This is a genomic window from Streptomyces sp. NPDC007896 (assembly GCF_042959425.1).
Lineage (GTDB): Bacteria > Actinomycetota > Actinomycetes > Streptomycetales > Streptomycetaceae > Streptomyces.
In genome coordinates, this window is the sequence record NZ_JBIBKX010000006.1 from 57,672 (window position 1) to 282,538 (window position 224,867).

At 70.8% G+C, this 224,867-nt stretch carries 207 protein-coding genes, 7 tRNA genes, 2 pseudogenes and 1 riboswitch (2 of these 217 cut by a window edge); of the genes and pseudogenes, 56 read left to right on the forward strand and 160 right to left on the reverse strand.

What is annotated here, in order from left to right:
* On the reverse strand, positions 1–1,414 hold the 5' portion of the coding sequence (locus tag ACFZDJ_RS20400; RefSeq protein ID WP_391060645.1) for an amidohydrolase family protein. The gene continues 203 nt to the left of window position 1, outside the view; the window shows 1,414 of its 1,617 coding nt (coding positions 1–1,414); its start codon is at positions 1,412–1,414; its stop codon lies beyond the left edge, outside the window.
* Positions 1,415–1,461: 47 nt separating this feature from the next.
* Complete coding sequence (locus ACFZDJ_RS20405; RefSeq protein ID WP_390936583.1) at positions 1,462–1,902, reverse strand: Lrp/AsnC ligand binding domain-containing protein; 441 nt, start codon at positions 1,900–1,902, stop codon at positions 1,462–1,464.
* Between the two features lie 267 nt (positions 1,903–2,169).
* Between ACFZDJ_RS20405 and ACFZDJ_RS20410 the strand changes: the two genes are divergently transcribed.
* The gene (locus ACFZDJ_RS20410; RefSeq protein WP_385369962.1) at positions 2,170–2,607 is read left to right on the forward strand and encodes a hypothetical protein; all 438 of its coding nucleotides are present in this window, start codon (positions 2,170–2,172) and stop codon (positions 2,605–2,607) included.
* 13 nt (positions 2,608–2,620) lie between these two features.
* On the opposite strand, the gene ACFZDJ_RS20415 is transcribed toward ACFZDJ_RS20410, so the two are convergent.
* From ACFZDJ_RS20415 to ACFZDJ_RS20425, 3 genes are all read right to left on the reverse strand, one after another.
* The gene (locus ACFZDJ_RS20415; protein ID WP_390936585.1) at positions 2,621–3,733 is read right to left on the reverse strand and encodes a phosphotransferase; all 1,113 of its coding nucleotides are present in this window, start codon (positions 3,731–3,733) and stop codon (positions 2,621–2,623) included.
* 12 nt (positions 3,734–3,745) lie between these two features.
* Positions 3,746–4,873 (reverse strand): hypothetical protein, encoded by a 1,128-nt coding sequence (locus ACFZDJ_RS20420; RefSeq protein ID WP_391060648.1) that lies wholly within the window; start codon positions 4,871–4,873, stop codon positions 3,746–3,748.
* A 422-nt stretch (positions 4,874–5,295) separates the two neighbouring features.
* Positions 5,296–6,489 (reverse strand): acyl-CoA dehydrogenase family protein, encoded by a 1,194-nt coding sequence (locus tag ACFZDJ_RS20425; protein WP_391060650.1) that lies wholly within the window; start codon positions 6,487–6,489, stop codon positions 5,296–5,298.
* 351 nt (positions 6,490–6,840) lie between these two features.
* On the opposite strand from ACFZDJ_RS20425, the gene ACFZDJ_RS20430 reads away from it, so the two are divergent.
* Positions 6,841–8,082, forward strand: a complete 1,242-nt coding sequence (locus ACFZDJ_RS20430; protein WP_391060652.1) for a glycosyl hydrolase family 18 protein — start codon at positions 6,841–6,843, stop codon at positions 8,080–8,082.
* Between the two features lie 50 nt (positions 8,083–8,132).
* Here the strand turns inward: ACFZDJ_RS20430 and ACFZDJ_RS20435 are convergent, their stop codons facing one another.
* Together ACFZDJ_RS20435 and ACFZDJ_RS20440 are read right to left on the reverse strand one after the other, a co-directional pair.
* Positions 8,133–8,792, reverse strand: a complete 660-nt coding sequence (locus ACFZDJ_RS20435; RefSeq protein ID WP_391060654.1) for a TetR family transcriptional regulator — start codon at positions 8,790–8,792, stop codon at positions 8,133–8,135.
* 165 nt (positions 8,793–8,957) lie between these two features.
* Positions 8,958–9,104, reverse strand: a complete 147-nt coding sequence (locus tag ACFZDJ_RS20440; protein ID WP_107096575.1) for an SCO1431 family membrane protein — start codon at positions 9,102–9,104, stop codon at positions 8,958–8,960.
* A 237-nt stretch (positions 9,105–9,341) separates the two neighbouring features.
* On the opposite strand from ACFZDJ_RS20440, the gene ACFZDJ_RS20445 reads away from it, so the two are divergent.
* Positions 9,342–10,841 carry a M1 family aminopeptidase gene (locus tag ACFZDJ_RS20445; protein WP_390936596.1) on the forward strand — a complete coding sequence of 500 codons (1,500 nt, stop codon included), beginning with the start codon at positions 9,342–9,344 and terminating at the stop codon, positions 10,839–10,841.
* 77 nt (positions 10,842–10,918) lie between these two features.
* Here ACFZDJ_RS20445 and ACFZDJ_RS20450 read toward each other — a convergent pair whose 3' ends face one another.
* The gene (locus ACFZDJ_RS20450) at positions 10,919–12,277 is read right to left on the reverse strand and encodes a C39 family peptidase (protein ID WP_391060656.1); all 1,359 of its coding nucleotides are present in this window, start codon (positions 12,275–12,277) and stop codon (positions 10,919–10,921) included.
* Positions 12,278–12,396: 119 nt separating this feature from the next.
* Here ACFZDJ_RS20450 and ACFZDJ_RS20455 point away from each other — a divergent pair, with 119 nt between their 5' ends.
* Both ACFZDJ_RS20455 and ACFZDJ_RS20460 read left to right on the forward strand, forming a co-directional pair.
* Positions 12,397–13,140, forward strand: a complete 744-nt coding sequence (locus tag ACFZDJ_RS20455) for a uridine kinase (RefSeq protein ID WP_391060658.1) — start codon at positions 12,397–12,399, stop codon at positions 13,138–13,140.
* Positions 13,141–13,575: 435 nt separating this feature from the next.
* Positions 13,576–15,441 (forward strand): AAA family ATPase, encoded by a 1,866-nt coding sequence (locus ACFZDJ_RS20460; RefSeq protein ID WP_391060660.1) that lies wholly within the window; start codon positions 13,576–13,578, stop codon positions 15,439–15,441.
* A 303-nt stretch (positions 15,442–15,744) separates the two neighbouring features.
* On the opposite strand, the gene ACFZDJ_RS20465 is transcribed toward ACFZDJ_RS20460, so the two are convergent.
* From ACFZDJ_RS20465 to ACFZDJ_RS20510, 10 genes are all read right to left on the reverse strand, one after another.
* On the reverse strand, positions 15,745–16,842 hold the full coding sequence (locus tag ACFZDJ_RS20465; RefSeq protein WP_391060662.1) for a CNNM domain-containing protein: 1,098 nt from the start codon (positions 16,840–16,842) through the stop codon (positions 15,745–15,747).
* A complete protein-coding gene (locus ACFZDJ_RS20470) occupies positions 16,839–18,173 on the reverse strand; it encodes a CNNM domain-containing protein (RefSeq protein ID WP_391060664.1) in 1,335 nt (444 codons plus the stop codon). Before ACFZDJ_RS20470 ends, ACFZDJ_RS20465 begins: the two co-directional genes overlap by 4 nt.
* 203 nt (positions 18,174–18,376) lie before the next feature.
* Complete coding sequence (locus ACFZDJ_RS20475) at positions 18,377–18,832, reverse strand: PH domain-containing protein (protein WP_384917990.1); 456 nt, start codon at positions 18,830–18,832, stop codon at positions 18,377–18,379.
* Between the two features lie 17 nt (positions 18,833–18,849).
* Complete coding sequence (gene hisG / locus ACFZDJ_RS20480) at positions 18,850–19,707, reverse strand: ATP phosphoribosyltransferase (RefSeq protein WP_390936605.1); 858 nt, start codon at positions 19,705–19,707, stop codon at positions 18,850–18,852.
* Between the two features lie 57 nt (positions 19,708–19,764).
* Positions 19,765–20,037: a phosphoribosyl-ATP diphosphatase gene (locus ACFZDJ_RS20485; RefSeq protein ID WP_015661856.1), complete on the reverse strand. Its 273-nt coding sequence runs from the start codon at positions 20,035–20,037 to the stop codon at positions 19,765–19,767.
* 34 nt (positions 20,038–20,071) lie between these two features.
* Positions 20,072–20,557 (reverse strand): 6,7-dimethyl-8-ribityllumazine synthase, encoded by a 486-nt coding sequence (gene ribH / locus ACFZDJ_RS20490; RefSeq protein WP_067366149.1) that lies wholly within the window; start codon positions 20,555–20,557, stop codon positions 20,072–20,074.
* Positions 20,558–20,579: 22 nt separating this feature from the next.
* Positions 20,580–21,878 (reverse strand): bifunctional 3,4-dihydroxy-2-butanone-4-phosphate synthase/GTP cyclohydrolase II, encoded by a 1,299-nt coding sequence (locus ACFZDJ_RS20495; RefSeq protein ID WP_168507214.1) that lies wholly within the window; start codon positions 21,876–21,878, stop codon positions 20,580–20,582.
* A complete protein-coding gene (gene pnuC, locus ACFZDJ_RS20500) occupies positions 21,875–22,519 on the reverse strand; it encodes a nicotinamide riboside transporter PnuC (RefSeq protein ID WP_390936609.1) in 645 nt (214 codons plus the stop codon). The genes ACFZDJ_RS20495 and pnuC overlap by 4 nt, the downstream gene beginning before the upstream one ends.
* Entirely contained in the window at positions 22,516–23,151 is a 636-nt protein-coding gene (locus ACFZDJ_RS20505; protein WP_168507215.1) for a riboflavin synthase, read from the reverse strand. Before ACFZDJ_RS20505 ends, pnuC begins: the two co-directional genes overlap by 4 nt.
* Positions 23,152–23,304: 153 nt before the next feature.
* Positions 23,305–23,435: riboswitch (FMN riboswitch) on the reverse strand.
* A gap of 316 nt (positions 23,436–23,751) precedes the next feature.
* A complete protein-coding gene (locus ACFZDJ_RS20510) occupies positions 23,752–25,005 on the reverse strand; it encodes an ROK family protein (protein WP_391060666.1) in 1,254 nt (417 codons plus the stop codon).
* 120 nt (positions 25,006–25,125) lie between these two features.
* Between ACFZDJ_RS20510 and ACFZDJ_RS20515 the strand changes: the two genes are divergently transcribed.
* A complete protein-coding gene (locus ACFZDJ_RS20515) occupies positions 25,126–26,337 on the forward strand; it encodes an MFS transporter (RefSeq protein ID WP_391060668.1) in 1,212 nt (403 codons plus the stop codon).
* On the opposite strand, the gene ACFZDJ_RS20520 is transcribed toward ACFZDJ_RS20515, so the two are convergent.
* Together ACFZDJ_RS20520 and ACFZDJ_RS20525 are read right to left on the reverse strand one after the other, a co-directional pair.
* Complete coding sequence (locus ACFZDJ_RS20520) at positions 26,297–26,758, reverse strand: thioesterase family protein (protein WP_168489998.1); 462 nt, start codon at positions 26,756–26,758, stop codon at positions 26,297–26,299. The genes ACFZDJ_RS20515 and ACFZDJ_RS20520 overlap by 41 nt on opposite strands.
* A gap of 99 nt (positions 26,759–26,857) precedes the next feature.
* Complete coding sequence (locus ACFZDJ_RS20525) at positions 26,858–28,123, reverse strand: alginate lyase family protein (protein ID WP_391060670.1); 1,266 nt, start codon at positions 28,121–28,123, stop codon at positions 26,858–26,860.
* A gap of 121 nt (positions 28,124–28,244) precedes the next feature.
* Here ACFZDJ_RS20525 and ACFZDJ_RS20530 point away from each other — a divergent pair, with 121 nt between their 5' ends.
* On the forward strand, positions 28,245–29,639 hold the full coding sequence (locus ACFZDJ_RS20530; protein ID WP_390936617.1) for a solute carrier family 23 protein: 1,395 nt from the start codon (positions 28,245–28,247) through the stop codon (positions 29,637–29,639).
* On the opposite strand, the gene ACFZDJ_RS20535 is transcribed toward ACFZDJ_RS20530, so the two are convergent.
* A complete protein-coding gene (locus ACFZDJ_RS20535; protein WP_390936756.1) occupies positions 29,621–30,739 on the reverse strand; it encodes a glycoside hydrolase family 6 protein in 1,119 nt (372 codons plus the stop codon). The genes ACFZDJ_RS20530 and ACFZDJ_RS20535 overlap by 19 nt on opposite strands.
* A gap of 214 nt (positions 30,740–30,953) precedes the next feature.
* Here ACFZDJ_RS20535 and ACFZDJ_RS20540 point away from each other — a divergent pair, with 214 nt between their 5' ends.
* On the forward strand, positions 30,954–31,658 hold the full coding sequence (locus tag ACFZDJ_RS20540) for a DUF5995 family protein (RefSeq protein ID WP_390936619.1): 705 nt from the start codon (positions 30,954–30,956) through the stop codon (positions 31,656–31,658).
* Between the two features lie 58 nt (positions 31,659–31,716).
* Entirely contained in the window at positions 31,717–32,649 is a 933-nt protein-coding gene (locus ACFZDJ_RS20545; RefSeq protein WP_390936621.1) for a TIGR03619 family F420-dependent LLM class oxidoreductase, read from the forward strand.
* A 28-nt stretch (positions 32,650–32,677) separates the two neighbouring features.
* Here the strand turns inward: ACFZDJ_RS20545 and ACFZDJ_RS20550 are convergent, their stop codons facing one another.
* The 10 genes from ACFZDJ_RS20550 to ACFZDJ_RS20595 form a co-directional block, all read right to left on the reverse strand.
* On the reverse strand, positions 32,678–34,372 hold the full coding sequence (locus tag ACFZDJ_RS20550) for an FAD-dependent oxidoreductase (RefSeq protein WP_390936623.1): 1,695 nt from the start codon (positions 34,370–34,372) through the stop codon (positions 32,678–32,680).
* A gap of 61 nt (positions 34,373–34,433) precedes the next feature.
* Positions 34,434–35,222, reverse strand: coding sequence for a nitrilase-related carbon-nitrogen hydrolase (locus ACFZDJ_RS20555; RefSeq protein ID WP_390936625.1), 789 nt, complete (start codon positions 35,220–35,222; stop codon positions 34,434–34,436).
* Positions 35,223–35,475: 253 nt separating this feature from the next.
* Positions 35,476–35,856, reverse strand: a complete 381-nt coding sequence (locus ACFZDJ_RS20560) for a DUF742 domain-containing protein (protein ID WP_248002856.1) — start codon at positions 35,854–35,856, stop codon at positions 35,476–35,478.
* Positions 35,857–35,863: 7 nt separating this feature from the next.
* On the reverse strand, positions 35,864–36,334 hold the full coding sequence (locus ACFZDJ_RS20565; RefSeq protein ID WP_248296535.1) for a roadblock/LC7 domain-containing protein: 471 nt from the start codon (positions 36,332–36,334) through the stop codon (positions 35,864–35,866).
* Positions 36,324–38,705, reverse strand: coding sequence for a nitrate- and nitrite sensing domain-containing protein (locus ACFZDJ_RS20570; protein WP_391060673.1), 2,382 nt, complete (start codon positions 38,703–38,705; stop codon positions 36,324–36,326). Before ACFZDJ_RS20570 ends, ACFZDJ_RS20565 begins: the two co-directional genes overlap by 11 nt.
* Positions 38,706–38,855: 150 nt before the next feature.
* Positions 38,856–40,391, reverse strand: coding sequence for an HAD-IA family hydrolase (locus ACFZDJ_RS20575; RefSeq protein WP_391060675.1), 1,536 nt, complete (start codon positions 40,389–40,391; stop codon positions 38,856–38,858).
* A 45-nt stretch (positions 40,392–40,436) separates the two neighbouring features.
* A complete protein-coding gene (locus ACFZDJ_RS20580) occupies positions 40,437–41,513 on the reverse strand; it encodes an ABC transporter ATP-binding protein (protein WP_384917951.1) in 1,077 nt (358 codons plus the stop codon).
* A gap of 3 nt (positions 41,514–41,516) precedes the next feature.
* Entirely contained in the window at positions 41,517–42,395 is an 879-nt protein-coding gene (locus tag ACFZDJ_RS20585) for an ABC transporter permease subunit (RefSeq protein WP_391060678.1), read from the reverse strand.
* A complete protein-coding gene (locus ACFZDJ_RS20590) occupies positions 42,380–43,291 on the reverse strand; it encodes an ABC transporter permease subunit (protein ID WP_391060680.1) in 912 nt (303 codons plus the stop codon). The genes ACFZDJ_RS20585 and ACFZDJ_RS20590 overlap by 16 nt, the downstream gene beginning before the upstream one ends.
* Positions 43,288–44,445 carry an extracellular solute-binding protein gene (locus ACFZDJ_RS20595; protein WP_390936637.1) on the reverse strand — a complete coding sequence of 386 codons (1,158 nt, stop codon included), beginning with the start codon at positions 44,443–44,445 and terminating at the stop codon, positions 43,288–43,290. The genes ACFZDJ_RS20590 and ACFZDJ_RS20595 overlap by 4 nt, the downstream gene beginning before the upstream one ends.
* Positions 44,446–44,657: 212 nt before the next feature.
* Here ACFZDJ_RS20595 and ACFZDJ_RS20600 point away from each other — a divergent pair, with 212 nt between their 5' ends.
* Complete coding sequence (locus tag ACFZDJ_RS20600; RefSeq protein WP_385369906.1) at positions 44,658–45,398, forward strand: GntR family transcriptional regulator; 741 nt, start codon at positions 44,658–44,660, stop codon at positions 45,396–45,398.
* A gap of 134 nt (positions 45,399–45,532) precedes the next feature.
* Here ACFZDJ_RS20600 and ACFZDJ_RS20605 read toward each other — a convergent pair whose 3' ends face one another.
* The 11 genes and pseudogenes from ACFZDJ_RS20605 to fmt form a co-directional block, all read right to left on the reverse strand.
* Positions 45,533–45,985 (reverse strand): Lrp/AsnC family transcriptional regulator, encoded by a 453-nt coding sequence (locus tag ACFZDJ_RS20605; protein WP_015661832.1) that lies wholly within the window; start codon positions 45,983–45,985, stop codon positions 45,533–45,535.
* Positions 45,986–45,995: 10 nt separating this feature from the next.
* Positions 45,996–47,462 carry an amino acid permease gene (locus ACFZDJ_RS20610; protein WP_168507236.1) on the reverse strand — a complete coding sequence of 489 codons (1,467 nt, stop codon included), beginning with the start codon at positions 47,460–47,462 and terminating at the stop codon, positions 45,996–45,998.
* A 306-nt stretch (positions 47,463–47,768) separates the two neighbouring features.
* A complete protein-coding gene (locus tag ACFZDJ_RS20615) occupies positions 47,769–49,211 on the reverse strand; it encodes a GuaB1 family IMP dehydrogenase-related protein (RefSeq protein ID WP_384918128.1) in 1,443 nt (480 codons plus the stop codon).
* A gap of 107 nt (positions 49,212–49,318) precedes the next feature.
* Positions 49,319–49,705: a barstar family protein gene (locus tag ACFZDJ_RS20620; protein WP_168507238.1), complete on the reverse strand. Its 387-nt coding sequence runs from the start codon at positions 49,703–49,705 to the stop codon at positions 49,319–49,321.
* Positions 49,702–50,139 (reverse strand): ribonuclease domain-containing protein, encoded by a 438-nt coding sequence (locus ACFZDJ_RS20625; protein WP_390936759.1) that lies wholly within the window; start codon positions 50,137–50,139, stop codon positions 49,702–49,704. Before ACFZDJ_RS20625 ends, ACFZDJ_RS20620 begins: the two co-directional genes overlap by 4 nt.
* A gap of 67 nt (positions 50,140–50,206) precedes the next feature.
* A complete protein-coding gene (locus ACFZDJ_RS20630; RefSeq protein WP_384917934.1) occupies positions 50,207–51,250 on the reverse strand; it encodes a sugar-binding transcriptional regulator in 1,044 nt (347 codons plus the stop codon).
* A 78-nt stretch (positions 51,251–51,328) separates the two neighbouring features.
* Entirely contained in the window at positions 51,329–52,015 is a 687-nt protein-coding gene (gene rpe / locus ACFZDJ_RS20635; protein WP_390936645.1) for a ribulose-phosphate 3-epimerase, read from the reverse strand.
* A 73-nt stretch (positions 52,016–52,088) separates the two neighbouring features.
* Positions 52,089–52,355 (reverse strand): annotated as a pseudogene (locus ACFZDJ_RS20640) (alpha/beta fold hydrolase); the annotation flags it as partial.
* Positions 52,356–52,425: 70 nt separating this feature from the next.
* Positions 52,426–53,916 carry an FAD-dependent oxidoreductase gene (locus tag ACFZDJ_RS20645; protein WP_391060683.1) on the reverse strand — a complete coding sequence of 497 codons (1,491 nt, stop codon included), beginning with the start codon at positions 53,914–53,916 and terminating at the stop codon, positions 52,426–52,428.
* A 185-nt stretch (positions 53,917–54,101) separates the two neighbouring features.
* Complete coding sequence (locus ACFZDJ_RS20650; RefSeq protein WP_384917925.1) at positions 54,102–55,544, reverse strand: RsmB/NOP family class I SAM-dependent RNA methyltransferase; 1,443 nt, start codon at positions 55,542–55,544, stop codon at positions 54,102–54,104.
* 343 nt (positions 55,545–55,887) lie between these two features.
* Positions 55,888–56,820: a methionyl-tRNA formyltransferase gene (gene fmt, locus ACFZDJ_RS20655; RefSeq protein WP_168507245.1), complete on the reverse strand. Its 933-nt coding sequence runs from the start codon at positions 56,818–56,820 to the stop codon at positions 55,888–55,890.
* 337 nt (positions 56,821–57,157) lie between these two features.
* Here fmt and ACFZDJ_RS20660 point away from each other — a divergent pair, with 337 nt between their 5' ends.
* On the forward strand, positions 57,158–57,700 hold the full coding sequence (locus ACFZDJ_RS20660; protein ID WP_390936650.1) for a hypothetical protein: 543 nt from the start codon (positions 57,158–57,160) through the stop codon (positions 57,698–57,700).
* Between the two features lie 88 nt (positions 57,701–57,788).
* Here the strand turns inward: ACFZDJ_RS20660 and ACFZDJ_RS20665 are convergent, their stop codons facing one another.
* The 14 genes from ACFZDJ_RS20665 to pyrR all read right to left on the reverse strand — a co-directional run bounded on the left by ACFZDJ_RS20665 (position 57,789) and on the right by pyrR (position 74,656).
* Complete coding sequence (locus tag ACFZDJ_RS20665) at positions 57,789–59,936, reverse strand: primosomal protein N' (protein ID WP_391060685.1); 2,148 nt, start codon at positions 59,934–59,936, stop codon at positions 57,789–57,791.
* 437 nt (positions 59,937–60,373) lie between these two features.
* Positions 60,374–61,582, reverse strand: a complete 1,209-nt coding sequence (gene metK, locus ACFZDJ_RS20670; RefSeq protein WP_190173394.1) for a methionine adenosyltransferase — start codon at positions 61,580–61,582, stop codon at positions 60,374–60,376.
* 240 nt (positions 61,583–61,822) lie between these two features.
* Complete coding sequence (gene coaBC / locus ACFZDJ_RS20675) at positions 61,823–63,025, reverse strand: bifunctional phosphopantothenoylcysteine decarboxylase/phosphopantothenate--cysteine ligase CoaBC (RefSeq protein WP_390936655.1); 1,203 nt, start codon at positions 63,023–63,025, stop codon at positions 61,823–61,825.
* 91 nt (positions 63,026–63,116) lie between these two features.
* Positions 63,117–63,389 (reverse strand): DNA-directed RNA polymerase subunit omega, encoded by a 273-nt coding sequence (gene rpoZ, locus ACFZDJ_RS20680; RefSeq protein ID WP_003982715.1) that lies wholly within the window; start codon positions 63,387–63,389, stop codon positions 63,117–63,119.
* 37 nt (positions 63,390–63,426) lie between these two features.
* A complete protein-coding gene (gene gmk / locus ACFZDJ_RS20685) occupies positions 63,427–63,984 on the reverse strand; it encodes a guanylate kinase (protein ID WP_390936657.1) in 558 nt (185 codons plus the stop codon).
* Between the two features lie 37 nt (positions 63,985–64,021).
* Complete coding sequence (locus tag ACFZDJ_RS20690) at positions 64,022–64,345, reverse strand: integration host factor (protein WP_016638838.1); 324 nt, start codon at positions 64,343–64,345, stop codon at positions 64,022–64,024.
* A gap of 311 nt (positions 64,346–64,656) precedes the next feature.
* Complete coding sequence (pyrF, locus tag ACFZDJ_RS20695) at positions 64,657–65,499, reverse strand: orotidine-5'-phosphate decarboxylase (RefSeq protein WP_390936660.1); 843 nt, start codon at positions 65,497–65,499, stop codon at positions 64,657–64,659.
* Positions 65,496–66,602 (reverse strand): quinone-dependent dihydroorotate dehydrogenase, encoded by a 1,107-nt coding sequence (locus ACFZDJ_RS20700; RefSeq protein WP_168507253.1) that lies wholly within the window; start codon positions 66,600–66,602, stop codon positions 65,496–65,498. The genes pyrF and ACFZDJ_RS20700 overlap by 4 nt, the downstream gene beginning before the upstream one ends.
* 65 nt (positions 66,603–66,667) lie before the next feature.
* Positions 66,668–69,976 (reverse strand): carbamoyl-phosphate synthase large subunit, encoded by a 3,309-nt coding sequence (gene carB / locus ACFZDJ_RS20705; RefSeq protein ID WP_391060688.1) that lies wholly within the window; start codon positions 69,974–69,976, stop codon positions 66,668–66,670.
* Positions 69,969–71,126, reverse strand: a complete 1,158-nt coding sequence (gene carA, locus ACFZDJ_RS20710; RefSeq protein ID WP_390936667.1) for a glutamine-hydrolyzing carbamoyl-phosphate synthase small subunit — start codon at positions 71,124–71,126, stop codon at positions 69,969–69,971. The genes carB and carA overlap by 8 nt, the downstream gene beginning before the upstream one ends.
* Positions 71,123–71,686: a hypothetical protein gene (locus ACFZDJ_RS20715; protein ID WP_384918122.1), complete on the reverse strand. Its 564-nt coding sequence runs from the start codon at positions 71,684–71,686 to the stop codon at positions 71,123–71,125. Before ACFZDJ_RS20715 ends, carA begins: the two co-directional genes overlap by 4 nt.
* Before the next feature lie 14 nt (positions 71,687–71,700).
* Positions 71,701–72,987 carry a dihydroorotase gene (locus ACFZDJ_RS20720; RefSeq protein WP_101406264.1) on the reverse strand — a complete coding sequence of 429 codons (1,287 nt, stop codon included), beginning with the start codon at positions 72,985–72,987 and terminating at the stop codon, positions 71,701–71,703.
* A 4-nt stretch (positions 72,988–72,991) separates the two neighbouring features.
* Positions 72,992–73,969 carry an aspartate carbamoyltransferase catalytic subunit gene (locus tag ACFZDJ_RS20725; protein ID WP_391060690.1) on the reverse strand — a complete coding sequence of 326 codons (978 nt, stop codon included), beginning with the start codon at positions 73,967–73,969 and terminating at the stop codon, positions 72,992–72,994.
* A 96-nt stretch (positions 73,970–74,065) separates the two neighbouring features.
* Positions 74,066–74,656 carry a bifunctional pyr operon transcriptional regulator/uracil phosphoribosyltransferase PyrR gene (gene pyrR / locus ACFZDJ_RS20730; protein WP_168507278.1) on the reverse strand — a complete coding sequence of 197 codons (591 nt, stop codon included), beginning with the start codon at positions 74,654–74,656 and terminating at the stop codon, positions 74,066–74,068.
* 253 nt (positions 74,657–74,909) lie between these two features.
* On the opposite strand from pyrR, the gene bldD reads away from it, so the two are divergent.
* Positions 74,910–75,410, forward strand: a complete 501-nt coding sequence (bldD, locus tag ACFZDJ_RS20735; protein ID WP_037621142.1) for a transcriptional regulator BldD — start codon at positions 74,910–74,912, stop codon at positions 75,408–75,410.
* A 199-nt stretch (positions 75,411–75,609) separates the two neighbouring features.
* Here the strand turns inward: bldD and nusB are convergent, their stop codons facing one another.
* From nusB to ACFZDJ_RS20800, 13 genes are all read right to left on the reverse strand, one after another.
* Positions 75,610–76,044, reverse strand: coding sequence for a transcription antitermination factor NusB (nusB, locus tag ACFZDJ_RS20740; protein WP_067366002.1), 435 nt, complete (start codon positions 76,042–76,044; stop codon positions 75,610–75,612).
* Positions 76,045–76,046: 2 nt separating this feature from the next.
* Positions 76,047–76,613, reverse strand: coding sequence for an elongation factor P (gene efp, locus ACFZDJ_RS20745; protein WP_010988257.1), 567 nt, complete (start codon positions 76,611–76,613; stop codon positions 76,047–76,049).
* Between the two features lie 58 nt (positions 76,614–76,671).
* Entirely contained in the window at positions 76,672–77,778 is a 1,107-nt protein-coding gene (locus ACFZDJ_RS20750; protein ID WP_384906172.1) for a M24 family metallopeptidase, read from the reverse strand.
* A 166-nt stretch (positions 77,779–77,944) separates the two neighbouring features.
* The gene (locus ACFZDJ_RS20755; protein ID WP_384906173.1) at positions 77,945–78,814 is read right to left on the reverse strand and encodes a Pro-rich N-terminal domain-containing protein; all 870 of its coding nucleotides are present in this window, start codon (positions 78,812–78,814) and stop codon (positions 77,945–77,947) included.
* A gap of 220 nt (positions 78,815–79,034) precedes the next feature.
* Positions 79,035–80,126, reverse strand: a complete 1,092-nt coding sequence (gene aroB, locus ACFZDJ_RS20760) for a 3-dehydroquinate synthase (protein ID WP_390936676.1) — start codon at positions 80,124–80,126, stop codon at positions 79,035–79,037.
* Complete coding sequence (locus tag ACFZDJ_RS20765) at positions 80,123–80,641, reverse strand: shikimate kinase (RefSeq protein WP_384906175.1); 519 nt, start codon at positions 80,639–80,641, stop codon at positions 80,123–80,125. Before ACFZDJ_RS20765 ends, aroB begins: the two co-directional genes overlap by 4 nt.
* The gene (gene aroC / locus ACFZDJ_RS20770) at positions 80,638–81,822 is read right to left on the reverse strand and encodes a chorismate synthase (RefSeq protein ID WP_168490030.1); all 1,185 of its coding nucleotides are present in this window, start codon (positions 81,820–81,822) and stop codon (positions 80,638–80,640) included. Before aroC ends, ACFZDJ_RS20765 begins: the two co-directional genes overlap by 4 nt.
* A 173-nt stretch (positions 81,823–81,995) precedes the next feature.
* Complete coding sequence (locus tag ACFZDJ_RS20775; RefSeq protein ID WP_391060693.1) at positions 81,996–82,835, reverse strand: shikimate dehydrogenase; 840 nt, start codon at positions 82,833–82,835, stop codon at positions 81,996–81,998.
* The gene (mltG, locus tag ACFZDJ_RS20780) at positions 82,816–84,612 is read right to left on the reverse strand and encodes an endolytic transglycosylase MltG (RefSeq protein WP_391060695.1); all 1,797 of its coding nucleotides are present in this window, start codon (positions 84,610–84,612) and stop codon (positions 82,816–82,818) included. The genes ACFZDJ_RS20775 and mltG overlap by 20 nt, the downstream gene beginning before the upstream one ends.
* 122 nt (positions 84,613–84,734) lie before the next feature.
* Positions 84,735–85,199, reverse strand: coding sequence for a Holliday junction resolvase RuvX (ruvX, locus tag ACFZDJ_RS20785; RefSeq protein WP_101408270.1), 465 nt, complete (start codon positions 85,197–85,199; stop codon positions 84,735–84,737).
* A gap of 35 nt (positions 85,200–85,234) precedes the next feature.
* A complete protein-coding gene (alaS, locus tag ACFZDJ_RS20790; protein WP_168507286.1) occupies positions 85,235–87,907 on the reverse strand; it encodes an alanine--tRNA ligase in 2,673 nt (890 codons plus the stop codon).
* A complete protein-coding gene (locus ACFZDJ_RS20795) occupies positions 87,907–88,251 on the reverse strand; it encodes a DUF6167 family protein (protein ID WP_101406252.1) in 345 nt (114 codons plus the stop codon). The genes alaS and ACFZDJ_RS20795 overlap by 1 nt, the downstream gene beginning before the upstream one ends.
* Before the next feature lie 7 nt (positions 88,252–88,258).
* Positions 88,259–88,693 (reverse strand): DUF948 domain-containing protein, encoded by a 435-nt coding sequence (locus tag ACFZDJ_RS20800; RefSeq protein WP_101406251.1) that lies wholly within the window; start codon positions 88,691–88,693, stop codon positions 88,259–88,261.
* Positions 88,694–88,893: 200 nt separating this feature from the next.
* On the opposite strand from ACFZDJ_RS20800, the gene ACFZDJ_RS20805 reads away from it, so the two are divergent.
* Positions 88,894–91,053, forward strand: coding sequence for an AAA family ATPase (locus ACFZDJ_RS20805; protein ID WP_391060697.1), 2,160 nt, complete (start codon positions 88,894–88,896; stop codon positions 91,051–91,053).
* Positions 91,054–91,086: 33 nt separating this feature from the next.
* Here ACFZDJ_RS20805 and rpsD read toward each other — a convergent pair whose 3' ends face one another.
* From rpsD to ACFZDJ_RS20820, 3 genes are all read right to left on the reverse strand, one after another.
* Entirely contained in the window at positions 91,087–91,701 is a 615-nt protein-coding gene (rpsD, locus tag ACFZDJ_RS20810; protein WP_101406249.1) for a 30S ribosomal protein S4, read from the reverse strand.
* Between the two features lie 315 nt (positions 91,702–92,016).
* Positions 92,017–93,372 (reverse strand): AAA family ATPase, encoded by a 1,356-nt coding sequence (locus tag ACFZDJ_RS20815; RefSeq protein WP_391060699.1) that lies wholly within the window; start codon positions 93,370–93,372, stop codon positions 92,017–92,019.
* 44 nt (positions 93,373–93,416) lie between these two features.
* On the reverse strand, positions 93,417–94,049 hold the full coding sequence (locus ACFZDJ_RS20820; protein ID WP_384906183.1) for a vitamin K epoxide reductase family protein: 633 nt from the start codon (positions 94,047–94,049) through the stop codon (positions 93,417–93,419).
* Positions 94,050–94,188: 139 nt separating this feature from the next.
* Here ACFZDJ_RS20820 and ACFZDJ_RS20825 point away from each other — a divergent pair, with 139 nt between their 5' ends.
* From ACFZDJ_RS20825 to ACFZDJ_RS20840, 4 genes are read left to right on the forward strand one after another with little or no spacing between them, the layout of a single operon-like run.
* Positions 94,189–95,055 carry an ATP-binding cassette domain-containing protein gene (locus ACFZDJ_RS20825; protein ID WP_390936692.1) on the forward strand — a complete coding sequence of 289 codons (867 nt, stop codon included), beginning with the start codon at positions 94,189–94,191 and terminating at the stop codon, positions 95,053–95,055.
* On the forward strand, positions 95,052–95,897 hold the full coding sequence (locus ACFZDJ_RS20830) for an ABC transporter permease (RefSeq protein WP_391060702.1): 846 nt from the start codon (positions 95,052–95,054) through the stop codon (positions 95,895–95,897). The genes ACFZDJ_RS20825 and ACFZDJ_RS20830 overlap by 4 nt, the downstream gene beginning before the upstream one ends.
* Complete coding sequence (locus ACFZDJ_RS20835; RefSeq protein ID WP_390936696.1) at positions 95,894–97,099, forward strand: histidine kinase; 1,206 nt, start codon at positions 95,894–95,896, stop codon at positions 97,097–97,099. Before ACFZDJ_RS20830 ends, ACFZDJ_RS20835 begins: the two co-directional genes overlap by 4 nt.
* On the forward strand, positions 97,096–97,719 hold the full coding sequence (locus ACFZDJ_RS20840; RefSeq protein ID WP_391060704.1) for a response regulator: 624 nt from the start codon (positions 97,096–97,098) through the stop codon (positions 97,717–97,719). Before ACFZDJ_RS20835 ends, ACFZDJ_RS20840 begins: the two co-directional genes overlap by 4 nt.
* A 203-nt stretch (positions 97,720–97,922) precedes the next feature.
* Here ACFZDJ_RS20840 and hisS read toward each other — a convergent pair whose 3' ends face one another.
* Positions 97,923–99,185: a histidine--tRNA ligase gene (gene hisS, locus ACFZDJ_RS20845; RefSeq protein ID WP_168507298.1), complete on the reverse strand. Its 1,263-nt coding sequence runs from the start codon at positions 99,183–99,185 to the stop codon at positions 97,923–97,925.
* Between the two features lie 12 nt (positions 99,186–99,197).
* On the reverse strand, positions 99,198–99,923 hold the full coding sequence (locus tag ACFZDJ_RS20850) for an MBL fold metallo-hydrolase (protein ID WP_168507300.1): 726 nt from the start codon (positions 99,921–99,923) through the stop codon (positions 99,198–99,200).
* A gap of 180 nt (positions 99,924–100,103) precedes the next feature.
* Between ACFZDJ_RS20850 and ACFZDJ_RS20855 the strand changes: the two genes are divergently transcribed.
* On the forward strand, positions 100,104–100,925 hold the full coding sequence (locus tag ACFZDJ_RS20855; RefSeq protein WP_391060706.1) for a peptidylprolyl isomerase: 822 nt from the start codon (positions 100,104–100,106) through the stop codon (positions 100,923–100,925).
* 135 nt (positions 100,926–101,060) lie between these two features.
* Positions 101,061–102,290, forward strand: a complete 1,230-nt coding sequence (locus ACFZDJ_RS20860) for a DUF349 domain-containing protein (protein ID WP_390936701.1) — start codon at positions 101,061–101,063, stop codon at positions 102,288–102,290.
* Positions 102,291–102,417: 127 nt separating this feature from the next.
* Here the strand turns inward: ACFZDJ_RS20860 and ACFZDJ_RS20865 are convergent, their stop codons facing one another.
* The 16 genes and pseudogenes from ACFZDJ_RS20865 to pgsA form a co-directional block, all read right to left on the reverse strand.
* Positions 102,418–104,955 (reverse strand): RelA/SpoT family protein, encoded by a 2,538-nt coding sequence (locus ACFZDJ_RS20865; protein WP_384906190.1) that lies wholly within the window; start codon positions 104,953–104,955, stop codon positions 102,418–102,420.
* A gap of 229 nt (positions 104,956–105,184) precedes the next feature.
* The gene (locus ACFZDJ_RS20870; RefSeq protein WP_168507306.1) at positions 105,185–105,733 is read right to left on the reverse strand and encodes an adenine phosphoribosyltransferase; all 549 of its coding nucleotides are present in this window, start codon (positions 105,731–105,733) and stop codon (positions 105,185–105,187) included.
* Positions 105,730–106,845 (reverse strand): protein translocase subunit SecF, encoded by a 1,116-nt coding sequence (gene secF, locus ACFZDJ_RS20875; RefSeq protein ID WP_391060708.1) that lies wholly within the window; start codon positions 106,843–106,845, stop codon positions 105,730–105,732. The genes ACFZDJ_RS20870 and secF overlap by 4 nt, the downstream gene beginning before the upstream one ends.
* 1 nt (position 106,846) lies before the next feature.
* The gene (secD, locus tag ACFZDJ_RS20880; protein WP_391060710.1) at positions 106,847–108,622 is read right to left on the reverse strand and encodes a protein translocase subunit SecD; all 1,776 of its coding nucleotides are present in this window, start codon (positions 108,620–108,622) and stop codon (positions 106,847–106,849) included.
* A 139-nt stretch (positions 108,623–108,761) separates the two neighbouring features.
* Positions 108,762–109,274, reverse strand: a complete 513-nt coding sequence (gene yajC / locus ACFZDJ_RS20885) for a preprotein translocase subunit YajC (RefSeq protein WP_384906193.1) — start codon at positions 109,272–109,274, stop codon at positions 108,762–108,764.
* Between the two features lie 163 nt (positions 109,275–109,437).
* On the reverse strand, positions 109,438–110,508 hold the full coding sequence (gene ruvB / locus ACFZDJ_RS20890; RefSeq protein WP_390936707.1) for a Holliday junction branch migration DNA helicase RuvB: 1,071 nt from the start codon (positions 110,506–110,508) through the stop codon (positions 109,438–109,440).
* Positions 110,509–110,627: 119 nt separating this feature from the next.
* Positions 110,628–111,236, reverse strand: coding sequence for a Holliday junction branch migration protein RuvA (gene ruvA / locus ACFZDJ_RS20895; RefSeq protein ID WP_097226432.1), 609 nt, complete (start codon positions 111,234–111,236; stop codon positions 110,628–110,630).
* The gene (gene ruvC / locus ACFZDJ_RS20900; RefSeq protein ID WP_391060713.1) at positions 111,233–111,814 is read right to left on the reverse strand and encodes a crossover junction endodeoxyribonuclease RuvC; all 582 of its coding nucleotides are present in this window, start codon (positions 111,812–111,814) and stop codon (positions 111,233–111,235) included. The genes ruvA and ruvC overlap by 4 nt, the downstream gene beginning before the upstream one ends.
* A 198-nt stretch (positions 111,815–112,012) precedes the next feature.
* Positions 112,013–112,765: a YebC/PmpR family DNA-binding transcriptional regulator gene (locus ACFZDJ_RS20905; protein WP_054233944.1), complete on the reverse strand. Its 753-nt coding sequence runs from the start codon at positions 112,763–112,765 to the stop codon at positions 112,013–112,015.
* A 74-nt stretch (positions 112,766–112,839) separates the two neighbouring features.
* Positions 112,840–113,448 carry a pyridoxal 5'-phosphate synthase glutaminase subunit PdxT gene (gene pdxT, locus ACFZDJ_RS20910; RefSeq protein ID WP_101406234.1) on the reverse strand — a complete coding sequence of 203 codons (609 nt, stop codon included), beginning with the start codon at positions 113,446–113,448 and terminating at the stop codon, positions 112,840–112,842.
* Positions 113,449–113,487: 39 nt separating this feature from the next.
* On the reverse strand, positions 113,488–114,411 hold the full coding sequence (gene pdxS, locus ACFZDJ_RS20915; RefSeq protein WP_168507316.1) for a pyridoxal 5'-phosphate synthase lyase subunit PdxS: 924 nt from the start codon (positions 114,409–114,411) through the stop codon (positions 113,488–113,490).
* A 258-nt stretch (positions 114,412–114,669) separates the two neighbouring features.
* Positions 114,670–115,215: a hypothetical protein gene (locus ACFZDJ_RS20920; protein WP_054233941.1), complete on the reverse strand. Its 546-nt coding sequence runs from the start codon at positions 115,213–115,215 to the stop codon at positions 114,670–114,672.
* A gap of 25 nt (positions 115,216–115,240) precedes the next feature.
* Positions 115,241–115,399: pseudogene (locus ACFZDJ_RS20925) on the reverse strand (SUMF1/EgtB/PvdO family nonheme iron enzyme); the annotation flags it as partial.
* Between the two features lie 356 nt (positions 115,400–115,755).
* Positions 115,756–116,916 (reverse strand): glycosyltransferase family 4 protein, encoded by a 1,161-nt coding sequence (locus ACFZDJ_RS20930; RefSeq protein ID WP_355309689.1) that lies wholly within the window; start codon positions 116,914–116,916, stop codon positions 115,756–115,758.
* Positions 116,913–117,902 (reverse strand): phosphatidylinositol mannoside acyltransferase, encoded by a 990-nt coding sequence (locus ACFZDJ_RS20935; RefSeq protein WP_391060715.1) that lies wholly within the window; start codon positions 117,900–117,902, stop codon positions 116,913–116,915. The genes ACFZDJ_RS20930 and ACFZDJ_RS20935 overlap by 4 nt, the downstream gene beginning before the upstream one ends.
* Complete coding sequence (gene pgsA, locus ACFZDJ_RS20940) at positions 117,899–118,621, reverse strand: phosphatidylinositol phosphate synthase (protein ID WP_384906196.1); 723 nt, start codon at positions 118,619–118,621, stop codon at positions 117,899–117,901. Before pgsA ends, ACFZDJ_RS20935 begins: the two co-directional genes overlap by 4 nt.
* 216 nt (positions 118,622–118,837) lie before the next feature.
* Between pgsA and ACFZDJ_RS20945 the strand changes: the two genes are divergently transcribed.
* On the forward strand, positions 118,838–121,033 hold the full coding sequence (locus tag ACFZDJ_RS20945) for an elongation factor G-like protein EF-G2 (protein ID WP_384906466.1): 2,196 nt from the start codon (positions 118,838–118,840) through the stop codon (positions 121,031–121,033).
* Positions 121,034–121,190: 157 nt separating this feature from the next.
* Positions 121,191–122,864 (forward strand): hypothetical protein, encoded by a 1,674-nt coding sequence (locus tag ACFZDJ_RS20950; protein WP_385377096.1) that lies wholly within the window; start codon positions 121,191–121,193, stop codon positions 122,862–122,864.
* Positions 122,865–122,993: 129 nt separating this feature from the next.
* On the opposite strand, the gene ACFZDJ_RS20955 is transcribed toward ACFZDJ_RS20950, so the two are convergent.
* Positions 122,994–123,554, reverse strand: coding sequence for an HIT domain-containing protein (locus tag ACFZDJ_RS20955; RefSeq protein WP_266685288.1), 561 nt, complete (start codon positions 123,552–123,554; stop codon positions 122,994–122,996).
* Between the two features lie 67 nt (positions 123,555–123,621).
* Between ACFZDJ_RS20955 and ACFZDJ_RS20960 the strand changes: the two genes are divergently transcribed.
* Entirely contained in the window at positions 123,622–124,299 is a 678-nt protein-coding gene (locus ACFZDJ_RS20960; RefSeq protein WP_390936720.1) for an ion channel, read from the forward strand.
* 63 nt (positions 124,300–124,362) lie between these two features.
* Here ACFZDJ_RS20960 and thrS read toward each other — a convergent pair whose 3' ends face one another.
* The 3 genes from thrS to ACFZDJ_RS20975 form a co-directional block, all read right to left on the reverse strand.
* A complete protein-coding gene (gene thrS, locus ACFZDJ_RS20965) occupies positions 124,363–126,339 on the reverse strand; it encodes a threonine--tRNA ligase (RefSeq protein ID WP_168507329.1) in 1,977 nt (658 codons plus the stop codon).
* Between the two features lie 126 nt (positions 126,340–126,465).
* On the reverse strand, positions 126,466–127,701 hold the full coding sequence (locus ACFZDJ_RS20970) for a hypothetical protein (protein ID WP_390936723.1): 1,236 nt from the start codon (positions 127,699–127,701) through the stop codon (positions 126,466–126,468).
* A complete protein-coding gene (locus ACFZDJ_RS20975) occupies positions 127,698–128,264 on the reverse strand; it encodes a DUF4365 domain-containing protein (RefSeq protein WP_168490055.1) in 567 nt (188 codons plus the stop codon). The genes ACFZDJ_RS20970 and ACFZDJ_RS20975 overlap by 4 nt, the downstream gene beginning before the upstream one ends.
* Before the next feature lie 170 nt (positions 128,265–128,434).
* Between ACFZDJ_RS20975 and ACFZDJ_RS20980 the strand changes: the two genes are divergently transcribed.
* A complete protein-coding gene (locus tag ACFZDJ_RS20980; protein ID WP_168490056.1) occupies positions 128,435–129,160 on the forward strand; it encodes a 3'-5' exonuclease in 726 nt (241 codons plus the stop codon).
* Between the two features lie 56 nt (positions 129,161–129,216).
* Here ACFZDJ_RS20980 and ACFZDJ_RS20985 read toward each other — a convergent pair.
* Together ACFZDJ_RS20985 and ACFZDJ_RS20990 are read right to left on the reverse strand one after the other, a co-directional pair.
* Positions 129,217–129,288, reverse strand: a tRNA-Val gene (locus tag ACFZDJ_RS20985).
* A gap of 62 nt (positions 129,289–129,350) precedes the next feature.
* On the reverse strand, positions 129,351–129,797 hold the full coding sequence (locus tag ACFZDJ_RS20990) for an SRPBCC family protein (protein ID WP_384906201.1): 447 nt from the start codon (positions 129,795–129,797) through the stop codon (positions 129,351–129,353).
* An 89-nt stretch (positions 129,798–129,886) separates the two neighbouring features.
* Between ACFZDJ_RS20990 and ACFZDJ_RS20995 the strand changes: the two genes are divergently transcribed.
* Positions 129,887–132,277 carry an SCO7613 C-terminal domain-containing membrane protein gene (locus ACFZDJ_RS20995; RefSeq protein ID WP_391060716.1) on the forward strand — a complete coding sequence of 797 codons (2,391 nt, stop codon included), beginning with the start codon at positions 129,887–129,889 and terminating at the stop codon, positions 132,275–132,277.
* Between the two features lie 21 nt (positions 132,278–132,298).
* On the opposite strand, the gene ACFZDJ_RS21000 is transcribed toward ACFZDJ_RS20995, so the two are convergent.
* The 7 genes from ACFZDJ_RS21000 to ACFZDJ_RS21030 all read right to left on the reverse strand — a co-directional run bounded on the left by ACFZDJ_RS21000 (position 132,299) and on the right by ACFZDJ_RS21030 (position 140,573).
* Positions 132,299–135,031 (reverse strand): Tat pathway signal sequence domain protein, encoded by a 2,733-nt coding sequence (locus tag ACFZDJ_RS21000; RefSeq protein ID WP_391060717.1) that lies wholly within the window; start codon positions 135,029–135,031, stop codon positions 132,299–132,301.
* A gap of 79 nt (positions 135,032–135,110) precedes the next feature.
* Entirely contained in the window at positions 135,111–135,740 is a 630-nt protein-coding gene (locus ACFZDJ_RS21005; RefSeq protein ID WP_391060718.1) for a hypothetical protein, read from the reverse strand.
* A gap of 1 nt (position 135,741) precedes the next feature.
* Complete coding sequence (locus ACFZDJ_RS21010; protein ID WP_390936732.1) at positions 135,742–136,614, reverse strand: ABC transporter permease subunit; 873 nt, start codon at positions 136,612–136,614, stop codon at positions 135,742–135,744.
* Positions 136,611–137,567, reverse strand: coding sequence for a carbohydrate ABC transporter permease (locus tag ACFZDJ_RS21015; RefSeq protein WP_384906206.1), 957 nt, complete (start codon positions 137,565–137,567; stop codon positions 136,611–136,613). The genes ACFZDJ_RS21010 and ACFZDJ_RS21015 overlap by 4 nt, the downstream gene beginning before the upstream one ends.
* 11 nt (positions 137,568–137,578) lie before the next feature.
* Complete coding sequence (locus ACFZDJ_RS21020; protein WP_391060721.1) at positions 137,579–138,868, reverse strand: extracellular solute-binding protein; 1,290 nt, start codon at positions 138,866–138,868, stop codon at positions 137,579–137,581.
* Positions 138,869–139,883: 1,015 nt separating this feature from the next.
* A tRNA-Val gene (locus ACFZDJ_RS21025) sits at positions 139,884–139,958 on the reverse strand.
* A 180-nt stretch (positions 139,959–140,138) separates the two neighbouring features.
* On the reverse strand, positions 140,139–140,573 hold the full coding sequence (locus tag ACFZDJ_RS21030; RefSeq protein WP_390936738.1) for a TIGR02611 family protein: 435 nt from the start codon (positions 140,571–140,573) through the stop codon (positions 140,139–140,141).
* A gap of 191 nt (positions 140,574–140,764) precedes the next feature.
* On the opposite strand from ACFZDJ_RS21030, the gene ACFZDJ_RS21035 reads away from it, so the two are divergent.
* Together ACFZDJ_RS21035 and ACFZDJ_RS21040 are read left to right on the forward strand one after the other, a co-directional pair.
* The gene (locus ACFZDJ_RS21035) at positions 140,765–141,178 is read left to right on the forward strand and encodes an SsgA family sporulation/cell division regulator (RefSeq protein ID WP_003959770.1); all 414 of its coding nucleotides are present in this window, start codon (positions 140,765–140,767) and stop codon (positions 141,176–141,178) included.
* A 553-nt stretch (positions 141,179–141,731) separates the two neighbouring features.
* The gene (locus tag ACFZDJ_RS21040) at positions 141,732–142,289 is read left to right on the forward strand and encodes a CGNR zinc finger domain-containing protein (protein ID WP_101406215.1); all 558 of its coding nucleotides are present in this window, start codon (positions 141,732–141,734) and stop codon (positions 142,287–142,289) included.
* Positions 142,290–142,356: 67 nt separating this feature from the next.
* On the opposite strand, the gene ACFZDJ_RS21045 is transcribed toward ACFZDJ_RS21040, so the two are convergent.
* Positions 142,357–142,509, reverse strand: a complete 153-nt coding sequence (locus tag ACFZDJ_RS21045; RefSeq protein WP_168490065.1) for a hypothetical protein — start codon at positions 142,507–142,509, stop codon at positions 142,357–142,359.
* A 144-nt stretch (positions 142,510–142,653) separates the two neighbouring features.
* Positions 142,654–143,100: a hypothetical protein gene (locus tag ACFZDJ_RS21050; protein ID WP_391060723.1), complete on the reverse strand. Its 447-nt coding sequence runs from the start codon at positions 143,098–143,100 to the stop codon at positions 142,654–142,656.
* Between the two features lie 171 nt (positions 143,101–143,271).
* On the opposite strand from ACFZDJ_RS21050, the gene ACFZDJ_RS21055 reads away from it, so the two are divergent.
* The gene (locus tag ACFZDJ_RS21055; RefSeq protein ID WP_391060725.1) at positions 143,272–143,790 is read left to right on the forward strand and encodes a DsbA family protein; all 519 of its coding nucleotides are present in this window, start codon (positions 143,272–143,274) and stop codon (positions 143,788–143,790) included.
* 63 nt (positions 143,791–143,853) lie between these two features.
* Here ACFZDJ_RS21055 and ACFZDJ_RS21060 read toward each other — a convergent pair whose 3' ends face one another.
* From ACFZDJ_RS21060 to ACFZDJ_RS21070, 3 genes are all read right to left on the reverse strand, one after another.
* Positions 143,854–144,678 carry a GNAT family N-acetyltransferase gene (locus ACFZDJ_RS21060; protein ID WP_391060726.1) on the reverse strand — a complete coding sequence of 275 codons (825 nt, stop codon included), beginning with the start codon at positions 144,676–144,678 and terminating at the stop codon, positions 143,854–143,856.
* 70 nt (positions 144,679–144,748) lie between these two features.
* Positions 144,749–145,570 (reverse strand): aminotransferase class IV, encoded by an 822-nt coding sequence (locus ACFZDJ_RS21065; RefSeq protein WP_384906212.1) that lies wholly within the window; start codon positions 145,568–145,570, stop codon positions 144,749–144,751.
* A 1-nt stretch (position 145,571) separates the two neighbouring features.
* Positions 145,572–146,621 (reverse strand): chorismate-binding protein, encoded by a 1,050-nt coding sequence (locus ACFZDJ_RS21070; protein ID WP_168507353.1) that lies wholly within the window; start codon positions 146,619–146,621, stop codon positions 145,572–145,574.
* 156 nt (positions 146,622–146,777) lie between these two features.
* Here ACFZDJ_RS21070 and ACFZDJ_RS21075 point away from each other — a divergent pair.
* From ACFZDJ_RS21075 to ACFZDJ_RS21095, 5 genes are all read left to right on the forward strand, one after another.
* Positions 146,778–146,850: transfer RNA gene (locus ACFZDJ_RS21075), tRNA-Gly, on the forward strand.
* A gap of 39 nt (positions 146,851–146,889) precedes the next feature.
* Positions 146,890–146,963 (forward strand) — tRNA-Cys (locus ACFZDJ_RS21080).
* Between the two features lies 1 nt (position 146,964).
* A tRNA-Val gene (locus ACFZDJ_RS21085) sits at positions 146,965–147,036 on the forward strand.
* Between the two features lie 34 nt (positions 147,037–147,070).
* A tRNA-Val gene (locus ACFZDJ_RS21090) sits at positions 147,071–147,142 on the forward strand.
* A gap of 38 nt (positions 147,143–147,180) precedes the next feature.
* Positions 147,181–147,255 (forward strand) — tRNA-Val (locus tag ACFZDJ_RS21095).
* 67 nt (positions 147,256–147,322) lie between these two features.
* Here the strand turns inward: ACFZDJ_RS21095 and ACFZDJ_RS21100 are convergent.
* From ACFZDJ_RS21100 to ACFZDJ_RS21115, 4 genes are all read right to left on the reverse strand, one after another.
* A complete protein-coding gene (locus tag ACFZDJ_RS21100) occupies positions 147,323–147,622 on the reverse strand; it encodes a zf-TFIIB domain-containing protein (RefSeq protein ID WP_054230604.1) in 300 nt (99 codons plus the stop codon).
* A 74-nt stretch (positions 147,623–147,696) separates the two neighbouring features.
* A complete protein-coding gene (locus ACFZDJ_RS21105) occupies positions 147,697–148,635 on the reverse strand; it encodes a phosphotransferase (RefSeq protein ID WP_391060728.1) in 939 nt (312 codons plus the stop codon).
* Between the two features lie 439 nt (positions 148,636–149,074).
* Positions 149,075–149,281, reverse strand: a complete 207-nt coding sequence (locus tag ACFZDJ_RS21110) for a hypothetical protein (protein WP_054230606.1) — start codon at positions 149,279–149,281, stop codon at positions 149,075–149,077.
* 198 nt (positions 149,282–149,479) lie between these two features.
* The gene (locus ACFZDJ_RS21115; protein WP_060902353.1) at positions 149,480–149,755 is read right to left on the reverse strand and encodes a hypothetical protein; all 276 of its coding nucleotides are present in this window, start codon (positions 149,753–149,755) and stop codon (positions 149,480–149,482) included.
* Between the two features lie 196 nt (positions 149,756–149,951).
* Between ACFZDJ_RS21115 and ACFZDJ_RS21120 the strand changes: the two genes are divergently transcribed.
* A complete protein-coding gene (locus ACFZDJ_RS21120) occupies positions 149,952–151,274 on the forward strand; it encodes a protein kinase (protein WP_391060730.1) in 1,323 nt (440 codons plus the stop codon).
* A 12-nt stretch (positions 151,275–151,286) separates the two neighbouring features.
* Here ACFZDJ_RS21120 and ACFZDJ_RS21125 read toward each other — a convergent pair whose 3' ends face one another.
* From ACFZDJ_RS21125 to ACFZDJ_RS21165, 9 genes are all read right to left on the reverse strand, one after another.
* On the reverse strand, positions 151,287–152,105 hold the full coding sequence (locus ACFZDJ_RS21125) for an RNA methyltransferase (protein ID WP_101406206.1): 819 nt from the start codon (positions 152,103–152,105) through the stop codon (positions 151,287–151,289).
* Between the two features lie 64 nt (positions 152,106–152,169).
* Positions 152,170–153,414 (reverse strand): uroporphyrinogen-III C-methyltransferase, encoded by a 1,245-nt coding sequence (gene cobA, locus ACFZDJ_RS21130; RefSeq protein WP_384906215.1) that lies wholly within the window; start codon positions 153,412–153,414, stop codon positions 152,170–152,172.
* A 202-nt stretch (positions 153,415–153,616) separates the two neighbouring features.
* Positions 153,617–157,408, reverse strand: a complete 3,792-nt coding sequence (gene cobT, locus ACFZDJ_RS21135) for a nicotinate-nucleotide--dimethylbenzimidazole phosphoribosyltransferase (RefSeq protein WP_391060732.1) — start codon at positions 157,406–157,408, stop codon at positions 153,617–153,619.
* A 345-nt stretch (positions 157,409–157,753) separates the two neighbouring features.
* Entirely contained in the window at positions 157,754–158,965 is a 1,212-nt protein-coding gene (gene cbiE, locus ACFZDJ_RS21140; RefSeq protein ID WP_101406203.1) for a precorrin-6y C5,15-methyltransferase (decarboxylating) subunit CbiE, read from the reverse strand.
* Positions 158,966–159,140: 175 nt separating this feature from the next.
* Positions 159,141–159,779: a GNAT family N-acetyltransferase gene (locus tag ACFZDJ_RS21145; protein WP_168507361.1), complete on the reverse strand. Its 639-nt coding sequence runs from the start codon at positions 159,777–159,779 to the stop codon at positions 159,141–159,143.
* A gap of 164 nt (positions 159,780–159,943) precedes the next feature.
* Positions 159,944–160,774, reverse strand: coding sequence for a MetQ/NlpA family ABC transporter substrate-binding protein (locus ACFZDJ_RS21150; RefSeq protein ID WP_075027598.1), 831 nt, complete (start codon positions 160,772–160,774; stop codon positions 159,944–159,946).
* Positions 160,775–160,874: 100 nt separating this feature from the next.
* Positions 160,875–161,612: a methionine ABC transporter permease gene (locus tag ACFZDJ_RS21155; RefSeq protein WP_384906218.1), complete on the reverse strand. Its 738-nt coding sequence runs from the start codon at positions 161,610–161,612 to the stop codon at positions 160,875–160,877.
* Entirely contained in the window at positions 161,609–162,643 is a 1,035-nt protein-coding gene (locus tag ACFZDJ_RS21160) for a methionine ABC transporter ATP-binding protein (RefSeq protein ID WP_389593530.1), read from the reverse strand. Before ACFZDJ_RS21160 ends, ACFZDJ_RS21155 begins: the two co-directional genes overlap by 4 nt.
* Before the next feature lie 375 nt (positions 162,644–163,018).
* Positions 163,019–163,666, reverse strand: coding sequence for an HAD-IA family hydrolase (locus tag ACFZDJ_RS21165; protein ID WP_390941999.1), 648 nt, complete (start codon positions 163,664–163,666; stop codon positions 163,019–163,021).
* 69 nt (positions 163,667–163,735) lie between these two features.
* Here ACFZDJ_RS21165 and ACFZDJ_RS21170 point away from each other — a divergent pair, with 69 nt between their 5' ends.
* Entirely contained in the window at positions 163,736–164,095 is a 360-nt protein-coding gene (locus ACFZDJ_RS21170; protein ID WP_391060734.1) for a hypothetical protein, read from the forward strand.
* A 100-nt stretch (positions 164,096–164,195) separates the two neighbouring features.
* Positions 164,196–164,570 carry a hypothetical protein gene (locus ACFZDJ_RS21175; RefSeq protein ID WP_097288849.1) on the forward strand — a complete coding sequence of 125 codons (375 nt, stop codon included), beginning with the start codon at positions 164,196–164,198 and terminating at the stop codon, positions 164,568–164,570.
* Positions 164,571–164,622: 52 nt separating this feature from the next.
* Here ACFZDJ_RS21175 and ACFZDJ_RS21180 read toward each other — a convergent pair whose 3' ends face one another.
* The 4 genes from ACFZDJ_RS21180 to ACFZDJ_RS21195 form a co-directional block, all read right to left on the reverse strand.
* A complete protein-coding gene (locus tag ACFZDJ_RS21180; RefSeq protein WP_384906221.1) occupies positions 164,623–165,126 on the reverse strand; it encodes a GNAT family N-acetyltransferase in 504 nt (167 codons plus the stop codon).
* Positions 165,127–165,172: 46 nt separating this feature from the next.
* The gene (locus ACFZDJ_RS21185; protein ID WP_390941997.1) at positions 165,173–165,679 is read right to left on the reverse strand and encodes a sigma-70 family RNA polymerase sigma factor; all 507 of its coding nucleotides are present in this window, start codon (positions 165,677–165,679) and stop codon (positions 165,173–165,175) included.
* 73 nt (positions 165,680–165,752) lie between these two features.
* Positions 165,753–166,964, reverse strand: a complete 1,212-nt coding sequence (locus tag ACFZDJ_RS21190; RefSeq protein WP_391060736.1) for a glycerophosphodiester phosphodiesterase family protein — start codon at positions 166,962–166,964, stop codon at positions 165,753–165,755.
* A 152-nt stretch (positions 166,965–167,116) separates the two neighbouring features.
* Entirely contained in the window at positions 167,117–167,419 is a 303-nt protein-coding gene (locus ACFZDJ_RS21195) for a hypothetical protein (RefSeq protein WP_391060738.1), read from the reverse strand.
* A 276-nt stretch (positions 167,420–167,695) separates the two neighbouring features.
* Here ACFZDJ_RS21195 and ACFZDJ_RS21200 point away from each other — a divergent pair, with 276 nt between their 5' ends.
* The gene (locus ACFZDJ_RS21200; RefSeq protein ID WP_054230621.1) at positions 167,696–168,367 is read left to right on the forward strand and encodes a 1-acyl-sn-glycerol-3-phosphate acyltransferase; all 672 of its coding nucleotides are present in this window, start codon (positions 167,696–167,698) and stop codon (positions 168,365–168,367) included.
* Between the two features lie 85 nt (positions 168,368–168,452).
* Here ACFZDJ_RS21200 and ACFZDJ_RS21205 read toward each other — a convergent pair whose 3' ends face one another.
* The 5 genes from ACFZDJ_RS21205 to ACFZDJ_RS21225 all read right to left on the reverse strand — a co-directional run bounded on the left by ACFZDJ_RS21205 (position 168,453) and on the right by ACFZDJ_RS21225 (position 174,506).
* A complete protein-coding gene (locus tag ACFZDJ_RS21205; RefSeq protein ID WP_391060740.1) occupies positions 168,453–170,015 on the reverse strand; it encodes an MFS transporter in 1,563 nt (520 codons plus the stop codon).
* Between the two features lie 2 nt (positions 170,016–170,017).
* Positions 170,018–170,563 carry a TetR/AcrR family transcriptional regulator gene (locus tag ACFZDJ_RS21210; protein ID WP_180362588.1) on the reverse strand — a complete coding sequence of 182 codons (546 nt, stop codon included), beginning with the start codon at positions 170,561–170,563 and terminating at the stop codon, positions 170,018–170,020.
* A gap of 107 nt (positions 170,564–170,670) precedes the next feature.
* A complete protein-coding gene (locus ACFZDJ_RS21215; RefSeq protein ID WP_391060743.1) occupies positions 170,671–171,642 on the reverse strand; it encodes an aldo/keto reductase in 972 nt (323 codons plus the stop codon).
* 154 nt (positions 171,643–171,796) lie between these two features.
* Complete coding sequence (gene argH / locus ACFZDJ_RS21220) at positions 171,797–173,230, reverse strand: argininosuccinate lyase (protein ID WP_391060745.1); 1,434 nt, start codon at positions 173,228–173,230, stop codon at positions 171,797–171,799.
* A gap of 82 nt (positions 173,231–173,312) precedes the next feature.
* Positions 173,313–174,506 (reverse strand): argininosuccinate synthase, encoded by a 1,194-nt coding sequence (locus tag ACFZDJ_RS21225; protein WP_390934164.1) that lies wholly within the window; start codon positions 174,504–174,506, stop codon positions 173,313–173,315.
* A gap of 328 nt (positions 174,507–174,834) precedes the next feature.
* On the opposite strand from ACFZDJ_RS21225, the gene ACFZDJ_RS21230 reads away from it, so the two are divergent.
* The 3 genes from ACFZDJ_RS21230 (at position 174,835) to ACFZDJ_RS21240 (ending at position 177,108) form a co-directional block, all read left to right on the forward strand.
* On the forward strand, positions 174,835–175,692 hold the full coding sequence (locus ACFZDJ_RS21230; protein WP_384906228.1) for a hypothetical protein: 858 nt from the start codon (positions 174,835–174,837) through the stop codon (positions 175,690–175,692).
* Positions 175,693–175,827: 135 nt separating this feature from the next.
* Positions 175,828–176,415, forward strand: coding sequence for a pyridoxamine 5'-phosphate oxidase family protein (locus tag ACFZDJ_RS21235; RefSeq protein ID WP_384906229.1), 588 nt, complete (start codon positions 175,828–175,830; stop codon positions 176,413–176,415).
* Between the two features lie 3 nt (positions 176,416–176,418).
* Positions 176,419–177,108: a L,D-transpeptidase family protein gene (locus ACFZDJ_RS21240; RefSeq protein WP_391060747.1), complete on the forward strand. Its 690-nt coding sequence runs from the start codon at positions 176,419–176,421 to the stop codon at positions 177,106–177,108.
* A 67-nt stretch (positions 177,109–177,175) separates the two neighbouring features.
* On the opposite strand, the gene ACFZDJ_RS21245 is transcribed toward ACFZDJ_RS21240, so the two are convergent.
* Together ACFZDJ_RS21245 and ACFZDJ_RS21250 are read right to left on the reverse strand one after the other, a co-directional pair.
* Positions 177,176–178,669: an ATP-binding protein gene (locus ACFZDJ_RS21245; RefSeq protein WP_391060749.1), complete on the reverse strand. Its 1,494-nt coding sequence runs from the start codon at positions 178,667–178,669 to the stop codon at positions 177,176–177,178.
* Positions 178,666–179,418, reverse strand: a complete 753-nt coding sequence (locus ACFZDJ_RS21250) for a response regulator (protein WP_390934159.1) — start codon at positions 179,416–179,418, stop codon at positions 178,666–178,668. Before ACFZDJ_RS21250 ends, ACFZDJ_RS21245 begins: the two co-directional genes overlap by 4 nt.
* Positions 179,419–179,602: 184 nt before the next feature.
* Here ACFZDJ_RS21250 and ACFZDJ_RS21255 point away from each other — a divergent pair, with 184 nt between their 5' ends.
* From ACFZDJ_RS21255 to ACFZDJ_RS21275, 5 genes are all read left to right on the forward strand, one after another.
* Positions 179,603–180,973 carry a ferric reductase-like transmembrane domain-containing protein gene (locus tag ACFZDJ_RS21255; protein ID WP_391060751.1) on the forward strand — a complete coding sequence of 457 codons (1,371 nt, stop codon included), beginning with the start codon at positions 179,603–179,605 and terminating at the stop codon, positions 180,971–180,973.
* 7 nt (positions 180,974–180,980) lie between these two features.
* The gene (locus ACFZDJ_RS21260) at positions 180,981–181,460 is read left to right on the forward strand and encodes an FMN-binding protein (RefSeq protein ID WP_168507393.1); all 480 of its coding nucleotides are present in this window, start codon (positions 180,981–180,983) and stop codon (positions 181,458–181,460) included.
* A gap of 81 nt (positions 181,461–181,541) precedes the next feature.
* Positions 181,542–182,921: a ferric reductase-like transmembrane domain-containing protein gene (locus ACFZDJ_RS21265; RefSeq protein WP_075027619.1), complete on the forward strand. Its 1,380-nt coding sequence runs from the start codon at positions 181,542–181,544 to the stop codon at positions 182,919–182,921.
* A gap of 19 nt (positions 182,922–182,940) precedes the next feature.
* The gene (locus tag ACFZDJ_RS21270; protein WP_389593496.1) at positions 182,941–183,777 is read left to right on the forward strand and encodes an FMN-binding protein; all 837 of its coding nucleotides are present in this window, start codon (positions 182,941–182,943) and stop codon (positions 183,775–183,777) included.
* A 43-nt stretch (positions 183,778–183,820) separates the two neighbouring features.
* Entirely contained in the window at positions 183,821–184,558 is a 738-nt protein-coding gene (locus tag ACFZDJ_RS21275) for an FAD:protein FMN transferase (protein WP_391060970.1), read from the forward strand.
* 48 nt (positions 184,559–184,606) lie between these two features.
* Here ACFZDJ_RS21275 and ACFZDJ_RS21280 read toward each other — a convergent pair whose 3' ends face one another.
* Genes ACFZDJ_RS21280 through argC form a run of 5 tightly spaced genes read right to left on the reverse strand, consistent with a single transcriptional unit; the run spans position 184,607 to position 189,449 of the window.
* On the reverse strand, positions 184,607–185,143 hold the full coding sequence (locus ACFZDJ_RS21280; protein ID WP_101406180.1) for an arginine repressor: 537 nt from the start codon (positions 185,141–185,143) through the stop codon (positions 184,607–184,609).
* 10 nt (positions 185,144–185,153) lie between these two features.
* On the reverse strand, positions 185,154–186,359 hold the full coding sequence (locus ACFZDJ_RS21285; RefSeq protein ID WP_168507400.1) for an acetylornithine transaminase: 1,206 nt from the start codon (positions 186,357–186,359) through the stop codon (positions 185,154–185,156).
* Positions 186,356–187,276 carry an acetylglutamate kinase gene (argB, locus tag ACFZDJ_RS21290; protein ID WP_067365714.1) on the reverse strand — a complete coding sequence of 307 codons (921 nt, stop codon included), beginning with the start codon at positions 187,274–187,276 and terminating at the stop codon, positions 186,356–186,358. Before argB ends, ACFZDJ_RS21285 begins: the two co-directional genes overlap by 4 nt.
* Complete coding sequence (gene argJ, locus ACFZDJ_RS21295; RefSeq protein WP_384906235.1) at positions 187,273–188,424, reverse strand: bifunctional glutamate N-acetyltransferase/amino-acid acetyltransferase ArgJ; 1,152 nt, start codon at positions 188,422–188,424, stop codon at positions 187,273–187,275. Before argJ ends, argB begins: the two co-directional genes overlap by 4 nt.
* Positions 188,421–189,449, reverse strand: coding sequence for an N-acetyl-gamma-glutamyl-phosphate reductase (gene argC / locus ACFZDJ_RS21300; RefSeq protein ID WP_391060754.1), 1,029 nt, complete (start codon positions 189,447–189,449; stop codon positions 188,421–188,423). Before argC ends, argJ begins: the two co-directional genes overlap by 4 nt.
* Before the next feature lie 166 nt (positions 189,450–189,615).
* Here argC and ACFZDJ_RS21305 point away from each other — a divergent pair, with 166 nt between their 5' ends.
* Positions 189,616–190,359, forward strand: a complete 744-nt coding sequence (locus ACFZDJ_RS21305) for a VOC family protein (RefSeq protein WP_391060756.1) — start codon at positions 189,616–189,618, stop codon at positions 190,357–190,359.
* A 51-nt stretch (positions 190,360–190,410) separates the two neighbouring features.
* Here ACFZDJ_RS21305 and ACFZDJ_RS21310 read toward each other — a convergent pair whose 3' ends face one another.
* Positions 190,411–190,791 (reverse strand): hypothetical protein, encoded by a 381-nt coding sequence (locus tag ACFZDJ_RS21310; RefSeq protein WP_168507422.1) that lies wholly within the window; start codon positions 190,789–190,791, stop codon positions 190,411–190,413.
* Positions 190,792–190,881: 90 nt separating this feature from the next.
* The gene (locus ACFZDJ_RS21315; RefSeq protein ID WP_390934153.1) at positions 190,882–191,310 is read right to left on the reverse strand and encodes a DUF5997 family protein; all 429 of its coding nucleotides are present in this window, start codon (positions 191,308–191,310) and stop codon (positions 190,882–190,884) included.
* A 57-nt stretch (positions 191,311–191,367) separates the two neighbouring features.
* Here ACFZDJ_RS21315 and ACFZDJ_RS21320 point away from each other — a divergent pair, with 57 nt between their 5' ends.
* From ACFZDJ_RS21320 to ACFZDJ_RS21330, 3 genes are all read left to right on the forward strand, one after another.
* Positions 191,368–192,165, forward strand: a complete 798-nt coding sequence (locus ACFZDJ_RS21320; protein ID WP_391060758.1) for a LysR substrate-binding domain-containing protein — start codon at positions 191,368–191,370, stop codon at positions 192,163–192,165.
* A 156-nt stretch (positions 192,166–192,321) separates the two neighbouring features.
* Positions 192,322–192,735 (forward strand): MerR family transcriptional regulator, encoded by a 414-nt coding sequence (locus ACFZDJ_RS21325; protein WP_391060760.1) that lies wholly within the window; start codon positions 192,322–192,324, stop codon positions 192,733–192,735.
* On the forward strand, positions 192,732–193,175 hold the full coding sequence (locus ACFZDJ_RS21330) for a carboxymuconolactone decarboxylase family protein (RefSeq protein WP_391060762.1): 444 nt from the start codon (positions 192,732–192,734) through the stop codon (positions 193,173–193,175). The genes ACFZDJ_RS21325 and ACFZDJ_RS21330 overlap by 4 nt, the downstream gene beginning before the upstream one ends.
* Here ACFZDJ_RS21330 and ACFZDJ_RS21335 read toward each other — a convergent pair.
* Entirely contained in the window at positions 193,162–195,639 is a 2,478-nt protein-coding gene (locus ACFZDJ_RS21335) for an alpha-L-arabinofuranosidase C-terminal domain-containing protein (protein ID WP_391060764.1), read from the reverse strand. The two genes, ACFZDJ_RS21330 and ACFZDJ_RS21335, sit on opposite strands and share 14 nt — an antisense overlap.
* 154 nt (positions 195,640–195,793) lie before the next feature.
* Between ACFZDJ_RS21335 and ACFZDJ_RS21340 the strand changes: the two genes are divergently transcribed.
* Complete coding sequence (locus tag ACFZDJ_RS21340; protein ID WP_390934150.1) at positions 195,794–196,249, forward strand: DUF6314 family protein; 456 nt, start codon at positions 195,794–195,796, stop codon at positions 196,247–196,249.
* Here ACFZDJ_RS21340 and ACFZDJ_RS21345 read toward each other — a convergent pair.
* From ACFZDJ_RS21345 to ACFZDJ_RS21360, 4 genes are all read right to left on the reverse strand, one after another.
* A complete protein-coding gene (locus ACFZDJ_RS21345) occupies positions 196,246–196,830 on the reverse strand; it encodes a histidine phosphatase family protein (RefSeq protein ID WP_384906470.1) in 585 nt (194 codons plus the stop codon). The genes ACFZDJ_RS21340 and ACFZDJ_RS21345 overlap by 4 nt on opposite strands.
* 135 nt (positions 196,831–196,965) lie before the next feature.
* The gene (locus ACFZDJ_RS21350; protein ID WP_391060766.1) at positions 196,966–197,787 is read right to left on the reverse strand and encodes an MFS transporter; all 822 of its coding nucleotides are present in this window, start codon (positions 197,785–197,787) and stop codon (positions 196,966–196,968) included.
* A 147-nt stretch (positions 197,788–197,934) separates the two neighbouring features.
* On the reverse strand, positions 197,935–198,501 hold the full coding sequence (locus tag ACFZDJ_RS21355; protein WP_390934146.1) for a TetR family transcriptional regulator: 567 nt from the start codon (positions 198,499–198,501) through the stop codon (positions 197,935–197,937).
* Between the two features lie 64 nt (positions 198,502–198,565).
* Positions 198,566–200,002: an aminotransferase class I/II-fold pyridoxal phosphate-dependent enzyme gene (locus ACFZDJ_RS21360; RefSeq protein WP_391060768.1), complete on the reverse strand. Its 1,437-nt coding sequence runs from the start codon at positions 200,000–200,002 to the stop codon at positions 198,566–198,568.
* Between ACFZDJ_RS21360 and ACFZDJ_RS21365 the strand changes: the two genes are divergently transcribed.
* Entirely contained in the window at positions 200,001–200,939 is a 939-nt protein-coding gene (locus ACFZDJ_RS21365; RefSeq protein WP_384906250.1) for a DMT family transporter, read from the forward strand. The two genes, ACFZDJ_RS21360 and ACFZDJ_RS21365, sit on opposite strands and share 2 nt — an antisense overlap.
* Before the next feature lie 44 nt (positions 200,940–200,983).
* Entirely contained in the window at positions 200,984–201,175 is a 192-nt protein-coding gene (locus ACFZDJ_RS21370; RefSeq protein ID WP_101406165.1) for a DUF1918 domain-containing protein, read from the forward strand.
* A gap of 40 nt (positions 201,176–201,215) precedes the next feature.
* Here ACFZDJ_RS21370 and ACFZDJ_RS21375 read toward each other — a convergent pair whose 3' ends face one another.
* Positions 201,216–202,457: a family 10 glycosylhydrolase gene (locus tag ACFZDJ_RS21375; RefSeq protein WP_391060972.1), complete on the reverse strand. Its 1,242-nt coding sequence runs from the start codon at positions 202,455–202,457 to the stop codon at positions 201,216–201,218.
* A 238-nt stretch (positions 202,458–202,695) separates the two neighbouring features.
* On the opposite strand from ACFZDJ_RS21375, the gene ACFZDJ_RS21380 reads away from it, so the two are divergent.
* On the forward strand, positions 202,696–203,565 hold the full coding sequence (locus ACFZDJ_RS21380; protein WP_390934141.1) for a 3-hydroxybutyryl-CoA dehydrogenase: 870 nt from the start codon (positions 202,696–202,698) through the stop codon (positions 203,563–203,565).
* 241 nt (positions 203,566–203,806) lie between these two features.
* Here the strand turns inward: ACFZDJ_RS21380 and ACFZDJ_RS21385 are convergent, their stop codons facing one another.
* Positions 203,807–204,076: a hypothetical protein gene (locus tag ACFZDJ_RS21385; RefSeq protein WP_391060770.1), complete on the reverse strand. Its 270-nt coding sequence runs from the start codon at positions 204,074–204,076 to the stop codon at positions 203,807–203,809.
* Positions 204,077–204,362: 286 nt separating this feature from the next.
* Positions 204,363–204,842 carry a hypothetical protein gene (locus ACFZDJ_RS21390; RefSeq protein ID WP_391060772.1) on the reverse strand — a complete coding sequence of 160 codons (480 nt, stop codon included), beginning with the start codon at positions 204,840–204,842 and terminating at the stop codon, positions 204,363–204,365.
* 642 nt (positions 204,843–205,484) lie between these two features.
* Between ACFZDJ_RS21390 and ACFZDJ_RS21395 the strand changes: the two genes are divergently transcribed.
* Together ACFZDJ_RS21395 and ACFZDJ_RS21400 are read left to right on the forward strand one after the other, a co-directional pair.
* Positions 205,485–207,287, forward strand: a complete 1,803-nt coding sequence (locus ACFZDJ_RS21395; protein ID WP_391060774.1) for a protein kinase — start codon at positions 205,485–205,487, stop codon at positions 207,285–207,287.
* Positions 207,288–207,599: 312 nt separating this feature from the next.
* Complete coding sequence (locus ACFZDJ_RS21400; protein ID WP_054236124.1) at positions 207,600–207,857, forward strand: hypothetical protein; 258 nt, start codon at positions 207,600–207,602, stop codon at positions 207,855–207,857.
* Between the two features lie 4 nt (positions 207,858–207,861).
* Here the strand turns inward: ACFZDJ_RS21400 and ACFZDJ_RS21405 are convergent, their stop codons facing one another.
* The 10 genes from ACFZDJ_RS21405 to infC all read right to left on the reverse strand — a co-directional run bounded on the left by ACFZDJ_RS21405 (position 207,862) and on the right by infC (position 219,992).
* Positions 207,862–208,437, reverse strand: coding sequence for an NUDIX domain-containing protein (locus tag ACFZDJ_RS21405; protein WP_390934138.1), 576 nt, complete (start codon positions 208,435–208,437; stop codon positions 207,862–207,864).
* 107 nt (positions 208,438–208,544) lie between these two features.
* Positions 208,545–209,885: a transcriptional regulator gene (locus ACFZDJ_RS21410; RefSeq protein WP_099923597.1), complete on the reverse strand. Its 1,341-nt coding sequence runs from the start codon at positions 209,883–209,885 to the stop codon at positions 208,545–208,547.
* Positions 209,886–210,132: 247 nt separating this feature from the next.
* The gene (locus ACFZDJ_RS21415) at positions 210,133–211,089 is read right to left on the reverse strand and encodes a SpoIIE family protein phosphatase (RefSeq protein ID WP_391060974.1); all 957 of its coding nucleotides are present in this window, start codon (positions 211,087–211,089) and stop codon (positions 210,133–210,135) included.
* 548 nt (positions 211,090–211,637) lie between these two features.
* Positions 211,638–214,142 (reverse strand): phenylalanine--tRNA ligase subunit beta, encoded by a 2,505-nt coding sequence (pheT, locus tag ACFZDJ_RS21420; protein WP_390934136.1) that lies wholly within the window; start codon positions 214,140–214,142, stop codon positions 211,638–211,640.
* The gene (pheS, locus tag ACFZDJ_RS21425; protein ID WP_095855645.1) at positions 214,142–215,266 is read right to left on the reverse strand and encodes a phenylalanine--tRNA ligase subunit alpha; all 1,125 of its coding nucleotides are present in this window, start codon (positions 215,264–215,266) and stop codon (positions 214,142–214,144) included. The genes pheT and pheS overlap by 1 nt, the downstream gene beginning before the upstream one ends.
* A 180-nt stretch (positions 215,267–215,446) precedes the next feature.
* Complete coding sequence (locus ACFZDJ_RS21430) at positions 215,447–216,616, reverse strand: ATP-binding protein (RefSeq protein WP_391060778.1); 1,170 nt, start codon at positions 216,614–216,616, stop codon at positions 215,447–215,449.
* 53 nt (positions 216,617–216,669) lie between these two features.
* On the reverse strand, positions 216,670–217,527 hold the full coding sequence (locus ACFZDJ_RS21435; protein WP_390934134.1) for a TrmH family RNA methyltransferase: 858 nt from the start codon (positions 217,525–217,527) through the stop codon (positions 216,670–216,672).
* 918 nt (positions 217,528–218,445) lie between these two features.
* Positions 218,446–218,829 (reverse strand): 50S ribosomal protein L20, encoded by a 384-nt coding sequence (gene rplT, locus ACFZDJ_RS21440; protein WP_054236131.1) that lies wholly within the window; start codon positions 218,827–218,829, stop codon positions 218,446–218,448.
* A 96-nt stretch (positions 218,830–218,925) separates the two neighbouring features.
* Positions 218,926–219,120 carry a 50S ribosomal protein L35 gene (gene rpmI / locus ACFZDJ_RS21445; protein ID WP_007829094.1) on the reverse strand — a complete coding sequence of 65 codons (195 nt, stop codon included), beginning with the start codon at positions 219,118–219,120 and terminating at the stop codon, positions 218,926–218,928.
* A 155-nt stretch (positions 219,121–219,275) separates the two neighbouring features.
* Entirely contained in the window at positions 219,276–219,992 is a 717-nt protein-coding gene (gene infC, locus ACFZDJ_RS21450; protein WP_248297675.1) for a translation initiation factor IF-3, read from the reverse strand.
* Between the two features lie 382 nt (positions 219,993–220,374).
* On the opposite strand from infC, the gene ACFZDJ_RS21455 reads away from it, so the two are divergent.
* Positions 220,375–220,731 carry a DUF1844 domain-containing protein gene (locus tag ACFZDJ_RS21455; RefSeq protein ID WP_054236133.1) on the forward strand — a complete coding sequence of 119 codons (357 nt, stop codon included), beginning with the start codon at positions 220,375–220,377 and terminating at the stop codon, positions 220,729–220,731.
* Between the two features lie 40 nt (positions 220,732–220,771).
* Here the strand turns inward: ACFZDJ_RS21455 and ACFZDJ_RS21460 are convergent, their stop codons facing one another.
* A complete protein-coding gene (locus tag ACFZDJ_RS21460; protein WP_351527482.1) occupies positions 220,772–221,503 on the reverse strand; it encodes an SseB family protein in 732 nt (243 codons plus the stop codon).
* Between the two features lie 149 nt (positions 221,504–221,652).
* On the opposite strand from ACFZDJ_RS21460, the gene ACFZDJ_RS21465 reads away from it, so the two are divergent.
* Complete coding sequence (locus ACFZDJ_RS21465; protein WP_391060780.1) at positions 221,653–222,621, forward strand: serine hydrolase; 969 nt, start codon at positions 221,653–221,655, stop codon at positions 222,619–222,621.
* A 121-nt stretch (positions 222,622–222,742) separates the two neighbouring features.
* Here ACFZDJ_RS21465 and mycP read toward each other — a convergent pair whose 3' ends face one another.
* Together mycP and ACFZDJ_RS21475 are read right to left on the reverse strand one after the other, a co-directional pair.
* A complete protein-coding gene (gene mycP / locus ACFZDJ_RS21470; RefSeq protein ID WP_391060783.1) occupies positions 222,743–224,008 on the reverse strand; it encodes a type VII secretion-associated serine protease mycosin in 1,266 nt (421 codons plus the stop codon).
* Positions 224,005–224,867, reverse strand: the 3' portion of a protein-coding gene (locus tag ACFZDJ_RS21475; protein ID WP_391060785.1) for a hypothetical protein. Its footprint extends 895 nt past the window's final position; 863 of the gene's 1,758 nt are visible here — the last part of the coding sequence; its start codon lies off the right edge, out of view — the gene reads right to left on this strand; its stop codon occupies positions 224,005–224,007. Before ACFZDJ_RS21475 ends, mycP begins: the two co-directional genes overlap by 4 nt.

Consider the following 224,867-nt stretch of genomic DNA (forward strand, 5'->3'; position numbering starts at 1 on the left):
CCAGGACTCCCGCGTCGTCCCGTCCGATCGCCCGCCACCCGCCGCGCGTATGCGCCGTGAACCCGGCGCGCACGGAGACCCGGTGCTCCGGGGTGCGGTGGAACGCGGCGGCGCGCACGGTGCCCCACGGGTCGAGGGGGGTGACGGGGCTGTCGGAACCGAAGGCCAGCGGCACGCCGGTGCGCAGCAGGGCCGCGAACGGGTTGAGGGCGCGGGCCCGCTCGGCGCCCAGGCGCTGGGCGTACATGCCGTCCTCGCCGCCCCACAGCGCGTCGAAGGCGGGCTGCACGGAGGCGGTGAGGCCGAGCTCGGCGAAGCCGGCGATGGTCTGCGGGGTGAGCATCTCGGCATGCTCGACGCGGTGCCGGGCGGCGCGCACACGGGCCAGGCCGACCTTCTCGGCGGCTGCGCGGACTCCCTCGACCACGGCGGTCACGGCGGCGTCCCCGATGGCGTGGAAGCCCGCCTGGAGGCCCACCTCGGTGCAGGCGACCACATGCGCGCAGACGGCGGCGGCGTCCAGGTAGGCGGTGCCGGTGTGGTCGGCGTCGGCGTACGGCTGGTGCAGACAGGCGGTGTACGAACCCAGGGACCCGTCGACGAAGAGGTCGCCCGCGGCGCCGATCGCGCCCAGCGCCCGGGCCTTTTCGACATCCTGTTCGGCCCAGTAGCCGACGACCCGGGGGCCGGCTTCCTCGGCGGCGAGGCGCAGCAGTCCGGTGAAGTCGTCCTCGGAGGAGATCTCCGGGCCCGCGCACTCGTGCACGGATCCGATACCGAGCGAGGCGGCGTGGGCGAGCGCGGCGCGCTGGGCCTCGGTGCGCTGGGCCGGCGTGACGGCGCCGAGCGCGGCGGCGCGCACGGCGTGGTGGGCGTCCCGGGTCAGGGGGCCGTCGGCGGCGTACCCCGCTCGTGCGGTGACCCCCGGGACCAGGTCCAGGAGCGCGGTGGTGACCACGGCGGAGTGCACGTCGATGCGGGAGAGGTAGAGCGGGCGGCCGCCTGCCGCCTCGTCGAGTTCGGCGCGCGTCGGGGGGCGGCCGCCGGGCCAGCGGGCCGCGTCCCAGCCGTGGCCGAGCAGCACCCGGTCCGCGGGGCGGGCGGCGGCGAACTCGCGTACGAGGGCGAGGGCGGCGTCCAGGGAGGGGGCGTCGGACAGGTCGAGGCCGGTGAGCGCGAGCCCGGTGGAGGTGGTGTGGACGTGGGCGTCGGTGAACGCCGGGGTGACCAGTGCGCCTTCCAGATCCACTACCTCGGCGACCCCGTCGGCGAAGGCGTCGGCCGCGCCTTCCGAGCCGACCCAGGCGATCTGTCCGCGTTCGACGACCATCGCGGTGGCGAAGGGATCGGCGGGACTGTGGACTTCTCCACCGCGCAACAGCACGGTGTCCGACGTGGCGGTGCTCTCACTCATGGGGAACAGTCTCGCGCCTGTCGGTGTCCGGTCGGTCCCCGGGTGGGTCAGATGCGGGGCGGGCGCGCCTCGTACGGCGTCGACAGCACCACGGTCGTGCGGGTCGACACGCCTGCCAGGCTGCGCAGGCGGGCGAGGAGCTCCTCCAGTTCGTGCGGGGTCGAGACCCGTACCTTCAGGATGTAGTTCTCGTCGCCCGCGACGCTGTGGCAGGCCTCGATCTCGGGCACGTCCGCGAGGCGTTCCGCGATGTCGTCGGGGGCGCTGGGGTCGAATGGTTTCACCGAGATGAACGCGGTCATGGGCAGCCCGACGGCCTCGGGGTCCACGACCGCGGCATAGCCGCGGATGACACCGCGCTGTTCGAGCCGGCGCACCCGCTGGTGCACGGCGGACGTGGACAGGCCCGTGGCCTTGCCCAGGTCGGTGTAACTCATCCGCCCGTCTGCGACGAGCAGCTGCACGATCTGTCGGTCCAGCTCCTCCATGACGCAAGAACCTACAGGGCCCTTGATCTCGTCGGATACCTCAGCGGCGCAGGTCATACCCGCTTTGTGATGTGGCAGAGTGCTGACTGTGAACCGCCTGGTGGACAAATCCACCGCGCCGGGCACCTGCGGGCGGCATGTGACGAACGACACAGTGCCGCAACCGGGTCCGTGATGTTCTCGTGATTACCGCAGAGACGGGACGGGAAATGCTTGCTGTGGTCGAGGCCGCAGCGCCTTGTCGGCCCACCCGAGGGGGAGAATCCCATGCAGAGTCTTAAGCGCCCTGGTCGTCCCGCATCCAGGCGGCCCAAGCTGGTCGTCGAACCCGAGCCGGAGGGCGTCGAACCCGACGCCGTCGACGGTGAGGAGTTCGACGCCTACGACACCTTCGAGATGTACCGGGTGATCTGCCCGGACTGCGCCCAGCCCATCGCGCTCCTCGCGGACGAGGAGCGCCTGCCCGAGCACGCGCTGTGCGCCTCGCCGTGGAACCCGTTCGGGCTGACGGTCTGCGCCGGCACGGGCCGTGCGGCGGGCGACGCCCGTCCCGCCGACGAGTCGGTGGAGCCTCAGGAGCAGGACACCGCCCTGCTGTTGACGCTCCCTCAGGGACTCGACTGGCGGACGCAGCCGTTCTCGCACGTCGGCGGCCCGGCCTCGCGCCCGATGCGGGTCCCCGAGATGCGCCGTCAGGCCGCCTGACCGGCCCTCGCGTTCAGCGACCGGCCGCCGGTCCCTCCCAGTAACTGCCCTGCACCATGGCTCGCAGGCTGCCGTGGTGCAGGATCAGTGTGTCCGGGTCCGGCGGTACGGCGACCTCGCCGAAGTACGCCTGGCGGTAGGCGACGCGCAGCATGACGATCGCGTGCCGCAGTGCCGCGTACAGCGTGTAAAAGTCCATGTCCCGGGGTGTGTGGCCGGTGAGTTCGGCGTAGCGCCGCTCGACGCGGTCACGGCGCAGGAAGTCGGGCAGTCCGCGCTGGCCGAAGCTCTCCGTCAGGTCCTGGAAGAAGCGGTGCAGGTAGACCGTCCAGCCGAGGTCGACCTCGCGCGGGGCCAGGGCCGCCATCTCCCAGTCGAGGACGGCCGCGGGTGCGAACCCGTCGTAGACGACGTTCCCGATGCGCGCGTCGCCCCAGTTGAGCACCGCCTCGCCCTCGTCGCGCGGCCACAGCTCGTCGAGCCGGTCGAAGGCGCCCTCTATCAGGGGTGAGCGTGACAGTCCGTCAATCACCCATGCGTAGTAGGCGCGTTGGGCCTCGACATGGCGACGGAGGGGACTGCCCGCGCCCGGGAGGGTCAGGAAGCCGGCTTCCGGCGGGGGGACCTGGTCGTGCAGCCGGGCGAGGAGACCCACCGAGGCCGCCTCCAACCGTTCGCGTTCCTGGTCGCTCGCCGCGTGCAGCCAGTTCCCCTCGTACGTGTAGGGCATGACGTCCGGCGGCACGCGCCCCTCGACCCGTTCCATGACGAAGAACGGCGCGCCGAGCGGGCCGGGGTCCTCCTCCAGCCACAGCACCCGCGGTACGGGGAGATCGGTGCGCTCGGCGACCAGTCTCATCGTGCGGTACTGGCGGGGCATGTCGTAGACGGGGAAGACGGTGTACGCGGCCGGGTCCGCCGCCAGCCTCAACGCGCAGGCGGACAGCGGAGGTTCGGGGTGCTCGATGTCGAAGAGCAGGGTCTCGCTGGACATGCCGTTGGACTCGGGGACGGTGATGCCGGCCGCCTTGGCGCCCGGGAGGCGGGCGGTGAGCCAGGCGGTCAGCCGACGGCCCAGTTCCTCCGGGTCACGGGTGGTCGTGCGCGGGCGCGGTGCCATGGCCATCTCATTCCCCCCTCAGGGCGCGACCGAGTCGAAGCCGGTGAAGCCGCTCGGGTCGTGGCGGCCGAACGAGCCGTGCTCGAAGATCCCGTGGCCGACCTGCCCGTCCAGCGTGCAGCGGGCCGCGTGGTCGATCACCCCGTATGCGGCACGGGGGTGCGCGGCCGGGTCGGAGAGGTCGTAGGCACGGCGGTCGGTCCAGTCGCGCCCGACCCAGGTGCCGTGCTGCCAGTCGTCGGCGGGCGGATAGCCGGCTCCGACGGCGAGTGGGGAGGAGGTGAGCACCTCCACGTCCAGCTCCATGGGCTTGCGGTCCCCCGGGCGGGTGAGATGAATGATGGCGGACGTGGGGTGGCGGCTGCCGGCGCGATAGGTGATGTCGGCCTGGGGCCAGCCGAGTTGCAGGTCGCGCTCCCCGTTGCGTACGAGCGTCGCGTCGTTCAGTGTCCGGTAGCCGTCGGCGTCCTCCTGGACGACGACCATCAGGAACCGGTCCTCGAACCGGACCGGGCACCACAGCCAGTGGAAGCCCTCCGTCGGGTTCTCCTCCGCGAGCCGGCCGCCCTCCTCCCCCGGGATCGGGCGCACGCCCCAACTGCGGTCGCGGGTGCCGCTCCAGCGGCCGCGCTCCAGGCGTATCTCCTCGCCGCCGATCCGGATCCAGCCCTCGCAGTGCCCCGCCTGCACGAAGCGTTTGCCCTCCAGCGTGAGCCGGCCGCCGCGCCGCTGGAGGTGGTGCGGCTCCCACAGGGCCGGGAAGTCCGCCGTCCAGGTGATCTCGTACGACAGTCCCTCCGGGTCGGCGGGATCGGCCGCGCAGCTCAGCACGAAGGTCTGCAGGGGGCGCTCGACGAGGATGCGCAGCGGGCCGACGGCGAGGCTCATCCGGTCGTCCCCGAGCGCGTCCGAGGCGCGCACGGCATGCAGGCGGTCGCCGAGTCGCAGGGTGGCGTAGGCGTCGACGACCCCGGCGTTCGGATAGACGCCGAGCCCCAGGATCAGCAGCGCCCGGCCCTGGTGGTCGAAGACATGGAAGATGCAGCGGTCGTAGGCGTTCCGGTCCCCGGTCGCGAGGTGCCTCATGGACAGGGGCACCTGGTGGACGGGGTACTCGTCGAGGGCAACGGGGCGGTCGTCGGGCACGGCAAGCCTCCCTGGGGGCATGACGGTTGACGTCCCCCGGAAGGGTGCGGCCCCCGGCGGCGCCAGTTGACGGTACGTCAGATGGCGGCCCGGGGCCAGACACCCGCACGTCGGGGCGCCCCCCGTACGGACCCACCGCGAACCCACGCTCGATTACGCGGACGGGTGACCTGGCCGCTCACCCGCGCGTTGCCCCGGTATGACCCCCACTTATGCGGCGACCGAGCGGCCTCGCCGGATCTTCGTCCCGGCTCCGGCAGAATCGGTTCGGCCGGCAGCCGCCGCGCCGCCGGCCCAGGATCCCCCCATCTACCGCGCGCTGATCCGCGCCTGGGCCGAGCGCGGCCGCACGCTGCCGGGGCGCCACGACCCGGAGTGGGTCCGGCTGACGGCGCCGCCGGTCCTGTACGGCTACGGGCAGTTCAGTGTGACTCCGGCCCCGCGAGGTGACGGGCGATGACCAACCGCTGGATCTGATTGGTGCCCTCGACGATCTGGAGGACCTTGGCCTCGCGCAGATAGCGCTCGACCGGGAAGTCCGCGGTGTAGCCGTACCCGCCGAGCACCTGGACGGCGTCCGTGGTGACCTTCATCGCCGTGTCCGTGCACAGCAGCTTCGCCATGGCGGCCTGCTTGGCGAAGGGCCGCCCCGCGTCGCGCAGCCGTGCCGCGGCCAGGTAGAGCGCGCGGCCCGCCTCGATCTGCGTCGCCATGTCCGCGAGCATGAAACGCAGGCCCTGGAAGTCGGAGATCCGCCGGCCGAACTGCTCGCGCCCGGTCGCGTACGCGACGGCCTCGTCGAGGGCAGCCTGGGCGACGCCGATGGCGCAGGCCGCGATGCCGAGCCGGCCGGAGTCGAGCGCGGCGAGGGCGATCGCGAAGCCCTGCCCCTCGTCGCCGATGCGCCGGCCGTCGGACACCCGTACGCCGTCGAAGTGGACCTGGGCGGTGGGCGAGCCCTTCATGCCCATCTTCCTCTCGGGCGGGGCGACGCTCAGCCCCTCGGCGTGGCCGGGCACCAGGAACGCGGTGATGCCGCGGGGGCCCGCGCCGCCGCTGCGGGCGAGCACGGTGTAGAAGTCGGCGACGCCGCCGTGTGTGATCCAGGCCTTGGTGCCCGTGATCGCCCACTCTCCCCCGCTCCCGGCTTCTCCCCCGCCCTCCCGGACGGCCTTCGTCCGCAGGGAGGCGGCGTCCGAGCCGGAGGACGGCTCAGACAGGCAGTAGGCCCCCAGCAGGCCGCCATCGAGCATCGCGGGCAGGTGCTCGGCCCGCTGTTCCTTGGTGCCGTAGTTCGCCAGGGCATGGCAGGAGAGGGTGTGCACGCTGACGCCGAGGCCGACGGTGAGGCGGGCCATGGCGAGCTCTTCGAGGACCTGAAGGTAGACCTCGTACGGCTGGTCACCGCCGCCGTACTCGGAGTCGTACGGCAGTCCGAGCAGTCCGGATTCCGAGAGCAGGCCGAAGATCTCGCGCGGGAAGCGTCCGGCGTCCTCCTCCTCGGCCGCCTTCGGGGCTATCTCGCGCTGCGCGATGTCACGGACGAGGGAGATCAGATCCCGGGCATCATCCGTGGGCAGTTGACGGTCCACCGGCTGCGGGGCGCGGTCGGGCATGGCGACGCTCTCCTCCCTGTCGGGCGCGTCGGCGCACGCGCGCCAGGGGTGGGGCGGCGGCGCCGGGTCTCGCGGCCCAGCCGATGCTGCCGTTCCTGGGTGGAGAACGGCCTGATCAGCGGCTGTGGCGCTGTGAGTATGCCCGCTCGGGGGCACCGAGTCACCAGTTAACGACCGCTTACCGGAAGAAAGGGGAACCGGGCCGACCGCTCCGCCCAATTGGTCCGAACCATTGACGCACTGGTCTAGTCCTCCTACTGTTCCGTCAACGCCTCACCGCGTTCATGCCAAACGGCACGCGCAGGTCCCAGCACGCCTCCCCCACACTCCCCTCCCCCACGAGGAGAACCGATGCTCCGACCGCACCGCCCCCGCTCCCGCTTCCGAGCGCTTCTGTCCGCCGCCTGTTGCGCCGCCCTCGGCGTCACGCTGCTCGCCGGCGCGGGCACGGCCACCGCGACCACCGCGGCCCCCTCGGCCCAGGAGGCCGCCGGCTCCAAGGTCGTCGGCTACTTCACGGAATGGGGCGTCTACGACCGGAACTACCACGTCAAGAATGTCGAGACGTCCGGCTCGGCCGCCAAGCTCACTCACATCAACTACGCCTTCGGCAATGTCACCGGCGGCAAGTGCGCCATGGGCGACGCCTACGCGGCGACCGACAAGGCGTACACCGCCGACCAGTCGGTGGACGGAGTCGCCGACACCTGGGACCAGCCCCTGCGCGGCAACTTCAACCAGTTGCGCAAGCTGAAGAAGAAGCACCCGAACCTCAAGGTCCTCTGGTCCTTCGGCGGTTGGACCTGGTCGAGCGGCTTCGGCGAGGCCGCCAAGAACCCGGCCGCGTTCGCGCAGTCCTGCTACGACCTGGTCGAGAACTCCAAGTGGGCGGACGTCTTCGACGGCATCGACATCGACTGGGAGTACCCGAACGCCTGTGGCAACACCTGCGACACCAGCGGCAGGGCGGCCTTCAAGAACGTGATGGCGGCACTGCGGGCGAAGTTCGGCTCCGGCAACCTGGTCACCGCGGCGATCACGGCGGACGCCACCGCGGGCGGCAAGATCGACGCGGCGGACTACGCGGGCGCGGCGCAGTACGTCGACTGGTACAACCCCATGACGTACGACTTCTTCGGCGCCTGGGACGCGGCCGGCCCCACGGCTCCGCACTCTCCGCTGAACTCGTACACCGGTATCCCCAAGCCGGGCTACTACACCTCCGCCACGATCGCGAAGCTCAAGGGCCTGGGCATCCCGGCCTCGAAGCTGCTGCTGGGCATCGGGTTCTACGGGCGCGGCTGGACCGGCGTCACCCAGGCGGCCCCCGGCGGCACGGCCACCGGACCGGCGGCGGGAACCTACGAGCAGGGCATCGACGACTACAAGGTGCTGAAGACGAAGTGCCCGGCGACGGGCACGGTCGGCGGCACGGCGTACGCCAAGTGCGGTACCGACTGGTGGAGTTACGACACCCCGTCGACCATCGCGGGGAAGATGACGTACAAGAACCAGCAGGGCCTGGGCGGCACCTTCTTCTGGGAGCTCAGCGGTGACACCTCGAACGGGGAGCTGATCAAGGCGATCAACTAGCCGGTGTCGTACATGAGTCGGGGCGGGGGTTCGATTGCCTCGCCCCTCGCTCAGGTCTCCCGGCGGGCCGCCTGCGGGGCCCGGTAGGAGGGGTCGAGTTCCTCGACCGCGCGCATCGCGCCGCCCAGCATCTTCACCAGCAGCTCACGGACCGTGTCGCGCGGCAGGGCCGGGTGGCCGATCCATTCGAGGGTCGCGCCCTCGACGCTGTAGAGCCAGCCGAGCAGCGCCATACGGGGCAGCGGCGCTACCTTGCGCCTGCCGTACGCCCCTTCGGCGATGGTCTCGACGATGACCTCGCGCACGCCCTCGCGGATGGCCTGCACGTCGGTGTCGAAGCCGACTCCGCCGGTGATGATCGTGCGGTACGCGGCCTGGTTGTGCTCGGCGTAGCGCAGATAGCCGTCGATGGTGCGGTGCACCCGCTCGGCCGGGGGCAGCTCGAGGCCGCTCGCCGCCCGGGAGATCAGGTCCGCGACCGAGTCCTCGACGATCGCGAGGTAGTAGCCGCGCTTGGACTTGAAGTAGTAGTAGATCAGCCCTTTGGCGACATGCGCCTGGCGTGCGATGTCATCCATCGACAGCGCGTCGTAGGACGTGTCGGCGAACAACTTCCGCCCGATGGCGATGAGTTCGGCGCGGCGCGCCAGTGAGCGATCGGTGCCGCGCGCCCGGGGGCGGTCGACGGCGCGCTGTTGACTATGATTCAATTCCAGCCCTAGTCTCCGACTGCCAGCGGGACGTTGGCAGTATTGCAGACCGGTACCACCCACTCGTTCGACTCTGATCGACTGGGCGCGGTCTTGGGGAGGACTGTCGTGTGGGCTCGGCCCGGCGTCCGCCGGTTCAGTTCACAGCGGGTCCGCCGGTTCGGTTCACAGCAGGCCGAGCTGGGTGACGAGCATCGCGAGGACCACGACGAAGGTCCAGCCCGCGACGTGTTCGAGGATCTTGGGGCCGTCGTCCTTGGGGCCGCCCGTGCGGGCGCGGAGTCGGGTGGCGGTGGCGGAGCTCGCGGTCATGGTTTCTCGCTGACGTAGTGGAGCGGTGACATCCCCCGCCTCACGCCGGCTCCCCACCGACCCGACCACCTTGCCACCGGAACGGGTTTCAGCGGTAGAGACCTCGGTCACCCCGAACCTCTCGACGGGACACGCCGGACACTTCGACCACCTTCGAATACCTCGCTTTTCGGCAACGATGCACCGGGGGTGTGGGTCTCCTCACAGGACAGTGGTCAGCCAACCGAAAGGTCCTCGATGAGCACGTTCCGGACGCCTCGCCGCAGAGCCCGCCTCGCTCTGGCGGCGGCGATCACGGTGGCAGCCGCCTTGACGGGGCCGGTCTCGCAAGCCGCCGGCTCCCCGTCCGCCCCCACGTCCCCGCCCGCCGCGCCCTCCCCGGGGGCGCCGGGCCTCGGCGACCCGATCTTCCCGCTCGACGGCAATGGCGGCTACAAGGTGAACCGCTACCTGCTCGACTTCGACTGGCAGGCGCCCAGGACGCCCTTCGAGGCCGCCACGACGGTCAAGGCGACCGCCACCCAGGCGCTGTCCCGCTTCGACCTGGACTTCGCGGGCAACACCCTGCACACGGTGACCGTGGACGGGACGACCGCCAAGGCCGTGCGCGACGGCGACGAACTGGTGATCACCCCGGCCAAGCCGCTCGCCAAGGACAAGCCCTTCACGGTCAAGGTCACCTACACCGCCGACCCGACGCAGATACGGCACCGCGACGACGCCATCGAGGACTACGGCTGGATCCCCACGCCGGACGGCACGGTGCTGTACCCGCAGCCCAACGGCGCCAAGATGATCTTCCCGTCGAACGACCACCCGAGCCAGCGCGCCCCGATCACCTTCCGCATCACCACCCCGCCGGGCCTCACGGCCGTTGCCAACGGCGAGCTCACCGGCCGCGCCGAGCAGGCGGACGGGCGCGTGAAGTGGACGTACGACTCGGAACAGCCCCTCGCCTCCCAGCTCGCCCAGCTGGCGATCGGCAGGTTCACCTTCGTCGACAGCACCGGGCCGCACGGGCTGCCGATCCGCGATGTGGTCCCGGACGACCTGGTCGCCTCCACCGCGCAGTACCGCAAGCTCACGGCCGACCACATCGCGTGGCTGGAGGAGCGGCTCGGTCCCTACCCCTTCAACCGCTACGGCCTCCTCGTCGGCGACACCGACCTGGGCGTGGCCCTGGAGACACAGACGCTCTCCCTGATCCCGAAGGCCGACCTGCTCGGCGACCGGGTCGGCGCCGAGCGGAACCTGGTGCACGAGCTCACCCACCAGTGGACCGGCGACAGCGTCGGCATCAAGACCTGGTCCGACCTGTGGCTGAGCGAGGGCCACGCACGCTTCTACGAGCGGCTGTACTCGCAGGCGCACGGCGGCGACAGCTTCGAGGCCACGATGAAGACGGCGTACGCGAGCCACGACCAGTGGCGCCACGACTACGGCGCCCCCGCCGAACCGACCGAACCGAACCTCTTCAAGCGGATGCGGTACGACGGCTCGACGCTCGTCCTGTACGCGCTGCGCGAGAAGGTCGGCCAGGAGACGTTCGGGAAGATCGAGCGGGCCTGGGTCACCGAGTACCGCGGAAAGATCGCCAGTACCCAGGACTACGTCGACCTGGCGTCCAAGGTCGCGGGCCAGGACCTCGACGGTTTCCTGCACCCGTGGCTCTACGGCGCCAAGACCCCGCCGATGCCCAATCACCCCGACTGGGTGGTCAACCCGGTCCAGGGCTGAGGAACCAGAGGTGAGGGACTGAGGCTGAGGGACCGAGGCCGAGTGAGGGGGCGGCACCACGGGGGTCGCCCCCTCACTCAACGGACTCCGACCGCCTTGAGCGCCTCGCTCTGCCCCGCCGACGGATTCGCCGGGAAGTACAGGTAACAGACCCCGCCCGTACCGGAGACGACGTTCCCGGAGGCGTTGTACCTCTTGGTACGGAGCCAGATGTTCTCCCACTCGCGCCGCTTGTAGACCCGGCGCACGGCGTCGTCGCCCGGCGAGGCGGGGTCATTGGCGATCACATCGCCGCCCGCGGTGAATCCGATGACGGTCATGAGGTGGCCCGAGGTCCCGTACCCCGCCCCCGTCAGCTCGGACTTCAGGAACGACTGGGACGTCATGGCCGGGATGCCGGCGGCGATCAGCGTCTCCAGGTCGGTGAGCGAGCGGAGACGGGTGACCACCCCCTGGAGGTCCTTGTACGTCGCCGCGTACGCCGCGTTGAAGGGCCAGTTGCCGCAGCCCCCGTACTGGTAGTCGTAGGTGAAGCGGGCCGCGTGGCAGACCTGCGGGTCGGCGAAGGCCGGGTCGACCCAGGCGAGTTGCTCCGCCGTGGGCCTGCGCCCCCAGTACTCGATGATCATCTGCGAGGAGGTGGGACTGCACCAGGCCTCGCCGCCGTTGTCGTACTCGGGGTACTGGCCCGCGTGGATCTCCTGGGAGTAGCGCGGGACCCTCAGCTCCCGGGCGGGTCCGGGGGTGGAGGCCGGGACGGTGAAGCGGTCGGGGATGTCGGAGCCCATCGCGCCGAGCCGCCACACGGTGGGCGTGAGCCCGGAGCCCGGGCTGCGGTACAGGGTCAGACGGAGCCGGTACGAGACGAGGCGCAGGCCCGAGGCCGCGTCGTCGATCGAGAAGGTGTCCGTCGAGATACTGCTCTTGCCGTCCTTCTGGCCGTCCACGGAGGTCCGCTTGATGTCCTGGTCGCCGGCCGCCCAGCGGCCCATCACGTACCAGGGGGTGGCGGTGCCGTCGGAGTACGTGCCCGTGAGCTCGACCTGGAGCCAGGTGCCCGCAGGGGTGCGCGCGTTCCAGGAGGCGATGGCCTCGGTGGCGGGGACGGCGAGCCGGTGGACCGGGGAGGTCCAGGTCGCGTACTCCCAGGTCGCGGTCTTTCCGCTGTGCGGGTCGGTGTAGTCCGCGGTGCCGGTCGGGGTCGCGATCACCAGGCCGGGACGGGCGGCCTCGAGGGCCCGCGTGCCCTTCGCGGTGCCGGTCCGCCAGTCGGCGTACGAGGTCCAGGCCCGGTTGTCCACGAGGCCCGGACCCGCGTGCGTGTGCGCCGCCCCGGCCGGTGTGGCCGCGGCCGCGGAGCCCGCGGTACCGGTCGCCGCCGCGGCGAACGCCACGGCCAGGAGGGCTCTGCGGGACGGCTCTGAAGCTCTGGTCATGGGTGGGGGACCCCCCGTTCGTCCGGAAGCGGCGGCTCCCCACTATGGACGGTGGAAGGCGGCTCCTGCCAGCACTTCGGCCTGTGCCGCGCCCACCAATATTGGTCGGAACCACTGGCATGACCTGCGACGCCTCGGTTCCGGCGGGGGCGCGCCGGCCGCCACTAGAGTGTTCCCCGTACAGGGGTGCGTGTGCCCGCCGGGCGGATGCGCCCGTATCTCACCGCACCTCGGGAACCGTCATTCGCGACCTCGCCGCGCGCCTGCGCGCCCTGCCGCCCTCCTGCGGATCCGTCCGTCTGATCGGCGTCGACGGGCACGCCGGCTCCGGGAAGACCACCTTCGCCGGACGGCTGGCCGCGGCACTGGGCGACGCGCCCGTGCTGCACCTCGACGACATCGCGACGCACGAGGAACTGTTCGGCTGGACCGAGCGACTGCTGCGCCAGGTGGTGGAACCGCTGAGCCGGGGCGAAACGGCGTGCTACGCGCCGTACGACTGGACCGCCCGCGCCTTCGGTCCGGTCCGCGAACTGCCGCCCGCGCCGGTGATCCTGCTGGAGGGGGTCGGCGCCGGGCGCCGGGCGCTGCGCCCGTATCTCGCGCGGCTGCTGTGGATGGAACTGGCGCGCGACGAGGCCTGGACACGAGGGCGGCGACGGGACGGCGAGGCGCAGAGCGCGTTCTGGGCCGGGTGGGTCGCCGCCGAGCGTCAGCACTTCGTCGAGGATCCCTCAAAACCCTTTGCCGATCTTCTGGTGCGGCAGTGTTCTGAGGGATACGAGGTGTTTTCGGGACCCACTGAGACCGCTGGACCGGACCAGCCCCTCACTCACGGTGACGGATCATCCGCAATGTGCTGAACTTGTGAAGAGCCTTGCGGGGGAAGTTCTCCAAGTGCCTCAACTCGGCTTGACCCGGGGGCCGTACAGGACTTACGTTCTGAATGTGCGGTCTTTCGAAGCCGCCCGCAGTCGCGAAGCCCCCGGTTGTTCCCCCGTGATCGGGGGCTTCGTTCTGCCCACACCCTCTCTTTTCGGGCGCTCCGAGCCGCGATCTGCTCACCCTCGGTCACCGAGTCAAGTGCGCCCCATCTGCTCCCACCTCGTGGAACGGGGCGTGCGGCACCCTTCGGCACGCCCATGAACCGCAGGTACGATGCCTCTCGGTGCGACCTTCGGACGGCTGCTCTGCGCACCGGTGCAACTCCCGTCCGCGGCACAGGGGTTCGACCAAAGCTGCCGACGGGCACCGGCCCGTTCGCAGAACCATCGGGGGCACGGTTTGTGGGGGACGTGATGGACTTCGGCATGCAGGGCCCGGAGGCCCCGGCCGACCTCGCCTGGATGCGAGGTGTGGACGCCTACACCATGGGCGCCTATCCGCAGGCGGAGGAGGAGTTCCGCACCGCGGTCCGGATGGACCCGGGGATGGCGGACGGCTGGCTCGGACTGCACGCGCTGCGGGTGGACACGACGACCGCGCTGCTGCGGATGTTCCGGCACCGGGACCGCTTCGGTGAGCAGCGCACGCGGCACCGGCGCACGCTCAACTCCTGGTACTGGCTGGGCTGGTGGGTGCAGCCGGTGCTGGAGAGCCCGCGCGATCTGCTGCTCGCGCACGCCTCGCACTGGCTGGACGGCCGCCATGTGCCCGAGCTGGACCGGGCGCTCGCGGGGCTGCCGCCGGTCGACGCCGATCACCAGGTGCGGTTTCTGCACGCCTGTCGGGCCTATCTGGTCAAGGACTGGGAGCAGCTGGTCCGGCACACGGATCCGCTGATCGACGACCCCATGCTGGGCATAGAGGCCGGCCTCTTCGGCGGCATGGCCCGGGTCCGCCTGGAGATGTTCGGCCAGGCGGAGCCGCTCCTGTCCTCCGCGCTGATGCGCTGTCGCAGCGAGCAGCCCCAGCGCAAGGAGCTGCGGTACTGGCTCGCGCGGGCCCACGAGGGCACCGGGCGGTCGGCCGCCGCGCTGCCCTTGTACCGGGCGGTGCACCGTGTCGACCCGGCCTTCATGGACACCTCGGCCCGGTTGGCCGCGATCTCCGAGGGCGACGGGTACGACGACGCCGCCGCCGACCTCGCGGCGATCACCCTCGCCGGGGTCGGGCAGGACGTCATGGACGGCCCCGACGGGATCGATCCCCTCTTCGGCGCCGAGGGCCGCGACCTGAAACTCTCGGAGCCCGATCCTCTCCCGCCGGGCGCGTTGCCGCCGGAGACCGACGTGGTGCGCGAGAAGGCCGTGGTGCCGGTGCAGCCGTTGCCGGCCGGGCCGACCGACCCCGCCTTACTTGACGAAGCGCTCGCCGAACTGGAGCGCATGGTCGGGCTGGAGCCGGTGAAGCGGCAGGTCAAGGCCTTGTCGGCGCAGCTGAACATGGCGCGGCTGCGGACCGGACAGGGCCTGCCGGTCCAGCCGCCGAAGCGCCATTTCGTCTTCTCCGGCCCCTCGGGCACCGGCAAGACCACGGTGGCTCGCATTCTCGGACGGGTGTTCTACGCGCTCGGTCTGCTCGGCGGTGACCACCTCGTGGAGGCACAGCGGGCGGATCTTGTGGGCGAGTACCTGGGCCAGACCGCCGTCAAGGCCAACGAGCTGATCGACTCGGCGATCGGCGGGGTCCTCTTCGTGGACGAGGCGTACGCGCTGTCGAACTCGGGCTACGGCAAGGGGGACGCGTACGGGGACGAGGCGCTGCAGGTGCTGCTGAAGCGGGCCGAGGACAACCGCGACCACCTCGTCGTCATCCTCGCCGGCTACCCGGAGGGCATGGACCGCCTCCTGGCCGCCAACCCCGGCCTCTCCTCCCGCTTCACCACCCGAGTCGACTTCCCCTCCTACCGCCCCCTGGAACTCACCTCCATCGGTGAGGTGCTCGCCGCCGAGAACGGTGACATCTGGGACGAGGAGGCGCTCGACGAGCTGCGCTCCATCGGCGGGCATGTGGTGGATCAGGGCTGGATCGACGAACTCGGCAACGGCCGGTTCCTGCGGACCCTGTACGAGAAGAGCTGCGCGTACCGGGACCTCCGTCTCTCCGGCTATCCGAACACGCCCTCCCGCGACGACTTGTCGACACTCCGGCTGCCGGACCTTATGCAGGCGTACGGGGAGGTGCTGTCGGGCCGGGGTCCCCAGGACCCGTCAGCAATGTAACCAACGTCCCTCGTCCTCAATCGCCGGACGGGCTGAACGCCGGGGCCGACCCGGGTGGGTGGGGCATCGGCCTTCGGCCTCGTCCTCAAACGCCGCACGGGCTGAAGGTGCGGGGCGACGGCCGGGGGTGGGGCGGGCCCTCGGCCTCGAACGCCGGATGCGCCGAGGCTCTCAGGGGCGCGGGGAACCGCGCGAGCAACCCCCACCGCCCCGCAGCCGAACAACCAGGCGTAGGGGGAATCGGGGCGTAGCCCCGGTCTGGGGGTGTGGGGAGCTGCGCGAGCAGCTCCCCACACGGTGGCGTCAGGTTGCCAGGGCCTGCTCCGGGGCCTCGCTGAGGCGGGCTTCCGTGAGCGGCGTGGCCACAGCGGCAGCGCCCACGTCCCGATGGGCCGGGTCGCGCACCTCACCGACCAGGAGCTCCAGGACGTCCTCCAGTGTGACAAGACCCAGAACCTTCCCCGACGCGTCCGCGACCTGCGCGAGGTGCGTCGCGGCGCGGCGCATCACGGTCAGGGCGTCGTCCAGCGGGAGTTCGGAGCTCAGGGTGGTCATGTGCCGCCACAGGTGCTGGGGAACCGCCCGTTCGGACTCCTCCAGGTCGAGTACGTCCTTCACATGGAGATAGCCCATGAAGGCGCCGTTCTCCGCGACCACCGGGAACCGGGAGTACCCGGTGCGGGCGGTGAGCGCGACGACCTGGCCGGGAGTGACGGAGGGGCCGACGGTGACCAGGGAGTCGTGGTCCAGGAGGACGTCGGTGACCGGGCGGGAGCCCAGTTCCAGGGCGTCTTCGAGGCGTTCCTGCTCCTCGGGGTCCAGCAGGCCCGCCTGACCGGAGTCCTCGACGAGCCGGTTGAGCTGCTCGCTCGTGAAGACCGCCTCGACCTCGTCCTTGGGTTCGACCCGGAAGAGTTTCAGGATGAGGCGGGCGCATGCGCCCAGGGCCACGGTGACGGGACGGCACAGGCGCGCGAAGGCCACCAGGCCGGGGCTCAGCCACAGTGCCGTCTTCTCGGGCGCGGCCATCGCCAGGTTCTTCGGGACCATCTCGCCGATGACGAGGTGGAAGAAGACGACGAGGGCGAGCGCGATGACGTATCCGAGGGGGTGGATGACCCCTTCGGGGAGGTGCACGGCCTCGAAGACGGGCTCCAGCAGGTGGGCGACCGTCGGTTCGGCCACCGCGCCGAGCGTCAAGGAGCAGATGGTGATGCCGAACTGGGCCGCCGCCATCATCTGCGGCAGCCGCTCCAGGCCGTACAGGACCTGACGGGCCCGCGCGGACTCGAGGGGTTCGATCTGACTGCGCCGCACGGAGACGAGCGCGAACTCGGCGCCGACGAAGAACCCGTTGGCGAGCACCAGCAACACGGCGAACAGGAGTTGGAGCACGCTCATCGGACGGCCTCCGGCGCGGCAACCGCGTCGGCGGTCCTGACCAGCCGGACCCGTTCGGCCCGGTAGTGCCCGACCTGGCGTACCGACAGACGCCAGCCGGGCAGTTCGGCCTTGTCGCCGGGGGCCGGGATCCGGCCGAGCAGATCGGCGACGAGGCCCGCGACGGTCTCGTACGGGCCCTCGGGCACGTCGAGGCCTATGCGCTGCAGGACGTCGACCCGGCAGCTGCCGTCCGCGTCCCAGGCGGGCCGCCCGTCCTCGGGCGCCACGGCGGCGAGCTCCGGCAGGTCCTTGGCGTCATGCTCGTCGCGGACCTCGCCGACGAGTTCCTCGACGATGTCCTCCAGGGTGACCACGCCCGCCGTACCGCCGTACTCGTCGACGACGACGGCGATCGGCTGCTGGTTGCGCAGCTGTTCGAGCAGGGGCTGCACGGGCAGTGTCTCCGGGACGAGCAGCGGGGCCTGGGCGATCCGGCCGACGGGGGTGCGCAGCCGGTCCTGGGAGGGGATCGCCAGAGCGTCCTTGAGGTGCGCCATGCCGACGATCTCGTCGATCCGCTCCCGGTAGACGGGGAAGCGGGAGAGGCCGGTGGCGCGGGTGAGGTTGACGACGTCCTCGGCCGTGGCGGAGGACTGGAGGGCGCTGACCCGTACCCGCGGGGTCATGACGTGCTGGGCGGTCAGGTCGGCGAGCGAGATGGTCCGTACGAAGAGATCCGCGGTGTCCTGCTCCAGCGCGCCGGCCTGGGCCGAGTGCCGGGCCAGGGAGATGAGCTCGCCGGGGGTGCGGGCGGAGGCCAGCTCCTCGGCGGGTTCGACGCCCAGGGCCCGTACGAGCCGGTTGGCGACGGTGTTGAGCGCGGCGATCACCGGCCGGAAGAGCCGGGAGAAGACGTGCTGCGGGCCCGCGACGAAGCGGGCGACCTGAAGCGGCTTGGAGACCGCCCAGTTCTTGGGCACGAGTTCGCCGATCACCATCTGCACGGCCGCGGCGAGCAGCATGCCGACCACCACGGCGACACCGGACACGGCGCCCTCGGGCACTCCGAGCGCCGTGAAGGGGCCATGCAGCAGTTCGGCGAGCGCGGGTTCGGCGAGCATGCCGACGACGAGCGAGGTGATGGTGATGCCGAGCTGGGTGCCGGAGAGCTGGAAGGACAGCTCCTTGAGCGATTCGACGACCGTGGCGGCCCGTCGGTCGCCTTCGGCCGCCGCCTTCTCGGCGTCGGGCCGCTCGACCGTGACGAGGCCGAACTCGGCCGCCACGAAGAAGCCGTTGGCGAGAATCAGCAGGAACGCCGCCCCAAGGAGCAGCAGGGGGATGGTCATGATGCCGCCGCCTCGATATGTCGGGAGGGGGCGGCGCAGGTACTACAGGACGATCCGTCCATCGCTGGAGGGAGTCACTCCTCGGGTAGCAGGGGGCCTCTGAGTCACCAGGTGGAAAATCAGCGGCGGAGGCGCAACGAAAACGCCTCCGCCAACAGATTAATCAAGACATGGGCCCGTACGGCAGGGTGGAAGGCCGAGAGTCAGCCGTGATGTTGCTCCGGGTCGCCGATGGAGCGGGCCTCGGCGAGCGCGCGCAGGGCGCGCGCGTCCTCGATCGCGCGCTGTTTGGCGATGCCCGGCTGGATGCCGAGCACGGGCAGGCTGGTGCCGTCGCTGAGGTTGAGGAACACCCAGGGGTCGCCGGGTCGCAGGTTGACCTGGAGGATCTCCGCCCACTCCAGGTGTCGCCTGCTGGTGATGTTCACCACGGTGACGCCGGTCTCGTCGGCGACGACCTTGGGCCGCGAGAGCATCAGCAGGACACCGAAGAGCAGCGCGCCGATGAAGACGAAGCTGAGCTTCTCCCCCGGGCTGAGCTGTTCGAGGAGCATCGCGACCGTCGCTATGACGACGAAGATCGCGACGCCGGCGGTGAGCAGCACGGCCCGGGTGAGGGACGGCCGGAACGTGACGGGGAGCGTGGGAAGGTCGGGCATGGCTTCGGTCGGGGTCCTCAGAGGCGGCAGGCGTGGATGGCCGTGGTCAGGATGGCCCGCGCGCCGAGCGCGTACAGGTCGTCCATGATCTGCTGGGCCTCCTTGGCGGGCACCATGGCACGGACGGCGACCCAGCCCTCGTTGTGCAGCGGGGAGATGGTCGGCGACTCCAGGCCGGGCGTGAGCGCGACGGCCTTCTCCAGGTGCTCGGCGCGGCAGTCGTAGTCCATCATCACGTACGTCCGTGCGACCAGGACGCCCTGGAGGCGGCGCAGGAACTGCTGCACCTTGGGCTCGGCGTCCTCGGAGGTGTCGGCCCCGACGCGGCGGATGACGACGGCCTCGGACTTCATGATCGGCTCGCCGAAGACCTCGAGGCCCGCGTTGCGCAGCGAGGTGCCGGTCTCGACGACGTCCGCGATGATCTCGGCGACACCGAGTTCGATCGCGGTCTCGACGGCGCCGTCGAGGTGGACGACGGAGGCGTCGATGCCGCTGTCGGCGAGGTGCTTGGCCACGATGCCCTCGTAGGAGGTGGCGACCGTCATGCCGCCGAGGTCCTCGATGCCCTTGGCGGTGCCGGGCTTGGTGGCGAAGCGGAACGTCGAGCGGGCGAAGCCGAGCGGGAGGATCTCCTCCGCGTTGGCGCCCGAGTCGATGAGCAGGTCGCGGCCGGTGATGCCGATGTCGAGGCGGCCGGAGGAGACGTAGATCGCGATGTCGCGGGGGCGGAGGTAGAAGAACTCGACCTCGTTGCCCGGGTCGACGATGCGCAGTTCCTTGGACTCCCGGCGCTGCTGGTAGCCGGCCTCATGCAGCATCTCCGCCGCAGGGCCTGACAGGGAACCCTTGTTGGGGACGGCGATGCGCAGCATGAGGTCGGCTTCCTTCGTTCGTGCGTACGAAACGTACGGGATTGCGGGGTTTACGGCTCAGAGGTGGGCGTACACGTCGTCGAGGGAGATCCCGCGCGCCACCATCATCACCTGAACGTGGTAGAGGAGCTGCGAGATTTCCTCGGCGGCGGCGTCCTTGCCCTCGTACTCGGCGGCCATCCAGACCTCGGCGGCCTCTTCGACGACCTTCTTGCCGATGGCATGGACGCCCTTGCCGACAAGTTCGGCAGTACGCGAAGTGGCGGGATCGCCGGTGGCGGCCTTGTGCTGGAGCTCGGTGAAGAGCTCCTCGAACGTCTTCTTGGACATGATGCTGCCCACCCTACGCGCTACCGCCCCTGCCTCAGTGCCAGGGTTCGGATACTGAGCGCAGTGTGGCCGCGGTCGCCACGGCGGCGGTCACCGCCTCATGTCCCTTGTCCTCGTTGGAGCCCTCGATGCCCGCACGGTCGAGGGCCTGCTCCTCGGTGTCGCAGGTCAGCACGCCGAAGCCGATGGGGACACCGGTGTCGATGGAGACCTGGGTGAGGCCCTGGGTGACGCCCTGGCACACGTATTCGAAATGCGGGGTACCGCCGCGGATGACGACGCCGAGCGCGACGATCGCGTCGTAGCCGCGGCCCGCGAGGACCTTGGCGACGACCGGCAACTCGAAGCTGCCGGGGACCCTGAGCAGGGTCGGCTCGTCGATCCCGAGCTCGTGCAGGGCGCGCAGCGCGCCGTTGACGAGGCCGTCCATCACCTTTTCGTGCCACTGTGCCGCGATGACCGCGACGCGCAGGTCGCCGCAGTTGCGTACGGACAGTTCAGGTGCACCCTTGCCGCTCACGTCTCTCCTCAGTGCTTTCTTGTTACTGGTTGCCGCAGGCGGACACGGTGGCCGTGTCGAGCCAGGGCAGGTCGTGACCCATCCGGTCCCGCTTGGTGCGCAGGTAGCGGAGGTTGTGCTCGCCCGCCTGTACGGGCATCGGCTCCCGGCGCGTGACCTTGAGGCCGTGCCGGACGAGCGCGTCGGTCTTGTCGGGGTTGTTGGTCAGCAGGCGCAGGCTGTGGACGCCGAGGTCCTCCAGAACCTGCGCGCTCGCGCCGTAGTCCCGGGCGTCGGCGGGCAGGCCGAGTTCCAGGTTGGCATCGAGGGTGTCGCGGCCGCGCTCCTGGAGCTCGTAGGCGCGCAGCTTGGACAGCAGGCCGATGCCGCGCCCCTCGTGCCCACGCAGGTAGACCACGACGCCCCGGCCCTCGGCCTGGATGCGCTCCATGGCGCTCTGGAGCTGGGGGCCGCAGTCGCAGCGCAGCGAGTGGAAGATGTCGCCGGTCAGGCACTCGGAGTGGACACGGACGAGGACGTCCTCGCCGTCGCCGATCTCGCCGTGCACGAGGGCGACGTGCTCGACGCCGTCGACCGTGGAGCGGTAGCCGTACGCCGTGAACTCGCCGAAGGCGGTGGGCAGCTGTGTCTTGGCCTCGCGGCGGACCGTGGGCTCGGCGGTACGACGGTAGGCGATCAGGTCCTCGATGGAGATGATCGTCAGGCCGTGCTTGCGCGCGAAGGGGATGAGTTCGGGCAGACGGAGCATGCGTCCGTCCTCCCCGGCGATCTCGACGATCGCACCGGCCGGGCGCAGGCCCGCGAGCCGGGCGAGGTCGACGGCGGCCTCGGTGTGGCCGTTGCGGACGAGGACACCGCCGGGCTTGGCGCGCAGCGGGAAGATGTGGCCGGGGCGCACGAAGTCGCCCGCCTCGGCCTCGCCGCCGGCCAGCAGCCGCAGCGTGGTGGCGCGGTCGGCCGCGGAGATGCCGGTGGACACGCCGTGGGCGGCGGAGGCGTCCACCGAGACGGTGAACGCGGTCTTCATCGACTCGGTGTTGTTCTCCACCATTTGGGGGAGCTGGAGGCGGTCGAGTTCGTCGCCCTCCATGGGTGCGCAGATCAGCCCGCGGCACTCGCTCATCATGAAGGCGATGATCTCGGGGGTCGCCTTCTCGGCGGCGATGACGAGGTCGCCCTCGTTCTCCCGGTCCTCGTCGTCGACGACCACGATCGGTCGGCCCGCCGCGATGTCGGCGATGGCCTTCTCGACCGGGTCGAGCGCAAAGTCCGAAGCGTCTTCATCGTGGCCCGTGCTGTACCAAACGGGTGCCGTGGTCATGCGGGGGCTCCTTCCAGGACGGGCTGCCCGGCCTTGCGGGAGCGCAGCCACCAGTCGCGCATGCCCGACAGGACGAGCGCGCCGTAGACGACGTAGACGAAACCGGAGAAGGCGTAGCCGTTGGCGAAGTTGAGCGGGACGCCCACCACGTCGACCAGCAGCCAGGCGAACCAGAACTCGACCATGCCGCGGGCCTGCGCGTACATGGCGACGATCGTGCCGACGAAGATGTACGCGTCCGGCCAGGGGTCCCAGGACAGGGTCGGGTACGCGTGGAACAGACCGCTGACCGCGAGGGTGCCCACGGCCGCGGCGCCCACCATGTAGGCGCGCTCGCGCCAGGTGGCGAACCGTACGGAGATGTGACCGTCCTGGCCCTCCGCCTTACCGCGGTTCCACTGCCACCAGCCCCACAGGGCAACGACGATGACCACGACCTGCTTTCCGGCGCTGCCGGAGAGATGGCCGCTGGCGAAGGCCGCGAAGAGGATGACGCCGGACAGGAGTTGGACGGGCCAGCTCCATATGGAGCGCCGCCAGCCCAGCGCGAGGCCGACCAGACCGACGATGTTGCCGATCATGTCCGACCACTTGATGTGCTGCCCGAGAAGCGTGAACGCCTCGGAGTTCAGCCAGTTCACTGCCCGCTCCCCTGGGTGTCGGGCAGCGCGAGGGGCTGCTCGCCGCGGGCGCCGAGCAGTCGCTCGACGTACTTGGCGATGACGTCCACCTCGAGGTTGACCGGGTCGCCGGCCTGCTTGTGCCCGAGCGTGGTGAGGTCGAGGGTGGTGGGGATGAGACTGACGGTGAAGAAGTCGGGGCCCGCGTCGACCACCGTCAGGCTGATGCCGTCGACGGTGATGGAGCCCTTCTCGACCACGTAGCGGGAGAGGTCCGCGGGGAGGGAGATCTTCACGATCTCCCAGTTCTCGGACGGCTTGCGCTCGATGACCGTGCCCGTGCCGTCGACGTGACCCTGGACGATGTGGCCGCCGAGGCGCTCGCCCACGGCCATCGGGCGTTCCAGGTTGACGCGGGAGCCGACGGTCAGGGCGCCGAGGCTGGAGCGGTCCAGGGTTTCGGCCATGACGTCGGCGGTGAATTCGTCGCCTTCGTGTTCGACGACCGTGAGACAGACGCCGTTCACGGCGATGGAGTCGCCGTGCTGTGCGCCCTGCGTGACAACGGGGCCACGCAGACGGAAACGGGAGGCGTCGTCGAGAATTTCGACGGCGGTGACCTCACCCAGCTCTTCGACGATTCCGGTGAACACTTCCCGGGTCCTCCTGCCTCATGGGGCACGGACTCCGGGGCCTGTCGATGACGACAGAATGAGCGGACTGCGACACCGGGAGCGAGCCGCATGGGGCGACACGTCCCGAAGGACGCGCCGAAACAAACGGCAGCGCGCACGAATGCCCGCCCGCCGCGCACTGCCTCCCATCCGGACTTTAACCGTCGGTCCAGGAATTTCACCTGGTCAACCGGCCGCTGGAAGCGACCGGGTCGCGGACTATAACCGCCGGTTCGGACTTTCACCGACCCCGGAGTGCGCTGCTTCTGGTACAGCATCAGTGTGCCACGTCTGATCCACGTCCATGCGGGCGAACGTCTGTGGGGTGCCTCACAGGTCGTCCGGATGGACTTCTCCGACGAATCGCGGGAGGTCAACTCCCGCGAGACTCCTCATGCTTGACGCGGTCGCCCCTTGGTCCGTACCCATTGACCGCCTTGGTCTAGTCCTCTTAAGGTCCATGATCAATGGTTTGTCGAAGCCGAGGCGTCGCACTCGCCCCTTGAGCGACCCGGCGGCGGTGACGGAGGCCCTTGCCCCGCCGCCGGGTCTCCCCATCCGGGGCGCGCCCGCATCGAATCACCGGGAGCGCGGCGCGAAGAGGTCGTCCTGGGCTGATTCCCGGGACGTCAGGAGGGCTCCGCGCAGTACCGCACCTCCGCCGAGCGTGCTCGCGCGCACCTCGACCGGTAGCGGGGACATCCGGGCGAGTCGCTCGCCGACCCGCGTGGCCAGCACCTCCCCGCCCGCCTGCCCCACCTCACCGCCGAGCACCACGCACCCGGGGTCGAGAACGGCCACGACGGACGCCGCGCCGATGGCGAGGCGGTCGGCGAGGGCGGAGAGGAAGCGGTCGGCTCCGGAGGAAGAAGGGGCACCGGAGGAAGAAGAGGCAGGGGAAGGGGAAGAGGCAAGGGAAGGGGAAGGTGAGGGAAGGGTCGCCACCGCTTGCCTCACCAGCGTCGCCGCCTCCGGTTCGCCGGGCGACACCGCTGTCGCCACCAACCCGTAGCCGGCCGCGAGTTCCGCGATCGCGGCGGACCCCGCCAGGGAGTGGAACCCGCCCTCGCAGTCCGTCGCCGAGGGCAGCGTCGACGTGCCCGGCACCGGCAGGAAGCCGATCTCGCCCGTGCCGCCGGACGCACCACGACGGAGTCTGCCGTCGAGGACGACGGCCGCACCGGTGCCGTGGCCGAGCCAGAGCAGGACGAACGTGTCGCGGTCGCGGGCGGCACCGTCACGCTGCTCCGCGAGGGCGGCGAGGTTCGTCTCGTTCTCGACGATCACACGGGCGGGCAGCCGTTCCTGGAGGGCGGCGACCAGGCGGCGGTGCCACTCGGGCAGGCCGGAGGAGTCGCGGAGTTCGCCGGTGGTGGGGTCGATGAGGCCGGGGGCGCCGACGCCGACCGTGTGCAGTCGCTCCGCCCCGGCCTCCTTGGCCGCGCGTTCCACCAGTGTGACCGCCTGCTCGACGGCGGGCCCGGTACCGGTGTCGTCCGCGATCGGCACCGACGCCCGGGCCAGTTCCCTGCCGAGGAGATCGGAGACGACGACCGAGACACCCTCGGTGCGGACGTCGAGGGCGGCGAGATGGGCGCGGTCGGCGACGATCCCGTACAGACGGGCGTTGGGGCCTCGGCGCTGCTCACCGGACTCCCCCACCACCTCGATCAGTCCGGCGGCCGTGAGGCGTTCGACGAGGTCGGCGACGGTGGGCCGGGACAGTCCGGTGAGCTGCTTCAACTGCCCTGCCGTCAGGGCGCCTTCCTGCTGGAGCAGACGCAGGGCGAGGCGGTCGTTGATGGCCCGGGCGGTGCTCGGTGATGCGGGCATGCCGGGATCCTCCCAGATCGGTCGCTCGGTCGACGGCCAGTACATCACCTATCTATCAGGCAGGGTTCCTGATAGTTTACGGCGGCAGCGCGGGAAGCAGAGCCTGGAGGGGCGGGAAAGATGGGTTACGTGGTCTACGACCTGCGTGAGGTGAAGCGGGCTCGGTACGCCGTGGCCGCCGTCTTCGCGGTGCACGGAGCGGTGACGGGCTCGTTCGCGACCCGTGTCCCCTGGATCCAGGACCACGCGTCCGTCAGCACCGGCCAGCTCGGACTGGCCCTCGCGTTCCCGGCGATCGGGGCCTCCGTCGCGATGCCGCTGGCGGGCCGGATCAGCCACCGCTTCGGCGCCCGTACCGCGCTGCGCGGACTGATGTCCCTGTGGACGCTGTCGCTGATCCTCCCGTCCCTCGCGCCGAACATCTACACGCTGTGCCCGGCCCTCTTCGTCTACGGCGCCTCGGCGGGCATGGCGGACGTGGCGATGAACGCGCTCGGCGTCGAGATCGAGAGCCGCCTCGGCAAGTCGATCATGTCGGGACTGCACGGCATGTGGAGCGCGGGAGCCCTGGTCGGCTCGGCCGGTGGCACCCTCGCCGCGCACCTCGGCTCGGACGCGCGCCTGCACCACGCGCTGGCGGCCGGGGTCCTGACGGTCCTGGGCCTCACCGCCTGCCGATGGGTGCTGGACCTGCGACCGACCGAGGACGAGGCCCCGCCGCCGCGCTTCGCGCTGCCGCCCAAGTCCGCCCTGCTCATCGGCGCCGTCGGCTTCTGCGCGGTGTTCGCGGAGGGCGCCAGTCTCGACTGGTCGGCGGTCTATCTGAAGGACGAACTGGGCAGCTCGGCCGGTCTGGCGGCCGCGTCGACGACCGGATTCATGCTGACCATGGCGCTGGCCCGGATCGTGGGCGACGCGGTGGTCAACCGGTTCGGCGCGGTGCGCACAGTGCGGGCCGGCGGCGGTCTCGCCGTGCTCGGCGGGCTGCTCGTCGTCGTCGCGAACCACCCCGCCGTGGCGATGAGCGGCTTCGCCCTGATGGGTCTCGGCATCGCGGTCGTCGTCCCGCTCTGCTTCGCGGCGGCGGGACACAGCGGCCCCAACCCCAGTCAGTCCATCGCGGGCGTCGCCACCATCACGTACACCTCCGGTCTGGTCGCGCCGAGCGCGATCGGCACGCTGGCGCAGGCGACGAGCCTGGTGGTGTCGTTCGGGCTGGTCACGGTGCTGGCGTGCGGCCTTGCCGCGTTCGCGGGGGTGCTGCGCGCGGGCGAGCGTGACTGGCCCAGGGTCAGTCCTGCGAACGCAGCAGTTCCCGACCCACGGCCCTGAAGCGGTCGCTCCAGGGCGTGGGGCGCAGCGTCGCGGCGTCGAGCCGGACGAGGACCCGCGTCCCGTGCGCGTACGTGAGCGCGCCGTCGGCCGAGCAGAAGCGGAAGCCGTACGTCAGTCCGGTGTTCCCCAGGCGTTCCAGCCAGAGGTGGACGGCGTACCCGCCGGGGCGGTTGATCGGGGCCTCGTAGCTGATCCGCAGTTCCTTGACGGCGTTGCAGAAGTCGCCCGCCGCCTCCCAGTCGCCCTCGTAGGCCAGGAAGCCCTGGTCGTTCCAGAGGGCCGTCCAGGCGCGTTCGACCATGACCGGATAGCGGGCGTTGTGGAGCAGGCCGAGTGCGTCCAGGTCGTCGAAGTGGACGGTGACGGGGAGGAGCCGCCCGTAGGAGAGGGCGGGGGCGGCGGGGGCTTCGGCGGTCACGGGCGGGGCTCCTGAGGGTGCCGGTGGGGACGGTGGGGACACCCCCATCCTAAGCGGCCGCTCAGGAGCCCCTGATCAGGGTGTTCGTGCGCCCTCCGGTCAGCCGGCGATCGAGTCCAGCTGCTCGGCGGCGGGCCGCAGCGCCCACAGGTCGCCGCCGGGCGGTGTCTCCAGTTTCGGCACCGCGGCTTGGGCCGCCCGGTCCCCCGCGTCGGCCGCCGCGTGCACGATGTCGCTCGCCGCGTAGCGGTGGAACTCCAGTTCCGGGTGGGGCCACGGCGCGGCGCCCGTCGCGGCGGGCAGCAGATAGTCGACCGCCTTGGCCAGGGTCTGGCCCTCCGGCCCCGTGTACCGCCACAGGTTCACGCCGACGTGCCGGCCGATGGCCGCGAGGCGGGTGTAGGCGACGAGGTCGAAGGTCGAGTAGTGCCAGCTGCGGGTGCGGGTGAGCTCCTGGGGCTGACTGCCGTCCGCGGCGACCTGCGGGTCGATCCGCCTGGACTCCGCGCCGAGGACGGTCCGGCGGGCGAGGTCCTCGTCGCCGGTCGCGTAGGCCAGGGCGGCGAGCTGCATGTCGTAGAAGGTGCCGTGGTTGTTCCCGGCGGCGCCCTCCTCGCCGCCGAAGGCGCTGTTCTCCAGCCAGTCGCGGAAGTCGGTGTTCCAGGCGCGCATGGCGGTGCGGTCGCTCTTCGACCAGCCGGGGGCGCCCGTCTCCAGGATCGCGATCGCGTCCAGGACGCTGGTGTAGGACTGCGAGAAGTCGATGATGCCGATGGCCCGGCCGTCGTACTTGCAGGGGATGAACTGCCCGTGGTCGAGGTTCGGGTTCATCCGGGTGGCCGGGGCGAGGAACCAGGTGCGCAGGACGGTGGCGGCCTTCTCGGCGTACTGCTTCCTGCCGGTGTAGTACCAGGCGAGCGCGAGGTCGTAGGTCGAGTCGAAGACCTTCTCGACGTCCTGGCGGTCGGTGCCGGTGTCGACCTCGGGGTTGCGCTGGCCGTCACGCTGGACGTAAGGGCAGCCCCAGGGGTTGTCGGCGGTCTTCGGCTGGGAGGGCCACCAGTACGGGGCCTGGCTCAGGTAGTCGTGGACGTCGCCGCCGGGGGCGGGCTTGGGCTTGTCGACGACCGTCCAGGGGCCCTGGGTCAGCCAGTTGTCGGCGCGGGCCGTCAAGCCCTTGAGCGTGCGCTTCAGTTGGGGATCTCCGCGGTCGAGGCGGAGTCGGGTCTGCTGGAGCCGGGTGCCGTCGAGGACGGCGGTCCGGGGGGCCTTCGGCGCCGCGTGGGCCGAGGCGGAGGGGACGACGACCGCCGCGAAGGTGGCCACTGCGGCGAGGAGGACAGCCAGACGGGGTCGTGCACTCATCAAGCCTCCGATCAGAAATATGAACGTAGTTCATGAGTAAGACCGTGCGAGCGTAGAACCGCCAGGTACCCGTGACAATGGTCCGGACAAAGTTTCACGTACGAAGAAAGCGAAACTCACCATGGACCTCGGCGTGCGCTGGAAACTGCACGGCGACGGGCGGACGCCCGCGCCCGGAGCGGTTGTCCGACCCGATGAACGCCTCTCGTGGCCGCGCACGATCGGGCTCGGCGCCCAGCACGTGGTGGCGATGTTCGGGGCGTCGTTCGTGGCACCCGTGCTCATGGGTCTGAACCCGAACCTCGCGATCATGATGTCCGGCTTCGCGACGGTCATCTTCCTGCTCGCCACCCGCGGCCGGGTGCCCAGCTACCTCGGCTGTTCGCTCTCCTTCGTGGGCGTCGCCGCGGTGATCCGCGCGCAGGGCGGCACCAGCGCCACGGTGACGGGCGCGGTGTTCGTGGTCGGCGTCGCGCTGTTCCTGGTGGGCCTGGCCGTGCAGCGGTTCGGTGCGCGGATCATCCATGCCGCGATGCCACCGATCGTCACGGGCGCGGTCGTCATGCTGATCGGCTTCAACCTGGCGCCGGTGACGGCGTCCACGTACTGGCCGCAGGACCAGTGGACGGCCCTGCTCACCATGCTGCTCACCGGTCTGGCCATCGTCTGCCTGCGCGGTTTCTGGTCACGGATCGCGATCTTCCTGGGCCTGGTCTTCGGATACGCGGCCTCCTGGATCTTCGACCGGATCTTCGGAAAGATCCACTCGGTGGACGCGAGCGGCAAGCTCACCGACCACTGGCGGCTGAACCTCTCCGGCGTCGGCAAGGCGGACTGGATCGGGCTGCCGTCCTTCCACGGCCCGTCCTTCCAGTGGTCGGCGATCCTCGTCGCGCTGCCGGTCGTGATCGCGCTGGTCGCCGAGAACACGGGGCACGTCAAGGCCGTCGGCGAGATGACCGGCGATCCGCTGGACGACGAACTCGGCACCGCGATCTCCGCGGACGGCGTCGCCTCGATGCTCTCCACGGCGGTCGGCGGCCCGCCCAACACCACGTACTCCGAGAACATCGGCGTGATGGCCGCGACCCGCGTCTACTCCACGGCCGCCTACTGGGCCGCCGCGGGCTTCGCCCTCCTCTTCGGCGTCTGCCCCAAGTTCGGCGCGATCGTGGCCGCGATCCCGGGCGGCGTGCTCGGCGGCATCACCGTCATCCTGTACGGCATGATCGGCCTGCTCGGCGCCCAGATCTGGCTCAACGCCCGGGTCGACCTGCGCAATCCGCTGAACCTGGTGCCGGCCGCCGCGGGCATCATCATCGGCGTCGGCGGCGTCTCCCTGAAGTTCACGGACAACTTCTCGCTCAGCGGCATCGCGCTCGGCACGCTCGTCGTGATCACCGGGTACCACGCGCTGCGGGCGATGGCCCCGGCCCACCTGAAGACCGGGGGGCCGCTGCTGGACTCCGGCACATCCTCGTACGACGAGCCGGACGATCAGCGCGCCAGTTCATAGGCGTACTCCGCCGAGAAGGTTCCCGGCGTGCCCTTGCACCCGTCCGACTCCCCCGGCAGCTTCACCCACAGATAGGCGTCGATCCTGGCCTCCCCGGTGTTCAGGGTCGGCGCCCGGCCGATCTTCCGGCCCGCCGGATCGCACCACTCCCCGTCGGCCGGGGCGCCGTTGCCGTTGCGGCTGGTGTCGATGACGGCGCCCAGGCTCGCGGGGCCGCCCAGCGCGGACAGCACCTGCCGGGCGTACGCGATCTCGTCGCTCGTACGGTGGAAGTTGGACACGTTGGTGAAGACGCCGTCGGAGGAGGCGGCCGAGGCGGCGCCCGCCCGTTCGAGGAGCGCGGCCTGCTCGGCGGCCGGGTTCCAGGCGGAGTGGCCGGCGTCGTAGTAGACGCGGGCCCGGGGGTCGGCGGCCTTGAGGACGCGGCCGGCGCGGGCCAGCGAGGCGAAGCGGGCGGCCCGGTCGGCCGCGGGGAGGCAGCCGGCCTGGGCGACCGAGTCGGGTTCCAGGATGACGATGACCTCGTCATCGCCCAGGCCCGCCGCGAAGTCGTCGATCCAGCCGTCGTACGCGGCCAGGTCGGGCGCGCCGCCCTGCGAGGCCCCGCCGCAGTCGCGCTGCGGGATGGCGTACGGCACGACGACCGGGACCCGGCCCTCGGCGGCGGCGCCCGCGGTCACCGCCCTGACCCGGGCGGTGATGGTGGCGGGCGTGAAGTCGGCGAACCAGACGGCGGCCGGGCGGTCGGCGATCCGGGACTCGATGACCGCACGCCGGTGGTCGCCGGGGTGCGACGCGACCCAGGCCAGGACCTGGGAGTCGGGGTGGCTGTAGAGCAGGGCGGGGGCGGGCACGGACTTCGGCTCCTTCCTGCTCGGGGAGGGCGTCCGGCTCGGCTGCGAGGACGGGGAGTGCGAGGACGGGGACGGCGCGGCGGAGGTCCTGGTCGGGAAGGGAGTCGGTACGGCGGGCCCCGGCCGGAGGCCGGGCGAGCGGGTCACCAGCGGTCGGGCGTCGTCGGAGGGGCGCTCGCGGTCGAGGGCGGACATCATCCCCGTCACCGCGCCGACCGCCACGACCACCGAGGCCGCCGCGACCATGGCGGCGCGCCGGGCCGCTCGCCTGCGCTCGGCCCTGCGTACGGCCAGACGCTGCGCACGTAAGCCTGACACGTACCGCTCCCCCCGGTTCCCACCACGTTTCCGCCGCTCCCGGCCACATCCGCCCCTCCCGACACGAACGTTTTCCCTCGTTCTGGGGATGCGCCCGGCCAGGCGGCAGGTCCAGTCAGCCTAGGACTGGGAACCTGCCCCCATGACGCAGTTGGAACAGTTCACCACCCCCGTGGACGCCATCGCCTCCCGGATGCGCACCCTGGCGGCGACCCTGCCGGAGCGGGACGGAATCGCGGTCTTCAACCGCGTCTACCTCACCGTCACGGAGGAGGTCGAACGGCGCCTGGACGCGGGGGAATTCCCGGACGGCGAGGCCGCGGTCACGCTGGATGTACGTTTCGCCGAGCGCTATCTGCGCGTGGCGGAGGAGGGGTCCCCGCCCGCCTGCTGGCGCCCGCTGTTCCAGTTCCGGCGCCATCCCGGAGTACGCCCGCTGCAGTTCGCGCTCGCGGGCATCAACGCGCACATCGGACACGATCTGGCGCTCGCCGTCGTGGACACCTGTCGTACGCTCCGCTGCGAACCAGCCGATCTGGAGGACGAGTTCGAGCGCGTGGGTGACCTCCTCGTCTCGCTGGAGGAGCGCGTCCGCGAAGATCTGATGCCGGGCCCCGACCTCCTCCAGATCGCCGATCCGCTCACCCATCTGCTCGGCTCGTGGAGCCTGGACAGGGCCCGCGACGCGGCCTGGTCGGCGGCGCGGGCCCTGTGGGCGCTGAGGGGACTCCCGGGCCTCGCCGAGGAGTTCGCCGACCGGCTCGGCGCCGCGGTCGGCCTGGCGGGCCGGATGCTGCTCACGCCCCTGGGGGACCGATCCGGCCATAACACCGCGTACGGCACGTAACTCACCCTCGTACGCGATACGTTCACGATTCACATGCCGAATGCGAAGGAGCACAAACATGGCTGCTCGGCTGGGTCTGAGTCTTCCTCAAACACGCCAGTTCGACATCGGTCGTGACGTCCCGGACGTGGCGCGCACGGCTGAGGAGATCGGCTACGCGAGTCTGTGGGTGTTCGAGCGCGCCCTGTTCCCGGACCCTGCCACGCAGGGGCTGTACGGCGTCCCGAACCTGCCCTGGCCCGACTTGTACCGCGGCGTCGCCGAGCCGCTGGTGACCCTGACGCTGGCCGCGGCGGCCACACGGCGGGCGCGGCTCGGCACCAGCGTCCTGGTCGCCCCGTTGCACGGCCCGTTCCAGCTGGCCAGGGCCCTGGCCACACTGGACGCGGCGAGCGGCGGCCGGGTCGTGGCGGGCCTCGGTACCGGCTGGTCGCTCGACGAGTACGCCGCGGCGGGCGTGGCGCCGTTCGAGGAGCGGGGCCAGGTCCTGGACGAGGTCCTCGACGTGTGCCGCGCGGTGTGGGGCCCGGACCCGGTGTCGTACGAGGGCCGCCTGACCAAAATCGAGTCGGCTGTGGTCGCCCCGAAGCCGGCCCGGCCGATCCCGATCCTGCTGCCCGCCTTCAGCAAGAAGGCGCTGACCCGGCTCGTCGACCGCGGCGACGGCTGGCAGCCCGTCGCCCAGGGGGGCGCCGACCAACTCGCCGCCCAGTGGCGGCAGGTGCAGGACTTCGCGGCCGAGCGCGGGCGCACCGAGCCGATCCAGTCGGTGGCGCGCGTCAACGCGCGCTACTCCGCCAAGGCCTACGACGGCGCGGACCGCCAGCCCTTCCAGGGCAACGTCGACCAGATCGTCTCGGACCTGGTGCCGTACGCCGAGATCGGCCTCGACGAGTACTTCGTCGACCTCCAGGACGGCCCGCGGGACGCCGAGGAGCTCAAGGACCTGGCCGCCGAGGTGTACACGGCGGCGCGGGCGGCCGGAATCTGACCGGGCCGCCCCACGAAGGCCGCCCGGCTCAGTCCTCGGGCAGTTCCACCGGCGCGATCTCGTCGTAGACGTCGCCGGGCCCGGGGTTGGTCGGGTCGGTCGCCCCGCCCAGCTGGTGCATGACGCCCCAGACCGCGTTCAGCGCGGTCTGCACGGCGCCCTCGGCCCAGCCGGCCGTCCAGGAGATGTCGTCGCCGGCGAGGAAGATGCCCCGCTTGTCCTCGGGCAGCGCGTCCTGCATGAAGTGCGTGAACAGGCGGCGCTGGTAGCGGTAGTGGCCGGGCAGGTTGGCCTTGAACGCGCCCATGAAGTAGGGCTCGTTCTCCCAGGACACGGTCACCGGGTTGCCGATGATGTGCTTCCTGATGTCGACCTTCGGGTAGATCTCGCCGAGCGACTTCAGCATGACCTCCATCCGCTCGTTGGCGGACAGCGGCAGCCACTTCAGGCTGTCGTCGCACCACGTGTACGAGAGGCAGATGACGGCGGGCTTGTCCGGGCCCTCGTCGAGGAGGTAGGTGCCGCGGGTCATGCGGTCGGTGAGCGTCATCGACATGACGTCACGGCCCGTCTCCTCGTCCTTGTCCAGCCAGAACGGCCGGTCGACCGGCACGAAGAGCTTGGAGCTCTCCATGTAGTGGGTCCGCTCCATCGCCGTCCAGTGGTCGATCGGGAAGAGCGAGTCGTCGCAGGCGATCTTGGAGAGCAGCATCCAGGACTGGGCGGTGAAGATGGCCGCCTTGAAGGTACGGATGTCGCCGTTCGCGTCGGTGACGGTGATGCGGTTGCCCGCGGTGCGGTGCAGCCGGGTCACGGCCGGGCGCGGGGCGCCGTCGTGCAGCTTCGCGAGCGAGGTGCCGTAGGCCCAGTGCACGATCTTCTGCGGCTCGCGCTCCCACAGGCGCAGCGGCAGCTGCTGGGAGCCGCCGACGATACCGCGGTGGTGGTCGTCGGCCTCGGTGTAGACGACGCGCAGGATCTCGAGGATCGAGTTCGGGAAGTCGGTGTCCCAGCCGCCCGTGCCGAAGCCGACCTGGCCGAAGATCTCGCGGTGCCGGAAGGACTTGAAGGAGTCCGAGTCGCAGAGGAAGCCGTAGAAGGTCTGGTTGTCGAGCTTCTCGACGAGCTTCGCCCAGATCTCGCGGATGCGCGGCACATCGCGCTCACGCATGGCCTGGTTCATGTCGGAGAAGTCGGCGCCCTCTTCGAGACAGGCGTTCCAGGCGTTCATGACGTCGCGGTAGACCTGCGGCAGGTCGTCGACGGTGGTCGCGTAGTGCGACTCGCCCTTGAGGTCGACGACCGTCGAGGGCGTGGACTGCGCGAGGGGGTTGGGGAACGGCCGGGTCTCCAGACCCACCAGGTCGATGTAGTGCTGGAGGGCGGTGGAGGAGGGCGGGAAGCGCATGGCGCCCATCTCGGCGGTGAGCGAGGGGTCGCACCCCTCGAAGCCCACGGTCCGCAGGCGACCGCCGATCTCGTCGGCCTCGTAGACGACGGGCTTGAGGCCCATCTTCATCAGCTCGTAGGCGGCCACGATGCCGGACAGGCCGCCGCCGACGACCGCGACCTCGGTGCCGTGCTCGGTCGCGGGTATCTGGCCGAGGCCCGCCGGGTGGGCGAGGAAGTCGTCGTACGCGTACGGGAAGTCCGGGCCGAACATGGTGATCGGCGGCTGCTGCACGTCGGCGTGCTGGACGGCGGTGGGCACCGTGGACGTCATGGGGTACGGACTCCTTGCGGGAAAGCTGGTGAGGGGAGGCGCCGGGGGGAGCGGCCGGATGTCAGACGAGCGACCCGTAGAGGCCGGGGCGGCGGTCCTTCAGATACGGGTTCGCCTCGCGCGAGGCCGCGAGGAAGTCGGGGTCGGCGTCGGCGAGGACGAGTTCCTCACCGCGTCCGGCCCGGGTGCGGGCGATCCCGTCGGGACCGGCCAGCGTGGACAGTCCGACGAACTCGAACTCGCCTTCCGGGCCGACCCGGTTGACGTACGCGACGTACATCTGGTTCTCGAAGGCGCGCACCGGGACGACGGACTCGGCGACGAACTGGAAGGGGTGCATCTGCGCGGTCGGCACGACGAGGAGGTCGGTGCCGGCGAGGGCGTGGGCCCGGACGTTCTCCGGGAACTCGACGTCGTAGCAGATCATGAGGCCGACGCGGAGGCCGTTCAGCTCCGCCTGGACGACGGGCTGCTCGCCGGGCGTGAAGTGGTCGCGCTCGAAGCAGCCGAAGAGGTGGGTCTTGCGGTAGTTCGCCAGGCGGGTGCCGTCGGCGGAGATGAGCTGCGCGGAGTTGTAGACCGTCTCGCCCTCGCGCTCGGGGTAGCCGTAGACGACGGCGACGCCGTGGCGGGTGGCGATCTCGGCGATCGCGTCGGCCCAGTCCCCGTCGGCGGGCTCGGCGAGGCGGGCGATGTCGTCGCCGATCGCGTACCCGGTGAGGAACATCTCCGGCGCCGCCACGAGCCCGGCACCGGCAGCCGCGGCACGGCCCGCGGCCTCGTCGAGGACCTTCAGGTTCTCGACGACCGAGCCGGGGCGGCCGGAGCTCTGGAGCAGGGCTGTGCGCATGCGTGGTCCTCACGGGTACGGAGGGGTATCGGGGGCTGTCTAGACGGTACGGGCGGGGGGCTCGGGGGGACAAGGCGGAGCCGTTGCGCGCCGGTGGACGAATCGTTGCGTGCGCCCGGCCTCCGGCGGCGATTCGTTGCGCACCCTCGGGCGGGGCCCGAAACCCGCTGAGGCGCAGGTCACAGACGCCGTGACGAGCCGTTGCGAGCTCGCCGTGCCGGGCCGTCCCGGCCGCACGGCCCGCGTCCGGTTCTCACAGCGCGCGCAGTCGCTCCACGATCTCGCGCAGCAGCTCGGGGTCGGCCGCCGGGCCGCCCTGATCCGGCCGCCGCGGCGCGTCGATGCGCACGAGACCGGCCTCGGCCAGATCGCCGAGCAGCACGCGTACGACGGTCAGGGGCAGGTCGGCGTCGGCGGCGAGCTCGACGACCGGCCGGGGTCCGTGGCGCACGAGGGCGAGCAGGGCGGCGCCAGCGTGGTCGACACCCGGCCGGCCCTCGTCCGTCCTGAGGGCGGTGACCCGCGACATCAGATCGATCGTGTGCTGGTCCGAGGGCCGGGTCCGGCCCCGTGTCACGGTGTAGGGCCGCACCATCGACCCGGTCTCGTCCTCGTACCAGTGGTCGTCGGTCACGGCCGGGTCAGGGGCCCGCGGGGTCTGCGGCCGAGCGTACGGCGGCGGCCATGTGGCGGCCGACGCGGCGGACCAGCAGCGCCATCTCGTGGGCGAGCTGTCCGACGTCCGTCTGCACCTCGCTCAGGACGGCCAGTCGGCTGCCGTCGCCCGCCGGGGTGATGAAGAGGTAGGCGTCGTCGAGCATCACCATGGTCTGGCGCACCTCCCCCGCGGCGAAGCGTTCGCCGGCCGAGCGGGCCAGGCTGTGGAAGCCGGAGCAGACGGCGGCGAGGTGCTCGATGTCCCGTCGGCGCATGCCGTCCGAGCAGCTCAGCGGGAGGCCGTCGGCGGTGAGGAGCACGGCCTGGCGGACGTGGTCGGTCCTGGCCACGAGGTCGTCGAGCAGCCAGCCGAGGTCCGTGCCGGGCGGTTCGGGGGTGCTGCCCGGGGGCTCGGAGGCCCGGTCGGCGGGCTCGGGGGTCTGGTCACGGAGCATCGTCGGCGTCCGTCCCTTCCTCGGTGTCGGTTCGCCGCTCGGATCCTGGCCCGGTGGGCAGGCCCTTGCGGCCGCGGTCGAGGCCGCGCTGGAAGGCACCGAAGACCGCGCGGACCTCCTCGGCGGTGACCTCGCGCTCCGACGGCTCGTCGGCGGCCGGACCTTCGGTGCGCAGTTCGGGGGCGAGGGAGGTCTGCCGGACGCGAGTGGGCAGCGCGGGCGGGCTCGTGGCGGGAGCGCTCCGCGGTACGCGGTCCGCGTGCCGCTCAGGTGCCTCCCTCTGTTCCTCAAGGACCGCGGTGCCCTTCCGGAAGGTCTCGGAGGTCCGGGAGATCTCGGAGATCCGGGAAGTCTCGGAGATCCGGGAAGTCTCGGAGGTCCGGGAAGTCTCGGAGGTCCGAGAGTTCCGGGACGGCAGCGTCCGCCGGTCCGTGTCCGCGGCCGGCTCCGGCCGCTCGGGGTCGACCGGCGCGAGGACCGCCTCCGGCAGCAGCACCACCGCCGTCGTACCGCCGTACGGCGACCGGCACAGCGTGACCTCGATGCCGTGCCGTGCGGCGAGCCGCCCCACCACGTACAGCCCGAGCCGGTCGTGCCGGGTCGGGTCGAAGTCGTCCGGCGTGGTGAGGGTGCGGTGGGCCTCCTCGATCTGTTCGGGTTCGAGACCGAGGCCCCGGTCGTCGATCTCCAGGACGAACCCGCTCCCGGCCCGGCCCGTGCGCAGGGTGACCTGCGTCTGGGGCGGTGAGAACACGGTGGCGTTCTCGACGAGTTCGGCGATCAGATGGACGACGTCGGCGACGGCGTCCGCCGCCACGCCCACCTCCGGCATCGGCGGGACCACGACGCGCGCGTATTCCTCGATCTCGCTCACCGCGGAGGCCACCACGCGGGCGACGGGCACGGGCCTGCGCCATCTGCGGCCGGGCGCCGCGCCGGAGAGGATGATCAGGCTCTCCGCGTGACGCCGCATCCGGGTGGTGAGGTGGTCGATCCGGAACAGGTCGTCCAGGACGTCCGGGTCGTCGGTGCGCCGCTCCAGCGTATCGACCAGTTTGAGCTGGCGGTGGACGAGGGCCTGGTTGCGGCGGGCGATGTTGAGGAGCACCGCGAACAGCCCGCGGCGCAGGGTGGCCTGCTTGACGGCCGCCTCGACGGCCGCGAGGCGGGCGGTGTTGAAGGACCGGCCGACCTGGCCGATCTCGTCGGCTCCCGCCTCCCCGTCGGCCAGGGGTGGGGCCTCGGTGGCGGCGTCCACGTCCTCGCCCGCGCTGAGCCGCCGCATCACGTCGGGCAGTTGGCGGGTGGTGAGGAGGTCGGCGGCGTCCCGGAGGGTCTCCAGGCGGCGCGAGATGCGCCGGGCGCCGCGCACGGCGAACCACAGGGACAGTCCCACGGCGGCGAGTCCCAGTACACCGACGATCGCCGCCTTGGCCAGCTCCCGGTAGGCGAAGGCCCGTCCGCGCTCGGCGGAGTTGACGGCCGACCGCGTGCACAGCTGCATGTACCGCTTGACGGCCCGGTCGGTGGTGGTGCGCCAGGAGCCGGCCGCGACGGCCTCCCCCGCACCCCGCGCGCCCGCCCGCAGGAGGGCGTCCTCGCCTCGGGTCAACTCCCGGTACAGGGAGCCGCGCTGGAACTCCTCGAAGGGGCCGCGCGAGTCGGCGGGGAGGTCGGGCACGTACGTCCGCTCGAAGACCCGGCGGTCCTCGATCGTCGCGGTGAGCGTGTCGTACTGGCGGTCGGTGAGCGATCCTGCGGCCCGCGCCCCTGCGACGAGGGCGTCCTCCCTCGAGACGAACTCCCTCACCCGCACCAGCTCGATGACGACCTGGGCCTCGCGGGCCAGCTGCCCGGCCTGCAGCGCGGTGAGGGCGGACTGGACGTCGAAGCCCGGCTCCACGAGGGCGCCGTACTCGGTGACCGCCCGGTCCCAGCTGATGGCGCGGGACAGCACCCGCTCCCGCAGTCCCTCCAGCCCGTCGAAGGAGCGCAGCACGGCGTCGAGCACCTGCCGCTGCCTGCCGGAGAGCCGCCCGCGGTCGCCGTCCCGGATCGCCGTGCGCATGGCGGTCACGGCGCGGTCGGTGCGGCGCTGCTGCTCCATCAGGTCGAGGGCCGCCGCCGTGCCGTGGTCCGCGCCCAGGTAGGCGGCCGCGAGCCGCCGTTCGATCTGGATCTGGCCGACCGCCGTGTCGACGGGCGTCCCGAAGTCGTCGTACACCCCCTGGACCCGGACGAGCGCGCGCAGTTCGCCGGTGACGGACACTATGGCGAAGCTCCACAGCACCATGAGGGCGACCACCGGTGCGAGCGCGAGCGCCACGATGCGCGTACGGACCGTGGTGGGACGGCCGAAGGACCAGCGCATGGACTCCCCAGGACGACAGGACGGTCGGGTGGCCGGGCGACGGTTGGTTACCCATCGGTGTTACTCGCTGGTAGCGGCGCGGATCAACCTACGTGATGGCGCGCCCGCATCGCAATGGCTTCCTCATGGCTTCCTGGACTGACCCTCGGTTCAGTGCGCGGACGTGCCCGGCCGGTCGGTGGGTTCGGCGGGGCCGGAGGGGTCGGCGCGGGGCACGGCGAAGGTGGTCACGACCGCGGCGTGGTCCGAGGGCCAGTCGTTGCCGGCGACGTCGGGCCAGGGTCGCGGCGTGCCGGTGACGAGCGCCCGGGAGTCGAGCACGGTCAGCCCCCGGTGCAGCACGAAGTCGATCCGGTCCTGCGGCTCGGGCCGTCCGCTGCCGTCCTCGTGCTGCACGTGGACCGGCGACCAGGTGTGTCCGGGCTCCCGCACGGGGTCGGGGTGGGCCTCGCGGTAGGAGTCGCGCAGGCCGGCCTCCTCGGCGGCCCTGGTCACGGGCCACTCGACGTCCGGCCAGTCCAGGTGCGAGGGCGCGTTGAAGTCACCGACCAGGACCACGGGGACCGCCTCGGTGGCGGACTCGGTGATGCGCCGCAGGATCTCCCGCATCTGCTCCAGCCGGACGCCCTCGTGGGCGATGAGTTCGGCCGCCGGGAGCCCGTCGAAGCGGGCCTCGTAGGGGCCGTACGGCGTGTAGTCGAGGTGGGCGCTCCAGACGTCCACCTCCTGGCCGCCGTCCAGCCGGACGCGCACTCCGGTGCCGCCGTAGAAGCCGACGGCCGGGTCGCCGTGGCGGGCGGTGATCGGGTAGCGGCTGATGACGCCGAGGTTCTCGCCGGCCCGGTGGTGGTGCCAGCCGAGCGCCTCGGCGAGTTCCTGTGCCGAGGTGCCGTAGGTCTCCTGGAGGCCGACCACGTCCGCGCCGGTCTCGGCGATGACCTTGAGCTGCTTCTCGCGGTGGTCGTCGACCTTCGTCCCGCCGTACCAGAGGTTCCAGCTCATCACCCGCAGCTCGCGGGGCCCGACCATGGCGCGCAGCCGGGCCGGGGTCACCTCCTCCAGGCTGGTCAGGACGGTGCGTCCGGGTACGGAGTCGATCGGCGCGAGCGAGGGCACGGCGAGCACGGCACACCCCGCGGCCTCGGCGGACGCCACACCCGTCTCGGTGTCCTCCACGGCCACACACGCGGCGGGGTCGACGCCGAGGGCGCGGCAGGCGGCGAGGTAGGGGTCGGGGGCGGGCTTGGTGTGTTCGGTGTCGTCGGCCGTGACGGAGACCGCGAAGTGTTCGGCGCCGAGGGCCGCGAGGACGGTGTCGGCGACGGCGCGCGGCGACGCGGTCACCAGGGCGGTGGGGACACCCTCGCGGACCAGTTCGCCGAGGAGCCGCAGCGCACCTGGACGGGGCACGATGCCGGTGCGGACCCGGTGCGCGAACTCCCGGTGCAGCTCGGTGGCGATCTCCCGCGCCCCGGCGCCCGTGATCGCGCCCAGCCAGGCGGCGGTGTACTCGACGGGCCGGCCGAGCACCTCCGGCTGGTCGGCCCCGGTCAGCCGGCGCCCGAGCCCGTCGGCCACCTGCTCCACCGCCTCCCACCACAGTCGCTCGGTGTCCACGAGCGTGCCGTCCATGTCGAACAGGACGGCCTGGAGGGGGAGGTGGGGGGAGGTGGTGCGGAGGGTCACGGTGCTCTCTTTCACTCGGCGTAACTCAGTGGGGGGATGCGTCGGTCAGCGCGTGCGCTCGGCGACCAGCACAGGGCGCTCCGGCAGGCTCACGGTCACGGCGGCGCCCGAGCCGAGCCCGGCGGCCTCGTGCGTGGGCAGGTCGGCCTTGACCTCGGTGGCGTCCGGGAGCCGCACGGTGACGCGGGTGGCGGCACCGAGGAAGGCCGTGGCGACGACGCGGGCGGTCCCGGCCTCATCGGCCCGTACCCGCACCGCCTCGGGCCGTACGAGCACGTCGATCTCCGTCGCGGCGGGCGCGTCCCCGTCGACCGGCAGCCGCTGTCCGAGCACCTCGGCCACGCCGGAGTCCAGCCGTCCCGGAATCCGGCTCATCGTGCCGACGAACTCGGCGACGAAGGCGGTCGCGGGCCGCCCGTACAGCTCGGCGGGCGCGGCGCACTGTTCGAGCCGTCCGGCCCGCATCACGGCGACGCGGTCCGCCATGGACAACGCCTCTTCCTGATCGTGTGTCACGAACAGGGTGGTGATGCCGAGTTCCTGCTGAAGCCGGCGGATCTCCTCGCGCAGGGTGAGCCGCACCTTGGCGTCCAGGGCGGAGAGGGGCTCGTCGAGCAGCAGCACGCGCGGACGCAGGGCGAGCGCGCGGGCCAGTGCGATGCGCTGCTGCTGGCCGCCGGAGAGCTGGTGCGGGAACCGCTCGCCCTTGTCGGCGAGTCCCACGAGGTCGAGCAACTCGGCAGCGCGGGAACGCCGTTCGGCGGTACGCACCTTGCGCATCCGCAGCCCGAAGGCCACGTTGTCGAGGGCACTGAGGTGCGGGAAGAGGCTGTACGACTGGAAGACCATCCCCGCGTCGCGGCGGTGGGCCGGGACCCGGGTGACGTCCTCGCCGTCGACCAGCACCTCGCCGGAGTCGGGGTGTTCGAACCCGGCGAGCATGCGCAGCGCGGTGGTCTTGCCGCAACCGGAGGGGCCGAGCAGGGCGAGGAGTTCGCCGGGCCGGACGGTCAGATCGAGGCCGTCGAGGGCGACGGTCGGGCCGAACTCCCGCCGCAGGCCCCGGAATTCAACGGTGGCGGCCTTGGCGTCGGCGGCCTTCTCAAGCGTGGTGACGGTCATGGTTCATCCCCGGGATGCGGAAGCGGAACGGGAGCGCCCGCCGAGCCCGGCGAGCGAGAGGAGCAGGGCCCAGGTGACGAGCAGGCTGAGCACGGAGACGGCGACGGAGAGCTGGGCCTGCGAGCCGCCGACGCTGTAGATCCACACGGCGAAGGGCTGGAAGCCGAGCAACTGGGCGACGGTGAACTCGCCGAGCACCAGGGCCAGCGTGAGGAAGGAGGCGTTGAGCAGCGCCCCACGCAGATTGGGCAGCATGACCCGTACCAGCGCCTGCGGCCAGTTCGCCCCGCAGCTGCGCGCGGCCTCGACGAGGGTGCGTACGTCGACGGCGCGCAGCCCGGCGTCCAGGGCCCGGTACACGAACGGCAGCGCCATCACTACGTACGCGAGGACGAGCACGAACGGAAAGTCGGGGTTCTGGAGGGCCACGAACGTCTCGAACAGCGGGGTGCGGGAGAGGTGTTCGGGTCCCCACTTGAGGACCGTGGCGATCCCGGCGACGAAGGCGATCGGCGGGACGACCAGCGGCAGCGAGCAGATCACCTCCACCACGGGCCGCAGCTTCGGGGCACCGAGCCGCAGCGCGACCATCGCGGGCACCATCAGCAGCAGGACCGCGGCGATGGTGGCGGCGGCCAGTTCCAGCGACAGCAGCAGGCTGGAGCCGAAGCCGTCGGCGGAGACGATCTGGCGGTACGCGTCGAAGGTGATCCCCTGGTTCGGCACGTCGACCGTGAAGATCACGGACGCGGCGAGCGGGACCAGGAAGTAGAGCCCGGCGCAGACGAGGACGACCCCGCGCCAGGGACGTACGCGTACGGACTTGTTCACCCCGCGGGCGGGCTTCAGGGCCCGAGCGGGATTGTTCAGGCTTCCAGCCATCGCGCGCTCCGTCGTTGCAGGGGCAGGTACACGGCCATGACCAGGCCCGCGATGAGGACCATGTCGAGGCTGAGGGCAAGCGCCACGTTCTCCTGGCCGACCAGGACGTTGCCGGAGATGGCGTCGGCGATCTGCAGGGTGACCAGCGGGACCGCACTGCCGACCATGGCCGCCGCGGTGGCGTACGCGGCGAAGGCGCTGCCGAAGAGCAGCACGAGGCCGCCCAGCAGGGAGGGCGTGAGGACGGGCAGGGCGATGTGCCGCCAGTACTGGATTGCGGTGGCGCCGTTGTTCTGTGCGGCCTCGCGCCACTGGGAGCGCAGGCCGTCCAGGGCGGGCGTGATGGTGAGGACCATCAGCGGGATCAGGAAGTACAGGTAGACGATGACCAGGCCCCAGAAGCTGTAGAGGTTCCAGCCCTTGTCCTTCAGGCCCAGGTGCTCGGTCAGGACACCCGCGTTGCCGAGGGTGGCGACGAACGCGAAGGCCAGCGGGACGCCGCCGAAGTTGGCGAGGACGCCGGACGCGGTGAGGACGGCCTCGCGCAGGGCGCGGAAGCGGGAGGTCACCACGGCCTGGGCGAGCGGCAGTCCGAGGACGGTCGCGATGCCCGCGGAGACCGCGGACAGCTTGACGCTGCCGATCAGGGCGGTGAGGTAGGCGCCCTGGAGCGAGTCGGTCAGGTTGGCCGTGGTGTACGAGGTGGCTCCGGTCGTCTGGTCCTTGACGGTGAAGGCGCCGTTCAGCATGGCCAGGGCGGGGATGCCGAAGGCGATCGCGACGAAGACGAGCAGCGGGAGCACGGCGAGCCAGCCGGGGGCGCGGCGCCGCCGCCGCCGGGAAGCGGCGGCGGCGGGCGTCACATCGGCCTCGGCCTCGGTGAGGACGGTGGTCATCCGGAGACGGCCTTGCCCCAGCCCTGCGCGAGGACCGTCTTGGCCTTGGCCTGCTGGGCCTCGGTCGGGAAGCTCGGCGTGCCGGAGACCGCGGGGAGCTTGGCGGCGGCGGTCTTGTCGAGGGTGCCGGCGGTCTGCATGGCGGTCATCAGGGCCGGGCGGGCATAGCCCTTGAGCCAGAGGTTCTGGCCCTCGGTGCTGTAGAGGTACTCCTGCCACAGGCGGGCGGCCGCCGGGTGCGGGGCGTCCTTGTTGATGGCCTGGGAGTAGTACTGGGAGAAGTTGCCGTCCGAGGGGACCGTGACCGTCCAGTCGACGCCCTTGGACTTGAACTCGTCGGCGTAACCGGCGTTCAGGTAGTCCCAGTCGATGCTGATCGGGGTCTCGCCCTTCTCGACGGTGGCCGGGGTCGACTCGACGGGCGTGTAGTTGCCGTTCTTCTTCAGCTTGGCGAAGAAGTCCAGGCCGGGCTGGATGTCGTCGAACGAACCACCATTGGCGAGCGAGGCCGCGTAGACACCGCCGAAGGCCGAACCGGACTTGGTGGGGTTGCCGTTGAGGGCGACCTGGCCCTTGTACTCCGGCTTGAGCAGGTCCTTGAAGGTCTTCGGGCACTCCTTGACCTTCTTGGCGTCGCAGCCGATGGAGATGTAGCCGCCGTAGTCGTTGAACCAGCGGCCCTGCGCGTCCTTCTGCCCCTCGGGGATGTCGGCGAAGGCGGTCACCTTGTACGGCGCGAGCAGCCCCTGCTGGGCGGCGCTGAGCGCGAACGAGCTGCCCAGGTCGAGGACGTCCGGGGCGCGGTCCTGCCCCTTCCTCGACGTCACGGCGTTGATCTCGTCCTGGCTGGCGCCGTCCGGGTTCTCCACCTCGATCTTGATTCCGTACTTCTTCTTGAAGCCGTCGATCAGGGCACCGTAGTTGGCCCAGTCGCGGGGCAGCGCGATCGCGTGCAGCGTGCCCTCCTTCTTGGCGGCCTTGACCAGGGCGTCGAGGCCACCGAGGTCCGCGGCGGAGGTCGCGGTGGCCGCGCTCTTGCCGTCGGCGGTGGTCGACTTGTCGTCGGGGGCCGCGCCACAGGCGCTGAGGGCGAGGGCGGCGGCGACGGCGAGGCCGCCGGTGAGGACGGCGGTCCTCGGCAGGAACACGGTCACGGTCTCTCCAGGAGTACGCACGAGGGTTCGGGTAGTGCGGAGAACTTGTCTGAACAAGTTGGCCCCAGTAGGCCCGGCGTGGGTGTCCTGTTCGTAAACTTTGGCGAAACCGTGACCCTTGATTCCCTGCACAATCCCGGCCCGCGCCGATCACCTTCGGATCTCGATTAGGCTGGTCACGCTGTGCACAGCAGTCGAGTCAGAGGGGAAGCATGCCGGCGCGACACGAGGAGATCGCCGATGAGCTGCGGCGGGCGATCGACCGCGAGGAGTACACGGTGGGCAGTCTGCTGCCCGCGGAGACGGACCTCGCGGCCCAGTACGGCGTGGCGCGCGGCACGGTCCGCCAGGCCGTCGCGGCCCTGACCGCCGAGGGCCTCATCGGCTCCCGCCAGGGCGCCCGCCGGGTGGTCCTCGCCAGCCGTCGCAGCCAGAGCTTCGCCGAACTGCGCAGCTTCGCCCAGTGGGCGCGCGCGATGGGCCGGGAAGCGACGGGACACGTCGTCGAGCAGGAGCACCGCCCGGCGACCGCGGAGGACGCCGTACGCCTTCAACTCCCCGAGTCGACAGCGGTGTTGCACGTCCTGCGGGTCCGCGGCCTGGACGGCGAGCCGGTCCTCCTGGAACGGACCGTGTACGCGGACTGGATCTCCCCCGCCGTCGAGGTCATCGAGCCCGACTGCCCCTCGGTCACCCAGCGGCTCTACGAGGACACCGGCCTGGTCTTCGCTTACGGCGAGCACGTCATCGACGCGGTGGCGGCGGGCGCCCAGGACGCCGACCTCCTCGGCGTCCGCCGCACCAGTCCCCTCCTGAGGGTCCGCCGCGTCACCACCACCCGCGAAGGCCGCCCGGTGGAGTGGTCCGACGACCGCTACCGCTCGGACGCGGTGAGCTTCAGCGTCCACAACTCGATCGGCAACAACGCGCTGGCGAGGAAGACGGCGGAGTGAGGGCGGCTCGTAGGCGGGCGCAGGGGTAGCGCCCCGTCTTCAGGGGCGCGGGGCTGTGACATATAGCGGCTCCGCCGCGGGGCGCGCTCAGCCACCCACAACCCGCGGCCGCCATCCAACCCCCGGCGCCCCCCCTACGTAGGCGACCCGGACGAAAACCGCCGCAGCAACGGAGACAAGACCAGCACCGACTTGGTCCGCTCAACGAACGGCTCGCCCGCAATCCGCTCCAACACCCGCTCGAAGTGCCGCATGTCGGAAGCGAAGACCTGCACCACCGCGTCCGCCTCCCCCGTGACCGTGGACGCGGCCACCACCTCCTGATACCGCTCCAGCCCCCGCTGAATGGTCTCCGGCGAGGTGTTCCGGCGGCAGTAGATCTCGACGAACCCCTCCGTCTCCCACCCCAGCGCCGCCGGATCCACCCGCACGGTGAACCCGGTGATGGCACCCGTGGCCCGCAGCCGGTCCACGCGTCGCTTCACGGCGGGCGCGGACAGCCCGACCAGTTGGCCGATGTCGGCGTAGGAGCGGCGGGCGTCCTCGGCGAGGGCGTGCACGATGCGTTCGTCGAGATCGTTCAGCACTGCGGGTGTTTCACTTTTCTGATGGCGCGAGACGGGAGCGGCGGTAGCCGTAACTGAAGTAGAACACGAGCCCGACGGCCATCCAGACTCCGAAGACCACCCAGGTGACGGCCGAAAGGCTGCCCATCATCCACACGCACAGGGCGAAGCCGATCGCGGGCAGCACCGGCGACAGCGGCACCCGGAAGGTGCGCCGCATCTCCGGGCGCGTCCGGCGCAGCACCACGACGGCCACATTGACCAGCGCGAAGGCGAACAGGGTGCCGATGCTGGTGGCGTCGGCGAGCTGGCCGAGCGGGATCGCGGCGGCGAGGACACCGCAGAACAGCGAGACGATCACGGTGTTGGCGCGGGGCGCGCCGGTCTTGGGGTGGACGCGCGAGAACACCTTGGGCACGAGCCCGTCGCGGGACATGGCGAACAGGATGCGGGTCTGGCCGTAGAGCACGGTCAGGACGACGCTGGCGATGGCGATGACGGCACCGGCGGCGAGCAGCGTGCCCCAGAAGGTCTGCCCGGTGACGTTCTTCATGATCTCGGCGAGCGCTGCCTCCGAGTCGTTGAACTTCCGCCAGGGCTTCGCGCCGACGGCGACGGCCGCGACGACGACGTACAGCGCCGTCACGATGACCAGCGAGAGCATGATCGCGCGGGGCAGGTCGCGCTGCGGGTTCTTGGCCTCCTCACCTGCGGTGGAGGCGGCGTCGAAGCCGATGTACGAGAAGAACAGCGTGGCGCCGGCGGCGCTGACGCCCGCCATGCCGAGCGGCATGAAGTGCTCGTAGTTGCCGGACTTGAAGCCCTGGATGCCGATCGCACAGAACAGCAGCAGCGCGACGATCTTCACGGCCACCATGATCGTGTTGGCGCGTGCGGACTCCTTGGCGCCGCCGAGCAGGAAGGCCATGGCGAGCATCACGACGATCAGGGCGGGCAGGTTGAAGATGCCGCCGTCGCCGGGAGGTGCGGAGAGCGCGTCCGGGATGGTGACGCCGATCGTGCCGTCGAGCAGTTCGTTGAGGTACTCGCCCCAGCCGACCGCGACGGCGGCCACCGACACGCCGTACTCCAGGACCAGACACCAGCCGCAGATCCAGGCGATCAGCTCACCCATCGTTGCGTACGCATACGAGTACGAGGAGCCGGCGACCGGGATGGTGCCGGCCAGCTCGGCGTACGAGAGGGCCGAGAAGAGCGCCGTGAGGCCGGCGATCACGAACGAGAGGGTGACCGCGGGTCCGGCCTTGGGGACGGCCTCGCCGAGGACCACGAAGATGCCGGTGCCGAGGGTGGCACCGATGCTGATCATGGTGAGCTGCCACAGGCCGAGGGAGCGCCTGAGCGAGCCTCCCTCGCCCTGGCCTCCCTCGGCCACCAGGCGTTCCACGGGCTTGCGGCGCATGAGGCGCGCGCCGACACCCGGGGACGGTGCGGCGGACTCTGTGCGGGACTGCGGGGGTGCGCCTTGATCGAGCACGCGGTGGCTCCTTCATCGCTGCCGGTCGATACGGCGGGGACCGGCGGCACCCCTGGCAGCAGGGACCCACCGAGCGGGGTCCCCGCCACGCCATGTACAGCGCTTGACCCTATGAGCCCGGGCTTCACGGGCGTAATGCAGCAACCTTGCGCATCTCCGCAAGATCGTTGCGTTCATCGCACCTCGGCGCGTGTTCGTTGCGCGGGGCCTTTCGATGGTTGCGCACGCACCCGCACGGCAGTCCGCGGCAGGTACGCCGACGGCCCCCGTGGGCGCACCACGGGGGCCGTATGACGGTGGAACGGGTCAGCTCCAGCTGGCGTGCAGGGCCTTGCCCTCCGCATAGCCGGCCGCGCTCTGGATGCCGACGATCGCGTTCTCGGCGAACTCCTCCAGGGAGTTGGCACCCGCGTAGGTGCAGGAGGAGCGGACGCCCGCGATGATCGAGTCGATCAGGTCCTCGACGCCCGGGCGGCCCGGGTCGAGGAACATTCGCGAGGTGGAGATGCCCTCCTCGAAGAGGGCCTTGCGGGCGCGGTCGTACGCCGACTCCTCGCTCGTACGGTTGCGGACCGCGCGTGCGGACGCCATGCCGAACGACTCCTTGTACAGGCGCCCGCTGGCGTCCTGCTGGAGGTCGCCCGGAGACTCGTACGTCCCGGCGAACCAGGAACCGACCATGACGTTGGACGCGCCCGCGGCCAGTGCCATGGCCACGTCGCGCGGGTGGCGGACGCCGCCGTCCGCCCACACGTGCTTGCCGTACTTCTTCGCCTCGGCGGCGCACTCGAGGACGGCCGAGAACTGCGGCCGGCCGACGCCGGTCATCATGCGGGTGGTGCACATGGCGCCGGGGCCGACACCGACCTTGATGATGTCCGCGCCCGCGTCGATGAGGTCCTTGACGCCCTCGGCGGCGACGATGTTGCCCGCGACGATCGGGACCTGCGGGTCGAGCGCGCGCACGGTCCTGATCGCGCTGATCATCGACTCCTGGTGGCCGTGCGCGGTGTCGATGACGAGCGTGTCGACGCCCGCGTCGAGGAGCTGCTTGGCCTTGCCCGCGACATCGCCGTTGATGCCCACGGCGGCCGCGATGCGCAGCTTGCCGTCGGCGTCGGTGGCCGGGGTGTAGAGCGTGGCGCGCAGGGCGCCCTTGCGGGTGAGGATGCCGGCGAGCTTGCCCTCGGCGTCCACGGCGGGGGCGTAGCGGCGGTTGGCGCCGTCCAGCGTGTTGAACGCCTCGCGCGGCTCGATGTCGGCGTCGAGGAGCAGCAGGTCCCGGGACATGACCTCGGCCAGCTGCGTGAACCGGTCCACGCCGGTGAGGTCGGCGTCGGTGACCACGCCCATCGGGCGGCCGTCCTCGTCGACGACGACGCCCGCGTTGTGGGCGCGCTTGGGCAGCAGCGCCAGTGCGTCGGCGACGGTCTGGTGGGGGGCCAGGACGATGGGGGTGTCGAGCACCAGGTGGCGTCCCTTGACCCAGGAGACGACCTCGGTGACGACCTCGATCGGAATGTCCTGCGGGATGACCACGAGACCACCGCGGCGGGCGACAGTCTCGGCCATCCGGCGGCCCGCGATCGCGGTCATGTTGGCGACGACCAGGGGGATCGTGGTGCCCGTGCCGTCCGGGGCAGTGAGGTCCACGCCCTGCCGGGAGCCGACCGCGGAGCGGCTGGGCACCATGAAGACGTCGTCGTACGTCAGGTCGTACGGAGGCTGGATGTCGTTGAGGAAACGCACGTGCTGCACATCCCAGTCGATCAGAGGTGGCCCCCGGACAGGTCAGCCAGGGGGAAGAGCACGTACTTCATTGTCCCATGGCGACCTGAATGTGATGCCCGCACAGATCATCCAGGCTGGTCAGGGGGCAGTTGGTCGGATCCTCCAAGGGAGAGGACGACCGACAGCGTGGCGTCGTGCTCCTCGTAGTGCCCGGCGGCCGATTCCAGTACCTCCTGGGCGGTCTCCCACTCGTCGGGGCGGGCCTTGGCGTAGTGCCGCCAGCCGTTGACCAGGATGACGCGGCCCGGGCTGGCGGGCCCCCAGTCGGGGTCGCCCAGGCAGTCCGCGAGGGCGTCCCAGTTCCGGCCGAACCATTCGGGCAGGTCGAGGGCGCGGACGCAGCGTTCCATGAAGGCCGCCTTGTCCGAGACTCCGGTGAGGTCGAGCACGCTGACCTGCCATCCGACCGCGCGCGCCGCGCGGAACACCTCCGCCAACGGGCCGTCCGTCATCTCAGCACCGCCCTGAACGACTTGTAGTGATCATCGGTGTAGTAGATCTCACCGCCTTGCCCGGTGACAATGCGACGGGCTCCCCGATCATGTGCGCCGGGCGTTTTGACCGTGTACTCGTGGTAGTAGCCGCGCTGGTGCTTGGGCAGCATGCCCTCGAAGTTCCCGAAGACGATGCCGTCCCTGGTGTACGGGAAGGGGCCGCCCTTGTCGATGAGGGCGAGCGTCGTGCGGGCCTCGGCGGGAAGCTGGGCCGCGTCGACGGTCCCCATCCCGTGGGCCCAGGACGGAACCGCCGACCGGGCCGCCGACGGGGCTCCCGTCACCGCACCCGCCCCGGTACCGGCCGACTCCGTCGACGAGCAGCCCGTCAGGAGCACGCCGAGACACAGAAACAGCCCTACGAGCGCCCGGGGCACCCACCGCACCACCACCATGCCGCCGATGCTGCCACGGGCCCCTCCACGTGGCGCGCCGATACCCCGAAGCGCCCCTAACAGGTCACGGCCCGTCCGGGTCCGCCCGGTTGAGGGCGGGGCGGGGGGTCTGGCCCGCTGTCATCAGGTAGTCCGCGGCGGACGTGTCCGTCACCAGGCTGGTGACGAGCCCGGACCGCAGCACCGCGTCGATGGCGGCGGCCTTGCGCTGTCCGCCGGCGATCGCCACGACCTCGGGAATGCGCCGCAGCCGGTCGGCCTCGACGGTGATGCACCGCTCGCCCAGGTCACGGCCGACCCGCCGTCCCTCGGTGTCGAAGAGGTGCGCGGACATCTCGGCGGCGACACCGAGAGTGGCGTAGTGGGCGCGCTCCTCCTCGGTGAGCATGTCGTGCACCGTCGAGATGCCGGGCTCCCAGGAGCCGATCGACACACAGGCGACCGTGACCTTGTCGAAGTACTCGAAGGCGCGGGCGATCCCCGTCTGGCTGCGCAGCGCGGCCGCGGTGGCCACGTCGGGCAGCAGCATCGGCGCGTAGATGGGGTGGGCGTCGCCGCCCGACACCTGCGCGGCGCGCCGTACCGCCTCCACCGACCCGCGCTCCGCCGTCCCGGCGTCGTACACGCCCGTCAGCTGCACCACCGTGCACGGCGGGAGCCGGTCGAGCGCCGCCGCCATGTGGATGGTGGAGCGGCCCCAGGCCAGGCCCAGCACATCGCCCTCGTTGACCAGCTCACCGAGCAGGTCGGCGGCGACTTCGCCGAGGTTCTCGGGGTCGGGCGACTCCTCGGCATCCGCCGGGGACTCGACCACGACGGCGTGGCGCAGGCCGTAGCGGGCGCGCAGCGCGTCGGAGCGCTCCGCGTCCAGCTCGGCGGGCACCCGGATCTCGATCCGCACGAGATCCCGTTCGAGGGCGGTCTCCAGGACCCGGGCCACCTTGAAGCGGCTGACGCCGAACTCCTCGGCGATCTGGATCTTGGATTTGCCCTCGAGGTAGAAGCGGCGGGCCATGGCCGCCGCCTGCACCAGCTCAGCGGGTCCCATCCGCATGGCTGACCGGCCCGCCGACATACCCGACACGGCGATCTCCTCACTGCTGTTCACACTCTGGATTCGCCGTTCATCCTCGCAGATCCGGCGTACTTGATCAGCCCAGATGGGCGGCGTTCACGTTCCCTTTGGTCAGTGGTCGCACGCCCACGCCGCATGGGCCGTCGCGCCCTGAGCCTGAGTGCGCAATGCACGTACCGCCTGGGCCGGATCCGCGGCCCCGTACACGGCCGAACCGGCGACGAAGACGTCCGCGCCCGCCTCCGCGCACCGCTCGATGGTGGACGCCGACACCCCGCCGTCGACCTGAAGCCACAGCTCGAGGCCGTGCTTGCTGATCAGCTCACGGGTACGGCGGATCTTCGGCAGCATGATGTCCAGGAACGCCTGGCCGCCGAAACCGGGCTCGACCGTCATGATCAGCAGCATGTCGAGCTCGGGAAGCAGGTCCTCGTACGGCTCGATGGGGGTCGCGGGCTTGAGCGCCATGGAGGCGCGGGCGCCCTTGGCCCGGATCTCGCGGGCGAGCCGCACCGGAGCGGCGGCCGCCTCGGCGTGGAAGGTGACGGAACCGGCACCCGCTTCCACGTACTGGGGCGCCCACCGATCGGGGTCCGCGATCATCAGGTGGCAGTCCAGCGGCGTCTCCGTCGCACGGGCCAGGGACTCTACGACCGGCACACCGAGCGTGAGGTTCGGAACGAAATGGTTGTCCATGACGTCGACATGGAGCCAGTCCGCGCCCTCCACCGCCTGTGCCTCCTCGGCAAGACGGGCGAAGTCCGCGGACAGAATGCTGGGGTTGATCTGCACGGCCATGCCCCAAGCCTGCCATGCCCCGGGCCGGTTGCTCTCCTCGGTCCGGCTCCTGGACCGTACCTGAGACATACCTGCGCCATACCTGCGCCATACCCGCGCCGTGTCCGAGCCGCATCGGGGCGGCAGCGGGACCGTCGCGCAGATCGAGCGCCTCGATCAACTGCGCCAGGTCGTGCGCGATCGCACGGAAGCCGTTTTCGGCCATCATGCGGACCTGGGGGTCCCAGGCGTCGGCATTCAGCGGTCAGCCATGGCCGCCATGGCTGAACACGACCGGCTGCCCCGTACCCCAGTCCTTGTAATGGATTTCCGTGTCATCCTTCGTGAAAATGAAAGGCAGGGCATATTTCTTTCGATCGAGTTACGTGCGAGATCCCTGATCGGCTGAAATGCATGACGGGAATTTCACGCTACCCGACACGCCGCTTTTCCGCGCGGTACGCCTCCAGCAGGCGGAGCCACACCTCACTCGCGGTGGGGTAGCTGGGCACGACATGCCACAGCACGGGAAGCGGCACTCTCGCGACAATGGCCGTCGTGGCGGAGTGGACGAGTTCCGCGACGCCCGAGCCGACGAACGTCGCGCCCACCACCGTGTCGGTACCCCGGTCGATGACCAGTTTGGCGCGCCCGAGGTAGTCCTCGCGCATCACATACGTGCCGGCCAGCGCGGCCATGTCGTACTCGACCGTCGCCACGTCGAGTCCCGCCGCGCGCGCCTCCCGCTCGGTCCTGCCGGCCGACCCGACCTCCGGGTCGGTGAAGGTCACCTGCGGGTTGCCCCGATGTCCGTCGGCGGAGCCCGGCGCGCCGGGCTCCGCCGCGGCCGCCGGCCCTCGCGTGGCACGGGCGGCGATCACCTCACCGGCGATCCGCGCCTGGTACTTGCCCATGTGGGTCAGCAGCGCACGCCCGCAGACATCACCGACCGCGTACAGCCAGTGCCCGTCCACCGCCCGCACGGCCTGCTCGTCGTCGACCTCCAGAAAGCCGCCGTCGGGGCATCCCACCGACGACAGGCCGATGTCCTGGGTGTTCGGCGTACGGCCGGTGGCGAGCACCAGTTCGTCGGCGACGAGCGTGCTCCCGTCGTCCAGCCGGACGGTGACCTCGCCGCCGTGCGGCAGCCCGACTCCCGTGTCACGGGGATCGTCGCGCCGCACCTCGGTGACCGACCTGCCGGAAAGCAGCCGCACCCCCGCGGCCGTCAACTGGTCACCCACCATGCGCCCGGCGAAGGGTTCCGACCGGGCCAGCAGGCCGGTGCGCCGGTACACGACGCTCAACTCCTCGACGCCCAGCGCCCTCAGCCAGGTCGCCGCCTCGCACGCGACCACCCCGCCGCCCAGCACGACGACCCGGCGTGGCACCTCGCGCAGATTGGTGACGTCGCGGGACGTCCACGGACGTGCCTCGCTCATGCCGGGGATCGTCGGCACGGTGGTGCAGGAGCCCGTGTCGATCACCACCGCGTGCCGTGCGGTCAGCACACGGGTGCCGCCGGCCGCCGTCTCCACCGCCACCGAGCGCTCCCCGGTGAGCCGCCCGTACCCGCGCACCACATCGATGCCGACGCCGAGCGCCCAGTCGATCTGCGAGGAGTCGTCGAGGCCGTTCACGACGGTGTCCCGGCGGGCCAGTACCGCCCGCACATCCAGCTCGCGCCCGCTCAACAGCGAGGACACACCCGGCACATGCCGTGCGCCACCCAGCACCTCGGCCGGACGCAACAGGGCCTTGCTGGGCATGCAGGCCCAGTACGAACACTCGCCACCCAGCAACTCCGCCTCGACCAGCACCGCGTCCAGACCGGAGAACTGCGTGGCGTACTGTGCCGCGTTCTCCCCGGCCGCGGCGCCGCCCAGGACGATGACGTCCCATTCGGAACGATCGGGATCCACACGCGCTGCCATCATTCACGCCCTCAGATACGAGAATGGTGAACTCGGAGGATTCGGAGGATTCGGCGATGACTCTCGTATTGCGCTCGGACGAGGGTTACCACTCGTCGTCCTACTCCGCTTCTGCCTTTTCTCCGAATACGAGAAAGGGTACGCCTTCGGGCTGTTCTTGGCGCTGGGAGAGGTCACGCCGTCCGGCGGATCAGCGCCAGATACATGGCGTCCGTACCGTGCAGATGTGGCCACAGCTGTACGTCGGGACCGTCGCCCAGCGCCGGTACGCCAGGCAGCAGCGGGCGGGCGTCGAGGAGTTCGGCGGAGCCTGTCTCGTAGTGCTTGAGGACGTCGTCCACGACCGCGCGGGTCTCGGCGAGGTGCGGCGAGCAGGTCGCGTACCCGACGACGCCGCCGACCCGCACGGAGTCCAGCGCCGTGCGCAACAGCCCGCGCTGGAGGGGCGCGAAGCCGTCCAGGTCCTCGGGACGGCGCCGCCAGCGGGCCTCGGGACGGCGGCGCAGGGCACCAAGGCCCGTGCAGGGCACGTCCATGAGCACCCGGTCGAAGGTGCCGGGCAGCCACGGCGGACGGGTGCCGTCGGCGGCGATGACCTGGTAGGGGCCGGGATTGCCCGCGAGCGCCTTCGCCACCAGGCCCGCCCGGTGCGGCTGCTTCTCCGAGGCGAGCAGCGCGGCGCCGCGCTCGGCGGCCAGTCCGGCGAGCATGGCGGCCTTGCCGCCGGGGCCCGCGCAGCCGTCCAGCCACGCCTTGTCCCGGCCGTCGAGCGGCGCGTTCGCGAGAGCGAGCGCCACCAGCTGGCTGCCCTCGTCCTGGACGCCCGCACGTCCCTCCCGTACGGCGTCGATGGCACCGGGTTCGCCGCCCTCGCTGAGCCGCACGGCGTACGGCGACCAGCGCCCCGGCAGCGCGGACTCCTCCCCGAGGACACCGAGGAGTTCGTCGGCGGTGGAGCGCCCGGGCCGGGCCACGAGCGTCACCTCGGGCCGCTCGTTGTCGGCCTCGAGCAGGTCCTCGATCCCGGCACGGCCGCCGCCCAGCGCGTCCCACAGCGCCGAGACGACCCAGCGCGGGTGCGAGTGCACGACGGCGAGGTGGTCCTCGGGGTCCTCGTCGTAGGGCGGCGCGACCTGCTCCAGCCAGGCGTCGAGATCCTGCCGGGCGACCTTGCGCAGCACGGCGTTCACGAACTTGGCGCGCCCGTCGCCGAGTACGACGCGGGCGAGTTCGACGGAGGCGGACACGGCGGCGTGCGTCGGGATGCGCGTCCCGAGCAGCTGGTGCACGCCGAGGCTGAGGACATCGAGCACGGGCGGATCGACTTCTCGCAGCGGCCGGTCCACACAGGCCGCGATGACGGCATCGTACGTCCCCTGCCGGCGCAGCGTCCCGTACACCAGCTCGGTGGCCAGCGCCGCGTCGCGCGCGTCGAACTTTTCCGGTCCCTCCTTCTCGCGCGCCTTGCGCAGCAGCGGCGGCAGGACGAGGTTCGCGTACGCGTCGCGCTCGTCCACGGCCCGCAGCGCCTCGAAGGCGAGCATGCGGACCGGGTCCTTCTGGGGGCGGCGATAGGGCTTGCCGGGCTTGCGCGGCCCTCGGGACTGCTCACTCACGAAAAAGGTGCTCCGGATCCTGGATGGTTCGACCCCTCCAGCCTACTTCCGGACGGACGTGGCCGGCCTGACGGCCCACGTGCCCGGCTGTCCGGGCCGAGCGCCGTGCCCGGTGCCCGGTGCCCGGTGCCCGTCGGGACCGTGTCCTGAATCAGCCCCTCCCCGCCGTCCGTGACGGAGACCGTCGACTCGTGCTGCCCGTAGCCGAGTGCCACACGCGCGAGCGGGCGCGGCGTGCCCCCGGCGACCGGCTCGACCGGGACGGGACGGTGCGTCAAGCTCCCGCACTGACACGGGAGTTGTACAACGGAGGAGGTGCGGGCCGTCGCCGTACGACCGTGTGTCAGGCCCCGAGCCGCTCCCCGGAGGCGATGCGCACCCCGCGCGCCCAGTCGGCCGCGCGCATCGGCTTCTTGCCCTGGGCCTGGACCCAGAGCAGTTCCACGGCGTACGAGCCGGTCCCCACGTACACGTTGTTCTTGCCGACGGACAGTTCGCCCGGGGCGAGGTCGGTGCGCTCGGGCACGGGCGTGGCGTGGATGAGCTTGAGCCGCTCGCCGCGGAAGACGGTCCAGGCGCCGGGGGCGGGCGTGCACCCGCGCACCATCCGGTCGACGCGCAGCGCCGGTGCGGACCAGTCGACATGGGCGTTCTCGACGGTGATCTTCGGTGCCAGGGTGATGCCGTCGGCCGGCTGCGGTACGGCCTTCAGGGTGCCGTCCTCGATGCCGTCCATGGTCGCGACGAGCAGGCCGGCACCGGCGAAGGCGAGCCGGGTGAGCAGGTCTCCGCTGGTGTCGGTGCGCCGGACCTCCTCGGTGACGGTCCCGTACACCGGCCCCGAGTCGAGCCCCTCCTCGATGAGGAAGGTGGAGGCACCGGTGATCTCGTCCCCTGCCATGATCGCGTGCTGCACGGGGGCGGCGCCGCGCCAGGCGGGCAGCAGGGAGAAGTGCAGATTGACCCACCCGTGGGCGGGCACGTCGAGGGCGACCCGCGGCAGCAGCGCCCCGTACGCCACCACGGGACAGGCGTCGGGCCCGATCTCCCTCAGCCGGGCCAGAAAGTCCTCGTCCCGCGGCTTGACCGGCTTCAGCACCTCGATGCCGGCCTCCTCCGCCCGTTCGGCGACCGGACTCGCGACAAGCCGCCGTCCCCGGCCGGCGGGCGCGTCGGGCCGCGTAACCACGGCGGCCACCTCGTGCCGCCCGGAGGCGATCAAGGCGTCCAGTGCGGGAACGGCGACCTCGGGGGTACCTGCGAAGACGAGCTTCATGGGTGGCGGCTGGCCTCTCGGGCGGGAACACTTCAGGGCCCTGCACACCCGCCGGTCCGGACGGGATACGGGGCAGCGCACCAGTCTATGCGGCGCGACGGCCCGGCGGCTCGGGGGTTTGACGGGCGACACCTCGAACACACGAACAGGCACCGAAGACCGAGGCGAGACAACGGCGCCCCGGGGGCGTACGCCCCCGGACGCGCCCTGTGCATATGCCCCTACGCCCCCGCAGCGTGACCACTCACCCGCAAACGCGTTGGTCAAGAGAGAGTTGACCACAACGGGCCGCGATCGCGGCCCGATCCTTTTCAACGCCGGTTCGAGAGGCTTGTTCATGGCCGACCACGCAACCCACGACGCCCAGGCTCGGGCCAGCCTGCACTTGCTGGTGCGGGACATCGAGCGGGTCCGCCGGCAGGTGGACGCACTGCGCACGCTCACCGCCCAACTGGGCAACGTCTACCGCCCGCGCCGCTCCGGCCCCTCCGCGGGCTTCGTCGTCTACGGACGCGCCCCCGCCCCGACCGTCCGCCTCGCCCAGGAGCTGCGGGACAGCGTCGAGACCCTGGTCACGGCCGCCGTGGACTTCGACCGCTCCCTCGGCTTCTCCTGGGACGCGGTGGGCTCCGCCCTAGGGGTCACCAAGCAGGCGGTGCACCGCCGTTACGGCGCCCGCCGCGCCGCCGCGCAGGCCGCCGCCGAGGCCGAGCGCTCCACGGAGACCTCGGGCACCCGCACGGTCGCCGTCAACACGGGCATCCCCACGATGCCGACGGTCCCCGCCGCCCGCTCCATGCCGACCCAGCCGACCGCGGGCAGCCCCACCCTCCGCGACGAGGTCAGGCCCACGGCGTTCCCGGGCCCCCGCAACGGCTGACCCCACCTCTCGCCTGCCTCCCGGCACCGTCGAAGCCGGGAGGCGGCCCAGGTCGGGGCGGCTCGGACAGGGGGCGGACCAACGCTCGTCACCCGATGTCCGGCGGATCGATCCGAATCCGTACCGGCTCACTCCCGCCCCGCGCCATCCGCGCCGCCTGGGCGGCCTTCAGCGCGGCCGCCAGCGCCGCCCCGCTCCCCGGCGGCACCCGGACGAGCGCCCGCTCCCACTGCTCCCCCGGAGGCGGCGCCCCCACCCGCCGCGGCCCCCCGGCCTGCGTGACGGGCAGCGGCACCGGCCCCAACACCTCCGCATCGCCCGGAAGCTCCACCACGGCGAGAAACCCGGCGAGCGCCTCCGCCGTACCGGACACGGCCGCCATCCGGGACACCGGTGGAAACCCCAGCTCGGCCCGCTCGGCGAGCTCGCGCACCGCGTGTCCGACGGGATCCCACCGTACGAGCGCCTGCACGGGCCGAAGGGTCGGCTCCGCGACGACCACGACCGTGCCCCCGGCTCCCTGCCCGCGGACCAGCGCCGCCGCGCCGATCCACCGCCGCAGCGCGTCCTCGCCGGCCCGCAGATCGGGCCGCGACAGCATCGTCCAGCCGTCGAGCAGCAACGCGGCCGCGTACCCGCCCTCGGCGACGGGCTCGGCCCCCGGCGTGCTCACGACGAGCGCGGGCGCACCCGGGACCGTGTCGAGCACCTGCTCGCGCCCCGACGTCCGCACGGGCACGGCCGGAAACGCCCGCCCCAGCTCCTCCGCGGTCCGCCGCGCGCCCACGACCTGGGCCCGCAGCCGGAACCCACCGCACTGCGGACAGTGCCAGGCCGCCTCGTCCCGCCCGCACCACGTGCACAGCAGCGCCCCGGCGTCCCGCGCCTCCAGCGGTCCCGCGCAGTGCCTGCAGCGAGCCGGAGCCCGGCACTGCGCACAGGCCATCCGCGGCACATACCCGCGCCGGGGCACCTGCACCAGTACGGGCCCGTGCCGCAGCCCGTCCCTCACCACCTGCCAGGCGAGGGACGGCAACCGGGCGGCCCGTGCCGCCTCGTCCCGCGCGAGATCCCCGTCCCCCACGGTCCGCACGAGCGGCGCGCTCGCCCGCACCTGCTCCCGCTCGGCGACCAGCGGCAGCGCCCACCCGCTCTCGACCAGCTGCGCGGCCTCCACCGTGCAGCCCCAACTCCCCAACAGGAAACCGCACTTGTCATGGGCGGCCCGCAGCAGCAGCACTTCCCGGGCATGCGGCTGCGGCGCGTGCTGCTCGCTGTGGCTGTCGTCGCCGTCGTCCCAGATGACGACGAGTCCCAGATCCCGTACGGGCGCGAACATGGCGGCCCGGGTCCCCACGACGGCCCGTACGGACCCACGCCGCACGGCCAGCCACTGCCGGTAGCGCTTCTCGGGCCCGGCCTCGGCCGTGAGCACCGCGTGCTGCCCCTCCCCCAGCACGGAGGACAGCGCGGCATCCACCCGCGTGACGGCCCGGCCGTCCGGCACGACGACGAGCGCGCCCCGCCCCGAGGCGAGCGTCGCGCCCACGGCTCTGGCGATCTCCTCGGCCCAGCCGGGCCCCGGCAGCGCGTTCCACACGGCCCGCGGTGCCCCGCCCGCGGCGAGCGAATCGAGAAAGGCCGCCCCCCGCCCGTACCGCGTCCAGGAACCGGTCTCGGGCATGCCGGGCGGAGCGAGCGGCGCGGGCGAGGGCCTCTGCTCGGCCCGCGCGTTGCGCGGCGGGACCGCGAGCTGCAGCACGTCCGCGAGGCTCCCCGCGTACCGGTCGGCGACGGCGCGCGCGAGTCCCAGCAGCTCGGGCCCGAGCACGGGCTCGGGCGACACGACCTGCGCGAGCGCGGCGAGCGGCCCGGAGTAGTCGGACTCGGCGAGGCGCTCGACGAGGAACCCGTCGATCAGCCCCCCGCCCTCACGACGGCCCTCCCGCACCCGATGCCGCCCGGCCCCGAACCGCACCCGAACCCGGACGCCCGGCTGCGCCTCGGCGTCCAGCTCCTCGGGCACGGCGTAGTCGAAATACCGGTCAAGGTGCAGCACACCCTTGTCGACGAGGACGCGTGCGACAGGCAGTTCCTCGGCGAGCTTCGCCCCCCGCCATGTCCGCGGCTTCGCCTTGGGCGCCCTGGCCTGCCGGACCCCTTCCCGAATCAACGCAAGCTGCTCGGGCGGCGCGCCCTCCGCGCCACCCTCATCCCACCCGTTCGCGCTGCTCACAGCAACATTCCTACCAGACCGCACTGACACCGCCGCGCGCCCGAGATCAGGCCGGCCACGGATCACGAACGCCCCGAGGGCGCTTCTGCCATGGACCACTCGGCCATACCGGTCCAAGGACCGGCAGCAGGATTCGAACCTGCGAGGGGATCACACCCCGGAAGTACCCGTGACCATCGCACCGGACGACACGACGTCAGTTCTCCCGAGTTCCAGGCGGCAGCGGACCATGATCCAGAATCACCGCGCGCCCTGGGCGCACTCCACCGAAGTAACCGCGGCCATCGCACCGGGAGACCCCGACCCTACGAACCCCGCCCCCACCCGCACCACCGATTTACCCACCCGGCAGCACCGGCCCCTCCGGGTTGTCCGCGGGGAAACGGTGAGGCCCGGCGCCCCCGAAGGGCTACCGGGCCTCGCCGTGCAAGTGTTGCCTACAGACCGACGGCCTTGCGCAGGGCCTCCACGCGGTCCGTGCGCTCCCACGTGAAGTCGGGCAGCTCGCGGCCGAAGTGGCCGTAGGCGGCCGTCTGGGAGTAGATCGGGCGCAGCAGGTCGAGGTCGCGGATGATGGCCGCCGGGCGGAGGTCGAAGACCTCGGCGATGGCGGTCTCGATCTTCTCGGCGTCGACCTTGGCGGTGCCGAAGGTCTCGACGAAGAGACCGACGGGCTCGGCCTTGCCGATGGCGTAGGCGACCTGGACCTCGCAGCGGGAGGCGAGGCCCGCGGCGACGACGTTCTTGGCGACCCAGCGCATGGCGTAGGCGGCGGAGCGGTCGACCTTGGACGGGTCCTTGCCCGAGAAGGCGCCGCCGCCGTGGCGGGCCATGCCGCCGTACGTGTCGATGATGATCTTGCGGCCGGTGAGGCCGGCGTCGCCCATCGGGCCGCCGATCTCGAAGCGGCCGGTCGGGTTCACCAGGAGGCGGTAGCCCTCGGTCTCCAGCTTGATGCCGTCGTCGAGGAGGGCCTTGAGCTCCGGCTCGACCACGAACTCGCGGATGTCGGGGGCGAGGAGGGAGTCGAGGTCGATGTCCGACGCGTGCTGCGAGGAGACGACGACGGTGTCCAGACGGACCGCCTTGTCGCCGTCGTACTCGATGGTGACCTGGGTCTTGCCGTCGGGGCGCAGGTACGGGATGGTCCCGTTCTTGCGGACCTCGGACAGCCTGCGCGAGAGCTTGTGCGCGAGGTGGATCGGGAGCGGCATCAGGTTCGGGGTCTCGTCCGTCGCGTACCCGAACATCAGGCCCTGGTCGCCGGCGCCCTGCTTGTCGAGCTCGTCCTCGTCGCCCTCGACCCGGTTCTCGTACGCCGTGTCGACACCCTGCGCGATGTCGGGCGACTGCGAGCCGATCGACACCGAGACACCACAGGAAGCTCCGTCGAAGCCCTTCTTCGACGAGTCGTAACCGATCTCCAGGATCTTGTCGCGGACCAGCTGGGCGATCGGCGCGTACGCCTTGGTCGTGACCTCGCCGGCCACGTGCACCAGGCCGGTCGTGATCAGCGTCTCCACGGCGACCCGGGACGTCGGGTCCTCACGCAGAAGCGCATCGAGAATGGTGTCACTGATCTGGTCAGCGATCTTGTCGGGGTGACCCTCGGTCACGGACTCCGAGGTGAACAGGCGACGGGACACAACGCTCCCTGTGGTTGCAGCGGCTGCTGGCTGATCATTGGTGGACGGGACGAGAGCTGCGCTCGGCGTCGTCCGAGAACAGTTTATCGGTCGCACTCGCCCACAGGCCCCCCTGTCTCGCTTCTCGGAAGCCCTGTGACCTGCGGCACGGGCATTCTGCGCCATGACGATCGTTCTCCACCAGGGTCACCACGGGCGATTTCACGCTGATGGACGCGGCGGCTGGGGTTCATGAGACATTCACACCAGGCGGCGTCCCACCAGGTCCCACACCATCTCGGCCAGAGCCTCCTTGGGTCCGTACGGCACCGGGGTCTCACTGCCGTCGGCCCCCAGCACCACGGCCTCGTTCTCCTCGGCACCGAAGGTCTTGCGCTCCCCCACCTCGTTCACGACGAGAAGATCGCACCCCTTGCGCGCCAGCTTCGTACGACCGTTGGCGAGGACGTCGTCCGTCTCGGCGGCGAAACCGACGACCACCTGGCCCGGGCGGGGACGGTCCGCCGAGATCTCCGCGAGGATGTCCGGATTGCGGACCAGAACGATCGGCTCCGGTTCCTGGTCGTCCTTCTTCTTGATCTTTCCGGCCGCGTACGAGACCGGGCGGAAGTCCGCCACCGCCGCCGCCATCACCACGGCGTCGGCGTCCGAGGCCGCCTTGAGGACCGCCTCGCGCAGCTGCACGGCCGTCCCGACCTGCACCACGTCCACGCCCGCCGGGTCCGGCAGTGCGGTGTTCGCGGCGATCAGCGTGACCCGGGCGCCCCGCGCGGCCGCCGTGCGCGCCAGGGCGTACCCCTGCTTGCCGGAGGAGCGGTTACCGAGGAAGCGGACCGGGTCGAGGGGCTCTCGGGTACCGCCGGCGCTGACGACGACGTGACGGCCGGCGAGATCGGGCTCGGTCACGCCGCGGGCGAGCACCCGGCGGCAGACCTCGAAGATCTCCGCGGGGTCGGGCAGCCTCCCCTTGCCGGTGTCGACACCGGTCAGGCGCCCCACCGCGGGCTCGATGACGACGGCACCGCGCCGGCGCAGCGTCGCCACGTTCTCCTGGGTGGCCGGGTGCTCCCACATCTCGGTGTGCATGGCGGGCGCGAAGACGACCGGGCAGCGGGCGGTGAGCAGGGTGTTGGTGAGGAGGTCGTCGGCCAGGCCGTGGGCGGCCTTGGCGAGCATGTCGGCCGTCGCGGGGGCCACCACCACCAGGTCCGCGTGCTGTCCGATGCGGACGTGCGGGACCTCGTGGACGTCCGACCAGACCTCGGTGGAGACGGGGTGACCGGAGAGCGCGGACCAGGTGGCGGCGCCGACGAAGTGCAGCGCGGAGTCGGTGGGGACGACACGAACGTCGTGGCCCGACTCCGTCAGCCTGCGCAACAGCTCACAGGCCTTGTACGCGGCGATGCCACCGCTGACTCCCAGCACGACCTTGGGCTTGTCCACCGTCTCTCCCCGAGCTCGGAAACGTACGACTCCATGACACACCACAGGCCCGGCGGTCGCGCCGCCGGGCCTGGGATGAGCGATTGAACGACTACTGCGCGGGGCCCTCGACGGCCTCGGACGTCAGCAGACCCGCGTTGATCTCGCGCAGGGCGATCGACAGCGGCTTCTCGTGGACGTGGGTGTCGACGAGCGGACCGACGTACTCGAGGAGGCCCTCGCCGAGCTGCGAGTAGTACGCGTTGATCTGACGGGCGCGCTTGGCCGCGTAGATCACGAGGCTGTACTTCGAGTCGGTGGCCTCGAGGAGCTCGTCGATCGGAGGGTTGATGATGCCCTCGGGAGCGGTGATGGAAGAGGACACGCTCTGCCTTCCGAAAGGTGGAAAATGACCTGAAATATCAAACAACTTCCATCAAGGCTAGCAGCTCACGCGCCACGTCCTCGACGGAGGTGTTGACCAGAGTGACATCGAACTCCGGCTCGGCCGCCAGTTCGATCTTGGCCGCCTCCAGGCGGCGCTCGATCACCTCGGGCGGTTCGGTGCCCCGTCCGGTGAGCCTGCGCACCAGCTCGTCCCAGGAGGGCGGAGCCAGGAACACGAGCAGGGCCTCCGACATGGACTCGCGGACCTGCCGTGCGCCCTGGAGGTCGATCTCCAGGAGTACGGGCACACCCGATTCCAGGTGCTCCAGGACGGCGGCACGCGGCGTCCCGTAGCGGTTGCCGGCGAACTCGGCCCACTCCAGCAGCTCGCCGTTGGCGATCAGCTTGTCCATCTCCTCGTCGGAGACGAAGAAGTAGTGGACTCCGTGCTTCTCACCGGGGCGTGGCTTGCGGGTCGTCGCCGACACCGAGAGCCAGACCTCGGAGTGTTCCTTGCGCATATGGGCGACGACCGTGCTCTTACCGACCCCAGAGGGGCCGGAGAGCACGGTCAGCCGCGGACGTTCACTCATGCAGCGATTATTCCAGCAATCCCGGTGTGCCCAGGACTCAGGCGCCGGAACCGCCGAACTCACGCTCCAGAGAAGCGATCTGGTTCGAGCCGAGGCCGCGTACGCGGCGGCTCTCGGAGATACCGAGTCGCTCCATGATCTGCTTGGCGCGGACCTTGCCCACGCCCGGCAGGGACTCCAGGAGAGCGGAGACCTTCATCTTGCCGATGACGTCGTTCTCCTGACCCTGCTTGATGACCTCGTGAAGCGAGGCGCCGGAGTGCTTGAGTCGATTCTTGACCTCGGCCCGCTCCCGGCGAGCCGCGGCGGCCTTTTCGAGCGCGGCTGCGCGCTGTTCAGGGGTAAGGGGCGGAAGAGCCACGCCTACGTCACCTCGGATGTCGAACTGTCGGATACGGACCGGTGAGGAACCTAGTCGCCCCACACCTGGGGAGCCACGAGCAACACGCTTGCCCGTTCTCCCCCCACTGCCTTGAAGAGCGTGGGGGGTGCCCCACTCGACGGAGACTAGCGGGCAAGTGCGCCAGAGTCAGCGAGAACAGCGGAAAAGTCCTGGTCAGCCTCCCTGGAGCCGGACATTTGAGACATACTGCCCCGGATTTGAGGATGTATTCAGACTCGCGACGCTCCGGAGGCACTCATCGGAGGACTCCCGAACGGCTGTCGCAGGACTCAGGCGGCCGTCACGGCGGCCCTGATCTCCTCCGCGAAGCGCTCCGCGGACGCACGCAGCGCGATCACGTCGGGACCGTGACGAAGAACACCCCGGCTCACGTTCGGCACGACATTGCGCACCGCCGCCCCGAAGACGCCCGCCAGATCGGCCGCCGTGGCTCCCTGGGCGCCGATGCCGGGCGCCAGGAGCGGTCCGTTGATGTCCAGGTCGTAGGAGGAGAGATCGCCCAGCGTGGCGCCGACCACCGCGCCGAAGGACCCCAGGGGCGTCTCTCCCGCGTTCTCGGCGGCGAGGTGGGCCAGCATGGTCGCTCCGACGTTACGACCGTCCCCACGCACCGCGTGCTGCACCTCGCCGCCCTCCGGGTTGGAGGTGAGCGCGAGCACGAAGAGCCCGGCGCCGCTCTCGCGCGCCAGCTCCACCGCGGGCTTCAGCGAGCCATAGCCCAGGTACGGCGACACGGTCAGCGCGTCCGAGAAGAGCGGCGCGTCCTTGCGCAGGAAGGTCTGCGCGTACGCGGCCATGGTCGAGCCGATGTCGCCGCGCTTGGCGTCCATCACGACCAGTGCCCCGGCCGCCCGCGCCTCCTCGACCGACTTCTCCAGGACGGCGATGCCGCGCGACCCGAACCGCTCGAAGAACGCGCTCTGCGGCTTGAGGACCGCGACCCGCTCGGCCAGCGCCTCGACGACGGTGCGGCTGAACCGCTCCAGGCCCGCGATGTCGTCGTTCAGGCCCCAGTCGGTGAGCAGGGAGGCGTGCGGGTCGATGCCGACGCACAGCGGGCCGCGCTCGTCCATGGCACGGCGAAGACGTGTGCCGAAGGGTTCCAGGCTCATGCGGACTTCCTCACGTCGGCGCCGACCGCGTCGGCGAGGGTGGCGTACGGGCTGGTACGGAGGCGGGCGGCGAGCCCCTTGTGGATCGCCCGGCCCCAGAAGGGGCCCTCGTAGATGAACGCGCTGTACCCCTGGACCAGCGTGGCGCCGGCCAGGATGCGCTGCCAGGCGTCCTCGGCGTTCTCGATGCCACCGACGCCCACCAGGGTGATCCGGTCGCCCACGCGCGCGTAGAGGCGGCGCAGCACCTCCAGGGAGCGTGCCTTCAGCGGCGCGCCCGAGAGTCCGCCGGTCTCCTTGACGAGCGAGGGTTCGGACTTCAAACCGAGTCCGTCGCGCGCGATGGTGGTGTTCGTGGCGATGATCCCGTCCAGGCCGAGTTCGACGGCGAGGTCGGCGACCGCGTCGACGTCCTCGTCGGCGAGGTCGGGCGCGATCTTGACGAGCAGCGGCACACGCCGGTCGGTGACCGCGCGGTCGGCGGCCTCGCGGACGGCGCTCAGCAGCGGCCGCAGTGCCTCGGTGGCCTGCAGGTTGCGCAGGCCGGGCGTGTTCGGCGAGCTCACGTTCACCACGAGGTAGTCCGCGTGCCGGGCGAGCCGCTCGGTCGACTTCACGTAGTCGCCTACGGCCTCCTCCTCGGGGACGACCTTGGTCTTGCCGATGTTGACGCCCACGACGGTCCTGAAGACGGGCGTACGGGCCCTCAGGCGCTCGCTGACGGCCGCGGAGCCCTCGTTGTTGAACCCCATGCGGTTGATCAGCGCCCGGTCCGGCACAAGGCGGAACAGCCGCTTCTTGGGGTTGCCCGGCTGCGGCTCCCCCGTGACCGTGCCGATCTCGATGTGGTCGAAGCCGAGCATCGACATCCCGTCGATCGCGACGGCGTTCTTGTCGAAGCCCGCCGCGAGCCCGAAGGGACCGTGCATCCGCAGGCCGAACGCCTCGGTCCGCAGCTCCTTGTGGCGGGGCGCGAGCGCCGCGGCGATGAACGTACGCAGCACGGGGATACGGGCGGCGAGCCGGATCCAGCGGAAGGCGAGGTGGTGGGCCTGCTCGGGGTCCATCCGCTTGAAGACCAGCCGGAAGAAAAGCTTGTACATGTCTCAGTGTCCTCTGAAGCCTCATGAAGAGGGGGACACCGTTTCCGGTGTCCCCCTCAGGGCTGCTAGTCGCGGGCCGCTGTCAGATGTTCGGCGTGTTCCTGGAGCGAGCGGACGCCCACGTCGCCGTGGTTGAGCGCGTCGATGCCCTGGACGGCGGCGGCGAGCGCCTGGACGGTCGTCAGGCACGGCACGGAGCGTGCCACCGCGGCCGTACGGATCTCGTAGCCGTCGAGACGGCCACCGGTGCCGTACGGCGTGTTGACGATGAGGTCGACCTCGCCGTCGTGGATCAGCTGGACGATGGTCCGCTCGCCGTTCGGGCCGGTGCCCTCGGACTGCTTGCGCACGATCGTCGCGTTGATGCCGTTGCGCTTGAGCACCTCGGCCGTGCCGGAGGTGGCCAGCAGCTCGAAGCCGTGCGCGACCAGCTCGCGCGCCGGGAAGATCATCGAGCGCTTGTCGCGGTTGGCGACCGAGATGAAGGCGCGGCCCTTGGTCGGCAGCGGACCGTAGGCGCCCGCCTGGGACTTGGCGTACGCCGTGCCGAAGACGGAGTCGATACCCATGACCTCACCGGTGGAGCGCATCTCCGGGCCGAGGACGGTGTCGACGCCGCGCCCGTGGATGTCGCGGAAGCGCGACCACGGCATGACGGCCTCCTTGACGGAGATCGGCGCGTCGAGCGGCAGCTCACCGCCGTCACCGTGCGCGGGGAGCAGCCCCTCCGCCCGCAGCTCGGCGACGGTCGCGCCCAGCGAGATCCGGGCGGCGGCCTTCGCCAGCGGCACCGCGGTCGCCTTCGAGGTGAAGGGGACCGTGCGCGAGGCGCGCGGGTTGGCTTCGAGGACGTACAGGATGTCGCCCGCCATGGCGAACTGGATGTTGATCAGGCCGCGGACCCCGACACCCTTCGCGATGGCCTCGGTGGAGGCCCGCAGCCGCTTGATGTCGAAGCCGCCCAGCGTGATCGGCGGCAGCGCGCACGCCGAGTCGCCGGAGTGGATACCGGCCTCCTCGATGTGTTCCATGACGCCGCCGAGGTACAGCTCCTCGCCGTCGTACAGCGCGTCCACGTCGATCTCGATCGCGTCGTCGAGGAAGCGGTCGACGAGGACCGGCCGGGAGGGGCTGATCTCGGTCGACTCGGCGATGTAGGACGACAGCCGGGTCTCGTCGTACACGATCTCCATGCCGCGCCCGCCGAGGACGTACGACGGCCGTACGAGGACGGGGTAGCCGATCTCGTCCGCGATGGCCTTGGCCTCGGCGAAGGTGGTGGCGGTGCCGTGCTTGGGGGCCGGGAGACCGGCCTGAGCGAGGACGCGTCCGAAGGCGCCGCGGTCCTCGGCGGCGTGGATCGCCTCGGGGGGCGTACCGACGACCGGCACTCCGTTGTCCTTGAGCGCCTGGGCCAGGCCCAGCGGGGTCTGGCCGCCGAGCTGGACGATGACACCGGCGATCGGGCCGGCCAGCGACTCCGCGTGGACGATCTCCAGCACGTCCTCGAGCGTCAGCGGCTCGAAGTACAGGCGGTCGGAGGTGTCGTAGTCCGTGGAGACGGTCTCGGGGTTGCAGTTGACCATCACGGTCTCGTAGCCCGCCTCGCTGAGCGCGAAGGAGGCGTGGACGCAGGAGTAGTCGAACTCGATTCCCTGGCCGATGCGGTTCGGGCCGGAGCCCAGGATGATCACCGCGGGCTTGTCGCGCGGCGCGACCTCGGTCTCCTCGTCGTACGAGGAGTAGAAGTACGGGGTCTTCGCCGCGAACTCGGCGGCGCAGGTGTCGACCGTCTTGTACACCGGGCGCACGCCCAGAGCGTGCCGCACCTCGCGCACGACGTCCTCGCGCAGCCCGCGGATCTCGGCGACCTGGGCGTCGGAGAAGCCGTGCCGCTTGGCCTCGGCGAGCAGCTCGGGGTCGAGCTTGTCGGCGGTGGCCAGCTCGTCCGCGATCTCCTTGATCAGGAAGAGCTGGTCGACGAACCACGGGTCGATCTTCGTCGACTCGAAGACCTCCTCGGGCGTGGCGCCCGCGCGGATGGCCTGCATGACGGTGTTGATCCGGCCGTCGGTGGGCCGCACGGCCTCTTCCAGGAGAAGGTCCTTGTCACCGGGCTCGCCGACGAACGTGAACTGGCTGCCCTTCTTCTCCAGCGACCGCAGCGCCTTCTGCAGCGCCTCGGTGAAGTTGCGGCCGATCGCCATGGCCTCGCCGACCGACTTCATGGTGGTCGTCAGGGTGGAGTCGGCGGACGGGAACTTCTCGAAGGCGAAGCGCGGGGCCTTCACGACCACGTAGTCGAGCGTCGGCTCGAAGGACGCCGGGGTCTTCTCCGTGATGTCGTTCGGGATCTCGTCGAGCGTGTAGCCGACGGCGAGCTTCGCGGCGATCTTGGCGATCGGGAAGCCGGTCGCCTTGGAGGCGAGCGCCGAGGAGCGCGACACGCGCGGGTTCATCTCGATGACGATGATGCGGCCGTCGTCGGGGTTGACCGCGAACTGGATGTTGCAGCCGCCGGTGTCGACGCCGACCTCGCGGATGATCGCGATGCCGATGTCGCGCAGCCGCTGGTACTCGCGGTCGGTCAGCGTCATCGCCGGGGCGACGGTGATGGAGTCGCCGGTGTGGACGCCCATCGGGTCGAAGTTCTCGATGGAGCAGACGACCACGACGTTGTCGTTCTTGTCGCGCATCAGCTCCAGCTCGTACTCCTTCCAGCCGAGGATGGACTCCTCCAGGAGCACCTCGGTGGTCGGGGAGAGCGTGAGGCCCTGGCCGGCGATGCGGCGCAGCTCCTCCTCGTCGTGCGCGAAGCCGGAGCCGGCGCCGCCCATGGTGAAGGAGGGGCGGACGACGACGGGGTAGCCGCCGAGCGTGTCGACGCCCTTGAGGACGTCGTCCATGGAGTGGCAGATGACGGACCGGGCGGACTCGCCGTGGCCGATCTTCGCGCGGACGGCCTCGACGACGCCCTTGAAGAGGTCGCGGTCCTCGCCCTTGTTGATCGCCTCGACGTTGGCGCCGATGAGCTCGACGCCGTACTTCGCCAGCACACCCTGTTCGTGCATGGAGATCGCGGTGTTGAGGGCCGTCTGGCCGCCGAGCGTCGGCAGCAGGACGTCCGGGCGCTCCTTGGCGATGATCTTCTCGACGAACTCGGGGGTGATCGGCTCGACGTAGGTGGCGTCTGCGATCTCCGGGTCCGTCATGATCGTCGCCGGGTTGGAGTTGACGAGGATGACCCTCAGGCCCTCGGCGCGCAGGATGCGGCACGCCTGGGTGCCGGAGTAGTCGAACTCGGCGGCCTGGCCGATGACGATCGGGCCGGAGCCGATGACCAGGACGGACTGGATATCGGTGCGCTTAGGCACGCTGGCCCTCCATCAGGGATACGAAGCGGTCGAACAGGTAGGCGGCGTCGTGCGGGCCGGCTGCCGCTTCGGGGTGGTACTGGACGCTGAAGGCCGGCTGGTCGAGGAGGTGGAGCCCCTCGACGACCTGGTCGTTCAGGCAGACGTGGGAGACCTCGGCGCGGCCGTAGGGGGTCTCGGAGACCTTGTCGAGCGGCGCGTCGACCGCGAAGCCGTGGTTGTGCGCGGTGATTTCGACCTTGCCGGTCGTACGGTCCTGCACCGGCTGGTTGATGCCGCGGTGGCCGTACTTCAGCTTGTAGGTGCCGAAGCCGAGGGCGCGGCCGAGGATCTGGTTGCCGAAGCAGATGCCGAAGAGCGGGGTCTTGCGGGCGAGGACCTCCTGCATGACGGCGACGGGGCCGTCGGCGGTGGCCGGGTCACCGGGGCCGTTGGAGAAGAAGACCCCGTCGGGGTTCACGGCGTACACGTCCTCGGCCGTGGCCGTGGCGGGCAGCACGTGCACCTCGATGCCGCGCTCGGCCATGCGGTGCGGGGTCATGCCCTTGATGCCCAGGTCGACGGCGGCGACGGTGAACTTCTTCGCGCCGATGGCGGGGACGACGTACGTCTCCTTGGTGGCGACCTCCTCGAAGAGGCTGGCGCCCTTCATCTCGGGCGCCTGGCGCACCTCGGCGAGCATGGTGCCCTCGTCGGGCAGCGCGTTGCCGGAGAAGATGCCGACGCGCATGGCGCCGCGCTCACGCAGGTGACGGGTGAGGGCGCGGGTGTCGACACCGCTGATGCCGACGACACCCTGGCTGCGCAGTTCCTCGTCCAGCGAGCGCCGGGCGCGCCAGTTGGAGGGCACGCGCGCGGGGTCGCGTACGACGTATCCGGAGACCCAGATCCGCTTCGACTCGGGGTCCTCGTCATTGACGCCGGTGTTGCCGACGTGCGGGGCGGTCATGACGACGACCTGGCGGTGGTACGACGGGTCGGTGAGGGTCTCCTGGTAGCCGGTCATCCCGGTGGAGAACACGGCCTCGCCGAAGGTCACCCCCGCGGCCCCGTAGGCGCGGCCACGGAAGGTCCGGCCGTCCTCCAGGACGAGTACGGCGGGAGCTGCCTTGTGCCTCTGCGAGGCGACTCCCTGGTTGGAGGTCGTCATCGTGCGCCTTCCGTCTTGGTGCTCTTGTTGATCATGTCGTTCAGGGTGTCGACCCACTCGGTGTGCTCGGCCGCGCGGTCCGAGCGGAACCCGGAGTCGATCAGCTTGTCGCCGTGCGCCCAGGTGACGACGAGCAGACCGCCCTCGCTGAGGACCTTCCCGGCGATGCCCTTGCCGAGCAGGGCCTCGCGCAGTGCCTCGGCGGGGATGAAGAAGTCGGTGGCCCCGGGGCGTACGACGTCCAGTCCCGCGTCCGTCAGCGTGAGCTCGACCCGGCTGCGGGTGCCCAGGCCGTGCGCGACGATGCGGTCCAGCCACTGCCCGGCGGTGGTGGAGCCGTGGTAGCGGCCGCTCATGCCCAGTTTCACCGGGCCGGGGTCTTCTGGCGCGGCAGGCAGCTCCGGCAGGTCACCCTGAAGGCTGCCGCGCCACTTCCAGCCCTCACGCATCAGCCAGTAGACGAGGGCGACGAACAGGACGAGGCCGACGAGCCAGCCGATCCGGGCGGCCCAGTCGGTCACTTCGGCGGACTTCTGTTCGGCAGCCACGGAGGCGGCCATCGGGATGAGAGGTGTCACGCGAGCTTCCCGTCGACGAGGGTGGCCTTGCCCCGCAGCCAGGTGTGCGTGACCCGGCCCGGCAGCTCACGGCCCTCGTAGGGGGTGTTGCGGCTGCGCGAGGCGAAGCCCGCGGGGTCCACAGCCCCACGGTATGCCGTGTCGACGAGCGTGAGGTTGGCGGGCTCACCTGCCGAGACGGGACGGCCATGGCCCGCGGCCTGCCCGATCCGGGCGGGCTTGAAGGACATGCGGTCGGCGACGCCGGCCCAGTCGAGCAGTCCGGTCTCGACCATCGTCTGCTGGACGACGGACAGCGCGGTCTCCAGGCCGACCATGCCCATGGCGGCGGCGGCCCACTCGCAGTCCTTGTCCTCGTGCGGGTGCGGCGCGTGGTCGGTGGCGACGATGTCGATCGTGCCGTCGGCGAGCGCCTCGCGCAGCGCCGTCACGTCGCGCTCGGTGCGCAGCGGCGGGTTGACCTTGTAGACCGGGTTGTAGGTGCGGACCAGCTCGTCGGTGAGGAGGAGGTGGTGCGGGGTGACCTCGGCGGTGACGTCGATGCCGCGGGACTTGGCCCAGCGCACGATCTCGACGCTGCCGGCGGTCGACAGGTGGCAGATGTGGACGCGCGAGCCGACGTGCTCGGCGAGCAGGACATCCCGGGCGATGATCGATTCTTCGGCCACCGCGGGCCAGCCCCCGAGCCCCAGCTCGGCGGAGACGACGCCCTCGTTCATCTGGGCGCCCTCGGTGAGGCGGGGCTCCTGCGCGTGCTGCGCGACCACACCGCCGAAGGCCTTCACGTACTCCAGGGCCCGGCGCATGATCACCGCGTCGTCCACGCACTTGCCGTCGTCCGAGAAGACGGTGACGCCGGCCGCGGACTCGTGCATCGCGCCCAGCTCGGCGAGCTTCTTGCCCTCCAGGCCGACCGTGACGGCGCCGATGGGCTGCACGTCGCAGTAGCCGTGCTCCTGGCCGAGCCGGTAGACCTGCTCGACCACACCGGCGGTGTCGGCGACCGGGAAGGTGTTGGCCATGGCGAACACGGCGGTGTAGCCGCCGCTCGCCGCCGCGCGCGTACCGGTCAGGACGGTCTCGGAGTCCTCACGACCGGGCTCCCGCAGATGGGTGTGCAGGTCGACGAGGCCCGGCAGGAGGACCTTGCCGTCGGCCTCGACGACCTCGGCGCCTTCGTCCGAGAGGCCGGTACCGACCGCCTCGATGACGGCGCCGTCGATCAGCACGTCCTGCGGCTCGCCCCCGAGCACCTTCGCACCACGGATCAGGATCTTGCTCATGTTCTTACTTCTCCTCGGTACGGGTGTGGGTGACGGCGGGCTCGTTGCCGCCCAGGAGCAGGTAGAGCACGGCCATGCGGATCGAGACGCCGTTCGCCACCTGCTCGACGACGGTGCAGCGGTCGGAGTCGGCGACCTCGGCGGTGATCTCCATGCCGCGGACCATCGGGCCGGGGTGCATCACGATGGCGTGCTCGGGCATCTTCGCCATGCGGTCGCCGTCGAGGCCGTAGCGCCGCGAGTACTCGCGCTCGGTCGGGAAGAACGCCGCGTTCATCCGCTCGCGCTGGACGCGCAGCATCATCACCGCGTCGGACTTGGAGAGGGTGCTGTCGAGGTCGTAGGAGATCTCGCAGGGCCAGGACTCCACGCCGACGGGCACCAGGGTGGGCGGGGCGACGAGGGTGACCTCGGCGCCGAGGGTGTGCAGCAGGTCGACGTTGGAGCGGGCGACCCGGCTGTGCAGGACGTCGCCGACGATCGTGATGTGCTTGCCGGCCAGGTCCTGGCCGATGCCGGCGTCACGGCCGACCAGGCGCCGTCGCATGGTGAAGGCGTCGAGCAGGGCCTGCGTGGGGTGCTGGTGGGTGCCGTCACCCGCGTTGATGACGGCGGCGTCGATCCAGCCGGAGGTGGCGAGCCGGTACGGGGCTCCGGAGGCGCCGTGCCGGATGACGACGGCGTCGACGCCCATGGCTTCGAGGGTCTGGGCGGTGTCCTTCAGGGACTCCCCCTTGGACACCGAGGAACCCTTGGCGGTGAAGTTGATGACGTCCGCGGAGAGGCGCTTCTCGGCGGCCTCGAAGGAGATCCGGGTACGGGTCGAGTCCTCGAAGAAGAGATTGACGACGGTGCGGCCGCGCAGGGTCGGCAGCTTCTTGATCGGCCGGTCGGCGACCCGGGCCATCTCCTCGGCGGTGTCGAGGATCAGGACGGCGTCGTCGCGGGTGAGGTCGGCGGCCGAGATGAGATGACGCTGCATCTGTCAGGCTCCGTAAGGCAGTTCAGGAGAATTCGGGCAGGCGGGCGCGCATGGAGGCGCACTCGGGGGCGTACGGCGGTGACGTACTCCGGAGTGCTAGTGCTGCGCGTCCGGGGAGGTCCGCTTCGCACCGAGCAGCACGGTGTCGCGACCGTCCTCCTCGGCGAGCTGGACCTTGACCGTCTCCCGCAACGACGTGGGGAGGTTCTTGCCGACGTAGTCGGCGCGGATGGGCAGTTCGCGGTGGCCGCGGTCGACGAGGACCGCGAGCTGCACGGCGCGCGGGCGGCCGATGTCGTTCAGCGCGTCGAGCGCGGCGCGGATGGTGCGGCCGGAGAAGAGCACGTCGTCGACGAGGACGACCAGGCGGCCGTCGATGCCGTCACCGGGGATCTCGGTGCGGGCCAGCGCACGCGGCGGGTGCATACGCAGGTCGTCGCGGTACATGGTGATGTCGAGCGAGCCCACCGGGATCTTGCGATCGGTGATCTCTTCGAGCTTGTCGGCCAGTCTGCGGGCCAGGAAGACGCCCCGGGTCGGAATGCCGAGGAGCACCACGTCATCGGCGCCCTTGGCGCGTTCGACGATCTCGTGGGCGATACGGGTGAGCACCCGCGCGATGTCGGGGGCTTCCAGAACGGGCCGCGCATCGGCTTCGTACTGCTGTTTGTCCTGCTCGGTGTCCATACGAAACGGACCTCCTTCTCCGCCTCACGGGACGGATCATTAAAGGACGTCGGATTTGCGCCATCCACGGTACCAGCCCGGCAACGCGCCTGATCACCACCCCGTGGGCCACCGCCGGTGACTCCCGCGCGAAGGTCGGTCCGGACCATTCGGCTTGACGGGGGAGAGTAACGCTGCGTAACCTCACAGTGAGTCACCAGAGTCACCAGCCGCGCGGCGGAGCCGCACGTTGATACAGCGTCCGGGGAGCTATATGTCCAGCGAATACGCCAAACAGCTCGGGGCCAAGCTCCGGGCCATCCGCACCCAGCAGGGCCTTTCCCTCCACGGAGTCGAGGAGAAGTCACAGGGACGCTGGAAGGCGGTCGTGGTCGGGTCGTACGAGCGCGGCGACCGCGCCGTCACCGTGCAGCGCCTCGCCGAACTGGCGGATTTCTACGGGGTTCCCGTGCAGGAGCTGCTGCCCGGCACCACTCCTGGCGGGGCCGCCGAGCCGCCGCCGAAGCTTGTCCTCGACCTGGAGCGGCTGGCCCACGTGCCGGCCGAGAAGGCGGGTCCGCTGCAGCGTTACGCCGCGACGATCCAGTCCCAGCGCGGTGACTACAACGGCAAGGTGCTGTCGATCCGCCAGGACGACCTGCGCACCCTCGCCGTCATCTACGACCAGTCGCCCTCGGTTCTCACCGAGCAGCTGATCAGCTGGGGCGTGCTGGACGCGGACGCGCGCCGCGCCGTCGCCCACGACGAGGGCTGACCCCTTCGGGGAGTTCAGCAGAAACGTGCCGCCGGGGTGGCCGGAACCATGTGTTCCGGCCACCCCGGCGGCTTTCTGCGGGCCTCGGGAGCCCGATGGGTACGGGAACGCCGGAGGGCCCGCAGCGGACGTGCTGCGGGCCCTCCGGCGTTTTCGTACGTCGTCTACGGGCGCGTACGGACCACCGGCGCCGTATGCGCTAGGCCTCGTCGCGGCGCAGCGACGGCTTCAGGTCCTTCAGCCGGCCCAGCAGGCCGTTCACGAACGAGGGCGACTCGTCCGTGGAGAACTCCTTGGCCAACTGCACCGCCTCGTCGAGGACCACGGCGTCGGGGGTCCCGTCGACCCAGATCAGCTCGTAGGCGCCGAGGCGCAGGATGTTGCGGTCGACGACCGGCATCCTGTCCAGCGTCCAGTCGACGGCGTATGTCGCGATGAGCTCGTCGATCCGCTTCGCCTTGGTGGCGTAGCCCTCGACCAGCTCCATCGTGTACTCGCTGACCGGGGGCTGCCGGGTGTCGGTCCGGGAGTGCCGGATCCAGTCCGCGAGGACCGTCAGGACGTCCACGCCGCGCTGGTCGCCCTCGAAGAGGATCTGGAAGGCGCGCTTGCGGGCCGTGTTGCGGGCAGCCACGGTTAGCTGTTCACCCGGCCGAGGTAGTCGCTCGTGCGGGTGTCGACCTTGATCTTCTCACCGGTGGTGATGAAGAGCGGGACCTGGATCTGGTGACCGGTCTCCAGGGTGGCGGGCTTGGTGCCACCGGTGGAGCGGTCGCCCTGGACACCCGGCTCGGTCTCCTGGATGACGAGCTCGACGGCGGCCGGCAGCTCGACGAAGAGCACCTCGCCCTCGTGCTGCGCGACGGTGGCGGTGAAGCCCTCGATCAGGAAGTTGGCGGCGTCGCCGACGGACTTGCGGTCGACCATGAGCTGGTCGTACGTGTCCATGTCCATGAAGACGAAGTACTCGCCGTCCATGTACGAGAACTGCATGTCGCGCTTGTCGATCGTGGCCGTCTCGACCTTGACGCCGGCGTTGAACGTCTTGTCGACGACCTTGCCGGAGAGCACGTTCTTCAGCTTGGTGCGCACGAAGGCCGGGCCCTTGCCGGGCTTGACGTGCTGGAACTCGACGACGGACCAGAGCTGGCCTCCGTCGAGCTTGAGCACCAGGCCGTTCTTGAGGTCGTTCGTGGAAGCCACGGTTGCGGAATCTCCTGGACTGACGTGGACGACCCCGGGGCACGCGCGTAGCGATTGGCTAGAGCGCGAGCAGTTCCTTGGTCGTGATGGTGAGTAGCTCGGGTCCGCCGTCCGCCTCGGGGCGTACGACGAGCGTGTCATCGATCCTGACACCGCCCCGGCCCGGGAGGTGGACCCCCGGTTCGACGGTGACCGGCACGCAAGTCTCCAGTTTACCCATGGCCGCGGGGGCGAGCTGCGGGTCCTCGTCGATTTCGAGCCCCACACCGTGCCCGGTCAGCGAAGAAAGGCCCTCCGTATGGCCCGCGGAGCCGAGCACCTGGCGTGCGGCCCGGTCCACGTCACGGTAGGCGGCGCCGGGTACCAGCGCCTCGCGTCCGGCCCGCTGGGCGGCGAAGACGAGGTCGTACAGGTCGATCTGCCAGTCGGCCGGCGAGGTACCGATCACAAAGGTACGGCCGATTTCGCAGCGGTAGCCGCGGTAGGTCGCGCCGAGGCAGACGGAAAGGAAATCTCCCTCCTCGACCCGCCGGTCGGTGGGCCGGTGCCCGCGCCGCCCGGAGTTCGGGCCGGTGCCGACGGAGGTCGCGAAGGCGGGGCCATCGGCGCCGTGGTCGACGAGCCGGCGCTCCAGCTCCAGGGCGAGATGCCGCTCGGTGCGGCCGACGAGGATCGATTCGAGGAGCTCCCCGAGCGCCTGGTCGGCGATCTCGGCGCCGATCCGCAGACAGGAGATCTCCTCCTCGTCCTTGATCACCCGCAGCTGCTCCACCGCACCGCCCAGGTCGGCCAGGCGCAGCTGGGGTGCCACCGAGCCGATGGCCCGGTGCCGGGTCACGGTGAGATGGTGCTCCTCGACCGCCAGGGAGTCGGCGCCCTGGGCGATGGCGGCGTCGGCGGCGGCCACGGCCGCGTCGCCCCCGGCGCGCGGCAGCACCTGCACGCGCAGCGCCTCGTCGGGACGTCCCTCGCCGACCTCGCCGCTCGGCGGAGCGCCACAGAGCAGCAGGTCCTCGCTCCTGCCCAGCAGGAGAACGGCCCCCCGCGGGGCCGCGCCCGCGAGGTACCTCACGTTGGCCGGGCGGGTGACGAGCGCCGTCGCGCTGCCGCCCGCCGCACAGCGCTCCCGAAGCCGCTCGCGTCGCGCCGCGTACACCTCTGACATAAATCGAGCCTACGAGCGTCGACGCGATGTCGCCGTTCCAGCGGGGCCGGATGGGCGGTAGGCGGTCGGCGGTGAGACGGAGGCACCGCGGGCGAGGGTCAGGGGGCTGGTTCCGCGATCGCGATCGGTGCGGGGCCGACAGGCGGTACTTGCCGGCCCCGCGGGGTCACCACTGCGGTGGGCTCGCGAGGGAGCGGGCCAGGACCTCGTCCAGGACGCGGGCCGTGGACGGGACGTCGAGCTGGGAGTTGTCGATGATGGGGAGCCCGGAGCCGTACCAGCCGGCCATGCGGCCGTGGATACGGGCGACTTCCTCGTCGGTCAGGCGGCGGTTTCCGGAGCGCTCGGCGTTGCGCTCCAGGACTATCTCCAGGCCCGGCAACAACACCACGGGCAGCAGCCCCGGCCCGACGTGTCGCTTCCAGCCGCCGAGGCCGACGACCGGGCGGTCCGGGAAGACCGCGTCGTCGAGGATGCAGGAGATGCCGTTCGCCAGGAAGTTCCGCGCGGCGAAGCCGCAGGTGCGGCGGGCCAGGCGGTACTGCGCCTCCGAATGGTCGTTCCACCCCGACTGCGGATCGGCGAAGCCCGAGCGCACCCATTCGCGTACGTCGTCGAGGCTGATGTGGGCGGTCGGCACCCGGCGGTGGTCCGCCCAGTACTTGGCGACGCTCGTCTTGCCCGCACCCGCGGGCCCGATGAGCAGCACGGCGAGGGTGGTCGCCGCGGGGTCGGGGGCGCCCGGGGCGCTGGGCATGGCGACCGGGCCGCCCGGGGGTAGCTGCACATGACCCGTCGTGTCGGGGATCGGCGCTGCGGGGGCGTGCTGCGGGGGCGCGGGATGCGGCAGGTGCGAGGGCGGCGCCGGATGCCCCGGCGGCGGAGGCGTGAAGCCGGGAGCGGGTGGGCTCGTGGGTGCCGGACCGGAGGGTCCGCCCGGGTGTCCCGGGTGCTGTGCGGCCGGCGACCAGCCGTCGGCCGGTCCGTGCCCCGGCTGGTGGGGCGGCGGCAGCGGAGCCCCCACTGCGTGCTGCATCCGGTGCCACTCCGTCTCGTGATCTTTTCGCCCATTCGCTCGCGGCAGGCGATTGACGCCGGCGAGCGGAGCCTCCCGCTCTCCCCCACAGCCTGAAGCGCGCGGGAGGGCCCCCCACCGAACGGTACCTTCCCCGGCCGTCGTTGTGTGAACGGCCGGGGAAGCCGGGGAGTGCCCATGAACGGAGGGCAAACAGGGCCAAGCAGGGGCCCGTTGGGAGCTACTCCCCCACTTCGCCGTACGCGGCGAGGAGCACCGCCGGGTCGGGGCCCTCCAGGACGGTCGGCTTGGCCAGACCGTCGAGGACGATGAAGCGCAGCAGGCTGCCGCGGGACTTCTTGTCGACCTTCATGTTCTCCAGCAGCTTGGGCCACTGGTCGTAGCGGTAACTGAGCGGGAGGCCGACGGACTCCAGGATCGTGCGGTGGCGGTCGGCGGTCGCGTCATCCAGCCGGCCCGCCAGTCGGCCGAGTTCGGCGGCGAAGTGCATGCCGACGGCGACGGCCGCGCCGTGCCGCCACTTGTAGCGCTCGTTCTTCTCGATGGCGTGCGCGAGGGTGTGGCCGTAGTTGAGGATCTCGCGGAGCCCCGACTCCTTGAGGTCGCCGGAGACGACCTCGGCCTTCACCTTGATGGAGCGCTCGATGAGCTCGGCGGTGTGCGGGCCCGCGGGCGTCCGTGCCGCCTCGGGGTCGGACTCGATGAGCTCCAGGATCACCGGGTCGGCGATGAAGCCGGCCTTGATGATCTCCGCGAGCCCGGAGACGAAGTCGTTGACCGGCAGCGAGTCGAGCGCGGCCAGGTCGCAGAGCACGCCCGCGGGCGGGTGGAAGGAGCCGACGAGGTTCTTGCCCTCGGCGGTGTTGATGCCGGTCTTGCCGCCGACCGCCGCGTCGACCATACCGAGCACGGTGGTGGGGACGGCGATCCAGCGCACCCCGCGCAGCCAGGTCGCCGCGACGAACCCGGCGAGGTCGGTGGTGGCGCCGCCGCCCACGCCGACGATGGCGTCGGTGCGGGTGAAGCCGGACTGGCCGAGCGCCTTCCAGCAGTAGGCGGCCACCTCCGCGGTCTTGGCCTCCTCCGCGTTGGGCACCTGGATGGCGACGGCCTCGAAGCCCTGTGCGGCCAGGTCGGCGCGGAGCTCGTCCCCGGTCTCGGCGAGCGCCTCGGGGTGGATGATCGCGACGCGCTGGGCCTTGTCGCCGATCAACGCGCCCAGTTCACCGAGGAGTTGACGGCCGACCAGGACCTCGTACGGGTCGGTGCCCGCTGTGCCGCCGACCTGGATACGCGTCACTGCCTCGCTCATGCTTCCTTCAACTCCAGTGCGTCGAGGACGGCTTGGGCGACCTCTTCGGGGGTGCGGCCGTCGGTGGGCACGACCGCGCGGGCGACTTCGGTGTACAGATGGCGGCGGGCCTCCATCAGCTCGCGCCACTGCCGGCGCGGGTTGACGGCGAGCAGCGGACGGGCCGCGTTCAGGCCGGTGCGCTGGACCGCCTCCTCGACGTCCATCGAGAGGTAGACGACCCGGTGCCCGGCGAGCAGCGCGCGGGTGTCGGCGTCGAGGATCGAGCCGCCGCCCAGCGCCAGGACCCCGTCGTGCTCGGCCAGCGCCTTGTGCACGGCGCTCTTCTCGATGGCACGGAAGACCGGCTCGCCCTCGTCGACGAAGATGTCGGCGATGGTGCGGCCCTGCTCGGCCACGATGTCGTCGTCCGTGTCGCGGTAGGCGCAGCCGAGCCGGTGTGCGACCAGCGCGCCGACGGTGGACTTGCCGACACCCATCGGTCCGACGAGGACGACCAGTGGTCCAGCGGTCACCGCACGACCAGGTTCTCGAGGTAGGACTCGACGTTGCGCCGTGTCTCGGGCACGCTGTCGCCGCCGAACTTCTCGGCCACCGCGTCCGCGAGGACGAGGGCGACCATGGCCTCGGCGACGATTCCGGCGGCCGGGACCGCGCAGACGTCGGAGCGCTGGTGGTGGGCCTTGGCGGCCTCGCCGGTCGCCACGTCGATCGTGGCCAGCGCGCGGGGCACGGTCGCGATCGGCTTCATCGCGGCGCGCACGCGCAGCAGCTCGCCGGTGGTCAGACCGCCCTCGGTGCCGCCGGAGCGGCCGGAGGTGCGGCGGATGCCGTCCTCGGTGTGGACGATCTCGTCGTGGGCCTTGGAGCCGGGCACCCGGGCCAGTTCGAAGCCGTCGCCGACCTCGACGCCCTTGATCGCCTGGATGCCCATGAGCGCGGCCGCGAGCCGGGCGTCGAGGCGCCGGTCCCAGTGCACGTGCGAACCGAGGCCCACCGGCACGCCGTACGCGAGCACCTCGACGACGCCGCCGAGCGTGTCGCCGTCCTTGTGGGCCTGGTCGATCTCCGCGACCATCGCCTTCGACGCGTCGGCGTCGAGGCAGCGCACGGGGTCGGCGTCGAGCCTCTCGACGTCCGAGGGCTTGGGGTAGACGCCGTACGGGGCCTTCGCCGCGGCCAGCTCGACGACGTGCGAGACGATCTCGATCCCGGCCGTCTCCTTCAGGTACGAACGGGCCACGGCGCCCAGCGCGACACGGGCCGCGGTCTCCCGGGCGGAGGCGCGCTCCAGGATCGGCCGGGCCTCGTCGAAGCCGTACTTCTGCATGCCCGCGAGGTCGGCGTGGCCGGGCCGGGGCCGGGTCAGCGGCGCGTTGCGGGCCACCTCCGCCAGCACCGACGGGTCGACCGGGTCGGCCGCCATGACCTGCTCCCACTTGGGCCACTCGGTGTTGCCGACCATGACGGCCACCGGCGAGCCGAGGGTGAGACCGTGCCGGACACCGCCCAGGAAGGTGACCTCGTCACGCTCGAACTTCATCCGGGCACCGCGTCCATAGCCCAGGCGCCGCCGGGCGAGGTGGTCCGCCACCATCTCCGTGGTGATCGGCACGCCGGCGGGAAGGCCCTCCAGCGTCGCGACAAGTGCGGGACCGTGGGACTCCCCCGCGGTCAGCCAGCGCAACCTGCTCAACGGTGCTCCTCATGCTCGCGCCCTGGTACTGCCCTACGCGCGTCCTCGCGTACGTCGTCGGCGTGACCGGGTGCGCGGCTCCGGCCAGCCACCTCCGATCCTCCCACGTCCGGGCGCGGTGCCCCGCCGCAGGTCCATCAGGCGGGACGGCGCCCGGCCCGCCGCGGCGGTGCTCAGCGGCTCGCGAGGGCCTGCTCGCCCGCCTTCCGCATGGCGTCGAGCGGCGCGGGGGCGCGTCCGGTCATCCGCTCGACCTGGAGCACCGCCTGGTGCACGAGCAGGTCGAGTCCGCTGACCACGGCGCCGCCGTAGCCGGACCAGCGGGCCGCGAGGTCGGTGGGCCACGGGTCGTACAGCACGTCGAAGAGCGTCGCGGGCCGTTCCGGGACCGCGGCGGACAGGGCGTCCGTCGTACCCGCCGGAGTGGTGGCGATCACGAGCGGGGCACGCAGGGCCCGCGCGGCCTGCGCCCAGTCCTCCGTACGGACCTCCACGTCGAGCCGCTCGCCCCACCGCCGCATCTCGGCGGCTCGCTCAGCGCTGCGGACGTAGGCGACGACCTCGCCGGTGCAGATCTGGGCGAGCGCGGCCAGCGCGGAGGAGGCGGTGGCACCCGCGCCGAGGATCGCGGCGGAGTCCACCTGCTCGATCCCGCGCTCGCGCAGCGCGGCGACCATCCCGGGGATGTCGGTGTTGTCGCCGACGCGACGGCCGTCCTCGGTGAACACGACCGTGTTGACGGCCTCGACCGAGGCCGCCGTCTCGCTGACCTCGTCGAGCAGCGGGATGACAGCCCGCTTGAGCGGCATGGTCAGCGAAAGGCCCGCCCACTCGGGACCGAGGCCCCCGAAGAAGCCCGGCAGTGCCTCCTCGTCGATCTCGAAACGGTCGTAGGACCAGTCGCCGAGTCCCAACTCCCGGTACGCGGCGCGGTGCAGCACCGGAGAGAGGGAATGGGCGACCGGGGAGCCGAGTACCGCGGCCCTTTTGGCGTCAGTTGCCCGAGCTCTCATTGAACTTGTCCTTGAGCTTCTGGAATTCCGCATAGGTCTTGGCGAATTCGGTGTTGCTCTGACCGTCGGTCGCCACGAAATAGATCCAGCCGTCGCTGGTCGGGTTCAACGTCGCCTTGATCGCGTCGTCACCGGGGTTGCCGATCGGTCCGGGCGGCAGACCCTTCCGCGTGTAGGTGTTGTACGGGTCCTTGTTGCTGTTGATCTCGGACTCGCTGATGTGGATGTTGCTCTGGCCCTTCAGGTAATTGAAGGTCGAGTCGAACTGGAGCAGCCTGTTGGTCTCCGTGTTCGTGGACTTGAGACGGTTGTAGACCACCTCGGCCATCTTGCGGAAGTCGTCGTGCGTCTTGCCCTCGGCCTGGACGAGGCTCGCGACCGTGACGACCTGGAGCGGGTTCACCAGGTTCAGTTCCTTGGCCTTGGCCACGAGGTTGTCGGCCGCGTACTTCTCCTTGGCCTGCGTCACCATCTGCTTCAGGATCGCCTCGGGCTTCATACCCTTGGCGGCGGGATAGGTCGCCGGGTAGAGGAATCCTTCCAGCGGATCCTTTATGTCCCTGTTGTCGTTCGCCCAGCTGGGAAGCCCGAAGGTCTTGTACTCCTTCTTGGCGATCTTCGCGGTGGTGCCGTCCGCGAGGTCGAGCTTCTTGTCGATCGCCTGGTAGACAACGACGTTGCGCTGCCCAGGGGCGACGATCACGTTGTTCTGGCTCTTGGGGTCGAGCATCAGCTTGACCGCGCTGGCAGCCGACATGCTCTTCCTCAGCACATACGCGCCCGCCTGGATCTTGTCCCCGTCGGGGGTCTGCTGCTGAGCGGACACGAAGGCGTCGACGCTCTTGACGACGCCGGCTTCCTTCAGCACCCGCCCGATCGCATAACCGAACGCGCCCTTGGGAATCTCGACCGTCACCTCGCCCGTGCCGTCACCCGCATAGTCCGGAGCCGCGCCGAAACGATTTTGGTAGGTGTGATACCCGTAATATCCGACTCCGCCGATACCGCCGCCGAAGACCAGCACGACCATCAGGCAGGCGCAGCCGCTGCGGCGCTTCTTGCTCTTCTCGCCCTTGCCGCCGCGGCCCTTCCGGTCGCCGCGACCGGCCTTCGGATCGTCGTCGTCGAAGTCGTCATCGTCGTCGCCGCCCGCGAAGAAGGCGTGTTCGCCCTGGTCGGGTCCCGGATCCCAGTCGGTCTCCGGCTCGGGCTCGGCACGGCGACGGGCGGGCGGCTCCGGCGGCGGATACGCGTCGGGCGTGCCGTAGAAGTCGGGCTGTTCACCGGTGTACCCGGCGGCCTGGTTGCCGTACGGGTCGTTCGGGTCGGCGGCGTAGGTGGCCTGGTGCTGCGTCCCGTTGTCCCAGCCGCCGTCGTGGTACTGCTGCTGGTTCTGTCCGTCGTACTGCTGCTGGCCCTGATCGACGTACTGCTGCTGCTCCTGGCCGGGGTACTGCTGCGGATACTGCTGCTGCCCCTGGCCCTGGAAGTGCTGCTGACCCTGGTCGTGATACTGCTGCCGGCCCTGGCCTTCGTAGTGCTGCTGGTTCTGGGCGCCGTACTGCTGCTCCTGGCCGTAGCCGCCCTGCTGGTCCGGGCTCCACTCGCCGTACTGGGACTGCTGGTGCTGCTGCTGCGGCTGCTGCGGGTAGTGCTGCGGCTGGCCGCCGTAGGGGGACTGGCCGTCGACGGCCTGTCCTCCCCATCCGCCGTCCCCGTACAACGGGTCCTCCGGATTCCACGGTTCGGAGCCTGCGCCCCGGCCATACTCAGTCATCGATCCCCTAGAGCCGCGAGGCGGTGGCTGCTGTCGCTGGTGGCTCGGCTCCCGTCCGCCTCTTCGCTGTGCGGTAGCTATTCGAACACCACCACATCGCGCGGAACGTTACCGTATCGCGATCAGATGACCACTTCGACGCCCTCGCCCGGTGCGTTCCCTGACGCCCGTTCGGACTCCAGAGCCTGCTGCAGGATGACGACGGCGGCCGCCTGATCGATGACGGACCTGCCCTTCTTGGACTTCACGCCCGACGCGCGCAGCCCCTGACTGGCCGTCACTGTGGTCATCCTCTCGTCGAGGAGCCGGACCCCGACGGGCGCGATCGCCCGGGCCAGCTCCTGGGCGAAGGCGCGCACCTTCACGGCGGCGGGGCCCTCGCCCCCCTTGAGGGAGCGAGGGAGCCCGACGACGACCTCGATCGGCTCGTACTCCTCGACGAGTTGCTTCAACCGGCGCTGCGCGGCGGGGACGTCACGCCCCGGCACGGTCTCGACCGGAGTCGCGAGGATCCCGTCGGGGTCGCACGAGGCGACCCCGATCCGGGCGTCCCCGACATCGATCGCGAGCCGGCGGCCGCGGCGCATGCCCCGACCGTCCCCGCTCTGCTGACCGTCCGTGCTCACTTGGCCGTCTCGGCGACGAGCCGCTCGACCGCGTCGGCGGCCTCGCCGATGGCGGCCGGGTTCTGGCCGCCGCCCTGGGCGACGTCCGGCTTGCCGCCACCGCCGCCGCCGAGGGTCTTGGCGGCCGTACGGACCAGGTCACCGGCCTTGAGGCCACGCTCGCGGGCGGCCTCGTTGGTGGCGATGACCGTGAGCGGCTTGCCGCCCGCGGTGGTGAACAGGGCCACCACGGCGGCCCGTCCGCCCTGGATGCGGCCGCGCACGTCGAGGACCAGCTTGCGCAGGTCGTCGGCGCTCGTGCCGTCCGGGACCTGACCTGTGACCAGAGCCACACCGCGGACGTCCTTGGCGGACTCGACGAGACCGGCGGCAGCCTGCAGGACCTTCTCCGCGCGGAACTTCTCGATCTCCTTCTCGGCGTCCTTCAGCTTGCCGAGCATGGCGGAGACCTTCTCGGGGAGCTCCTCGGGACGGCCCTTGATCAGCTCCTGGAGCTGGGCGACGACCGTGTGCTCGCGGGCCAGGAAGTTGTAGGCGTCGACGCCCACCAGGGCCTCGATACGCCGTACGCCGGAGCCGATCGAGGACTCGCCGAGCAGCTTGACCAGGCCGAGCTGGGAGGTGTTGTGCACATGCGTGCCGCCGCACAGCTCCTTGGAGAAGTCGCCGATGGTCACGACGCGGACGCGCTCGCCGTACTTCTCGCCGAACTCGGCGATGGCGCCCTGCTTCTTGGCCTCGTCGAGGCTCAGGATCTCGGCGTGCACGTCCAGGTCTCGGGCGAGCACCTCGTTGATCTTCTGCTCGACGTCGGTCATGACGGTCGTCGGAACGGCCGAGGGGGAACCGAAGTCGAAGCGGAAGCGGCCGGGCTGGTTCTCGGAACCGGCCTGGGCGGCCGTCGGGCCGAGGGCGTCGCGCAGGGCCTGGTGGGTGAGGTGCGTGGCCGAGTGGGCGCGGGCGATGGCCGTCCGGCGACGGGAGTCGATGGTGGCCTGGGCCTGGGCACCGACGGTGACCTCGCCGACCTGGACGACGCCCTTGTGGACGTACACACCCGGGACGGGCTTCTGGCAGTCGCGGATCTCGATGACGGCACCGGTGTCGACCTTGATGCGGCCGGTGTCGCCGATCTGGCCGCCGCCCTCGGCGTAGAACGGGGTGCGGTCGAGGACGATCTCGACCTCGTCGCCCTCGGTGGCGGCGGGCGAGGAGACACCGTCGACCAGGATGCCGACGATGCGCGACTCGCCGTCGGTCCGGTCGTAGCCGATGAACTCGGTCTCACCGGCGGCGTCGGCGATCTGACGGTAGGCGCCGAGGTCGGCGTGGCCCGTCTTCTTGGCCTGGGCGTCGGCCTTGGCCTTGTCCCGCTGCTCCTTCATCAGACGCCGGAAGCCGTCCTCGTCCACCGAAAGGCCCTGCTCGGCGGCCATTTCGAGGGTGAGGTCGATCGGGAAGCCCCAGGTGTCGTGGAGCAGGAAGGCCTTGTCGCCGGCGAGCACCGTGCCGCCGGACTCCTTGGTGTCCGTGATGGCCGTGTCGAGGATGTTCGTGCCGGCCTTCAGCGTCTTGAGGAAGGCCGCCTCCTCGGCGAGGGCCACGGTCTCGATCCGCCGACGGTCGCTGACCAGTTCCGGGTACTGCTGGCCCATCATCTCGATCACGACGTCGATGAGGTCCTTGACGACCGGACCGGTGGCGCCGAGCAGCCGCATGTTGCGGATGGCGCGGCGCATGATGCGGCGCAGCACGTAGCCGCGGCCCTCGTTGCCGGGGCTCACTCCGTCGCCGATGAGCATCACGGAGGTGCGCATGTGGTCGGTGACCACGCGCAGCGAGACGTCCGAGTCGTGGGCGGCGCCGTACTCGACACCCGTCAGCTCGGTGGCCTTCTTGATGACGGCCATGGAGGTGTCGATCTCGTACATGTTCTGCACGCCCTGCAGAATCATGGCGAGGCGTTCCATGCCGAGGCCGGTGTCGATGTTCTTGCTGGGCAGCTCGCCGAGGATCTCGAAGTCCTCCTTCGAGGTGCCCTCACCGCGCTCGTACTGCATGAAGACCAGGTTCCAGATCTCCACGTACCGCTCGTCGTTGACGGCCGGGCCGCCCTCGACGCCGAACTCGGGGCCGCGGTCGTAGTTGATCTCGGAACACGGGCCGCAGGGTCCGGGGACGCCCATGGACCAGTAGTTGTCCTTCTTGCCCAGGCGCTGGATGCGCTCGGCCGGGACACCGATCTTGTCGCGCCAGATGGACTCGGCCTCGTCGTCGTCGAGGTAGACCGTGATCCACAGACGCTCGGGGTCGAGCCCGTAACCACCCTTGTCCTGGGGCGAGGTGAGCAGCTCCCAGGCGTAGGTGATCGCGCCTTCCTTGAAGTAGTCACCGAAGGAGAAGTTGCCGCACATCTGGAAGAACGTGCCGTGCCGGGTGGTCTTGCCGACCTCTTCGATGTCAGGCGTGCGCACGCACTTCTGCACGCTGGTGGCGCGCGACCACGGCGGCTTGACCTCACCGAGGAAGTACGGCTTGAAGGGCACCATGCCCGCGGGGACCAGGAGCAGAGTCGGGTCGTCCGCGATGAGCGACGCCGAGGGAACGACAGTGTGACCGCGCTCCTCGTAGAAGCTCAACCAGCGGCGGCGAATCTCGGCCGACTCCATCAGTGGTCCTCATTCCGGTTGTACGAGTACGTCGACCTCTCGACGTACGTCGGGTTCTTGCTGTGTTTCGGACTGCTCTCGATCGCGGCGATACGCCGGGGCCCGGGCAGCTCGGGGTGGTCATTGAGCCCGAGCGCCTCGTCGAGTTCGGCCTCCCGCTCGGCCATGCCGTCACGGACGTCGAGCGCGAAGTCCTTGAGCCGGTGCCCGGCCTCGATCGCCTTGTTCGCGGCCTGGGCCGCGAGGCTCTCGGGAGTCAGCTGCTTGAGCTTGCGGTTGACCTTGGTGGTGGCCCACACACCCGCGGCTGCGCCGGCGGTGAACCAGAACGTACGGCGGAACATCGCTGCGTCAGTCCTTCTTCCGCTTTCCCCGTCGCGCGGACGGGACGGTGCGGCCCACGATCACGGTACGACGGGAGGCCTTGGGGGGCACGTTGTCCTTGCGGCCGCCGATGGCCCGGCGGACGCCGTAGCCGAACGCCGCGACCTTCACCAGCGGGCCGCCGAAGGTGGACGCGACGGTCGTGGAGAGCGCCGACGCGTTCGAGGTGACCTCCTGGACGTCCGACGCGATGGCGTCGACCCGGTCGATCTGGGTCTGCGCGGAGCGCACCGCCGCGGAGGCGTCGGCCAGCAGCGGGACGGCCTGGTCGGTCACGTCCGCCACGAGCTTGGTGGTCGCCCTGAGCGTCTGGGCCAGCCTCGCCAGTGCGACGGCGAGGAAGGAGACCAGGATCGCCCAGAAGACGGCCACCAGGATCCCGGCCACCTCTCCACCGGACACTGTCGCACCCGCTCCCTAGTACGTGCCTGCCAGTACGTGCCTGGACATCGTCTCTGCACATCGTGTCTGAACATCAAAAAGTCGTCCCCCGAGCCTATCGCGCCGGGGCCGCCGCTCCGTACCGCATTACCGGCTGCCAGGCCCGGAGTTGCGCGAAGTGATTGTACGGACCGCTTACGCGTCAGTACGCTCCGTGTCCCATGCGAGCTTCTGAGCGCTCCGACCGGTCCGCACCCGGCAATCTGCCCCTGGAACTCAACGCGTTCGTGGGGCGCACCGCCGAACTCGCACAGCTGGCGGAGGCGCTGGGGAAGGCCCGGCTGGTGACGGTGACGGGCATGGGCGGCATGGGCAAGTCACGCCTCGCGGCACGGGCCGCGGCACACACCCGGCCGCGTGACGGATCATGGCGGGTGGAGCTGGCCTCCGTGCGCGATCCGGATCTCGTCGCGTATGCGCTCGTGGAGGCCCTCGCGCTGACGGAGCAGACGTCGAAGCCGCCCTTCAGGCTGCTCCTCGACCATCTCGCCGAGCGTCAACTCCTGCTGGTCGTGGACGGGTTCGAGCATCTGGTGGACGCGTGCGCCGCGCTGCTGGGCGAGCTGCTGCGGCATGCGCCGGGGCTGCGGGTGCTCGCCGTGGGCCGCAGGCCGCTGGAGGTCGAGGGCGAGCTGCGCTTCCCGCTGGCCCCGCTGCCCGAGCGGGAGGCCGCGGAGCTGTTCACGGACCGGGCGGCGGCCCGGGTGCCCGGGTTCACGCTGGACGACGGCAACCGGGCGGACGTCCTGGAGCTGTGCCGACGCCTGGACGGGATCCCGCTCGCCGTCGAGCTGGCCGCGGGCCGGCTGAGCGCCCTCTCGCCCGGGCAGCTGCTGTCCCGGCTCGACGACCGCTTCCGGCTGCTGACCGGCGGCGGGCGTGACGCCCTGCCACGCCACCAGACGCTGCGGACGGCGATCGGCTGGAGCCATGAGCTGTGCACGCCCGAGGAGCGGCTGCTGTGGTCGCGGCTCTCGGTGTTCGCCGGACCGTTCGACCTGGAGGCCGCCGAGTACGTGTGCAGCGGTGACGGACTGCACGCCGACGACGTCCTCGACGTGCTGGGCGAGCTGCTCGCGCAGTCCGTGCTGGCGCGCGAGGAGACACCGGCCGGCCTGCGCCACCGGATGCTGGACACGGTGCGGGCGTACGGCGCGGACTGGCTGGTGGCGGCGGGCGACGCGAGCCGGCTGCGCCGCCGCCACCGCGACTGGTACATGGGCCTGGCCACCTGGTGCGAGCTGGACTGGTTCTCGCCGCGACAGGGTGAGGTGGCCGCGCGCATCGAGACGGAGCTGCCGAATCTGCGCTCCGCCCTGGAGTACTGCCTGACCGAGCCGGGAGAGACGCATCTGGGCCAGTACCTCGCGGGCAGCCTGTGGTTCTACTGGGTCGGCTGCGGCCGGCTGGCGGAGGGGCGGCACTGGCTGGAGCGCGGGGTGGAGCTCGACAGCGACCGCGACCAGTCGCGGCTGAAGGCCCTGTGGGTGCTCGGCCATGTGGCGATCCTCCAAGGCGACACGGTGCCCGCGCTCACCGCGCTCCAGGAGTGCCGCGAGGAGGCCGAACGCACCGACAACCCCACCGCGATCGCCTACGCCGAGCACCGCACCGGTTGTCTGGCGCTGGTCGGCGACGACATGGCACGCGCGGAAACCCTGCTGCGCTCGGCGCTCGACCGCTACCACGAGATCGGCGAGCTCAACAGCAACGTGCTGATGGCCCAGGTCGAGCTGGCGATGGCGCTGGCGTTCCGGGGCGACCTGCCGGGCGCGGTGAAGCTGTGCGAGGACGTCCGCAGGGTCTGCGAGGACCACGGGGAGCGCTGGGCGCTCGCCTACGCGCTGTATGTGCTGGCCTACGAGGCACAGACCGCGGGCGATCCGGGGCGCGCCCGGGGTCTCCTGGAACAGAGCCTGGACACCGGACACGCCTTCCACGACCTGCTCGGCACGGTCCTCGCGATCGAGCTGCTGGCGCTGGTCACGGAGACGGAGGGCGATCCGGCCGAGGCCGCGGTGCTGCAGGGGGCGGCGGCCCGGCTGTGGCCCTCGGTGGGCCTGCCGCTGTTCGGCTCGGCGTACTACAACGAGCCGCACGAGCGGTGCGAGGCCGGGGCCCGGCGGCGGCTGGGCGACGAGCGGTACGAGGAGTGCGTACGGGCGGGGGCTCGGCTCGGCCGGGAGGCGGCGGTGGCGCGGGCGCTGCGGGGGCCCGGTCCCCGGCCGCTGGGTGCGGTGCCCTCGCCGCGCGGGCTTCCCCCGGACACGCGGAAGCCCGCCGTCTCGCCCACCTCGAAGGGCGGGGAGACGACGGGCTGACGCGCAGGTGGTGCTACGTCCGCTGGAAGACGATCAGCGGGCGTAGTACTCGACGACGAGCTGCTCGTCGCAGATCACCGGGATCTCCTTGCGGTTCGGCTCGCGGTCCAGGCGGAACGCCAGGGCCGGGAGGTTCACCTGGAGGTAGCGCGGGGTCTCGCCGTCGGGGGCGAAGCCACCGGCGCGGGAGACCTCGAACAGCGTCTTGCTGCGGCTGCGCTCGCGGACCATCACGACGTCGTCGGGCTTGACGCGGAAGGACGGCTTGTCGACCTTCTGGCCGTTGACCTCGATGTGGCCGTGAACGACCATCTGGCGGGCCTGGTAGATCGTGCGGGCGATGCCCGAACGCAGGACCAGCGCGTCGAGACGACGCTCGAGCTCGATGATCAGGGCCTCACCGGTCTTGCCCTGGACCTTGGAGGCACGCTCGTAGGCGCGGACGAGCTGGCGCTCGGACACGTCGTACTGCGCGCGCAGACGCTGCTTCTCGAGCAGACGGACCTTGTAGTCCGAGTTCTGCTTGCGGCCGCGGCCGTGCTCGCCCGGCGGGTAGGGGCGGGCCTCGAAGTACTTGACGGCCTTCGGGGTCAGCGCGATGCCGAGGGCACGCGACTTCTTGACCTTGGGGCGGGACTGATTCGCCACTTTTTCTCTTTCCTTGACTTCGGCTCACCAGAGTTAAGGGAGGTCGCAATCCGCAGCCCGGGAAACCCCGCGGGTCCTCGGGGGACCTGCTGGGCAGCCGCTCCTGGGTCTGGGCACATACGTGCAGCACGCGAGTGGCCCACCGACCATTCCCGGAGACCGGGTGGTGGCGGGCTGCCCGCGACACCTTCGACGGTGCGCGACGCTCCTGGAATCCCCCCGTGGTGGCAGGGGCTCCGGCTGGATGTCCCGTTCTGGTGGTGCCGACCGGAGCCGGACACGGGACGCAGCGCTTGGCGTCATATTACAGGGTGGTCAGGGCCGCCCTCTACCGAGGTGTTTCCTGGTCCACTCCACCGCGTCCGCGTAGCGCGCCTCGGCGCCGTGCCGGGTCGGTGTGTAGTACTCGCGGTCCTTGAGCTCTTCCGGGGCGTACTGCTGGGCGGCGATGCCCTCGGGCAGGTCGTGCGGATACACATACCCCTGGGCGTGCCCGAGCTTGGCCGCGCCCTTGTAGTGCCCGTCGCGCAGGTGCATCGGCACCGGGCCCGCGTGCCCCTTGCGTACGTCCTCCATCGCGGCGCCGATGGCCATGGTCGCGGCGTTGGACTTCGGGGCCAGGGCGAGGGCGATGGTGGCGTGGCTGAGGGTCAGCGCGGCCTCCGGGAAGCCGATCATGGCGACGGCCTGGGCGGCGGCCACGGCTATCGGCAGCGCGTTCGGGTCGGCGAGGCCGATGTCCTCGCTGGCGGAGATCATCAGGCGGCGGGCGATGAAGCGGGGGTCCTCGCCGGCCTCGATCATCCGGGCCAGGTAGTGCAGCGCGGCGTCCACGTCGGAGCCGCGGATGGACTTGATGAGGGCGCTCGCCACGTCGTAGTGCTGGTCGCCGTCGCGGTCGTACGTCACGGCGGCGCGGTCGACGGTCTCCTCCAGGGTCTGGAGGGTGATCTCCTGCTCGCCCTTGTCGAGCGCCGCGCCGGCGGCGGCCTCCAGGGCGGTCAGGGCGCGGCGGGCGTCTCCCCCGGCGATGCGCAGCAGGTGCCGCTCGGTGTCCTCGGGGAGGGTGACGGCCTCCTTGAGGCCGCGCTCGTCGGTGAGTGCCCGGCGCAGCAGGCCGCGCAGGTCGTCGTCGGTGAGCGGTTCGAGGGTGAGGAGCAGGGAACGGGACAGGAGCGGGGAGATCACCGAGAAGTACGGGTTCTCGGTCGTGGCGGCGATCAACGTCACCCAGCGGTTCTCGACGGCCGGGAGCAGCGAGTCCTGCTGGGCCTTGCTGAAGCGGTGGATCTCGTCCAGGAAGAGGACGGTCTCCTTGCCGAAGCCGCCGGTGGCGCGGCGGGCGCCGTCGATGACCGCGCGGACTTCCTTGACGCCCGCGGTGATCGCGGAGAGCTCCACGAAGCGCTTGTTGGTGGCCTTGGAGACGACGTACGCGAGGGTCGTCTTGCCGGTGCCGGGCGGGCCCCAGAGGATCACCGAGGACGGTCCGGCCGGGCCGCCGTTCCCCTCGCCGACGAGTCTGCGCAGGGGTGAGCCCGGCTTCAGCAGATGCTGCTGGCCCACGACCTCGTCGAGGGTACGCGGGCGCATCCGTACGGCCAGGGGGCTGCTGGACGGGTCCTTCTCCTGGCGTTCTTCGGCTGCGGCGGTGAACAGGTCGGGCTCCACGTCCAAAACCCTATGTCACGCCACTGACAATCCCCGCAGGGCTGTCAGCCGGTCCAGAAGTCCCACCAGCGGGTCAGGATCAGCATCCCGATGATCCCGATGTGTACGACGGGCAGGACCCAGGTGAACTCGCCGAAGAAGCTCTTCAGCCAGCGCGGGGCGGGCAGGAAGTCGTTGCGGATGTTCGACGAGGTCACGTACCAGAACATGATGATCGTGGCGACCCAGGCCAGCGAGCACCACAGGCACAGCGAGTTGATCCGGTACAGCGACTGGAACTGCAGCCAGGTGCAGAATCCGACGCCGAAGAGGGTGCCGGCGTTGAAGGTCAGCCAGTACCAGCGCGGGTAGGTGGCCCGCGCGAGCAGGCTCATCCCGACGCAGATCACGATGCCGTACGCCACCAGGCCGAGCATCGGGTTGGGGAACCCGAAGGCCGCGGCCTGCTTGCTCTTCATGATGTTGCCGCAGGAGACCACCGGGTTCAGGCTGCACCCCGGCACGAAGTTCGGGTTCTCCAGCAGCTTGAACTTGTCGATCGTGATGACCCACGCGGCGAGCAGACCGGCCGCACCGGTGATCACCAGCAACAGGGCGAGCGCACGGCCGCCGCCGACCGTCCGGGGACCGGCTGCACGTTCCTGGTCGATGGAGATGACTGTCGTCGTCTTGCTCATCACGCCGTTTCCGTAGTCTCGAAGGGCCTGCGGGCAACCGACATTGTGCCGCACCCACATGTGTGTCCACCGTTCGGTGGACATAAGGAGGTACGCACGGTCGTCCCGGAGCGTTCGCTTCGGCGGCAGGCTCGTCGGCATGACAACACACGCGAACCAACTCGCGGTGGACGTACGGGGGCTGCGCAAGCAGTACGGGGACGTGACCGCCGTCGACGGCATCGATCTCGGCATCCGCCGCGGCGAGGTGTTCGGCCTGCTCGGACCCAATGGCGCGGGCAAGAGCACCACGGTGGAGATCCTCCAGGGCAACCGCGGGCGGGACGCGGGCGAGGTGTCCGTCCTCGGCGTGGACCCGGCGACGGGCACACGCGCGTGGCGCTCGCGGGTCGGTATCGTCTGGCAGGACGAATCGGCGCCCGCGGAGTTGACGGTCGACGAGACCGTACGGCACTTCGCCCGCTACTACCCGCGGCCCCGCGACCCCGAGGAGGTCATCGGGCTCGTCGGTCTGGAGGCGAAGGCGGGCAGCCGTATCAAGGCGCTCTCGGGCGGCCAGCGCAGGCGTCTGGACGTGGCGCTCGGGGTGATCGGCGGCCCGGAACTGCTGCTCCTGGACGAACCGACGACCGGCTTCGACCCGGCCGCCCGCCGCCAGTTCTGGGACCTGATCCGGAAGCTGGCCGACGAGGGCACGACCATCCTGCTCACCACGCACTACCTGGAGGAGGCGGAAGCGCTGGCGCACCGGCTCGCGGTCGTCGCGCGGGGCCGCGTCGTCGCGGAAGGCGAACCCGCCGCGCTCCGCGAACGCTTCGGCACCGAGGCGACCGTCGAGTGGACGGAGGCCGACGGCACCCCGCGCAGCGAGCGCACGGACACCCCCACCCGCACGGTCGCGGAACTCACCCGCCGCTTCGACGGCGAGATACCCGGGCTGAGCGTGACCCGCCCGACCCTGGAGGACGTCTATCTCCGACTGACCGGACAGGAGAACGCGCGATGACCCTGACGACCGTACGCGTACGCGGTGAGGCCTCCTCCGTGCGGCTGCCCGGAGCCTGGGGCCTCGGCCTGCGGCGGGGCGCCCTGGAGATCAGGCAGTTCTTCCGCCAGCGCGACCAGGTGGTGTTCACCTTCGCCTTCCCCGTCGTCTTCCTCTTCCTCTTCGCGTCGATCTTCAAGGACGACGTGCGGGGCGCGGGCATCACCGCCTCCCAGCTGTACGTCCCCGCGATGATGGCCGCGGGCATCATGTCCACCAGCTTCCAGTCCCTCGGCATCTCCATCGCGATCGAGCGGGACGAGAAGGTGCTGCGGCGGCTGCGCGGCACTCCGATGCCGCCGGCCGCGTACTTCCTGGGCAAGATCTGGCTGGTTCTGGTCACCGGCCTCCTGGAGACGGCGATCCTGCTCGTCGTCGGCACGTCGCTGTACGACGTGAAGCTGCCCTCGGATCCCGCCAAGTGGGCCGACTTCGCCTGGATCTTCGTCCTGGGCCTGACGGCCTGCGCCCTGCTCGGCATCGCGATCAGCTCGGTCCCGAAGTCCGGCAAGAGCGCCACGTCCGTCGTCGTACTCCCGTTCCTGGTGCTGCAGTTCATCTCCGGGGTCTACATCGCCATCGACACGATCCCCGACTGGATGCTGAACATCGGCGCCCTGTTCCCGCTGAAGTGGATGTGCCAGGGGCTGCGCGGGGTGTTCCTGCCCGAGTCGGCGAAGGTCCTGGAGCAGGCGGGCGGCTGGGAGTTCGGGCGGATCGCCCTGGTGCTGGGGGCCTGGTGCGTCGGAGGATTGCTGCTGTGTCTGCTGACCTTCCGCTGGAAGAACCGTCGCGACGGATGACCGAACGGATCGCCGGACCCGGCGGCGCGAAGAGCTCGTACACCTGGGAGCACTCCTTCCGGCTCTGGGACTCGTACTTCGCGACCGTGTGCGTGGCCACCCTGGTGTTCGTCCTCGGCACGGGGCACCCGGGGTGGCCCCTGCGCCTCGTCTCGGCGGCGCTGCTGGTGGCGCTGATTCCCTGGTACGTGACGGTGGGACGCCCCGTCCTCAGCGGCGACCCGCCCGACGAACGCCGGGCCCTCGGCTATCTCGCGGGGGCCATCATGTTGTTCCTGCCGTCGGGGATCCTCGTCGGTGAGACCCGGCTGATGGCCTTCGCGCTCGTCCCCCAGTGCTTCATGGCGCTGCGGCTGCGCTGGGCGCTGGCGGCCGTGACGGTCATCAACATCGTGCCGGTGGTGGGCTGGGCGCTGCTGTGGTGGCCGAGCGGCCAGGACGTCTTCTTCAACTCGCTCTTCGGCCTGGTCACCCTCGTCTTCTCAGCGGCCTTCGGCAACTGGACCAGCCGCATCATCGAGCAGAGCCAGGAACGGGCCGAGCTGATCGCCGAACTGGACGCCAGTCGCCACGAGCTCTCCCGGCTCTCGTCGGCGCACGGCGCGCTGGCCGAGCGGGAACGGCTCTCCCGGGAGATCCACGACACGCTCGCACAGGGCTTCACGAGCCTGCTGATGCTGGTGCAGGCGGTCGAGGCCGAACTCGACCACGACGTCCCGCAGGCCCGCCGCCACCTGTCCCTGATGGCGGAGACGGCCCGGCAGAACCTCGCCGAGGCGCGGGCCCTGGTCGCCGGGGGCGCGCCCGCCGACCTCGAAGGGGCCTCGCTGCCCGACGCGCTGCGCCGGCTGGCAGCGCGCCATGAAGCGACGGTCGACATCACCGGCCCCGTGCGCGCGCTGCCCGCCGGGCCCGAGGTCGTGGTCCTGCGTTCCTGCCAGGAGGCACTCGCCAACGCCCGCAAACACGCGGGGAGTTCGTCGACGATCGCGGTCGCCCTGACGTACGCCCACGATTCACTGACGCTCTCCGTACAGGACGACGGCCCCGGCTTCGACCCCGCCGCGCCGGTCGGCGGCTACGGTCTGACCGGGTTGCGCGCCCGGGCCGCGGAAGTGGGCGGCAGGGCCCGTGTGCGCAGCGCGCCCGGCGAGGGCACGACCGTCACCGTCTGTCTACCCGCTCCAAGGAGTGACTCGTGATCCGCATCGTCCTGGCCGACGACCATCCCGTCGTACGGGAAGGGCTGCGCGCGATGCTCAGTGCCGAGCCCGACCTCGATGTGATCGCCGACGCGTCGAGCGGCCCGCAGGCGGAGGCGCTGGCGGCCGAGCTCCGGCCGGACATCGTCCTGATGGACCTGCGGATGCCGGGGGGCGGGGGTGTCGACTCGATCGTGCGGATGACCGAGGCGGGATTGAGCTGCCGGGTCATCGTGCTGACGACGTACGAGACGGACCGGGACATTCTGCGGGCGGTCGAGGCCGGAGCCGCGGGTTACCTCCTGAAGGACCTCCCTCGCGCCGAACTCGCCGACGCCGTCCGCTCCGCCGCGCGCGGCGAGACCGTGCTGGCCCCGTCCGTCGCCGCCCGGCTCGTCGACCGGCTCCGCACGAAGCCGGAGCAGCCGAGGTTGTCCGAGCGTGAGACGGCGGTGCTGCGGCTGGTGGCGGAGGGGTGCACGAACGCCGAGATCGGGCGTCGGCTGTTCATCGGCGAGTCCACCGTGAAGACCCACCTGCTGCGGGCCTTCACCAAACTGGGGGTGGACGACCGAACCGCGGCGGTGACGAGCGCGATGCGCTTCGGCCTACTGGACTGACCCCCGCCCCGAGCCTTTCAGGGGCGCGGGGGCACAAGGGGCGCGGGGAACTGCGCGACCAGCCCCCACCCGCCCGCAGTCGAAGAACACACCCGGGGGCCTGGGGCGGAGCCCCCAGGTTCGGGATGATGGGGGTCCCCCTGCTCGAGCGAAGCCGAGAGCTTGGGGGAGGGTAGGGGCGGCGGGGGCGAGAAACCCGGTCCTCAGCCCAGTCGCGTCTCGAGCTCCGCCACGATCTCGTTCACCCCGACCGCCGCCTGCTCACCGGACTCCATGTCCTTGAGCTGCACCACACCCTCGGCGAGATCCCGCTCACCGGCGACGATCGCGTACCGCGCTCCCGACCGGTTCGCGTTCTTCATCGCCCCCTTGAGCCCCTTGGACCCGTAGGAGAAGTCGGCGGCGATACCGAGCTTCCGCAGCTCGGCCACCTTGGCGAAGAGCACCCGACGGGCCTCCTCACCGAGCGGAACGGCGAACACGCTCGTGGCCGCGGGGAGTTCGAGCGAGACCCCCTCCGCCTCCAGGGCGAGCACCGTGCGGTCGACACCGAGCGCCCAGCCCACCGAAGGCAGCGCGGGCCCGCCGAGCATCTCGGACAGCCCGTCGTAGCGCCCGCCGCCGCCCACCGCGGACTGGGAGCCCAGACCGTCGTGGACGAACTCGAAGGTGGTCCGCGTGTAGTAGTCCAGGCCGCGCACCAGCTTGGGGTCGTCCTCGAAGGCAACCCCCGCCTCCGTGATCAGCTCGCGCACCTCCTCGTGGTACGTCTTGCACGCGTCGCAGAGGTAGTCACGGAGCAACGGCGCGCCCACCAGCTGCTTCTGCACGTCGTCGCGCTTGTCGTCGAGGACCCGGAGGGGGTTGATCTCGGCGCGGCGCAGCGTGTCCTCGTCCAGGTCCAGGCCGCGCAGGAAGTCCTGAAGGGCAGCCCGGTACACGGGACGGCACTCCTGGTCGCCCAGCGAGTTCAGCAGGATGCGGAAGTTCCGCAGCCCCAGCGACCGGTAGGCCTGGTCCGCCAGGATGATCAGCTCGGCGTCGAGCGCCGGATCCTCCGCACCGATCGCCTCGGCGCCGACCTGCGAGAAGTGGCGGTAACGGCCCTTCTGGGGACGCTCGTAGCGGTAGTAGGAGCCGGAGTACCAGAGCTTGACGGGGAGGTTGCCGGCCTTGTGCAAGTTGGCTTCCAGCGCGGCGCGCAGTACGGAGGCCGTGCCCTCGGGGCGCAGGGCGAGCCGGTCGCCGCCCTTGGTCTCGAAGGCGTACATCTCCTTGGTCACGATGTCCGTGGACTCACCGACACCGCGCGCGAAGAGCTCGACGTTCTCGAAGCCGGGCGTCTCGATGTAGCCGTAGCCGGAGTTGCGCAGGGGCGCTGCGATCGCCTCGCGCACGGCGAGGTACTTGGCGCTCTCCGGCGGGATCAGGTCGTAGGTGCCCTTGGGGGCCTTGAAGGTGCTCACGAAAGTCTCTCGTCACATTCCTCGTCGGGGAGCGGGCTCGGCGCCGCGCGCTTGGCGGTCCGCCGCCACCTGCCGCAGATACGGGTTGGTGGCGCGCTCCTGGCCGATGGTCGTCTGGGGGCCGTGGCCGGACAGCACCACGGTCGAGTCGTCGAGCGGCAGGCACACACGGGCCAGCGAGCCGAGCATCTCGTCCATGTCACCGCCGGGCAGGTCGGTGCGTCCGATGGAGCCGGCGAAGAGCAGATCGCCCGAGAAGAAGACCGACGGAATGTCTGATCCGTCGCGGGCTTCGGGCATCTGGAAGGTCACCGACCCCTTCGTATGGCCGGGCGCGTGCGCGACGGACAGCTCCAGACCGGCCAGCTCCAGCCGCGTGCCGTCGGTCAGCGTCCGTACCTCGTCCGGCTCCCCCACGGTCAGCTCGCCCATCAGCGGCATGCCGATGGACCGGCCGAGCGCCCGCTCCGGGTCGCTCATCATGTACCGGTCGTCGGGGTGGATCCAGGCCGGTACGTCGTGGGCGCCGCAGACGGGCACGACCGAGGCCACGTGGTCGATGTGGCCGTGGGTGAGGACGACGGCGACGGGCTTGAGCCGATGCTTCTTGAGTGCGTCCTCGACTCCCTGGGCGGCCTGGTGGCCCGGGTCGATGATCACGCACTCCTCACCGGCGGCGGGGGCGACCAGGTAACAGTTGGTGCCCCAGGCCCCGGCGGGGAACCCGGCAATGAGCACGATCGTCCTTCGTGGTGGCGTACGCGTGATGCCGTACGGGGTGGGTGGCTGTGGATCAGAGCCTACCGGCGCTGCCGATTCCTCAGCTAACCCATATACGGTACGGGGCACACGCAGGCGGTCGGCTCACAAGACGCACGCGTCCCACTTGACGTACGAGACGCATGAGGAGATAACCCGGTGGTCACCCAGGAACAGCGGCGGCGTCAGCTCGCCCGGGAGAAGTTCTTGCGGCAGCAGCAGCGGCGTACGGCCGCGCGGCGCAAGTCACACACGCGCAATACGGTGGTCGCGTCGGTCCTCGGCGTGATCGTCGTCGGCGGTGTGGTGTCGTACGCGACCGGGCTCTTCAAGAACGACGACAAGAAGGCCAACGCGGGCGCGGAGGTCACGCCGAGCGCCTCCCCGACCAGCAAGGCGCCGGACCCGTGCGCCAAGCCCGCCGAAGGCGCGGTGAAGTCGCTGAGCTGGAAGACGGAGCCGGCGATGAGCATCGACAAGTCGGCGAACTACACGATGAAGCTGGCGACGACCTGCGGCGACATAGACGTCGCGCTGAAGACGGCCGCGGCCCCGCACACGGTGAACTCGTTCGACTTCCTCGCGGGCAAGGGGTTCTTCGACCACACCAAGTGCCACCGGCTCACGACGAACGGCATCTACGTGCTGCAGTGCGGTGACCCGAAGGGCACCGGCAGCGGCGGTCCCGGGTACACGATCCCGGACGAGAACCTGAAGGACACCAGCCTCAAGGGCGGCATCTACCCGGCGGGCACGATCGCGATGGCCAACACCGGCCAGAAGCACACCGGTGGCAGCCAGTTCTTCCTCGTGTACCAGGACAGTCAGCTACCGGCCAGCTACACACCGTTCGGAACTATTTCCAAGTCCGGCCTCACGGTCCTCAAGAAGATCGCCGCGGCCGGAGAGAGCACAGGCCAGGGCGACGGGGCGCCCAACGCGACGGTCGTGATCAACAAGCTGACCGTGGCGAAATCCTGACCGTCAACTGCGAAATTTCGGTCGCGCTGGATGCGGACAGCCGCCGGGCTGGTCGCCTATGTTGGCCGTGACGAAACTGTGGACGATGCCCAGGGGCGCTGAAGCCCCTCGCAGGCATCATGTGGAGGAGGCGCTGTGAGCAGCGACCCGTGGGGCCGCGTCGACGAGACGGGGACCGTGTACGTGCGTACGGCCGACGGCGAGCAGGTCGTCGGTTCCTGGCAGGCCGGCTCCCCTGATGAGGCGCTGGCCTACTTCGAGCGCAAGTACGAAGGCCTGGTTGTCGAGATCGGCCTCCTCGAGCGACGAGTGAAAACCACCGACCTGTCGGCGAAGGACGCCCAGATCGCGATCGACCATATTCGCGGACAGGTGGACGCCCATCACGCGGTCGGCGATCTGGAGGCGCTGAAGAAGCGGCTGGACAAGCTCGTCGAGACGGTCGACGCGCGCCGTGAGGAGCGCAAGGTCCAGCGTGCGAAGCAGTCCGACGAGGCACGGCACTCCAAGGAGGCGCTGGTCGTCGAGGCGGAGGAGCTGGCGCAGAGCGACCAGTGGCGGGCGGCCGGTGAGCGGCTGCGCTCCCTGGTGGACACCTGGAAGGGGCTGCCGCGACTCGACCGCAAGTCGGACGACGAGCTGTGGCACCGCTTCTCGCACGCGCGCTCGGCGTTCTCCAAGCGCCGCAAGGCGCACTTCGCCTCGCTGGACGCGCAGCGCGAGGACGCCCGTAAGACCAAGGAGAAGCTGGTCGCGGAGGCCGAGTCGCTGTCCGCCTCCACGGACTGGGGTCCGACGGCGGCGCGTTACCGCGAGCTGATGGCGGACTGGAAGGCCGCGGGCCGCGCCCAGCGTGAGCACGAGGACGACCTGTGGAACCGCTTCCGCGGCGCCCAGGACGTGTTCTTCGCGGCGCGCAGCTCGGTCTTCGCCGAGCGGGACGCCGAGCAGTCGGAGAACCTGAAGCTCAAGGAGGAGCTGGCCGAGGAGGCCGAGAAGCTCGTCCCGGTGCAGGACCTGAAGGCCGCCCGCGCCGCCTTCCGTTCCATCAACGAGCGCTGGGAGGCCATCGGTCACGTGCCGCGCGACGCCCGCCCGAAGGTCGAGGGCCGGATGCACGCGGTGGAGCGGGCTCTGCAGGAGTCCGAGGAGGCCGAGTGGCGCCGGACCAACCCGGAGGCACGCGCGCGTGCCGAGGGTCTGACCGGTCAGCTGCAGGCCGCCGTGGACAAGCTCCAGGGCCAGATCGAGACGGCGCGTGCCGCGGGCAACACTTCGAGGGCCGACAAGCTCCAGAAGGAGCTCGATGGCCGTCAGGCGCTGCTGGACCAGGCGTTGAAGGGTCTGCAGGAGTTCGGCGGCTGAGGCGGCCGAGGCGGCTGGGTTTTCCCGCCACTACGTAGAGGGGCTCCCGTACGGTGCGTACGGGAGCCCCTCTACGTAGTGCCCGTTGACGGCGGCGGCCCGTCGACGAGCCGCCGGGACGCGGACGTCAGGACCCGTCGGAGGGCCTGCGCGCCGAGGTCACCCGGTACACGTCGTACACGCCTTCCACACCCCTGACCGCCTTCAGGACGTGCCCCAGGTGCTTGGGGTCGCCCATCTCGAAGGTGAAGCGGGAGGTGGCGACGCGGTCGCGGGAGGTCTGGACGGCCGCGGACAGGATGTTGACGTGCTGGTCGGACAGGACGCGGGTGACGTCCGACAGGAGCCGGGAGCGGTCCAGTGCCTCGACCTGGATGGCCACCAGGAAGACCGAGGACTGGGTGGGCGCCCACTCGACCTCGAGGATGCGCTCGGGCTCGCGGGAGAGCGAGTCGACGTTGACGCAGTCGCTGCGGTGCACCGATACGCCGCTGCCGCGGGTGACGAAGCCGATGATGGGGTCGCCGGGGACGGGCGTACAACAGCGGGCGAGCTTGACCCACACGTCCTCGACGCCCTTGACGACGACACCGGGGTCGGCGTTGGAGCGGCGCTTGCGGCCGCGGCCGCGCGCGGGCGGGACACTCTCGTCGATCTCCTCGGTGGCCGCCTCCTCGCCGCCGAGGGCCTGAACCAGCTTCTGCACGACGCTCTGCGCGGTGACATGGCCCTCGCCGATCGCCGCGTACAGCGAGGAGATGTCGGGGTAGCGCATCTCGTGCGCGAGGGTGACCAGGGAGTCGCCGGTGAGGATGCGCTGGATCGGCAGGTTCTGCTTGCGCATCGCGCGGGCGATGGCGTCCTTGCCCTGCTCGATCGCCTCGTCACGGCGCTCCTTGGAGAACCAGGCGCGGATCTTGTTGCGGGCGCGCGGGGACTTCACGAAGCCCAGCCAGTCGCGGGAGGGGCCCGCGCCGGCCGCCTTGGAGGTGAAGACCTCCACCAAGTCGCCGTTGTCCAGGGTGGATTCGAGCGGGACGAGGCGTCCGTTGACCCGTGCGCCTATCGTCCGGTGGCCGACCTCCGTGTGGACCGCGTACGCGAAGTCCACCGGTGTCGCGCCGGCCGGAAGCGCTATGACATCACCCTTGGGTGTGAAGACGAAGACCTCGTTGCGGGACAGGTCGAAGCGCAGGGACTCCAGGAACTCGCTCGGGTCCTCGGTCTCCTTCTGCCAGTCGAGCAACTGGCGCAGCCACGCCATGTCGTTGACGGTGTCCTGACCCGCGCTCCCCTTGGCAGCCCGGGGCACGTCCGTACGGATCTTGGAGGAACCGGCGACGGTCTCCTGCTTGTACTTCCAGTGCGCGGCGATGCCGTACTCGGCACGGCGGTGCATGTCGAACGTGCGGATCTGGAGTTCGACCGGCTTGCCGTTGGGCCCGATGACCGTCGTGTGCAGCGACTGGTACATGTTGAACTTGGGCATCGCGATGTAGTCCTTGAACCGGCCGGGGACCGGGTTCCATCGCGCGTGCACGGTGCCGAGGGCCGCGTAGCAGTCGCGGACGGTGTCCACGAGGACGCGGATGCCCACCAGGTCGTAGATCTCCGCGAAGTCACGGCCGCGGACGATCATCTTCTGGTAGACGGAGTAGTAGTGCTTCGGGCGGCCGGTGACCGTTGCCTTGATGCGGGCGGCGCGCAGGTCGGCCTGGACCTCGTCGGTCACTATGGCGAGGTATTCGTCGCGCTTGGGGGCGCGCTCGGCGACCAGGCGCACGATCTCGTCGTACATCTTGGGGTAGAGGATCGCGAACGCGAGGTCCTCCAGCTCCCACTTGATGGTGTTCATGCCCAGGCGGTGGGCGAGCGGCGCGTAGATCTCCAGGGTCTCGCGCGCCTTCTTCTCCTGCTTCTCGCGCTTGAGGTAGCGCATGGTGCGCATGTTGTGCAGGCGGTCGGCGAGCTTGATGACCAGGACGCGGGGGTCCTTGGCCATGGCGACGACCATCTTGCGGACGGTCTCGGCCTGCGCGGCCTCGCCGAACTTGACCTTGTCGAGCTTGGTGACGCCGTCGACGAGCAGGGCGACCTGGTCGCCGAAGTCGCGCTTGAGCGTGTCCAGGCCGTACTCGGTGTCCTCGACGGTGTCGTGCAGGAGACCGGCCATCAGCGTGGCGGGGTCCATGCCCAGCTCCGCCAGGATCGTCGTGACGGCGAGCGGATGCGTGATGTACGGGTCGCCGCTCTTGCGCTTCTGGCCGCGGTGCCAGCGCTCGGCGACCTGGTAGGCCTTCTCGATCTGTCGCAGCGTCGACGTCTCGATCTTCGGGTCGTTGCTGCGCACTATCCGCAGCAACGGCTCCAGGACCGGGTTGTACGGGTTCGAACGCTGCACGCCGAGCCGGGCCAGGCGGGCGCGGACGCGGTTGGAGGAGGAGCTGGGGCGGCCGGACGGGGCGGCCGTGGAACGGACCGCCGGGGTGTTCGCGGGGCGCTCGGGAGAAGCCGGCTTGGGGCGTGGCTGCTCGGCCGCCTTGTCGTCGGGCGCGGACTGGGCGTGCTCGACCGGCCCGCTCGTGGCGTTCTTGGCGGGCGTCGCCGCGGGGGCCGAGACAGGCTCGGGCTTGGCGGCGGTGAGTGGCTGGGCCTCGTCTGGCAAGAGGGCTCCTCGTGCGCGTTCCGGGTCCCCCGGTCAGGCTCCGGAAACCCCATGGTAGCGATCCTGGGCGTCGGGCTCGCTTTCGGCCGCTGGGGCGGCCTCGTACAGGAGGAACGCGAGAGGCGGGCTCCGGATTCCTCCGGGCCCGCCTCCGCGGTGTCCTACGGGTGTCTCAGGGCCTTCCCAGGCCTTTCCCGGGGCTTTCCCCCAGGTGTCGCGACGGCGGCCCTCAGACCTTGAGGAGCGCCTCCAGCGGAGCGCCCGCGAGAGCGGGCTCCAGACGGCCGCGGCCGCCCAGGAAACCGAGCTCCATCAGCACGGCGACGCCCGCGACCTCGGCGCCCGCCCGGCGGATGAGCTGAAGCGAGGCTTCGGCGGTGCCGCCGGTGGCGAGGACGTCGTCGACGACCAGGACGCGGTCGGCCCCGCTCAGGTCCTCGGCGTGCACCTCGATCTCGGCGGAGCCGTACTCCAGGTCGTACGACTGCGACAGGGTCGCTCCGGGGAGCTTGCCCGCCTTGCGTACGGGGATGAAGCCGATCCCGGCGCGGACGGCGACGGGGGCACCGAGGATGAAGCCGCGGGCCTCCAGACCGACGATCTTCGTGGCCTCGGCCCGCACGGCGATCTCCGCCAGCGCGTCGGTGAGCGCCGTGAAGGCCGCCGGGTCCGCCAGGAGCGGGGTGATGTCCTTGAACATCACCCCCGGCTCCGGGTAGTCGGCCACGTCGCGGATACGGCTGAGCAGCAGCGTCGTGATGTCCGTGAGCTCGGTCATCGGCGCTTCCCCGAGGGTCGGCCACGGCCCCGATTGCGGGACGCGGGCTGGTTGCGCGGGCCGACGACCATGGGCGCGTCGTCCTCCGGCTCGTCGTCCAGCATCACGTCGGTGATCTCGGTCTCCAGGGGCTCGCCCTTGGCGGCGGCCTGGGCCCGCTTGGCGAGGACGCGCTTCCTGAGGGCCTTCATCTGCGGCTCGCGCTCCTTGAGGTCGGCGACGAGCGGCGTGGCGATGAAGATCGAGGAGTACGCACCGGCCGCGAGGCCGACGAACAGCGACAGCGAGATGTCGTTGAGCATGCCGGCGCCGAGGACACCGCCACCGATGAACAGCAGGCCGGCGACCGGCAGCAGCGCGACCACCGTGGTGTTGATCGAACGGACCAGAGTGCCGTTGATCGAGCGGTCGGCGATCTCGCTGTACGTGTAGCGGGTCTGCTTGGTGATGTCCTTCGTCTGCTCCTTGAGGCTGTCGAAGACGACGACCGTGTCGTAGAGCGAGTAACCGAGGATGGTGAGCAGACCGATCACGGTGCCCGGGGTGACCTCGAAGCCGACCAGGGCGTAGATGCCGACCGTGATCGTGATGTCGTGGATCAGGGCCACGAGCGCGGCCACGGCCATGCGCCACTCGAACGCGATCGCCAGGTAGATCACGACGAGGACCATGAAGATCGCCAGGCCCTCCCAGGCCTTGTTGGCGATCTGGTCACCCCAGCTGGGGCCGACCAGGTCCGCGTTGATCGACTCCGTGTTGACGTTCAGGTCCTTGGCGAGGTCGTCCTTGATCTTGTCGGACTTGTCCGTGTCGATGCCGGCGACCTGGATGCGCAGTCCGCCGTTGCCGAGCTTCTGGACGACCGCGTCGTGGCCGGACGAGTTCTGCGCGTACGTCTCGGCCTGGGCCACCGAGACGCTGGTCTTCCCGGTGGTGAAGACGGCGCCGCCCTGGAACTCGATGCCCATGTTCAGGCCGCGCACCGTCAGGCCGAGGATGGCCGTGATGGTGATCAGGATCGAGATGCCGTACCAGATCTTGCGCTTGCCGACGAAGTCGTAGCCGATCTCGCCGCGGTGGAGCCGGGCGCCGAGGGTGCCGAGTTTCGACATCTCACGCCTCCTTCGGGTCGACGGGGGCGGAGGGACGGCGCGTACGGCGCAGCGGGGGCTTGGCGCCCAGGGCCTTGGGGTCGAGGCCGGACCACTTGTTGCCGCTCGCGTAGAACTTCCGGCGGGCGAGGAGCGTCATCAGCGGCTTGGTGAAGAAGAACACGACGACCACGTCGAGCACCGTGGTCAGACCGAGCGTGAACGCGAAGCCCTGGACCTTGCCGACGGTGACGATGAAGAGCACAGCGGCGGCGAGGAACGACACGAAGTCGGAGACCAGGATGGTGCGCCGGGCGCGCGGCCAGGCACGCTCCACGGCCGGGCGCAGGGAGCGGCCCTCGCGGATCTCGTCCCGGATGCGTTCGAAGAACACGATGAACGAGTCCGCTGTGATTCCGATCGCGACGATCGCACCACAGACCGCAGGCAGGTTCAGCGCGAAGCCGATGGTGGGACCGAGCAGCGCCATGATCACGTACGTGAGGGCGCCCGAGACCAGCAGGGAGGGGATGGCGATGATCGACAGGCCCCGGTAGTAGACCACCAGGTAGATGACGACCAGGCCGAGGCCGATGGCGCCCGCGATCAGACCGGCGTGCAGCTGCTCGCCGCCGAGCGCGGCGGTCACCGTGGTGACGCTCGACTCCTTGAAGTCGAGCGGCAGCGAGCCGTACTTCAGCATGTTCGCCAGGCTCTGTGCCTCGGTCTGGTCGAAGCTGCCGGAGATCTCCGCGTTGCCGCCGGTCAGCGCCTGGCTGACTGACGGGTCGGAGACGACCTCACCGTCGAGGACGATCGCGAACTGGTTCTGCGGCTGCTGGTTCTTCGCGAGCTTGCCGGTGATGTCGGCGAACCTCTTGGAGCCACCGGAGGTGAACTCCATGGTGACCTTCCAGCCCGCCGCGCTCTGGGTGTCGAAGACCGCCGCGGCGCTCTTGATGTCCGTGCCCTTGACCTCGGCGGGGCCGAGGACGTACTTCTGCCACTGGCCCGAGGAGTTCTTGCCACAGGCGATGGTGGTGTCGGTGGGCTTGGAGCCCTCGCCGGCCTTGGCGCGCTGCGCCTTGTCCGTGCAGTCGAGCGCCGTGTACTGGGCCTGGAGTTTGGTGGCCGCGGCGCTGGCGCTCGCGCTCGCGCTGCTGCTCGCCGACGGCGAGGCGCTGGAGGAGGCCGAAGGGCTGGCCGAGGAGCTCGCGGAGCTGCTCGCGGACGGCGTGGAGTCCGCCTTCAGGGCGTCGGTGACCGCGCGGCCCTGGGAGGTGGCGGAGGACGTCGGGCTCGCGGAGCTCGACGAGGTCGCCTTGTCCGTGGCCTTCGAGGAGGAGCTGCTCGAGGCGCTGGGCGACGGGCTGGCCGTCGCGGCCGAACCGGAGACCTCGGTGGTCAGGACCGGACGGAAGTAGAGCTTCGCGGTGGTGCCGACCTGGTCCCGGGCCTCCTTGGAGTTCGTGCCCTTGGGGATGTTGACAATGATGTTGTCGGATCCCTGGGTCTGCACCTCGGCCTCAGAGACGCCGAGACCGTTGACACGGCGGTTCATGATGTCGACCGCGGTGTTCATGTTGGTCTTGTTGATCGCGTTCGGCTGGCCCGGCTCGTTCTTCGCCGTGAGCGTGATGCTCGTGCCGCCGGCGAGGTCGATGCCGAGACGCGGGGTGGGATGCCCGGAGAGGAACATCCCCCCCGTGAGCGCCGCGATGGCGATCAGGATGAAGGCCAGCGAGCGCCCCGGCCTGCTCTGGGCGCTCGCGCTCCGGCCCTTCTTCGGTGCTGCCACCTTCTCGTACTCCCTCTCGGGCCGCCGTGCGCGGGGTCAGCGCGGGGGCGGCCATGACATGGTGTCGGGATTCCGTGCGAAAACGCAGGTCCCGGAGGTGCGGAGCGCAAGCGGATCGCGCCGCGTCCCCGGGGCGTGACTACTTCGCGTCGGACTCGCCGTCGGTCTTCTTCGGCTCTGCTTCGTCGGCCTCGTCGGCCTTCGCCTCGGCGGGCTTGTCGGACGGCTCGGCGGCCACGTCCTTCTTGCCGAGGTCGAGGGGCTTGTCGTCGGAGGCGTCGGAAGAGGCGTCGGCGGCGGGCTCGTCGGTCTCGGTGAGGGAGGAGGCGTCGTCGGGAACAACCGACCCGTCCGCATCCAGGTCGTGCTCGGCGCCGTGGACGATGCGGTTGTACTCGTCGTCGGAAAGCACGGCGCCGATCGCGTTCTTCGCAAACAGCAGGTCGACGCCCGGGGCGGCGTCAAGGAGGACCGAGTCCTCGTTGACCTCCTTGACAGTGGCGTACATGCCACCGATCGTGCGCACGCCGGAGCCGGGCTGCAGCTCATTGCGCATGGAAGCGGCCTGCTGCTGCTTCTTCTTGGCCGACCGGGTCATCAGGAACATGGCCCCGATGAGCACGATGAACGGGAGGAGGGTCACGAGACTCACGGGTCGGAACTTCCTTCTTCGACCGCGATGGTGAGCGGCCTGCTGGATGGGGGTATGTATGCCGTCGACAAGGGCGGCATCGGCGGAGTCTAAGCGAGTCCGCACTCAGGGAACAACGCTCAGCATGGCACCGGGGTTCCTGACCCCGCGAGTGCCCGCGCCGTCACGCCCCGAACAGGTCCCCTTGTCCGTTTCCCCCCGCTGACCGGCGCGGCGGCGTCAGACCGAGATGGGCCCATGCGGCCGGGGTCGCCACCCGGCCGCGCGGTGTACGGGCGAGCAGTCCCTCCCGTACGAGGAAGGGCTCGGCGACCTCCTCGACGGTCTCGCGCTCCTCCCCCACCGCGACCGCGAGCGTGGACAGACCGACCGGGCCGCCGCCGAACAGCTTGAGCAGGGCCTCCAGGACACCGCGGTCGAGCCGGTCGAGGCCGCGGGCGTCGACCTCGTAGACCTTGAGCGCGGCCGCGGCGATCTCGCGCGTGATGATCCCGTCCGCCTTGACCTGCGCGTAGTCCCGGACGCGGCGCAGCAGACGGTTGGCGATACGGGGCGTGCCGCGGGAGCGCCCCGCGATCTCGGCGGCGCCTTCCGAGCCGATCTCCACGTCGAGGAGATTCGCGGAGCGGTGGATGACGCGCTGGAGCTCCGCGGGCTCGTAGAACTCCATGTGCGCGGTGAAGCCGAAGCGGTCGCGCAGCGGGGGCGGCAGCAGACCCGCGCGTGTGGTGGCGCCGACCAGCGTGAACGGCGGCAGCTCCAGCGGGATCGCGGTGGCGCCGGGGCCCTTGCCGACGATCACGTCGACGCGGAAGTCCTCCATCGCCATGTAGAGCATCTCCTCGGCGGGCCGGGACATGCGGTGGATCTCGTCCAGGAACAGCACCTCGCCCTCCTGGAGCGAGGAGAGGATCGCCGCCAGGTCACCGGCGTGCTGGATGGCGGGGCCGCTGGTGATGCGGATGGGGGCGCCCATCTCGGCGGCGATGATCATCGAGAGGGTGGTCTTGCCGAGGCCGGGGGCGCCGGAGAGCAGCACGTGGTCGGCGGTGGCTCCGCGCGCCCGGGCGGCGCGCAGCACGAGGTCGAGCTGCTCGCGCACCTTCTCCTGGCCGATGAACTCGTCCAGGTCCTTGGGGCGCAGGGCCGCCTCGACGGCCTGGTCCTCACGGTCGGCGGACGCGCCGACGAGCCGCTCGGCGTCGCTCTCGTCGGTCGTGTCGTCCCAGTTCACTGAAGTTCTCCTAGCCGTGGCATGCCGGCTGTGTCATCGGGTCGGGGGTCCCGGGGGCTCCCCGGGAAGGCACAGCGTGCACGTGTGCCTCGCGGTCTGGTGGTCGGGCGGCCGGTGGTTCAGCGGGCGCGGTTGAGGGTCTGGAGGGCGGCCTTGAGCAGCTGGCCCACCTGGGGTGTGCCCTCGGCGGCCTCGGCCTGCGGGGCGACGGCGGAGACGGCCTCGTCGGCCTCGCGCGTGGCGTACCCGAGGCCGATCAGCGCGGCGTGCAACTGGTCGCGCCAGCCGGTGCTGACCGGAGCGCCGATGCCGGTGCTCGTGCCGAGGGGCTCGCCGAGCCGGTCCTTGAGCTCCAGCAGGAGCTTCTGGGCTCCCCTCTTGCCGATGCCGGGAACGGCCGTGAGCGTCTTCTCGTCACCCGTGGCGATCGCGCGGCGCAGGGCGTCGGGCGAGTGGGTGGCGAGCATGGCCTGCGCGAGGCGCGGGCCGACACCGCTGGCGGTCTGGAGCAGCTCGAAGGTCCCGCGCTCGTCGTCGTCCGCGAAGCCGTACAGCGTCAGGGAGTCCTCGCGCACGACGAGGGAGGTGGCGAGCTTGGTCTGCTGTCCCATCCGGAGCCCTGAGAGCGTATTGGGCGAGCACTGGACGGCGATGCCGATGCCGCCGACCTCGACGACCGCGGAGTCCGGGGCGAGGGCGGCGACCGGGCCGCTGACGAAGGCGATCATGCGGTACGGCCTTTCGAAGCGTGCTGCGATGCGGGTTTCGACGCGTGCAGGGCGGCGGCCTGTTGGAGCCGGTTCTGCGCGACGGCCTGCTGGAGTCGATTCTGCGCGGGGGCGCGCCAGATGTGACAGATGGCGAGGGCGAGGGCGTCCGCGGCGTCGGCGGGCTTGGGCGGCGCGTCGAGCCTGAGCAGCCTCGTGACCATGGCACCGACCTGGGCCTTGTCCGCGCGTCCGCTGCCGGTGACGGCGGCCTTGACCTCGCTCGGGGTGTGCAGGGCGACCGTCAGGCCGCGGCGGGCGGCGCAGAGCATGGCGACGGCGCTGGCCTGGGCCGTGCCCATCACCGTCCGCACGTTGTGCTGGCTGAACACCCGCTCCACGGCGACGACTTCGGGCTCGTACTCGTCGAGCCACTGCTCGATGCCCTGCTCGATGGCGACGAGGCGCAGGCCCAACTCGGCGTCCACCGGAGTGCGTACGACTCCGACGCCGCGCAGGGTCAGGGGTCGGCCCGCGACGCCTTCGACCACCCCGACACCGCATCGGGTCAGTCCCGGGTCAACGCCCAGCACCCGCACCCCAAACCCCCCTTTGCGGCTGAGCCGCCGCCGCTCTCGCGGAAGTGGCCGATCGCCGTCGTGGTTCCTCGATCGATGGTTGCGGTCCGGTGGACTGCGATCATCATCCGTCCCCGACAGGCTAACCGCTGCCACTGACAACGACGGCGGGCCGGCAGGACGTGTCCCGCGGGCCCGCCGAAATGAATCCTTGGCAGCTCAGGCGTCGACCTTGGCCATCACGTCGTCGCTCACGTCGAAGTTGGCGAAGACGTTCTGCACGTCGTCGCTGTCCTCCAGGGCGTCGATCAGCTTGAAGATCTTCCGGGCGCCCTCTTCGTCGAGCTCGACCTGCATGGTCGGGACGAAGTTGGCCTCGGCGGAGTCGTAGTCGACGCCGGCGTCCTGGAGGGCCGTGCGGACCGCGACCAGGTCGGTGGCCTCGGAGATGACCTCGAAGGACTCGCCGAGGTCGTTGACCTCTTCGGCACCCGCGTCGAGCACGGCACCCAGGACGTCGTCCTCGGTCAGCTCGCCCTTGGGGACGATGACGACGCCCTTGCGGTTGAAGAGGTACGAGACGGAGCCCGGGTCGGCCATGTTGCCGCCGTTGCGCGTCATGGCGACGCGGACGTCCGAGGCGGCACGGTTGCGGTTGTCGGTGAGGCACTCGATGAGCACCGCGACACCGTTCGGCCCGTAACCCTCGTACATGATCGTCTCGTAGTCGGCGCCACCGGCCTCGAGACCGGCGCCGCGCTTGACCGCGGAGTCGATGTTCTTGTTCGGGACCGAGCTCTTCTTGGCCTTCTGGATGGCGTCGAACAGCGTCGGGTTGCCGCCCGGGTCAGCGCCACCGGTGCGGGCCGCGACCTCGATGTTCTTGATCATCTTCGCGAAGAGCTTGCCGCGCTTGGCGTCGATCACGGCCTTCTTGTGCTTCGTCGTAGCCCATTTAGAGTGGCCGGACATCTGCCTGTCTCCTTCGCGTAACCCATCCTGTACGAACTCCCCCGGACCTTGAGGATCTGGGGGACCCCCAGATCCTACAAGGACTCCGGTATCCGGTTCGCGCGCACCATGTCGACGAACAGGCCGTGCACGCGGTGGTCGCCGGTGAGTTCCGGGTGGAACGACGTGGCGAGCGCGGTGCCCTGACGTACGGCGACGATGTGACCCTCGTGCTCGGCGAGCACTTCGGCCGCGGCGCCCACGGACTCGACCCAGGGGGCGCGGATGAAGACGCCCTCTACAGGATCGCCCTCGACGCCCCGGACGTCGACCGCCGCTTCGAAGGACTCGTTCTGACGTCCGAAGGCGTTGCGGCGCACGATCATGTCGATGCCGCCGATCGTCTCCTGGCCCGAGCGCGGGTCGAGGATCTTGTCGGCGAGCATGATCATGCCGGCGCAGGTGCCGTAGACCGGCATGCCGCCGCGCACACGCGCGCGGAGGGGCTCCATCATGCCGAACAGGACGGCCAGCTTGGAGATGGTGGTGGACTCGCCGCCGGGGATGACCAGGCCGTCCACCTCGGCGAGCTCCTCGGGACGCCGCACCGGCCTGGCCACGGCGTCCGCCGAGGCCAGGGCGATGAGGTGCTCCCGTACGTCGCCCTGGAGTGCCAGGACGCCTATGACAGGTGCGTCAGTCATGTACGTGATGCCTTTGTCCGGTCTCTGGTGTCCGGCCTCTTACCAGCCGCGGTTGGCGTAGCGCTCGGTCTCGGGGAGGGTGTCGCAGTTGATGCCGACCATGGCCTCGCCCAGGTTGCGGGAGGCGTCCGCGATGATCTTCGGGTCGTCGTAGAAGGTGGTCGCCTTCACGATGGCGGCGGCGCGCTTGGCCGGGTCGCCGGACTTGAAGATGCCGGAGCCCACGAAGACGCCCTCGGCGCCGAGCTGACGCATGAGAGCGGCGTCGGCGGGGGTCGCGACACCACCGGCGGAGAACAGCACGACCGGGAGCTTGCCGAGCTCGGCGACCTCCTTGACCAGCTCGTACGGGGCGCGCAGGTCCTTGGCGGCGGCGTACAGCTCGTTGTTGTCGAAGCCGCGCAGCCGGGCGATCTCGTTCTTGATCTGGCGCAGGTGACGGACGGCCTCGACGACGTTGCCGGTGCCGGCCTCGCCCTTGGAGCGGATCATGGCGGCGCCCTCGGCGATGCGGCGCAGGGCCTCGCCCAGGTTGGTGGCACCGCAGACGAAGGGGGTCGTGAAGGCCCACTTGTCGGAGTGGTTGACCTCGTCGGCCGGGGTGAGGACCTCGGACTCGTCGATGTAGTCGACACCGAGGGACTGGAGGACCTGGGCCTCGACGAAGTGGCCGATGCGGGACTTGGCCATGACGGGGATGGAGACCGCGTCGATGATCTCCTCGATCATGTTCGGGTCCGACATACGGGCCACGCCGCCGTCCTTGCGGATGTCGGCGGGCACCCGCTCGAGGGCCATGACGGCCACGGCGCCGGCGTCCTCGGCGATCTTCGCCTGCTCGGCGTTGACCACGTCCATGATCACGCCGCCCTTGAGCTGCTCCGCCATGCCGCGCTTGACGCGGGCGGTGCCGGTTGCGGCGTTCTCGGCGGACTGGGCGGTGTTGGAGAGCGTGCTGGACACGGATTGACCTCACTCGGTGAAAGAGGGTTTCTGCAGCACTGAGGAAACGTGAGTGGACCAGTCCACAACAAGGGCCAATGGGGAGCCGGTGGATCCTTTTCGCCCCCGCATCGGCCTGCACGGCCTCGTCCCCGAACGCCGGACAGGCTGAAAGATGCGCGCAGCGCCCCTTCAGGGGCGCGGGGAACTGCGCGGCCCGCCGGGCCCGCAGCCCCGGAGCAGCGCCCACCCACCCGCGGCCGAAAGCAACCCCCGTCGTCAGGTCGTGGGGCGGTCCGCCAGCGCGGTGGGCGGCTCGTCGTCCATTTCGAAGGCCATGGGGAAGGGCGCATGACCGGCAAGGCGGAACCAGCGGACCTTGCGGTGGCGACGAAGAGCGCGGGCGGCACGTACCGCGTCGTTGTGGAACCGCCGAGCCATCGGCACCCGCCGCACCGCCTGCGCGAGCTCGGTCGCCGCCGCATCCCCGCCCGGCGCCTCCCGCACCGCCTCCACCTGCTGCACCTCTCCGAAGACGGCCCGCAGGGCCTGGCTGAGGTCGCTCTCGGCCACCTCGCGCTGCTCCTCCTCCGCCTGCCGCGCGGCATGCGCGGCCTCGTAGAGCACGATCGAGGCGGCGGGATCGAGCACCCCGGAGGTCGCCAACTCCTGGGCGACCGAGGCGCGGCGCAACAACTGCGCGTCGAGCGCGGCGCGGGCGGCGTCGATCCGGGCGTGCAGCCGGTCGAGACGCCCCGCGGTCCAGCTCAGGTAGAGGCCGATCGCGACGAGGCCGACGAGGATCCAGATGAGGGTTGCGGTCACGGGCGGCAAGGCTACCCGGGTGTGGTCACCCCTCCCCCACGTCCCAGGCGCAACGGAAACCGCCGTGCCCGGTGGAGGAGTCAGGGGTGTTCCTCGACCGGGCGGCCACCCGGTAGCGGTTGCAGTACGAGGCGCGGCACAGGTAGGAGCCCCCGCGGATGACCCGCTCGCCGGGGTCCGTCGCCGAGGTCTCGGCCGAGGTCCCGAAGGGCGCGGTGAAGGCGTCCGCTCGGGCGACCGGTACAACACTTCGGGCAACGGAACCGGTCCTTCGCCGTCGTCCGGGTGGCCCTCGCCGAAGGCGTCGCCCATGCGGAACTCGCCGCCCGGCAGCGTGACGGCGGCGGCGTCAGGCGCGGGAGGGGGACGAGGAGGCCTGGGACGGTCGCCGGTGCGCGTGCCGGTGCGCGGCACCGGTACGCAGAGTTGGAGAAGCGAACTGGCCTCCCCGTGGAACCGGCCTTCCCGTGCGAACCGGCCTCCCCGCGCGCGGGTGCGCCGCACGCCCCTCCCCGCCCGGCGTCGGCGTGTCCCGCACGCTCAGTCCCGGGCCAGTCCGAACCGCGCCCGCAGCCCCGTCCGTTCGTCCGCCGCGACCGCCGCCGCGCCGTCCGTGACCGTCTCGTAGACGGACAGGATGTCCGCGCCGACGGTCGACCAGTCGAAGCGCCGTACGTGGGCGCTGCCCCGCGCGCGGAGTTCGGCCCGGCGCTCGGGGTCACCGAGCAGGCGCAGGGCCGCGGCGGCCAGGTCGTCCGCGTCCTCGTTGGCGAAGAGTTCGCCGGCCGCGCCCTGGTCGAGGACCTGCGCGAAGGCGTCGAGGTCGGAGGCCAGCACCGGCGCGCCCGCCGACATCGCCTCCACGAGGATGATGCCGAAGCTCTCGCCGCCGGTGTTGGGCGCCACGTACAGGTCGACGCTGCGCAGGAAGCGGGCCTTGTCCTCGTCGCTGACCATGCCGAGGAACTCGACGCGCGAGCGCATCTCGGCGGGCAGGGACTCGACGGCCTCCTCCTCGTCACCGCGTCCGGCGACCAGGAGCCGGGTTCCCGGGCGCTCGGCGAGGATCTTGGGCAGGGCCTTCATGAGGACGGGCAGGCCCTTGCGGGGCTCGTCGATGCGGCCGATGAAGCCGAGGGTGTCGCCCTGCCACTCGGGCTTGGGCTTGGCGCGGGCGAAGAAGTCGACGTCGACGCCGTTCGGGATGACGACCGCGTCGCCGCCCAGGTGCTCGACGAGGGTGCGGCGGGCGTACTCGCTCACCGCGATCCGCGCGCTGATCTTCTCCAGGGCCGCCTGGAGGATCGAGTACGCGGCGACCATGGCCCGCGAGCGCGGGTTGGAGGTGTGGAAGGTGGCGACGATGGGGCCCTGCGCGGCCCAGCACGCGAGCAGGCCGAGCGAGGGCGAGGCCGGCTCGTGGATGTGGATCACGTCGAAGGTGCCGTCGTGCAGCCAGCGCCGCACCCGGGCCGCCGACAGGAAGCCGAAGTTCAGGCGCGCCACGGAGCCGTTGTAGGGCACCGGGACCGCGCGGCCCGCCGAGACGACATACGGCGGCAGCGGTGTCTCGTCGTCCGCGGGGGCGAGCACGGAGACCTCGTGTCCGCGGCGGATGAGGTGTTCGGCCAGGTCACGGATGTGGAACTGGACGCCGCCCGGCACGTCCCAGGAGTAGGGGCAGACGATGCCGATCCTCACGGAGTCCTCTTCTCGGAATCCCTCTGGGCGTTGTCAGGATCCTTGTTGTCAGGATTTCCGCTGTCAGAATCCCTGTTGTCAGGATCCTTCCCGGGATCGAGGTCCTTGAGCCACAAGCGCTGCAGCATGTGCCAGTCCTCCGGATGTTCGGCGATACCCGTGGCGAAGGCGTCGGCCAGCGCCTGTGTCATGACAGACGTCTTCTCGGCCCGGGTGCCTGTCTCGGGGACCTCGACGGGCGGATGCACACGGCCCTGCATCACGGGTGAGTCGTCGTACCAGAGCGTGACCGGCAGCAGGACGGCTCCGGTCTGCTGGGCGAGCAGCGCCGGGCCCGCGGGCATCCGGGTCGTCTCGCCGAAGAACTCCACCTCGACGCCCGAGGCCGACAGATCACGCTCGGCGACCAGGCAGATCAGTCCGCCGTCCCGCAGCCGCCGGGCCAGCATGCCGAACGCGGTGCCGCCGCTGTGCGGCAGGACCTCCATGCCGAGGCCCTCGCGATAGGCGACGAATCGGTCGTACAGCGATTCCGGCTTGAGGCGCTCGGCGACGGTCGTGAACGGAGTCTCCAGCTTGGTGGTGACCCAGGCGCCGGCGAGGTCCCAGTTGCCCATGTGCGGCAGGGCCAGGATGACGCCCTGGTCGGAGGCGAGCCCGTCCGTCAGATGGTGCACGTCCTTGCAGTCGAAGCCCGTCCGCACGCGCTCCTCGCTCCAGGCGGGGAGGCGGAAGGACTCCATCCAGTAGCGCAGGTACGAGCGCATGCCCGCCCGGGAGAGCTCGGCGAGCCGCTCCGGGGTCGCGTCGGGCAGCACGCGCGCGTAGTTGCTCTCCAGCCGTTGTACGCCCTTGCCGCGCCGCTTCCAGGCGATGTCCGCGATGGTGCGGCCCAGGCGCACCGCGACCGGCTCGGGGAGCTTCTTGACGGTGCTCCAGCCGAGCGCGTACGCACCGTCCACCAGCCTCTCCTGGAGACTGGTCACGACGTGGCCCCGCTGTTGTGCGCCGCGGCCGCGGCGTCCGCCTCCGCGGACTCCCGACGCACCGTGACGACGCGCTGGATCAGCGTGACCAGGCTGCCGACGGCGACGATCCACAGCGCGACGGGCAGCAGCCACTGGATGCCGGGCACCCCGAACTTGTGCAGCCCCGCGAGGCCCGCCGCGACCAGGGAGATCACCAGGCGCTCGGCGCGCTCGACCAGGCCGTTGACGGCGACGGGCAGGCCGATCGACTCGCCGCGGGCCTTGGTGTACGAGACCACCTGGCCGCTGGCCAGGCAGAAGATCGAGACGGCGCACAGGGCGTTGTTGTCGCCGCTGCCCGCGTACCAGAGCGCGAATCCGCCGAAGATCGCACCGTCGGCGACCCGGTCGAGCGTGGAGTCCAGGAAGGCGCCCCAGCGGCTGGAGCGGCCGAGCTGGCGCGCCATGTTGCCGTCGACCAGGTCGGAGAAGACGAAGAGCGTGATGACGATCGTTCCCCAGAAGAACTCTCCCCGGGGGTAGAAGACCAGCGCGCCCGCCATGACTCCGGCCGTACCCAGGAGGGTGACCGTGTCGGGGCTTACCCCCCGACGGATGAGAAACGCGGCGAACGGTGTGAGGACACGCGTGAAGAATGCACGCGCGTACTTGTTCAGCATGGCCTTCCCGAGGGTCGGTGTCGCCGCGCGGCCCCTGCTGGCCGCCGGCTGGCCCATCGTAGCCAGGCGCGCGCTTGTGCGACGGCCGGGCACCCGCACCCCGTGTCACGGTGGGATGCCGTCGATGTCACGGCGGGATCGCGTCCCCCGTATGGACGCACCGTGACGCGAGTGCAAAGCTCGAAGACACCGCGGGCGTCATCGGAGCCGCACCGCACGCGGATCCGTACGCCCGCGCCCGAAGTGACCTCACCGTGCACGGGAGGCAAGGCCATGGGCGACAAGGCGAACGCACACCCCGGAGCCGCCGGCAGGGCTACAGCGGCCGACCACCCCGCGTCCGTACGGAATGTGGTGCTGGTCGGCCACAGCGGATCCGGCAAGACGACATTGGTGGAAGCTCTCGCGCTGACGGCGGGAGCAGTGAACCGGGCGGGCCGGGTGGAGGACGGCACCGCCGTCTCCGACTACGACGAGATCGAGCACCGGCAGCAGCGCTCGGTGCAGCTCTCCCTGGTACCCGTCGACTGGGACGGATACAAGATCAACATCATCGACACCCCCGGATACGCCGACTTCGTCGGGGAACTCAGGGCCGGTCTGCGCGCCGCGGACGCGGCCCTTTTCGTCGTCTCGGCCTCGGACGGGGTGGACGGCTCGACCCGGATGGTGTGGGAGGAGTGCGCGGCGGTCGGCATGCCACGCGCCATCGTGATCACCCACCTCGAGTCGGCGCGCGCCGATTTCGACGACATGACACGGATCTGCGCCGAGGCCTTCGGCGCGGACGACCCCGACGCCGTGCTGCCGCTGTACCTGCCGCTGCACGGCGCGGAGGGGCCCGACGGGCACGCCCCTGTCACCGGGCTGATCGGGCTCCTCACCCAGCGGCTGTTCGACTACTCCTCCGGGGAGCGCAAGGAGGCCGAGCCGGGACCGGAGCAGCTGCCGCTGATCGAGGAGGCGCGCAACCGGCTGATCGAGGGGATCATCGCCGAGAGCGAGGACGAGACCCTCATGGACCGCTATCTCGGCGGCGAGCAGATCGACGTCAAGACGCTCGTGCTGGACCTGGAGCGGGCCGTGGCGCGCGGGGCCTTCTTCCCGGTCCTGGCGGCCGCGCCCGCCGCCGAGGGCGCCCGTCAGGGGCTCGGCACCGTCGAGCTCCTGGAACTCGTCACGGGTGGCTTCCCGACCCCGCTGGAGCGCCCGGCGCCCACCGTGACGACACCTGAAGGTCAGGAACGCGAGGTCAAGGCCTGCGATCCGAACGGGCCACTGGTCGCGGAGGTCGTGAAGACGGCCAGCGACCCCTATGTGGGCCGGGTCTCCCTCGTCCGCGTCTTCTCGGGCACTCTGCGCCCCGACGAGACGGTGCACGTCTCCGGGCACGGGCTGGCCGACCGCGGGCACGAGGACCACGACGTCGACGAGCGTGTCGGCGCCCTGTCCGCGCCGTTCGGCAAACAGCAGCGCTCCCTGACGCACTGCATCGCGGGCGACCTGGCCTGCGTGGCGAAGCTCAACCGGGCCGAGACCGGTGACACGCTCTCGGCCAAGGACGACCCGCTGCTGATGGAGCCCTGGCAGATGCCGGACCCGCTGCTGCCGCTCGCCATCCAGGCACACAGCAAGGCCGACGAGGACAAGCTCTCGCAGGGCCTGGGCCGGCTGGTCGCCGAGGACCCCACCATGCGCCTGGAACAGAACCAGAACACCCACCAGGTCGTTTTGTGGTGCCTGGGCGAGGCCCACGCCGATGTCGCCCTGGAGCGGCTGCGCAACCGGTACGGCGTCCAGGTCGACGTGGTCCCGCACAAGGTCTCCCTGCGGGAGACGTTCGCGGACAAGGCCGCGGGGCGCGGCCGCCATGTGAAGCAGTCCGGCGGGCACGGGCAGTACGCGATCTGCGAGATCGAGGTCGAACCCCTCCCCAACGGCTCGGGCATCGAGTTCGTGGACAAGGTCGTCGGCGGGGCCGTGCCCCGGCAGTTCATCCCCTCCGTCGAGAAGGGGGTGCGGACCCAGGCCGCCAAGGGCGTGGTCGCGGGCTATCCCCTCATCGACGTACGGATCACCCTGCTCGACGGCAAGGCGCACTCCGTGGACTCCTCCGACGCCGCGTTCCAGACCGCCGGCGCGCTCGCCCTGCGCGAGGCGGCCGCCGACACCAGGATCCATCTGCTGGAGCCGGTGGCCGAGGTGACGGTCCTGGTCGGTGACGAGTACGTGGGCGCCGTGATGAGCGACCTGTCGGGGCGGCGCGGCCGGGTGGTCGGCACCGAGCAGGCGGGCGGCGGACGCACGCTCGTACGGGCCGAGGTCCCGGAGATCGAGATCGGACGGTACGCCGTGGATCTGCGCTCCCTCTCGCACGGCACCGCACGCTTCAACCGCACCTACGCACGACACGAGCCGATGCCGTCACAGATCGCAGAAAGGATGCGCGAACAGGCCCAGAACGCCTGACGGTTCGGCTCCCTTCACCCTCGGCGGGCGGCTTCGGCCGTCCGCCGACGAATGTCGGTCGCGGCCGATACTCTGGGAACTGATCAAGACGATGACCTGATCAACAGGTGTGCGGGGCAGGGAAGTCGGGAAAGCCGCAGGAGCGGGGGCGGCGGCGATGGGGGCGGAAGTGGCGTTCGACGGTTTCGATTTCACTCCCGGGGCGCAGGTGCCGCTCTCGGGTTCCGCGGGACAGACGGCGGCGACCTTCGCCCTGGCCTCGGCGGCGTACCGGGACAGCGATGTCGGCGAGATCCTCAAGGCGAACAACCAGTGGCACGAGTCCACCGTCAGCTCAGGCCGCAAGTGGGCCACGATCTTCAGGCCCAACCTCGGCGAGGCCTTCGGGCGGGCGGTGGTGGACCGCATGCTGGGCGCCGGCCGCAAGCCCCTCATCCAGTCCTTCGGCACCGAGCCGCAGGTCGTCGTCGAGCACTGCCTCGCGGCGAACCGCATCCGCCGGGAGCGGGACAACTGGCTGTCGGCCGTCATGGTGCTGTGCGGTGTGCTGTTCCTGCCCGGGCTGCTGGTGTGGCTGCTGGTCTTCCAGCTCCGGTCCATGATCGCCAAGCAGACGAACAAGCGCGCCGGCGCCCTCGGCACCACGCTCCTGGTCGCCTTCGGCGCCCTCGCCGTGGTCTTCCTCGTCCGCATGCCCTTCACCGGCTTCTGGGCCTGGTACGCGCGTGCGTCGGTGGTCCTCCCGGTGATCGGCTGGCTCTGGGCCAAGCAGATCTGCGAGCGGACCGCCAAGGACCTGCGCGAGCGCTGGGACAGCCTGCTGTCCGGCGGTGGTCTCGGCGCCAAGATCCCGGAGGCGGTGCCCGGCAGCCCGGGCGAGACGGCGGCCGAGCGGCTGCGCCAGGCCCTGGCCGCCCTCGGCGCCGAGCAGCAGTCCAACTCGGTGTTCTACGCCGGACCCAAGGGCATACTCGGCATGGGCACCCGCTGGGGCAGCTGGCAGCTCGCCGAGGACCTCGTCCCCAAGGACCCGGACAAGGAGATCCACCCCTTCCGCAGCTGGGACGTCGTCCGCAACATCCACGACAAGCTCCGCATGCTGGAGCGCGGCCCGCTCAACACCGGTGGTTTCCCCACCCCTTCGATCAAGCACTGGATCGTCTCGCCGATCGGTGAGAACGCCAAGGAGGTGTCCCGGCCGGGCGGCACGGACGTCGAGGCGTACACGATCAAGAGCCACGCCATACAGGACATCTGCAACAAGCAGCAGTTCGGCAGCGGCCAGCGGCACTACCTCGGCGTGCAGTGGACACTGTGGGACGGCCAGTTGATCATCACCATGCTGATCACCGTGACCGTGCTGCACGAGACGCTGCGCATCGAGATCACCGGGCACGCCCTGGGTCCCGTGCACTCCCTGTTCACCAGTAAGCCCGAGGCTCCGACGAAGGAGGTCGCCAAGGCGGTCAAGTTCTGGGAGACCCGCAAGGTGAAGCTGCCGCTGGTCACCACGGACGAGGTCGTACGTCTCGCCGCGCGCGCCCCGCTCACCGGGTACCCGCCGCTGCTGAACTGGCTCGGCGGCAAGCTGACGCTGCCCGAGCCGTTCGGCCTGCGGCACGCGTGGGCCGACCAGCCCTGGCGGCACCGCTTCATGGCCGACGACGCGCTGCGGGCGGCCACGCCGGTGCTCCGTGTCGTCCACGCGGCGGCGATCAAGGTGCTGGACGAGAACGGGGTCGACACGGAGAAGTTCGGTAACCGCTCGGCGTTCCTCAGCACGGCCGTGCAGGATCCGTCGCCTCGGAAGGCGGACCTCTACGACGCGTGAGCCACCGGCGGACGTGCAGAGGAAAGGCCGTCCGTCGGGTGCGGGTCGTCCTGGGCTGATCGCGCCCACGCGGCGGAGCCGCATGTTGTCACAGCCCCGCGCCCCTACGGGGGCGCACCCCTGACCGGACTACCGGCTCGGCCAGGCCTCTGCCAGCATCTTGCGGGTGTCCGCCAGGAGCTGGGGCAGGACCTTGGTGTGGCCGACGACCGGCATGAAATTGGTGTCGCCGCCCCAGCGGGGGACGATGTGCTGGTGGAGGTGGGCGGCGATGCCCGCGCCCGCCACCGTGCCCTGGTTCATGCCGATGTTGAAGCCGTGCGCGCCCGAAGCGGTACGCAGGGCGGTCATCGCCTGCTTGGTCAGCTCGCCGAGCTCGGCGGTCTCCGGGTCGGTCAGGTCGGTGTAGTCCGCGACATGACGGTAGGGCACGACCATGAGGTGGCCGCCGTTGTACGGGTACAGGTTGAGCACCGCGTACACCTGCTCACCGCGCCTCACGATGAGCCCGTCCTCGTCGGACTTGGCGGGGATCGAGCAGAACGGACAGCCGTCGTCGGCCCCCGGGCCGGTGGGCTTGTTCTCGCCCTGGATGTAAGCCATCCGGTGGGGCGTCCACAAGCGCTGGAACGCGTCCTGCGTTCCCACTCCGATCTGCTGCTCCGGCTCACTCGTCATGTGGTGCAGCATATTGCTTCGCCCGTTCGCGGCGTGTCGGCGGGGCTCTCCCGAATGCTCGCCGGGCCAAGCTGGGCCGATGGACGACGACAGCCGACAGGCCCGGTGGGAACGGCGCACCGAGGTCCCGCTCAGCCTGGCCTCGGCGTTGTTTCTCGCCGCGTACGCCGTCCTGGTTCTCGGGCCCACACTGCCCGTCGTCTGGCGGGAGGCCTGTGTGGCGGCGATGCTGGCCGCCTGGGCACTGTTCGGTGTCGACTACGCGGTGCGCTGGCGCCTGAGCGGACAGCGCCTCGGCTTCGTCCGCGCGCACCCGGTGGACACCCTGGCGCTCCTGCTGCCGCTGCTCCGTCCGCTGCGCATCGTCAAGGTCTACGAGGCCGTACAGCGTCATCGTGGAGAGCCCCGTCTCTCCCTGCACGCGCGTGTGGTCTTCTACGCGGGGTTGTCGGCCTCGCTGCTCGGCTTCGCGGGCTCCCTCGCCGTCTACCAGCAGGAGCGCGGGGCGCCGGGCGCCTCGATCCGGACGTTCGGGGACTCGGTGTGGTGGACCTGCACCACGCTCACGACGGTGGGGTACGGAGACGTGGTGCCGGTGACTCCGATGGGGCGCACGATCGCGTCGGTGCTGATGGTGTGCGGTCTGGCGCTGCTCGGCGCGGTGACCGGCTCGTTCTCGTCCTGGCTGCTCCAGGTGTTCGCGCGTGAGGACGAGAACGACGAGAACGGGTACAGGCAGAGGCCCCCGGGGAGCTGAGCTCTCCGGGGGCCTTCGGCCACGTACGCGTCAAGGAAGCACCGTACGTGTCGGACCTGCGCGTCAGACCTGCGCGCGCTCCTCGACGACCTTCATGATCTTGGCGATCGCCTCGTCGACCGGGATGCCGTTCTCCTGCGAGCCGTCGCGGTAGCGGAAGGAGACGGCGCCGGCCGCCATGTCCTCGTCGCCCGCGATGACCATGAAGGGCACCTTCTGCTTCTGGGCGTTGCGGATCTTCTTCTGCATACGGTCGGAGGAGGCGTCGACCTCGACCCGCAGACCCTTCCTCTTCGCCTCGGTGGCGAACTTCTGCAGGTACTCCACGTGTGCGTCGCCGATCGGGATGCCGACCGCCTGCACGGGCGCCAGCCAGGCCGGGAACGCGCCCGCGTAGTGCTCCAGGAGCACCGCGAAGAAGCGCTCGATGGAACCGAACAGCGCGCGGTGGATCATCACCGGACGCTGCTTGGAGCCGTCGGGGCCGGTGTACTCCAGGTCGAAGCGCTCCGGCAGGTTGAAGTCGAGCTGCACGGTCGACATCTGCCAGGTCCGGCCGATGGCGTCCTTGGTCTGGACGGAGATCTTCGGACCGTAGAACGCGGCGCCGCCCGGGTCCGGGACGAGCGGGAGGCCCTGCTTCTCGGCCACCTGCCGCAGCGTCTCGGTGGCCTCCTCCCAGACCTCGTCGGAGCCGACGAACTTCTCCGGGTCCTTGGTGGAGAGCTCCAGGTAGAAGTCGGTCAGGCCGTAGTCGCGCAGCAGGTTCAGGACGAAGGTGAGCGTCTTGTCGAGCTCCTCCGCCATCTGCTCCTTGGTGCAGTAGATGTGCGCGTCGTCCTGGGTGAAGCCACGGGCGCGGGTCAGACCGTGCACGACGCCCGACTTCTCGTACCGGTACACGGTCCCGAACTCGAAGAGGCGCAGCGGCAGTTCACGGTACGAGCGGCCGCGCGCGTCGAAGATCAGGTTGTGCATCGGGCAGTTCATGGGCTTGAGGTAGTAGTCCACGCCCTCGTCGAGCTGCATGGGCGGGTACATGCCGTCGGCGTACCAGTCCAGGTGGCCCGAGGTCTCGAAGAGCTTCCCCTTCGTCGCGTGCGGGGTGTAGACGAACTCGTAGCCCTCTTCCTCGTGGCGGCGCCGCGAGTAGTCCTCCATGACCCGGCGGATGACGCCGCCCTTGGGGTGGAAGACGGCGAGCCCTGAACCGATCTGGTCCGGGATGGAGAAGAGGTCCAGCTCGTTGCCCAGCTTGCGGTGGTCGCGCTTCTCGGCCTCGATCAGGAAGTCGAGGTGCGCCTTCAGCTCCTCCTTGGAGGGCCAGGCGGTGCCGTAGATGCGCTGGAGCATCGGGTTCTTCTCGCTGCCGCGCCAGTACGCGGCGGCATTGCGCATGAGCTTGAACGCCGGGATGTTGCGGGTGGTGGGCAGGTGGGGACCGCGGCAGAGGTCCTTCCAGCACAGCTCGCCGGTCTTGGCGTCGAGGTTGTCGTAGATCGTCAGCTCGCCGCCGCCGACCTCGACGTCCGCGCCGTCGTCCGAGGACGCGGAGCCCTTGATGCCGATGAGCTCCAGCTTGTACGGCTCCGCGGCGAGTTCCTCGCGGGCGTCCTCGTCGGTGACGACGCGGCGGGAGAAGCGCTGCCCGCGCTTCTGGATCTCCTGCATCTTCTTCTCGACGGCCTTGAGGTCCTCGGGCGTGAACGGCCTCTCGACGTCGAAGTCGTAGTAGAAGCCGTCCTTGACCGGCGGGCCGATGCCCAGCTTGGCCTCGGGGAAGAGTTCCTGCACGGCCTGCGCCATCACGTGCGCGGTGGAGTGGCGCAGGATGTTGAGACCGTCCTGGGAGGAGATCTCGACGGGCTCGACCTCCTCGCCGTCCCGCACCTCGTACGCGAGGTCCTTCAGCTCGCCGGCCACACGGGCCGCGACGATGGTGCGCTCGCCGGCGAAGAGATCGGCGGCCGTAGTGCCCGTCGTCACCACGCGCTCTTCCCGCTCGGAATCGCGTTGGATGATCACACGGACGTCTGACACCGGTCTCTCCTGACTGAAGGGGGCAAGCTCACCCAGTGGGCATGGCAGTGCAATGCCTGCCCGGCGATCCTACCGAGCCCGGGGCACCCTCCGCGAAACGGTTACCGGCAAAGCTCCACAAAGCCCTCAGTCCCCGCCGCACGCCTCCTCGAAGAAGGCCGTGATCTCTGCGGTCTCCTGGAGCGACTTCATCAGCCGGTCCCGCTCCGCCTCGTCCACCTGCACCGGTACGACCCCGGAGGCGTCGGTGAGCCGGCGGAAGCCGCCGCGGCTCTCCAGCCGCCCCAGCACCCGCACCGGCAGCCCGACCAGATGGGCGTGGCCCGCTATCCGGTACGCCTCCTCGTCGAGCGTCATGCGGACGTGCTGGACCTCCGCTCCCGCGATCACCCGTAGCCGTACCGTGCCCTCGCCGCGCGGCTGGGACCTGCGCATCCGCACCACGGCACCGGTGAGGCGCACCGGTACGGACGGCTCGGCGCGCAGATAGCGGGCCCCGGCCTCGCGCAGGACGGGCAGGTCGCCGGGCGAGAACTCGACGGCCTCGTCGGGCGCCGCACAGCCCTCGGGGACCCCGGCGGCGGGCGCCCACTCGACGGCGATCCGGGCGCCCTCCGTGCCGCGCACGAGGGCGACGACGGCCTCGGTGAGTTCATGGCTGACGCCCGCCTCGACGGCCGCGTCGAAGGCGTCCATACCGCCGGTGGCCCGCTGATAGTCGATGGCCTCGCGGGCGGCGTACAGCGCCTGGTGCAGGCGTACGGAGAGCGGACGGCCGGTGTCGACGGGCACGAAGGCGGTGAGTCGGCGCCCGCCGGGGTCGGCTCCGACGAGGACGTTCTCCAGGGAAGCGGCGGCGGGCCTGCGGTGACGGGCGCCGTAATAGCCCGCACGCGCGCGTGTGGCGAGCGCCGCCGCGAGCAGCATCGAGCGGGCGGCCGAGCGCAGCCGCTCCTCCACACTCCAGGACGTGGCGCCCACGGGCCCTGTCGGCACATCGCGCCACCAGCGGATCTCGTCGCTGGGCACGGCGAGGGCGACCAGGACGTCGCGGGCGGACGGCGCGCCGCTGCGGGAGAGTGCGACGAGCGCCTCGCCGAGGAGGTCGTCGCTGTCGGGGAAGGCCCGGTTCTCGGGCACGAGCAGGCTCGTGCCGCCGCCACCGGGCCCGGGTGGGGTCCACCGGCCGTACCGTCCGGCCGCTCCGCCGCGGCGCTGCCAGCCGTGGCGGTGCAGCAGCGCGCTGAGGACGGCGGGGTCGACCTGGCCCGGCTCGGGCGGCTCGGTCCAGTGGGAGTCGACGGGGTGCGGCCTGACCGGCCGAAGGGGTTCGCCGATGGAGTCGATGGGGCGGTGTGTCAAGGTTTCCCTCCCGTCCCGACCCTCGTCATGATCTCGCAGAGCGCCCTGTCGTCGAAGATGCGCGAGGTCGGTATCCGCACGGTGGTCCGGCGCCGGCCGGTGATCGGGTGGCCGGCGAGGTTGATCCAGTAGCAGCAGTGCCGCAGGTCGAGGCGGTCGTGGCTGGCGCGCAGCCAGTCGTCCTGGGACCTGGGCACGAGCATCACGACCAGGATCTTGTGCACCGAGACCGGGGTGCGGGCGAGCTTCGCCAGGTGCTCGTTGTCGAGCGTGAAGGAGAAGGCGGGCCCGGGCGGGTTCGGCGGGATCTGGTATGTGCACTTGAGCTGCACCTTGATGGTGACTTCGTCGTCGACCGTGTGCCCGGGGGCGCTGTGGCTGACGTGCCAGTCGATGCCGTTGTCGGGAAAGGGCTGGGACAGCGAACAGCCCGCCGCGGCCGCGACGGCGTGCAAGTAGCCCACCTGCAAGGTCTCCATGCAGGCGGTGGTGGCGAGTGTGCCGCGATGGGGTGCCGTCCGCTGGGGCAGCAGCCCGCCCCGCTCGGGCTGCGCGAGTGCCATGAGTCCAACAGCCTTCCAAGCCAAGTGATTCCCCGCGACGGGCCGCTGAACTGCAAAGACCCGTACCTGTGTTGTCTCCTTCCGGCGTACGGCGCAAACAGCCCGGGTATCACCAAACAGGCAGAAGACGGTGCGTCAGCTGCCGTGGGTGAACGAGGAGTTGTGTACGTATGACGTGCTGGTACGAAGGCCCTTTGGCCGCGTTCGACACGGAGACCACGGGCGTGGACGTCGAGACCGACCGGATCGTGTCGGCCGCCGTCGTCGTCCAGGACGCCGCGGGTTCCCGGCCCCGGGTGACCCGCTGGCTGGTGAACCCGGGAGTGCCGGTGCCCGCGGGTGCGACGGCGGTGCACGGGCTGACAGACGAACACCTTCAGCGCAACGGCCGCTGGCCGTCGCCGGTGATGGACGAGATAGCCAGGGTGCTGGGCGAACAGGCCGCGGCGGGCCGCCCGCTCGTCGTGATGAACGCGCCGTTCGATCTGACGCTCCTGGACCGGGAGTTGCGCCGCCATCGCGCCACCTGTCTCGACCGGTGGTTCGAGCCGGCGCCGCTGCGCGTGCTCGATCCGCGGGTTCTGGACAAACATCTGGACCGCTATCGCAAGGGCCGCCGCACCCTGACCGACCTGTGCGCGCACTACGACGTGGTGCTGGAGGGCGCGCACGACGCGGCGGCGGACGCACTGGCCGCGATGGAGGTCGTACGAGCGGTGGGGCGTCGTTTCGCCACCCGGCTGGAGCGGCTCTCCCCCGCCGAGCTGCACACCCTGCAGGCGGTGTGGCACGCGGCACAGGCGCGCGGCCTTCAGGCGTGGTTCGCGCGCAGCGGTTCGCCGGAGGCGGTGGATCCGGCGTGGCCGCTGCGTCCGGAACTGCCGGCGGCGGCCTGAGCCCGCGCGGGGCAACGAAAAACCGGTCCGTCTGCGACGGACCGGTCTTCTCCGGGTGGGCGATACTGGGTTCGAACCAGTGACCTCTTCGGTGTGAACGAAGCGCTCTCCCACTGAGCTAATCGCCCGGGAACGCACTGAACAATACAGGTCCCTGCGGGTGTGGTTCAAACCGCTTCGAGATGAGCCTTCAGTCACCCGTGAGTCGGGCCGCCAGTCCGCGCTGTCCCGCGCGCATCATCAGGGCGTGGTTGGCGCGGAACACCGGTCGTCCCGGCACCGCGAAGCGCCGCAGCAGCGGCTTGCTCACGTCGACCTCCTGGTCGTACTGGGCGCGGGTGCCCGACCCGGCGGTGGTGAGCGTCCAGCGCGCCCAGCCGTCGATGTCGCCCGCCATCGCGATCTCCAGGACCCGGGCCACCGGGTCGCGGCGCAGCTCGCGCGCCGTGAACACCAGGTCGTACGGCAGGAACGAGCGGATGCGCATGGTGCCGCTGCGCTCGTCGATCCGGGTCACCTCACGGACCTGGGGCCACCAGCGCGGGTAGTCCTCGGCCCGTTCGAGAACGGGGTAGACCTCGGCGGGCGGCGCGGGCAGGGCCCAGACACTGCGGAAGCGGTAATGGCTCCAGTCCATGGACGGAGTGTGCCCGACCCGGCAGCTGAGTACGGCGTGAGTACGCGCACTCATGCCGAGGAAGGTGACCGGGGCCACACTCCCGAGGTATGACCCACATTCCGCCCCCGGCCGAGGAGTTGCGGCTCCTCGACACCGAGCTGCGGCAACTCGACGCGCGCCGGGCCCTGTTGCTGGCCCGCCGCGCCTGGCTGATCACCGCGCTCCGGCCGCCCGTGGCTCCGCCGACCCCGCCCCCGCCCGCACGCCGGCCCGAGACCACGGCGCCCCGCGTCCAGAACGTGCTGCTCGTTCTCGGCGGCATCCTGCTGACCGTCGCCGCGATCGCGTTCACGCTGGTCAGCTGGGGCCGGATGGGGATCGCCGGGCGGTCGCTGGTGCTGGGCGCGGTGACGCTGGCCGCGCTCGGCTCGCCCGTGCTCCTGCTCCGGCACAGACTGCGCTCGACGGCGGAGGCCGTGGCGGGGCTGGGACTCGCGCTGACGGTCCTGGACGGGTACGCGCTGCACGAGGTCGCGTTCCCCGATACGAACGGCCTGGGCTACGCGGCCATCGCGTCGGCCCTGCTGGCGGCCCTGTGGACGGCGTACGGACTCGCACTCGGCGGGCCGCGCCGACCGACCGGTGAACCGGCCGCCCCCGAGCGGCTCCCGCTGCGCCTGCCCCTGCCCACCGCGCTGGCCGCCGCGCAGCTCCCGCTGATCCTCTGGGCGGCCGCGGCCGACGCGGGCGCCCCCGTCATGACGGCCGCGCTGCTGGTCACGGCGGCGCTCGACACGGCCGTCGCGCTCCGGGTGCCCGTGCCGTCCGTACGTCTCGTCGCCGCCGTGGGCGCGTACGGGCTGGGCGGCTGGGGCTCCTTCGCGGCCGGCTGGCTGTCCTGGACGGCCACCGGTCCGAGCGCCGTCGCCCGTGCGGCGGCGCTCCTCCTCTTCGCCGGGGCGATCGCTCTGGCGGCGGCGTGGCGGCTGCCGGACACGAACGTCGCCACCTGGGTCGCCTCGGCCGGCGGCCTGCTCACGGTCGCCGCGCTCGGTGGCGTCCCGCGCTCGTCGCTTCCGGGCGACTGGACGGTTCCGGGGTATCTGGTCTGCGCTGTGGCCCTGTTGGCGGCCGTACGCACCCGGCTCCCCGAGCCGATGAGGCGCGGCCTCGCCCTGACGGCCGGCTCCGTGCAGGCGGTCGCGGTGGTGTGGGCACTGCCGCCGGTCGCTCTCGCGCTGCTGGGCCCGGTGGCCTGGGTGGGGCGCGTGTGGACCGGAGCCCCCTCGACCGCGCGCGAGGCGGTCACGACCGACGGCGTCCCCTGGCCTGCGTACGCGGCCACGGCACCGCTCGTCCTCGTGGTCGTCGCCACCGTCCTGGCCGTGGCCGTCCGCGGTACCGAGTGGCGCCCCAGGGCGACGATCGGCGCGTCGGCCCTCGCCTGGGCGGCCGTCCTCGTCCTTCCCGCGGCTCTCGACATCCCTTACTGGGCGGGGCTGTCGGCGCAAGGACTCACGATCGTGGCGGCGCCGGCGTACACCGCCCGCTCGGCAAAGGCGCGCCCGGTCCCCTTCCTCCTGGCCCTTGTCGGCTCGGTGAGCCTCGCGTGCCTCTCCCTCGCCGCCGAGGGCACGACCCTCGGCGTCCTCGCCACGCTGACCGTGCTGTTCTCCGCCGTGTCCGGGCGCTCGCGGCTCGCCCCGGTCGCCGCCCTCACGTACGCCACCGCGCTGGCCTGTGCCGTGGGCGCGTCCCTCGGCTGGCAGGCGCAGCACATCGCGCTGCTGGTGCTCCTCGTACCGGTCGTCGCGGCCCTGCTCGCGGCACGCCTCGCCGACTCCCCCGCGCGCGTGCCCGTCGAGGTGACGGGCGCCGTCGCCGGGCTGCTCGCCGTCGGCCTCGCGGTGACCGACCCGCCGCTGCTGGCCCTGGTCCTGGCCCTGTGCGGAGTGATCGCCGCGGGCACCGCCGTACGAGAGGACCGGCGGTCCGCCGGTTACGTAGCCACCGCCCTGTTCTTGCTGGCCACCTGGGTCCGGCTGGCGGGCTGGGGCGTCGGCTGCGTCGAGGCGTACACGCTGCCGGTGACCGTCCCGGCGCTGCTGGTGGGGGCGGTCGGGCGCCGCAAGGATCCGCTGACCTCGTCCTGGACGGCGTACGGAGCGGGGCTGTCCGTCACGCTCGTGCCGAGTCTCCTGACGGCGTGGACCGACCCGGACTGGCCGCGACCCCTGCTGCTCGGTGTCGCGGCCCTCACGGTCACCCTCGTGGGTGCCCGACTCCGACTGCGGGCCCCGCTCGTCCTCGGGGGCGGCGTGCTCGCGCTGGACGCCCTGCACGAACTCGCCCCGTACCTCGTGCAGATGGCGGGCGCGCTGCCCCGTTGGGTGCCTCCCGCCCTCGCCGGTCTGGTGCTGCTCGCACTCGGTGCGACGTACGAGCAGCGGATCCGGGACGCGCGACGCGTGCGGGACGTTCTCGGCCGGATGCGCTGACGCGCCCCCGGCCGGGAACGGCTACGGCATCTTGTCGCCGAGCAGGGCCAGGTTCTCGATGGCGGCGAGGCCGTACAGGGCGCTGTCGTTCGAACTGACCCAGTTGGCCTCGCTGCCGGGAACCAGCGTGACCGGGCCGCTCAGTGGCTCGGTCTTCCAGGGCGAGGACTCCATGTACCCGTCGGAGCTGTAGAACTTCGTCCACGCGCGCTTGGCGAGCGTCGCGTCGCCGGTCTGGACGGCGGCGTACGCGTCGAGGCGCGAGTGGCCCTGGAACAGCAACAGGGAGCCGAAGTTGGAGCCGTAGCGTGCCGCCTGTTCGGTCTTGGTGGCGTTGAAGTAGCGGCAGTAGTCGAGGTAGACCTCCTTGAACTTCGGCACGTCGACCAGGTCGATCAGCTCGGCGCACAGTTCGTTCAGGCCGAAGACGGCGGAGAGGTGCGAGACCGACACGACCGGCGCGGAGGCGATGGCGAACCTGCCGGTGTCGAGGTCGTAGAGCCCGCTGCCCTGGACGAAGCCGTTGGGCTGGGCGGCGATCGTCTCCATCGTGGACAGCACACGCGCCTTGGCCTTCTCCCACTTCGGGCCCTTGCGCTCCCACTCCGTGAGCCAGGCCGAGACCAGACCGCTCCAGTCGGTGCCGAAGCCGATGGACAGGGCGTGCCGGTCGGGGGTGTACGGCTCGGTGCGGATCTTGCGGATCGGGTCGAGGACGAGGAACGTCTCGTCGGAGTCGACGTTGGCGTGCATGAGGTCGCCGACCCGCTCGTCGGCGGTGAGGTAGTAGTAATAGCGGCGGTATGTGGTGTTGGCGATGCGCTGCTGTTTGGCGCTGTCGGCGTAGTGCTGCACACCGTGCCGGGTGCCGAGGCCCGCCCACTGGCCGAGGTGGTAGACGTCGACCTCGCCGGTGTGCCGGGTGAGCGCCTCGGCGAAGCGGAAGATGTCCGAGCGGCCCGAGCGGAGATAGGCCATCCACAGCCAGATGTCGGGCGACAGCTCGGAGTTGTCCCAGGCGTAGCCGCCGACGTCGTAGCGCCACTGGTGGCGCACGGTGTCGTACGAGTGCATGAAGTCGCCGTAGTCCCAGAAGCCGTACCAACGGCGCATCTCCACCTGGTCCTTGTAATAGGTGAAGAGGAAGTCGAGGTGGTCCTCGATCTTCGCCTTGGCGGCGGTGGAGCGGTCCGGCTCGGAGAAGAGGCCGCCGAAGACCTTGGCCCTGATGAGCTGCTTGGGCGGGGCGGCCAGCTGCGGCAACACCCGTACGGCCGCGACCTGTTCGGCAAGCGTTTCGGGCGTGGGCGTCGACTCGTTGGCCCAGAAGAGGAGTTCGGAGGTGCGGGCGATGCCGTACGGGGTGCCGAACTCGGGCTCGTAGTCCTCGTAGGTGATGTTGAGGCCTTCGAGCTGTTCGGCGTACGTGTCCTGGCCCATGCCGTCGTGGTAGAAGCGCAGGTCCATGGGCTGCGCCTCGGGCGACCAGAGCCAGAGGGTGACCTCGGCCTCGTCGGTCGCCGCGTCACGGATGTCGAGCTGCGCCGGGTACTTCTCCCAGAAGTCCCTGAGGCCGAAGGAGAGACCGCCGCTCGCCCCGCCGACGTAACCGAACCCGCTCGCCCGGCGTCCACCGCCCGCGCCGATCCAGCCGTGCCCCTTCTTGGTGCGCTTGCGCAGGGTGAAGCCGTCGGCGGAGAGCTGGGAGAGGGTGTAGTCGCCCCACTCGGGGATGTACTGGAGGCGGGTCGTCACCCGCTGGTCCCAGGTGGACGGGGCGGGCAGCTTCTCGCCCGCGAACTGGGCCGCCTGCACGGCCGCGCCCGGGTCGCGGCGCAGCCCGGTGATGCCCTGCACGGCCTCCCGCAGCAGACCGGAGCCGTCGCCGCCGATGCGGATGTGCCGGTCGTACGCAGCGTCGCGCATCGGCACGTTGAAGCGGACGCCGAGGCCGCGGATGAAGTCGCCGCTCGTCTTCCCCGGCTCCTGCTTCCCGTCGAAGGTGATGGTGTGCACCATCCGGAAGGAGTCGGCACCCGCGTAGAAGTACAGCCGGATCGAGAACGGCAGCCAACTGCGGCTGCCCTTGCGGTGCTTGCCGTCGATGCGGACGACGGCACGGACAGGGCCCTCCTGCTCGACCGTTACCTCACCGATGACGCTCTCGAACCGCTCGTACTTCTCCGCACCCTGGTCGTCGTCCTCGATCTCGGGCTGGCGGATCAGCACCAGCCGGCCGTCCTTCGCGATCTCGGTGGAGCCGCGCTTCACTGATGTGACGAGGGTGGAGCCGCTCTTGCCGATCTTCGCGGTGATGACGCCGGTCGAGATGTCGATGCTGCCGCCGCTCTTGTCGACGGTCACCTTCTTGTCGGGGGCGGCGGGCGCACCGGCGGCGAGCGTGAGCTTCCCGGAGCCGGAACTGACCGCGTGCGCCGTCCACTTGAGGGAGCCGTCCGGCCAGTACGCGATCGGCCAGGACTGCACCGGCACGTCCTTGCCGGAGGCGTCGGTGAGCGCGAAGGTCTGGTCCTGCTGGTACGCGCCCTTCGGCCAGGGCACTCCGACGGTGGAGCCGGGGGCGGCACCGAGGGCGCCGTCCTCCAGCCAGTCCAGGGTCACGGGGTCGGTGTCGGCGGCCTCGGATCTGGCGGCGGCCTGCGCGTTCGTGCTTCCCAGGGCCCAGCTGAACTGTGCGGCGGCTCCGGCGACTGCGGCCGCCTTCAGCAGGGACCTGCGGGGGATGGGAGACATGGCCTTTCCTTTCCGTGCGGGGAAGTCAGGGGCATGACAGAGAGAGGTACGACGCCGGGGGCGCCGACCTGCGAGGAGCTCAGCGGCGGCGGTGGCGCGCCTCGACGGCGACGGCCGCCGCCGCGACGGCCCCCAGGACGGGGACCGCCAGCGGCGCGATGAACAGGGCGGAAGCGGCCACGACGGCCAGTCCGCCCACGAGCAGGAATGAGCCGGCCGGATCGAGGACCGTACGGCGTCCTGCCTCCGCGAGCAGCGCCCGCCAGGCGGCGCCGGGTTCCCAGACGGCCGCCGCGCGCAGCCCGGCCACGGCGAGGCCGATCAGGGCGAAGAGGCCGACGGCCCCGACGAGCGGGCCGCCGGGGATCCCGGCGCGCACGGCCTGGACGTCCACCCAGACCGCGGCCGCCGCGGCCCAGCCGGCGACTCCGGCGATCCAGCCGCCCCGGACGGCGGCCCGGAAGTCGGCGACGAACTCCCTCAGGCCACCCGCCTCGTGGGACGTACGCCGCCGCAGATGCCGTGCACCGGCCGCGAACGCCGCGGGGTAGGTGACCAGCGGCAGCGAGGCCACCGCGATCCACACTCCAGTGAGCAGACACTCGGCAAACACGCCGAAACGTTCGGCGAGGACGGATTCGCGGGGTGCCTTGCGCGCCTTCGCACGCCTTTTCTGCTCCGCCCGCGCCCGCAGCCGGCTGGTGGCCATCTCAGCCCTTCAGTCCGGAGGTCGCCATACCGTCGATCAGATACCGCTGGAAGGCGAGGAAGAAGAGGAGTACGGGCAGCAGGGCGACCAGCGACATCGCGATCATGCCGCCGTAGTTGGCGACGCCCTCCTGGTCGCGGAACATCATCATGCCGAGCGAGACCGTGTACTTGCTGGGCTCGTTCAGGTAGATCAGCGGCCCCATGAAGTCGTTCCAGGCGTTGATGAAGGTGAAGATCGCGCTGGTGATGAGGGCGGGGCGGCACAGCGGCAGCACGATCGACCAGTAGATCCGCAGATGGCCACAGCCGTCGAGCCGGGCCGCCTCGTCCAGTTCGCGCGGCAGGTTCCGCATGAACTGGACCATGAGGAAGACGAAGAACGCCTCGGTGGCCAGGTACTTGCCGATCAGCAGCGGAACGTAGGTGTTGACCAGTTCCATCTTCTGGAACATCACGTACTGCGGGATGAGCAGCACGTGATAGGGCAGCAGAAGCGTGCCGATCATGAGGGAGAACAGCAGGTTCCGGCCGGCGAACCGGATCTTGGCGAAGGCGTAGGCCGTCAGCGAGCAGGAGATGAGGATGCCGACGACGGAGCCGAGCGCGTAGAAGAGGGAGTTCTGGAAGAAGGTCGCGATCGAGATGTCCGCGATGCCGTCGGCCAGGCCCTTGAAGTTGCCGAGGACGGGGCTGGTCGGGAACAGGTTCAGGCTGCCGATGATGTCCCGGCTGGGCTTGAACGAGGCGCCGATGACCCAGATGACGGGATAGAGGACGACCGCGAGGATCAGCAGGGCGCCGATGTGCCAGACCAGCGAGCCGGTGCGCCTGCGGCTGCCGGCTTCGAGGGGCTTGCGCAGGGTGGTGCTCATCGGGCGTCCTCCTCGTAGTGCACCCACCGCTTCTGGGACCAGAAGAGGACGGCCGTCACCAGCGCCACGGCGAGCAGCAGCATCCAGGCCATGGCGGACGCGAAGCCCATCTGGGACTCCTTGAAGCCCTTCTGGTACAGGTAGCAGGTGTAGACGAGCGTGGCGTCGGCCGGTCCGCACTGGGTGTTGGAGACCACGTAGGCGGAGCCGAAGATCTGGAAGGAGTGGATGGTCTCCAGGAGCACGTTGAAGAAGAGCACCGGCGAGATCATCGGCAGGGTGATGTTCCAGAACCTGCGGAACGGTCCGGCGCCGTCCACCTCCGCTGCCTCGTACAGCTCCCTCGGCACCTGCTTGAGTCCGGCGAGGAAGATCACCATGGGTGCGCCGAACTGCCAGACGGTGAGCGCGACCAGGCTGTAGAGCACCCAGTTCGGGTCGCCGACCCACCCTCCCGTGTGGAAACCGAGGAACGACTGCGTGCGGTCCACGATGGCGTCGTCGGAGAAGAGCGCGCGCCACACGAATCCGATGGAGACGCTCGCACCGATGAGCGACGGGGCGTAGAAGGCGGCCCGGTAGAAGGCCTGCCCTCGGCGGCTCTGCGCGAGCAGGAGGGCGACTCCGAGCGCGAGCAGCAGCTTGAGCGGGGTGCCGATGACGACGTACTTGGCCGTCACCTCGACCGACTTCTGCCACCGCGGATCGTGGAACATCTTGGTGAAGTTGTCGAAGCCGACCCACTTCGGCGAATTGAAGAGGTTGTAGTCGGTGAACGCGAAGTAGAGGGAGGCGGCCATCGGGCCCGCGGTCAGCAGCAGGAAGCCCGCGATCCACGGGGACATGAAGAGATAGCCGGCGAGGTTTTCCCGGCGCCCCCGCCGCTTTTTGGCGGCGGGGGCCTCGGGGCGTATCTCCGGGGCGTCGGGCGGAGAGTCCTTGACGAGCGTCACGGCGGATCCCATCAGGCGGCGAGGGCGGTCTTCGCCTCGGAGAAGAACTGCTTGACCGCGTCGGCGACCTTGGTCGTGCCCTGCGACATGTCACCGCCGATGCGCAGGAAGGCGGACTCGCAGGTGTCGGCTCCGGCCGGGTGCGGGGTGATGGTGCCGAGCACTCCGGCCGCGGCGACATCCGTCTCGTACTTCGCGATCGCCTGGTTGGGCGCGTCGGTCGGCTTGTACGCGTCGAACTGCTCGGTGGTGGCGAGGATGCCCCGGTCGTAGCCCATGATCTTGCCGACCTCGGGGTCGTGGACCATGAAGTTGATGAACTGGGCGACTTCCTTGGGGTGCTTGGTGCGGGCGGAGGCGCTCAGCATCAGGGAGGCGAGGTACTGACCGGTCTGCTTGCCGTCGGTGGTCGGGATCGGCGCAAGGCCGTAGGTGCTGGTGCCCTCGGCGGTGTAGCGGACCGTGAAGTTGTCCCAGGTGAACTCGGAGGCGCCGTGGGCCGCCGAGAGCGAGGACTTGGGCTTGTCCTGCTCGACCCGCTTGGGGTCGGTGACGATGCCCGCCTTGACGCGGTTGTAGCCGTCCGTCCACCACTCCGTCAGGTCTGCCTCGTCGAATCCGAGTCCGTCCTTGGTGAAGAACGCCTTGCCGTTCTGCCGGAGGTAGAGGTCGTACAGGTACATGATGCTGAAGTAGCCGGTGTCCCCGGGCAGCTTCTGGGTGTCGTGGATCTTCTTCAGGGCGGCGAAGTACTCGTCCCAGGTCCAGCCCTGCTTCGGCTTGATACCCGCCTTCTCAAACACCTTCTCGTCGATGACAAGTGACATGGTGTTGGATCCGACCGGAATACCGAGCTGCTTTCCGTCGACCTGGCCGACCTTCTCCACTCCGGCGCGGAAGTTGTCGAGGCTCAGATTTCCCGCTTCTATCTGAGGCTTGAGGTCGAGCAGGATGCCTCTCTTGTCGTACTTCCGCAGGAATCCGACCGCGTTCTGGAATACGTCCGGGGGATTTCCACCGGCGGCCTGGGTCTGGAACTTCTCCCAAAAGGCCACGTAATCCTGGAAGTCGGTCTTCACCTTGATCTTCGGGTACTTCTTCTCGAAGAGCGCGATGGACTGGTTGATCTTCTTCGCCCGCTCGTCGGCACCCCACCAGGCGTACCGGATCGTGACCGTCCCGTCCCCGGAACTGCCGCTGTCCCCGCCGCAGCCCGTCGCCGCGGCCAGCCCCAGCGTGGCCAGTGAAGCTCCGGCCGCCTTGAGGACCGTTCGCCTCTCAACACTCCCGTTGTTACCCATAGTCGGGCCTCCCCGCGACGTCGTTGCCACCTGCATGAATCGTTTCAAGTAAGCGCTTGCTGGCACAAGGTACGGAGGGCTTCCAGGCGCGTCAATGATTCGGACAGGAATTGATGTGACGCGGTTCGGCCGCGTGGCGGCGGGTGTTGGGGGCGCCGCTCCCATGGAGGCGCCCGAGTGTGCAGGTCCGGGGCGCGCGGTCGGGGTGTCGAACAGAAAACGACCCGTCGGGCGAGTGTGGGGCCGGGCCGAAAACAACCGCCGCGCGGGCGGGGGTTGGGGGTGGGTCTTCGCGAGGGGGTGGTGTCGAACCGGCGTGCGTGTGGGTGGTGTTGGTGGGGAGGTGGAGGGGCTCGGGTTGGTCTGTACGGACCCGGGCGGATCTGGGCGGATCTGGATGGGCCCGGGCGGGTCGCGCCGATGCGAGCGGGCGGCTGGTGCGCGTCCGAAGGGCGGCTCGCTCGCGTCGGTCCGGCGTTCACCCGGGTCGACGGGTCGATGCGGGGGTGCGTCCCGCGAAGCGGCGTAGCGATGCGGAGTTCGAGACTTCGCAGGTCAGCGCCTGCGACAGCGGGTCAATGCCGGTAACAGCAGGTCAATGCCTGCGACGCGCCCACCGCCGCGCCGCATCCCGGCGGCGATGCCCGCGAGCAGCGCGGGCGACTGCGCGGCGGTCCGGCCGACGTCCCGCGCCGGACATGGGCGAGCGGAGCCGCGTGGTCCACGTGGTCCACATGGCTGCACCACCGGACGGGACGCCACCGGGTCCGATGACGGCTGCGACCGTGACTCCGGGTCCGGGTCCGACGTCCTCGCGGGGAGCGCGGTACCGCTTTCGAGACTGGTACCCGGTGCCGGTGCTGGGTACTGGTACCGGTACCGGGTACTGGTGCTGGTACGCAAAGTGCGGTCCGCCGATGTCGTGGGGGCGTGCTCCCCCGCCCTGCGGCGTGGTGCGGAAATGACGAAGGCGACCCTGCCCACGAAGTGCGTGGAACCGGGTCGCCTGTCGTGCTGGTGGGCGATACTGGGATCGAACCAGTGACCTCTTCGGTGTGAACGAAGCGCTCTCCCGCTGAGCTAATCGCCCGGGCGCAGGGAGAACATTACCCCATGTCAGAGGGTGGCTCGGACCAGCCCGCGGGCCTCCAGGAGGGGCCTTCGGAGCAGTGCGGGAAGGGGTCCTGTCACGAGTCCCGTCCCGGGTCGCGTCACGAGTCCGGCCCCGGGTCGCGTCACGAGTCCGGCCCCGGGTCGCGCCACCCGTCGGTCATTCCTGGATGTTCCACGGCATCTGGACGCCGAACTTCCAGAGGTAGACGCCACCAAGGGTCGCGACGATGACGACACCGGCACTCGTGAGAATGATGTTGCGGCGCCGCACCTTCGGGTCGAGTGCTCGCTGTGTCGCCTCCGTGACCTTGCGCTTCGTCCAGCGGAGCACCAGCTGTGCCCAGACGAACTCGGTCGCCCAGATCGCCATGCCACCGAAGATCACCAGCCAGCCGGGGCCCGGCAGCGGAAGCATGATCACGCCGGCGCCGACCACCGCGAGCCCCACGACGAAAACACCCACCTGCCAGCTCAGATGCAGTGCACGGCGGGCCTTGATGAATTCCGGCGCCCGCGATCCGAGCGACCCTTCGATCTTCGTCTCACCATCGGCCGTGGCGACCTCGCCCGGCTCGTCACTCCCCGTATTCATACGGCCAAACCCTACCGGAGAGAAACCAGTCACCGGAATGGCCCTATCCGGCGAACGTACTCTCGGCCGGAAGAGTTACGTAAAGACACGCAAAACACTCAGAGGGGTTTACAACGGCACCGTAGGTGGCATGTCGATTTCGCCGACGTGCGAATCCCCGAGCGCACACTGAGCGAAAGGCCCTGGCGCTTATGAACACCACGGTCAGCTGCGAGCTGCACCTGCGCCTCGTTGTGTCGAGCGAGTCCTCACTGCCTGTACCCGCAGGACTGCGGTATGACACGGCCGATCCCTACGCCGTGCACGCCACCTTCCACACCGGAGCCGAGGAAACCGTCGAGTGGGTGTTCGCCCGCGACCTCCTCGCCGAGGGCCTGCATCGGCCCACCGGTACCGGCGACGTCCGAGTCTGGCCGTCCCGGAGCCATGGCCAGGGCGTCGTATGCATCGCCCTGAGCTCCCCAGAGGGCGAGGCCCTGCTGGAAGCCCCGGCGCGGGCCCTGGAATCGTTCCTGAAGCGAACGGACGCCGCCGTGCCCCCCGGCACGGAACACCGGCATTTCGATCTCGACACGGAGCTCTCACACATCCTGGCCGAGAGCTGACGAGACCCCCATAGAGCCGCCCGGCGCCGTCCACTCGGGGAGACGGCTCGGGCCTAAACATCTGCAATGGGCACAACCGCGATGGGCACGAACACCGGCGCCGTCGCCGCGGACTCCCGCGGTGGCGGCGCCGGTGCGCGCGGTCGACGGCAGGCCTCAACGGCTCCAGCACCGGGGTGCGTGGCCGGGGCGGGCCTTCGCCCTGTCCGGGCGGGGACCCCGACGAGGCCGATGAGGGCTCCGCCCGGGGCACGGGGCGGGGCAGACGCCGGGTCGGGCCGACAGTCCGGGCAGGGCACGCCTGGCGGACCCACGGGGCCCACCAGGCCCAGCGCCGGCCCGGACGGCGGCTGAGGCTTCCGGAGGTGTTCAGGGTGACCTTCGTGTCCCGTGGACGGGCCCGTGAACTCGCCCGGAACTCGCCCGTGGACCGGCCCGGAGGCGCGGCTGACCGCGTACAGATCGACCGCCCTCGCTCCCCCACGCCAGGAAGCCACTACCATCGGCCAGCATCGGAGGGCGCCCGCCCGACCCCCAGGCCAGGGAGCGAAACGTGCTGATCACCCACGACACCCGGCGGTCCCTCGACGCCGTGGTGGACCTGGTGAACACCGCGCCGGAGAACGACACGACGGACGGGCTCCCGGACGTCGCGTCCCTCGCCGATTTCGTACGAAAACACGGGATCAGTGATGTCGGCGTGCTGTCGGAGGACGACCTCGCGGCCGTACACGGGATCCGCGGCCGGTTCGCCGGAGTCTTCGCCGCCGACGACCCCCGTACCGCCGCGGGTCTCATCAACGAACTGGTCGCCGTCGCGGGCACCACCCCCCGGCTCACCGACCACGACGGCTACGACTGGCACGTGCACTACTTCGCGCCAGGTGCCTCGGTCGCCGACCATCTCGCGGCCGACTGCGGGATGGCACTGGCGTTCTTCGTGGTCGCCGGAGAGCAGGACCGGCTGCGGCGCTGCGAGGCCCCGGACTGCCGGCACGCCTTCGTGGATCTCTCCCGCAACCGCTCGCGCCGCTACTGCGACAGCCGGACCTGCGGAAACCGCCTCCACGTGGCGGCGTACCGGGCACGCCGCAAGGAAGCGGCGGGCTGACGGACGCTGGACGCTCGGCGGGCTGACGGAGCCCTCGGCGGGTGACGCCAGGGGCTCCGTGTACGGCTCAGAGCAGCAGCAGGTCGTGCAGCGAAGCCATGAGCAGCAGACAGCCGATCACCGCAAGGAAGATCATCAGCGGTGGCTGGGAAAGCGCGTAGAGACAACCCCGCGGCTCCTCGGGAGGGGCGGCGGTGTCGCTCTGTGTTGTGTCCAGCATCTCGCGGCGATGATGACGCAGCCACCACCCGCTCCGCGATCAACACGCCCGGAATGACCGGGAGTTCGCCAATATCCGCGATGAGCAGGCACGAACGTGATCGTTTCCGCGCTCTCCCATGATCCTCTGTGTCGTTTCAGCCCGTCATATGCCGCGCTTCTTCAAGATGGCCTCGATGTCGCTGAAGTCGTCGTCGGAGCCCGCGGCCCGAGGCGTCGTCGCGGGCCGGGCGGCCGGACGGGAGCCCTGGCTCAGCGAGGGCGCCGAGGCCGCGGGGGCCACCGCCTCCCGCTGGGCGGCCCTGGCGGCCGCCTTGCGTTCCTTCCGGGTCCCGCCGCCACGCCGCTCCACCGCCCGCGTGGTCAGGAACAGCAGCCAGGCCACACCCAACACGGCGAAGCCCGCCCACGCGGTGGGGCTGAAGGCGGTGTCGGCCAGCCAGCCGACGACCCCGGTCATCACCAGGCCGACCGGCACCAGCGAGTAGGCGGCGATGCGGGCGGCGGAGAGGAACCGCTTGCGGTAGGCCGTGACCGCGGCGATGCCGATGCCGGCCGCGGAGACGGCGGAACAGACGGTCTCGGCAATCATCCGGTCCTCCAGGGCAGGGCTCGGCAGAGCGGGTCGGTTCGTCCCTTCCATCCTGCACCGCCCCACGCCCGATATGCCATGCTCCGGGCGGACCTCAGGGACATCTCCGGGTCGGGGTCCTCCCCAGGTCCCGGTTGGGGTGCCGTCGGCGGGGCTGGGAGACTGGGTGCCATGAACGACTCCTCCGCAGCCCGCGCCACCGCCGTCCTGGACGTCTGGTGCGAACTCCAGTGTCCCGACTGCCGCAGCGCCCTCGCCGACCTGCGCGCGCTGCGCGCCCGCTACGGCGACCGTCTGGAGCTGCGGCTGCGGCACTTCCCGCTGGAGAAGCACAAGCACGCCTTCGCCGCCGCGCAGGCCGCCGAGGAGGCAGCGGAGCAGGGCCGGACCTGGCCGTACGTCGAGGCGGTCCTCGACCGTGTCGAGCAACTGGACCGCAAGGGCGAGTCCTTCCTGATCGAGGTGGCCCGCGAACTCGGTCTGGACGCCGAGGAGTTCGACACCGCCCTGATCGACGGCCGGCACATCCTGATCGTCGACGCCGACCAGGCCGAGGGCAAGGCCATCGGCGTGACCGGCACCCCGACGTACGTCATCGGCGGCGAGCGGCTCGACGGCGGCAAGAGCCAGGAGGGCCTGCGCGAGCGCATCGAGGAGATCGCCGACCGCCTGCTGGCCGAAGGCGAGTAGTACTCGTTCTCGTAAGCACTCGTTCTCGCGAAGCGGTCTCGCAAGGAGGTCTCGCGAAGTGGTTCAGAGCAGGTTCTTGTAGAGGTAGTACTCGCTCGTCGTATAGCCGAGTGACTCGTACAGCTTCTCCGCCGGGGTGTTCCCCGCGAACACGTTGAGGCCGATGCGGTCCTTCCCGCCGGCCACCGCTCGGGCCTCGGCCAGCAGCATCAGGGTGCGCCCGTGGCCGCGGCCCCGGTGCTCGGGGTCGGTCTCGACCCCGAGCACGAACGCCGCGTCGGGCCACAGGCCCAGCCACAGCGTGCCGACCGGGATCCCCTCGTGTTCCAGGACGCCGAGCACCGTGTTCTCGCTGGCCACTCCGTCCGGCAGGAACCGGGCGAGCCCCTGGTCCGTCTTGCGGTACGCCTCGGCCTCGGGCACACCCCGCTCGATCTGCGAGCGGGCGAACCCCTCGCGCTCCTTCGCCAGCCAGGGCACGTACTCGGCCTCGGTCATGGGCCGGGCGACACTGCCCGCGGGCAGTTCGGGGCCGGGGCCGTCCAGGCGCTTCGTCATGACGCGGTTGCTGAGCTCGTACCCGAGGGTCGTGGCGAGCCGGAGCACGCCGTCCGCGTCCCCGGGCACCGACGTCTCGACGCGCTTGCAGCCCCAGCCGCGGGTCACCTCCTCGGCCGCGAGCACGGCCACCGTGCCCCGGCCCCGCCCACGGTCGGGTTCCTCGATGTACAGCTCCCCGACACGGGCCACGGTGGGGCCGTACTCCGGATGCGTGGAGAGGTGGATCCCGCCCACGGGACGACTGTTCACGCACACCTGGTAGCGGCGGGACAGCGCCCCGTCGGCTCCGCGCTGAAGCGGCTCGGTCGGCCGCAGGGTGGTGGTCATCAGGGGTGTTCTACCCGTCCCGTGCCCCGTCGTCATCCTGTTTTGCGCGCTGACGTACCACGAGCGACGTCTACGGGTCGAGGTCGTTTCCGGCCCGCTCCTCGAAGACCCGCATGGCCTTGGCGGTCACCGGGCCCGGCACGCCCGGGAGTTGGCGTCCGTCGACCCGGTGCACACCCTGCACGTCCCGCAGCGTGGACGTCAGGAAGACCTCGTCCGCACGCTCCAGGACATCCAGCGGAAGATCGGTCTCCCGGGCGCCGGTCCACTCGACGGCGAGCGCGCGCGTGATGCCGGCGAGACAGCCGGAGGCGACGGGCGGGGTGTGGACCTCGCCGTCGAGGACGACGAAGACGTTCGACCCCGTACCCTCGCACAGCCGCCCGACCGTGTTGGCGAACAGCGCCTCGCTCGCGCCCTGTTCACGCGCGCGGGCCAGGGCCACGACGTTCTCGGCGTACGAGGTGGTCTTGAGGCCGGTGAGGGCGCCGCGCTCGTTACGGGTCCAGGGCACCGTGATCACGGCGGTGGAGTCGGGACGCCGGGTGGACTCGCCGAGGGCGACGAGCAGGGTCGGTCCGTGTTCGCCGCGGTCGGAGCCGAGCGGGCCGTAGCCACCGGTGTACGTGATCCGCAGTCGGCCGAGCGGCATCGGGTTGGCGTCCATGACGGCGGCGCACGCGCGGCGCACCTCGTCGAGGTCGGGTTCGGGCAGCCCCAGGCCGCGCGCCGAGCGGGCCAGCCGGTCGAGGTGACGGGTCAGCGCGAACGGCCGCCCCTCCACCGCCTTCACGGTCTCGAAGATGCCGTCGCCCACGGTCAGTCCGTGATCGAAGACGGAGACGCGGGCGGACTCCATGTCCTGCAGACCGCCGTCGAGCCAGATCTTCACGTCAGAGAGTCCTTCCACTTTCGTACGCGTCTCCGTACTGTCCCGACGCTACCGCGAGCAGCCTGGCGGCCTTCAGCTCGGTCTCCTGCCATTCCCTTTCGGGGTCGGAGCCCCAGGTGATGCCGGCGCCGGTGCCGAAGCGCAGGACGCCTTCGGCGCGGTCGGTCCAGAAGGTGCGGATGCCGACGGCGAGCTGTGCGGTGGTGCGGTCGGCGTCGACCCAGCCGATGCCGCCGCAGTAGGGGCCGCGGGGTGCCGTCTCCAGGGCGTCGATGATGGACAGGGCGCTGGTTTTGGGGGCGCCGGTGACGGAGCCGGGCGGGAACGCGGCGGCCAGCAGTTCGGGCCAGCCGATGTCGGCGCGCAGGTGGCCGCGGACGGTGGAGACGAGATGGACGAGCCCGGGGTGTTTTTCGACCACGCACAGGTCCGGGACGGTGACGGTGCCGGTGGCGCAGACGCGGCCGAGGTCGTTGCGGACGAGGTCCACGATCATGACGTTCTCGGCGTGGTCCTTGTCGAGGAGGTCGGCCTCGGTGCGTCCGGTGCCTTTGATGGGGCCGGATTCGATGACGGAGCCGGTGCGGCGCAGGAAGAGTTCGGGGGAGGCGGTGGCGATCTCGACGCCGTGGCGGGGCAGGCGGATCGTTCCCGCGTAGGGGGCGGGGTTGCCGCGGGCGAGCAGCGCGGTGAGGGCGTCGATGTCGGCGTCGGGGGCGAGCGGCGCGGACAGGACGCGGCAGAGGTTGGCCTGGTAGACCTCACCGGCGGCTATGTGGTCGCGGATGCGGCGTACGCCGGCGGTGTACGCGGCGTGGTCGAGGGAGGACGTCCAGTCACCGGAGGCGGGTCCCCGCCACTGCCCGGGGACGGGGGCGGGCACGGGTTCGGTGCGTACGTCGGCGAAGCGGGCGCAGACCAGGCTGCCCTCGAAGTCGGCCGCCACGGCCCAGAAACCGGCCGAGTCCAGGGCCGCGGGGTCGCTGGTGACGTCGAGGAGACCGGTCGCTACGAGGCCACCGAAACGGGCGAGAGGAGGGAGGTCGAGCACGCAGTCGAGTCTAGGTCGGGTGACCTGCGGGTGCCCTGACCGTGTCCTTTGCCGGACAGACCGCAGCACGCTGCGCAAACGCGTTTTTGTGCTGGCCCGGGAATCCGCTAGAGTTCAACACGTCGCCGGGACGCGCAAGCCGAACGGAAACGACACGCGGACGTAGCTCAGTTGGTAGAGCGCAACCTTGCCAAGGTTGAGGTCGCCAGTTCGAACCTGGTCGTCCGCTCGCAGGAAGAGGGGGATCATCCCGAACCCCCACACTCCTGGTGGAGTGGCCGAGAGGCGAGGCAACGGCCTGCAAAGCCGTCTACACGGGTTCAAATCCCGTCTCCACCTCCAAGGACGATTAGCTCAGCGGGAGAGCGCTTCCCTGACACGGAAGAGGTCACTGGTTCAATCCCAGTATCGTCCACTGGTCCGCAAGGACTCGATCCATCCGGATCCCCGCGCGATTAGCTCAGCGGGAGAGCGCTTCCCTGACACGGAAGAGGTCACTGGTTCAATCCCAGTATCGCGCACGCAGTACGCACCACCCGCACCATCTGCAGGTTCACCTGCGCGATTAGCTCAGCGGGAGAGCGCTTCCCTGACACGGAAGAGGTCACTGGTTCAATCCCAGTATCGCGCACCAGCCGAAGCCCCCGGCCGTCTCGTACGGTCGGGGGCTTCGTGGTGTCAGGTCGTTCCTCCGGTCGTACTCAGGAGGAGAAGAGCATGTGGCCGAAGCTCTTGTGGCGGTGGTGACCGCCGTAGTGACCGCCGCCGTGGCCTCCGTGTCCGCCGTGCTGCGGAGCGCCCCACGCGGGCGCGGGCGCCGACGGGTAGGCCTGCGGGGCGGGCGGGGGCGGCGCGGGCTGCGACCACTGGGACTCCACGCGGCTCAGCGCCTCCAGCTCGCCGTAGTCGAGAAATATCCCGCGGCAGCCGCTGCACTGCTCGATCTGGACGCCATTGCGGTTGTACGTGTGCATCGGCGCATGGCACTTCGGACACTGCATGCTCGGCTCAACTCCTCGCCGTTCGGTACCGCTTCCGCCAGGACAGACACTGTCCGGCCTCGAACGGTTGCACCCTACGCGGTCGGGCCCTGCGCCAACTCGGGCGGGACGGCTCCCATTCGGTCACACGCGTCGATCACGGCCTGCTGCACCTCGTCCAAGGGGCGGTCCTCCCCCACGGACTTGGCGATCGCCAGGGCCGCGGTCTGCACCGTGAGGGCGCGGGCCGCCACCTCCAGAGCGGGCCAGGGGTCGCCGTCGGCGGGTACGGCCGGGCCGCCGGCGCGTTGGTAGGCGGTCAGGAAACGGGTCCACTCGTCGGGCGGGAGCAGGCCGCAGGCGTACCAGGCGGCCGGGCGGGCCAGGTCCCAGGTCGGGACGCCCACGCCGAGGTCGTCCACGTCGATGAGGAGCCAGGGGCCGCTCGGCGCGGGGTGGCGGACGAGCTGGCCGAGGTGCAGGTCTCCGTGGCAGAGGGTCCCCGCGGGCGGCATGGGGGCCTCGGCGCGAGCCCAGGCGGGCAGGGCAGCCCAGGCGCGCAGCACCGGGGCGGCGGCCGGGTGCGGGCCCGCCGTCCGCAGCCGGGCGATCGCCCGGGCCGCCTTGGCGGGGCCCCGCATGGGCGGCAGGCCGTCCGGCGCGGGGGTCCGGTGGAGGCGGGCCAGCAGGGTCGCGGCCGCCTCCCAGGGAGCGGCCTCGGGGGTCTTCGGATCGACCGGGGTGCCGTACGGCCAGAAGGTGACCAGGCGGCCGTGGAGGTCGACGGGCTTCGGGCGGAGCGGGGCGAGGAGGGTGCCGGTGAGGGCGGGGTGTGCGGCGAGCTCGAGACGGCGGGAGAGTTCGGCGGGGTCCGTGCCGGGGGCGTGGGCCTTGGCCACGGTGTCGCCGTGGCGGACGACGGTGCCGTCGTGGCGGTCGGCGAGCACGGAGTCGTGGTGCGTGCAGGGGGTGTCGGCGGGGTGGGCCGTGGTGCGCGCGCCCGCGGTCAGGGCGGGAAGCACGTCTGCGGTCACGGGGCCCCCTGGGGTGTGCGGTCGGTACCTCGCGAGCGTACGTTCTCCGCCCCCGCCGCCCCATCCCTGAGGGCTCCGCCCCAGACCCCCGGGTGGGTTCTTCGGCTGCGGGCCGGTGGGGGCCGGTCGCGCAGTTCCCCGCGCCCCTGGGGCACGGGGCTGCGCCCCGGCGCCCCACCGGCCTGACGGCCTCGTCCTCACAAGCCGGACAGGCTGAAAGATGTGCGCAGCGCCCCTTCAGGGGCGCGGGGAACTGCGCGCTCAACCCCCATCGGCCCGCAGCCGGGGAAACCGGTCCACCCCGGTGTCAGGGCAAAACAATGCCCGCGCAGCTCCCCAGCTGCGCGGGCATTTGTGCCGTCCGCCGCACCCCCGTCCCCACGGGGTTTCATGGCCGGATGTCCCCGCCCGGACCGCTCTTCCGGGCCTGGGGCGCCGCTCAGCGCCCCAGCATCACGCCCACGGACGACGCTTGTGTGACCACCGCGTCCCAGCCGCCGAAGACGACTACGAGCAGGGCCGCCAGGGGAAGGACCATCGCTGTCGCCACCAAGGGGTGGCGCTGACCCTGACGACGCGGGCGGAACGCGGCGCTGTACGCCTTGCGTCCTGTGCGGATCGCCGTCCGCGGTGCCGTGTGGGCCATGGTCCCTCTCCTGACCGAGCATCTATGTGGTTGGCAGCGGCGGGTGTCTGACCTCGGGGGACGAGTGCTGCACCCGCCGCTTGACCTCAAATCTATGGCCGCGGCGGCGATCGGTCGTCATGCCCTCGTACCGATTGCCGGGCCTCCCGGAGGATGAGCGATGACCTGCGGTGTACTCCCCTGGGTGGAGATGAGGACCTAGGTCTCAGGGTCTTCCCGGAGGGGGCGTCCGGTGTGCCCCGACTGTTCCGAGCTGTCCTCCCTCGGCACCGGCTGCTCGACCAGCGCCAGCACCCGCGTCGCCATGAAGCGGGCGGTGCGCACCACTGATCCGCTTCGGGTGACTTCGCTCACTTCCACCACCCCCCGGCGCACCGCGGTCTCCACTCTGCGACCCGCCCTGCTCGCCACCACCTCGTACGTACGCGTCGTGTCCCCGGCGTCCACGACTATCTCCACGCGATCACCCTTCACAGGTTCAATCCCCCTTCTGCGACGGACGGTTGGGATCACAGGCGGCCCAAGGCAGTCCTGTTCGCGCATTCCCTGACCGTCTTTCAAGTTTCCCACCCGGCACTGACAATCGATCGGACCGTGAGGGCGCGGCCTCTGCGCGCACCCGGCCGCGGAAACGTAAGCTGTGGCTCGTCAAACGGACCGGGCAGCGGGGATGGACATGGCGATGATGCGCCTGAGGCGCGAGGACCCGCGTGTCGTCGGCTCGTTCAGGCTTCACAGACGGCTCGGCGCGGGTGGGATGGGCGTGGTCTACCTGGGCTCCGACCGCCGTGGCCAGCGCGTCGCGTTGAAGGTGATCCGACCGGATCTGGCGGAGGATCAGGAGTTCCGGTCACGGTTCGCCCGCGAGGTCTCGGCGGCCCGGCGGATCAGGGGCGGCTGCACGGCGCGGCTCGTGGCCGCCGATCTCGAGGCGGACCGGCCGTGGTTCGCCACGCAGTACGTGCCGGGGCCCTCGCTGCACGACAAGGTCGCCGAGGAGGGCCCGATGTCGGCCGCCGACGTGGCCGCCGTCGGGGCCGCGCTCTCCGAGGGGCTCGTCGCCGTGCACGAGGCCGGTGTCGTGCACCGGGACCTCAAGCCGTCCAACATCCTGCTGTCCCCGAAGGGGCCGCGGATCATCGACTTCGGCATCGCCTGGGCGACGGGGGCGAGCACCCTGACGCACGTCGGTACGGCGGTCGGCTCGCCCGGGTTCCTCGCGCCCGAGCAGGTGCGCGGCGCCGCCGTCACCCCAGCCACCGACGTGTTCGCGCTCGGCGCCACGCTGGCGTACGCGGCGACCAACGACTCGCCCTTCGGACACGGCAGTTCCGAAGTGATGCTGTACCGGGTGGTGCACGAGGAGCCGCAGCTGCAGGGTGTTCCGGACGCGCTGGCTCCGCTCGTCCGCGCTTGTCTGGCCAAGGACCCCGAGGAGCGTCCCAGCACGCTCCAACTCTCCCTGCGGCTCAAGGAGATCGCGGCCCGCGAGGCGCAGGGCATGGCGGACGTCCGCCCGCCCGCGCAGCGCAATGATCCCGACCGGCCGACAGGGCGTCTCGCCGAGCAGTACGCCGAGCAGCCCACCCAGCGCCGCCCGCAGGGCACACCGCCGCCGCGCACGGGCGGCACCAACGGGGGCTCACGGCCCTCGCAGTCGGGTGCGCGACCCGCGCCCGCCCGGAGTACCGGACGCTCCGGCAGCAGGCCCGCACCCCGCAGCGGCGCCGGGCGTCCCGCACCCCGGACGTCGGGGACCGGGCGGCGGCCGGCCAATCCGCGACTGCTGCGTCAGCGGCTCTTCGTGTTCGTCGTGGTGACGCTGCTCGTCGCGCTGGGCATCGCGGCGGCGCAGGGCTGCCAGGGGCCGGCACGCGGGCTGGACGACGGGGGCACACGGAAGGACGTACGACAGGAGCAGTCGTCGTACGCGCGGCCTCCCGGCGATCTGATGGCCGAGCAGTACCGCAGCCGGATCAGCGAGGACGGCTGAGGCCGACAGGCCCTACGGCTGTGGGCGGCCCGTCGCCACCGCGTAGAAGGCGACCGCGGCCGCCGCGCCGACGTTGAGCGAGTCGACGCCGTGGGCCATCGGGATGCGGACCCATTCGTCCGCCGCCATCAGGGCCTTCGTGGACAGGCCGTCGCCCTCCGCGCCCAGCATCAGCGCGACCCGGTCCATCCGGTGCGGGGCCGCCTCGTCCAGCGACCTCGCCTTCTCGTCCGGGGTGAGGGCGAGCAGGTTGAAGCCGGCGTCGCGGACCGTCTCCAGGCCCTTGGGCCAGGTCTCGAGACGGGCGTAGGGGACCGAGAAGACCGCGCCCATCGAGACCTTCACGGAGCGGCGGTAGAGCGGGTCCGCGCAGTCCGGGGAGAGCAGGACCGCGTCCATGCCGAGGGCCGCGGCGGAGCGGAAGATCGCGCCGATGTTGGTGTGGTCGTTGACCGCCTCCATGACGACCACCCGGCGCGCGGAGCGCAGGAGTTCCTCGGCCGTCGGCAGCGGCTTGCGCTGCATGGACGCCAGCGCGCCCCGGTGCACGTGGTAGCCCGTCACCTGTTCGGCGAGCTCCGGGCTGACCGCGTACACCGGGGCCGGGAGCTCGTCGATGACATCGCGCATGACGTCGACCCACTTGGCGGACAGGAGCATCGAGCGCATCTCGTACCCGGCGTCCTTGGCGCGTCTGATGACCTTCTCGCCCTCGGCGATGAACAGGCCCTCGACGGGTTCGCGCTTGCGGCGCAGCTCCACGTCGGTCAGGCCCGTGTAGTCACGCAGACGCGGGTCGTCGGGGTTCTCAACGGTGATGAGATCGGCCACAGGGTGATACTGCCTTGTCCTGGGTGCGGTGCCAACGGCTGGGCACGGGTTGGGTTACCGGTGGTTACTCGGAAGCGTTCAGCGGGCTGTGCACACCCACGTTCACGACCTCGCCGATGACGATCACCGCCGGGGGCTTCACGTCCTCGGTGCGTACGGCCTCGGCGACCGTGGCCAGGGTCGCGTCGACGCGGCGCTGGGCGGCGGTCGTGCCCTCCTGGACCAGGGCGAGGGGGGTGTCGGCCGGCTTGCCGTGCGCGATCAGGGTCTCGGCGATCCTGCCGATCTTGTCGACGCCCATGAGGACGACGAGCGTGCCGCGCAGTCGGGCGAGGGCCGGCCAGTCGACGAGGGATCGCTCGTCGTCAGGGGCGACATGGCCGCTGACCACGGTGAACTCATGTGCGACACCCCGGTGGGTGACCGGGATACCGGCCGCACCCGGCACCGAGATCGAACTGGAGATGCCGGGGACGACCGTGCAGACGATGCCCGCCTCGGCGAGCGCCTGGGCCTCCTCCATGCCGCGGCCGAAGACGAACGGGTCGCCGCCCTTGAGCCGGACGACCGACTTGCCCTGCTTCGCGTGCTCGATGAGCGCGTTGTTGATGGCCTCCTGGGCCATGTACCGGCCGTAGGGGATCTTCGCCGCGTCGATCACCTCGACGTGCGGCGGGAGTTCGGCGAGCAGGTCGCGCGGGCCCAGACGGTCGGCGATGACCACGTCGGCCTCGGCGAGCAGTCGGCGGCCGCGGACCGTGATCAGGTCGGGGTCGCCGGGGCCGCCGCCGACCAGGGCGACACCCGGGGTGCGGGTGCGGTGGTGGGGGGCCACCAGGGTGCCGTCGCGCAGACCCTCGACCACCGCGTCGCGGATCGCCGCGGTGTGGCGGGGGTCGCGGCCCTTGGCGTTCGTGGTGAGGACGGCGACCGTGACGCCCTCGCTGTGGCCGGTGGCCGGGGTCCAGGCGGTCGCCGCGTCGGCGTCGTCGGAGCGGACGCACCAGACGCGGTGGCGCTCCGCCTCGGCGGAGGCGTCCGTGTTCGCCTGCCGGTCGCTGGTCGCGATCAGGGCGTACCAGGCGTCGGCGAGGTCGCCGTCCTCGTACGGGCGCCTCGTCCAGGTGATCTCGCCGGCGTCCGCCATCGCCTCGACGGAGGGGGTGGCCTCGGGCGACACGAGGTGGATGTCCGCGCCTGCCGCGATGAGCGCCGGGAGGCGGCGCTGGGCGACCTGGCCACCGCCGAGGACGACTACGCGGCGGCCGGTGAGGCGGAGGCCTACGGGGTAGGCGGGGTTTTCGGCCATGGAGGTGCGGCTCCTCGTACGGGGCCGCTGCGCTCGGCTGGAGCGGCCTTGACGTGCTGTTTTGAGTGCGGGTCCACGATACGGCGGGGGCGGGAGGGGCTCCTTCCCCAAGCCCGCCCCGTCCCGGCAGTGACACTGTGCGGCTCCGCCGCGTGAGGGGCTGGGCCCCCCGGGCCCCCGCGCAAGCGGGCGCGTCGTCGGTCTACTTCTCGGTGACCCCTGCGGAGTCGAACGTCGCCACCTCGTGCATCGCCCTCGCCGCGCTCTGGACCACCGGCAGGGCCAGCAGGGCGCCCGTGCCCTCGCCGAGGCGCAGGTCCAGGTCGATCAGGGGGCGCAGGCCCAGCTTGTTCAGGGCGGCGACGTGACCGGGCTCGGCGCTGCGGTGGCCCGCGATGCAGGCCGCGAGGACCTCGGGGGCGATGGCACGGGCCACGAGGGCGGCGGCGCCGGCGCTGACGCCGTCCAGGATCACCGGCGTACGCAGGGAGGCGCCGCCGAGGAGCAGGCCGACCATGGCGGCGTGTTCGAGGCCGCCGATCGCGGCGAGGACGCCGATGGGGTCGGCCGGGTCCGGCTGGTGGAGTTCGATGGCGCGGCGCACGACCTCGGTCTTGCGGGCGAGGGTCTCGTCGTTGATGCCGGTGCCGCGGCCCGTCACCTCGGACGGGTCGGCGTCCGTGAAGACGGAGATCAGGGCCGCCGACGCCGTGGTGTTGGCGATGCCCATCTCGCCGGTCAGCAGGGCCTTGTTGCCGGCCGCCACGAGGTCGCGGGCCGTCTCGATGCCCACCTCGATGGCGGCCGTGACCTCTTCGCGGGTCATCGCGGGACCGGTCGTCATGTCGGCGGTGCCCGCGCGGACCTTGCGCGGGAGGAGACCCGGGGTCGCGGGGAGGTCGGAGGCGACGCCCACGTCGATGACGCAGACCTCGGCGCCCACCTGGTTGGCGAAGGCGTTGCAGACCGCGCCGCCGCCCAGGAAGTTGGCCACCATCTGGCCGGTGACCTCCTGCGGCCAGGGGGTGACGCCCTGGGCGTGCACGCCGTGGTCGCCCGCGAAGATCGCGACGGCGGCGGGCTCCGGGATCGGCGGCGGGCACATCCGGGACAGGCCGGACAGCTGCGCGGAGATGATCTCCAGCATGCCGAGCGCGCCCGCGGGCTTGGTCATCCGCTTCTGGCGCTCCCACGCCTCGCCGAGCGCCTTGGCGTCCAGCGGGCGGATGTTGGAGACCGTCTCGGCGAGCAGGTCGTGCGGCTCCTCACCGGGCAGCGCGCGACGGCCGTACGTCTCCTCGTGCACGACCCAGGACAGCGGGCGGCGCTTGGACCAGCCGGCCTGCATCAGCTCGGGCTCCTCGGGGAACTCGTCGACGTAGCCGACGCAGAGGTACGCCACCACGTCCAGGTGCTCGGGCAGGCCGAGGGCGCGGACCATCTCGCGCTCGTCGAAGAAGCTGACCCAGCCGACGCCGAGACCCTCGGCGCGGGCCGCGAGCCACAGGTTCTGGACCGCGAGCGCGGAGGAGTACGGGGCCATCTGGGGCTGGGTGTGACGGCCCAGGGTGTGACGGCCGCCGCGGGTCGGGTCGGCGGTGACGACGATGTTCACCGGCGTGTCGAGGATGGCCTCGATCTTCAGTTCCTTGAACTGCTTCGCGCGCCCCTTGGGCAGCGACTTGGCGTACGCCTCGCGCTGACGGGCGGCCAGTTCGTGCATCGTGCGCCGGGTCTCGGCGGAGCGGATGACGACGAAGTCCCAGGGCTGGGAGTGGCCGACGGACGGCGCGGTGTGCGCGGCCTCCAGGACCCGCAGCAGCACGTCGTGCGGGATCGGGTCGCTGCGGAAGCCGTTGCGGATGTCGCGGCGCTCGCGCATCACGCGCAGCACGGCCTCGCGCTCGGCGTCGTCGTAGCCGGGGGCCGCCGGGCCGGTGGACTCTCGTACGTCTTCCACTGCGGCCGGGCTCTCTTCCTGGTCGGCGACCTGGGTGTCCAGGTCGTCCGCTTGCTGTGCGACTACTACGGGCTCCGGGTCCGCCTCGAACGGCTCCGGTACGGGGGGTGTCTCGGCTTCGGCCTCGCGGGGCGCGGGAACCGGGGCGAGGGGCTCCGCCTCGATGGCGGGCTCCGCCTCGGCGAGAGGGGCGGGGTGAGCCTCCTGGCTCTCCGCCGCCACGGCCTCCACCAGGGCCGGGGGCTCTTCGGCCGGGGGCCGCTCCTCCGTGGGCAGCGGCGGCACGGTCATGGCGTGCGGCGGGGTCGGGGCGAGGTGCGGGGTCGTCGGCACCGTGCCCTCGACGGGCACGAACTGGCCGAGGGGCTGGTCCGCGGCGGAGTCCAGGGGGACGCCCTGGAATCCGGGTGCGCCGGCCGTGTCGCCTGGGTGGTGCTCGCCGTGCGACTGGTTCGTGGCCGCGTGCGGCGCCTGTGCGTGGGCGGCGACACCGACCGGTACACCTGCACCGGCCTCGGCGAACGCGGCGTGGGCCTCGGCGGGGGCCGCGAACTGCGCGGCCTGGACCGGGAAGGCCTCGACGCCGGGGACCGCCTGTCCGTACGAGTCGTCCGCGGCGCGCGCCACCTGCGCCTGCGCCTGCGCCTCGGCGGCTGCCTGGGCGGCGGACACCACGAGGGGCTCCGGGGCGAACTCGGGCTGCGCGGCCTCCACGCCGCTGTCCGCCAACTGGACCACGGGTTCCGGGATATGAACACCGGATTCCGGGAACTGGGCGTCCTGGACCGGGAACTGGGGCGCCTGGTCCACCGCCTGGCCGGCGGGCTCGGCGAGGTGGGCGGCCTGGTCCGCGAGTTGGGGGGCCTGTTCGATCCCCCCCGGCTCGGCCGCTGGCGTCGACTGCGGGTCCTGCGCGGGCTGAAGCGCCTGCTCGGCCGCCAAGGGCTCGCCCGCCTCGGAAGCCTGTGCCGGGGTGCCGGCAAGGTGCCCGGCGGTGTCGTCCACGGACGGCGCCGCGTGCGGGAGGTCCTGGGCGACCGGGAAGGGCGTCGAAGCGGGAGTCGCCTCCGGGGCCTCGGGGGCCGGGAAGCCGTCCGGCGCGGGCGTGGCCTCAGGGCCCGGCGCCGCCTCGAAGCTCGGCTCGGCCTCGGGGCTCGGCTCGGCATCGAGGCTCGGCTCGGCCTCGGGGCTCGGCGCGACCTCCACGGCCTGCTGGACGAAGCGGCCCTCCGACACCTCGGGCGCCTGGGCGGTCTCCGGGATCTGGGGCACCTGCGCGAGTCCCTGAGCCCCGACCGCCTCGACCGCCTCCGCGAGCTGGGGAACCGGGGTGAATTCCGCGGCCTCGACGGCCTGCGGAACCTCCGCGACCGGCGCCGCTTCCGGCACCGTCACCGCCTCGGCGACCACTCCGGCCTCCGGGCCCTGGACGGCCGACGGGACGACCGTTTCTGCGGTCGTCCCCTCGGGACCCACCGGCGGCGCGCCCCACGGCACCGCGCCCTGCGGCGGGATCTCGGAGAGCTGCGGTACGTCGAGGTACTCGGGACCGGCCGTCGGGGGACCCGCGTGCCGTACCGGAGTCGGGGGAGCCACGGGGTTCACCGGGGTGGCCACGGGCGCGGCGGCGGGGCCGCGGTCGGCGAGCGAGCGCACCGGGCTCGCGGAGCCGTCCGGAGTCGGCGGGCCGAGGTGCAGCGGGCGGCGCGGTGCCGTCGGCTGCGGGGCGGCCGCGGGGCCGGGTACGCGGACGCCACTGAGGTCGAGTGAACCGCTGTCCCGGCCGGCCGTCTCGTGCGGACCCGGCTCATGGACGAGTGGCTGTTCCTGGACGAGGGGCTGCGGGGGCGGTGGGGCCACCTCGTTGCCCCACGCTCCCTGTGCGCCTGGCATGAGAAGCAGGTCGTCGTCCTCGGCGGGGTTCTCGGAGGGGTCGAGGAAGGTGTACACGCCCTGGGCGGGGACGCCCGGCTGCTCCACCATGCCTGCGTTCTCCGGCAGTCCCTCGCCCGGGACCTGGCCGGTGTCGGTCATGCGTACCCCTCGCCCATCGGTTAGTGCTTCCAAGTCCTGCTCGCCCGGAACGGCGCACCGACCGCCCCGCAGTGAAGAACGAGCGTGCGCGCCCAGCGGCACGAACGACCGGCCAACAAAGACGACAAAGCCATTAACTGGCATTGTCCCGGTCGTCCGACCCTCGCGACAGCTTGATCCGCGACGGCCCGCTGTGGACTGCGCCACGTTGCGCGTCCTGTGGTTCTGCCGTACCACACTCGCCTCAAAACGGGCGCGTTTTCCGGACATTGGCCCACGAAAGGCCGATCACCCGGGAGCGGTACAACGATCGGCCAGCCTACCGCGCGCAGTACGACAACAGGATCACGGGTTGCGATCGGGCAGACGGCCTGTGAGCAGGAACGCGACGCTCCGCTCGGTCTCCGTCCAGGCCCTTGTGTCGAGTTCGACGGACTGGATGAGGGCGCATTCGACCTGATATCCGTGCTCGGTCAGATCGCGGCCCACGAGTTCGGCCGCGTCCCGGGTCGCCGCGTGCGTCACGATGCGCTGCGGACGGCGGTCGGCGACGGCCGAGACGACCTGCACTCCCCCGCCGCCGACGCGTACGACATCGGGTTCGGGGAGGTTCTCCAGGACGTGCGGCGCGGTGCCGTGCACGATCTGCATCTGGACGCCGTAGCGGCGGGCGGAGTCCTCGGTGCGGGCGCAGGAGCCGGGGTTGCGGTCGACGGCGATGACCGCCGCGCCGGTGCGCGCCGCCTCGGTGGCGAAGGCGCCGCTGCCGGAGCCGATGTCCCACACGAGGTCTCCGACCCGCGGGCCCAGCCGGGCGAGTTGGGCGGCGCGCAGCAGATCCGTTTCGCCTTCGCCCAGTGCGCCGCCGTACGCCTGGGCGGGCAGCGCCCAGCCGCGCGGTCCGGTGCCCGGGTCGCGTCCGGCGATCCAGCCGCCGTCCTCGGCCGCGGCCACGAAGCCGCCGATGACGATGACGACGTTGGGGTCGCGCCAGGTGTGGTCGGCGGCCTTGTCGGAGGTGAGGATGGTGACCCGCTCGCTCGCGGTGCCGAGTTCCTCGCAGATGACGAAGGTGCGGTGGACTCCTTCGAGGAGCAGGCCGAGTTCGGCGGGGCCGGCGCCGGGCGAGGTGAGGACGGCGACCTTGGTGTGGGCGCGGCAGACGTTCACCGCGCGGCGCAGGGTGCGGCGGTGCGCCACGACCACCTGTGCGTCGTCCCAGGGCATGCCGGCGCGGGCGAAGGCGGCGGCCACCGAGGAGACGGCGGGCACGACTTCGACCTCCAGGCCGAACTCGGGGGCGCGCAGGGTGCGTACGACTCCGAAGAAGCCGGGGTCGCCGTCGGCGAGGACGACGGCGCTGCCGCGGTGGCCCGCGATGCGGCGGGCGGCGAGGGAGACGCTGCCGAGGCGGATGCGTTCGGCGGCCCGGGGTACCTCGGGGAGCGCCAGGTGGTGCGCCGCTCCGGCCACCAAAGTGGCCGCGCCGAGGGCGGAGCGCGCCGCGGCGGTCAAGGGCGAGCCGTCCCAGCCGATCACCGTGACCCGGTCGGCCATCGTCGTCAGTCTCCAGAAGGTTTTCGCAGGTCGTCGGTGGGCAGCCCGCGGGCGGGCTCCGTGAGGGTACCTGGCGTCGCTGGGTGCGGGCGCACAGATATCTGCCGGGTGGGAGCGGTTCTTCGGAACGCCGTGCGGGACGTCCCCCGGATTCGGCGCGGGGAATCCCGCCGGTTCAGTTCCAGTCGGAGAACGACGTGAAACCACCCGTGTCGGCGAGCTGGTCGCCTACTCCGTCGAGGTCCTCCGGGAGGAGGCTCCAGACGATGAAGTCGGTGCGCACGTCCACCCAGCGCCCGTCCTCGGTGCGGGTGTGCGCTATACAGGCGTTGCGCAGGACGCCCTCGCTGATGCAGCCGATCTTCTGGGCGACCTGCTGGGAGGCGGTGTTGTCGGCCGCCGTGCGCAGTTCGATGCGCTCGAACTTCTGGTCGCGGAAGAGCCATCGGGCGGTGGCGAGCGCCGCCTCGGAGGCGTAGCCCTCGCCACGGGCCCAGGGGGCGATGACGTACGACAGTTCGGTGGAGCGCACATGCCAGTCGGTCTTGGCGAGCTGCACGATGCCGACCAGGCGCTGGGTGAGGAACTCGGTGACGGCGAGGTCGAGTCCCCGGCCCGCCGCGCGTTCGGTGGGCGCGTACTCGTTGATCCAGATGCGGGCCCTGTCCTCGGTATAGGGCTGGGGCACGTCGGTCCAGGCCCCGACCTGCTCGTCGTTCATCATCGCGGCCAGGGAGGGGATGTCGTCCTCGTCGAGCGCACGCAGGACCAACCGCTCCGTGCTGATGGAGATGTCGGGGAAGGTGCTGGTCATGCGCCGCTCCGTAACCGTCGGGGACGTCGGGCCCTCGGATCCTTCGGGCCCGCTGAACTGCCCAGCATGCAGCATGAGGCCACCGAACTGCACCACGGGGTCCACTCCGAGTGATGGAGTGGACCCCGTACGGTGACCCGGCCAGAACGACGGGATGACCGAAACTAGAACGACGGGATGACCGAACCGGCGTACTTGTCCTCGATGAACTTCTTGACCTCGGGCGAGGTGAGGAGCTTGGCGAGCTTCTTCACCCGCGGGTCGCTCTCGTTGCCCTTCTTGACGGCGAGGAAGTTGCCGTAGGGGTTGTTCGTCGCGGACTCCAGGAAGAGCGCGTCCTTGGCCGGCTTGAGGCCGGAGGAGATGGCGTAGTTGCCGTTGATCACCGCGGCGTCGACGTCGTCCAGGGAGCGCGGGGTCTGAGCCGCCTCCAGCTCCTTGAACTTGAGGTTCTTCGGGTTCTTCGCGATGTCCTGGGTGGTCGCGCTGTTGCCCGCGCCGTCCTTGAGCGTGATGAGCCCCTTGGAGGCGAGCAGCTTGAGCGCCCTTGCCTCGTTGACGGTGTCGTTCGGGACGGCGACCGTCGCACCGCTCTTGAGCTCGTCGGTCTTCTTGATCTTGTGGGAGTAGAGACCGAGCGGTTCCAGGTGGACCGTGACGACGGGCACGATGTGGGTGCCGTTCTTCTTGTTGAAGTCGTCGAGGTACGGCTGGTTCTGGAAGTAGTTGGCGCCGACGGACCCGTCCTCGGTCGCCGTGTTCGGCGTGACGTAGTCCGTGAACTCCTTGACCTGCAGGTCGAGGCCGGCCTTCTTCGCCAGGTTGTCCTTGATGTAGTCGAGGATCTCGGCGTGCGGGGTGGGGCTCGCGGCCACGACCAGCGGACCGCTGGTGTCGGAGGCGCTGCTGCTCTTGTCCGAGCCGCAGGCGGAGAGGCCGAGGGTGAGGGCTCCGGCGGCGAGGACTGCGGTGGTGATCTTGGCGGTGTTACGCACGAAAAGTGCCTTTCCTTAAGGGTGGAGCGACCCCGTGGTGGGTGGTTACGGGGAAATCTGCGGGTGGGGGGAGAGAACCGGAGGGGGTGTTCGGGCGGTCTCAGGCGACCTCGCCGACCTCCGCGGTGGCGGGCTCCTTGGCCTTCAGCAACCGCAGCTTGGGGGCGGCGCCGGAGTGGCCGCCGCGCCGGTGCAGGGTGCGGGCCGCGTAGTCGCCGGCGAACTGGATGAGCGAGATGACGACCGCGAGGATCGCCACGGTGATCCACATCAGTCCGGTCTCGAAGCGCTGGTAGCCGTAGCGGATGGCGATGTCGCCGAGCCCGCCGGCGCCGACCGTGCCGGCCATCGCGGAGTAGCCGATGAGGGCGACGATCGTGGTGGTCGCGGAGGAGATCAGCGACGGCAGCGACTCCGGTACGAGCACCTTGCGCACGACGGTCCAGGTGTTGCCGCCCATCGACTGCACGGCCTCGACGAGACCGCCGTCCACTTCGCGGACCGCCGTCTCGACCAGGCGCGCGAAGAAGGGGATCGCGCCGACGGCGAGCGGCACGATCGCCGCCTCGCGTCCGATGGTCGTTCCCGTGATCGTGCGCGTGAAGTTCATCAGCGCGACCATCAGGATGATGAACGGCAGCGAGCGGGCGATGTTCACGACCTGCCCGATGACCTTGTTCACGACGACGTTCTGCAGGAGTCCGCCGCGGTCGGTCAGGACGAGCAGAACACCGAGCGGCAGACCGCCGACGATCGCGATCAGCGTGGACCAGCCGACCATGTAGAGCGTGTCCCAACACGCCTGGGACAGCAGGGGCTGCATCTCCGACCAGGTCACTTGGCACCGTCCTTCACCAGTACGGGCTGCTGGCCCTGGATGTCGATCTGCAGGCCCTGCTCGCGCAGGAACCCGATCGGCACGACGTTCTCCTCGTAGCGGCCGGGCAGTTCGATGCGCATCCGGCCGACCTGCTTGCCCGCGACGGTGTCCATCGCGGCGCCGAGGATCGAGATGTCGATGTTGTACGTGCGCGAGAGCTGCGAGATGACGGGCTGGGTGGCGGCCTCGCCGTGGAAGGTGACGTCGATGACGGTGCGGTCGTCGCCGGACGGCTCACCGCTCACCGGGAAGAGCGCCTCGGCGAGTTCGGAGCCGGGGGTCGCGAGCAGTTCGCTGACGGTGCCGGACTCGACGATGCGGCCCTTCTCCATGAGCGCGGCCGAGTCGCAGATCGTCTTGACGACGTCCATCTCGTGGGTGATGAGCAGGACGGTCAGGCCCAGCTGCCGGTTCAGGTCGCGCAGCAACTGGAGGATGGAGCGGGTGGTCTCGGGGTCGAGGGCACTGGTGGCCTCGTCGGAGAGCAGCACCTTGGGGTCGCCGGCCAGGGCGCGGGCGATGCCGACGCGCTGCTTCTGGCCGCCGGAGAGCTGGGCCGGGTAGGCCTTGGCCTTGTCGGAGAGACCGACCAGGTCGAGCAGCCCGAGCGCCTTGGAGGATCGTTCCTTCCCCGACAGGCCAAGGATTTCGAGCGGCAGCTCGACGTTGTCCTGCACGGTGCGCGAGGACAGCAGGTTGAAGTGCTGGAAGACCATGCCGATACGGCTGCGGGCCTGGCGGAGTTCCTTGCCCGCGCGCGGGCCGCGGCCGACGAGCGCGGTGAGGTCCTGTCCGGCGACGGTGACCGTGCCGGCGGTGGGACGCTCCAGGAGGTTGACGCAGCGGATGAGGGAGGACTTGCCGGCGCCGGACTGGCCGATGACGCCGTACACCTCGCCTTCGCGGACATGCAGATCGACGCCGTCGAGGGCGGTCACTTCACGGCCGCGCGAGCGGTAGACCTTGGTGAGGCCCGTTGTCGTGATCACTGGGGGTTTCCGTCACTGTCGAGTGCGGGGCGCGGGTGTGCGCCGGCACGGGTGCATTCGGTCGGGAACGCGACACGGTTCTCGCGGTGGCGATGGAACCGGATGAATCCGGGGGAGAACATGCGCGCGGGGCGGCGCCGCTCACGTACGGGGTACGGACAGGGCGCGGCGGTCTCGCTTCGGGGCGCGAGACGGAGCGGTGGTGCAGGGGCCCTCTAGAAGGCGCACATTCGACACATACAACGAGCACCGGGCGTCATGGTCGCCTCGGTCGCAAGGATGCGGCTGCTCGTCGTGGTCATGGGATCAAGTAAAGCAGACGTACAGGCGGGACCCGGAACCGCTGTCCGTATTACGGACAGCGGTGGACACCTCTCAGCCGCGGGTGGAGATCTCCACTCCCCCGGCGGTGACCAGTGCGGACAGGGCCGAGAGGTCCTTCACCACGAGGTCCGCGTCCAGCTCGGACGCCTCGTGGGTTGTGGCCAACGCCACGGTGGTCATCCCGGCGGCGCGGCCTGCCTGCAGGCCCGCCGGGGCGTCCTCGAAGACGACGCAGCGGGCCGGGTCGACGCCCAGTTCACGGGCGGCGAGGAGGTAGGGCTCGGGGTCGGGCTTGCCGCGGGTGACGTCGTCGGCGGAGATCAGCGTCTTGGGCCGGATACCGACCTCGAAGAGCCGGGCCTCGGCCAGTCGCCGGGTGGCGGAGGTGACGACGGCCCAGCGGTCGGCCGGCAGCGGGTCGAGGAACGCGGCGGTGCCAGGGAGCAGGACGACCCCGCCGGGGACGTCCTCGACCTCCAGCAGTTCGATGCGCGCGAGCGCCTCGGGGACGAGGTCGGCGGGCAGCAGGTCGGCGGCTATCTCGACGGCGGGGCGGCCGTGCAGTTCGATCCGGGCGAAGTCCTCCGCGGTGATCCCGTACTCGCGCGCCCATCGTGTCCAGCACCGGTTCACCGACTCGAGGGATGAGACGAGCGTCCCGTCGTTGTCGAACAGCAGGGCGTCAGCGTGGATCTTCATGCTCTCGACCCTACGGGGCAGCCCGGGGGCGAGGGCATCGGGCCTTTTGGCCCGTAATAGGGTCACGGCATGCTTGATGCCCTGACGGTCGCGACCGCCGTCGCCGCGCTCGCGCTCTCCGCCTGGTGCGGCTGGGCCGCCTACCGTGATCAGCCCACCAAGGACTGGCACTTCATCGGCATGGCCGTGGTGACGCTGCTTGCCCTGATCCAGCTGGTGGTCGGAATCGTCCAGCTGGCGCGCGGCGAGAAGCCCGACCAGGGCACGACCATCTTCGTGGCGTATCTGCTCGGTGCCTTCGCGTGCGTTCCGGCCGCGGGCTTCATGTCGCTGGCGGAGCGCACCCGCTGGGGATCGATCACGGTGGCGGCCGGCGGTGTCGTCCTCGCCGTACTGGAGGTGCGGCTCTATGACATCTGGGGAGGCTGAGATGACGGCCACGGAGGAGAACGGGACCGCGCCTCAGGAGAATCAGGGGAGCCGGGAGAACCCGGAGAAGAAGCGCACCCGTCTGATCAGCGGCCCAGGCATGCTGCTGCTCTGGCTGTACGGCGTGATGGTCGTCGGCGCCGTGTCGCGCTCCGCCGTCCAGATCTCGACGGAGTTCGACAAGGCCCCGCTCGCCTACTCGCTGTCGGCGGTCGCGGGCCTCGTCTACGGCTTCATCACGTACTCACTCGTGCGCGGCGGTGAAACGGCCCGCAGGGCGGCGCTGGTGTGCTGCGCCGCCGAGCTCGTGGGCGTGCTGACCGTCGGGACCTGGACGCTGGTCGAGCCGTCCGCCTTCCCCGACGCCACCGTGTGGTCGGACTACGGGATCGGCTATCTGTTCATCCCGGTGCTGCTGCCGCTGTCGGCCATGTACTGGCTGCGCAAGGCGCGCACGGCCGACCGGTCGGCGTAGCTCGGGGCCCGGAACTCGGGCCCCGAGCACGGGACCTGAGCACGGACGCCGGTCAGGCGCTGGCCACGAACGCGCCCGCGTGGGCGCCCTTCTGCAGGGTCACCAGGGTGAGCCGCTCGTCGACGCGCTCCGTGGAGACCTGCGCGTAGCCGTGCTTGCGGTACATCCGCAGGTTGCGGTCGCTGCGGTGGCCGGTGAAGAGCTGGAAGGACTTGGCCGCGCCGTCCGTTGCGAGCTTGGCCTCGATCGCGGCGAGCAGCCGCCCGCCCAGACCGTGGCGCTGCATGCGCGGGTGGACGATGAGCTTGTTGATGCGGGCCGTGCCGTCCGGGTCCACGGCTCCGCGGACCGAGGCCACCACCTCTTCGCCCAGCCTGGCCACCAGGACCGTACCGCCCGCCAGCTCTGCCCTGAGGGAGTCGAGCGGCTGCGTGAGCGGCTCGATGCCGTAGTCCCCGTACAGCTCGGCCTCGCTCTGGTAGCAGAGGTACTGCAGCTTGAGGATCTGCTCTGCGTCCTGCTCGGTCGCCGCCGAGATGGTCACGCTCATGCCCATGTGTGCATGCCTCCCGCTCACCTGTTCCACCGGTCGTCCCCCACTCCTATCCCCGTCGTTCGCGGGCCGCAACCACCGGAGAGAGCAAGCGACGTAGACATCCCAGACATCTGGAACGTTCCGGACCCAGGCTGCCCTGTGAGATACCCAACTCGCCTGCGATCTCCCGATAGGTGAGGTCCTTCGGGGAGAGCAGGGCCGCCATCAGGCTGGGGCAGCGGCCCGGCAGCCGGCGGACCGCGTCGTGCAGGGCGCGCCGGCTGTCTGCGGTCATCACCTGCTGTTCGGGGTCCGGCCCGCTCTCGTCGACGGGCTCGGAGACGTACGGCCGTTCGTACCGGGCCGTACGGCGGGTGCGGCGGACCTCGGAGCGCACGGCGCGGCGCAACCAGCCCTGCGGGTCGACGGGCGGCCCGTCCGAGTCGAGGCGCTCCAGGAGGCGCAGCCAGACGGCCTGTTCGAGGTCGCTCGGTTCGGTCCCGGACGCAAGGCCTTCCGCCGAGGCCTCGGCGGCGAGCAGCGGACGCAGGGTGGAAACCATCTCGTGGGTCATATGCGGCGGGACGCCGCCGCCCCGGCACGGGGTTGCCGGGGCGGGCCTCTGTCACCCCATCGGGGTGAGTGGATCATCCGTTGACGAAGTCCTCGCGGGCGAGGAGCGCGGTGTCCGCGTTGTCCGAGAAGACACCGTCGATGCCCGTGGCGAAGTAGGTCTTGAAGGCGCCGAAGGCGTCGCCGTAGGCGTTCGGGTCGGTGCCCTGCCGGAAGTTCGCGGGCAGGAAGGTGTTCTCGTTGCGCATGGTGTACGGGTGCAGGATCAGACCCGCACGGTGCGCGTCGGCGACCAGCGTGGTCGGCGTGGTGAGGGCGCCGTTCGCGTCCTTGGGGATGACCAGGTCGAGCGTGGGGCCGATGCCCTGCGCGTACGAGGCGATCCACTTCAGGCCCTCGGGCTTGACGAGGTCGGCGACGGTACGCGGGTCACCCGTCGTGACGAAGTCCCAGGGGCGGGTGTTCGCGGCGGAGAGCAGTACGACGAGCGGGTTGTCGACCAGCTTGTCCAGGCGCTGGATGCCTGTCGGCTCGAAGGACTGGATGATGACCGGCGAGTTCTTCTTGTCCTTGCCGTGCTTGCGGAGCACCTTGGCGAGGCGCTCCTCCAGGCCGAGGCCCAGCGCCCGGAAGTAGGTGGGGTGTTTGGTCTCGGGGTAGATCCAGACCTGCTTGCCGCGCTTGCGGGTCTGCTCGTCCTGCCAGTGGAGCACCTCTTCGAAGGTGGGGATCTCCCAGCGGCCGTTGTAGAGCGTGTTGTGCGGGCGGTTGGCGGGGATGCGCTCGACGGCCCGCAGGGTCTTCAGCTCGGCGAGGGTGAAGTCCTCGGTGAACCAGCCCGTGACGGGGATGCCGTCGAGGGTCTTGGTGGTCTTGCGGTCGGCGAACTCGGGGTGCGCCGACACGTCGGTGGTGCCGCCGATCTCCGGCTCGTGCCGGCAGACGAGGTGGCCGTCCTTGGTGGGCACCAGGTCACCGGCCTCGACGACGTCGGCGCCCATGTCGAGGGCCAGCTGGTACGAGCCGAAGGTGTGCTCGGGCCGGTAGCCGCTGGCGCCCCGGTGCCCGATGACGGTCGGCTTCGGCAGGCCCTTGTAGCCGCCGCCGTGCCCGCCGCTCGCGTGCCGCTCGTCCGCTCTCGCCGCGCCCGGCAGCCCGAGGACCGCTCCGCCCGCGCCGAGCACCGCGGCCCCGAGCAGCGCGCGTCGCGCCGTGCCCCGGTCCTGCCCGTTCGGCTCCCGCGACTCCGGTATGCCCTGTGTCCCGTGCGTCCCCTGCGTCCCCATGAGCGCTCCTCCCGCCGTACCGCCCCGTACCTGTCAAAGCGCGTCGATCGTAGGTTCCCTTCCGTGACGGGAGGGAGACCTGTGGCGGAACACGTGGGTTCCGCTGGATGACGTACGGAACAGTCGTAGGGAACACAAGGGCTGGCGGCCCGTCAGTTTCGGGGTGACGGGGGTGGGTACGCGGTCCGGGTACGCGGTCGGAGGTTCCCGATTCCGGGGTCCCGGTCCCGGACGGCGCTGACGGCCCCGGAGTCGCCGACGTGCTGGGCCGCGTGGGCGCGGCGGCGGGCGTCGCGCAGGCCCCTGGGCGCCTGCGCCTCGATCCGCGCCGAGTCGGGGCTGTCATAGACGCGGCGGCGGTCCCTGCGGATCAGGACGACTGCGGCACTTCCGACGCCCAGGACGACTGCGGCACTTCCGACGACCAGGACCAGGGCGGCGAGCGCCACGACCATGTATCCCACGATCCCCCGTTCGATCCGTTCGACCCGGGCAGGACGCGCGACCCGGACAAACTGTGCGACCCGTTCGGCGTGGCGGCCGAAGCCGCCGCGAGATACGTCACATGCTTCCGTCCGTGTGACGAACGCGCAACAGCCCGCCACCTCAGGTAAACATTGGTCAACAGTCCGTATCCAGTCGGTGAACCCGATGTGCAATCACCGGGGGGCCGCGAGTATCGTCCTCACCTGCACATACTTCATACCGATCCCTTGACACCGGAGGGCCCGTTGTCCCGCTTCGCGCTCATCAAGGCAGTGCTCGGACCGATCATGCGCCTGATGTTCCGCCCACGGGTGGAAGGCGTGGAGCACATCCCGGGCGACGGTCCGGTCATCCTGGCCGGCAACCACCTCACGTTCATCGACTCGATGATCCTGCCGCTGGTCTGCGACCGGCAGGTGCTGTTCATCGGCAAGGACGAGTACGTCACCGGCAAAGGGTTCAAGGGCCGCCTCATGGCCTGGTTCTTCACCGGCGTCGGCATGATCCCGGTGGACCGGGACGGCGCCAACGGTGGTGTCGCGGCGCTGATGACGGGCCGTCGCATTCTGGAGGAGGGCAAGGTCTTCGGCATCTACCCGGAGGGCACCCGCTCCCCCGACGGCCGGCTCTACCGCGGCCGCACCGGTATCGCCCGCCTCACCCTGATGACCGGCGCCCCGGTCGTCCCCTTCGCGATGATCGGCACGGACAAGCTGCAGCCCGGCGGTGCGGGGATGCCGCGGCCGGGCCGCGTCACGGTCCGCTTCGGTGAGGCGATGGAGTTCTCGCGGTACGAAGGTATGGACCGTGACCGGTATGTGCTGCGGGCCGTGACCGACTCCGTGATGACCGAGGTCATGCGGTTGTCGGGGCAGGAGTACGTGGACATGTACGCCACGAAGGCCAAAGCTGCGTAGCGCCTCCGGCGGTTCGGCCGTATCTCGGGTGCGGGTGGAGTGTGGCTGGTCGCGCAGTTCCCCGCGCCCCTGGAGGGGCGCTCCCCTAAGCCCCGTTTTCCAGTTTCTGGCCTTTCAGTAGGAACCACGCCGCCGCCGCCGTGGCGAGCAGTACCGCCGCTCCGATGCCGGACGCCAGTGCCAGGCCGTCCACGAAGGATGTACGGGCCGCGCTCAGCAGGGCCTCCGAGGCGTGGGTCGGCAGGGTTGCCGCCGCCTCCACCGCGCCGCCCAGGGACTCGTGGGCCCCGGCCGGGGTGCCCGCGGGGCCGGTGAAGCCCGCGTAGACGCCGGTGACGATGGAGCCGAGCAGGGCGATACCGAGGGCTGCGCCGAGCTCGTACGCCGTCTCGGAGACCGCGGACGCGGCGCCGGCCTGCTCCTTGGGCACGCTGGAGAGGATCACGTCGGCGGTGACGGTGAACGAGAAGCCCGCGCCGACGCCCACGATCAGGAGCGCCGAGCCGAGCACCGAGTACCCGGTGGACTGGTTCAACAGGGTGAGCACGCCGAGCGCGAGGCCCACGGCGGCGAGACCACCGGAGACCACGGCACGGACCGAGTAGCGGCGCGCGACCGAGCCCGCGATCAGACCCGCTCCCACCGCGCCGATGGCCGCGGGCAGTTCGGCGAGCCCCGCCTGGAACGGCGGCCTGCCCTGGACGAGTTGCAGGTACTGGGACAGGAAGAAGACCAGTCCGGACAGACCGAAGACGGTCAGCAGATCGGCGAGCACCGCCGCCGAGAAGCCTCGGTTGCGGAACAGCCGCATGTCCAGCAGCGGTACGGGCATCGCGAGTTGACGGCGCACGAAGCCGTAGAGGGCTCCGGCACCGAGCACGCCGACGGCCATCGGCTCCCAGGTGAACCCGTGCGTGGCGGCCTCCTTCACCGCGTACACGATGCCGATCATGCCGACGAGGGAGAGCACGACACTGGCCAGGTCCCAGGGGCCGGGGTTCGGGTTGCGGGACTCGGGCAGCAGCTTGATGCCGACGGGGACGAGGACCAGCATCACGGGCACGTTGATGAGGAAGACCGAACCCCACCAGAAGTGTTCGAGCAGGAAGCCGCCGACGACGGGCCCGACCGCCGTACCGGCGGAGGCCGTGGCGCCCCAGATGCCGATGGCGAGGCTGCGCTCGCGCGGGTCGTGGAAGAGGTTGCGGATGAGGGCGAGCGTGGCGGGCATCAGGGTCGCGCCCGCGACTCCGAGCAGCGCCCGCGCCAGGATCATCATCTCCGGGGTCGTCGCGTACGCGTTGAGCACCGATATCGCGCCGAACACCGTGGCGCCCATCAGCAGCAGCTTCTTGCGGCCGATGCGGTCGCCGAGGCTGCCCATGGAGACGAGCAGACCGGCGATGACGAACGAGTAGACGTCACCGATCCACAGAAGCTGCGTGCCGGAGGGCTTCAGGTCCTCGCTGATGTAAGGGGTCGCGAGACCGAGCACGGTCGCGTCGACGGCCACCAACAGCACGGCGAGGACGAGGACGCAGAGCGCGAGCCAACGGCCCGGACGCTTCTCCACCTCCACCTTGTACTCCCCCAAGCTCTCGGCTTCGCTCGAGCAGGGGGCACCCCCAGGCTGCAGGGTGCTGGTCATGATCACTCTCTCCGTAGTGCGCCGCCGAGCAGCAGCTCGACGATCATGTAGTGGAAGTCCTTGGCGGCGACGCGGCCCTCGGTCACGGCCCACGCGCCCGAGGCCATGAGCCCGTAGAGCGCCTCGGTGAGCCAGGCGGGGCTGAGGTCGATGCGGAACTCGCCGCCCTCCTGGCCGCGCCGGAACAGGGCTGCCATCCGGGCATCCAGCCGGGCCCAGCCCTCGTTCTGCCCCTCGCCCTCGAACAGCTGGTTCTCGGTGTAGAGGAACGCGAGCAGCCCGGCCACTCGTTCGAGCTCTTTCACCAGGCGGCGCAGGGCCTCCTGAGCGGTGCCCTCGTCGAGGCGGGCGGCCTCCAAGGCCGCCTCGCACTCCTCGATGCCGAGTGCCTCCAGCGCCCGGACGAGCGCGTCCCGTCCGGCGAACTGGCGGTGCAGCGTGGCCCGGCTGATCCCGGCCGCCCTGGCGACCTCGTCCATGGTGGCGGTGGATTTGCGGGTGAGCAGGGCGGCTGCGCTGCGCAGCACGTGGTCACGGTCGACGGCCATGAGACAACTGTACCCCATGTGAGACATCTTTGTCTCATGAGGGGCATGCGAGTCTCACGCGCGTCACATTCTGCCAGCTTTTGCGGTGCTTGAGTCTTTTGCCGTGCTCAGTGCCAGGGCAGCTGCCCGCGCCGCTCCCAGTACATGGACGGGTCCTCCGCGAGCGTCGCGAGGCGGGTCAGCTGGTCCTCGTCCAGGTCGATGACCGCCGCGTGCAGATTCGACGCGAGCTGGGCGGTGGTGGCCGCGCCGGAGAGGACGACTCCGGCCCAGGGCTGCCGCAGGATCAGCGCGAGGGCGACGGCGTCGGCGCCGAGGCCCGTCTCCTGCGCGATCGCCCGCACCGCGTCCGGCGCGTGCTCGGCGGCCAGGCGGCCGTTGGCCATGCCCTCCTTGACGATCACCGTGAGTCCGGCGTCGTGCGCCTCGGCGAGGGCGGGAGCCGCCGAGGTCTCCAGGACGTTGTACGTGGACTGGACGGTACGGAAGAGGGGCTCGCCGTCGACCGTCACGGCGAGCGCGGCGCGGATGGCGTCGGCCTGGGCGGGCCCGCTCGTGGAGAAGCCGATCGAAAGGCCCTGGGCGGCCGCCTCGGCGAGTTTCGCGTGGAGTTCCTTGTCGGTGAGGGCCGGGCTGTCCGGGGTCACCGAGTGGATCTGGTAGAGGTCGAGCCGGTCACCGAGCAGCGCGGCGGTCTCGGCGCGCTGTCGCTCGTACGTGGCGAGGGTGTGGTCCTTGACCTCGTGCTTCTCGGCGTCGGTGGTCCAGTCCGCGGTGTACGTGTAGCCCCACTTGCTGCCGATGACCACGTCGTCGACGTCCGGCCGGCTCTTCAGCCAGTCGGCGAGGAACTCCTCCGAGCGGCCGTAGGAACGGGCCGCGTCGAAGTAGCGCACGCCCTGGGCGTAGGCGGCGTCGAGGAGTTCGTGGGTGCGGGCGCGCAGCGCTTCGACGCTGCGATTCTCTCCGAGGTCGTGGTCTCGGCCGAGGTTGATGTAACCCGGGCGGCCCACGGCGGCGAGGCCCAGGCCGATGTGGCAGGTGGGCGTCGTGGCGGTCGCGAGACGGGCGATGGGCATCGCGGGCTCCGTTCGGTCGGCTCCGGTGCGGCTCCTGACCAACGTAACCCGCGATGACCTTCGCCTCAGCGCTCGGTCGGTACGGTGATTCGGCGGGTGCGGGATTGCGGGGGTTGCTCGCGCGGTTCCCCGCGCCCCTTTCGGGGCGCTTCCCTTACCGCTTCTTCTTGGCTGTGGCCCATGCGTGCTGCTCGGCCACGTCCGACTTCACCTCGGCGAGCTGGATGGCGACCGCGCTGGGTGCCGTACCGCCGCGGCCGTCGCGGGAGGCGAGGGCACCCGGGACGTTCAGGACGGAGCGCACCTCGGGGCTGAGATGGGCGGAGATCTTCGCGAACTGCTCGTCGGTGAGGTCGTTCAGCTCCTTGCCGTCGGCCTCCGCGACCTTGACGCACTCGCCGGCGACCTCGTGGGCGACACGGAACGGCACGCCCTGCTTGACCAGCCACTCGGCGATGTCCGTGGCGAGCGAGAAGCCGGCCGGGGCCAGCTCCTCCATGCGCTCGCGGTGCACGGTGAGCGTGGCCATCATGCCGGTGAAGGCCGGGAGCAGGACCTCCAGCTGGTCGATGGAGTCGAAGACCGGCTCCTTGTCCTCCTGGAGGTCGCGGTTGTACGCGAGCGGAAGCGCCTTGAGCGTCGCCATCAGGCCCGTGAGGTTGCCGATCAGACGGCCCGACTTGCCGCGCGCCAGCTCGGCGATGTCCGGGTTCTTCTTCTGCGGCATGATCGACGAGCCGGTGGAGAAGGCGTCGTGGAGGGTGACGAAGGAGAACTCCTTCGTGTTCCAGATGATGACCTCCTCGGCGATCCGGGAGAGGTTCACGCCGATCATCGCGGTGATGAAGGCGAACTCCGCCACGAAGTCGCGGGAGGCCGTGCCGTCGATGGAGTTCGCGACGGAGCCGTGCTCGAAGCCGAGGTCCCTCGCCACCGCCTCCGGGTCCAGGCCGAGGCTGCTGCCCGCGAGCGCGCCGGAGCCGTACGGCGAGACCGCCGTCCGCTCGTCCCACTGGCGCAGCCGCTCCGCGTCCCGGGACAGGGGCTGGACGTGAGCCAGGACATGGTGGGCGAAGAGCACCGGCTGGGCGTGCTGGAGGTGCGTACGGCCGGGCATCGCCACGTTCGGGTGCGCCTCCGCGAGGCCGATCAGCGCGTCCTGGAGGTCGGCGATCAGACCGCCGATCGTACGGGCGTGGTCGCGCAGACACATCCGGAAGAGCGTCGCGACCTGGTCGTTGCGGGAACGGCCCGCGCGCAGCTTGCCGCCCAGGTCGGGACCGAGGCGCTCCAGCAGGCCCCGCTCCAGAGCCGTGTGGACGTCCTCGTCGGCGATCGTGCCCACGAAGGAGCCGTCGGCGACGTCCGCCTCCAGCTCGTCGAGCCCGGCGAGCATCCGCGTCAGCTCGTCCTCGGTGAGCAGTCCCGCCTTGTGCAGCACGCGCGCGTGCGCACGTGAACCGGCGATGTCGTAGGGCGCGAGCCGCCAGTCGAAGTGGACGGACGCGGACAGCTTCGCCAGGGCCTCGGCGGGACCGTCGGCGAAACGACCGCCCCAGAGCCGTACGTCACCGCTGTTGCTGCTCACTTGCTGTGCTCCTCGGAGGTGTCGGATGTGCGGCCGCCTCCCTGCCGTGAGACGGCCAGGGAGGCGGCAATCACGCTACTGCTTACGCGAGGTCGCGCTTGGCCGCGATCTTCGACGACAGGCTGTAGATGTCGATGAAGCCCTTGGCGGCGGCCTGGTCGAAGGTGTCGCCCGTGTCGTACGTCGCCAGGTCGAAGTCGTAGAGCGAGGTCTCGGAGCGCCGTCCGGTGACGACCGCGCGGCCGCCGTGCAGGGTCATCCGGATGTCGCCGTTGACGTGCTGGTTGGCCTCGTTGATGAAGCCGTCCAGGGCGCGCTTGAGCGGGGAGAACCACTGGCCGTCGTAGACCAGTTCGCCCCAGCGCTGCTCGACCTGCCGCTTGTAGCGGGCGAGTTCACGCTCGACGGTGACGTTCTCCAGCTCCTGGTGGGCCGTGATGAGCGCGATCGCGCCCGGGGCCTCGTACACCTCGCGGGACTTGATGCCCACGAGCCGGTCCTCGACCATGTCGATCCTGCCGACGCCCTGGCCGCCGGCGCGCTCGTTGAGCTGCTGGATGGCCTGCAGGACGGTGACGGGCCTGCCGTCGATGGCGACCGGGACACCCTCCTTGAAGGAGATGACGACCTCGTCGGCCTCGCGGGCCTCGGCCGGGTTCGAGGTGTACTCGTAGATGTCCTCGATCGGCGCGTTCCAGATGTCCTCCAGGAAGCCCGTCTCGACCGCGCGCCCGAAGACGTTCTGGTCGATGGAGTACGGGGACTTCTTGGTGGTGGCGATCGGGAGCTGCTTCTCCTCGCAGAAGGCGATCGCCTTGTCCCGGGTCATCGCGTAGTCGCGGACCGGGGCGATGCACTTGAGGCCGGGGGCGAGGGCGACGATGCCGGCCTCGAAGCGCACCTGGTCGTTGCCCTTGCCGGTGCAGCCGTGGGCGACCGTGGTGGCGCCGTGCTTCTGGGCTGCGGCGACGAGGTGCTTGACGATGGTCGGCCGGGAGAGGGCCGACACCAGCGGATAGCGGTCCATGTAGAGGGCGTTGGCCTTGATCGCCGGGAGGCAGTACTCCTCGGCGAACTCGTCCTTGGCGTCCGCGACCTCGGCCTCGACGGCACCGCAGGCGAGCGCGCGCTTGCGGATGACGTCCAGGTCCTCGCCGCCCTGACCCACGTCGACCGCGACGGCGATGACCTCGGCGCCCGTCTCCTCGGCGATCCAGCCGATGGCGACGGAGGTGTCCAGACCGCCTGAATAGGCGAGTACGACGCGCTCGGTCACGGGTTTCTCCTCACACTGCATTCGCTGATATGCATGAGTATGCAGTACTCCGCATGAATCGTCAATCGCGGGTCACCCGGACGGGGCGTCCGCGGGCCCGGACGGCACCCGCGAAGGCCGCGACGAAATCTTTGGAGGGCGCTTGAACGAAAGAACGCGCTTTCTCGTACCTCTCCCCGAACGCAGGCGCCGCGTTTTTGTGCGCCGAGGTTTTCGTACACCGAGGTTTTTGCCGCCGAGGTCTTCGCAGACCGAGGTGCGACGAGCCACGGACCGCCCGGACGACCACCGGACGGTCCCCCATCCCCGAACCGAGTGAGGCTTCCGCATGTCCAGGGCCCTTCCGAAGTACAACAAGCGCCGCGTCCTGATGATCGGCGGCACCGCCGCGGTGGTGCTCTCCGGAGCCGTGATCGCCGGCAACGCCTTGGCCGGGGAGACGTCCAAGAGCAGCACGAACGCCACCACCAAGGCCGCGACCTCCCCGGGCACCGTGAACTGCCCGGCCGTCGCGCCGAGCCTGCCCGCGATCCCCGCCTCCGCGCAGGCCGAGGTCACCCGCAACCTCACCCTCCTGGACACCCAGATCGCCGAGGCCAACAAGCGGCTCGTCGACACCGTCGGCCAGGGCGGCCCCAACTTCGTCCAGAACGCGATCCTCGGCCCCCTCAAGGACAAGCGGGTGGCGACGATCAACCGCATCGCTACCGCGATCGGCCGCACCGCGGCCAAGCCCACGGGTCTCGACTCGCTCGCGCCCTGCACCCTGAACGCGAACGGCGTGAACGCGGGCGGCGCCGCCGCCACCGCGACCCCGAGCGCGACGGCCACCCAGCAGGCCGGCAACACGGGGAACACCGGAAACACGGGCAACACCGGCAGCACCACCGCCGCCGGCACCATCACCTGCCCGGACGTCGCGTCGAAGCTGCCCGCGATCCCCGCCTCCGCGCAGGCCGAGGTCACCCGCAACCTGACGCTCCTGAACACCCAGATCACCGAGGCGAACACCCGACTGGCCAACACCGTCGGCCAGGGCGGACCGAACTTCGTGCAGAACGCGATCCTCGGCCCCCTCGCGGACAAGCGGAAGTCGACCATCGACCGCATCGCCATCTCCATCGGCCGCACCGCGGCCAAGCCCACGGGCCTGGACTCCCTCGCGACCTGCACGCTCAACAAGTGACGCCTTCCGTGGCCGCTTCGCCCCGGTCCGCGGACCGGGGCGAAGCGGCCACGGATCAGTCCGCCACGTGAACCGATGCGCCGGACGGGTGAATTCCTTAGACAAGCGAACGGTCTTGCCCGATAATCGTTAGACATGGGAAAGACTTATGAGCGCATAGACGGCAGGCTGCGTTCGTTCATCGAGGCGCAGCCCCTCTTCTTCACGGCGACCGCACCCCTGTCCGGGGACGGCACGGTCAACCTCTCCCCCAAGGGCCTCACGGGCTCGTTCGTCGTCCTCGACGAACTCACCGTCGCCTACCTGGACTTCGCCGGCAGCGGCGCGGAGACGATCGCCCATCTCCGGGAGAACGGCCGGATCACCCTCATGTGGTGCGCATTCCAGGGCCCGCCGAACATCGTCCGGGTGCACGGCCACGGCGAGCCCGTCTTCCGCGACGACCCCCGCTTCAAGGAACTGCTCACGCACTTCCCCGACATCGACCCGACCCCGCACGGTCTGCGCGCGATCATCGTCGTGACCGCCGAACTCGTCCGGGACTCCTGCGGCTACGCGGTGCCCTTCATGTCGTACGAAGCGGACCGCGACCTGCACGGCAAACGCTTCGCGCGCGAGGACGACGCCTCGCTGAGCGAGTACTTCACCAAGAAGGACCACGTGGCGACGAGCCTCGACGGCCTGCCCGGACTGCCGCTCCCGCTGCCTCCCCGTACGGTCTGAGCCATGCGCCTCGCAGCCGCCGCCCTCGCCTCCGCGTCCCTGCTCGCCCTGGCCCCCAGCGGTCCGCCCACCCTCCCCGAGCAGATGGCGGACACCGGTGGCGGCAGCCAGCTGATCACGGCTCGGGCGCCCCGCGCGGACTCGACGTCGGGCACGCTCACCTGGTGGCACCGGCGCAACGGGCACTGGGTGAAGGCCGGTTCGGCGGCGGCGCGCTTCGGGGCGAAGGGGCTGGCCGAGGGGGGCTCGCGCAAGCAGGGATCGAACACGACACCCACGGGGCTGTACGACCTTCCGTTCGCCTTCGGGATCAAGGCCGCGCCGGCCGGCACCGCGCTTCGGTACCGGCGGGTGCGGAAGGAGTCCTGGTGGTGCCAGGACAACGACTCCCGTTCCTACAACCGGTGGACCGAGCCGCGGCCGGCCGACTGCCGTGCGTCCGAGTCCGAGCATCTGATCGCGCACGAGAGGCAGTACGCCTACGCGCTGGTCGTGGGGTTCAACTACGAGCGGCCCGTGCGGGGCCGCGGGGCGGGGATCTTCCTGCACGTCGACGGGGCCGGGGCGACGGCTGGTTGTGTGTCGGTGTCGGAGGATGCGATGCGACGGATTCTCGGGTGGGTCGATCCCGCGAAGGGGCCGCACATGGCGATCGGGACGGTGAGTGGGGGGACCGCGATCACTCGTTACTAGGTGCGGGCGGTTTGTGGCCGGGCGCGCCCACGCGGCGGAGCCGCATGGTGTCACAGCCCCGTGCCTCTTACTGGGCGCCCAGTCGGACCGTGAACCGTGTCGCCCCCGGACGGCTCTCCAGCTCGACCGTGCCGCCGTGGGCCTCCACCACGGCCGCCACGATGGACAGCCCCAGGCCCGCGCCACCGCCCGCTCCCCCGGTGCGGCGGCGGTCGGCTCTGGTGAAGCGTTCGAAGACGCCGGGCTGGACGTCCTCCGGGACTCCCGGACCGTCGTCGTGGACCGTCAGGACGGCCGTCTTGGCGTCGGTCTCCAGGGACACCGTGACCTTGGTGCCGACGGGCGTGTGCCAACGGGCGTTGGCCAACAGGTTGGCCAACACTTGTTGGAGACGGTGGGCGTCGCCCGTCACCGTGACCGGTTCCTCCGGGAGTTCCAGCGTCCAGCGGTGGTCGGGGCCCGCGGCACGGGCGTCGGTGACCGAGTCGAGGACGAGGTGCGTGAGGTCGACGGGAAGGCGCTCCAACGGGCGGCCCGCGTCGAGACGGGCGAGCAGGAGCAGGTCGTCGACCATCTCGCCCATCCGCGCCGACTCGGCGGCGATGCGTTCGAGGGCCCGGGTGACCTTGGGCGGCACCGGGTCCGGGTGCAGCAGCGCCAGCTCGGCGTGGCCGCGGACCGAGGCGACCGGCGTGCGCAGCTCATGGCTGGCGTCGGCCGCGAAGCTGCGCAGCCGTTCCTCGCTCGCGTGCCGCTTGGTCAGCGCGTCCTCGACATGGCCGAGCATCCTGTTGAACGCGCCGGCGACGCGGCCCACCTCGCTGCGCGGGTCCTGCTCGGGCGCACGCGGCGGCAGCGCCACCTCACCGCTGGCCAGCGGCAGCTCGCTGACCCGGGTCGCGGTCGCGGCGACCCGGCTCAGGGGGCGCAGCGACCAGCGCACCCACAGGGCTCCGGCGACTCCGGCGATCACGAGGGCCAGGCCGAAGACACAGCCGGCGACCAGTTCCAGGCGGTGCACGGCGGCCCGGACCGGTTCCATCGGCAGACCGGCGATCAGGACGTCGCCGTCCAGTCCGTGCGCCGCCATCACGCGGTAGTCGCCGAGTGCCGACAGGCAGACGGTGTGGGCGCGGCCGTCGGTGGGGATACCGGCCAGGGTCCGCCGGTCGGAGGTGGTCAAGGACACGTTCAGGTCCGTGATGTTCTGGCCGGAGGGCACGACCGCCGCGTTGGTGACGTCCCGGCCGACCAGCCGCGCGCCGAAGGTGCCGGTGCTCTGCCGCCTGGTGTCGCCGTTCTCGTCGCCGTCGTGGTCGGTCTTCTTCACCCCGGCCCCGTGCTCCAGGCTCGCGGGGAACCGCACCCCCACGTCGTGCAGCTGCTGGTCGAGGCGGCCGGTGAGGAAGCCGTTCAGTTCGTACACCGCGGCCACCCCGACGGCGGCGCAGCCGACGGCGAGCAGCACCAGGAGCCCGGCGGTGAGGCGGGCCCGCATCGTGCGCGGAAGCGGCAGCCGGCGTACGCCCGCCCGCACCCGTGGCCACCAGTGCCGACTCATCGTCCGACCACCGGCTTGATCACGTACCCGGCGCCCCGCACCGTGTGGATCATGGGCTCGCGGCCCGCGTCCACCTTTTTGCGCAGGTACGAGATGTACAGCTCCACGACATGGGCCTGGCCGCCGAAGTCGTAGGACCAGACGCGGTCGAGGATCTGCGCCTTGCTGAGCACCCGGCGCGGGTTGCGCATCAGGAAGCGCAGCAGTTCGAACTCGGTCGGCGACAGCTCGACCAGCTCGCCGCCCCGGGTCACCTCGCGGGCCTCCTCGTCCATCACGAGGTCGCCGACGGTCAGGCGTGGACCCTCGTCCAGTTGCCGGGCCATGCCGGCGCGGCGCAGCAGGCCGCGCAGCCGGGCGACGACCTCCTCCAGGCTGAACGGCTTGGTCACGTAGTCGTCACCGCCCGCCGTGATGCCCGCGATGCGGTCCTCGACGGCGTCTCGCGCGGTGAGGAAGAGCACACAGACCTCGGGGTGCACGGTGTGCAGGGTGCGCAGCACGGCGAAGCCGTCGGTGTCCGGGAGCATCACGTCGAGGACGACGGCGTCCGGCATCAGCTCGCGTGCCGCGGTGACGGCCGAGGCCCCGTCGCCCGCCGTGCGGACCTCCCAGCCCTCGTAGCGCAGGGCGCCGGAGAGCACCTCGGCCAGGTCGGGGTCGTCGTCGACGACGAGGACCCGTACGGGGGTGCCGTCGGGGCGGGTGAGCGCGGGCAGGCCGGTGCCTCGGGAGCGGGGAGTGTTCATATCGTCTTCCAGGATCGCCCCTCGCCGGAGTCGGCAGCCCCCCTCCCGCCTCTGAGTTTCCTCTGAGTGAGTCGCACGTGCCGCTCTGCGTTTCCTGTGAATCCGCGGCGAAGGCGCCCGTTCAGAGGCTGCTCAGAAGTTGCCGAAGCACAGTTTCCTCCCGGACAGCCGGAAGGACGGACATATGACCACGGTGTACGAGCGGACAGCGGTGCCTCGCCCGTCACGCGGACGCGGACGGCCGCGTCCCTCACCCGCCGGGCCCCTGCTGGCCCTGCTGTGGGCCGGGGCCGGCGCGGTCGTCGCCCTGTGGTGGTACGACACGCGGTCGGTGGTGGGCCTCGCCGGGTGGCTGACGGACGCCGGGCGGATCGCCGGGCTGCTGTGCGGCTACAGCTGCGCGGTGCTCGTGGCGCTGATGGCCCGGGTGCCCCTGCTGGAGCGGCGGATCGGCTCCGACCGGGTGGCCCGCTGGCACGCCATGGCCGGCCGGTACACGGTCAGCCTGCTGGTGGCGCATGTCACGCTGATCCTCTTCGGATACGCCGCCCAGGACGGGGCGGGCATCGTGCACGAGACGCTGAGCGTGGTGTTCGACTACCCGGACATGCTCAAGGCCACGACCGGCACGCTCATCCTCTTCGCCGTCGGGATCACCTCGGCGCGCGCGGCCCGCCGCCGGATCAGCCACGAGTTCTGGTACTACCTGCACCTGCTGACGTACGTGGCCGTGTTCCTCACCTTCTTCCACCAGCTCGCGCTGGGGTCGGACTTCGTCGGCGACACCGCCGCCCAGGCCGCCTGGTACGTGCTCTACCTGGGCACGGCCGCCCTGGTCGTCTGGTTCCGGGTGCTCACCCCGGTACGGCTCAACCTGCGCCACCAGCTGCGCGTGCAGTCCGTGCACCGCGAGGCGCCCGGCGTCTTCTCCGTCGTCGTACGCGGGGAACGGCTGGACGAGCTGAACGCCCAGGCCGGGCAGTTCTTCCGCTGGCGGTTCCTCTCCGACGGGATGCGGTGGACCTCGACGCCGTACTCGCTGTCGGCCCCGCCGCGCCCCGACCTGATGCGGATCACCGTGAAGGCGCTCGGCGACCACAGCGCCGCCGTGGGGCTGCTGCGGCCCGGCACCCGGGTGTGGGCGGAGGGGCCCTACGGGGCGCTGACCGCCGAGCGGCACACCGGACGCAAGGCGCTGCTGATCGCCGGCGGCGTCGGCATCACACCGCTGCGCGCCCTGTTCGAGACGCTGCCCGGCGGGCCCGGCGACGTGACGCTGCTCTACCGGGCGAGCACGGCCGAGGACCTCGCGCTCGGCGCCGAGCTGGAGGCGATAGCGCAGTGGCGTGGGGCGCGCGTCCTGTACGCGGTCAACGGCGCCGACGGGACACGTCCGCGGTTCACCGCCGATTCCCTGCGGGAGGCCGTGCCCGACCTCACCGGGCATGACATCTATCTGTGCGGTCCGCCCGCCATGGCACGGGACCTGTACGGGGCGCTGCGCGCGGCCGGGGTCCCCGACCGCCGTATCCACCACGAGTCGTTCGAGCTGTGAGGTCACCGTGCACGCCCTGAAGAAGCACCGTCCGCTGCGCCGCGTGACACTGGCGGCGGCCACCACCGTCACCGGTTTCGTCCTGCTGCTGTCCCTCAAGCCGCACACGCCGCCGACCGTGGCGCAGGCATCCTCGTCCGCCGGACGGTCGCCGTCGCAGTCCCAGGCGCCCTCCCGGACACCCTCACCCGGAAGCACGAAGAGCACCGGCACCAAGACGGTCACCGGTGACACGGTCCAGACCCGCTGGGGCCCCGTCCAGGTGCGCGTCACGCTGAAGAACGGCAAGATCACCGACGTGACCGCGGTCTCCTATCCCACGGAAAACCCACGGGACCAGGAGATCAACAGTTACGCCATTCCCCAGCTCAGGAGGGAGGCGCTGGCCGCGCAGAGCGCCCAGATCGACTCCGTCTCGGGGGCCTCGTACACCAGCGACGGGTACAAGCAGTCCCTCCAATCGGCACTGGACTCGGCAGGCCTCTGAACGCACGGCCGTCGGGGCCCGTATCTCTGGGCCAGGGGCCTCTCCCCTAGCCCCGTCCCCACGGACGACCACGGAGGAACCGTGTCCACGATCGCCGGTGGCCGCGCCGCGCGGCGCCAGACCTTGCGCCGTATTCGCCCACGACGCTCCCCCGCCGTCCCACTGCTGCTCGCCGTCGGGGCGGGCGCGGCCGGGGTCATCTGGCTGTGGTGGAGCAACACCCCGTCCATCGCCGACGACAACAGCAAAATCCTCAACGCGGGCCGGATCACCGGACTGCTCGCGGGGTATCTGATGGCGCTGGTGGTGCTGCAGATGGCCCGGGTGCCCGCCCTGGAGCGCCGGGTGGGCTCGGACCGGGTGGCGCGCTGGCACGCCATGAGCGGCCGGTACACGATCTGTCTGGTCCTCGCGCATCTCGTGCTGATCATGTGGGGCTACGCGCTGCAGGCCGGCAAGAGCTTCGGCGACATCGTCCAGCAGACCATCGACTCGATCAACCAGCTGCCCGACATGGGCAAGGCGGCGATCGGCACCGGTCTGCTGTTCCTGATCGGCCTGCTCTCCATGGGCCCGGTCCGCCGCAGGATGGGCTACGACACCTGGTACCACATCCACCTGCTCACCTATGCCGCCGTCTTCCTGACGTTCTGGCACCAGCTGTCCACGGGCAACGAGTTCGCCGTCGAGCCGACCGCCAAGACGGTCTGGTACGGGCTGTACGGGTCAGTGACGGCCCTGGTGATCTGGTACCGCATCCTCTCGCCGATCCGGTTGAACCTGAAGCACCGGATGCGGGTCGAGGCCGTGATCGAGGAGACCCCCGGGATCGTCTCGGTGCTGATCAGCGGGCGCAAGCTGCACCGCATGGGCGCCGAGGCCGGGCAGTTCTTCCGCTGGCGCTTCCTGGCGCCGGGCATGCGGCTCAGCTCGCACCCGTACTCGCTGTCGGCGGCGCCCCGCCCCAACATGCTGCGCATCACGGTGAAGGCGATCGGCGACCACAGCTCGGCGCTGCGCGACCTGCAGCCCGGCACCCGGGTCTGGGCCGAGGGCCCGTACGGGGCGCTGACGGCGGGCAAGCGCAGCCGCGGCAAGGTGCTGCTGGTGGCGGGCGGGGTCGGCATCACTCCGATGCGAGCGCTGTTCGAGACGCTGCCCGGCGCAGCGGGCGACCTGACGCTGCTCTACCGGGCCAACACCACCCAGGACCTGGCCCTGTGGGACGAGCTGGCGGCGATCGCCGAGGAGCGCGGGGCCCGGCTGATGTACGCGGTGAACAGCCCCGAGGGCGAGCGCCCGGACATCTCGGCGGAGACCCTGAGCCGCAAGCTGCCGGACATCGACCGCCACGACGTCTTCATGTGCGGGCCGCCCGGCTTCGCGCAGCAGGTCTACGAAGCACTGCGCGGCGCGGGGGTTCCCGCCCGCCGCATCCATCACGAGTCGTTCGAGATGTGAGCGACGGGAGTCAGGAGCGATGAAGAAGAGCCACCCCTTGCGGCGTGTCGTGCTGGCCGGCGCCGCCACCGTGTCCGGAATCGTCCTGCTGCTGTCGCTGAAGCCCGCCTCCGATCCGGCGTCCGCGTCGGCACAGGGTGCAGCGCCCCAGCAGTCGGTGGCAGGACAGGAGTCGCCCCAGGGCGGCAGCGCGCAGCAGTCGTCCACGGGGGCCCAGACGGTCACCGGCGACGTCGCGCAGACCCAGTACGGGCCGGTCCAGGTCCGTATCACCGTCAACGGCGGAAAGATCACCAAGTCCGAGGTCGTCCAGATTCCCAGCGGCGGACGCAGCACCGAGGTCAGCAACGCCTCCGTGCCCAAGCTGAACCAGGAGGCCGTCGCCGCGGGCAGCGCGAACATCGACGCGGTGTCGGGCGCCAGCTACACGAGCGCCGGATACAAGAAGTCGCTGCAGTCGGCCCTCGACAAGGCCAAGGCGAGCGGCAGCGGTTCCTCGGGGGCCACCGGATCGACCGGGTCCGCGGGTGCGGGCTCCTCCGGTTCCGCCGGCTCCTCGTCGTCCCAGGCGCCCGCCGCACAGGCCAAGACGGTCACCGGAAGCGTCGCGCAGACCCAGTACGGGCCGGTCCAGGTCCGTATCACCGTCAACGGCGGAAAGATCACCAAGTCCGAGGCCGTGCAGGCGCCCAAGGGCGGGCTGAGCGACCAGAAGACCGCGATGGCCGTGCCCAAGCTCAACCAGGAGGCGGTCGCGGCCGGGAACGCGACCATCGACGCCGTCTCCGGTGCCACCTACACCAGCACCGGTTACAAGCAGTCCCTGCAGTCGGCCCTGGACAAGGCCGGTGGCTGACCCGGACCAGGAGCTGCCCGCCCTGCGGCACGCGGAAGAAGTCATGGGCACCGTCTTCTCCTTCGACGTGCGCGGCGGCGAACCCGAGGCCGTGCGGACCGCGTTGGAGGAGGCGGTCACCCAACTTCACCGGGTGGACGAGGTGTTCAGCACCTATCGGGAGGACAGCCAGATCTCCCGCCTCGCGCGCGGTGAGCTGACGGTCGAGCAGTGCGATCCGGAGGTCGCCGAGGTGCTCGGCCTGTGCGCCGAGGCGGAGCGGGTCAGCGACGGCTGGTTCAGCTCGACGTACGAGGGCCGGCTCGACCCGACGGGGATCGTGAAGGGCTGGGCGACCGAGCGCGTGGCCCGCCACCTCGCGGCGGCCGGCGCGAGCGGAGTCAGCGTGAACGGCGGCGGCGACGTCCAGTTGCTCGGCGCGCCCGGCACGCACCGCCCGTGGCGGGTCGGCGTCTCGGACCCGCTGCGTCCCGGTTCACTCGCGGCCGTGGTCTCGGCGGCCGGAGTGAACGAACTGTCGGTGGCCACCTCCGGCACCGCCGAGCGCGGCGCCCACATCGTCGACCCCCGCACCGGCCGCTCCGCGGTCACCGACCTGGTCGCCGTGACCGTGGTGGGTCCCCGCCTGACCTGGGTGGACGCCTGGGCGACAGCAGCCTTCGCGATGGGCTCCCGAGAGGCCCTGACCTGGCTGGAGTCCCTCCCCGACATCGAGGCCCTACTGATCACGGCGGGAGACGAGGTCAGATGCACCGGGGGCTTGGCTCAACGCCTGGGGTGAGACCGGAGGCGCACCCCGACCCGGGGTGCGCCTCCACCGTCGTACAGCTCAATGATTGTTCTGAGCCAACCGCAACAGGTGATCGGCCAAGGCCTGCCCACCCGTCGGATTGCGACTGATCAACAGCAACGTGTCGTCACCCGCGATCGTCCCGAGAATGTCCTGCAGCTCGGCCTGGTCGATGGCGGAGGCCAGGAACTGCGCCGCCCCCGGCGGGGTACGGAGAACCACGAGGTTCGCGGACGCCTCCGCGGAGATCAGCAGCTCCGCCGAGAGCCGCCGCATCCGCTCCTCCTTCGCCGACTCCCCCAGCGGCGCGCGGGGGGTGCGGAAACCGCCCTCGCTCGGCACCGCGTAGATGAGGTCGCCGTCGTTGTTGCGGATCTTCACCGCGTTCAGCTCGTCCAGGTCCCGGGAGAGCGTCGCCTGCGTGACGCTCAGCCCGTCGTCGGCGAGAAGCTTCGCCAACTGGCTCTGGGATCGCACTGGTTGCCGGTTGAGGATGTCCACGATCCGGCGGTGGCGTGCGGTGCGGGTCTGCGGCACGGCAGGCCCGACGTGCTCGTGATCCTGCGCCTGGCTCATCGTCGTCGTCTCATTCTTTGGCTCGTCCGTCCCCGTTGGCTACAGCGTCGAGGACACCGGGAAGGGCCTGGAGGAACGCGTCCACCTCGTCGTCGCTCAGGTTCAGCGGGGGCATCAGCCGTACGACATCGGGGGCGGGCGCGTTGACCAGGAGACCGGCGTCCTGAGCCGCCTGCTGCACCTGGGGCGCGAGCGGCTCGGTGAGCACGATACCCAGGAGCAGGCCCGCACCTCGGACATGGTCGATCAACGGGTTGCCGAGTGACTCGATTCCGCCCCGCAGTTTCTCGCTCGCGGCCTTCACGTTCTCGAGGAGCCCCTCGGACGCGATCGTGTCGAGGACGGCGAGTCCGGCGGCGCAGACGACCGGGTTGCCGCCGAAGGTCGAACCGTGGTGGCCGGGCTTCAGCAGCTCGGCGGCCCGGCCGAAGGCGACGGTCGCGCCGAGCGGCAGTCCGCCGCCGAGGCCCTTCGCGAGGGTGACGACGTCCGGCAGGACACCTTCGTGGTCCTGGTAGGCGAACCAGGGCCCGGTGCGGCCGATGCCGGTCTGCACCTCGTCGAGGACGAGGAGGCTGCCGGTGGCGGCGGTGATCGCGCGAGCGGCCTTGAGGTAGCCGGGCGGGGGTACGACCACGCCGTTCTCGCCCTGGATCGGCTCGATGATCACGAGGGCGGTGTCCTCGGTGACCGCCGCGGCCAGCGCCTGCGCGTCACCGTAGGGCACGTGCGTGACGTCACCGGGGAGCGGCAGGAACGGCTCCTGCTTGCCGGGCTGGCCGGTGAGCGCGAGCGCGCCCATGGTGCGGCCGTGGAAACCGCCGTGGGTCGCCACCATGTGGCTTCGGCCGGTGAGCCGGCCGATCTTGAACGCGCCCTCGTTGGCCTCGGCACCCGAGTTGCAGAAGTACACCCGTCCCTCGCGGCCGAAGAGCTGGAGCAGCTTTTCGGCGAGCGCGACCGGCGGCTCGGCGACGAAGAGGTTGGAGACATGGCCCAGGGAGGCGATCTGCCGGCTCACGGCCTCGACGATCGCCGGGTGGGCGTGGCCGAGCGCGTTGACCGCGATACCGCCGACGAAGTCGAGGTACTCCTTGCCGTCGGCGTCCCACAGCCGGGTGCCCTCGCCGCGGACGAGCGGCAGCCGCGGGGTGCCGTAGTTGTCCATGAGCGCGCCCTGCCACCGCTGGGTGAGCTCCGCGTTGGTCCCGGTCATTCGGCGTCCCCCTGTTCATCGGGCCGTGCGTCCGGCACGACCATCGTGCCGATCCCCTCGTCGGTGAAGATCTCCAGCAGGATCGAGTGCTGGACCCGGCCGTCGATGACGCGGGCGGTGGTGACGCCGTTGCGCACGGCGTGCAGACAGCCCTCCATCTTCGGCACCATGCCGCTGGCCAGCTCGGGCAGCAGCTTCTCCAGTTCGGAGGCGGTCAGTCGGCTGATCACCTCGTCGCTGTCGGGCCAGTCCTCGTAGAGGCCCTCGACGTCCGTGAGGACCATGAGGGTTTCGGCGCCCAGTGCCGCAGCGAGAGCCGCAGCCGCCGTATCAGCATTGACGTTGTAGACATGTCCGTCGTCCTGGCTCCGGGCGATCGAGGAGACGACCGGGATCCGGCCGTCGGCGAGCAGTGCCTCGATCGCGCCCGTGTCGATCGCGGTGATCTCGCCCACCCGCCCGATGTCGACCAACTCCCCGTCGATCTCGGGCTGGTGCTTGGTGGCGGTGATGGTGTGCGCGTCCTCGCCGGTCATGCCGACGGCGAGCGGCCCGTGCTGGTTGAGCAGTCCGACCAGCTCGCGCTGCACCTGACCGGCCAGGACCATGCGTACGACGTCCATGGCGTCCTCGGTGGTGACGCGCAGGCCCGCCTTGAACTCGCTGACGATGCCGTGCCGGTCGAGGGCGGCGCTGATCTGCGGGCCGCCGCCGTGCACGACGACGGGCTTGAGACCGGCCTGTCGCAGGAACACCACGTCCTGGGCGAAGGCGGCCTTGAGCTCCTCGTTCACCATGGCGTTTCCGCCGAACTTGATGACGACCGTCTTGCCGTTGTGGCGGGTCAGCCACGGGAGTGCCTCGATGAGGATCCGGGCCTTGGGCAGTGCGGTGTGTTTCCGCGTCACATTGCTCATGAGGAGTAGGCGCTGTTCTCGTGGACGTAGTCCGCGGTGAGGTCGTTGGTCCAGATCGTGGCGGTCTGGGAGCCCGCGGCGAGGTCGGCGACGATGTGGACCTCCCGGTAGCGCATGTCGACGAGCTCGCGGTCCTCGCCGACGCCGCCGTTCTTGCAGACCCAGACGCCGTTGATGGCGACGTTGAGCTGGTCGGGCTCGAAGGCGGCGCCGGTCGTGCCGATCGCGGACAGCACGCGTCCCCAGTTGGGGTCCTCGCCGTGGATCGCGCACTTGAGGAGGTTGTTGCGGGCGATGGAGCGGCCCACCTCGACGGCGTCGTCCTCGCTCGCGGCGTTCACGACCTCGATCTTGATGTCCTTGCTGGCGCCCTCGGCGTCCCGGATGAGCTGCTGCCCGAGGTCGTCACAGACCTTCCGTACGGCCTCGGCGAACTCCGCGTACCCGGGGGTGACCTCGGAGGCGCCGGAGGCGAGCAGCAGCACGGTGTCGTTGGTCGACATGCAGCCGTCGGAGTCGACGCGGTCGAAGGTGGTGCGGGTGGCGGCGCGCAGCGCCTTGTCGAGGGTCTCGGAGTCGAGGTCCGCGTCCGTCGTCAGCACGACGAGCATGGTGGCGAGGCCGGGGGCGAGCATGCCCGCGCCCTTGGCCATGCCGCCGACGGTCCAGCCGTCGCCCGTGTGCACCGAGGTCTTGTGCACGGTGTCGGTGGTCTTGATGGCGATGGCGGCCTTCTCGCCGCCGTGCGCGGAGAGCTGGGCGGCGGCCGACTCGACCCCGGGCAGCAGCTTGTCCATCGGCAGGAGAACGCCGATGAGCCCGGTCGACGCCACGGCGACGTCGCCGGCGTTGACGTCGAGGACCTCGGCGACCTTCTCGGCGGTCGCGTGCGTGTCCTGGAAACCCTTGGGGCCCGTACACGCGTTGGCACCGCCGGAGTTGAGGATCACGGCGGAGACCTGACCGCTCTTGAGGACCTGCTCGGACCAGAGGACCGGCGCGGCCTTGACGCGGTTGGAGGTGAAGACGCCCGCGGCGGCGAGGCGGGGCCCGTTGTTGACCACGAGGGCCAGGTCGGGGTTGCCGTTCTCCTTGATCCCGGCGGCGATGCCCGCAGCCTGGAATCCCTGTGCTGCCGTGACACTCACGGTGCGACTCCGATCGTGGAAAGACCCGTTTCCTCGGGAAGCCCGAGGGCGATGTTCATGCTCTGCACGGCCCCGCCGGCCGTGCCCTTGGTCAGGTTGTCGATGGCGCTGATCGCGATGATGCGGTGCGTCGCTTCGTCGTACGCGACCTGGACCTGAACGGCGTTGGAACCGTAGACGGACGCGGTGGCGGGCCACTGCCCCTCGGGCAGCAGGTGGACGAAGGGCTCGTCGGCGAACGCCTTCTCGTACGCGGCGCGCAGGGACTCACCGGTGACCCCTGCCCGCGCCTTCGCGCTGCACGTGGCGAGGATGCCCCGGGGCATCGGCGCGAGGGTGGGCGTGAAGGAGACGGTGACCGGCTCCCCCGCCGCCGCGCCGAGGTTCTGGATCATCTCGGGGGTGTGGCGGTGGACGCCGCCGACTCCGTACGGGGACATGGAGCCCATGACCTCGCTGCCGAGCAGATGCGGCTTGGCGGCCTTGCCCGCGCCGGAGGTCCCGGACGCGGCGACGATCACGGCCTCGGGCTCGGCGAGTGCGGCCGCGTACGCCGGGAAGAGGGCGAGGGAGACGGCCGTGGGGTAGCAACCGGGCACCGCGATGCGCTTGGACCCCTCCAGCGCGGCGCGGGCGCCCGGCAGTTCGGGAAGGCCGTAGGGCCAGGTGCCGGCGTGCGCGGAGCCGTAGAACTTCTCCCAGCCCGCCGGGTCCTTGAGCCGGAAGTCGGCGCCCATGTCGACGACGAGGACGTCCGGGCCGAGCTGCTCGGCGACGGCGGCGGACTGCCCGTGGGGCAGCGCGAGAAAGACGACGTCGTGGCCGGCGAGGACGTCCGGGGTGGTCTCCTGGAGGACTCGGTCGGCCAGCGGCAGCAGGTGCGGCTGCAGTGTGCCGAGGCGCTGGCCCGCGTTGGAGTTGCCGGTCAGGGCGCCGATCTCGACCTCGGGGTGCGCCAGGAGCAGACGCAGGGCTTCGCCGCCCGCGTACCCACTCGCTCCCGCCACTGCTGCGCGTACCACCATGGAACCCTCCTCCTAGATGGCATGACTATACGTTTCGCTGCACGTTTATGCAATCTATCCATGGCGATCCCGGCCGGCCCACTGTGACTGAGCACTTCATCCGGCGAGTGAGCAGTTCACCCGGCAGGGCTGAGCGCGTCAGGAACGGGTGCATAGGATCGCCGGCATGGCACTGCGACCTGTTCAGGTGAACATAAAGGCTCTTGACGACTCGGCGGTCGGCCGGTTCTGGGCGGAGGCGCTCGGCTGGGGTGTCTCCAGCGAGGGACCCGGCGTGAGCAACGTGGAACCCGTCGGCGGCTTCGTCTGGCCGGACCCGGTCGCCGTCTGCATCGACGTCGTTACCGTCCCGGAACCCAAGACAACGACGAAGAACCGTGTGCACCTCGATCTCGCCACCACCTCTGCGGCCCATCAGGCGGAGTTGGTCGCGCGCCTGAAGGCTCTCGGTGCGACGCCCGCCCACGTGGGCCAGGGCGACGTGCCGTGGACGGTCCTCGCCGACCCGGAGGGCAACGAGTTCTGCGTGCTGGAGCCCCGGGAGATCTACCGGGACACCGGGCCGATCGCCGCGGTGGTGGTCGACTGCGAGGATCCGCGGGCCATGGCCCGGTTCTGGGGTGAGGCGACGGACTGGACCCTCCACGAGGTGACCGACGATCATGCGGTGCTGCGCTCCGCCAAGGGTGTCGGCCCGTATCTCGAGTTCCTCCGCACGCCCGGCGTGAAGACCGTGCCGGACCGCGTCCATCTCGACCTGCTGCCGTACCCCGGTGACGACAAAGCGGCGGAGGTGGCCCGGCTGCGGGCCCTCGGCGCCACCGACCTCGACCTCGGCCAGGGCGACGTCCCGTGGACGTGCCTGGCCGACCCGGAAGGCCACGAGTTCTGCGTCCTCGGCCCGTCCTGACGCGGAGCCTCGACGACACCCCGACAGGTGAGAGACCCGGGCCGGGGCCCTTCAGCGGATGGAGAGCAGCCACCGCCGGCGCGGGCGTTCCGTGACGAGGACGGTGGCGGCCAGCGCGGTGACCGCGACCGCCGCCCACGTGGGCCACAGCACCCACGAGGAGGCCACGGCCGCGACGAGCTGCAGCAGCACCAGCAGGATCGTGACCCAGCCGGGTACGGCGATGATCACGTCGGCCTTGTCCCCCGGGGTGGACAGGATCGTCGGAAGGCCGATCAGCAATATCAGGGACAGGGCGGCCAGTAGCCAGGAATGATCGGCCAGCACCCAAGGTGTCGCCACCCAGGCGACGAGTTCCACCGCGAACCGCAGAACGGATGCGGCACGATCGTCCGGCGGTCCCGGGACGACTTCCTCAGCAGCGTCGCTCACCCGCGGACGATCTCACGGCACGCGTCCGGCCACCAGGGCCCCGACCACGCACACGGAACACCGTCGTGTGGCGGGCCGGGCGGGGCGGGGTCAGGAACGGGAGCTGCGTGGCTGGGCTGCGCGCTCCGTGTTCCGCTCAGCGTGCTGCTCCGCGCGCTTCTCCTGGATACGGACCTCTTCCTTGCGGACCTCGGCCTGGGTGGCGCGCTCCCGGCGCAGCCACCCCGGGTCCTCCTGCTTCAGGGCGTCGATCTGCTCCGTGGTGAGGGCCTCGGTGACCCCGCCGCGGGCGAGCCCGGCGATGGAGATGCCCAGCCGCGCGGCGACCACGGGACGGGGGTGCGGGCCGTTGCGCCGCAGCTCCTGGAGCCACGCGGGCGGATCGGCCTGCAGGGCGTTCAGCTCGGTGCGAGAGACGACGCCCTCCTGGAACTCGGCGGGGGTGGCCTCGAGGTACACACCCAGCTTCTTCGCCGCGGTGGCGGGCTTCATGGTCTGGGTGGTCTGGTGCGACGTCATGCGTCAAGGGTATCGAGCGTGTGCGCGACCTCCGACCACGACCGATAGCCTGGCGAGGTGACAGGCTCGGAAGTACCCCCTTCGTTCCGGCTCGCCTATGTCCCGGGAGTGACGCCCACGAAGTGGGTGCGGATCTGGACCGAGCGGCTGCCCGACATCCCCCTGACGCTCGTCGCGGTCTCCACCGACGAGGCGTTCGACGTGCTGCGGGGCCGCGGCGCCGACGCCGGATTCGTCCGGCTGCCGGTCGACCGGGAGGACCTCAGCGCGATCCCCCTCTACACCGAGACGACGGTGGTCGTGGTCCCCAAGGACCACATCGTGGCGGCGGTCGACGAGGTGACCTCCGAGGATCTCGCCGACGAGATCGTGCTGCACCCCCTCGACGACACCCTCGACTGGGAGCGTCCGCCGGGGCAGCCCGCGTTCGAGCGCCCCGCCACCACGGCGGACGCCGTCGAACTCGTGGCGGCGGGCATCGGGCTCCTCGTCGTCCCCCAGTCCCTCGCCCGCCTGCACCACCGCAAGGACCTCACCTACCGGCCGGTCACCGACGCCCCGGAGTCACGCGTCGCGCTGTCCTGGCCACAGGACGCGACCACCGACCTGGTCGAGGACTTCATCGGAATCGTCCGCGGCCGGACCGCCAACAGCTCACGGGGGCGCGCCCAGGCCCCGGCGGCGCCCGCGGCGCCGTCGAAGGCCAAGCGCCCCGAGACGGGCGGCGGCGCACGGCGCAAGCCCGCGGCGGGCAAGTCGTCCGGCAAGTCGACGACCGGCAGGAACCCCCGCGGCGGCGGTTCCGGAGGCGCCAAGGGCGGTGCCAAGCGGGGCAAGCCCCGCCGCCGTTCCTGACCCGGGCGCCCCTCCCGAGGCGGGCCGAAACGCGGTCGGCCCCGCTCCCGGGCCGGGCCGAAACGCCGTCGGCCCCTCTCCAGGATTGCCCGTCCCCAGGATCGCCCGGCAGATGAAGCTTGACCTGGAGCACACTCCAGGTTCTACGGTTTCTCCATGACCGGCGAACAGCCCCTCCCGCAGAAGCCGACGCTCACGATCGCCCAGGTCGTCGAGCGCACCGGACTCTCGCACGACACGCTGCGGTACTACGAGAAGGCCGGCCTGATCCAACGGGTCGGCCGGACCACCGGGAACCAGCGGCGCTACGAGGCGGCCGACCTGGCCTGGCTGGAGTTCCTCATCCGGCTGCGCGAGACGGGCATGTCGATCGCGGACATGCAGCGGTTCGCCGAGTTGCGGGCGCGTGGCGACGTCACGGTTCCCGACCGGCTCGCGATGCTCCGGGAGCACCGCGCCGACCTCGAGGACCGCATCCGGGCGCTGCGCCGCAACGCGGCCTCCCTCGACGACAAGATCGACCACTACGAACGGCTGCTCGACCAGCCGGGATCGGACGCACTCTCATGACGCTCACGAACACGGCCACCACTCGCGAAGAACGCTTCGAGCACGGCCTTGAGGTCCTCAGGCGCGTCGACGGCGAGGCCGGAGAGCGCGTCGTCGACGCGCTCGGCGACATCAATCCCGAACTCGGCCACCAGATCGTCTCCTGGGCCTTCGGCGACATCTACGACCGGCCCGGACTCGCCCCGCGCGACCGCCAGTTGGTGACGCTCGGCATGCTCACCGCGCTCGGCGGCTGTGAGACGCAGTTGGAGGTGCACGTCAACGCGGCGCTGAACGTGGGTCTTTCTCCGGACGAGATCGTGGAGTCGCTGCTGCACTCGGCCGTCTACTGCGGCATACCGAAGGCGATGAACGCGAGCCTGGTCGCGAAGAAGGTCTTCGCCGAGCGTGGGCTGCTGCCCGCCGGACAGCAGCCCACGTCTTCGGCTACCGCTGTCTGATCCGCAGGAAGGTCACTGAGTTCGCCGGGAAGGTGTAGGTGAACTTGTCGGTGACGCCGTCGAAGGTGGACTTCACGGGGGCGACCGCGGTCACCGTCTGCGAGTTCACCGCCTCCGGCGCGGCCTGGAGGGTGGTGACGGCGGCCTTGCGGCCCACCTTCGCCCCGCCCAGGTCGATCGCGGTACGGGCGTCCGCCGCCTGCGCGTTGACGACCTTGACGATCAGGTCGCCGGTCCTCGCGTCCCGCGTGACGACCTGACGGAACGGCTCCGCGGGCTTGTCGTCCTTGAAGCTCCCCCACTCCTGGCCGTCCAGGTAGAGGGTCACCTGCCGGCCCCGGACCTTGATGTCGACGTCGTACGCCTTGCCCGTCTCGATCGTGCCGGGCTTGGAGATCAGGGTCGACTTGCCGCCGTCCACGGCCTGTTCGACCGCGGTCGTGGTGTTGTTCCAGCCGCCGAGGTTCCACCAGTAGTAGTTGCCGGTGTCCTTGACGCCGAAGGCGACGAGGAAGCCCTCCTTGCCGGACTTCTTGGTGGCCTTCACGTGCAGGTCGTAGTCGTGCCAGGCCGGGTCGCCCGCCGACACCATGGTGTTCTCGGCGTTCACGTCGGTCTGCGCGTACTGCCCGTCCTGGAGACTCCAGCTCCCGCCGCCCGTGTGGGTCCACCGGGAGGCGTCACCGCTGAAGTCGTCGCCGAGCAGCGTGGTGCCGTCGGCGCCGGTCACCAACACATCGTCGTACGCCGCCGTGGTCGCCCAGGTCGACAGGCCGACGGCGCCGGAGATGGGCGCGCTCAGCGAGGGCGTGGTGGTGGCCGTCGACGGCACCACCCGGTCGCCGACGTTGTTCATGAACAGCTTCTGCACCTCGTAGTCGGCCGAGCCCCACGAGGCGTGGTTGTTGAACCAGATCATGTCGGGGCGCCACTGCACGTAGTCCTCGTTGGCGAGCAGCGGGGCGTACGAGGCGAGCTTGACGACGTCGGCGTTGCGCTCCAGACCGGTCATGTACGCGGCCTCGGCGAGGGCGTTCTTGAAGGTGTTGCCACCGGAGGCGTACTCGCCGAGGAAGACCTTGGGGCCCCTCCTGTCGTAGGAGTCGTAGCGGTCGTTGTTCTGAAGGAACCACTGAGTGCTGTTGTAGTAGTGCTCGTCGACCATGTCGACGTTCGCGTCCTTGTTGAGCTTCCAGGCCGTGTCGAAGGTGGTGCCCGAGTCGTCGGGTCCGGCGTTCGAGATCACCTTGATGTTCGGGTACTTGGCCTGGATGGCGGCGCGGAACCGCTTGAAGCGGGCGAAGAACTCGGTGGGAAGGTTCTCCTCGTTGCCCACCTCCAGGTGGGTGAGGTGGAAGGTCTTGGGGTGGCCCATCGCCGCCCGCTTCCTGCCCCACTCGCTGGTCACCGGTCCGTTGGCGAACTCGATGAGATCGAGGGTGTCCTGGATGTGGCGCTCGAGGAGCGCGTCGTCGTCGGTGGCCTTGTTCTGGCCGCAGCCGGTGACGAGCGCGGGCACCACGGGCAGCGGCATCGCGCCGATGTCCTCGGCGAACTGGAAGTACTCGTAGTAGCCGAGCCCATAACTCTGGTTGTAGCCCCAGAAGTTGGAGTTGGTGGCGCGCTGCTCGACCGGTCCGACGGTGTCCTTCCACTGGTACGAGCGCTGGCGCTGATAGCCCGAGGCCTCGTCGTAGCCCTGCATGCTGCCGGTGTTGACCAGGCAGCCGCCCGGGAAGCGCACGAAGCCGGGGTGCAGGGCGGCGATCTTCTCGGCGAGGTCCTTGCGCAGGCCGTGGCCCTTGTACGTGTCCCGGGGGATCAGCGAGATCATGTCGAGCGCGACAGGAGCGTCGGCGCCGACGGTGAGGCGCCCGGTGGTGCTGTCGCGGGTGGCGGTGAACCTGGCCCGGTACTTGGCCCAGCCGCCGCGCGCGGTGACCTGCCGGGCCTCGGCGAGCGCGCCGTCGGCGTCGTGCAGCGTCACGGTGAGCGGCGTCCTCGCGTCGGCGCGGGCCCAGACCGAGAAGTCGTACGTCTTGCCGCTCTCGACCCTGATCCCGGTGTTGTAACCGGAGTTGGTGACGGACGAGCCGGCGCCCAGGGCGAGGTAGGTGCGGTTGCGGGCGTTGAGGCGACCGTCGTCGTCCACGGTCGTCGCGGTGCCGGTGGTGGCCCAGGAGGTGAGCGGCGTATAGGACCTGTTGTCGGCGGTGCTGTACTCGAACGACCGGTTCTGTACGAGCTCCGCGTACAGTCCGCCGTCCGCGGCGCGGTTGATGTCCTCGAAGAAGACGCCGTACATGGTGTCGTCGATCTTCGCGCCCGAGCCCTTCGGGTCGAAGGTGATCGCGTAGTCGGTGACGTCGGCGGCGGCGTGGGCGGGCCCGGGAACGACGGCTGAGGCCACCAGGAGTGCGGTGGCCGTGAGTCCGAGTCTCCAACGGGTGCGGGTGCGTGACATGGATACTCCGCGGCTCTGTGGTGTTGAGTTGTTCGAGGTGTTGAGTTGTTCGACATTTCGGACAACGATCAACACTTCGAACGGCAAGATAGGGAGGGGGTCAGAGCGCGTCAATGGGTCGCGCAGCATCGCATGGGACGGAGAGCGGGACGGTATGGGCGAGTTCTGGCCAGTGACGGACGTGCTCGCCCACCTGGGCGGGAGCTGGCGGGTGGAGCGCTCGGTGCGGGATCTCGCGAGCGGTACGGAGGGGCGGTTCACGGGGACGACGGTTTTCGGCCCACTGGAGGAACCGGGATCTCCGCACGGACTTCTGCACCAGGAATCCGGCACGTTCGTGTGGCAGGGCACGTCCCGGCCCGCCGAACGGACGCTGCGGTTCCTGCCGGGGCCGAGCCCGGCGGCGGCCCTGGTCCGGTTCTCCGACGGCCGCCCCTTTCACGACCTGGACCTGAGCACCGGCCGGTACGTCGCCGACCACCCGTGCGCGGCGGACCTCTACCGGGGCGAGTTCACGGTGCGGGACGAGGACCACTGGCGCACGGTGTGGCGGGTGGGCGGCCCCGCCAAGGACCTGGTCCTCACGACCGACTACACACGGCTGCCCTAGGCGCGCTGCGGCACGCCTTCCAGGCGCAGGTTCCAGCGGCCGTTGATGCCGGTGAGGGTGATGGTCGACAGGGGGCGGACGTCGATGTTCCAGTACGCCGATGGCTGGGCCTTGAGCGCGTAGACGAGCGCGGCCCGCACCACCGAGGGTTCGGCCACCGCGACGATCTGGCTGCCGTCGTCCGCCGGGCGGGTGTCGAGCCAGCCGCCGACGCGGGAGATGAAGGAGGTCAGGGACTCGCCGCCGTGCGGGACGGAGCGCGGATCGGCGAGCCAGGCGTCGACCGCCGACGGCTCGCGGGCCATCGCCTCCCCCAGCGTGAAGCCGCGCCAGCGGCCCATGTCGCAGTCGCGCAGCGCGGGCTGCGCCAGCGGCGCGTACCCGAGGGCGTCGCCGGTGGCGCGGCTGCGCGGGGTCGGTGAGCAGTAGCGCAGCTCGGCCGCCGCCAGTGGCACCAGTTCGGGGGCGGCGCGCTGCACCTCGTCCCAGCCGGCCTGGTCCAGCGGCCGGTCGTCCTCGAAGCGTTCGGCCAGCAGCGAGGAGCTGCGGGCGGCGGCGACGAAAGTGACCCGAAGATGCATGCGGAGATCGTGGAGCGCGGGACTCCGCAGGTCAAGAGGCGTTACGCAAGGTATACGCAGGCTTGGCGGAGTGTGCTTGCCGAAGCGGACTGGGGCCGGGCCCCCCGGGGGATCCCCCGGGGGGCGCGGGAGCGGTCAGCTGTCGGAGGCGTCGAGGTCGGTGTCGGGGATCCAGGAGCCGTGGATGCCGCCGGTGACCCGGCGCGGGAGGTGGACGGTGGCGATCCGGTCGAGGCCCGAGGCGTCCAGGACCAGGAGCTGGGAGGCGTCCTGTTTGAGGTCGGAGACGACGGTGAGCAGGTAGCCGTCGTCCTCGCGGGTGGCGCCGGCGGCGGGGACGAAGACTGCTTCGCTGGGCAGGCGGGCGTCGCCTGCCTGGTGGAGGCGGCGGGCGCCGGTGGTGCGGTCGTATTTGACGATGCCGTAGCCGCCGTGGCCGTCCTGGTCGGGGAAGGAGACCGCGTACTGGTAGCGGTGCTCGGCGCCGAGGAAGTCCTCGTTGAGGGTGACTCCCGCGCCGGACACCGCGCCCCACACGCCAAGTGCCCTCCCCCGCCCGGGTCCTGGCGGGAACAGGTCCATCACCAGGGCCAGCGCCGCCGGGGCTGTCGCCGCCGCGCCCAGGCCCTGCACCGCACGGGCCGCGATCAGGACCGAGGAGGAGGCTGCCAGCCCGGCCGCCAGCGAGGCGGCCCCGAACACCGCGAGCCCCGCGAGCAGCACCCGGCGTCGGCCGATCAGGTCGGCCGCCCTTCCATCGGCCAGCAGCAACGCGCCGAAGGCCAGGCCGTAGGCGTTGACCACCCAGGTCGTGCCGCTGTCCGACAGCCCGACGCCGGCGCGGATCTGCGGCAGGGCCACGTTCACGATCGAGGTGGCGAGCATGACGGTGAACTGCGCCCCCGCCAGGGCCGCGAGCGCCGCTCCGGGGCCGCGGGTGGTGTCCGTGCTCCTCATGACATTCTCCTTGTGTGGTCAACCACTCACACGTGACGCCCAAAAAATGGCGGGGCTGTGTGCCCCGCCGACAGGCCCGGCCGCGCGACCGCGCCGGGCGTCAGCGCGACCGTGCCGCGGCCGCAGATCGATCAGCCGCGTCGGGCGTCAGTAGTGCGTGATGCCCGCGGACAGCGTGCGGATCCAGGGGGCGTCCACCTCGTCGGCCACCATGGAGACGATGAGGTGGCACAGCATGCCGCGTGCGAAGAACTCCTGGACCTGTCCCTCGGTGCCGCCGGAGGCGCCCCGGACGTACTCCACCAGCCGGGCGTAGCCATGCCGGACCGCCTCACGTACAGCCGGCTCGGAGACGGCCGCGGCCTGGGCGTGCAGCTGAATCAGCATCAGGTCGTTGTCGCTGATCAGCAGCGCGTAGGCGTCCCCCATGGCCTCCAGCACCACCTCGGCGGAGCTGCCCTTCGCCTCGGCCGCCGCCCGCTCCAGACTGGCCCGGACCAGCACGAAGCAGTGCTCGACCACCGCCGTGAACAGCAGCTCCTTGCTCGGGAACAAGCGGTAGACGTACGCCTGCGAGATGCCGGCCGCCTTCGCCACCTCGGTCGTGGTGGTGCCCCAGTAGCCACGCGCCGCGAAGGCGCCGATGGCGGTGCGCAGCACCGTCTCGCGGCGCTCCTCGGCGGTGGACAGCTGACGGGGTCGTTCGCTCTTCATGTGAGTACTCAACCACTCACACTCTTGGGTGTCAACGCACCCGCACCCGCTCAACCCGAGCCGGTCACCTCAACACCCCGTCGCACGCCGCCCGCAGCCGTCGTACCCCCTCCGTGATCTCCCCCGTCCCCCCGACCGCCGCGAAACTCAGCCGGAGGTACCCCGCAGGGGGCTCCGCGCTGAAGTAGGGGCGGCCGGGGGCGACGGCCACGCCCTCGCGGAGGGCCGCGGAGACCAGGGCGGACTCGTCGGTGCCGTCGGGCAGGCGGAGCCACAGGTGGTAGCCGCCGGAGGGGATGTGGGGCAGCGCGAGTTCGGGGAGCGTCAGCCGCAGCGCGGTCGTCATCGTGTCGCGGCGGTTCCTCAACTCGGCGGACACGGCCCGCAGATGACGGGGCCAGGCGGGCGAGCCGACCAGTTCGAGCGCGGCCTCCTGAAGGGGACGCGGCACGAAGAAGGTGTCCACGACCTGGATGGCACGCAGTCGTTCCAGTACCGGGCCGCGCGCGGCCAGCGCGCTGACCCGGAAGCTCGGCGAGGTCGCCTTGGTCAGGGAGGAGACGTGCACGACGACCCCGTCCGGATCCTCCGCGGCCAGCGGACGCGGCAGCGGCCCCGCGTCCTCGTGCACGAGACGTCGTACGAAGTCGTCCTCGATGACGAACGCGCACGCCTCGCGCGCGATCCGCACCACCTCGGCGCGCCGCTCGGGGGCGAGTACGGCGCCGGTCGGGTTCTGGAACAGCGGCTGGCAGACGAACACTCGGGCGCCGGTCGCCCTGAAGGCGTCGGCGAGCAGGTCCGGTTTCACCCCGTCCGCGTCGACCGGTACGGGTACCGGCCGCAGGCCCGCCGCGCGGGCGATCGCCAGCATGCCCGGGTACGTGGGCGACTCGACCAGGACCGGGGCCCCCGGCGGGGCGAGTGCCTTGAGCGCGGTGGTCAGCGCGGACTGGCCGCCCGCCGTGACGAGCACCTCCGCGGCGGTGATCGCTCCGCCGATCCCCCGCGCGAACCACTCGCGCAGCTCCGTCAGCCCCTCCATCGGCGGCCGCGACCAGGCGCCGGGACGCCGACCCGCCCTCGACAGGGCCGCTCCCATGGCCCGCTCGGGCTGGAGCGAGGGATGCAGATAGCCGCCGTTGAACTCGACGACGCCGGGCGGCGGGACGGCGAGCGAGGCGAGGACCCCGGAGGCGTCCACCGTGCGCGGGACGAGTTCCGCCGCGGCGTCCGCGCTCAGCGTGACCTCCTGCCAGGAGGTGTCCCCCGCGGGTGCGGCGGACGTACGCGGGTGCGCACGGAACGCGCCGGCGCCCGGCCGGGTCACCACCAGCCCCTCGGCGGCGAGCTGAGCCAGTGCCCGCGACACCGTCACCGGGCTCACCCGGAACCGCTCGACAAGCGCCCGGCTCGATGGCAGCTTTCCACCGGGCGAGTAGCGGTCCAGCTCCCGCCGCAGCTGATTCGCCAGATCTCCGACACTGCTACGCTCTTGCATGAGAGCACAGAGTAGCGCTATCGACCAGATCGGGATAGCGGTCAGCGCGCCCAGGACGCCCGAGCCGGAGCCCTCGGCGGACCGCCGTTCCGGCACCCTTCAGGCCGCCCTCGGCGTCACCGCCTTCTCCCTCACCTTCCCCGCCACCGCCTGGGGCCTGGAGGGCTTCGGTCCCTGGTCGCTGGTGGCCGTGCGCAGCGTCCTCGCCGCCGTCATCGCGGGCGGCTGTCTGCTGGCGCTGCGCGTGCCCGTACCGGCCCGCCGGCACTGGGCGGGGCTCGCCGTGGTGGCCGCCGGTGTCGTGCTCGGCTTCCCCCTGCTGACGACGCTCGCGCTGCAGACGTCCACCACCGCCCACGCGGCCGTGGTCGTCGGGCTGCTGCCGCTCACGACCGCGCTGCTGTCGGCGCTGCGGACCGGCGCGCGCCCCTCACGGATGTTCTGGGGCGCCGCCCTCGCGGGCGCGGCCGCGGTGATCGCGTTCACCGTCCAGCAGAGCGGTGGGGCGCTGAGCAGCGCGGACGCCTATCTCTTCGGGGCGCTGCTGATCTGTGCCGCGGGCTACACCGAGGGCGGCAGGCTCGCCCGGACCATGCCGGGGTGGCAGGTCATCGGCTGGGCGCTGGTCCTGTGTCTGCCGCTGTCGGTGCCGGGCGCGCTGGTGGCGTTGTCGTACGAGCCGGTCCATCTGTCGGCGCACAGTGTGGCGGGACTGCTGTGGGTGGCCGCCGGATCACAGTTCCTGGGCCTGGTCGTCTGGTACCGCGGGATGGCGGCGATCGGAATTCCGAAGGCCAGCCAGTTGCAGCTCGCGCAGCCGCTGCTCACACTGGTGTGGTCGGTACTGCTCCTCGGCGAGCAGCTCACGCCGGCCGCACCGCTGACGGCGGCGGCCGTGCTGATCTGCATCGCGCTCACCCAGCGAGCGCGGGGCTGAGCCCCAGGACCGTTACTCCCGCTGATGACGAGGAGACCCTTCAGATGCATGCAGACGTGGGCGACAAGCTCGTGCAGCACGGCAGGGTTGTCGGACAGCACGACAAGGTCGCGGAGATCACCGAAGTAATAGGAACGGAGGGCACGCCCCCGTACCGCGTGCGCTTCGCGGACGGGCACGAGGCGATCTGCTCACCGGGCCCCGACTCGGAAATCCGTCACAAGGACCCGCTGTAGACATTCGGACACAAGAACCCGCCGTAGACATTCGGCAGATTCAGCGCGCGGGTCGCGCCGGCCGTTGGTAATGGTCGGTCACGACCCGCGCCATCGCTCCGACGCGGTCGACGTCGACCTCCTTGGCGGAGAAGAAGACGTGTCCGCGCACTTGTGTGTGGTCGCGCGCGAAGGTGAGGTGCCGGGAGAGTTCGGCCGGGTCCTGCCAGGCCGCGGGCTGCGCGGGGTCACCGGCCTTGTAGAGCGCTTCCCCGATGTACAGCTCCACGCCCGTGCCCTGTGTGACCGCCGCCCACCAGGGCACGAGCTTCGCGTAGTCGGCGGCGGCGAAACCGAGGTTCCAGTAGACCTGCGGGACGACGTAGTGGACCCACCGCTCGCGGACCCATTTCCTGGTGTCGGCGTACAGATCGTCGTACGTCTGCACGGCGGCCCGGGTGTCCGAGCCCCGGGGGTCGGTCGCGCTGTTGCGCCACACCCCGAACGGGCTGATCCCGAAGCGGGTACCGGGCCGGATCAGCGGGATGCGGGTGGCCGTCTCCCGCACCAGCCTGTCGATGTTGTCGCGCCGCCAGGCGGCCCGGTTCGCAAAGCCCGCACCGTGCGTCCGGTACGCGGCGTCGTCGTCGAAGACCTGTCCCTCGGCCGGGTACGGGTAGAAGTAGTCGTCCCAGTGCACGGCGTCGATCGCGTACGTCCGCACCGCGTCGAGCATCGCGTCCTGGACGAAGGCGCGGACCTCGGGCAGCCCGGGGTTGTAGTAGAGCCTGCCGCCATAGGAGACGACCCAGTCGGGGTGCTTGCGGGCCGGGTGGGTCGCCACAAGTCTGCCGGGGTCGGTGTGGTTCGCGATGCGGTACGGGTTGAACCAGGCGTGCAGTTCGAGGCCGCGCGCGTGTGCCTCCCGCACCGCGGTGCCGAGCGGGTCCCAGCCGGGGTCCCTGCCCTGGACGCCGGTGAGGTACTGCGACCACGGCTCGTACGACGACGGCCAGAACGCGTCGGCCGTGGGGCGGACCTGGAAGAACACGGCGTTCAGGCGGTGGCCGACCGCCCTGTCGAGGTGGGCGAGGAGTTCGGCGCGCTGCCGGGCGGCGGACAGGCCGGTCCGCGAGGGCCAGTCGCGGTTGGTGACGGTCGACAGCCACATGCCCCGCAGCTCGGAGGCCATCCGCCGGCGACCGGGCCCGGGGGTTGCTCCGGCACGGGGTACGCCGGCCGGGTCCCCCGCCGTGACAAGACCCGGCTCCCCCGTCGTGACGAGACCCGTCAGCGTCGCCATCGCCGCCACGGTGAAGGCCCGCCGTGACCCCCGCCTCGTCCCCGCCGTCCGCCCCACTCCACCCCGCTCCTTCACGCTCCGGATCTGCCCGGTCACGGATCGTCTCCTCGGCCAGCATGCCCCACCCGGGCGATCGATCATCGATACTTCGGAGTAACGTGCACGGGACGTGCACGATCGGAGCAGGCACCGAACAACGGAGGTCCTGCGACAGCCGTAGATCAGCGAAGGGGACGATGTGACGGACACCGCGGGAGACATCACACGCGTCGGAGTGGTGGGCTGCGGCCAGATGGGCGCGGGCATCGCCGAGGTCTGCGCCCGCGCGGGTCTCGACGTCAAGGTCGCCGAGACCACCGGTGAGGCCCTGGAGATCGGCCGCACCCGGCTGTTCAACTCCCTCTCCAAGGCCGCCGAGCGCGGAAAGATCTCCGCGGACGAGCTCACCGCCACCCAGGAGCGGCTCAGCTTCACCACCGACCTCGGCGAGTTCGCCGACCGCGATCTGGTGATCGAGGCGGTCGTCGAGAACGAGCAGGTGAAGACCGAGATCTTCCAGGTGCTCGACCAGGTGGTGACCCGGCAGGACGCGATCCTCGCCTCCAACACCTCCTCGATCCCGCTGGTCCGGCTCGCGGTCGCCACCTCGCGCCCCGACCAGGTCGTCGGCATCCACTTCTTCAACCCGGCCCCGGTGCAGCAGCTCGTCGAGCTGATCCCGGCACTGACCACCTCCGAGGGCACCCTCGGCCGGGCTCAGCTGTTCGCCGAGAAGACCCTCGGCAAGCACGCGATCCGCGCCCAGGACCGCTCCGGGTTCGTCGTCAACGCGCTGCTGATCCCGTATCTGCTCTCCGCGATCCGGATGTTCGAGTCGGGCATCGCCAGCCGCGAGGACATCGACAACGGCATGGAGCTGGGCTGCGCCCACCCGATGGGCCCGCTCAAGCTCTCCGACCTGATCGGCCTGGACACGGTGGCCTCGGTCGCCTATTCGATGTACGAGGAGTACAAGGAGCCGCTGTACGCCGCTCCCCCGCTGCTCCAGCGCATGGTGGACGCGGGCCGGCTCGGCCGGAAGTCCGGCTCGGGCTTCTACTCGTACTAGCGAGTGCGGCAACACCGCCAAGTGGCGCTGTTCAAGGGCGAATTCACCCGGAACAGCGCCCACGGCGGCACTACCGGCGGGTGGCTCTCGCGGCGCCCGCCAGATCCCCCTCCGCGCGTCCTCGCCCAGCCCACGTGGACTGCACGGGAACACGGCCTGTTGAGCGGCATCGACCGACAGCAAACCGATCCTGACCTGGAACTTTGTGTCTTTCGAAGCTGTCAGGGCCTTTCTCGCCCACTCAGCGAAAAATCCCCGGAAAGTCCCCGGGACAGAGCTGAAAGTCCCTGAAAAGTCCCTGGGAAGTCCCTGCGCCGATCTGTTCGACCAACTTGTCGGCGGAGGCGTTCTTGCGGCGCGGCAGGCGGCTGATCCCGACCTTGCGGCCGTGACGTTCGTCCCAGCCCGGCCGGAGCAGGGGGACGATGAAGCCGGGGCTGGTCCGGGCGATCTCCTCCAGGGCCGCGCGCAGTCCCTCACCCAGACTCTCGATCCGGTTCAACCGCCGCACGCAGAGGATGACATGGGTGGATCGCCCAGAGTGTCCTTGAGGAGCACCCTCACCGGTTTGCTGAGGACCGCCTCCGCGAGGCGGGCCTCCACCGGTTCGGCTACGGGCATGGACGGGGTGGTCTGGGCGGCTGGGTGGAATGGTGCGCGGTGTACTGGGGCTGTTCCGTCTCGGTCATGAGGTGCTCCGGGGTGGGCGCGGGAAAACGTGGGAGAGCCCGAGGGCCGGGCCGAAGGCGAGGCAGGTTCACCGGATCCCTGGCCGACAGCAGATCGAGGCTGAGTGGTCAGCGGTAGATGACGACGAAGGAGGCCAGGAGCAGCGTGGCCGCGGCGGACAGCCCCAGGATCCTGTAGGGCCGCCATGCCGTCAGTGCCACGGAGGCGGCCCATACCGCTCCCACTACGACGGCCGACCACGTGCCGACTGTGCTCAGCGCGGCATTGAGCGGGAACGGTGCCAGCAGGAGCGTCGGCGGGATGACCGTCAGCCCGGGGCGGATACCCAGGAGCCTGTACGCCACGATCAGCCCGACGAGTGCGATGGCGAACGAGGCGAGGAACGAGAGGACCGGCCACGGCGTCAGGCACACACTGGTCTCATCGGCGCACACGCGGGCGTCGTAGGCGTACGCCTCCTGCACAAGATGGATCGACACGTAGGTGAGAGCGGCACCGGTTGCGGCCGCGCCCGGGATGCGTACGGCCAGAGCCCCACCGGATGGCGCCGCAGGTTCGTCGTGCCGCTGTATCGAAGTAGCGTCCATGACAAGACTCTCTCTGGTCGTGACGGCCGGGGCCTGAGTACGCGTACTCAGGCCCCGGCCTGGGGAAGGGCCTGGGACTTGGTTCCTTCCGGACCTCGTTGCTTCCCTACGACAGGTACTGCTGCAGCCCTCCGGATTACCGCACACCGCCTTGTTGAGGAACTTGTTGCGCGGGTCGGCGAACACCACGTTGATCCCGTCCTGGGACTTGGCGTCCGACCCGGCGCCATCCATCTCCTGGTCCAGCATGTCCGCGACAGAGTTCAGCGTGGGACTACCCGCTGATGAGAATGTTGCAGGTGCGGGCGTCCCACGCGACGTCCTCGTCCCCTGTACCGTCCAGGGTCGAGTTCGACAGGGATACCGTCGGTCCCCGCGTTGAGGAGCACCCGCTGCTTGCAGATCGCGGCGGTCGGTTCCCGCCTGGGTGCTGATGAACAGTCAGGTGGCGTGCAGGCCACCTCGTAGCGCGGCCGTCCGGCCCGCGCACCGCATCGCGCGTGGCGCGTACCGCGGCGCGTTCGCGATCCACTGCCCGATCGCCGCGTACGAACGCGCCCGGCCGGGACGGCGGACTCGGTGCGGACGACGCCGTGCGGGGCCACGATCCGCCGGATCATCACGAGCACTCTGTTCTGCCGCATGGCCTTCGCGGTCCGGTTCGGCGCGACAACACCGAGCAGTCGGCACAGCATGGAAAGAGGCGGGATCCTCGGCCGCATGTCGGCGGAAGTGAGGAACCATGAAGATGCGTACACCATCTGCACGGTGCCCACGCCTGCCCGATCACGGCTCGGGAGCACCATGAGTGGCGATGAAGAACGGCTGCTGGCCGGCCGGTATCTCCTCGTCGAGCAGCTCGGACGCGGCGGGATGGGCACCGTGTGGCGGGCGCAGGATCAGGTGCTCGGCCGTGAGGTGGCGGTGAAGGAGCTGAGGGTCAGCGGCCTGCCGCGCGAAGAGCTCGCGGTGCTGCACGCCCGCATGCAGCAGGAGGCACGGGCCGCGGCGCGGGTCAAACACCCGGGGGTCGTCACCGTATTCGATGTGCTGGAAGAGGACGGTCGACCGTGGATCGTGATGGAGCTGATCGACGGCCAATCACTCGCCGACGTCATTGCCATGGAGGGGACACTTCTGCCACGAGACGCGGCCAAACTCGGAGCGCAGTTACTGTCGGCGCTGGACCGGGCGCACCAGCTGGGGGTCCTCCACCGGGACGTCAAACCCTCCAACGTGCTGCTTGAGCGCGGCGGCCGGGTGGTGCTCACCGATTTCGGCATCGCCGTCATGGGGGGCTCCAGCGGCCTGACCCGCACCGGCGACGTCGTCGGTTCGCCGGACTACCTCGCCCCGGAGCGTGCCACGGGCCACCGGCCGGGCCCGGAGTCCGATCTGTGGTCACTCGGCGTGACGCTGTACGCCGCGGTGGAGGGGCAGTCACCGTTCCGCCGCACCACGACGATGAGCACCTTGCAGGCGGTGGTCGCCGAGGAGCTTCCGGAACCCCGACACGCGGGCCCTCTCGCCCCTGTCATAGAAGCGCTGCTTCATAAGGACCCAAACGAGCGGGCCACAGCTGAGCAGGCCCGACGGATGCTGGACGATGTGGCGGCCGGGCTACCGGTGAGCCCACCCGCGCGCGGGGCAGCGGAGCATCCGCCCACGCAGGTGGCGCTGCCGACGGACAACGCCGACAAGGAGCGCTTCGCCCGGGAACCGACCCAGACGACGCCGGCCACGCCGGTGCCGTCATACGGGTTGGGCAACCGAGCCGAGCCCGGCCCGGCGGCATACGACGAGAATCGGGCGGCCACCCCGCCGACCACACGGGTGCCCTCCGCCGACCACAACGACCATCCGGGCGGCGCGGGCGACGGCCGGCGCAGGCATCGCAAGTCGCTGCTGATCGCCGCCGCACTAGCGGTGGCACTGGTGGGCGGCGGCGCCGCAGCCGTAGTGATGACCAGCGACTCCCGAGACACCACGCAGCCCGCGCCCGCTGTCTCGCAGAGCACGGTCACCTCGCGAAGCACCGTCACCTCGCAGAGCACCGTCACCCGGACGGCTACACAAAGCCCTCGCAGCAAGGCCGGTGAGACCCCGGCGCCGGCACAATCCAGCCCTGCATCGACATCAGCCCCACCGACCACCACCACCGCACCCGCCCAGCAGGTCGTCGAGAACTACTTCGCTGCCATCAACGCCAGGGACTACGCGCGCGCGTGGAACCTCGGGGGGAAGAACCTGGGCGGGTCCTACGATTCCTACGTCAAGGGCTTCTCCACCACCGTCTCCGATACGGTCACCGTGGAGGCCGTCTCCGGGGAGACCGTGGCCATGCACCTGGACGCGCTGCAGACGGACGGAACGCATCAGTCTTTCGCCGGCACGTACACCGTTCGCCATGGCACCATCGTCGCGGCCAACATCCACAAGCAATGATGCGCCGCCGTGTGCACCACAGAAGGCCGGCACCCAGGCGTCAGCGTGCTTCCTGATCACTGACCGAGCATGCCACCAACACCGTTGCGTCTACCGCCGTGGCCCTTTCGTACCGTCACCTGATTACGTACGGTGAAACTCAGGCGTACGCGGGCCCGGCACCCCTTTCGGTGCCGGGCCCGCGCCATTCACACGCCGTGTGCGCGCCGGGCTCGCATATGCCCCTCGCACACGCTCCCCACGCGTCCACCAGGCGAGTTGACTTTCCGTGCGCATCCAAGGGATGTGACGACTACGGAAAGGAGCGGACCTGTGACCGCCGACCCGGAGCATCCCGTGGTCCATGGAGAACTCGCAGAGTTACGCCGTCGCCTCGACGTGGCATACGCACGCGTCGAGGGAGGGCATGCCCTGCTCAGTCACCGCGCCGAACAGACCGCCAAGGAGCTCGACGACCTGAGCGCACGGGTCGTCGCCCTGGAACACACCCGCTGGCCACTGCCCGCGATCGCGGCCCTCACGGCCGTGGGCGCACTCGCCGTGGCGGTCTGGCAGGCTCTCGGGCGCTAGCCGACTAGCGTTCAGGACGCCGTGGGGGGATGGATCGGGGCAACGCGTCCTGCCCGAGCCTGAGGTGATGCAGGAGGAGTAGCGCGGCAGCCATATTGGCGGCCGGGACCTCGCCGCGGGCGACCATGTCGGGGACGAGCTTGAGGGGAACCCATTCCCGACGGTCGGACTCGAAGTCGTCCACGGGGTGTCCGATGTACGCGCCTTCGTCGGCCCAGAAGATGTGGTGCCGGGCGTCGGTGAGCCCGTTGGAGGGCTCGACGCTCATCAGATGGCGCAGGGGTCCCGGTCGCCAGCCGGTCTCCTCCTCGAGTTCGCGGGCCGCCGCGACGGCGATGTCCTCGCCGTCCTCGACGACGCCCGCCGCGAGTTCCCAGCCCCAGCTGTCGGTGATGAAGCGGTGCCGCCACAGGAGCAGCACCTCATTGGCCTCGTTCACCACCGTGGCCACGGCCACGGGACGCAGCCGTATCACGAAGTGATCGAGGTGCCGACCGTCCGGCAGCTCGACATCTGCGAGATTGACGCTGAACCAGCGGTTTGCGTACACAGTTTGTTCGTTCTGTTTCGTCCACTGCACGGTTCTGCCACCTTCCGCCGAGTAGATGGCAATATCGCAGCAGGAGCGTCCTGACAGCAGGCGCACAGCAGCGCACAGTGCACGGTGCGGCGGCGGGACTCGGTGGTCTACAGCGGTACGCGCAGTGCTCCGTCGATGAGTTCGGCGGCCTCGGCCGTGCCCGCACAGCCGCTGCGCACCAGGTGTTCGCGTACCGCGCGCAGTCTGTCGCGCAGCCGCTGGGACTCCATTCCCCGGGCCTGCTCGGCCATTTGGACGGCGGTGGCCACCGCCTTGTCGGCGTTCCCCTGCCGCAGCTCGATCTGACTGAGCATCGCAAGACGGTGCACGCGCCCCCGGTCGTGCGCCGGAGTGTCCACTGCCGCCTCGGCGTGCGCCGCGGCGGCCACCAGGTCACCGAGGCTCAGCAGTGCCTCCGCCACCTGTACGTTGACCAGACCGGGTTGGACATAGCCGGTCTCGTCCGGTTCGTAACCGCGCCGGATGCGCTCGGCGGCCTGTTCGGCACGCCGGATGCAGGACAGCGCGCTGCTGCCGTCGCCGAGGTGTGCGTACGCCTTCGCCTGCATGGCGTAGAGGTCCGAGGCGAGCGCCGGGGTGATGTGCCGCCCGGCGGCGCGCAGCGCGGCCTCCGCGAAGGCGACGGCCTGCCGGTGCTCGCGCATGAACAGCGACTGGTTGACCAGCAGGGCTATGACGTACGCCCCAAGGCCCCGGTCCCCGCTGGCCTTCGCCAGCCGCAGCGCCTGGTGGAAGTAGCGCTGGGCGAGCCCGTGCGCGTCGGAGTCGTAGGCGCAGATCCCCGCTATGGCGACCAGGCCGCCGGTCGCACGGTGGAGTTGGCGGCCGGTGGCGTCGGGGTAACTGCCGCGCAGCAGGGGCGCGGTCTCCGCGTTGAGGAATCCGACGATCCGGCTGCGGGTCGCCACCCCGCCCGCCTTGCGGTACATCTGCTCGTAGTGGGCGCGGGCCGCGCGCAGCATCTCGATGTCGGCCATGCTCACGTGGTGGCGGCCGCCGCGTGAGACGTCCACGTCCTCGGGCGGGTTCTCCCACTCCCACACGGGCATCACGGCGGGCGTTCCGGTGACGGCCGGGGCGCCGAGGAGATGCGGGCGTTGCTGTTCGTCCGAGCGCCACAGGGCGGTGGCGCGCTCCACGAAACCGGAGAGCGAGGTGCCGTGCGGGGCGGACGGCTCGCCGGGCACGCCGAGGCCGATGTCGTCGAGGGTGACGGGCCGGTGCAGGCGCCCCGCGAGCACTTCGCAGATCAGGTCGGGCACCTGGCCGCGCGGACGCTGGCCCTTCAACCACCGTGCCACGGCCGTGTGTTCGTATCTGAGCGCGAGGCCGCGTGCCCTCCCCGCCTGGTTGACATGCGCGGCGAGTCCGGCGTGCGAGATGCCGGCCTCGTCGAGTATCGCGTCGAGCAGAGTGTTGGGCTGCATTCGGGCCCCCGGATGGCTCGGTGGCGACAGTGCGGTCAGAGTAATCCGTCCCTTGCCCTTGTGGGTCCCCCTTCACACGGGGTGTGAACCGAATGCTCGTATCCGTACGGTGTGCACGCTGTCGCGCAGAGTTCCCGGCCTGTTGACTGAAATGCCTCGCAAGAGGCCGGCCGGGCCGCCGGCTCCCCCTCGTACAGTGCGGCGGCCCGGCTCCCCCGGTTGCGCGGGGTCACTGAGAGAGCTGTGCCTACCCGATGCGGCGGGCCACGGTGCAGCCCGGCTGTGTCGGGACGACTCGGCTGCGGTCGTTGCGGAGGATCAGTACGGCCACGTCGTCCGCCGGTCTGCCACCGGTGTGGCGCAGCAGGCGGGTGAAGACGGCTCTGAGCACCGCCTGCGGGGAGACGGGCTGGGTACGGACGGCCTCGGCGAGCGTGGCGGGCAGCGGGAAGAAGCAGCCTCGCTGGTCGCGGGCGTCCTCCACTCCGTCGGTGTGCAGGAACAGGGCCTCGCCGGGGAGGAGCCGGCCGCACCGGGTGGCCGCCAGTTCGGCGGGGAGTGGGAACGGGCCGAGCGGGGGCAGCGGTTCGGCTCCCGTGAGTGGTTCCACGCGGCCGGTGCCGAGCCGGTACGGCGACGGGTGACCGCAGTTGAGGGCGTACACCTCGCCGTCGCGGCGGATCTCCAGAAGCAGTACGGTGACGAACTCCTCGGCGACCGGGCTGTCGGGTTCCGGGCCCGCCGAGGGGTGTTCGGCGCGCGCCCGCTCGCCCAGGTGCCGGGCCAGTGCGCGCTCCAGCCGCCGCAGCACACAGGCGAGTTCGGGTTCGTCGTGCACGGCCTCGCGGAAGCTGCCGAGGACGGCGGCGACGGTTCCGATGGCGCCGAGGCCGTGTCCGCGCACGTCGCCCATGACGACCCGTACACCGTGCTCGGTGGCGATCACCTCGTACAGGTCACCGCCGATGCTTGCGCCGTGGTCGGCGGAGAGCTGGGCCGCGGCGATGTTGAGACCGTCGATGCGCGGAGGCAGCGGTCGCAGCAGCACGCTCTGGGCGGCGCCCGCGACCTTGCGGATCTGCCGCAGCTCGCGCAGCAGCGCCCGTCTGACGTGGAGGATCAGCCCGGTGCCGACGGCGAAGAAGACGGCGCTGGTGACGATCCGCGCCTCCAGCCCGTCCCGCTGGGCGAGCGGGCAGGTCATTTTGTACGTGATGGCGATCGCGCCCCAGGCGGTGGGCAGCCCCAGGCTCAGTACCCGCCGCAGGGTCCGCCCCTCGGCCCGGCGCACCGTTCGGTCGAGACCGTCCGGCGGCCCGCCGCCGTGGACCGTCCGGGCCAGTCGCACTCGGGGTCCGCCCCGGCGCACCGCCCGGACGAGCCCGGCCCGCAGACCGCACCCCCGGTGTCGCGCCCGGAGGCCCGCCCGGGCCGGCCCCCGCGAATTCGTCCGGGACGTCGCCCTGCGGGGAGCCCCAGCCTTGATACGGATCATGCCGATTGGCCCCCCAATAGGCCCTGACAGCGCAGACGACCTCCAAGAGGCCGGTCCGATTCTGTCGACCGCATGCCCCGATCGGGCCAGATCGCCCCGACTTGCCACCCGAATGAGTGACACAGCTTCGGACAACCGCATTTATGCAGGTGGGCCAGGGGAAGCGCGCCCCAAAGGGGCGCGGGGAACTGCGCGCCCAGCCACGACATACGCGCGGCCGAAGGACAACCCGCAGTTCCCCGGCACTGCCAACGGAGCTAGCTCCGCAACACCGCCCCCGTGCGCTCAGCGGCGAGCGCCACGGCCACGTCACGCGCCGCGGAGGCCTCGTCGACGGTCAGCGTGCGGTCGTCGGCACGGAACCGCAGCGCGTAGGCCAGGGACTTCTTGCCCTCGCCGAGCTGCTCACTGTTCTCGTAGACGTCGAACAGCCGGATGGACTCCAGGAGTTCACCCGCGCCCTCGCGCAGCGCCGCCTCGACGTCCACGTGCGGGACGGTCTTGTCGACGACCAGAGCCACGTCCTGGGTGGCGACCGGGAAGGTGGAGATCTTCGGGCCCTTGGGGAGGCCCGCGCTCGCCTGCTCCAGCGCGTCCAGGTCGAGCTCCATCGCACAGGTGCGCGCGGGCAGACCCAGGGTCTTCAGGACACCGGGGTGCAGCTCACCGGCGTACCCGATGACCTTCTCCTGGCCGTCGACGACGACGGCCAGTTCGGCGCAGCGACCCGGGTGCCACGGCCCGTACTGCCCGGAACGGACGAGGAGTTCGGTCCCCGCCTCGCGGGCGAGCGAGCGCGCGGCCTCGATCGCGTCGGCCCAGTCGGCCGGGCGGCCCTTGCCCCACCAGCCGGCCTGCTCGCGGGCGCCCGCGAGGACGACGGCGGCGTGCCGGGGCTGGACGGGGAGCGCGGCCGTGAGGGACGCGATCTCCTCGTCGGTGGGACGGCGGTCGACGGGCAGACGGCCCGCGACGCGCAGTTCGTCCTGCGGCTGGAAGACGAGGCCGGTCTCGAAGAGCGCCAGGTCGTGGCTGCCGCGGCCGTCGTTGCGGCGCAGGGCGTGGAGCAGGCCCGGCAGCAGCGTCGTACGGAGCGCGGGCTCCTCGTCGGAGAGCGGGTTGACCAGCTTGACGACCTTGCGCTTCGGGTCGTCGGCGGCCAGGCCGAGCTGGTCGAAGACGTGCTCGCCGATGAACGGGTAGTTCAGTGCCTCGACGTATCCGGCGCCGGCCAGCGCGCGGCCGATCCGGCGGTGCAGCCGCTGCCGGCCGGTCAGGCCCAGGCCCGCGGGGGGCTTCGGCAGGGTCGAGGGCAGGTTCTCGTAGCCCTCGAGCCGGATGACCTCTTCGGCCAGGTCGTTCGGGTCCGTCAGGTCGGGCCGCCAGGACGGCACGGTGACGATCAGCTCGTCCTGCCCGTAGACGTCGCAGCCGACCTGCTGGAGGCGGCGGACGACGGTCTCACGGCCGTAGTCGACACCGGCCACCTTGTCCGGGTGGTTCGCCGGGATGGTGATGCTGTGCGGCGCGGAGGGCGCGATGGCCTCGGTGACCCCGGCGTCGGCGGTGCCGCCGGCGAGGAGGACGAGGAGGTCGACCGTGCGCTGGGCTGCGGCGGAGGCGGCCTGCGGGTCCACGCCGCGCTCGAAGCGCTTGGACGCCTCGGAGGCCAGCTTGTGACGGCGGGCGGTGCGGGCGATGGAGAGCGCGTCGAAGTGCGCGGCCTCGATGACGACCTCGGTGGTGGTGCCCTCGGTGTCGTCGATCTCCGTGTTCGCGCCGCCCATGACGCCCGCGAGGCCGATGGGGCCGCGGTCGTCGGTGATGACCAGGTCCTCGGCGTCCAGCGTGCGCGTGACGCCGTCGAGGGTGGTGAGCTTCTCGCCCTGCTCGGCCCGGCGCACACCGATCGCGCCCTGGACGCGGGTGCGGTCGTACGCGTGCAGGGGCTGGCCGAGCTCCAGCATCACGTAGTTGGTGATGTCGACGGCGAGGGAGATCGGGCGCATGCCCGCCTTCTGGAGCCGGCGGCGCAGCCAGATCGGAGAGAGGGTCTCGGGGTCGAGGCCCGTCACCGTCCGCGCGGTGAAGCGGTCGCAGCCCATCGGGTCGGAGATCTTCACCGGGTAGCCGAACGCGTTCGGGGCCGGTACGTCGAGCAGCGCGGGGTCCATCAGCGGCAGGCCGTAGGCGATGGCGGCCTCGCGGGCCACGCCGCGCATCGACAGGGCGTAGCCGCGGTCGGGCGTGACGGCGATGTCGAGGACCTCGTCGACGAGCTGGAGCAGCTCGATCGCGTCGGTGCCGACCTCGACCTCCGGCGGCAGGACGATGATGCCCCCGCTGCCGTCGTCGCCCATGCCCAGCTCGTCGCCGGAGCAGATCATGCCGTGCGAGGTCTTGCCGTACGTCTCGCGTGCGGCGATCGCGAAGTTGCCGGGCAGCACGGCACCGGGCAGGACCACGACGACCTTGTCGCCGACGGCGAAGTTGCGGGCGCCGCAGACGATCTCCTGGAGCTCACCGGTGCCGTTGGCGGTGCCGACGTCGACGAGGCAGAAGCGGATGGGCTTCTTGAAGCCCTCCAGCTCCTCGATGGACTGCACCTGGCCGACGACCAGGGGACCCTTGAGGTCGGCGCCGAGCTGCTCGACGGTCTCGACCTCGAGGCCTGCCGAAATGAGCTTGGCCTGGACGTCGCGGCCGGTCTCCGTCGCCGGCAGGTCGACGTACTCCCGCAGCCAAGAAAGCGGGACCCGCATCAGATCTCCATCCCGAACGGCCGGGTGAACCGGACGTCACCCTCGACCATGTCTCGCATGTCTTCGACGTTGTGGCGGAACATCAGCATCCGCTCGATGCCGAACCCGAAGGCGAATCCGCTGTACTTCTCCGGGTCCACGCCGCAGGCGACCAGAACCCGCGGGTTGACCATGCCGCAGCCGCCGAGCTCGATCCAGCCCTCGGAGGAGCAGGTCCGGCAGGGGCGGTCGGGGTTGCCGACGGACTCGCCCTTGCAGACGTAGCAGAGCATGTCCATCTCGGCGGACGGCTCGGTGAAGGGGAAGTAGTTCGGGCGCAGCCGGGTCTTCATGTCGGCGCCGAAGAGCGACTGGACCATGTGGTCGAGGGTGCCCTTGAGGTCGGCCATGGTCAGGCCCTCGTCGACGGCGAGGAGCTCGATCTGGTGGAAGACCGGGGTGTGCGTGGCGTCCAGCTCGTCCGTGCGGAACACCCGGCCGGGACAGACGACGTAGACCGGCGGCTCGCGGTCCAGCATGGCGCGGGCCTGCACGGGCGAGGTGTGGGTGCGCAGCACGACACCGGACTCGCCGTGGTCGCCCGTCGGGCCCTCGACGAAGAAGGTGTCCTGCATCTGCCGGGCCGGATGGTCGGGCGTGAAGTTCAGGGCGTCGAAGTTGAACCACTCCGCCTCGACCTCGGGGCCCTCGGCGATCTCGTATCCCATGGACACGAAGACGTCGGCGACGCGCTCCATCATGGTGGTCAGCGGGTGGCGGGCGCCGGCCGGGACGCGGTCGTACGGCAGTGTGACGTCCACCGCCTCCTCGACCAGCACCCGGGCGTCACGCTCGGCCTCCAGCTCGGCCTGGCGGGCGCCGAGGGCCTTGTTCACCGCGCCTCGCGCCTGACCGACCAGCTTGCCCGCGGCGGCCTTGGCGTGCGGGGGCAGGGCTCCGATCTCGCGGTTGGCGAGGGCCAGCGGCGAGGTGCCGCCGGTGTGGGCGACCTTGGCCTCCTGGAGCGCGTCGAGGTCACCGGCGGCGGCGAAGGCGGCGAGCGCCTCGTCCCGCATGCGCTCGATCTCTTCCGGTTTCAAGGCCTCGACCTCTACAGGGTCGTACGACTTATTCGGTGCCGACATCTCTTCCCGTGCTTCCGGTTGGCTGGCGGATGGTCCCCGTCCCGACTCGGGGGACGCATGGTCCCTGAAACGGGGACGCAAAGGTGCCAAAGGCCGAGTCTAACGGGGTGGGAGCCGACCTCGGACGCGCAGTCCAAGGGGTGGCTCCGGTACGTGTGCGCCCGTGGGGCCTCTTCGGCGTTACAGCAGGTACGCCGGGGTGCCCACGGGCAACGTAAATCGGAACTCGGCACCGCCGCCGGGGGCGCGGCCGACCGTGATGGTGCCGCCGTGGGCCTCGACGATGCCCTTGACGATATACAGCCCGAGGCCCGTGCCGCCGCGCTTGCTGCCCCGCCAGAAGCGGGTGAAGACGCGGTTCATGGACTCCTCCGGGATACCGGTGCCCTCGTCGCTCACGGTGACCGACGTGGCCGCGTTCTCGCCGTCCTCGCGCTCACGCGGGGACGCCGAGGGCGTGACGTCAATAGTGACGGTTCCCTCGCCGTGCCGCACCGCGTTTTCGAGCAGGTTGCTCAGCACCTGGTCGATCTTGTCCGGGTCGGCCCACAGAGGCGGCAGCGGCTGTTCGATGCGCAGCAGGAAGCGGTCGGCGGGCTGGCCCGAGGTGACGTACGCCTGGATGTGGCGGCCGACGGCGGCACCGATGTCGACGGGCTGGCGGCGTACTTCCAGTCGGCCGGAGTCGATGCGGGAGATGTCGAGCAGCTCGGCGATGAGCCGGGTGACCCGGTTGGCGTCGGCGTCGACGGTCTCCAGCATGAGTTTCTTCTGGTCGTCGGTGAAGCGTTCCCACTTGGCGAGGAGAGTGGCGGTGAAGCCCTTGACCGAGGTGAGCGGGGAGCGCAGCTCGTGGGCGACCGTGGCGATCAGCTCGGCGTGACTGCGCTCGGTGCGGCGGCGGGCCTCGGTGTCGCGCAGCGAGACGACGACGCGGAGGACGGGCCCGGTGGGCGCGGTGCGTACGTATCGCGCGGAGACGAGCACCTCCCGTCCCCCGGGGAGCAGCAGATTCCGCTCGGGCTGCCCGACGCGGATCGCGAGGCCGCCGTACGGGTCGGTCAGCTGCCACCAGCGACGGCCTTCGAGGTCCTCCAGGGGAAGGGCCGACTCCAGGTGGTGTCCGAGGGCGGCGGCGGCGGGGACGGCGGTGATGCGGGCGGCGGCGGCGTTGAAGCAGATGACCCGGCCGTTCTCGTCGGCGATGACGAGTCCGTCGGGCAGGTCGTCGGGGTCGATACCGAGTTCGCCCCCCGGTTCCGACCCGAGACCGGCGCGCGGAGGCGCGGGTGTGTCGCGCACGTCCCGTGCGCGCAGTGCGCTCTTCGCACCGCTCGTGCCGACACCCATCCCCGTATCCCACCTCTCGTCTGGCGCAGTGGGCCCCCGAGCCCGTCACCCTACTAGCTGTCGGTGACGGAGCGGCACCCTCCGGAGGCGCGCTGTGCACGGGCGGACGCGTAGAGACATACGGCGGCGGCCGTCGCGAGGTTCAGACTCTCGGCCTTTCCGTGGATCGGTACGCGCACGACGGCATCCGCCAGCGCGCGCGTCTCCTCCGGGAGCCCCCAGGCCTCGTTGCCGAACACCCAGGCGGTGGGGCCGCCCATGGTCCCCTTGTCGAGCTCGTCGTCGAGGTCGTCCTCGCCCGCGCCGTCGGCGGCGAGGATCCGTACGCCGGCGTCCTTGAGGCCCTGTACGGCTGCCTCCACGGGCACCCCGACGGCCACTGGCAGGTGAAAGAGGGAACCGACCGAGGCCCGTACGGCCTTGGGGTTGTACAGGTCGACGGACGCGTCGGTGAGTACGACGGCCTCGGCGCCGGCGGCGTCGGCGCACCGCAGCACCGTGCCGGCGTTCCCGGGGTCGCGGACGTGCGCGAGTACGGCGACGAGCCTGGGCCGGGCCGCGAGGATGTCCTCGAACGGGGTGTCGAGGAACCGGCAGATGCCGACGAGGCCCTGCGGAGTGACGGTGGTCGAGATGTCGGCGATCACCTCCTCGTCGGCGAGGTGCACCCGTGCTCCGACGGCCCGGGCGTCCCCGACGATGTCGGCGTAGCGCTCCGCGGCCTCGACGGTCGCGAACAGCTCGACGAGCGTGGCCGCCCCGTCGACACGATGCGCCGTCGCCTCGCGCACGGCCTGCGGGCCCTCGGCGAGGAACAGCCGCTCCTTGCCCCGGAAGTTCCGCCGGGCGAGTCGCCGCGCGGCGGCTACGCGCGGCGAGCGCGGGGAGATCAGCTCGGGGGCGGCGGGCATGAGGTCACCTCAGGGGTTTGCGGAGGGTCGGCTTGGGGTGGGTCGGGGCCGGGTCCCCTCGGGGAGGACGACGAGAGCGGGGTCTGTGTGTCCATGCCGACCGCGGCCGGGGCCGGGTCCGGGGTGTCGGGGACCGGCCCCGCGAGCCGCCGGCAGCCACCGGCCGGTGACCGCGATCCCGGCGGCCTCGGACGCCCGGTCCGGCAGAGCTACGACGAGGCGGTGCCGGACTCTCGGTCCGACTGAGCTCCGACGGAGGACGCCGACCCGGCCCACCGCGTCCACCAGGACGAAGCCCCGCCGTCGGGCCCGGGCCCGACGGATTGGGTGTCCCGCCGGAGGCCGGGCATCCGCCGAGACGGAACCCCACCACCAGCCCCGGAACCAACCGGCTGGATGCTCCCGCCCGAGGCCGCGTCCGCCAGGACACAACCCCACCGGCAGACCCGGAACCAACCAGCTGGACGTCCCCGCCGAAGGCCGCGTCCGCCAGGACACAACCCGCCGCCAGACCCGGAACCGACCGGCTGGACGTCCCCGCCGGCGGCCGCGTCCGCCGGGACGCAACCCCGCCGCCGGGCCCGGAGCCGACCGGCTGGGTGTCCCCCGTCGGAGGGCTTCGGCGTTGCGCGTGGGCTTTGTCTGCCCGGTGGGGGCACCGGATACGGCACGTCATGCGTGGCGTTCGGTGCCGATCCGGGGCGGGGATTCCGCCGCAGCCGACGTGCTGTACGGCGCCGCAGGCGTTTCTCCCGCCGCGGCGGCGCTCAGCCGCGAGGGCGGAGTCCGATGGTGCCGAACCGAGATCGCCGACGCGCGGCTTCCCTCGATCGGCCGGCGGAGCCCAAACGCACCGGGACCCGCAAGCCGTCAGGCAAGCGGGTCCACAGCGACGTACGGCTCAGGCGAGCGCGAGCGTCACGCGGCCTTCGGCGCGTTGACGTCCGACGGCAGCGCCTTCTGCGCGACCTCGACGAGCGCGGCGAACGCACCGGCGTCGTTCACGGCCAGCTCGGCCAGGATCTTGCGGTCGACCTCGATGTTCGCGGCCTTCAGACCCTGGATGAAGCGGTTGTACGTGATGCCGTTGGCCCGGGCAGCGGCGTTGATGCGCTGGATCCACAGCTGACGGAAGTCGCCCTTGCGCTTCTTGCGGTCGTTGTAGTTGTAGACCAGCGAGTGGGTGACCTGCTCCTTGGCCTTGCGGTACAGGCGCGAACGCTGACCGCGGTAGCCGGAGGCCGCCTCGAGGATCGCCCGGCGCTTCTTGTGGGCGTTGACTGCCCGCTTGACGCGTGCCACTTTTTAACTCCTTGTAGCGGGGCCGTGGTTGTCTTCACACGGCCCGAAATCGATTGGGTCCCGGTCAGAGATCAGGCGCGCGGTGCGCGCCCGACGTCACTTGCCGAGAAGCTTCTTGATCTTCTTGGCGTCGCCCGGGGCCATCTCGGCGTTGCCGGTGAGGCGGCGCGTCAGGCGCGACGACTTGTGCTCGAGCAGGTGGCGCTTGCCGGCGCGCTCACGGAGCACCTTGCCGGAGCCGGTGACCTTGAAGCGCTTGCTGGCACCGCTGTGCGACTTGTTCTTCGGCATAGCGCCGTTCTCTCCTCGTCAGTGGCGTTCCGATGCCCGGTCGTTAAACCGGGCACGGTGGAACGTCATGTATGTATCGATTGACATCCCTGGACTCATGTCCCGGGGATTCCAGGGACTGTCGTCCCGGACTCCCCGGAGCCTTCACCCTGGGATCAGGCCTCGGCGGAAGCCTCGGCCGGGGCCTCGGCGGTCTCGGCCTCAGTGGTCTCGCCCTCGGCGATCTCACCCTCGGCGAGCTCACCGTCGGCGGCATTCTGCGAGCGACCGGGGTTGGCCTTCGCTTCTGCCTTACGAGCCGCCTGGGCCTCACGGGCCTCGGCCATCGCCTCGGTCTTCTTCTTGTGCGGACCGAGAACCATGATCATGTTTCGGCCGTCCTGCTTCGGGTTCGACTCGATGAACCCGAGGTCCTCGACGTCCGAAGCGAGACGCTGCAGCAGTCGGTAGCCGAGCTCCGGCCGGGACTGCTCGCGACCGCGGAACATGATCGTGATCTTGACCTTGTCGCCCTGCTTGAGGAACCGGACGACGTGACCCTTTTTGGTGTCATAGTCGTGCGGGTCGATCTTCGGCCGGAGCTTCATTTCCTTGATGACCGTGTGCGCCTGGTTCTTGCGCGCCTCACGGGCCTTCATGGCCGACTCGTACTTGAACTTCCCGTAGTCCATGAGCTTGCAGACCGGCGGACGGGCGCTCGCCGCTACCTCGACCAGGTCGAGGTCGTACTCCTGCGCAAGCTCCAGCGCCTTGGCAAGCGGAACAATCCCGACCTGCTCGCCGCTGGGACCGACAAGTCGCACCTCGGGAACGCGAATCCGGTCGTTAATGCGGGGCTCGGTGCTGATGGATCCTCCTCGGTAGCACCACACGGCGGTCTGGCGGACAGCCGCGTATGTCTCTGATGACATTGGACCAACCACCGCGGGGCATGAAAAATGCCCCGGACGGTACACAGGCGGGGCTCCAAGGAATACCGGAGCACCGCCGCGGTGAACCGCGGGGCGCACATTCGGGCGACTCCACCGTCCGTACGGAACGGTGGTGGCCGCCTGACCGGGTGACCCGCCATCCCTGAGGACGGTCGGGTGGGAGATCGGAGCCTCCACTTGTGGGCCGAGCACGCTGACATACATATGGGCGCGTCCGGCCGGTCGTTACACAAGGTTAGCAGCTCCCCCGGGCCCGCGCTAACCGAGCGCCTCCGCGCTCCCGCGGACGGGTGCCGGTGTGCCGGGGCCTATCGTGTGGGACATGAGTGACACCCCTCCCCAGAACCCCGACTTCGACAGCATGACCCGCGACATCGCCGAGGTCCCCGCGGTCGAGGTCCTCGTGACGGTCGCCGTCAACCTGATGAGCGCCGCCGCCGTGAAGCTCGGTCTGACCGAGGAGGGCGACAAGTACAAGGACCTCGACGAGGCGCGCAAGCTGATCCACGCGCTGGCCGGACTGCTCGACGCGAGCGCGACCGAGATCAGTTCCTTCCACGCGTCCCCGCTGCGCGACGGCCTGAAGTCGCTGCAGCTGGCGTTCCGCGAGGCGTCGATCGTCCCGGACGAGCCGGGCCAGGGCCCGGGCGAGAAGTACACGGGCCCGATCTACGGCTAGGACCTGATCCGCCGGAGAGGCTCTGGTTCCTCTCCCGCTTCTACTGACGTACGTACAAGGGCTCGCCCGGTGGCGTCGTCCCGGCCGGCAGCAGTGCCAGGTCGAGACCGCGCACCAGGCGGGCCCTGAGTGTTTCGTCGGCGGCGAGCCGCCCGGCGAGCGCGCGGGCTGCTTCGGCCGGGGCCGCGGCCGGGTCCAGTACCAGCGCGAGGGTGCCGTCGGCCTGGCCGGGGCCCAGGTGGGCGCGGAGTACGGCCGGCTCGGCGGCCACGGCGGCGCGTACCGCCTCGACCACGGCGGGATCGGCGAGCGGGTCCGCCGTCGTACGCCCCTCGGCGAGGGCGAGCAGCGCCGAGCCGGTCAGCTCGTACGGCACCGGACCGGCCAGGTCGAGGACGACCGTGTCGGCCTTCTCGTGCGCGGCCGCCTGCAGGGCCTGGTGCAGGGGTACGGCGACGGGGCGGGCCGCCGGGTCCCAGCGGGCCAGCGACTCGGTGGAGGTGAAGGCGGGCAGGGCGGTGCGGTGGCCGGCCTTCAGGGTGGGCACCGCCATGTCGCTGGTCTTCTCGTGACGCAGCCCGTTCTCGTCCTCCTCGACCTCGCCGAGGACGGCCACGACGGGCACGAGGAGCCGGGCACCCTTGAGCGCCTCCAGGACCGGCCCCACGGCGGTGCGGTCCTCGGCCCAGGCCGCGAGTGCCGCGCTCAGCCGGGGATCGGCGGAGCCGTCGTCGTCGGGGAAGCCGGAGTCGGGAATGTTCTTGTTCGCCACGGTCCCCGACCCTATCGGGGGGATGCTGCTGGGCTTGTGCGGGCCCGGAAACCTGGCGTTGACAGCTTTCACGGGATTCTCAGGTTTCGCTGACACACCTCTAACATGCGTCTAACGCCGGGCACAGGCACCGCCCCGAGCATCGCGGGATGGCCCCTCACAGAGCTCGTCGGCGTCGCACCCGCCGCTCCGGACGCAGGACCCTCGTCTACACCGTGGTGGCTTCCGCCGTCCTGGTGGGCGGTACGGCTGCGGGTGCCGTGTACGTGAAGGCACAGGCGCACGACCGCGGGAGCCTCGTATCCTCCCCCTCGGCATCGCCGGGTACGTCGTCCTCGGCGTCGGCCGCGTCATCCCCCAGCCAGGAGGCATCGGTGGAACCTGTGACAAAGCCCACCGTGGACCGGGACGCCCTGCTCACCAAGGCGATGAAGGCCGTGGACCTGGAGGACGGCGCAGAGGTGTCGGTCGCGGTGTTCGACATCGACGCCGGCGAGGGCGCCGCCTACGGCGAGGGGGCCTTCGACACGGCCAGCATCGTCAAGGTCGACATCCTCGCGACGCTGCTGCTCGAGGCGCAGGACGCGGACCGGCATCTGACGGCGACGGAGAAGACGTACGCCACCGCGATGATCACGAACAGTGACAACGCGTCCGCGTCCGCTCTGTGGGACATCATCGGGCAGGCGGACGGTCTCGACGCCGCGAACAAGCGGTTCGGACTGACCGGCACCTCCGGCGGGGACGGTGCGCTGTGGGGCCTGACCCAGACCACGGCCGCCGACCAGCTCACCCTGCTCCAGCAGGTGTTCGGGGACGACTCCGAGCTCAGCGAGGCCTCGCGCACGTATCTCCAGGGGCTGATGGGCGAGATCGCCGTCGATCAGCACTGGGGGGTGTCGGCGGCGGCCGACGGCACGCAGTGGGCCCTCAAGAACGGGTGGTTGGCGCGGAGTTCGACCGGGCTGTGGGACATCAACAGCATCGGTCGGGTCACTGTCGACGGTGCCGACTACCTGGTGGCGACGCTGTCCAACGGCAACACGACCAAGGCCAAGGGGATCTCGGTGGTGGAGGCGGCGGCGAAGGCGGCGGTGGCCGCGTTCGGCTCCGCGTGAGTTCGGGGACCGTAAAGGTAGTTCGGGGACCGTAAAGGTGCGGGGTGTCCGTTCGACTGCGGGTGGGTAGTGGCTGGGCGCGCAGTTCCCCGCGGATCTAAACGCGCAGTTCCCCGCGGCTCTAGAGGGGCACGTCGCCCGACACGTCCTGCCCCGAGAACCTGCGGCCTCGCCACAGGATCACCGACGCGGCCAGCAGGACCACGCCCGCGCCGCCCGCCGCCGGGCCCACCCAGCCGGACGGCTGGTTGTCGTCCGGGGCGGCGTCGGGGCCCGTACCGAAGTACTTCTTGCCGTACGCCGCCGCGTGGGTGCTGTCCGGCTTGAGGCGGCCGGCGGCCTCGATGGCCGCCGCGGGGTCGATGAAGCCGAAGCCGCGGGAGTCGTCGCGGCCGCCGCTGGGGGCGTTGCGGGCGGTGTCCTCCAGCAGCTTCTTGATCTGCGCCGGGGACAGGCCCGGGTGGGCCGCCTTGATGAGCGCGACCGCGCCGGAGACGAACGCGGAGGCGGCGCTGGTGCCCCAGCCCTCGTAGTACTTGTCGTCCGGGTCGGCGATGACGACGTCGACGCCGGGGGCGCTGACGGTGGCGTACCAGCGGCGGGTGGAGAACGAGGCGCGGGTGCCGTTCTGGTCGACGGCCGTGGCCGCGATCACGCCCGGGTAGGCCGCCGGGTACGAGATGTGGTCGCCCTTCTCACCGCCGTTGCCGGCCGAGGCGACGACGACCGCGCCCTTCTTCAGGGCGTACTGGACGGCCGCGTCCTCGGCGGGCTCGGGATGGGCGGACTTGGAGTCGTCGCCGAGGGAGAGGTTGATGACGTCGGCGCCCTGGTCGGTGGCCCAGCGGATGCCCTCGGCGAGGGCGTTGCCACGGGTGTTGCGGGCCCTCGTACGCGCCGAGTCGCCGTCTTCGAGGATGACGCGGACGGGGAGGATCTTCGCCTCGGGGGCGATGCCCAGGACTCCGTCGCCATTGCCGACGCCGTGCCCGTGACCGGCGATGATCCCGGCCATCGCGGTGCCGTGCCGGGCCCACGCGCGGTCACCGCGCTGCGCCCCGAAGCCGACCATGTCCTTTCCGGTGAGCACGTTGCCGGCCAGGTCCGGATGCTGGTCGTCGACGCCCGTGTCGAGGACCGCGACCGTGATGCCCTGGCCCTTCGTGGTACGCCACGCCTGCTGGGTGTGCATCGCGTCGAGGGCCCACTCCTGGGCACGTATGCCGTCGGCGTGCGCGGCGGTGGACGGGAGCAGGGCGAGGGAGGCGGCCAGCAGGACGCTCAGGGCCCCGGCCCTCTGGGTGGCCCTGCGGGATGCCTTGCGGATGGCCTGGTGGGTGGCGGCCCTGCTGGTGGTGGCCCTGCTGATGGTGGCCTTGCGGGTCATGACGGCTTCTCCGTGGCCGAGCCGACGGTTTTGCGCAGGCTGCGCTCGATGCGGTCGGCGAGGCCCTGTGCGTCGTGGCCCAGGCCCGCCTGGGCCGGGGCCGTGGTCGCACCGGGCTTGATGGCGTCCGCGGCGGGCTGCGGGGCGGTGACGATACGGCCGTCGGCGAAGCCGGAGACGGCGTAGACGACCACGGGGGCGTCGGTGAGCACCGACACCGTCCAGGACGCGCGCTGAGCGTCGCCGAACCCGGCGGCGACGGTGCCCTTGGCGGCGTACGGACGGGGCATCAGATCGGTGCGCCGGTCGAGGCCTTCCTGCTGGAAACGGTTCTTCAACGCGGTCATGGCCGCCGGGTCCGCCTTGGTGAACAGCAGCCCCACGGTGGTGACCTGGCTGCGGGTCGCGTCCGTGTAGGTGGCGCGCAGCAGCCGCAGACAGCCGGCCGGGGCGAGCGCCTTGCTCAGGAGCGGATCGAAGGCGTTCGCGCAGCCGCTGTCCGGGGCGACGGTGAGTCGGGTCCAGGTGCGGTCGGCGCCGCCGGGGCCCGCGCCCTGGCCCTGCACGGTGAGCGGGAAGAGCTGGTCCACAGGCACGCTGTGCCACAGGCTTCCGGCCGCCACGAAGGCGCTGTGCGTACCGTCCCCGTCCGTGCCGTCGCCGGTCAGCCAGCTTCCGGCCGCCGCACCGCCGATGAGGCCGAGGCCCAGCACGACACAGGCCGCGGCCGCTGCCGCCCGGGGCCGGGTGCGTGCGCCGACGTGGCGCCTGCGCTTGGTGTCGTCGTAGGTCTCGGGCTCCGCGAACGACACGTACGGGCGTGCCGTGCCGGGGGCCGGGCTCGCGGGGGCGGACGGTT

What these genes read in the sequence shown, in the direction of transcription:
- ACFZDJ_RS20405 (WP_390936583.1), bottom strand. Translation starts at nt 1,902, where the DNA reads ATGGAGGAGCTGGACCGACAGATCGTGCAGCTGCTCGTCGCAGACGGG.
- ACFZDJ_RS20410 (WP_385369962.1), top strand. Translation starts at nt 2,170, where the DNA reads ATGCAGAGTCTTAAGCGCCCTGGTCGTCCCGCATCCAGGCGGCCCAAG.
- ACFZDJ_RS20415 (WP_390936585.1), bottom strand. Translation starts at nt 3,733, where the DNA reads ATGGCCATGGCACCGCGCCCGCGCACGACCACCCGTGACCCGGAGGAA.
- ACFZDJ_RS20425 (WP_391060650.1), bottom strand. Translation starts at nt 6,489, where the DNA reads ATGCCCGACCGCGCCCCGCAGCCGGTGGACCGTCAACTGCCCACGGAT.
- ACFZDJ_RS20430 (WP_391060652.1), top strand. Translation starts at nt 6,841, where the DNA reads ATGCTCCGACCGCACCGCCCCCGCTCCCGCTTCCGAGCGCTTCTGTCC.
- ACFZDJ_RS20440 (WP_107096575.1), bottom strand. Translation starts at nt 9,104, where the DNA reads ATGACCGCGAGCTCCGCCACCGCCACCCGACTCCGCGCCCGCACGGGC.
- ACFZDJ_RS20445 (WP_390936596.1), top strand. Translation starts at nt 9,342, where the DNA reads ATGAGCACGTTCCGGACGCCTCGCCGCAGAGCCCGCCTCGCTCTGGCG.
- ACFZDJ_RS20450 (WP_391060656.1), bottom strand. Translation starts at nt 12,277, where the DNA reads ATGACCAGAGCTTCAGAGCCGTCCCGCAGAGCCCTCCTGGCCGTGGCG.
- ACFZDJ_RS20455 (WP_391060658.1), top strand. Translation starts at nt 12,397, where the DNA reads ATGACCTGCGACGCCTCGGTTCCGGCGGGGGCGCGCCGGCCGCCACTA.
- ACFZDJ_RS20460 (WP_391060660.1), top strand. Translation starts at nt 13,576, where the DNA reads ATGGACTTCGGCATGCAGGGCCCGGAGGCCCCGGCCGACCTCGCCTGG.
- ACFZDJ_RS20465 (WP_391060662.1), bottom strand. Translation starts at nt 16,842, where the DNA reads ATGAGCGTGCTCCAACTCCTGTTCGCCGTGTTGCTGGTGCTCGCCAAC.
- ACFZDJ_RS20470 (WP_391060664.1), bottom strand. Translation starts at nt 18,173, where the DNA reads ATGACCATCCCCCTGCTGCTCCTTGGGGCGGCGTTCCTGCTGATTCTC.
- ACFZDJ_RS20475 (WP_384917990.1), bottom strand. Translation starts at nt 18,832, where the DNA reads ATGCCCGACCTTCCCACGCTCCCCGTCACGTTCCGGCCGTCCCTCACC.
- hisG (WP_390936605.1), bottom strand. Translation starts at nt 19,707, where the DNA reads ATGCTGCGCATCGCCGTCCCCAACAAGGGTTCCCTGTCAGGCCCTGCG.
- ACFZDJ_RS20485 (WP_015661856.1), bottom strand. Translation starts at nt 20,037, where the DNA reads ATGTCCAAGAAGACGTTCGAGGAGCTCTTCACCGAGCTCCAGCACAAG.
- ACFZDJ_RS20495 (WP_168507214.1), bottom strand. Translation starts at nt 21,878, where the DNA reads ATGACCACGGCACCCGTTTGGTACAGCACGGGCCACGATGAAGACGCT.
- ACFZDJ_RS20510 (WP_391060666.1), bottom strand. Translation starts at nt 25,005, where the DNA reads ATGCCCGCATCACCGAGCACCGCCCGGGCCATCAACGACCGCCTCGCC.
- ACFZDJ_RS20515 (WP_391060668.1), top strand. Translation starts at nt 25,126, where the DNA reads ATGGGTTACGTGGTCTACGACCTGCGTGAGGTGAAGCGGGCTCGGTAC.
- ACFZDJ_RS20525 (WP_391060670.1), bottom strand. Translation starts at nt 28,123, where the DNA reads ATGAGTGCACGACCCCGTCTGGCTGTCCTCCTCGCCGCAGTGGCCACC.
- ACFZDJ_RS20530 (WP_390936617.1), top strand. Translation starts at nt 28,245, where the DNA reads ATGGACCTCGGCGTGCGCTGGAAACTGCACGGCGACGGGCGGACGCCC.
- ACFZDJ_RS20535 (WP_390936756.1), bottom strand. Translation starts at nt 30,739, where the DNA reads ATGGTCGCGGCGGCCTCGGTGGTCGTGGCGGTCGGCGCGGTGACGGGG.
- ACFZDJ_RS20540 (WP_390936619.1), top strand. Translation starts at nt 30,954, where the DNA reads ATGACGCAGTTGGAACAGTTCACCACCCCCGTGGACGCCATCGCCTCC.
- ACFZDJ_RS20545 (WP_390936621.1), top strand. Translation starts at nt 31,717, where the DNA reads ATGGCTGCTCGGCTGGGTCTGAGTCTTCCTCAAACACGCCAGTTCGAC.
- ACFZDJ_RS20550 (WP_390936623.1), bottom strand. Translation starts at nt 34,372, where the DNA reads ATGACGTCCACGGTGCCCACCGCCGTCCAGCACGCCGACGTGCAGCAG.
- ACFZDJ_RS20555 (WP_390936625.1), bottom strand. Translation starts at nt 35,222, where the DNA reads ATGCGCACAGCCCTGCTCCAGAGCTCCGGCCGCCCCGGCTCGGTCGTC.
- ACFZDJ_RS20565 (WP_248296535.1), bottom strand. Translation starts at nt 36,334, where the DNA reads ATGCTCCGTGACCAGACCCCCGAGCCCGCCGACCGGGCCTCCGAGCCC.
- ACFZDJ_RS20570 (WP_391060673.1), bottom strand. Translation starts at nt 38,705, where the DNA reads ATGCGCTGGTCCTTCGGCCGTCCCACCACGGTCCGTACGCGCATCGTG.
- ACFZDJ_RS20580 (WP_384917951.1), bottom strand. Translation starts at nt 41,513, where the DNA reads ATGACCGTCACCACGCTTGAGAAGGCCGCCGACGCCAAGGCCGCCACC.
- ACFZDJ_RS20585 (WP_391060678.1), bottom strand. Translation starts at nt 42,395, where the DNA reads ATGGCTGGAAGCCTGAACAATCCCGCTCGGGCCCTGAAGCCCGCCCGC.
- ACFZDJ_RS20590 (WP_391060680.1), bottom strand. Translation starts at nt 43,291, where the DNA reads ATGACCACCGTCCTCACCGAGGCCGAGGCCGATGTGACGCCCGCCGCC.
- ACFZDJ_RS20600 (WP_385369906.1), top strand. Translation starts at nt 44,658, where the DNA reads ATGCCGGCGCGACACGAGGAGATCGCCGATGAGCTGCGGCGGGCGATC.
- ACFZDJ_RS20620 (WP_168507238.1), bottom strand. Translation starts at nt 49,705, where the DNA reads ATGACGGACGGCCCGTTGGCGGAGGTGTTCCGCGCGGCGCGCGCGGTC.
- rpe (WP_390936645.1), bottom strand. Translation starts at nt 52,015, where the DNA reads ATGGCCGTGCAGATCAACCCCAGCATTCTGTCCGCGGACTTCGCCCGT.
- fmt (WP_168507245.1), bottom strand. Translation starts at nt 56,820, where the DNA reads ATGAAGCTCGTCTTCGCAGGTACCCCCGAGGTCGCCGTTCCCGCACTG.
- ACFZDJ_RS20660 (WP_390936650.1), top strand. Translation starts at nt 57,158, where the DNA reads ATGGCCGACCACGCAACCCACGACGCCCAGGCTCGGGCCAGCCTGCAC.
- gmk (WP_390936657.1), bottom strand. Translation starts at nt 63,984, where the DNA reads ATGAGTGAACGTCCGCGGCTGACCGTGCTCTCCGGCCCCTCTGGGGTC.
- pyrF (WP_390936660.1), bottom strand. Translation starts at nt 65,499, where the DNA reads ATGAGCCTGGAACCCTTCGGCACACGTCTTCGCCGTGCCATGGACGAG.
- ACFZDJ_RS20700 (WP_168507253.1), bottom strand. Translation starts at nt 66,602, where the DNA reads ATGTACAAGCTTTTCTTCCGGCTGGTCTTCAAGCGGATGGACCCCGAG.
- carA (WP_390936667.1), bottom strand. Translation starts at nt 71,126, where the DNA reads ATGACGACCTCCAACCAGGGAGTCGCCTCGCAGAGGCACAAGGCAGCT.
- ACFZDJ_RS20715 (WP_384918122.1), bottom strand. Translation starts at nt 71,686, where the DNA reads ATGGCCGCCTCCGTGGCTGCCGAACAGAAGTCCGCCGAAGTGACCGAC.
- ACFZDJ_RS20720 (WP_101406264.1), bottom strand. Translation starts at nt 72,987, where the DNA reads ATGAGCAAGATCCTGATCCGTGGTGCGAAGGTGCTCGGGGGCGAGCCG.
- ACFZDJ_RS20725 (WP_391060690.1), bottom strand. Translation starts at nt 73,969, where the DNA reads ATGCAGCGTCATCTCATCTCGGCCGCCGACCTCACCCGCGACGACGCC.
- pyrR (WP_168507278.1), bottom strand. Translation starts at nt 74,656, where the DNA reads ATGGACACCGAGCAGGACAAACAGCAGTACGAAGCCGATGCGCGGCCC.
- bldD (WP_037621142.1), top strand. Translation starts at nt 74,910, where the DNA reads ATGTCCAGCGAATACGCCAAACAGCTCGGGGCCAAGCTCCGGGCCATC.
- ACFZDJ_RS20750 (WP_384906172.1), bottom strand. Translation starts at nt 77,778, where the DNA reads ATGTCAGAGGTGTACGCGGCGCGACGCGAGCGGCTTCGGGAGCGCTGT.
- ACFZDJ_RS20755 (WP_384906173.1), bottom strand. Translation starts at nt 78,814, where the DNA reads ATGCAGCACGCAGTGGGGGCTCCGCTGCCGCCGCCCCACCAGCCGGGG.
- aroB (WP_390936676.1), bottom strand. Translation starts at nt 80,126, where the DNA reads ATGAGCGAGGCAGTGACGCGTATCCAGGTCGGCGGCACAGCGGGCACC.
- ACFZDJ_RS20775 (WP_391060693.1), bottom strand. Translation starts at nt 82,835, where the DNA reads ATGAGAGCTCGGGCAACTGACGCCAAAAGGGCCGCGGTACTCGGCTCC.
- mltG (WP_391060695.1), bottom strand. Translation starts at nt 84,612, where the DNA reads ATGACTGAGTATGGCCGGGGCGCAGGCTCCGAACCGTGGAATCCGGAG.
- ruvX (WP_101408270.1), bottom strand. Translation starts at nt 85,199, where the DNA reads ATGCGCCGCGGCCGCCGGCTCGCGATCGATGTCGGGGACGCCCGGATC.
- alaS (WP_168507286.1), bottom strand. Translation starts at nt 87,907, where the DNA reads ATGGAGTCGGCCGAGATTCGCCGCCGCTGGTTGAGCTTCTACGAGGAG.
- ACFZDJ_RS20795 (WP_101406252.1), bottom strand. Translation starts at nt 88,251, where the DNA reads ATGTTCCGCCGTACGTTCTGGTTCACCGCCGGCGCAGCCGCGGGTGTG.
- ACFZDJ_RS20805 (WP_391060697.1), top strand. Translation starts at nt 88,894, where the DNA reads ATGCGAGCTTCTGAGCGCTCCGACCGGTCCGCACCCGGCAATCTGCCC.
- ACFZDJ_RS20820 (WP_384906183.1), bottom strand. Translation starts at nt 94,049, where the DNA reads ATGAGCAAGACGACGACAGTCATCTCCATCGACCAGGAACGTGCAGCC.
- ACFZDJ_RS20825 (WP_390936692.1), top strand. Translation starts at nt 94,189, where the DNA reads ATGACAACACACGCGAACCAACTCGCGGTGGACGTACGGGGGCTGCGC.
- ACFZDJ_RS20830 (WP_391060702.1), top strand. Translation starts at nt 95,052, where the DNA reads ATGACCCTGACGACCGTACGCGTACGCGGTGAGGCCTCCTCCGTGCGG.
- ACFZDJ_RS20835 (WP_390936696.1), top strand. Translation starts at nt 95,894, where the DNA reads ATGACCGAACGGATCGCCGGACCCGGCGGCGCGAAGAGCTCGTACACC.
- ACFZDJ_RS20870 (WP_168507306.1), bottom strand. Translation starts at nt 105,733, where the DNA reads ATGACCGAGCTCACGGACATCACGACGCTGCTGCTCAGCCGTATCCGC.
- secF (WP_391060708.1), bottom strand. Translation starts at nt 106,845, where the DNA reads ATGTCGAAACTCGGCACCCTCGGCGCCCGGCTCCACCGCGGCGAGATC.
- ruvA (WP_097226432.1), bottom strand. Translation starts at nt 111,236, where the DNA reads ATGATCGCCTTCGTCAGCGGCCCGGTCGCCGCCCTCGCCCCGGACTCC.
- ACFZDJ_RS20905 (WP_054233944.1), bottom strand. Translation starts at nt 112,765, where the DNA reads ATGTCCGGCCACTCTAAATGGGCTACGACGAAGCACAAGAAGGCCGTG.
- pdxT (WP_101406234.1), bottom strand. Translation starts at nt 113,448, where the DNA reads ATGACTGACGCACCTGTCATAGGCGTCCTGGCACTCCAGGGCGACGTA.
- pgsA (WP_384906196.1), bottom strand. Translation starts at nt 118,621, where the DNA reads ATGGGCCAGCCGGCGGCCAGCAGGGGCCGCGCGGCGACACCGACCCTC.
- ACFZDJ_RS20945 (WP_384906466.1), top strand. Translation starts at nt 118,838, where the DNA reads ATGGGCGACAAGGCGAACGCACACCCCGGAGCCGCCGGCAGGGCTACA.
- ACFZDJ_RS20950 (WP_385377096.1), top strand. Translation starts at nt 121,191, where the DNA reads ATGGGGGCGGAAGTGGCGTTCGACGGTTTCGATTTCACTCCCGGGGCG.
- ACFZDJ_RS20955 (WP_266685288.1), bottom strand. Translation starts at nt 123,554, where the DNA reads ATGCTGCACCACATGACGAGTGAGCCGGAGCAGCAGATCGGAGTGGGA.
- ACFZDJ_RS20960 (WP_390936720.1), top strand. Translation starts at nt 123,622, where the DNA reads ATGGACGACGACAGCCGACAGGCCCGGTGGGAACGGCGCACCGAGGTC.
- ACFZDJ_RS20975 (WP_168490055.1), bottom strand. Translation starts at nt 128,264, where the DNA reads ATGGCACTCGCGCAGCCCGAGCGGGGCGGGCTGCTGCCCCAGCGGACG.
- ACFZDJ_RS20980 (WP_168490056.1), top strand. Translation starts at nt 128,435, where the DNA reads ATGACGTGCTGGTACGAAGGCCCTTTGGCCGCGTTCGACACGGAGACC.
- ACFZDJ_RS20990 (WP_384906201.1), bottom strand. Translation starts at nt 129,797, where the DNA reads ATGGACTGGAGCCATTACCGCTTCCGCAGTGTCTGGGCCCTGCCCGCG.
- ACFZDJ_RS20995 (WP_391060716.1), top strand. Translation starts at nt 129,887, where the DNA reads ATGACCCACATTCCGCCCCCGGCCGAGGAGTTGCGGCTCCTCGACACC.
- ACFZDJ_RS21000 (WP_391060717.1), bottom strand. Translation starts at nt 135,031, where the DNA reads ATGTCTCCCATCCCCCGCAGGTCCCTGCTGAAGGCGGCCGCAGTCGCC.
- ACFZDJ_RS21005 (WP_391060718.1), bottom strand. Translation starts at nt 135,740, where the DNA reads ATGGCCACCAGCCGGCTGCGGGCGCGGGCGGAGCAGAAAAGGCGTGCG.
- ACFZDJ_RS21010 (WP_390936732.1), bottom strand. Translation starts at nt 136,614, where the DNA reads ATGAGCACCACCCTGCGCAAGCCCCTCGAAGCCGGCAGCCGCAGGCGC.
- ACFZDJ_RS21020 (WP_391060721.1), bottom strand. Translation starts at nt 138,868, where the DNA reads ATGGGTAACAACGGGAGTGTTGAGAGGCGAACGGTCCTCAAGGCGGCC.
- ACFZDJ_RS21030 (WP_390936738.1), bottom strand. Translation starts at nt 140,573, where the DNA reads ATGAATACGGGGAGTGACGAGCCGGGCGAGGTCGCCACGGCCGATGGT.
- ACFZDJ_RS21035 (WP_003959770.1), top strand. Translation starts at nt 140,765, where the DNA reads ATGAACACCACGGTCAGCTGCGAGCTGCACCTGCGCCTCGTTGTGTCG.
- ACFZDJ_RS21045 (WP_168490065.1), bottom strand. Translation starts at nt 142,509, where the DNA reads ATGCTGGACACAACACAGAGCGACACCGCCGCCCCTCCCGAGGAGCCG.
- ACFZDJ_RS21050 (WP_391060723.1), bottom strand. Translation starts at nt 143,100, where the DNA reads ATGATTGCCGAGACCGTCTGTTCCGCCGTCTCCGCGGCCGGCATCGGC.
- ACFZDJ_RS21055 (WP_391060725.1), top strand. Translation starts at nt 143,272, where the DNA reads ATGAACGACTCCTCCGCAGCCCGCGCCACCGCCGTCCTGGACGTCTGG.
- ACFZDJ_RS21060 (WP_391060726.1), bottom strand. Translation starts at nt 144,678, where the DNA reads ATGACCACCACCCTGCGGCCGACCGAGCCGCTTCAGCGCGGAGCCGAC.
- ACFZDJ_RS21100 (WP_054230604.1), bottom strand. Translation starts at nt 147,622, where the DNA reads ATGCAGTGTCCGAAGTGCCATGCGCCGATGCACACGTACAACCGCAAT.
- ACFZDJ_RS21110 (WP_054230606.1), bottom strand. Translation starts at nt 149,281, where the DNA reads ATGGCCCACACGGCACCGCGGACGGCGATCCGCACAGGACGCAAGGCG.
- ACFZDJ_RS21120 (WP_391060730.1), top strand. Translation starts at nt 149,952, where the DNA reads ATGGACATGGCGATGATGCGCCTGAGGCGCGAGGACCCGCGTGTCGTC.
- cobA (WP_384906215.1), bottom strand. Translation starts at nt 153,414, where the DNA reads ATGGCCGAAAACCCCGCCTACCCCGTAGGCCTCCGCCTCACCGGCCGC.
- cobT (WP_391060732.1), bottom strand. Translation starts at nt 157,408, where the DNA reads ATGACCGACACCGGCCAGGTCCCGGGCGAGGGACTGCCGGAGAACGCA.
- cbiE (WP_101406203.1), bottom strand. Translation starts at nt 158,965, where the DNA reads ATGGCCGACCGGGTCACGGTGATCGGCTGGGACGGCTCGCCCTTGACC.
- ACFZDJ_RS21145 (WP_168507361.1), bottom strand. Translation starts at nt 159,779, where the DNA reads ATGACCAGCACCTTCCCCGACATCTCCATCAGCACGGAGCGGTTGGTC.
- ACFZDJ_RS21165 (WP_390941999.1), bottom strand. Translation starts at nt 163,666, where the DNA reads ATGAAGATCCACGCTGACGCCCTGCTGTTCGACAACGACGGGACGCTC.
- ACFZDJ_RS21170 (WP_391060734.1), top strand. Translation starts at nt 163,736, where the DNA reads ATGCTTGATGCCCTGACGGTCGCGACCGCCGTCGCCGCGCTCGCGCTC.
- ACFZDJ_RS21175 (WP_097288849.1), top strand. Translation starts at nt 164,196, where the DNA reads ATGCTGCTGCTCTGGCTGTACGGCGTGATGGTCGTCGGCGCCGTGTCG.
- ACFZDJ_RS21180 (WP_384906221.1), bottom strand. Translation starts at nt 165,126, where the DNA reads ATGGGCATGAGCGTGACCATCTCGGCGGCGACCGAGCAGGACGCAGAG.
- ACFZDJ_RS21185 (WP_390941997.1), bottom strand. Translation starts at nt 165,679, where the DNA reads ATGACCCACGAGATGGTTTCCACCCTGCGTCCGCTGCTCGCCGCCGAG.
- ACFZDJ_RS21190 (WP_391060736.1), bottom strand. Translation starts at nt 166,964, where the DNA reads ATGGGGACGCAGGGGACGCACGGGACACAGGGCATACCGGAGTCGCGG.
- ACFZDJ_RS21195 (WP_391060738.1), bottom strand. Translation starts at nt 167,419, where the DNA reads ATGGTCGTGGCGCTCGCCGCCCTGGTCCTGGTCGTCGGAAGTGCCGCA.
- ACFZDJ_RS21205 (WP_391060740.1), bottom strand. Translation starts at nt 170,015, where the DNA reads ATGACCAGCACCCTGCAGCCTGGGGGTGCCCCCTGCTCGAGCGAAGCC.
- ACFZDJ_RS21210 (WP_180362588.1), bottom strand. Translation starts at nt 170,563, where the DNA reads ATGGCCGTCGACCGTGACCACGTGCTGCGCAGCGCAGCCGCCCTGCTC.
- ACFZDJ_RS21215 (WP_391060743.1), bottom strand. Translation starts at nt 171,642, where the DNA reads ATGCCCATCGCCCGTCTCGCGACCGCCACGACGCCCACCTGCCACATC.
- ACFZDJ_RS21230 (WP_384906228.1), top strand. Translation starts at nt 174,835, where the DNA reads ATGTCCAGGGCCCTTCCGAAGTACAACAAGCGCCGCGTCCTGATGATC.
- ACFZDJ_RS21235 (WP_384906229.1), top strand. Translation starts at nt 175,828, where the DNA reads ATGGGAAAGACTTATGAGCGCATAGACGGCAGGCTGCGTTCGTTCATC.
- ACFZDJ_RS21240 (WP_391060747.1), top strand. Translation starts at nt 176,419, where the DNA reads ATGCGCCTCGCAGCCGCCGCCCTCGCCTCCGCGTCCCTGCTCGCCCTG.
- ACFZDJ_RS21245 (WP_391060749.1), bottom strand. Translation starts at nt 178,669, where the DNA reads ATGAGTCGGCACTGGTGGCCACGGGTGCGGGCGGGCGTACGCCGGCTG.
- ACFZDJ_RS21250 (WP_390934159.1), bottom strand. Translation starts at nt 179,418, where the DNA reads ATGAACACTCCCCGCTCCCGAGGCACCGGCCTGCCCGCGCTCACCCGC.
- ACFZDJ_RS21255 (WP_391060751.1), top strand. Translation starts at nt 179,603, where the DNA reads ATGACCACGGTGTACGAGCGGACAGCGGTGCCTCGCCCGTCACGCGGA.
- ACFZDJ_RS21270 (WP_389593496.1), top strand. Translation starts at nt 182,941, where the DNA reads ATGAAGAAGAGCCACCCCTTGCGGCGTGTCGTGCTGGCCGGCGCCGCC.
- ACFZDJ_RS21275 (WP_391060970.1), top strand. Translation starts at nt 183,821, where the DNA reads ATGGGCACCGTCTTCTCCTTCGACGTGCGCGGCGGCGAACCCGAGGCC.
- ACFZDJ_RS21280 (WP_101406180.1), bottom strand. Translation starts at nt 185,143, where the DNA reads ATGAGCCAGGCGCAGGATCACGAGCACGTCGGGCCTGCCGTGCCGCAG.
- ACFZDJ_RS21285 (WP_168507400.1), bottom strand. Translation starts at nt 186,359, where the DNA reads ATGACCGGGACCAACGCGGAGCTCACCCAGCGGTGGCAGGGCGCGCTC.
- argB (WP_067365714.1), bottom strand. Translation starts at nt 187,276, where the DNA reads ATGAGCAATGTGACGCGGAAACACACCGCACTGCCCAAGGCCCGGATC.
- argC (WP_391060754.1), bottom strand. Translation starts at nt 189,449, where the DNA reads ATGGTGGTACGCGCAGCAGTGGCGGGAGCGAGTGGGTACGCGGGCGGC.
- ACFZDJ_RS21305 (WP_391060756.1), top strand. Translation starts at nt 189,616, where the DNA reads ATGGCACTGCGACCTGTTCAGGTGAACATAAAGGCTCTTGACGACTCG.
- ACFZDJ_RS21315 (WP_390934153.1), bottom strand. Translation starts at nt 191,310, where the DNA reads ATGACGTCGCACCAGACCACCCAGACCATGAAGCCCGCCACCGCGGCG.
- ACFZDJ_RS21325 (WP_391060760.1), top strand. Translation starts at nt 192,322, where the DNA reads ATGACCGGCGAACAGCCCCTCCCGCAGAAGCCGACGCTCACGATCGCC.
- ACFZDJ_RS21330 (WP_391060762.1), top strand. Translation starts at nt 192,732, where the DNA reads ATGACGCTCACGAACACGGCCACCACTCGCGAAGAACGCTTCGAGCAC.
- ACFZDJ_RS21335 (WP_391060764.1), bottom strand. Translation starts at nt 195,639, where the DNA reads ATGTCACGCACCCGCACCCGTTGGAGACTCGGACTCACGGCCACCGCA.
- ACFZDJ_RS21340 (WP_390934150.1), top strand. Translation starts at nt 195,794, where the DNA reads ATGGGCGAGTTCTGGCCAGTGACGGACGTGCTCGCCCACCTGGGCGGG.
- ACFZDJ_RS21345 (WP_384906470.1), bottom strand. Translation starts at nt 196,830, where the DNA reads ATGCATCTTCGGGTCACTTTCGTCGCCGCCGCCCGCAGCTCCTCGCTG.
- ACFZDJ_RS21350 (WP_391060766.1), bottom strand. Translation starts at nt 197,787, where the DNA reads ATGAGGAGCACGGACACCACCCGCGGCCCCGGAGCGGCGCTCGCGGCC.
- ACFZDJ_RS21355 (WP_390934146.1), bottom strand. Translation starts at nt 198,501, where the DNA reads ATGAAGAGCGAACGACCCCGTCAGCTGTCCACCGCCGAGGAGCGCCGC.
- ACFZDJ_RS21365 (WP_384906250.1), top strand. Translation starts at nt 200,001, where the DNA reads ATGAGAGCACAGAGTAGCGCTATCGACCAGATCGGGATAGCGGTCAGC.
- ACFZDJ_RS21360 (WP_391060768.1), bottom strand. Translation starts at nt 200,002, where the DNA reads ATGCAAGAGCGTAGCAGTGTCGGAGATCTGGCGAATCAGCTGCGGCGG.
- ACFZDJ_RS21370 (WP_101406165.1), top strand. Translation starts at nt 200,984, where the DNA reads ATGCATGCAGACGTGGGCGACAAGCTCGTGCAGCACGGCAGGGTTGTC.
- ACFZDJ_RS21375 (WP_391060972.1), bottom strand. Translation starts at nt 202,457, where the DNA reads ATGGCGACGCTGACGGGTCTCGTCACGACGGGGGAGCCGGGTCTTGTC.
- ACFZDJ_RS21390 (WP_391060772.1), bottom strand. Translation starts at nt 204,842, where the DNA reads ATGGACGCTACTTCGATACAGCGGCACGACGAACCTGCGGCGCCATCC.
- ACFZDJ_RS21395 (WP_391060774.1), top strand. Translation starts at nt 205,485, where the DNA reads ATGGCCTTCGCGGTCCGGTTCGGCGCGACAACACCGAGCAGTCGGCAC.
- ACFZDJ_RS21410 (WP_099923597.1), bottom strand. Translation starts at nt 209,885, where the DNA reads ATGCAGCCCAACACTCTGCTCGACGCGATACTCGACGAGGCCGGCATC.
- ACFZDJ_RS21415 (WP_391060974.1), bottom strand. Translation starts at nt 211,089, where the DNA reads ATGACCTGCCCGCTCGCCCAGCGGGACGGGCTGGAGGCGCGGATCGTC.
- pheT (WP_390934136.1), bottom strand. Translation starts at nt 214,142, where the DNA reads ATGCGGGTCCCGCTTTCTTGGCTGCGGGAGTACGTCGACCTGCCGGCG.
- pheS (WP_095855645.1), bottom strand. Translation starts at nt 215,266, where the DNA reads ATGTCGGCACCGAATAAGTCGTACGACCCTGTAGAGGTCGAGGCCTTG.
- ACFZDJ_RS21430 (WP_391060778.1), bottom strand. Translation starts at nt 216,616, where the DNA reads ATGGGTGTCGGCACGAGCGGTGCGAAGAGCGCACTGCGCGCACGGGAC.
- ACFZDJ_RS21435 (WP_390934134.1), bottom strand. Translation starts at nt 217,527, where the DNA reads ATGCCCGCCGCCCCCGAGCTGATCTCCCCGCGCTCGCCGCGCGTAGCC.
- rpmI (WP_007829094.1), bottom strand. Translation starts at nt 219,120, where the DNA reads ATGCCGAAGAACAAGTCGCACAGCGGTGCCAGCAAGCGCTTCAAGGTC.
- ACFZDJ_RS21455 (WP_054236133.1), top strand. Translation starts at nt 220,375, where the DNA reads ATGAGTGACACCCCTCCCCAGAACCCCGACTTCGACAGCATGACCCGC.
- ACFZDJ_RS21465 (WP_391060780.1), top strand. Translation starts at nt 221,653, where the DNA reads ATGGCCCCTCACAGAGCTCGTCGGCGTCGCACCCGCCGCTCCGGACGC.
- mycP (WP_391060783.1), bottom strand. Translation starts at nt 224,008, where the DNA reads ATGACCCGCAAGGCCACCATCAGCAGGGCCACCACCAGCAGGGCCGCC.